209 protein-coding genes, 5 tRNA genes, 1 other RNA gene and 1 pseudogene (2 of these 216 only partly in view) are annotated in these 228770 nt (G+C 60.2%); 120 read left to right on the top strand and 96 right to left on the bottom strand.

The window, feature by feature from the left end; genetic code table 11:
• The 3 genes from C1896_18515 to C1896_18505 all read left to right on the top strand — a co-directional run.
• Positions 1–572, top strand: the 3' portion of a protein-coding gene (locus C1896_18515) for a UbiX family flavin prenyltransferase (protein AZZ46730.1). It extends 58 nt beyond the left edge of the window; 572 of the gene's 630 nt are visible here — the last part of the coding sequence; the start codon falls outside the window, past its left edge; the stop codon is at positions 570–572.
• A gap of 43 nt (positions 573–615) precedes the next feature.
• On the top strand, positions 616–915 hold the full coding sequence (locus C1896_18510) for a YceK/YidQ family lipoprotein (GenBank protein AZZ46729.1): 300 nt from the start codon (positions 616–618) through the stop codon (positions 913–915).
• A gap of 123 nt (positions 916–1038) precedes the next feature.
• A complete protein-coding gene (locus C1896_18505; protein AZZ46728.1) occupies positions 1039–2868 on the top strand; it encodes a cell division protein FtsH in 1830 nt (609 codons plus the stop codon).
• 12 nt (positions 2869–2880) lie between these two features.
• Here the strand turns inward: C1896_18505 and queG are convergent, their stop codons facing one another.
• On the bottom strand, positions 2881–3972 hold the full coding sequence (gene queG, locus C1896_18500; GenBank protein ID AZZ47731.1) for a tRNA epoxyqueuosine(34) reductase QueG: 1092 nt from the start codon (positions 3970–3972) through the stop codon (positions 2881–2883).
• Between the two features lie 192 nt (positions 3973–4164).
• On the opposite strand from queG, the gene C1896_18495 reads away from it, so the two are divergent.
• The 11 genes from C1896_18495 (at position 4165) to C1896_18445 (ending at position 17126) form a co-directional block, all read left to right on the top strand.
• Positions 4165–5664, top strand: a complete 1500-nt coding sequence (locus C1896_18495) for a bifunctional ADP-dependent NAD(P)H-hydrate dehydratase/NAD(P)H-hydrate epimerase (GenBank protein AZZ46727.1) — start codon at positions 4165–4167, stop codon at positions 5662–5664.
• Positions 5652–6122: a tRNA (adenosine(37)-N6)-threonylcarbamoyltransferase complex ATPase subunit type 1 TsaE gene (locus tag C1896_18490; GenBank protein AZZ46726.1), complete on the top strand. Its 471-nt coding sequence runs from the start codon at positions 5652–5654 to the stop codon at positions 6120–6122. Before C1896_18495 ends, C1896_18490 begins: the two co-directional genes overlap by 13 nt.
• A gap of 17 nt (positions 6123–6139) precedes the next feature.
• Complete coding sequence (locus tag C1896_18485) at positions 6140–7561, top strand: N-acetylmuramoyl-L-alanine amidase (protein ID AZZ47730.1); 1422 nt, start codon at positions 6140–6142, stop codon at positions 7559–7561.
• A complete protein-coding gene (locus C1896_18480; protein ID AZZ46725.1) occupies positions 7558–9435 on the top strand; it encodes a DNA mismatch repair endonuclease MutL in 1878 nt (625 codons plus the stop codon). The genes C1896_18485 and C1896_18480 overlap by 4 nt, the downstream gene beginning before the upstream one ends.
• Before the next feature lie 60 nt (positions 9436–9495).
• Complete coding sequence (locus C1896_18475) at positions 9496–10467, top strand: tRNA (adenosine(37)-N6)-dimethylallyltransferase MiaA (protein ID AZZ46724.1); 972 nt, start codon at positions 9496–9498, stop codon at positions 10465–10467.
• A 90-nt stretch (positions 10468–10557) separates the two neighbouring features.
• Positions 10558–10812, top strand: coding sequence for an RNA-binding protein Hfq (locus tag C1896_18470; GenBank protein AZZ46723.1), 255 nt, complete (start codon positions 10558–10560; stop codon positions 10810–10812).
• A 12-nt stretch (positions 10813–10824) separates the two neighbouring features.
• Entirely contained in the window at positions 10825–12126 is a 1302-nt protein-coding gene (locus tag C1896_18465; protein AZZ46722.1) for a GTPase HflX, read from the top strand.
• A gap of 97 nt (positions 12127–12223) precedes the next feature.
• Positions 12224–13414 carry an FtsH protease activity modulator HflK gene (gene hflK, locus C1896_18460; GenBank protein AZZ46721.1) on the top strand — a complete coding sequence of 397 codons (1191 nt, stop codon included), beginning with the start codon at positions 12224–12226 and terminating at the stop codon, positions 13412–13414.
• Complete coding sequence (hflC, locus tag C1896_18455) at positions 13414–14286, top strand: protease modulator HflC (protein ID AZZ46720.1); 873 nt, start codon at positions 13414–13416, stop codon at positions 14284–14286. The genes hflK and hflC overlap by 1 nt, the downstream gene beginning before the upstream one ends.
• Positions 14287–14567: 281 nt before the next feature.
• Positions 14568–15755 (top strand): ATP phosphoribosyltransferase regulatory subunit, encoded by a 1188-nt coding sequence (locus C1896_18450; GenBank protein AZZ46719.1) that lies wholly within the window; start codon positions 14568–14570, stop codon positions 15753–15755.
• Between the two features lie 75 nt (positions 15756–15830).
• Positions 15831–17126 (top strand): adenylosuccinate synthase, encoded by a 1296-nt coding sequence (locus tag C1896_18445; protein AZZ46718.1) that lies wholly within the window; start codon positions 15831–15833, stop codon positions 17124–17126.
• A 159-nt stretch (positions 17127–17285) separates the two neighbouring features.
• Here the strand turns inward: C1896_18445 and C1896_18440 are convergent.
• Together C1896_18440 and C1896_18435 are read right to left on the bottom strand one after the other, a co-directional pair.
• A tRNA-Leu gene (locus C1896_18440) sits at positions 17286–17372 on the bottom strand.
• A 102-nt stretch (positions 17373–17474) separates the two neighbouring features.
• Positions 17475–17561, bottom strand: a tRNA-Leu gene (locus C1896_18435).
• Between the two features lie 204 nt (positions 17562–17765).
• On the opposite strand from C1896_18435, the gene C1896_18430 reads away from it, so the two are divergent.
• The 10 genes from C1896_18430 to C1896_18385 all read left to right on the top strand — a co-directional run bounded on the left by C1896_18430 (position 17766) and on the right by C1896_18385 (position 30733).
• On the top strand, positions 17766–20303 hold the full coding sequence (locus C1896_18430; GenBank protein ID AZZ46717.1) for a ribonuclease R: 2538 nt from the start codon (positions 17766–17768) through the stop codon (positions 20301–20303).
• Positions 20300–21055, top strand: a complete 756-nt coding sequence (locus tag C1896_18425) for a 23S rRNA (guanosine(2251)-2'-O)-methyltransferase RlmB (GenBank protein AZZ46716.1) — start codon at positions 20300–20302, stop codon at positions 21053–21055. The genes C1896_18430 and C1896_18425 overlap by 4 nt, the downstream gene beginning before the upstream one ends.
• 193 nt (positions 21056–21248) lie before the next feature.
• On the top strand, positions 21249–23414 hold the full coding sequence (locus C1896_18420) for a hybrid sensor histidine kinase/response regulator (GenBank protein ID AZZ46715.1): 2166 nt from the start codon (positions 21249–21251) through the stop codon (positions 23412–23414).
• 181 nt (positions 23415–23595) lie between these two features.
• A complete protein-coding gene (locus tag C1896_18415; GenBank protein AZZ46714.1) occupies positions 23596–24018 on the top strand; it encodes a 30S ribosomal protein S6 in 423 nt (140 codons plus the stop codon).
• A 28-nt stretch (positions 24019–24046) separates the two neighbouring features.
• A complete protein-coding gene (gene rpsR, locus C1896_18410) occupies positions 24047–24277 on the top strand; it encodes a 30S ribosomal protein S18 (protein ID AZZ46713.1) in 231 nt (76 codons plus the stop codon).
• Positions 24278–24311: 34 nt separating this feature from the next.
• Complete coding sequence (locus tag C1896_18405) at positions 24312–25205, top strand: hypothetical protein (GenBank protein AZZ46712.1); 894 nt, start codon at positions 24312–24314, stop codon at positions 25203–25205.
• A gap of 20 nt (positions 25206–25225) precedes the next feature.
• A complete protein-coding gene (locus tag C1896_18400; protein AZZ46711.1) occupies positions 25226–25672 on the top strand; it encodes a 50S ribosomal protein L9 in 447 nt (148 codons plus the stop codon).
• A gap of 109 nt (positions 25673–25781) precedes the next feature.
• Complete coding sequence (locus C1896_18395) at positions 25782–27176, top strand: replicative DNA helicase (GenBank protein AZZ46710.1); 1395 nt, start codon at positions 25782–25784, stop codon at positions 27174–27176.
• A gap of 81 nt (positions 27177–27257) precedes the next feature.
• Positions 27258–28337, top strand: a complete 1080-nt coding sequence (alr, locus tag C1896_18390; GenBank protein AZZ46709.1) for an alanine racemase — start codon at positions 27258–27260, stop codon at positions 28335–28337.
• A gap of 110 nt (positions 28338–28447) precedes the next feature.
• On the top strand, positions 28448–30733 hold the full coding sequence (locus C1896_18385; protein AZZ46708.1) for a YgiQ family radical SAM protein: 2286 nt from the start codon (positions 28448–28450) through the stop codon (positions 30731–30733).
• A 49-nt stretch (positions 30734–30782) separates the two neighbouring features.
• On the opposite strand, the gene C1896_18380 is transcribed toward C1896_18385, so the two are convergent.
• Both C1896_18380 and C1896_18375 read right to left on the bottom strand, forming a co-directional pair.
• Positions 30783–32747, bottom strand: a complete 1965-nt coding sequence (locus C1896_18380; GenBank protein AZZ46707.1) for a chemotaxis protein — start codon at positions 32745–32747, stop codon at positions 30783–30785.
• 47 nt (positions 32748–32794) lie between these two features.
• Positions 32795–34408 carry a diguanylate cyclase response regulator gene (locus tag C1896_18375; GenBank protein ID AZZ46706.1) on the bottom strand — a complete coding sequence of 538 codons (1614 nt, stop codon included), beginning with the start codon at positions 34406–34408 and terminating at the stop codon, positions 32795–32797.
• 217 nt (positions 34409–34625) lie between these two features.
• Here C1896_18375 and C1896_18370 point away from each other — a divergent pair, with 217 nt between their 5' ends.
• Positions 34626–35681, top strand: coding sequence for a DUF2333 domain-containing protein (locus C1896_18370; GenBank protein AZZ46705.1), 1056 nt, complete (start codon positions 34626–34628; stop codon positions 35679–35681).
• Positions 35682–35720: 39 nt separating this feature from the next.
• On the opposite strand, the gene C1896_18365 is transcribed toward C1896_18370, so the two are convergent.
• From C1896_18365 to C1896_18350, 4 genes are all read right to left on the bottom strand, one after another.
• The gene (locus C1896_18365; GenBank protein AZZ47729.1) at positions 35721–37061 is read right to left on the bottom strand and encodes a sigma-54-dependent Fis family transcriptional regulator; all 1341 of its coding nucleotides are present in this window, start codon (positions 37059–37061) and stop codon (positions 35721–35723) included.
• A 107-nt stretch (positions 37062–37168) separates the two neighbouring features.
• Positions 37169–38761: a PAS domain-containing sensor histidine kinase gene (locus C1896_18360; GenBank protein AZZ46704.1), complete on the bottom strand. Its 1593-nt coding sequence runs from the start codon at positions 38759–38761 to the stop codon at positions 37169–37171.
• Positions 38751–38984 (bottom strand): hypothetical protein, encoded by a 234-nt coding sequence (locus C1896_18355; protein ID AZZ46703.1) that lies wholly within the window; start codon positions 38982–38984, stop codon positions 38751–38753. The genes C1896_18360 and C1896_18355 overlap by 11 nt, the downstream gene beginning before the upstream one ends.
• 60 nt (positions 38985–39044) lie before the next feature.
• A complete protein-coding gene (locus C1896_18350; GenBank protein ID AZZ46702.1) occupies positions 39045–40052 on the bottom strand; it encodes an outer membrane protein assembly factor BamD in 1008 nt (335 codons plus the stop codon).
• 289 nt (positions 40053–40341) lie between these two features.
• Here C1896_18350 and C1896_18345 point away from each other — a divergent pair, with 289 nt between their 5' ends.
• The 6 genes from C1896_18345 to C1896_18320 all read left to right on the top strand — a co-directional run bounded on the left by C1896_18345 (position 40342) and on the right by C1896_18320 (position 45243).
• Positions 40342–41316: a 23S rRNA pseudouridine(1911/1915/1917) synthase RluD gene (locus C1896_18345; GenBank protein AZZ46701.1), complete on the top strand. Its 975-nt coding sequence runs from the start codon at positions 40342–40344 to the stop codon at positions 41314–41316.
• On the top strand, positions 41313–42047 hold the full coding sequence (locus tag C1896_18340; protein AZZ46700.1) for a peptidoglycan editing factor PgeF: 735 nt from the start codon (positions 41313–41315) through the stop codon (positions 42045–42047). Before C1896_18345 ends, C1896_18340 begins: the two co-directional genes overlap by 4 nt.
• 180 nt (positions 42048–42227) lie before the next feature.
• On the top strand, positions 42228–44792 hold the full coding sequence (locus C1896_18335) for an ATP-dependent chaperone ClpB (protein ID AZZ46699.1): 2565 nt from the start codon (positions 42228–42230) through the stop codon (positions 44790–44792).
• A 207-nt stretch (positions 44793–44999) separates the two neighbouring features.
• Positions 45000–45075 (top strand) — tRNA-Asn (locus C1896_18330).
• A 10-nt stretch (positions 45076–45085) separates the two neighbouring features.
• A tRNA-Pro gene (locus C1896_18325) sits at positions 45086–45162 on the top strand.
• A 5-nt stretch (positions 45163–45167) separates the two neighbouring features.
• Positions 45168–45243, top strand: a tRNA-Lys gene (locus C1896_18320).
• 157 nt (positions 45244–45400) lie between these two features.
• On the opposite strand, the gene C1896_18315 is transcribed toward C1896_18320, so the two are convergent.
• The 3 genes from C1896_18315 to C1896_18305 all read right to left on the bottom strand — a co-directional run bounded on the left by C1896_18315 (position 45401) and on the right by C1896_18305 (position 49387).
• Complete coding sequence (locus C1896_18315) at positions 45401–46696, bottom strand: FAD-dependent oxidoreductase (protein AZZ46698.1); 1296 nt, start codon at positions 46694–46696, stop codon at positions 45401–45403.
• 49 nt (positions 46697–46745) lie between these two features.
• Positions 46746–46919, bottom strand: coding sequence for a DUF3094 domain-containing protein (locus C1896_18310; GenBank protein ID AZZ46697.1), 174 nt, complete (start codon positions 46917–46919; stop codon positions 46746–46748).
• 170 nt (positions 46920–47089) lie between these two features.
• Complete coding sequence (locus C1896_18305) at positions 47090–49387, bottom strand: DUF1631 domain-containing protein (protein AZZ46696.1); 2298 nt, start codon at positions 49385–49387, stop codon at positions 47090–47092.
• 324 nt (positions 49388–49711) lie between these two features.
• Between C1896_18305 and C1896_18300 the strand changes: the two genes are divergently transcribed.
• Positions 49712–50560: a nicotinate-nucleotide diphosphorylase (carboxylating) gene (locus C1896_18300; GenBank protein AZZ46695.1), complete on the top strand. Its 849-nt coding sequence runs from the start codon at positions 49712–49714 to the stop codon at positions 50558–50560.
• 38 nt (positions 50561–50598) lie between these two features.
• Here C1896_18300 and C1896_18295 read toward each other — a convergent pair whose 3' ends face one another.
• Positions 50599–51030, bottom strand: coding sequence for a DUF1043 domain-containing protein (locus tag C1896_18295; GenBank protein AZZ46694.1), 432 nt, complete (start codon positions 51028–51030; stop codon positions 50599–50601).
• 246 nt (positions 51031–51276) lie between these two features.
• Here C1896_18295 and C1896_18290 point away from each other — a divergent pair, with 246 nt between their 5' ends.
• The 3 genes from C1896_18290 (at position 51277) to C1896_18280 (ending at position 54620) form a co-directional block, all read left to right on the top strand.
• A complete protein-coding gene (locus C1896_18290; protein ID AZZ46693.1) occupies positions 51277–51906 on the top strand; it encodes an alpha/beta hydrolase in 630 nt (209 codons plus the stop codon).
• Between the two features lie 116 nt (positions 51907–52022).
• Positions 52023–53381 (top strand): tryptophan--tRNA ligase, encoded by a 1359-nt coding sequence (locus C1896_18285; protein AZZ46692.1) that lies wholly within the window; start codon positions 52023–52025, stop codon positions 53379–53381.
• A gap of 144 nt (positions 53382–53525) precedes the next feature.
• Entirely contained in the window at positions 53526–54620 is a 1095-nt protein-coding gene (locus C1896_18280) for a cell division protein ZapE (protein ID AZZ46691.1), read from the top strand.
• 65 nt (positions 54621–54685) lie between these two features.
• Here C1896_18280 and C1896_18275 read toward each other — a convergent pair whose 3' ends face one another.
• Positions 54686–55678, bottom strand: coding sequence for a GlxA family transcriptional regulator (locus C1896_18275; protein AZZ46690.1), 993 nt, complete (start codon positions 55676–55678; stop codon positions 54686–54688).
• A 169-nt stretch (positions 55679–55847) separates the two neighbouring features.
• Here C1896_18275 and C1896_18270 point away from each other — a divergent pair, with 169 nt between their 5' ends.
• The 4 genes from C1896_18270 (at position 55848) to C1896_18255 (ending at position 60329) form a co-directional block, all read left to right on the top strand.
• Positions 55848–56573, top strand: a complete 726-nt coding sequence (locus C1896_18270; protein ID AZZ46689.1) for a deoxyribonuclease V — start codon at positions 55848–55850, stop codon at positions 56571–56573.
• A 71-nt stretch (positions 56574–56644) separates the two neighbouring features.
• Positions 56645–57196, top strand: coding sequence for a 1,6-anhydro-N-acetylmuramyl-L-alanine amidase AmpD (locus C1896_18265; GenBank protein ID AZZ46688.1), 552 nt, complete (start codon positions 56645–56647; stop codon positions 57194–57196).
• Between the two features lie 23 nt (positions 57197–57219).
• Positions 57220–58056 (top strand): hypothetical protein, encoded by an 837-nt coding sequence (locus tag C1896_18260; protein ID AZZ46687.1) that lies wholly within the window; start codon positions 57220–57222, stop codon positions 58054–58056.
• A gap of 242 nt (positions 58057–58298) precedes the next feature.
• On the top strand, positions 58299–60329 hold the full coding sequence (locus C1896_18255; GenBank protein AZZ46686.1) for a methyl-accepting chemotaxis protein: 2031 nt from the start codon (positions 58299–58301) through the stop codon (positions 60327–60329).
• An 89-nt stretch (positions 60330–60418) separates the two neighbouring features.
• Here C1896_18255 and C1896_18250 read toward each other — a convergent pair whose 3' ends face one another.
• From C1896_18250 to C1896_18240, 3 genes are read right to left on the bottom strand one after another with little or no spacing between them, the layout of a single operon-like run.
• A complete protein-coding gene (locus tag C1896_18250) occupies positions 60419–61198 on the bottom strand; it encodes a TatD family deoxyribonuclease (GenBank protein ID AZZ46685.1) in 780 nt (259 codons plus the stop codon).
• Positions 61199–61233: 35 nt separating this feature from the next.
• Positions 61234–61479 carry a hypothetical protein gene (locus C1896_18245; GenBank protein ID AZZ46684.1) on the bottom strand — a complete coding sequence of 82 codons (246 nt, stop codon included), beginning with the start codon at positions 61477–61479 and terminating at the stop codon, positions 61234–61236.
• A 50-nt stretch (positions 61480–61529) separates the two neighbouring features.
• A complete protein-coding gene (locus tag C1896_18240) occupies positions 61530–62567 on the bottom strand; it encodes a bifunctional DNA-binding transcriptional regulator/O6-methylguanine-DNA methyltransferase Ada (protein AZZ46683.1) in 1038 nt (345 codons plus the stop codon).
• Positions 62568–62725: 158 nt separating this feature from the next.
• On the opposite strand from C1896_18240, the gene C1896_18235 reads away from it, so the two are divergent.
• Together C1896_18235 and C1896_18230 are read left to right on the top strand one after the other, a co-directional pair.
• Positions 62726–63616, top strand: coding sequence for a serine protein kinase RIO (locus C1896_18235; protein ID AZZ46682.1), 891 nt, complete (start codon positions 62726–62728; stop codon positions 63614–63616).
• An 88-nt stretch (positions 63617–63704) separates the two neighbouring features.
• Positions 63705–64076, top strand: coding sequence for a hypothetical protein (locus C1896_18230; protein ID AZZ46681.1), 372 nt, complete (start codon positions 63705–63707; stop codon positions 64074–64076).
• A 388-nt stretch (positions 64077–64464) separates the two neighbouring features.
• Here the strand turns inward: C1896_18230 and C1896_18225 are convergent, their stop codons facing one another.
• The 3 genes from C1896_18225 to C1896_18215 are packed head-to-tail and all read right to left on the bottom strand — an operon-like array spanning position 64465 to position 70116.
• Complete coding sequence (locus tag C1896_18225) at positions 64465–65976, bottom strand: RND transporter (protein ID AZZ46680.1); 1512 nt, start codon at positions 65974–65976, stop codon at positions 64465–64467.
• Positions 65976–69029, bottom strand: coding sequence for an MFS transporter (locus C1896_18220; protein AZZ46679.1), 3054 nt, complete (start codon positions 69027–69029; stop codon positions 65976–65978). The genes C1896_18225 and C1896_18220 overlap by 1 nt, the downstream gene beginning before the upstream one ends.
• A gap of 4 nt (positions 69030–69033) precedes the next feature.
• Positions 69034–70116 (bottom strand): efflux RND transporter periplasmic adaptor subunit, encoded by a 1083-nt coding sequence (locus C1896_18215; GenBank protein ID AZZ46678.1) that lies wholly within the window; start codon positions 70114–70116, stop codon positions 69034–69036.
• A 222-nt stretch (positions 70117–70338) separates the two neighbouring features.
• On the opposite strand from C1896_18215, the gene bfr reads away from it, so the two are divergent.
• Entirely contained in the window at positions 70339–70806 is a 468-nt protein-coding gene (gene bfr / locus C1896_18210; GenBank protein ID AZZ46677.1) for a bacterioferritin, read from the top strand.
• Positions 70807–70908: 102 nt separating this feature from the next.
• Here bfr and cueR read toward each other — a convergent pair whose 3' ends face one another.
• Both cueR and C1896_18200 read right to left on the bottom strand, forming a co-directional pair.
• The gene (gene cueR, locus C1896_18205; GenBank protein AZZ46676.1) at positions 70909–71310 is read right to left on the bottom strand and encodes a Cu(I)-responsive transcriptional regulator; all 402 of its coding nucleotides are present in this window, start codon (positions 71308–71310) and stop codon (positions 70909–70911) included.
• 95 nt (positions 71311–71405) lie between these two features.
• Positions 71406–73787: a copper-translocating P-type ATPase gene (locus C1896_18200; protein ID AZZ46675.1), complete on the bottom strand. Its 2382-nt coding sequence runs from the start codon at positions 73785–73787 to the stop codon at positions 71406–71408.
• A 155-nt stretch (positions 73788–73942) separates the two neighbouring features.
• Here C1896_18200 and C1896_18195 point away from each other — a divergent pair, with 155 nt between their 5' ends.
• Entirely contained in the window at positions 73943–74134 is a 192-nt protein-coding gene (locus C1896_18195; GenBank protein AZZ46674.1) for a copper chaperone, read from the top strand.
• 43 nt (positions 74135–74177) lie between these two features.
• Here the strand turns inward: C1896_18195 and C1896_18190 are convergent, their stop codons facing one another.
• Positions 74178–74807: a TetR family transcriptional regulator gene (locus C1896_18190; GenBank protein AZZ46673.1), complete on the bottom strand. Its 630-nt coding sequence runs from the start codon at positions 74805–74807 to the stop codon at positions 74178–74180.
• 207 nt (positions 74808–75014) lie between these two features.
• On the opposite strand from C1896_18190, the gene C1896_18185 reads away from it, so the two are divergent.
• The gene (locus C1896_18185) at positions 75015–76214 is read left to right on the top strand and encodes a Bcr/CflA family drug resistance efflux transporter (protein AZZ46672.1); all 1200 of its coding nucleotides are present in this window, start codon (positions 75015–75017) and stop codon (positions 76212–76214) included.
• Positions 76215–76238: 24 nt separating this feature from the next.
• Here the strand turns inward: C1896_18185 and C1896_18180 are convergent, their stop codons facing one another.
• A complete protein-coding gene (locus C1896_18180) occupies positions 76239–77252 on the bottom strand; it encodes a zinc-binding alcohol dehydrogenase family protein (GenBank protein AZZ46671.1) in 1014 nt (337 codons plus the stop codon).
• A gap of 106 nt (positions 77253–77358) precedes the next feature.
• Between C1896_18180 and C1896_18175 the strand changes: the two genes are divergently transcribed.
• On the top strand, positions 77359–78279 hold the full coding sequence (locus tag C1896_18175; GenBank protein AZZ46670.1) for a LysR family transcriptional regulator: 921 nt from the start codon (positions 77359–77361) through the stop codon (positions 78277–78279).
• Between the two features lie 27 nt (positions 78280–78306).
• Here C1896_18175 and C1896_18170 read toward each other — a convergent pair whose 3' ends face one another.
• The 3 genes from C1896_18170 to C1896_18160 all read right to left on the bottom strand — a co-directional run bounded on the left by C1896_18170 (position 78307) and on the right by C1896_18160 (position 80810).
• A complete protein-coding gene (locus C1896_18170) occupies positions 78307–79257 on the bottom strand; it encodes an adenosine deaminase (GenBank protein AZZ46669.1) in 951 nt (316 codons plus the stop codon).
• Positions 79258–79786: 529 nt separating this feature from the next.
• Positions 79787–80011, bottom strand: coding sequence for a hypothetical protein (locus C1896_18165; GenBank protein AZZ47728.1), 225 nt, complete (start codon positions 80009–80011; stop codon positions 79787–79789).
• Between the two features lie 208 nt (positions 80012–80219).
• Positions 80220–80810 carry a DUF1949 domain-containing protein gene (locus C1896_18160; protein ID AZZ46668.1) on the bottom strand — a complete coding sequence of 197 codons (591 nt, stop codon included), beginning with the start codon at positions 80808–80810 and terminating at the stop codon, positions 80220–80222.
• A 202-nt stretch (positions 80811–81012) separates the two neighbouring features.
• Here C1896_18160 and C1896_18155 point away from each other — a divergent pair, with 202 nt between their 5' ends.
• Positions 81013–81342: a four-helix bundle copper-binding protein gene (locus tag C1896_18155; GenBank protein AZZ46667.1), complete on the top strand. Its 330-nt coding sequence runs from the start codon at positions 81013–81015 to the stop codon at positions 81340–81342.
• 51 nt (positions 81343–81393) lie between these two features.
• Here the strand turns inward: C1896_18155 and C1896_18150 are convergent, their stop codons facing one another.
• The 3 genes from C1896_18150 to dksA are packed head-to-tail and all read right to left on the bottom strand — an operon-like array spanning position 81394 to position 83654.
• A complete protein-coding gene (locus tag C1896_18150; GenBank protein ID AZZ47727.1) occupies positions 81394–82038 on the bottom strand; it encodes a DUF1826 domain-containing protein in 645 nt (214 codons plus the stop codon).
• Positions 82038–83240, bottom strand: a complete 1203-nt coding sequence (locus tag C1896_18145) for a 4-hydroxytetrahydrobiopterin dehydratase (protein ID AZZ46666.1) — start codon at positions 83238–83240, stop codon at positions 82038–82040. The genes C1896_18150 and C1896_18145 overlap by 1 nt, the downstream gene beginning before the upstream one ends.
• Before the next feature lie 9 nt (positions 83241–83249).
• Positions 83250–83654, bottom strand: coding sequence for an RNA polymerase-binding protein DksA (gene dksA / locus C1896_18140; GenBank protein AZZ46665.1), 405 nt, complete (start codon positions 83652–83654; stop codon positions 83250–83252).
• Between the two features lie 208 nt (positions 83655–83862).
• Between dksA and C1896_18135 the strand changes: the two genes are divergently transcribed.
• Positions 83863–84576 (top strand): pyrimidine utilization regulatory protein R, encoded by a 714-nt coding sequence (locus tag C1896_18135; GenBank protein ID AZZ47726.1) that lies wholly within the window; start codon positions 83863–83865, stop codon positions 84574–84576.
• 36 nt (positions 84577–84612) lie between these two features.
• Here C1896_18135 and C1896_18130 read toward each other — a convergent pair whose 3' ends face one another.
• The 3 genes from C1896_18130 to C1896_18120 form a co-directional block, all read right to left on the bottom strand.
• Entirely contained in the window at positions 84613–85794 is a 1182-nt protein-coding gene (locus C1896_18130) for an MFS transporter (protein AZZ46664.1), read from the bottom strand.
• 92 nt (positions 85795–85886) lie between these two features.
• Positions 85887–86876: an AraC family transcriptional regulator gene (locus C1896_18125; GenBank protein AZZ46663.1), complete on the bottom strand. Its 990-nt coding sequence runs from the start codon at positions 86874–86876 to the stop codon at positions 85887–85889.
• A 233-nt stretch (positions 86877–87109) separates the two neighbouring features.
• A complete protein-coding gene (locus C1896_18120) occupies positions 87110–87916 on the bottom strand; it encodes an AraC family transcriptional regulator (protein ID AZZ46662.1) in 807 nt (268 codons plus the stop codon).
• A gap of 90 nt (positions 87917–88006) precedes the next feature.
• Here C1896_18120 and C1896_18115 point away from each other — a divergent pair, with 90 nt between their 5' ends.
• Entirely contained in the window at positions 88007–88465 is a 459-nt protein-coding gene (locus C1896_18115) for a carboxymuconolactone decarboxylase (protein AZZ47725.1), read from the top strand.
• Between the two features lie 40 nt (positions 88466–88505).
• Here C1896_18115 and C1896_18110 read toward each other — a convergent pair whose 3' ends face one another.
• The gene (locus C1896_18110) at positions 88506–88964 is read right to left on the bottom strand and encodes a hypothetical protein (GenBank protein AZZ46661.1); all 459 of its coding nucleotides are present in this window, start codon (positions 88962–88964) and stop codon (positions 88506–88508) included.
• Positions 88965–89252: 288 nt separating this feature from the next.
• Between C1896_18110 and C1896_18105 the strand changes: the two are divergent.
• A pseudogene (locus C1896_18105) lies at positions 89253–90278 on the top strand (hemolysin).
• Positions 90279–90317: 39 nt separating this feature from the next.
• Here the strand turns inward: C1896_18105 and C1896_18100 are convergent.
• From C1896_18100 to C1896_18085, 4 genes are all read right to left on the bottom strand, one after another.
• The gene (locus C1896_18100) at positions 90318–92546 is read right to left on the bottom strand and encodes an alkaline phosphatase (protein ID AZZ46660.1); all 2229 of its coding nucleotides are present in this window, start codon (positions 92544–92546) and stop codon (positions 90318–90320) included.
• A gap of 178 nt (positions 92547–92724) precedes the next feature.
• Positions 92725–93849, bottom strand: a complete 1125-nt coding sequence (locus C1896_18095; GenBank protein ID AZZ47724.1) for a glucose dehydrogenase — start codon at positions 93847–93849, stop codon at positions 92725–92727.
• A gap of 103 nt (positions 93850–93952) precedes the next feature.
• Positions 93953–95245: a sorbosone dehydrogenase gene (locus C1896_18090; GenBank protein ID AZZ46659.1), complete on the bottom strand. Its 1293-nt coding sequence runs from the start codon at positions 95243–95245 to the stop codon at positions 93953–93955.
• Positions 95242–95691 (bottom strand): hypothetical protein, encoded by a 450-nt coding sequence (locus tag C1896_18085; protein AZZ46658.1) that lies wholly within the window; start codon positions 95689–95691, stop codon positions 95242–95244. Before C1896_18085 ends, C1896_18090 begins: the two co-directional genes overlap by 4 nt.
• A 390-nt stretch (positions 95692–96081) precedes the next feature.
• On the opposite strand from C1896_18085, the gene C1896_18080 reads away from it, so the two are divergent.
• On the top strand, positions 96082–96777 hold the full coding sequence (locus C1896_18080; protein ID AZZ46657.1) for a hypothetical protein: 696 nt from the start codon (positions 96082–96084) through the stop codon (positions 96775–96777).
• A 320-nt stretch (positions 96778–97097) separates the two neighbouring features.
• Here C1896_18080 and C1896_18075 read toward each other — a convergent pair whose 3' ends face one another.
• The 9 genes from C1896_18075 to C1896_18035 all read right to left on the bottom strand — a co-directional run bounded on the left by C1896_18075 (position 97098) and on the right by C1896_18035 (position 103710).
• On the bottom strand, positions 97098–97412 hold the full coding sequence (locus tag C1896_18075; GenBank protein ID AZZ46656.1) for a carboxymuconolactone decarboxylase family protein: 315 nt from the start codon (positions 97410–97412) through the stop codon (positions 97098–97100).
• Between the two features lie 96 nt (positions 97413–97508).
• Positions 97509–97961, bottom strand: a complete 453-nt coding sequence (locus C1896_18070; protein ID AZZ46655.1) for a hypothetical protein — start codon at positions 97959–97961, stop codon at positions 97509–97511.
• A 783-nt stretch (positions 97962–98744) separates the two neighbouring features.
• Complete coding sequence (locus C1896_18065) at positions 98745–99086, bottom strand: hypothetical protein (protein ID AZZ46654.1); 342 nt, start codon at positions 99084–99086, stop codon at positions 98745–98747.
• 85 nt (positions 99087–99171) lie between these two features.
• Complete coding sequence (locus tag C1896_18060; protein ID AZZ46653.1) at positions 99172–99591, bottom strand: hypothetical protein; 420 nt, start codon at positions 99589–99591, stop codon at positions 99172–99174.
• A 666-nt stretch (positions 99592–100257) separates the two neighbouring features.
• Entirely contained in the window at positions 100258–100632 is a 375-nt protein-coding gene (locus tag C1896_18055; GenBank protein ID AZZ46652.1) for a hypothetical protein, read from the bottom strand.
• A 114-nt stretch (positions 100633–100746) separates the two neighbouring features.
• A complete protein-coding gene (locus C1896_18050; GenBank protein AZZ46651.1) occupies positions 100747–101190 on the bottom strand; it encodes a hypothetical protein in 444 nt (147 codons plus the stop codon).
• A gap of 579 nt (positions 101191–101769) precedes the next feature.
• Complete coding sequence (locus C1896_18045; protein ID AZZ46650.1) at positions 101770–102234, bottom strand: hypothetical protein; 465 nt, start codon at positions 102232–102234, stop codon at positions 101770–101772.
• A gap of 121 nt (positions 102235–102355) precedes the next feature.
• The gene (locus C1896_18040) at positions 102356–102880 is read right to left on the bottom strand and encodes a hypothetical protein (GenBank protein AZZ46649.1); all 525 of its coding nucleotides are present in this window, start codon (positions 102878–102880) and stop codon (positions 102356–102358) included.
• Positions 102881–103446: 566 nt separating this feature from the next.
• On the bottom strand, positions 103447–103710 hold the full coding sequence (locus C1896_18035; GenBank protein AZZ46648.1) for a hypothetical protein: 264 nt from the start codon (positions 103708–103710) through the stop codon (positions 103447–103449).
• A 145-nt stretch (positions 103711–103855) separates the two neighbouring features.
• Between C1896_18035 and C1896_18030 the strand changes: the two genes are divergently transcribed.
• Positions 103856–104821, top strand: a complete 966-nt coding sequence (locus C1896_18030) for an integron integrase (protein ID AZZ46647.1) — start codon at positions 103856–103858, stop codon at positions 104819–104821.
• A 191-nt stretch (positions 104822–105012) separates the two neighbouring features.
• Here the strand turns inward: C1896_18030 and C1896_18025 are convergent, their stop codons facing one another.
• The 3 genes from C1896_18025 to C1896_18015 form a co-directional block, all read right to left on the bottom strand.
• The gene (locus C1896_18025; protein ID AZZ46646.1) at positions 105013–107151 is read right to left on the bottom strand and encodes a TonB-dependent siderophore receptor; all 2139 of its coding nucleotides are present in this window, start codon (positions 107149–107151) and stop codon (positions 105013–105015) included.
• 450 nt (positions 107152–107601) lie between these two features.
• Positions 107602–108120, bottom strand: a complete 519-nt coding sequence (locus C1896_18020; protein ID AZZ46645.1) for a hypothetical protein — start codon at positions 108118–108120, stop codon at positions 107602–107604.
• A gap of 104 nt (positions 108121–108224) precedes the next feature.
• Positions 108225–109055 (bottom strand): hypothetical protein, encoded by an 831-nt coding sequence (locus tag C1896_18015; GenBank protein AZZ46644.1) that lies wholly within the window; start codon positions 109053–109055, stop codon positions 108225–108227.
• A 227-nt stretch (positions 109056–109282) separates the two neighbouring features.
• On the opposite strand from C1896_18015, the gene C1896_18010 reads away from it, so the two are divergent.
• Positions 109283–110695, top strand: coding sequence for an alanine:cation symporter family protein (locus tag C1896_18010; GenBank protein AZZ46643.1), 1413 nt, complete (start codon positions 109283–109285; stop codon positions 110693–110695).
• Between the two features lie 54 nt (positions 110696–110749).
• On the opposite strand, the gene C1896_18005 is transcribed toward C1896_18010, so the two are convergent.
• The 4 genes from C1896_18005 to C1896_17990 all read right to left on the bottom strand — a co-directional run bounded on the left by C1896_18005 (position 110750) and on the right by C1896_17990 (position 114294).
• Complete coding sequence (locus tag C1896_18005) at positions 110750–111856, bottom strand: catalase (GenBank protein AZZ46642.1); 1107 nt, start codon at positions 111854–111856, stop codon at positions 110750–110752.
• A 168-nt stretch (positions 111857–112024) separates the two neighbouring features.
• A complete protein-coding gene (locus tag C1896_18000; protein ID AZZ46641.1) occupies positions 112025–112483 on the bottom strand; it encodes a DUF2214 domain-containing protein in 459 nt (152 codons plus the stop codon).
• Positions 112484–112501: 18 nt separating this feature from the next.
• Positions 112502–113884, bottom strand: coding sequence for an MATE family efflux transporter (locus tag C1896_17995; protein AZZ46640.1), 1383 nt, complete (start codon positions 113882–113884; stop codon positions 112502–112504).
• Between the two features lie 116 nt (positions 113885–114000).
• Complete coding sequence (locus C1896_17990) at positions 114001–114294, bottom strand: hypothetical protein (GenBank protein ID AZZ46639.1); 294 nt, start codon at positions 114292–114294, stop codon at positions 114001–114003.
• Between the two features lie 217 nt (positions 114295–114511).
• Here C1896_17990 and C1896_17985 point away from each other — a divergent pair, with 217 nt between their 5' ends.
• The gene (locus C1896_17985; protein AZZ46638.1) at positions 114512–115447 is read left to right on the top strand and encodes a DNA-binding protein; all 936 of its coding nucleotides are present in this window, start codon (positions 114512–114514) and stop codon (positions 115445–115447) included.
• Between the two features lie 11 nt (positions 115448–115458).
• On the opposite strand, the gene C1896_17980 is transcribed toward C1896_17985, so the two are convergent.
• From C1896_17980 to C1896_17960, 5 genes are all read right to left on the bottom strand, one after another.
• Positions 115459–115908: a hypothetical protein gene (locus tag C1896_17980; protein AZZ46637.1), complete on the bottom strand. Its 450-nt coding sequence runs from the start codon at positions 115906–115908 to the stop codon at positions 115459–115461.
• 69 nt (positions 115909–115977) lie between these two features.
• On the bottom strand, positions 115978–116538 hold the full coding sequence (locus C1896_17975) for a DUF4136 domain-containing protein (GenBank protein AZZ46636.1): 561 nt from the start codon (positions 116536–116538) through the stop codon (positions 115978–115980).
• 30 nt (positions 116539–116568) lie between these two features.
• Complete coding sequence (locus C1896_17970; protein ID AZZ46635.1) at positions 116569–117198, bottom strand: DUF4136 domain-containing protein; 630 nt, start codon at positions 117196–117198, stop codon at positions 116569–116571.
• A gap of 18 nt (positions 117199–117216) precedes the next feature.
• The gene (locus tag C1896_17965; protein AZZ46634.1) at positions 117217–117966 is read right to left on the bottom strand and encodes an SAM-dependent methyltransferase; all 750 of its coding nucleotides are present in this window, start codon (positions 117964–117966) and stop codon (positions 117217–117219) included.
• On the bottom strand, positions 117963–118268 hold the full coding sequence (locus C1896_17960; GenBank protein AZZ46633.1) for a nucleotide pyrophosphohydrolase: 306 nt from the start codon (positions 118266–118268) through the stop codon (positions 117963–117965). Before C1896_17960 ends, C1896_17965 begins: the two co-directional genes overlap by 4 nt.
• Before the next feature lie 94 nt (positions 118269–118362).
• Between C1896_17960 and C1896_17955 the strand changes: the two genes are divergently transcribed.
• Positions 118363–118554 carry a hypothetical protein gene (locus C1896_17955; protein AZZ46632.1) on the top strand — a complete coding sequence of 64 codons (192 nt, stop codon included), beginning with the start codon at positions 118363–118365 and terminating at the stop codon, positions 118552–118554.
• On the opposite strand, the gene C1896_17950 is transcribed toward C1896_17955, so the two are convergent.
• The gene (locus tag C1896_17950; GenBank protein ID AZZ46631.1) at positions 118555–119544 is read right to left on the bottom strand and encodes a catabolite repressor/activator; all 990 of its coding nucleotides are present in this window, start codon (positions 119542–119544) and stop codon (positions 118555–118557) included.
• Positions 119545–119724: 180 nt separating this feature from the next.
• Between C1896_17950 and ptsP the strand changes: the two genes are divergently transcribed.
• The 4 genes from ptsP to C1896_17930 all read left to right on the top strand — a co-directional run bounded on the left by ptsP (position 119725) and on the right by C1896_17930 (position 127850).
• Positions 119725–122604 (top strand): phosphoenolpyruvate--protein phosphotransferase, encoded by a 2880-nt coding sequence (ptsP, locus tag C1896_17945; GenBank protein AZZ46630.1) that lies wholly within the window; start codon positions 119725–119727, stop codon positions 122602–122604.
• Positions 122604–123542 (top strand): 1-phosphofructokinase, encoded by a 939-nt coding sequence (gene pfkB / locus C1896_17940; protein ID AZZ46629.1) that lies wholly within the window; start codon positions 122604–122606, stop codon positions 123540–123542. Before ptsP ends, pfkB begins: the two co-directional genes overlap by 1 nt.
• Before the next feature lie 20 nt (positions 123543–123562).
• Positions 123563–125302: a PTS system fructose-like transporter subunit IIB gene (locus C1896_17935; GenBank protein ID AZZ46628.1), complete on the top strand. Its 1740-nt coding sequence runs from the start codon at positions 123563–123565 to the stop codon at positions 125300–125302.
• Positions 125303–125438: 136 nt separating this feature from the next.
• Positions 125439–127850, top strand: a complete 2412-nt coding sequence (locus C1896_17930) for a membrane-bound PQQ-dependent dehydrogenase, glucose/quinate/shikimate family (GenBank protein AZZ46627.1) — start codon at positions 125439–125441, stop codon at positions 127848–127850.
• 125 nt (positions 127851–127975) lie between these two features.
• Here C1896_17930 and C1896_17925 read toward each other — a convergent pair whose 3' ends face one another.
• Positions 127976–128284, bottom strand: coding sequence for a hypothetical protein (locus C1896_17925; GenBank protein AZZ47723.1), 309 nt, complete (start codon positions 128282–128284; stop codon positions 127976–127978).
• A 229-nt stretch (positions 128285–128513) separates the two neighbouring features.
• On the opposite strand from C1896_17925, the gene C1896_17920 reads away from it, so the two are divergent.
• Together C1896_17920 and C1896_17915 are read left to right on the top strand one after the other, a co-directional pair.
• Positions 128514–130094, top strand: coding sequence for an alkaline phosphatase (locus tag C1896_17920; GenBank protein ID AZZ46626.1), 1581 nt, complete (start codon positions 128514–128516; stop codon positions 130092–130094).
• A gap of 18 nt (positions 130095–130112) precedes the next feature.
• Positions 130113–132452 carry a DNA degradation protein EddB gene (locus C1896_17915; protein AZZ46625.1) on the top strand — a complete coding sequence of 780 codons (2340 nt, stop codon included), beginning with the start codon at positions 130113–130115 and terminating at the stop codon, positions 132450–132452.
• Positions 132453–132604: 152 nt separating this feature from the next.
• Here the strand turns inward: C1896_17915 and C1896_17910 are convergent, their stop codons facing one another.
• Both C1896_17910 and C1896_17905 read right to left on the bottom strand, forming a co-directional pair.
• Complete coding sequence (locus C1896_17910) at positions 132605–133084, bottom strand: transposase (protein ID AZZ46624.1); 480 nt, start codon at positions 133082–133084, stop codon at positions 132605–132607.
• A 168-nt stretch (positions 133085–133252) separates the two neighbouring features.
• Positions 133253–134836 (bottom strand): peptide chain release factor 3, encoded by a 1584-nt coding sequence (locus C1896_17905; GenBank protein ID AZZ46623.1) that lies wholly within the window; start codon positions 134834–134836, stop codon positions 133253–133255.
• 474 nt (positions 134837–135310) lie between these two features.
• Here C1896_17905 and C1896_17900 point away from each other — a divergent pair, with 474 nt between their 5' ends.
• Positions 135311–136474, top strand: a complete 1164-nt coding sequence (locus tag C1896_17900) for a type III PLP-dependent enzyme (protein AZZ46622.1) — start codon at positions 135311–135313, stop codon at positions 136472–136474.
• A gap of 166 nt (positions 136475–136640) precedes the next feature.
• Here C1896_17900 and C1896_17895 read toward each other — a convergent pair whose 3' ends face one another.
• Entirely contained in the window at positions 136641–137336 is a 696-nt protein-coding gene (locus C1896_17895) for a DUF541 domain-containing protein (protein AZZ46621.1), read from the bottom strand.
• Positions 137337–137486: 150 nt separating this feature from the next.
• Between C1896_17895 and C1896_17890 the strand changes: the two genes are divergently transcribed.
• The 3 genes from C1896_17890 to C1896_17880 all read left to right on the top strand — a co-directional run bounded on the left by C1896_17890 (position 137487) and on the right by C1896_17880 (position 140416).
• Positions 137487–138743, top strand: a complete 1257-nt coding sequence (locus tag C1896_17890; protein ID AZZ46620.1) for a sensor histidine kinase — start codon at positions 137487–137489, stop codon at positions 138741–138743.
• A gap of 32 nt (positions 138744–138775) precedes the next feature.
• Entirely contained in the window at positions 138776–139336 is a 561-nt protein-coding gene (locus C1896_17885) for a DNA-binding response regulator (protein AZZ46619.1), read from the top strand.
• 138 nt (positions 139337–139474) lie between these two features.
• Complete coding sequence (locus C1896_17880; GenBank protein AZZ46618.1) at positions 139475–140416, top strand: AEC family transporter; 942 nt, start codon at positions 139475–139477, stop codon at positions 140414–140416.
• A gap of 16 nt (positions 140417–140432) precedes the next feature.
• Here the strand turns inward: C1896_17880 and C1896_17875 are convergent, their stop codons facing one another.
• The 6 genes from C1896_17875 to C1896_17850 all read right to left on the bottom strand — a co-directional run bounded on the left by C1896_17875 (position 140433) and on the right by C1896_17850 (position 146404).
• Positions 140433–141524, bottom strand: a complete 1092-nt coding sequence (locus tag C1896_17875) for a sodium:calcium antiporter (protein AZZ46617.1) — start codon at positions 141522–141524, stop codon at positions 140433–140435.
• 34 nt (positions 141525–141558) lie between these two features.
• On the bottom strand, positions 141559–142641 hold the full coding sequence (locus C1896_17870) for a sodium:calcium antiporter (GenBank protein ID AZZ46616.1): 1083 nt from the start codon (positions 142639–142641) through the stop codon (positions 141559–141561).
• Between the two features lie 20 nt (positions 142642–142661).
• Positions 142662–143042, bottom strand: a complete 381-nt coding sequence (locus C1896_17865) for a septal ring lytic transglycosylase RlpA family lipoprotein (protein ID AZZ46615.1) — start codon at positions 143040–143042, stop codon at positions 142662–142664.
• Between the two features lie 152 nt (positions 143043–143194).
• The gene (gatB, locus tag C1896_17860) at positions 143195–144640 is read right to left on the bottom strand and encodes an Asp-tRNA(Asn)/Glu-tRNA(Gln) amidotransferase GatCAB subunit B (protein ID AZZ46614.1); all 1446 of its coding nucleotides are present in this window, start codon (positions 144638–144640) and stop codon (positions 143195–143197) included.
• Positions 144641–144650: 10 nt separating this feature from the next.
• On the bottom strand, positions 144651–146102 hold the full coding sequence (locus C1896_17855) for an Asp-tRNA(Asn)/Glu-tRNA(Gln) amidotransferase GatCAB subunit A (protein AZZ47722.1): 1452 nt from the start codon (positions 146100–146102) through the stop codon (positions 144651–144653).
• Positions 146103–146116: 14 nt separating this feature from the next.
• Entirely contained in the window at positions 146117–146404 is a 288-nt protein-coding gene (locus tag C1896_17850; protein AZZ46613.1) for an Asp-tRNA(Asn)/Glu-tRNA(Gln) amidotransferase subunit GatC, read from the bottom strand.
• 302 nt (positions 146405–146706) lie between these two features.
• Between C1896_17850 and C1896_17845 the strand changes: the two genes are divergently transcribed.
• The 8 genes from C1896_17845 (at position 146707) to C1896_17810 (ending at position 157715) form a co-directional block, all read left to right on the top strand.
• Positions 146707–147744, top strand: a complete 1038-nt coding sequence (locus C1896_17845; GenBank protein ID AZZ46612.1) for a rod shape-determining protein — start codon at positions 146707–146709, stop codon at positions 147742–147744.
• Positions 147745–147838: 94 nt separating this feature from the next.
• A complete protein-coding gene (locus C1896_17840; protein AZZ46611.1) occupies positions 147839–148837 on the top strand; it encodes a rod shape-determining protein MreC in 999 nt (332 codons plus the stop codon).
• Complete coding sequence (gene mreD / locus C1896_17835) at positions 148834–149322, top strand: rod shape-determining protein MreD (GenBank protein ID AZZ46610.1); 489 nt, start codon at positions 148834–148836, stop codon at positions 149320–149322. The genes C1896_17840 and mreD overlap by 4 nt, the downstream gene beginning before the upstream one ends.
• Before the next feature lie 69 nt (positions 149323–149391).
• Positions 149392–149982 carry a septum formation inhibitor Maf gene (locus C1896_17830; GenBank protein AZZ46609.1) on the top strand — a complete coding sequence of 197 codons (591 nt, stop codon included), beginning with the start codon at positions 149392–149394 and terminating at the stop codon, positions 149980–149982.
• 89 nt (positions 149983–150071) lie between these two features.
• Entirely contained in the window at positions 150072–151529 is a 1458-nt protein-coding gene (locus C1896_17825) for a ribonuclease G (GenBank protein AZZ46608.1), read from the top strand.
• 49 nt (positions 151530–151578) lie between these two features.
• On the top strand, positions 151579–155379 hold the full coding sequence (locus C1896_17820; protein ID AZZ47721.1) for a TIGR02099 family protein: 3801 nt from the start codon (positions 151579–151581) through the stop codon (positions 155377–155379).
• A 45-nt stretch (positions 155380–155424) separates the two neighbouring features.
• A complete protein-coding gene (locus C1896_17815; GenBank protein AZZ46607.1) occupies positions 155425–156270 on the top strand; it encodes a carbon-nitrogen hydrolase in 846 nt (281 codons plus the stop codon).
• Positions 156271–156272: 2 nt separating this feature from the next.
• Positions 156273–157715: a metalloprotease TldD gene (locus C1896_17810; protein AZZ46606.1), complete on the top strand. Its 1443-nt coding sequence runs from the start codon at positions 156273–156275 to the stop codon at positions 157713–157715.
• Positions 157716–157782: 67 nt separating this feature from the next.
• On the opposite strand, the gene C1896_17805 is transcribed toward C1896_17810, so the two are convergent.
• On the bottom strand, positions 157783–158304 hold the full coding sequence (locus tag C1896_17805; protein ID AZZ46605.1) for a DUF615 domain-containing protein: 522 nt from the start codon (positions 158302–158304) through the stop codon (positions 157783–157785).
• A 106-nt stretch (positions 158305–158410) separates the two neighbouring features.
• On the opposite strand from C1896_17805, the gene C1896_17800 reads away from it, so the two are divergent.
• Complete coding sequence (locus C1896_17800) at positions 158411–159757, top strand: metalloprotease PmbA (protein AZZ46604.1); 1347 nt, start codon at positions 158411–158413, stop codon at positions 159755–159757.
• A gap of 96 nt (positions 159758–159853) precedes the next feature.
• Here C1896_17800 and C1896_17795 read toward each other — a convergent pair whose 3' ends face one another.
• The 10 genes from C1896_17795 to C1896_17750 all read right to left on the bottom strand — a co-directional run bounded on the left by C1896_17795 (position 159854) and on the right by C1896_17750 (position 167181).
• Positions 159854–160126 carry an HPr family phosphocarrier protein gene (locus C1896_17795; GenBank protein ID AZZ46603.1) on the bottom strand — a complete coding sequence of 91 codons (273 nt, stop codon included), beginning with the start codon at positions 160124–160126 and terminating at the stop codon, positions 159854–159856.
• A gap of 8 nt (positions 160127–160134) precedes the next feature.
• Positions 160135–160992: an RNase adapter RapZ gene (locus tag C1896_17790; protein AZZ46602.1), complete on the bottom strand. Its 858-nt coding sequence runs from the start codon at positions 160990–160992 to the stop codon at positions 160135–160137.
• 330 nt (positions 160993–161322) lie between these two features.
• A complete protein-coding gene (ptsN, locus tag C1896_17785) occupies positions 161323–161787 on the bottom strand; it encodes a PTS IIA-like nitrogen-regulatory protein PtsN (GenBank protein AZZ46601.1) in 465 nt (154 codons plus the stop codon).
• 6 nt (positions 161788–161793) lie between these two features.
• Positions 161794–162102: a ribosome-associated translation inhibitor RaiA gene (gene raiA / locus C1896_17780; GenBank protein AZZ46600.1), complete on the bottom strand. Its 309-nt coding sequence runs from the start codon at positions 162100–162102 to the stop codon at positions 161794–161796.
• Positions 162103–162180: 78 nt separating this feature from the next.
• Positions 162181–163698: an RNA polymerase factor sigma-54 gene (locus C1896_17775; GenBank protein AZZ46599.1), complete on the bottom strand. Its 1518-nt coding sequence runs from the start codon at positions 163696–163698 to the stop codon at positions 162181–162183.
• 145 nt (positions 163699–163843) lie between these two features.
• The gene (lptB, locus tag C1896_17770; protein AZZ46598.1) at positions 163844–164569 is read right to left on the bottom strand and encodes an LPS export ABC transporter ATP-binding protein; all 726 of its coding nucleotides are present in this window, start codon (positions 164567–164569) and stop codon (positions 163844–163846) included.
• Positions 164569–165117 (bottom strand): lipopolysaccharide transport periplasmic protein LptA, encoded by a 549-nt coding sequence (lptA, locus tag C1896_17765; GenBank protein ID AZZ46597.1) that lies wholly within the window; start codon positions 165115–165117, stop codon positions 164569–164571. The genes lptB and lptA overlap by 1 nt, the downstream gene beginning before the upstream one ends.
• The gene (gene lptC / locus C1896_17760; protein ID AZZ46596.1) at positions 165104–165676 is read right to left on the bottom strand and encodes an LPS export ABC transporter periplasmic protein LptC; all 573 of its coding nucleotides are present in this window, start codon (positions 165674–165676) and stop codon (positions 165104–165106) included. Before lptC ends, lptA begins: the two co-directional genes overlap by 14 nt.
• An 8-nt stretch (positions 165677–165684) precedes the next feature.
• On the bottom strand, positions 165685–166206 hold the full coding sequence (locus C1896_17755) for a phenylphosphate carboxylase subunit delta (protein ID AZZ46595.1): 522 nt from the start codon (positions 166204–166206) through the stop codon (positions 165685–165687).
• Complete coding sequence (locus C1896_17750; protein AZZ46594.1) at positions 166207–167181, bottom strand: D-arabinose 5-phosphate isomerase; 975 nt, start codon at positions 167179–167181, stop codon at positions 166207–166209.
• A gap of 260 nt (positions 167182–167441) precedes the next feature.
• On the opposite strand from C1896_17750, the gene C1896_17745 reads away from it, so the two are divergent.
• From C1896_17745 to C1896_17695, 11 genes are all read left to right on the top strand, one after another.
• Positions 167442–168257 carry an ABC transporter ATP-binding protein gene (locus tag C1896_17745; protein AZZ46593.1) on the top strand — a complete coding sequence of 272 codons (816 nt, stop codon included), beginning with the start codon at positions 167442–167444 and terminating at the stop codon, positions 168255–168257.
• Complete coding sequence (locus C1896_17740) at positions 168250–169047, top strand: ABC transporter permease (protein ID AZZ46592.1); 798 nt, start codon at positions 168250–168252, stop codon at positions 169045–169047. Before C1896_17745 ends, C1896_17740 begins: the two co-directional genes overlap by 8 nt.
• Positions 169047–169505, top strand: a complete 459-nt coding sequence (mlaD, locus tag C1896_17735; protein ID AZZ46591.1) for an outer membrane lipid asymmetry maintenance protein MlaD — start codon at positions 169047–169049, stop codon at positions 169503–169505. The genes C1896_17740 and mlaD overlap by 1 nt, the downstream gene beginning before the upstream one ends.
• A gap of 10 nt (positions 169506–169515) precedes the next feature.
• Entirely contained in the window at positions 169516–170166 is a 651-nt protein-coding gene (locus tag C1896_17730) for a toluene tolerance protein (GenBank protein AZZ46590.1), read from the top strand.
• Positions 170159–170485, top strand: a complete 327-nt coding sequence (locus C1896_17725; protein AZZ46589.1) for an anti-anti-sigma factor — start codon at positions 170159–170161, stop codon at positions 170483–170485. Before C1896_17730 ends, C1896_17725 begins: the two co-directional genes overlap by 8 nt.
• On the top strand, positions 170485–170967 hold the full coding sequence (locus C1896_17720; protein AZZ46588.1) for a phosphate-starvation-inducible protein PsiE: 483 nt from the start codon (positions 170485–170487) through the stop codon (positions 170965–170967). Before C1896_17725 ends, C1896_17720 begins: the two co-directional genes overlap by 1 nt.
• Before the next feature lie 99 nt (positions 170968–171066).
• A complete protein-coding gene (locus C1896_17715) occupies positions 171067–171306 on the top strand; it encodes a BolA family transcriptional regulator (GenBank protein AZZ46587.1) in 240 nt (79 codons plus the stop codon).
• A 102-nt stretch (positions 171307–171408) separates the two neighbouring features.
• Entirely contained in the window at positions 171409–172674 is a 1266-nt protein-coding gene (gene murA / locus C1896_17710; GenBank protein AZZ46586.1) for a UDP-N-acetylglucosamine 1-carboxyvinyltransferase, read from the top strand.
• Between the two features lie 115 nt (positions 172675–172789).
• On the top strand, positions 172790–173419 hold the full coding sequence (locus C1896_17705) for an ATP phosphoribosyltransferase (GenBank protein AZZ46585.1): 630 nt from the start codon (positions 172790–172792) through the stop codon (positions 173417–173419).
• 131 nt (positions 173420–173550) lie between these two features.
• Complete coding sequence (gene hisD, locus C1896_17700) at positions 173551–174861, top strand: histidinol dehydrogenase (protein AZZ46584.1); 1311 nt, start codon at positions 173551–173553, stop codon at positions 174859–174861.
• A 119-nt stretch (positions 174862–174980) separates the two neighbouring features.
• Entirely contained in the window at positions 174981–176036 is a 1056-nt protein-coding gene (locus C1896_17695; protein AZZ46583.1) for a histidinol-phosphate transaminase, read from the top strand.
• 256 nt (positions 176037–176292) lie between these two features.
• Here C1896_17695 and C1896_17690 read toward each other — a convergent pair whose 3' ends face one another.
• A complete protein-coding gene (locus C1896_17690) occupies positions 176293–177450 on the bottom strand; it encodes a PDZ domain-containing protein (GenBank protein AZZ46582.1) in 1158 nt (385 codons plus the stop codon).
• Positions 177451–177666: 216 nt separating this feature from the next.
• Between C1896_17690 and C1896_17685 the strand changes: the two genes are divergently transcribed.
• The 3 genes from C1896_17685 to C1896_17675 all read left to right on the top strand — a co-directional run bounded on the left by C1896_17685 (position 177667) and on the right by C1896_17675 (position 181431).
• The gene (locus C1896_17685; protein ID AZZ46581.1) at positions 177667–178425 is read left to right on the top strand and encodes a Nif3-like dinuclear metal center hexameric protein; all 759 of its coding nucleotides are present in this window, start codon (positions 177667–177669) and stop codon (positions 178423–178425) included.
• Between the two features lie 177 nt (positions 178426–178602).
• Positions 178603–179520 (top strand): sulfate adenylyltransferase subunit CysD, encoded by a 918-nt coding sequence (locus tag C1896_17680; protein ID AZZ46580.1) that lies wholly within the window; start codon positions 178603–178605, stop codon positions 179518–179520.
• A 12-nt stretch (positions 179521–179532) separates the two neighbouring features.
• The gene (locus C1896_17675) at positions 179533–181431 is read left to right on the top strand and encodes a bifunctional sulfate adenylyltransferase subunit 1/adenylylsulfate kinase (protein AZZ46579.1); all 1899 of its coding nucleotides are present in this window, start codon (positions 179533–179535) and stop codon (positions 181429–181431) included.
• Positions 181432–181585: 154 nt separating this feature from the next.
• Here C1896_17675 and C1896_17670 read toward each other — a convergent pair whose 3' ends face one another.
• Together C1896_17670 and C1896_17665 are read right to left on the bottom strand one after the other, a co-directional pair.
• Positions 181586–182029 carry a hypothetical protein gene (locus tag C1896_17670; protein AZZ46578.1) on the bottom strand — a complete coding sequence of 148 codons (444 nt, stop codon included), beginning with the start codon at positions 182027–182029 and terminating at the stop codon, positions 181586–181588.
• A 544-nt stretch (positions 182030–182573) separates the two neighbouring features.
• Complete coding sequence (locus C1896_17665) at positions 182574–183065, bottom strand: pilin (protein AZZ46577.1); 492 nt, start codon at positions 183063–183065, stop codon at positions 182574–182576.
• Positions 183066–183291: 226 nt separating this feature from the next.
• Between C1896_17665 and pilB the strand changes: the two genes are divergently transcribed.
• The 5 genes from pilB (at position 183292) to C1896_17640 (ending at position 188253) form a co-directional block, all read left to right on the top strand.
• Entirely contained in the window at positions 183292–184995 is a 1704-nt protein-coding gene (gene pilB, locus C1896_17660; GenBank protein AZZ47720.1) for a type IV-A pilus assembly ATPase PilB, read from the top strand.
• Position 184996: 1 nt separating this feature from the next.
• The gene (locus C1896_17655) at positions 184997–186214 is read left to right on the top strand and encodes a type II secretion system protein F (protein AZZ46576.1); all 1218 of its coding nucleotides are present in this window, start codon (positions 184997–184999) and stop codon (positions 186212–186214) included.
• A 2-nt stretch (positions 186215–186216) separates the two neighbouring features.
• Complete coding sequence (locus tag C1896_17650; GenBank protein ID AZZ46575.1) at positions 186217–187083, top strand: prepilin peptidase; 867 nt, start codon at positions 186217–186219, stop codon at positions 187081–187083.
• A gap of 367 nt (positions 187084–187450) precedes the next feature.
• Complete coding sequence (locus C1896_17645) at positions 187451–188059, top strand: dephospho-CoA kinase (GenBank protein AZZ46574.1); 609 nt, start codon at positions 187451–187453, stop codon at positions 188057–188059.
• Positions 188056–188253 (top strand): DNA gyrase inhibitor YacG, encoded by a 198-nt coding sequence (locus C1896_17640; protein AZZ46573.1) that lies wholly within the window; start codon positions 188056–188058, stop codon positions 188251–188253. Before C1896_17645 ends, C1896_17640 begins: the two co-directional genes overlap by 4 nt.
• A gap of 53 nt (positions 188254–188306) precedes the next feature.
• On the opposite strand, the gene C1896_17635 is transcribed toward C1896_17640, so the two are convergent.
• Complete coding sequence (locus C1896_17635) at positions 188307–188999, bottom strand: hypothetical protein (protein ID AZZ46572.1); 693 nt, start codon at positions 188997–188999, stop codon at positions 188307–188309.
• Positions 189000–189089: 90 nt separating this feature from the next.
• Positions 189090–190127 (bottom strand): NADP(H)-dependent aldo-keto reductase, encoded by a 1038-nt coding sequence (locus tag C1896_17630; protein ID AZZ46571.1) that lies wholly within the window; start codon positions 190125–190127, stop codon positions 189090–189092.
• Positions 190128–190524: 397 nt separating this feature from the next.
• Here C1896_17630 and C1896_17625 point away from each other — a divergent pair, with 397 nt between their 5' ends.
• From C1896_17625 to C1896_17595, 7 genes are all read left to right on the top strand, one after another.
• Positions 190525–190953, top strand: a complete 429-nt coding sequence (locus C1896_17625; GenBank protein AZZ46570.1) for a 50S ribosomal protein L13 — start codon at positions 190525–190527, stop codon at positions 190951–190953.
• Positions 190954–190967: 14 nt separating this feature from the next.
• Positions 190968–191360: a 30S ribosomal protein S9 gene (locus C1896_17620; protein ID AZZ46569.1), complete on the top strand. Its 393-nt coding sequence runs from the start codon at positions 190968–190970 to the stop codon at positions 191358–191360.
• Between the two features lie 263 nt (positions 191361–191623).
• Positions 191624–192217 carry a ubiquinol-cytochrome c reductase iron-sulfur subunit gene (petA, locus tag C1896_17615; GenBank protein AZZ46568.1) on the top strand — a complete coding sequence of 198 codons (594 nt, stop codon included), beginning with the start codon at positions 191624–191626 and terminating at the stop codon, positions 192215–192217.
• On the top strand, positions 192217–193428 hold the full coding sequence (locus C1896_17610; protein ID AZZ46567.1) for a cytochrome b: 1212 nt from the start codon (positions 192217–192219) through the stop codon (positions 193426–193428). Before petA ends, C1896_17610 begins: the two co-directional genes overlap by 1 nt.
• Positions 193428–194237: a cytochrome c1 gene (locus C1896_17605; GenBank protein ID AZZ46566.1), complete on the top strand. Its 810-nt coding sequence runs from the start codon at positions 193428–193430 to the stop codon at positions 194235–194237. Before C1896_17610 ends, C1896_17605 begins: the two co-directional genes overlap by 1 nt.
• Before the next feature lie 87 nt (positions 194238–194324).
• Entirely contained in the window at positions 194325–194942 is a 618-nt protein-coding gene (locus C1896_17600; protein ID AZZ46565.1) for a stringent starvation protein A, read from the top strand.
• A gap of 11 nt (positions 194943–194953) precedes the next feature.
• Complete coding sequence (locus C1896_17595; GenBank protein AZZ46564.1) at positions 194954–195367, top strand: ClpXP protease specificity-enhancing factor; 414 nt, start codon at positions 194954–194956, stop codon at positions 195365–195367.
• Positions 195368–195453: 86 nt separating this feature from the next.
• On the opposite strand, the gene C1896_17590 is transcribed toward C1896_17595, so the two are convergent.
• The 4 genes from C1896_17590 to C1896_17575 all read right to left on the bottom strand — a co-directional run bounded on the left by C1896_17590 (position 195454) and on the right by C1896_17575 (position 198863).
• Positions 195454–196032, bottom strand: a complete 579-nt coding sequence (locus tag C1896_17590) for a phospholipid-binding protein (protein AZZ46563.1) — start codon at positions 196030–196032, stop codon at positions 195454–195456.
• Positions 196029–196622 (bottom strand): phosphoheptose isomerase, encoded by a 594-nt coding sequence (locus C1896_17585; protein ID AZZ46562.1) that lies wholly within the window; start codon positions 196620–196622, stop codon positions 196029–196031. The genes C1896_17590 and C1896_17585 overlap by 4 nt, the downstream gene beginning before the upstream one ends.
• 109 nt (positions 196623–196731) lie before the next feature.
• The gene (locus C1896_17580) at positions 196732–197100 is read right to left on the bottom strand and encodes a YraN family protein (GenBank protein AZZ46561.1); all 369 of its coding nucleotides are present in this window, start codon (positions 197098–197100) and stop codon (positions 196732–196734) included.
• Positions 197097–198863 (bottom strand): hypothetical protein, encoded by a 1767-nt coding sequence (locus tag C1896_17575; GenBank protein ID AZZ46560.1) that lies wholly within the window; start codon positions 198861–198863, stop codon positions 197097–197099. Before C1896_17575 ends, C1896_17580 begins: the two co-directional genes overlap by 4 nt.
• Before the next feature lie 122 nt (positions 198864–198985).
• Here C1896_17575 and rsmI point away from each other — a divergent pair, with 122 nt between their 5' ends.
• The 18 genes from rsmI to C1896_17485 all read left to right on the top strand — a co-directional run bounded on the left by rsmI (position 198986) and on the right by C1896_17485 (position 218348).
• Positions 198986–199861, top strand: a complete 876-nt coding sequence (gene rsmI / locus C1896_17570; GenBank protein AZZ46559.1) for a 16S rRNA (cytidine(1402)-2'-O)-methyltransferase — start codon at positions 198986–198988, stop codon at positions 199859–199861.
• Between the two features lie 93 nt (positions 199862–199954).
• Positions 199955–200313: RNase P RNA component class A (gene rnpB / locus C1896_17565), an RNA gene on the top strand.
• A 292-nt stretch (positions 200314–200605) separates the two neighbouring features.
• On the top strand, positions 200606–201061 hold the full coding sequence (locus C1896_17560; protein ID AZZ46558.1) for a cell division/cell wall cluster transcriptional repressor MraZ: 456 nt from the start codon (positions 200606–200608) through the stop codon (positions 201059–201061).
• A complete protein-coding gene (locus C1896_17555; protein AZZ46557.1) occupies positions 201058–202005 on the top strand; it encodes a 16S rRNA (cytosine(1402)-N(4))-methyltransferase in 948 nt (315 codons plus the stop codon). The genes C1896_17560 and C1896_17555 overlap by 4 nt, the downstream gene beginning before the upstream one ends.
• On the top strand, positions 202002–202292 hold the full coding sequence (gene ftsL, locus C1896_17550; GenBank protein ID AZZ46556.1) for a cell division protein FtsL: 291 nt from the start codon (positions 202002–202004) through the stop codon (positions 202290–202292). Before C1896_17555 ends, ftsL begins: the two co-directional genes overlap by 4 nt.
• Positions 202289–204019, top strand: coding sequence for a cell division protein (locus tag C1896_17545; protein ID AZZ46555.1), 1731 nt, complete (start codon positions 202289–202291; stop codon positions 204017–204019). Before ftsL ends, C1896_17545 begins: the two co-directional genes overlap by 4 nt.
• Positions 204019–205482, top strand: a complete 1464-nt coding sequence (locus tag C1896_17540; GenBank protein ID AZZ46554.1) for a UDP-N-acetylmuramoyl-L-alanyl-D-glutamate--2,6-diaminopimelate ligase — start codon at positions 204019–204021, stop codon at positions 205480–205482. Before C1896_17545 ends, C1896_17540 begins: the two co-directional genes overlap by 1 nt.
• Positions 205475–206851, top strand: coding sequence for a UDP-N-acetylmuramoyl-tripeptide--D-alanyl-D-alanine ligase (locus tag C1896_17535; GenBank protein AZZ46553.1), 1377 nt, complete (start codon positions 205475–205477; stop codon positions 206849–206851). Before C1896_17540 ends, C1896_17535 begins: the two co-directional genes overlap by 8 nt.
• Positions 206851–207933, top strand: coding sequence for a phospho-N-acetylmuramoyl-pentapeptide-transferase (locus C1896_17530; protein ID AZZ46552.1), 1083 nt, complete (start codon positions 206851–206853; stop codon positions 207931–207933). The genes C1896_17535 and C1896_17530 overlap by 1 nt, the downstream gene beginning before the upstream one ends.
• A 6-nt stretch (positions 207934–207939) precedes the next feature.
• Entirely contained in the window at positions 207940–209283 is a 1344-nt protein-coding gene (locus C1896_17525) for a UDP-N-acetylmuramoyl-L-alanine--D-glutamate ligase (GenBank protein AZZ46551.1), read from the top strand.
• Positions 209283–210515 (top strand): putative lipid II flippase FtsW, encoded by a 1233-nt coding sequence (gene ftsW / locus C1896_17520; protein ID AZZ46550.1) that lies wholly within the window; start codon positions 209283–209285, stop codon positions 210513–210515. The genes C1896_17525 and ftsW overlap by 1 nt, the downstream gene beginning before the upstream one ends.
• Positions 210505–211575, top strand: coding sequence for an undecaprenyldiphospho-muramoylpentapeptide beta-N-acetylglucosaminyltransferase (gene murG, locus C1896_17515; protein AZZ46549.1), 1071 nt, complete (start codon positions 210505–210507; stop codon positions 211573–211575). Before ftsW ends, murG begins: the two co-directional genes overlap by 11 nt.
• Complete coding sequence (locus C1896_17510; protein ID AZZ46548.1) at positions 211568–213028, top strand: UDP-N-acetylmuramate--L-alanine ligase; 1461 nt, start codon at positions 211568–211570, stop codon at positions 213026–213028. The genes murG and C1896_17510 overlap by 8 nt, the downstream gene beginning before the upstream one ends.
• The gene (locus tag C1896_17505) at positions 213025–213969 is read left to right on the top strand and encodes a D-alanine--D-alanine ligase (GenBank protein ID AZZ46547.1); all 945 of its coding nucleotides are present in this window, start codon (positions 213025–213027) and stop codon (positions 213967–213969) included. Before C1896_17510 ends, C1896_17505 begins: the two co-directional genes overlap by 4 nt.
• 3 nt (positions 213970–213972) lie before the next feature.
• Positions 213973–214830, top strand: coding sequence for a cell division protein FtsQ (locus C1896_17500; GenBank protein AZZ46546.1), 858 nt, complete (start codon positions 213973–213975; stop codon positions 214828–214830).
• Positions 214831–214842: 12 nt separating this feature from the next.
• Entirely contained in the window at positions 214843–216090 is a 1248-nt protein-coding gene (gene ftsA / locus C1896_17495) for a cell division protein FtsA (protein AZZ46545.1), read from the top strand.
• Between the two features lie 47 nt (positions 216091–216137).
• Positions 216138–217325 (top strand): cell division protein FtsZ, encoded by a 1188-nt coding sequence (locus C1896_17490; protein ID AZZ46544.1) that lies wholly within the window; start codon positions 216138–216140, stop codon positions 217323–217325.
• Positions 217326–217436: 111 nt separating this feature from the next.
• Positions 217437–218348: a UDP-3-O-acyl-N-acetylglucosamine deacetylase gene (locus C1896_17485; protein AZZ46543.1), complete on the top strand. Its 912-nt coding sequence runs from the start codon at positions 217437–217439 to the stop codon at positions 218346–218348.
• A gap of 77 nt (positions 218349–218425) precedes the next feature.
• On the opposite strand, the gene C1896_17480 is transcribed toward C1896_17485, so the two are convergent.
• Positions 218426–218959 (bottom strand): bacterioferritin, encoded by a 534-nt coding sequence (locus C1896_17480; protein AZZ46542.1) that lies wholly within the window; start codon positions 218957–218959, stop codon positions 218426–218428.
• Between the two features lie 249 nt (positions 218960–219208).
• Entirely contained in the window at positions 219209–219607 is a 399-nt protein-coding gene (locus tag C1896_17475; GenBank protein AZZ46541.1) for a termination factor Rho, read from the bottom strand.
• Positions 219608–219982: 375 nt separating this feature from the next.
• On the opposite strand from C1896_17475, the gene rfbD reads away from it, so the two are divergent.
• Complete coding sequence (gene rfbD, locus C1896_17470; GenBank protein ID AZZ46540.1) at positions 219983–220909, top strand: dTDP-4-dehydrorhamnose reductase; 927 nt, start codon at positions 219983–219985, stop codon at positions 220907–220909.
• A 133-nt stretch (positions 220910–221042) separates the two neighbouring features.
• Complete coding sequence (locus C1896_17465) at positions 221043–221942, top strand: AEC family transporter (GenBank protein ID AZZ46539.1); 900 nt, start codon at positions 221043–221045, stop codon at positions 221940–221942.
• A gap of 9 nt (positions 221943–221951) precedes the next feature.
• Here C1896_17465 and C1896_17460 read toward each other — a convergent pair whose 3' ends face one another.
• Both C1896_17460 and C1896_17455 read right to left on the bottom strand, forming a co-directional pair.
• Entirely contained in the window at positions 221952–222698 is a 747-nt protein-coding gene (locus C1896_17460; GenBank protein AZZ47719.1) for an MFS transporter, read from the bottom strand.
• Between the two features lie 88 nt (positions 222699–222786).
• Positions 222787–223737: a hypothetical protein gene (locus C1896_17455; GenBank protein AZZ46538.1), complete on the bottom strand. Its 951-nt coding sequence runs from the start codon at positions 223735–223737 to the stop codon at positions 222787–222789.
• Positions 223738–223936: 199 nt separating this feature from the next.
• Between C1896_17455 and C1896_17450 the strand changes: the two genes are divergently transcribed.
• A complete protein-coding gene (locus tag C1896_17450) occupies positions 223937–225193 on the top strand; it encodes a cytochrome P450 (GenBank protein AZZ46537.1) in 1257 nt (418 codons plus the stop codon).
• A gap of 13 nt (positions 225194–225206) precedes the next feature.
• Here C1896_17450 and C1896_17445 read toward each other — a convergent pair whose 3' ends face one another.
• Positions 225207–228005, bottom strand: coding sequence for a hybrid sensor histidine kinase/response regulator (locus C1896_17445; protein AZZ46536.1), 2799 nt, complete (start codon positions 228003–228005; stop codon positions 225207–225209).
• A gap of 115 nt (positions 228006–228120) precedes the next feature.
• A protein-coding gene (locus tag C1896_17440) for a phosphoribosylamine--glycine ligase (protein AZZ46535.1) crosses the window boundary here: on the bottom strand, positions 228121–228770 show its 3' portion. It continues 640 nt past the right edge of the window; only the last 650 of its 1290 coding nucleotides appear in the window; its start codon lies beyond the right edge, outside the window; the stop codon is at positions 228121–228123.

Here is a 228770-nt window from a genome sequence, read left to right as displayed (position 1 = left end):
GCTTGCGCCTGCTCGACTGCCTGATCCAGGAAGACCGCGAGGTCCATTTTCTGATTTCCAAGGCGGCGCAACTGGTGATGGCAACCGAGACCGATGTCGTGCTGCCGGCCAAACCACAGGCCATGCAGGCGTTTCTCTCTGAATACACGGGTGCCGCGGCCGGGCAAATCCGTGTGTTCGCCAAAGAAGACTGGATGGCACCACCGGCATCCGGTTCCGGCGCACCGACTGCCATGGTGGTGGTGCCGTGCTCGACCGGCACCCTATCGGCAATCGCCACGGGCGCCTGCAACAACCTGATCGAGCGCGCCGCGGACGTGGCGCTCAAGGAGCGTCGCCAGCTGATTCTGGTGCCTCGCGAAGCACCGTATTCGAGCATTCACCTGGAGAACATGCTCAAGCTGTCCAACCTCGGCGCCACCATCCTCCCGGCGTCTCCGGGCTTCTATCATCAGCCGCAGACCATCGACGATCTGGTGGATTTCGTGGTCGCGCGCGTCCTCAACCTGCTCAACATCCCGCAGGACATGCTGCCGCGCTGGGGCGAGCACCATATCGTCAGCGACGATTAAGCACGGCCGCACCTGCGTTCGCCCAACCCATGAGGAAGCGCCGATGAAACGATCGACTATCCGGCTCGGCTCAACGCTGGCGCTCGTCCTACTGCTCTCCGGTTGCGCCACGGTGCGCACCCTCGATGCTGCCAAGCCCGGCGCGCCCGTCGTCTACTCCGGCACTCGCCTGGACTGGTACAGCCTCAACGGCGGTTGCTGTCCGCTGGACCGTTTCGGTGCCGAGCCACCCAGGCATGCAGCCATCGACCTGCCGGCCAGCGCGTTGCTCGACACGCTGCTGTTGCCCTTCGCTCTGGCTGCGGTGCTCGGCATCGGGCTTGGTGTCAGCGGCGGCCTCTGAAGTGCCAGAGGTGGCAGTTAGGTTGGCTATTACTGATCTGAGTCCAGCGCGGCTGTTCTGAAGGAGGCATAGTCACCGGTAGCCAAAACGTGTGCGCTTGGTTGGCGATACAAGGAGAGCAGGGTGAAAGAGAAAGCCGGATTTCATGTCAGCTATTGGATGTTCGCCGTCCTGGCGTTTCTCGGCATCCAGTACCTGCTGACGGCACAGCAGGAAGTGGCGACGATCCCTTACAGCGAGTTCGAACAGCACCTCAAAGACGGACGCATCGATGAGCTGGCGATCACCGAGCGGCGTATCGAAGGGTCGTTCAAGGAACCCTTGCCCAGCGGCCAGCGACGCTTCGTCAGCAATCGCGTCGAACCGCAGCTGGCCGAGCACCTGCAGCAATATCCGGTGCGCTACACCGGCAAGGTGGAAAGCACGCTGGTGCGGGACCTGCTGTCGTGGATCGTTCCGGCCGTGTTGTTCTTCGGCATCTGGCTGTTCCTCATCCGTCGCCTCGGCAGCGGCCTGGGTGGCGGCGGCATGATGCAGATCGGCAAGAGCAAGGCGCGGGTTTACGTCGAGACCGACATGAAAGTGAGCTTCGCCGACGTGGCCGGCGTCGACGAGGCCAAGGACGAGCTGAAGGAAATCATCGAATTCCTGCGTGATCCGAAAACCTACGGCCGCCTCGGCGGACGCATGCCCAAGGGCGTGCTGCTGGTCGGCCCGCCCGGCACCGGCAAGACGCTGCTGGCGCGAGCCGTGGCCGGTGAGGCAAGGGTGCCGTTCTACTCCATTTCTGGCTCAGAGTTCGTCGAGATGTTCGTCGGGGTGGGCGCGGCGCGGGTACGTGACCTGTTTGAACAGGCGAGGGCCCAGGCGCCGGCAATCATCTTCATTGATGAACTGGACGCCCTTGGCCGCGCTCGTGGCGCCGGGCCGATGTCCGGCGGGCACGACGAGAAGGAGCAGACGCTCAACCAGTTGCTGGTGGAGATGGACGGTTTCGATACGTCCAGTGGGTTGGTCTTGCTGGCCGCCACCAACCGGCCGGAAATTCTCGACCCGGCATTGCTACGTGCCGGCCGGTTCGACCGTCAGGTGCTGGTGGATCGGCCGGACAAGGTCGGGCGGGTGCAAATTCTCGACGTGCACTTGAAAAAGGCGCGGCTGGACACCGATGTCGATCCCCAGGCCATCGCCGCGCTGACGCCAGGGTTCACCGGCGCAGACCTGGCCAATCTGGTCAACGAGGCGACGCTGCTGGCGACCCGGCGCAATGCCGAGGCGGTGGCCATGACAGATTTCACCGCCGCCATTGAGCGCATCGTCGCCGGTCTGGAGAAGCGCAACCGTTTGCTCAACCCGCGCGAGCGGGAAATTGTCGCGTATCACGAGATGGGCCACGCACTGGTCGCCATGGCGCTGCCGGGTGTCGATCCGGTGCACAAGGTCTCGATCATCCCGCGCGGCATGGGCGCGCTGGGCTATACCATCCAGCGGCCCATCGAGGACCGCTTCCTGATGACCCGCGAGGAGCTCGAAAACAAGATGGCCGTGCTGCTCGGCGGGCGCGCAGCGGAGTGGCTGGTGTTCGCCCACCTGTCCACCGGTGCGGCGGACGACCTGGCCAAGGTCACCGATATTGCCCGGGCCATGGTCACCCGCTACGGCATGTCCCGGCGGCTCGGGCACATGGTGTTGGAGCGCGAGCCCAGTTCTTTCCTGGGCAACGAAGCGATGCTCGGCCTCAAGCCGCAGCATGATTACGCGGAAAGTACCGCCACGGCCATCGACGAGGAAGTACAGGAACTGGTGCAGGCATCCTTCCAACGCAGCCTGACGCTGCTCGAAGCGCGCCGAGAGCTGCTGGAGCGCAGCGCTCAGCGACTGCTGCAACAGGAGACCCTGGACGGGGAGGCGTTGCTTGAATTGAGTGCCGCCACAGTGGTTGCTCCGGCGTAACCTGTGTGCCGGCTAATCCTTGGTATGCGGAAGAGCCGGAGGCCGTTGCTCATGCTGCGCCAGCGCCCATTGGACATGCTCGCGCACCAGCTCAGAGGGGTCGTCGCGGCGTGCCTGCAGTGCTTCGAGTACCGGAATGCTCGATGGCGCGTTACCCAGCCCCACGGCGAGATTGCGCAGCCAGCTCTGATAGCCGGTGCGGCGCAGGGGCGAACCCTCGGTGCGGCTGAGAAACTCTTCTTCGGTCCAGCGGAACAGCGTTGCCAGCTCGGCGTTGTCCAGGCTGTGACGTGGCTGGAAGTCGGTCTGCTGGGTTGGCTTGGCGAAGCGATTCCAGGGGCAGACGATCTGGCAGTCGTCGCAGCCGAACACGCGGTTACCGATCTTCGACCGTAGCTCGACGGGGATCGGGCCTTTCAGCTCGATGGTCAGGTAGGAAATGCATTTGCGCGCATCCAGCACCCGTTCGCCGACGAACGCATCCGTTGGGCAAACGTCCAGACAGGCATGGCAACTGCCGCAATGGTCGCGATCGGTTGGCTCGTCGACGGGGAGGGCGATGTCGACAAACAACTCGCCGAGAAAGAACCAACTGCCCGCCTTGCGGTTGAGAACCAGGGTGTTCTTGCCGATCCAGCCGAGGCCGGCCTGCTGCGCCACCGCCTTTTCCAACACTGGCGCGCTGTCGACGAAGGCGCGAAAGCCGAAGGGGCCGATCACGTGCTGGATGCGCTCGGCCAGCTGTTGCAGGCGTTTGCGGATCAGTTTGTGATAGTCCCGGCCTAGCGCGTAGCGCGACACATAGGCTTTTTCGGGCTGCGCCAGTTGCTCGGCCATGCGGGTGTCGCCGGGCAGGTAGTCCATGCGCAACGAGATCACCCTTAACGTGCCTGGCACCAGTTGCTCCGGGTGGGAACGTTTGCTGCCATGGGCAGCCATATAGTCCATCTCTCCTTGATAGCCGGCCGCTAGCCAGCGCTCGAGGTGCGCTTCATGCTCGCCCAGATCGACGCCAGTAATGCCGACCTGCTGAAAGCCAAGCTCGCGGCCCCACTCCTTGATGGAGTCGGCAAGAGCGGCTGGGTCGAGGGTGGTGCTGGACATGGCGTAGAGTCGTCGGCGTTGCTGCAATGTAAGGGCGGGCTGCGGTTTTGCCTGGCGAACCGGCAGCTGTTGAACCCGCCGCGCAGCTCGCTCTCGGGCGGCAATCTTTTCTATCAATCCGCCGCCGACTCGCCACGGGCGGCCGGGTAGGCGCATGCGTATAATTCTGCCAGATATTCGCACGGGTGATTCATGTCCCAGACCACCGATACACTTCCCAGTCCTCTCTACTCTGCCGCTAAGGTACGTGAGCTCGACGCCCGGCTGATCGCGGCGGGGACGCCTGGTTTCGACCTTATGCAGCGTGCCGCCCATGCCGCCTGGCGCGCATTGCGCCGACGTTGGCCGGACGTTGAGGAAATCACCGTGTTGGCCGGGCGCGGTAACAACGCCGGCGATGGGTATCTGATCGCAGCGCTGGCGCAGCGTGCCGGTCGTAAGGTTCGGGTCATTGCAGTCGGCGATCCTCTGCAATTACAGGGCGATGCCGCACAGGCCTTTGCTGAAGCGCGGGCAGCCGGCGTCAGCGTGACGCCTTGGACGTCCGATGCCGATCTGCGCGGTGTGCTGGTCGATGCGCTGCTAGGCACTGGGATCACCGGAGAGGTTCGCGAACCCTACGCGAGCGTCATTCGCGCAATGAACGACAGCGCGCTGCCGATCCTTGGGGTCGACCTGCCGTCGGGGCTGTGTGCCGACACGGGGCATCTGCTCGGGGAGGTTGTGCGGGCCGAGCTGACTGTGACCTTTATCGGCCTCAAACTCGGTCTGTTTACTGGCCAGGGTCCGGATCGAATCGGAACGCTGATATTCGATGATCTGCAGGCCGATGCGCAGGTCATCGACCAGATCGAGCCGTCCGCCCTGCGCTTGTGCGAGGCGAGCTTGCCGACCCTCGCACCCCGGTCGCCAACTGCTCATAAAGGAAGCTTTGGTCAGGTGCTGGTCATCGGTGGCGATCTCGGCACTGGCGGCGCCGCGTTGCTCAGTGCCGAAGCTGCACTGCGCTGTGGTGCCGGCATGGTGACCCTGGCGACACGCCCGGAACATGTCACCGCCTCGCTGGTCCGGCGCCCGGAAATCATGTGCAGCGGCGTCGAGTCGACTTATGCATTGACGGCGCTGGCCCAACGGGCCGATGTTCTGGTGATCGGGCCAGGTCTGGGGCAGGCCCCGTGGGGGCGCAGCTTGCTGTCGCTGGCACCGCAATGTCACGTTCCGCAGGTGTGGGACGCCGATGCGTTGAATCTGCTAGCAGCCGGCGCGGTGGACCTTCCTAGCGATTGCTTACTCACACCGCATCCCGGTGAGGCCGCACGATTGTTGGACATCTCTGTGGCCGAGGTGCAGGCCGATCGACCAGCCGCCGCGCGCGCTCTTGCTGCGCGCTTCGGTTGTGCCGTACTGCTCAAGGGCGCTGGAACCCTGATCGCCGACCGCGACGGCCGGCTTGCACTGTGTGATCGCGGGCATCCAGCTATGGCCAGCGCGGGGCTCGGCGATGTGTTGGCGGGTGTGGCTGGTGCATTGCTGGCGCAGGGGCTGGCGCCTTTCGAGGCGGCCTGTCTTGCTGTCTGGCTGCATGCGGTGGCGGGTGAGCGTCTTGGTGCCGCAGGCCGAGGGCTGGTTGCCGCCGATCTGATCCCGATGGTCCGCCAGTTACTCGAGGAGCATTCGCCATGTCTGACGTAACGCTGTTTGCTGCCGACGAAGATGCCATGCTGTTGCTGGGCGCGCGCATCGCTCAGGCAACCGGCGGTCGGGGCGTGATTTATCTGCATGGCGACCTCGGCGCCGGTAAGACCACACTGTCGCGCGGGTTGATTCGTGGGCTTGGGCATGAGGGCAAGGTTAAGAGCCCGACCTTTACCCTGGTCGAACCCTATGAAACCTCGGCTGCACGAGTGTTCCATTTCGACCTTTACCGTCTTGTCGACCCTGAGGAACTGGAATTTCTGGGCGTTCGCGACTATTTCGAAGGGGACGCTCTGTGCCTGGTAGAGTGGCCGGAACGTGGCGCCGGTATTTTGCCAAAGGCTGACCTGGACATTACCATTACGCCGCACGGGGCCGGTCGTATGCTGCGCCTGACGCCACAGGGCGAGCGCGGTGAAGGTTGGTGTTCCATCCTGACCGTCGGCAATCAATGAACATCATGGGGTTGGGTATGCGCATGCGCGCGCTGGTGAGTGGTTTGGCATTGATGTTCGCGGCCACGCAGGTTCTGGCAGCTTCCGACGTCCAGAGCGTGCGTCTATGGCGAGCGCCTGACAACACGCGGTTGGTCTTTGACCTGTCCGGTCCGGTCCAGCACAAGGTGTTCACTCTGACGGCGCCGGATCGCATCGTCATCGATGTCGATGGCGCCAATCTGGCCAAGCCATTCGATCAGCTGCCGCTGCAGAACACGCCCATTTCTGGATTGCGCGCAGCGAAATACGACGCCGACACCTTGCGGGTGGTCATCGACCTGAGCGCCGAGGTTTCGCCAAAGAGCTTTACGCTCACGCCGAACCAGCAATACGGCCATCGGTTGGTCGTCGACCTGTTCGACAATGCTGCCGATGCGGCAGCGGCATCCACTGCCAACGTGCCGGCGACCTCCACGCCGAGTACCCCGACTGCACCCGTTTCGCCGACCCTGTCGGCGATCAAGTTGCCTCCACTGCCAAGCAGCAAGCGCGATATCGTCGTGGCGATCGACGCTGGGCATGGCGGAGAAGATCCGGGCGCTATCGGTCCGGGCAAGGTGTATGAGAAAACCGTTGTGTTGGCTCTGGCCAAAGAGCTGCAGCGCCAGATCAACGCCGACAAGGGCTTTCGCGCCGAGTTGGTGCGCACCGGTGATTACTTTATCCCCTTGCGTAAACGCACCGAGATTGCCCGCAAGAAGGGCGCTGACCTGTTCGTCTCCATTCATGCCGATGCGGCGCCGCGGTCGTCAGCCTATGGTGCTTCGGTGTTTGCATTGTCGGATCGCGGCGCGACATCGGAGACTGCGCGGTGGCTGGCCGACAGCGAAAACCGGTCTGACCTGATTGGCGGCGCCGGCAATGTGAGCCTCGGCGACAAGGACCAGATGCTAGCCGGCGTGTTGCTGGACCTGTCGATGACTGCCTCGTTGTCTTCCAGTCTCAACGTCGGACAAAAGGTGCTGAGCAACATGGGCCGAATCACGCCTCTGCACAAACGCCGCGTTGAGCAGGCCGGGTTCATGGTGCTGAAATCACCCGACATCCCTTCGATCCTGGTGGAGACCGGATTCATTTCCAATCCATCCGAGGCGCGCAAACTACAGACTGCGGCCCATCAGCAGGCGCTCGCGCGTTCCATCCATAGTGGGGTGCGACAGTTCTTCCATGAAAATCCCCCGCCCGGCACCTACGTTGCCTGGATGCGCGACTCCGGCAAAATCGCCAGCGTGGCTCGCGAGCATGTCGTCCGTTCTGGCGAAAGCTTGGCGCTGCTTGCCGAGCGCTATCAGATCAGTCTGCCTGCGTTGCGTAGCGCCAATAGCTTGAAAAGCGACGTGATCAAAGTCGGCCAAGCGCTGAACATCCCCGCTACCACGCTGGCCTCGCAGCCATGATCGAGGCAGCGCGCATCCAGCTGCTGAGTCCGCGGCTGGCGAACCAAATTGCTGCGGGTGAAGTGGTCGAGCGGCCGGCTTCGGTGATCAAGGAGCTGCTGGAAAACAGCCTCGACTCCGGTGCCACCCGTATTGAAGTGGACGTTGAACAAGGCGGGATAAAGCTGCTGCGGGTGCGCGATGATGGTTGTGGAATTCCAGCCGATGACTTGCCGCTGGCCCTGGCTCGGCATGCGACCAGCAAGATCCGTGACCTGGAAGACCTTGAGCGTGTCATGAGCCTGGGTTTTCGGGGGGAGGCGCTGGCGTCGATCAGTTCGGTCTCCCGATTAACGCTGACGTCGCGTACGGCTGATGCTGCCGAGGCCTGGCAGGTCGAGACTGAAGGTCGGGACATGGAGGCGCGCGTTCAGCCAGCTGCCCATCCGGTCGGAACCTCGGTCGAGGTGCGCGACCTGTTTTTCAACACGCCTGCACGTCGTAAGTTCTTGCGCACTGAAAAGACTGAGTTCGACCACTTGCAGGAAGTGATCAAGCGGCTGGCACTGGCGCGGTTCGATGTCGCCTTCCATCTTCGCCACAACGGGAAGGTGGTGCTTGCGCTGCATCCGGCCAGTGATCCTGCGTCTCGGGGGCGCCGCGTCGCGTCGGTGTGCGGCCCCGCCTTTCTGGAACAGGCGTTGCCGGTCGAGATTGAGCGCACCGGTCTGCATCTTTGGGGCTGGGTCGGTTTGCCGACGTTTTCCCGTAGCCAGGCGGATCTGCAATATTTCTATGTGAATGGACGCATGGTGCGCGACAAGCTGGTCGCCCATGCAGTGCGGCAGGCTTACCGCGACGTATTGTTCAATGGTCGACACCCGACCTTCGTGTTGTTCCTCGATGTGGACCCAGCAGTGGTGGACGTCAACGTCCATCCGACCAAGCATGAGGTTCGCTTTCGCGACAATCGCATGGTGCATGATTTCCTCTACGGCACCTTGCACCGCGCGCTCGGTGATGTCCGTCCCGAGGATCAGCTGGCCGCGCCAGCCAGCGTGGCGCCGGTAACCACGGTTTCTGGTCGTGATGCCGGAGAATTCGCCGGACAGAACGAAATGAGCCTCGCTGCCAGCGCGCTGGATCAGCCAGCGGCAGCACAGCCTGCCTGGCGCGGTGCCGGCGCTGGCTATCAGGCTCCTCGGCCGATGCCGACTGGCAGCGTTTCAGAAGCGCAGGGTGCCTACCGTGAGTTCTTCTCGCCATTGGCAGACGTGACTGCTGCGGCCCTGCCGGAAAGCCAGGATGACGTGCCGCCGCTTGGCTACGCACTGGCTCAACTCAAGGGTATCTACATTCTCGCCGAAAATGCCCAAGGTCTAGTTCTGGTGGACATGCACGCCGCCCACGAGCGGATCATGTACGAGCGGCTGAAAACGGCAATGGCCAGCGAAGGTCTGCGTGGTCAACCGTTACTGGTGCCCGAATCGATCGCCGTCAGTCAGCGTGAAGCAGATTGTGCCGAAGAACATGCACAGTGGTTCCAGAGGCTTGGTTTTGAGTTGCAACGGCTGGGTCCTGAGAGTCTGGCGATCCGCCAGATTCCCTCCCTGCTCAAGCAGGCCGAAGCGACCCGGTTGGTACAGGACGTGCTGGCCGACCTGCTTGAATACGGCACTAGCGACCGAATCCAGGCGCACCTCAACGAGCTGCTTGGCACCATGGCATGCCACGGTGCGGTGCGTGCAAACCGACGCCTTACCGTGCCGGAGATGAACGGCCTATTGCGTGACATGGAGCAGACCGAGCGCAGTGGCCAGTGCAATCACGGCCGCCCGACCTGGACCCAGCTGGGCATGGCCGACCTGGATAAGCTCTTCCTCCGAGGGCGATAGTTGGTCTGCCCGGCTCGCCGGGGCCAGCCGTCGCCCGCGATACCTTTGTATGAGCATTCAATGTCCCGACTACCTCCTGCGATCTTTCTCATGGGTCCGACCGCTGCCGGCAAGACGGACCTGGCAATCGAGCTTGCTCGGACCTTGCCATGTGACCTGATCAGTGTCGATTCCGCCTTGGTTTATCGTGACATGGACATCGGCACTGCCAAGCCTTCACCCGAACTGTTGGATGCCTTCCCGCATCGTTTAATCGATATCAGAGACCCTGTGCAGAGTTACTCGGCTGCTGAGTTTGTGGCTGACGCCCTGGTGGCCATGGCGCAGAGCACCGAAGCAGGACGCGTTCCGCTACTCGTGGGCGGCACCATGCTTTACTTCAAGGCATTGCTCGAAGGGCTTGCGGATATGCCCGCCGCTGATGCTGAGGTGCGTGCGGCGCTCGAAGCACAAGTGCAGGCGGAAGGCGCGGCGGCGCTGCATCGCGAGCTCAGCGAAGTCGATCCTGTATCAGCCGCTCGGATCCACCCGAACGATCCGCAGCGTCTGATCAGGGCGCTTGAGGTCTATCGGGTCAGTGGTATCAGCATGACCGAGCATCGCTCCCGGCAAACCGCTCAAAAAGCCGGAGCCGGTACGCCAGACGGCTGCGTCTTGCCTTATACTGTTGCGCAGTTGTCCATAGCGCCTGCGCAGCGGCAGGTCTTGCACCAGCGTATCGAGCGGCGTTTCGTTCAGATGGTTGAACAGGGCTTTGTCGCAGAGGTCGAATCTCTTCGCAGGCGCCCAGATCTGCATGCCGAGCTGCCGTCCATGCGGGCTGTTGGCTATCGTCAGGTCTGGCGATATTTGGACGGTGAGTACTCTGCGCAGGAAATGGTTGAGCGTGGTGTGATCGCTACCCGGCAACTGGCCAAGCGTCAGCTCACTTGGTTGAGGGGATGGGAGGGGGCTCACTGGCTGGAAAGTTCGGCCTGTGACAATCTGCCGCGAGCATTGAAATACTTGGATAGGCTCGCCATATTGAGCTGACACTGCTATTTGACCGGCTATTCTCAATCATTGATCGGCCGTGTTCGATTTCGAATAATTAATGAAAAGATCCTCTAAGGAGTGCGGCACATGTCAAAAGGGCATTCGCTACAAGACCCTTACCTGAACACCCTGCGTAAGGAGCGCGTTCCGGTTTCGATCTACTTGGTCAACGGTATCAAGCTTCAGGGCCAGATCGAGTCATTCGATCAATTCGTCATTCTGTTGAAGAACACGGTTAGTCAGATGGTGTACAAGCATGCCATTTCGACTGTCGTTCCTGGCCGTCCGGTGCGCCTGCCTGCTGCTGGCGACGCTGAACAGTCTGAGTCGGGTAACGAATAAAGGGAGCTTTCATTGTTCTTCGAACGTCCCGGTGGTGGTGAGCGGGCTATCCTGGTTCATCTGGATGCTCAGGATCCAGCGGCGCGTGAAGACCCCCAAGAGTTTCGTGAGCTGGCGCGGTCAGCTGGCGCCGAAACAGTTGGCTTCGTCAATGTTGCCAGGCATCAACCTTCCGCCAAGTTTCTGATCGGCAGCGGCAAAGTCGAAGAGCTGCATGACCTTGTCAAGGACGGCGAGGTCGAGCTGGTCATTTTCAATCACACCCTGACGCCCAGCCAAGAGCGCAACCTCGAGCGAGCGCTCGAATGTCGTGTGCTTGATCGGACCGGACTGATTCTGGATATCTTTGCTCAGCGCGCGCGTACGCACGAAGGCAAGCTGCAGGTTGAGCTCGCTCAGCTGGATCACATGAGCACGCGGCTGGTGCGGGGCTGGACTCACCTTGAGCGGCAGAAGGGTGGTATAGGCTTGCGCGGCCCGGGCGAGACACAGCTTGAAACTGACAGGCGCTTGCTGCGTGTGCGTATTCGCCAGATCAAGCAGCGGCTGGAAAAGGTTCGTAGTCAGCGTGAGCAGGCTCGCCGGGGCCGCCGACGTGCTGATATTCCGCTTATATCCCTGGTGGGCTATACCAACGCTGGTAAGTCCACCCTTTTCAATGCTTTGACCGAATCCGAGGTTTACGCCGCTAACCAGCTTTTCGCTACGCTGGATCCAACCCTGCGTCGTCTGGATCTGGATGACCTTGGACCTGTGGTGATTGCTGATACGGTGGGCTTCATCCGTCATTTGCCGCACAAGCTGGTCGAATCGTTCCGGGCCACGCTCGAAGAGTCGAGCAATGCTGATCTGCTGCTGCATGTCATCGATGCTCACGAGCCTGAGCGCGATCAGCAGATCGAACAGGTGCTGGCGGTGTTGACCGAGATTGGCGCGCATGAGCTGCCGATATTGGAGGTCTACAACAAGGTGGATCTGCTTGAAGGCATCGAGCCCCAGATTCAGCGCAATGCTGATGGCGTACCGCAGCGGGTCTGGGTTTCGGCACAGCAAGGGTTGGGCTTGGATCTGTTGAAGCAGGCCAGTGCCGAACTGCTCGGAAACGATCTCTTCGTTGGGACGCTTCGGTTGCCGCAGCAGCTTGGGCGCATGCGTGCGCAGTTGTTCGATCTAGGGGCGGTGCAGTCCGAGGTCCATGATGACGACGGTGTCAGTCTGCTTGATGTCCGTTTGCAGCGTGTCGAACTGCATCGTCTTATCAGTCGCGCGGGCCTTGAGGCGGAGCAGTTTTTCGAGCAACACACTTTGCAATAAAGCTCGGGGGGCTTTTAAGCCGTTCGTTCCGGGCTTTCGGTAGCATTGGTGGACGCGCCGCTGGCGCGTCTTTAGCTTTATTTGAATGGAGAGCGCTATGGCTTGGAATGAGCCGGGTGGCAACTCGAACAACCAGGATCCCTGGGGTAGCGGTGGCGGCGGTGGTCGTCGCGGCGGTGGCGGTGGCGATCAGAAAGGTCCACCGGATCTGGATGAGGCTTTCCGTAAATTGCAGGACAGCCTCAATGGCATGTTCGGCGGCAAGAAGCGCAGTGGCGGATCATCCGGTGGCGGTGCTGGTCGCCGTGGCGGGTTCGCGCTGGTCTGGATTGGTCTGGTGGTGTTGCTGGCCGTCTGGCTGTTCAATGCTATCTATATCGTGGACGAGCAAGAGCAGGCCGTGGTTTTGCGCTTCGGCAAGTATCACGAGACCGTGGGTCCGGGTCTGAATATCTATTTCCCGCCGTTTGATAAGAAGTTCCAGGCAAACGTCACACGGGAACGCTCCTACAGCAAGCAAGGGCAGATGCTTACCGAGGATGAGAACATCATTGAAGTGCCTCTGACCGTGCAATACAAAGTCAGTGACCTTCAAGCATTTGTCCTGAATGTCGAAGATCCGGAAGCGTCCTTGCAGCATGCGACTGACAGTGCTGTACGTCACGTAGTCGGCTCGACGGCGATGGATCAGGTCCTGACCGAAGGGCGTGAGGCGATGGCGGCTGAGGTCAAGGAGCGCCTGCAGCGGTTTCTTGACAACTACGGTACGGGCATCATCGTGACTCAGGTGAACCTGCAAAGCGCAGCGGCGCCGCGTGAGGTGCAGGAAGCGTTTGATGACGTTATCCGTGCCCGAGAAGATGAGCAGCGCGAGAAGAATCAGGCCGAGTCTTACGCCAACGGTGTGATCCCTGAGGCGCGCGGTCAGGCGCAGCGCATGCTGGAGGAAGCTAGTGGTTATCGTGACGCGGTGATCTCACGCGCCCAGGGTGAGGCGGATCGCTTCTCCAAGCTGGTGGCCGAGTATCGAAAGGCGCCAGATGTGACGCGTGAGCGCCTGTATCTGGAAACCATGCAAGAGCTCATGAGCAATACCAGCAAGGTGCTCGTTACCGGCGAGCAGGGTCAAAACAACCTGCTCTATCTGCCGCTGGACAAGATGATCAATGGTCGCGGCGCTGCTTCTGGCCAGTCCCCTGCGGCGTCTGCGTCAGGCGCTTCGACGCAGACAACGAGGCTGCCTCCGGAGCTGGATCCGCGTGAAGTGCGTACAAGGGAGGTCCGCTAATGAGCAATAAATCCCTGACCGCACTCATTGTGGGTGTGGTGCTGGCGATCGTGGCGTGGAACAGCTTCTACATCGTGTCCCAGACAGAGCGAGCGGTATTGCTGCGATTCGGTCGTATCGTTGAGCCCGACGTAAAGCCGGGCATGCACCTGAAAATCCCTTACGTCAATAGCGTGCGCAAGTTCGATGCGCGTCTGATGACGTTGGATACCACCACGTCACGCTTTCTGACGCTGGAGAAGAAAGCGCTGATGGTTGACTCGTACGCCAAATGGCGTGTTGACGATGCTGAGCGCTTTTATACGGCGACTTCAGGCATGAAGCAGATTGCAGATGAGCGACTCGCGCGCCGTCTCGAAGCTGCGCTGCGAGATCAGTTCGGTAAGCGGACATTGCACGAGTCTGTATCCGGTCAGCGCGACGAGCTGATGAGTCTGGTGACCAATAGTCTGAATCGTGCTGCGCAGCAGGAGCTCGGGATTGAGGTGGTGGATGTCCGAGTAAAGGGCATTGACCTCCCGCGCGAAGTGAACCGTAGCGTGTTCGAGCGGATGAGCTCTGAGCGCGAACGTGAAGCACGTGAGCATCGCGCTAAAGGTAAGGAGCTGGCTGAAGGCATTCGTGCCGATGCTGACCGGCAGCGTCGAGTGCTATTGGCTGAGGCGTTCCGTGAGGCCGAAGAGTTGCGCGGTGACGGCGATGCGCAGGCGGCGTCCATCTATGCTGCGGCGTATGGGCAGGATCGGGAATTCTATTCCTTCCATCGCAGCCTCCAAGCCTACCGAGAGAGCTTCGCCAACAAGGAAGATGTTCTGGTGCTAGATCCCAATAGCGATTTCTTCCGTTATCTGGAATCCGCAACAGCGCAGTGACTGCTAAAGGTTGTCCGGCGGGCTGAGTGCAGTCCGCCGGGTGACCCGTTGGCGAAACGTTGTTATGATCCGCGAGCCGGGAAAGCCCGGCTTTTTTGCGTCTGCGCCCCGGAGGTAGCAGGCTGATCCGGGCATGGCCAGCCATGCCGATCCCCTTGGTGGGGCGTGGCGCTGTCGCCATGGTTCCAACACAATCGCACGCGACCGATGGGCGGCCCAGGCTGTTGCCCCGGCGTTCGTCTGCTTGACTAGGCTTGCCGTATCGAGAGGTGATTGGCGAAATGGCAACGATAGACCGCTGGCTTCTGCCAGATGGCATTGAAGAGGTGCTGCCGCCCGAAGCGGCGCGTATCGAAACTGCACGGCGTCGTGTGCTGGATCTTTTCCAGTGCTGGGGCTATGAGTTGGTTATTACCCCTCATGTGGAGTTTCTCGAGTCGCTCCTGATTGGCGCGGGGCAGGACCTTGATCTTAAGACCTTTAAGGTCGTCGATCCGTTGTCAGGGCGGCAGATGGGCTTGCGAGCGGACATCACGCCGCAAGTGGCGCGGGTGGATGCCCATACGTTGCGCCGCGAAGGGCCCAGCCGCCTGTGCTATGCCGGCAGCGTCCTGCATGCCAAGCCGCAGGCCCTCGCCACGTCGCGGAGCCCGATTCAGCTGGGCGCCGAACTTTATGGAGACAGCAGCACTTCCAGCGATCTTGAAGTGATCAGCTTGATGCTGGAAACCCTCATTCTCGCCGATGTGTCGGACCTGCACATGGATCTCGGCCATGTGGGGATTTATCGCGGGTTGGCGCGGGCCGCCGGTCTCTCTGGGGGCGCAGAGCAGCGCCTCTTCGATGCCTTGCAGCGTAAGGCGATGGACGAGATCGCAGCGCTGACCGCCGACGTCGAGCCCGCCTTGGCGAGCATGTTGCGCGCATTAGCGCGGCTCTGTGGTGGTCGCGAGACGCTTGACGCTGCTCGCGAGGTGCTTGCCGGTGCGCCTGCTCCGGTTCTTCAATCGCTCGATGGCTTGGCGCATATCGCCGAACAGTTGGCGATGCGGTATCCCGAGCTGCCGTTGTATTTCGATCTTGGCGAGCTACGCGGCTATCACTACCACACTGGTGTCGTCTTCGCGGTATTCGTCCCGGGCGTCGGCCAGTCGATCGCTCAGGGTGGGCGTTATGACGACATTGGTGCTGATTTCGGGCGGGCGCGTCCGGCGACCGGCTTTTCGACGGACCTAAAGACGCTGGTCAGGCTGGGTAATGCCGAGCTTGTTGGCCCATCGGCCGGTGTCTGGGCGCCGTACAGCACTGATCCGGCTTTATGGCAGGCAATCCGTCGGCTGCGTGAGCAGGGTGAGCGGGTAGTGCAGGCCTTGGACGGGCAGCAGGGCGACGCCGCGCCAGGTGTTGGCTGTGACCGGCAGCTACTGTTGCAAGAGGGTTCCTGGGTTGTAATGCCGCTGGTCCGCTGATGCGGCTGCGTCAGACAGGTTTTTCAGATTTTCGCCGGTCATAACCGGTAATGCTTCGCCAAGAGGACAAGGTTTATGGGTAAGAATGTCGTGGTCCTGGGCACCCAATGGGGTGATGAGGGCAAGGGCAAGATCGTTGATCTGCTGACCGACCAGGCTGCGGCCGTGGTGCGTTTCCAGGGCGGTCACAATGCTGGTCACACGCTGGTCATCGACGGCGAAAAAACTGTGCTGCATCTGATTCCGTCTGGAATTCTGCGTGAGAACGTACAGTGCCTCATCGGTAATGGCGTAGTCGTGGCGCCGGATGCCCTGATGCGTGAAATCACCAAGCTCGAAGAAAAGGGTGTCCCTGTTCGTGAGCGCCTGCGCATCAGTCCAGCCTGTACTCTCATTCTGCCGTATCACGTCGCTCTGGATCAGGCGCGTGAAGCTTCGCGTTCCGAAGGCAAGATTGGTACTACCGGTCGTGGCATTGGGCCGGCCTATGAAGACAAGGTTGCCCGTCGTGGTTTGCGCATCGGCGACTTGTTCAACCCTGAGCGTTTCACGGTCAAATTGCGTGAGCTGCTCGAGTATCACAACTTCATCTTGCAGAATTTCTACAAGGTCGAGCCTGTCGATTTCCAGAAGACGCTCGATGAGGCGCTGGGCTACGCCGATATCCTCCGGCCGATGATGACGGACGTCTCGGCGCGACTGCATGAGTTGCGCAAGCAGGGTGCGCGCATCATGTTCGAGGGTGCGCAGGGTTCGCTGCTCGACATCGATCATGGCACCTACCCCTATGTCACCAGCTCCAGCACCACGGCGGGGGGCACTGCCACTGGTTCCGGTTTTGGTCCGCTATATCTGGACTACATCCTCGGCATTACAAAGGCCTACACCACGCGCGTCGGGTCCGGCCCTTTCCCCACTGAGCTGTTCGATGAGGTGGGTGCTCGTCTGGCCGAGCGTGGTCATGAGTTCGGCTCGACCACTGGTCGCGCCCGTCGCTGCGGTTGGTTCGATGCGGTCATCCTGCGCCGCGCAATCGAGATCAACAGTGTCTCAGGTATCTGTCTGACCAAGCTGGATGTACTGGACGGCCTGGAAACCATCCGTATCTGCGTCGCTTACAAGGACCGTGATGGGGAGGTGCTGGTTGATGCGCCGACCGACGCGGACAGCTATCAGGGCTTGCAGCCAGTATACGAAGAGCTGCCTGGCTGGAATGAATCCACCGTCGGGGTCAAGTCGCTCGAGGCTCTGCCTGCTAATGCGCGTGCTTACATCAAGCGTATCGAGGAACTTGTCGAGGCGCCGGTCGACATCATTTCCACCGGGCCGGACCGCAACGAGACCATCGTGCTGCGTCATCCCTACGCCTGATCACTGGCGTGAAATACAAAGACCGCCCTCGGGCGGTCTTTCTTTTGTGCGCGGCCGTCTAAATGTTGGCCATGTGATTATGTTAGCGGGGCTGTTGGGTGTGTTGAGCCTAAGCAGAAACGAAAAAACCGAGCCAGTGGCTCGGTTTTTTCTGAAGAGTGGTGCCCAGGAGAAGACTCGAACTTCCACGATGTTGCCATCGCTAGGACCTGAACCTAGTGCGTCTACCAATTCCGCCACCTGGGCACATTGCGATGATTGCTCACCGACTTATGTCTATTGTTGGTCAAGGTCGACAAACCTCGTGTCTATGAAACGCTCGCTGTCGCAAGTGTCTCATCGGATAAATGGTGCCCAGGAGAAGACTCGAACTTCCACGGTGTTGCCACCGCTAGGACCTGAACCTAGTGCGTCTACCAATTCCGCCACCTGGGCACTGCAAACGATGATACTTCGTCGTTTCCGTGTTACAACGTCTACCAGACATTGTGGGCGCGAACTATACGGGCGGGGTTATGCCTTGTAAAGCCCCGTCCAGGAAAAATAATTCGCGCGAAAGCTGCCGTCGGACGGCGTTTCGCGCTTCAATAGATATAGGGCGTTCTGCCTCTATAAATGAATGAAAGGTGACATCTCTTAATGGCCGATTGGCAATCCCTCGATCCCGAGGCCGCACGTGAAGCGGAAAAGTACGAAAACCCCATTCCCAGCCGCGAATTGATACTCAAGCATCTGAGCGAGCGCGGCTCGCCAGCGGCCCGTGAGCAGCTGGTGGAAGAGTTCGGATTATCCTCCGAAGATGACATTGAAGCTCTGCGCCGCCGTTTGCGCGCGATGGAGCGTGACGGTCAGGTGATCTATACCCGGCGTGGCACCTATGCCCCGGTAGACAAGCTGGACCTGGTTTGCGGTCGCGTCAGCGGTCATCGCGACGGTTTCGGTTTTCTCATCCCTGACGACCGCAGCGACGATCTGTTCTTGAGTCCAGCACAGATGCGTCTGGTGTTTGACGGTGATCGCTGTCTGGCTCGCGTGGCCGGGCTTGATCGCCGCGGCCGCCGCGAAGGTGCGATTGTTGAGATCATCGGTCGTGCCCACGAAACCATCGTAGGCCGCTACCAGGAAGAAAGTGGAATCGGCTTTGTGATGGCCGATAACCCCAAGATCCAGCAGGAAGTGCTGGTCACGCCGGGTCGTTCCATGGATGCCAAGCCGGGTCAGTTCGTCGAGATCAAGATTACCCACTGGCCGACTCAGCGGTTTCAGCCACAGGGCGACGTGGTCGAGGTGATCGGCAACTACATGGCTCCCGGTATGGAAATCGATGTCGCGCTTCGTAGCTTCGACATTCCGCATGTCTGGCCGGATGCGGTAAAACGCGAAGCCGCCAAGCTCAAGCCGGAAGTCGAGGAGAAGGACAAGCAGAAACGCGTCGACCTTCGCCACCTGCCGTTCGTCACCATCGACGGCGAGGATGCGCGTGACTTCGATGATGCCGTTTACTGCGAGAAGCTCAGTGGCTGGAAGCTGTTTTCCGGTGGCTTCCGCCTGTACGTGGCGATCGCCGATGTCTCGCACTATGTAAAGGTCGGCTCGGCGCTGGATCAGGAAGCTGAAGTACGTGGTACCTCGGTGTACTTCCCCGAGCGTGTCGTGCCGATGCTGCCGGAAGAATTGTCGAATGGGCTCTGCTCGCTAAATCCGCATGTCGACCGTCTGGCGATGGTCTGCGAAATTACCTTGAGCAAGTCGGGGAAGATGACGGATTACCAGTTCTATGAAGCGGTGATCCATTCCCACGCACGACTGACCTATAACAAGGTCAGCAGCATGCTTGAACAGCCATCTTCGGCTGAAGGCAAAGGCCTTATCGGCGAGTACGGTGAAGTGCTGCCCGACCTTAAGCAGCTCTATGCGCTCTATAAGATATTGCTCAAGGCGCGGCATGCCCGCGGGGCGATCGACTTCGAGACGCAGGAAACCCGCATCGTTTTCGGCGCTGGTCGCAAGATCTCGGAAATCAAGCCGACCGAGCGCAACGACGCGCACAAGCTGATCGAGGAGTGCATGCTATGCGCCAACGTGGCCACTGCACGCTTCCTTCAGGATCACGACATTCCGGGCTTGTATCGTGTGCACGATGGTCCCCCCCTGGAGCGTCAGGAGAAACTCCGAGCGTTTCTCGGCGAGCTGGGCCTGGCCTTGCACAAGGGCAAAGAGGGGCCAACGCCTAAGGATTACCAGGCGCTGCTGGAGCACATCCAGGGCCGTCCCGACTTCCACGTGATTCAGACGGTAATGCTGCGCTCCCTCAGTCAGGCGGTTTACAGTCCTGACAATAATGGCCATTTCGGCCTGAACTACGAGGCATACGCACATTTCACATCGCCGATTCGCCGCTACCCGGATCTGCTGATCCATCGGGCGATCCGCAGCGTGATCCGCTCCAAGCGCGACACGTCGCACGTTCGCCGCGCGGGCGCTACCAGCATGCCCAAGGCGCGCATCTATCCGTATGACGAGGCCGCATTGGAGCAGTTGGGCGAGCAGTGCTCAATGACCGAGCGCCGCGCCGATGAAGCGACCCGTGACGTCGTGAATTGGCTGAAATGCGAGTTTATGAAAGACCGGGTCGGTGAGAATTTCCCCGGCGTTATCACGGCCGTGACCGGCTTCGGCCTGTTCGTCGAACTGACCGATATCTACGTCGAAGGGTTGGTGCACGTGACGGCCATGCCGGGCGACTACTACCACTTCGATCCGTTACATCATCGCCTGTCCGGCGAACGCAGCGGTCGCAGCTTCCGTCTTGGCGACAGCGTCGAGGTGCGGGTCATGCGTGTCGATCTCGATGAGCGCAAGATCGACTTCGAGTTGATTGGCGGTGGCAGCAAGACCGGAGCCGGCGAGCGCGGAGCCTCGGACGGCCGCGGCGGACGTAAAGACAGTCGCGGCAAGAAAGGCGCTGATGCGTCTTTGTCGAAGGGCAATGAGTCGGTCAGCGATGATGTCCGCAAGAGTCGTGAGATCAAGAAGGCACTGCTAGGCGACGCCAAGGCAGGCAAAACGTCTAAAAGCAAGCCCAAGCGCAGCGGCTCGAAACCGAAGGCGGCCGCCGGCAAGGCCACGCCGAAGTCCGAGGGCGCCGCGCCCCGTAAGCGTAAGGCCAAACCATGAGCGATCTAGAAAAGGTTTATGGTCTTCATGCCGTCGAGGCGTTGCTTCGCCATCATCCGAAGCGAGTCAAGCAGATTTGGCTGGCGGAGGGGCGTGATGATCCGCGCGTGCTGAATTTGCTCCAGCTGGCTGCCGAATCGAAGGTTCGAGTCGGCCAGTGCGAGCGCCGCGAAATGGACGCCTGGGTCGAGGGCGTGCATCAGGGCGTGATTGCTGACGTCAGTCCCAGCCAGGTTTGGGGCGATGCCATGCTTGAGGAGCTGCTCGATCGCACCGAAGGCGCGCCACTGTTGCTCGTGCTCGACGGCGTCACAGACCCGCATAATCTAGGGGCCTGTCTGCGAACTGCCGATGCGGCCGGCGCCCTGGCCGTGATCATACCCAAGGATAAATCCGCGACGCTGAACGCTACGGTGCGCAAGGTGGCCTGCGGTGCTGCCGAGGTCATTCCGCTGGTAGCCGTCACCAATCTCGCCCGGACGCTGGAAAAACTGCAGCAGCGCGGTTTGTGGGTCGTCGGTACGGCTGGTGAGGCCGAGCAGGAGATCTACGATCAGGATCTCAGCGGGCCGATCGTTATGGTGATGGGGGCCGAGGGCAAGGGGATGCGGCGCCTGACCCGTGAGCACTGCGATTTCCTGGTGCGTTTGCCCATGGGCGGCAGCGTCAGCAGCCTCAACGTCTCCGTCGCTACCGGAGTTTGCCTGTTCGAGGCCCTGCGCCAACGGCGCTCGGCACTGCCCGCGAGCTAGCGTCTACTTCGCTTGGCCTGTTCTGTTAAGACCTTTGCTCTTCAGCGGAAACGGATCGTTTTCGCTGCGGTCAACTGTCCGTTCTGATTCTGACGCTCGAGCCGTCACTTTATTGGTTTGACTCGGCGTCGGGCGTAGACCTGGCGCCAGCTTTTGATCGCGACCAGCGCCAGGCTCGCATCATGGAGGTGGTATGCCGCAACGCCCGTCTTTCGAGGCTCTGTTCAGGGTTTCGCCAAATGCCTACCTGCTGCTGGATCCCGATCTGGTAATTCTGGATGCGAACGCGGCTTACCTGGAACTCACCGCACGCAGCATCGAGGAAATCGCTGGGCGGCGAATTCAGGACGCGTTTGCCGCCGACCCGCAATTTCCCGAGTCGACTCATGTCGACGAACTCCTCGACTCCTTTGCTAGGGTCCTGCGTACGAAGGCTTTGGATACCTTGCCCGTTATCCGATATTCCATCGCGGTCAGCTCCGGCAACGGTGCGGCATATGAGGACCGCTACTGGAGCGCGACGCACACACCGTTGTTGGACGATAACGGCGAAGTCATCGCCATCCTTCAGCACACCGTGGATATCACTGAACTGCAGCAGCTGAAGGACTCCTTGCGCTCGGAAGAGTCTGCTGGTCAGCCGGCTCAACAGATCGAGGCGGCGATCATATCCCGAGCGCGGTTCATACAGGATGAAGGCAATCAACTGCGCCGGTTGTTTGCCCAGGCACCTGGTTTCGTCTGCTTTCTGCGTGGTCCCGAGCATGTGTTCGAGCTGGTCAACGAGGCGTATCAGCAGCTTACCGGCCACCGCCAGCTGCTCGGCAAGCCTGTGCGTGACGGGCTGCCCGAGCTGGAGGGCCAGGGTTTTATTACGCTGCTCGATGAGGTGTACCGCACCGGCGAACCCTACACCGACAAAGGCATGCGGGCACTGCTAAACCGCCGTCCGGGTGCCGAACCGGAGGAGCTGTACGTCGATCTGGTGTTTCAGCCAATCATCGAGCGCGACGGCCGAACGTCCGGTATTTTCGTGCTCGGCAGCGACGTTACCGAGCAGCATCGCAGCCAGCAGGAGTTGCGTGAGTATCGCGAACATCTCGAAGAACTGGTGCGTGAGCGCAGCCGCGAATTGCTTGACAGCGAGTCCGCACGTCGCACCGCCCAGGCAGCCCTGATGCAAGCGCAAAAGCTTGAGGCTGTCGGCAAACTCACCGGGGGCATCGCGCATGATTTCAACAACATGTTGCAGATTATCGGCGGCAATCTGCAGTTGTTGCGTCGCAACCTGAGCGGTGACGAAACGGCCCAGCGGCGGCTGGAGTCGGCTGTGGGCGGTGTAGAAAAGGGCGCTCGTCTGGCGTCGCAACTCTTGGCCTTCGCGAGCCGTCAGCCGTTGCAGCCACAATCTGTTGATGTCGGTGAATTGCTCGGTCAGATGAGTGAGTTGCTCAACGGTGCCCTGGGGCGCGCTGTTCAGGTTGATGTCGATGTCGCATCGGACCTGTGGCCAGTACTGGCCGATGTCGGCAATCTGCAGGCGGCGATACTCAACCTGGCCGTCAACGCGCGCGATGCGATGGGCGATGGCGGGACTCTTTGCCTGCGCTTGCGCAACCGTAGCCTGGACGCAGCTCAGCTCGCGGGACAGCCCGGCGCCGATCCCGGTCCGTACGTTGAACTTGCGGTCATCGATCAGGGAGAGGGCATGCGCCCGGAAATCCTCGAACGCGCGTTCGAGCCATTCTTCACCACGCGCAAAGATAAAAATGCGTCTGGCCTTGGTTTGAGCATGGTCTATGGCTTCGTCAAGCAGAGCGGCGGGTTCGTTGTGCTGGAAAGCGAAGAAGGCGAGGGTACGTCGGTGCGGGTCTACCTGCCGAGCCGCGTTGCGCTGGGTGAGCAGGGGGGGCCTGTAGCCGCGATTTCCGAGCAGTGCGACTCGGCATCAGCTTCATCCGAGCAGGTCGAGCCGACATACGCGTCAGGCCTTAGGATTCTGTTCGTCGAGGATGACCCGACGCTGCGCATGCTCACCGGAGAAGTCATGGACGAGCTGGGACACCAGGTCAGCCTCTGCGAGTCGGCCGAGGCTGCGTTGAAGCAACTCGAGCAGCATCCATTTGACGTGCTGCTTACCGATGTCGGTCTGGCTGGCATGAGCGGTATCGAGCTGGTTCGTGAGGCCCGGTCGCGCGATGCCAGCCTGAGTGTCGTCATTGCTTCGGGCTACGCCGTCGATGCTCGGGACGTGGGTCTGGACGACCTGCGCACCATGCTCAAGCCCTACGATATTCACCAAGTCAGATCGTTGCTCGAAAGCATTCAGGCCGAGCGGACCATCGCAGGGCGTAGCTAGTCGTTGGTTGGTTAAATATTCACCAAATCGCCTTGCGCGGTCGTCCGGGCTTCTCTAGAATTGCGCCCCTTGTCCGGATGGCAGGCGTTTGCGCGCCTCTCTGGCTGGCAAGACAACATAACTGATTCACTCCTTGCCTGATCCGCGTTGTGCGGCAGGCTGCAACCCGTAAGGAGCAACAATGCGTCATTACGAAATCATCTTTCTGGTCCACCCCGACCAGAGCGAGCAGGTTGGCGGCATGGTGGAGCGTTACACCAAGCTGATCGAAGAGGACGGTGGCAAGATCCATCGTCTGGAAGACTGGGGTCGTCGTCAGCTGGCTTACGCCATCAACAACGTCCACAAGGCTCACTACGTGATGCTGAACGTTGAGTGCAGTGGTAAGGCACTGGCTGAGCTGGAAGACAACTTCCGCTACAACGACGCCGTCATCCGTAATCTGGTCATCCGTCGCGACGAAGCCGTGACTGAACAGTCCGAGATGCTGAAGGCTGAGGAAAACCGTAGCGAGCGCCGTGAGCGTCGTGATCGCCCTGAATCTGACTCTGCCAATGAAAATGACAGTGACAGCGACAGCCGCGACAACAACGCTGACGAGTAATCCACGGACCTATTGAGGAGCCTATTTCATGGCACGTTTTTTCCGTCGTCGTAAGTTCTGCCGTTTCACTGCAGAAAACGTGAAAGAGATCGACTACAAGGATCTCAACACGCTGAAGGCCTACATTTCCGAAACCGGCAAGATCGTTCCTAGCCGTATTACCGGAACCAAAGCACGCTATCAGCGCCAGCTGGCTACCGCTATCAAGCGCGCCCGCTTCCTGGCCCTGCTGCCCTACACCGACAGCCACGGCCGTTAATCGAACTGTTAGACAGACGTAAAGGATAGATCGCATGCGCGCCCTGGCTGAGTTCATCATGCGCGGCCGTATGCAGGCAATTGTTGTTGTGGCTGGCTCTGCAGCGCTGCCGATGTTGTTCTGGTTGTCTGCTGCGGCGGGAAGCCTGGTTTTGCTGCGTCGCGGGTTGAATGACGCACTGGGTGTATTGGTCTGGGCTGTATTGCCCGCGCTGGTCTGGTGGTATTTCGGTGATCCGCGGACATTGCTGGTGCTGCTGGGGTCGTTCGGGTTAGCGCTGTTGTTGCGCAATCAGAGCTCCTGGTCCCGAGTGATGCTGTGTAGCGTAGGGCTCGGGTTGTTGTATGCCTGGGCGCTGGGAATGGTTTTTGGCGAGCCAATTGCGGCACTCGCCACCGAGTTGCAAAAAGTGCTCCCCGACATGTTGTCGGATGCCTATCAGCAACTTTCGGTGGATGAGCAGGCCCGGTTGGGAGCATTGCTGGCACCGGTTCTGACCGGTTTGTTGGCAGGGCTACTGCAGATCACCACGCTGCTCAGTCTGATGCTTGGTCGGTACTGGCAGGCATTGTTGTACAACCCCGGTGGCTTTGGTCTCGAGTTCCGGTCGCTGCGTTTCTCAGCGTTGCCTGCGATGGTGTTGTTGATGGGGATGCTGTTGGGACCCAGTCTCGGTGTGCAGGTGGCGATGCTGGCACCGTTGTGCAGTGTTCCGCTGGTATTTGCCGGCATCGCGCTGGTGCACGGGCTGGTCGCAAAGAACCGGATGTCTCGGTTCTGGCTGGTGGGGCTCTATGTCACGCTGGTGCTGTTCATGCAATTGATTTATCCGTTACTGGCCGTTGTGGCTATTGTCGACAGCTTGTTTGATTTTCGCGGTCGGGCATCTCGTGATGACGATGCGGGACCTGCGAACGGTGAAGGTTAAGTTAAAGAGGTAAGACTCAAATGGAAGTCATCCTGCTGGAAAAAGTCGCAAACCTGGGCAACCTGGGCGACAAGGTAAACGTCAAGTCTGGTTACGGCCGCAACTATCTGCTGCCGCAGCGTAAGGCTACTGCTGCAACTCCGACCAACATTGCCGAGTTTGAAGCTCGCCGTGCTGATCTGGAAAAGGCTGCTGCTGATCGCAAGGCTTCTGCCGAAACTCGCGCTGCTCAGCTGGCTGAACTGGAAGTCACCATCACCGCTACTGCGGGCGATGAAGGCAAGCTGTTCGGTTCCATCGGTACTCACGACATCGCTGACGCGCTGACCGCCTCTGGCGTGGAAGTGGCGAAGAGCGAAATCCGTCTGCCAAACGGCACCATCCGTCAGGTTGGTGAGTACGACGTTGCTGTGCACCTGCACACCGACGTTGAAGCGACCGTAAAGCTGATCGTGATCGCTGGCTGATACCGGCTATCGTCTGGCACCTCTGGTGCCTGACGGTTACCATCGGGCACGTTTCCACGCGAGTGGAACGTGCCCTTTGTTTTTCTGAATGCCAAGAATTTCGAGTGCCATGAACGACATCAGTGTGCCCCAGCAATACGACCTGGAAACCGCAGCGCTCAAGGTGCCGCCACATTCCATCGAGGCCGAACAGGCCGTGCTGGGCGGCTTGATGTTAGATAACAATGCGTGGGAGCGCGTGCTGGACCAGGTGTCGGATGGCGATTTTTACCGCCATGACCACCGACTTATCTTTCGCGCGATTTTCACCCTCGCCGAGCGCAACTCCCCGTTCGACGTGGTGACGCTCTCCGAACAGTTGGATAAAGAAGGGCATCTGCCGCAAGTCGGCGGGCTGGCGTATCTGGGCGAGCTCGCAAAAAACACTCCATCGGTTGCGAATATCAAGGCATACGCGCAGATCATTCGTGAGCGCGCTACGTTGCGTCAGTTGATCGGAATAAGTAATGACATCGCTGACAGCGCCTACGCACCGCAAGGACGTACGGGGGACGAGATCCTCGACGAAGCCGAGCGGATGATTTTCCAGATCGCCGAAGCTCGCCCCAATACCGGTGGCCCGATAGGGATCAACGATATTCTGGTCAAGGCCATCGACCGGATTGACTCGCTGTTCAACGCGGGCGAGGACATTACCGGCCTGTCAACCGGCTTTGCCGATCTGGACGAGGCGACTAGCGGCCTGCAGCCGGCTGACCTGATCATCGTGGCCGGTCGTCCTTCCATGGGCAAGACCACGTTCGCGATGAACTTGGTAGAGAACGCAGTCTTGCGCTCCGACAAGGCGATCCTGGTCTTCTCGCTGGAAATGCCCGCCGACTCCATCGTGATTCGTATGCTGGCCTCTCTTGGCCGGATCGATCAGACCAAGGTGCGGACGGGTAAGCTCAGCGACGACGATTGGCCGCGGCTGACCTCAGCGGTCAATCTGCTCAACGACCGCAAATTGTTCATCGACGATACTGCCGGTATCTCGCCTTCGGAAATGCGCGCGCGTACGCGACGTCTGGCCCGGGAGCATGGCGAAATCGGCATGATCATGGTCGACTACCTGCAGTTGATGCAGATTCCTGGTTCCAGTGGCGACAACCGAACCAATGAGATTTCCGAGATCTCCCGCTCGCTGAAAGGCCTGGCCAAGGAATTCAATTGCCCGGTGATCGCGCTCTCCCAGCTCAACCGCTCGCTTGAGCAACGCCCCAACAAGCGCCCGATCAACTCGGATCTTCGTGAATCTGGTGCTATCGAGCAGGACGCCGACATCATCATGTTCGTCTACCGGGACGAGGTGTATCACCCCGAAACGGAATACAAGGGCGTCGCCGAAATCATCATCGGCAAGCAGCGTAACGGTCCGATTGGGACCACGCGTCTGGCGTTCCTTGGTAAATACTCTCGCTTCGAGAACCTAGCGCCGGGCAGTTACCAGTTCGACGACGAATAACCAGCAGATGCCGCACCCGCTTGCGGGCCTGACAGAAACCGCCGGACAATAACGGCTCACTTCTGTCCTGAAGGGCTTTCCATGCGTCCCCTGGTTGCAACGGTCGATCTTGCCGCGCTTCGTCACAACTATCAGCTAGCCAAACAGTGTGCTCCAGGGCGTAAAGCCTTTGCCGTGGTCAAGGCTAACGCTTACGGGCATGGTTCGCCCGCGGCAGTCGAGTGTCTGCGCGATGTGGCGGACGGGTTCGCGGTAGCGTCGCTGGAAGAGGCGGAGCAGGTTCGGGCGGTCGATTCGAGCGCGAGGCTGTTGTTGCTCGAAGGCTGCTTCGAGCCGAGCGAATATGTCGCAGCGGCCGAGCTTGGGTTGGACGTCGCCGTTCAAGGCGAAGCTCAGCTGGACGCCCTGCTGGCTGGACATATCGAGCGGCCGTTGAATCTGTGGCTGAAGCTCGACTCCGGTATGCACCGCTTAGGTTTCAGCGCCGATGCGTTGCGCCGCGCCCATGCTCGCCTGCAAGGCGCGACGCAGGTTGCAGAACTCAACTTGATGAGCCATTTCGCCTGTGCCGATGAGCGGGGCCATCCACTCAACGAGGCGCAGCTGGAGCAATTCACTGGTCTGCTGGATCTCGAATTCGACAACCGCTCATTCGCCAACTCCGCCGCTGTGCTGACCATGTCTGCTGCACACATGGATTGGCTGCGCCCCGGGATCATGCTGTACGGTGCTTCGCCATTCGCCGAGTTGAGCGCTAAGACCCTGGGGCTGAAGCCGGTAATGACGCTGACGGCTTCGATCATCGCGATCCGCGAGGTTTACGCGGGCGAAAGTGTTGGCTACGGCGCCAGTTGGGTGGCCCAGCGTCCTTCGCGTATCGCCACGGTTAGTTGTGGTTATGCTGATGGGTATCCGCGTACGGCGCCGCCCGGGACGTGCGTGGCGATCCGTGGCCAGCGTGTTCCGCTGGCTGGTCGGGTTTCGATGGACATGCTCGCGGTCGACGTTACTGATCTGCCTGCCGCAAGCCTTGGCGATGCAGTGGAGTTATGGGGCAACGAGATCCCTATCGACGAACTGGCGCAGGCCTGCGGCACCATCGGCTATGAGCTGCTGACCAAGGTTACCCAGCGCGTGCCTCGGCGCTATATCGAGGGCTAGGCGCCGTTTCGTTTACCCAGCATCAGTAAAAGCCGACTAATCTGGTCGGCCTTCCTGATCATTTTTTGTGCTATATTCCGCGCCCGTTTTCGTTGCCCCGGTTTCTAGCCATGCACGCAGCCAAGCCCCTTTTTGACTATCCCAAGTACTGGGCCGAGTGTTTCGGTCCGGCGCCGTTCCTGCCGATGAGCAGGGAGGAGATGGATCAGCTCGGCTGGGATTCATGCGATGTCATCATCGTGACCGGGGACGCTTACGTCGACCATCCGTCGTTTGGCATGGCCATCATCGGGCGTCTGCTGGAAGCACAGGGGTTTCGCGTTGGCATCATTAGCCAGCCAAACTGGCAGAGCAAAGACGACTTCATGAAGCTCGGCCAGCCGAATCTGTTTTTTGGCATCGCTGCCGGCAACATGGACTCGATGATCAATCGCTACACGGCTGACCGCAAGATCCGATCGGACGACGCCTACACCCCGGGCGGGCAAGCCGGAAAGCGCCCTGATCGGGCGAGCCTGGTCTACAGCCAGCGCTGCAAGGAAGCCTACACTGACACTCCAGTCGTGCTCGGCGGTATCGAAGCATCGTTGCGCCGCATCGCCCACTATGACTACTGGCAGGACAAGGTGCGCCGCTCGATCCTGATGGACGCCACGGCTGACATCCTGCTGTATGGCAACGCCGAACGGGCTATCGTCGAAGTGGCGCAACGCCTTGCGCGTGGTGAGACAGTTGAGCAAATCACCGATGTTCGCGGTACTGCATTTGTTCGGCGTGACGCGCCTGAGGGCTGGTTCGAGATCGACTCAACCCGTATCGATCGTCCGGGCAAGGTCGACAAGATCATCAACCCCTATGTGAATACGCAAGATTTGCAGGCCTGCGCCATCGAGCAGGAGAAGGGGCCAGTCGAGGATCCGAACGAGGCGAAGGTCGTCCAGCTTCTGCCCAGTCCGAAGATCGAACGTGACCGAACCGTGATCCGCCTGCCGTCGTTCGAGAAGGTTCGTAACGACCCGGCGCTATATGCCCACGCCAATCGCGTGCTGCATCTGGAGACCAATCCAGGCAACGCTCGCGCTCTGGTGCAGCGTCACGGCGATCATGACATTTGGCTGAACCCGCCGCCGATCCCCTTGACCACCGAAGAGATGGACTACGTATTCGCATCGCCGTATGCGCGCGTGCCGCATCCCGCCTATGGCGGCGAGAAGATCCCTGCTTACGACATGATTCGCTTCTCGGTGAACATCATGCGTGGTTGCTTCGGTGGCTGTACCTTCTGTTCCATTACTGAGCACGAAGGCCGGATCATCCAAAACCGCTCGCACGAGTCGATCCTGCACGAGATCGAAGAGATGAAGAAGCTGCCGGGCTTCACCGGTGTGGTATCGGACCTTGGCGGGCCGACCGCCAATATGTACCGCATCGCCTGCAAGAGCCCTGAGATCGAGCAGCATTGCCGCAAGCCATCCTGCGTCTATCCGGGCATCTGCGAGAATCTCAACACCGACCACAGCTCCTTGATCGAGTTGTACCGCAAAGCGCGTGCGTTGCCTGGTGTGAAGAAAATCCTGATCGCATCCGGGCTGCGTTACGACCTGGCTGTCGAGTCGCCGGAATACGTGAAAGAGCTGGTTACTCATCACGTTGGCGGTTATCTGAAGATTGCGCCTGAGCATACCGAGCGCGGTCCGCTGGACAAGATGATGAAGCCGGGGATCGGCAGCTATGACAAGTTCAAGCGGATGTTCGACAAGTATTCGAAGGAGGCGGGCAAGGAGCAGTACCTGATTCCGTACTTCATCGCGGCGCACCCAGGCACCACTGACGAGGACATGATGAACCTCGCGCTGTGGCTGAAAGCCAATGGTTTCCGCGCCGATCAGGTTCAGGCTTTCTATCCGTCACCCATGGCGAGCGCCACGGCGATGTACCACAGCGGGAAGAACCCGCTGCGCAAGGTCACCTACAAGAGCGAAGGCGTGCCCATCGTCAAAAGTGAGGAACAGCGTCGTCTTCACAAGGCCTTTCTGCGCTATCACGACCCCAAGGGTTGGCCGATGCTGCGCGAAGCCTTGCAGCGGATGGGCCGCGCCGATCTGATCGGCAGCGGTAAGAATCAGCTGATCCCGGCGCATCAGCCTGCGACCGAAGGCTATCAGAGCGCCCGTCGCAAGAATTCGACCCCGGTCGGCAGCAAGAAGGCCGGACAGGGCGGCAAGATTCTCACCCAGCACAACGGTTTGCCTCCGCGCAGCCACGATGGCAATGCATGGGACAAGCGTGAAGAGGCCAAGGCGGCAGCCGAAGCGCGGCGTAAGGCTGCAGCCGGTGGCGGCAAGCCTAGCGCAAAGGGGCGTAAGCCTTCCCAGCGCCCCGCTGTCCCTCGTTGAGCCATAACTGGCGCCCATCTGAGGCGCCAGAGCTTCTATACGACCGCGTTCAGCCTTTGAACGCCAGTGTCGCCTGGTTCAGCTCGCTGGCCAGGTGCAGCATCTGTTCACTCTGCTCACGGCCACGGCTGATATGCGTCAGGTTGCTATCGCCGAGCTGATGAATACGTTCGCTGTGGCCACGGATTTCGCTGACCGCTTCGCTCTGCTGGGCGGTGGCTAGCGCGATCTGTGCGGCCATCTGCTCAATGGAACCGATGGTGACCACAATCTGATTCAGCGCCGAATCCGCCGTCTCGGCCAGCTGGGCTGTCTCTTCGGCGTGATTGACCTGGATGCGCATGGCTTGGACCGATTGATGTGCAGCGGTCTGCAAGCTCCCGATCAGCAGCTGAATCTCCTCAGTGGCACCACTGGTGCGTTGCGCCAGGGTACGTACCTCGTCAGCTACGACGGCAAAGCCACGTCCCTGTTCGCCAGCTCTTGCGGCCTCGATCGCTGCATTCAGAGCAAGCAGATTGGTTTGCTCTGCGATCGAGCGAATGACGGTCAGTACCTTGCCAATCGTTCCGGTTTCGTCAGCCAGGCGTTCGATGGCCAAGGCGTTGCTTTGCACTTCGCTAACCAGGCCGTGCAGTCCGGTCAGGCTTCTGCCGATGACCTGCTGTCCCTGGGTTACGGCGTGGCCCGCAGCGCGGCCGGCCTCGGCCGTCTGGTCTGCGCTGGTAGCGACATCCTGGATGGTGGCTTCCAGTTCACCCAGCGCGTCCCGGATCTGCGCAGTGTCGCTGCTCTGGCGGCTGGCACCTTGGTGCAGATCATTGCTCATTTCCGCGAGGCTCCGACTATTGCCGGTCACCTCTTGTGCATGTTGGCGCAGCGTGCCGACAAGCGTGAGCAGGTAGCTGCGTAGCTGGTTGAGCGACGTGCCGATTTCGACCAGCTCAGGCGTTTTGGATCGGATATCGATAGGTTTTTCGAAATCGCCGCCGGCCCAGGCGGAGAGCGCCGGAGCCAGTTGCCCAAGCGAGCGCGTGAGTTGGCGCTGCAAACGATCAATGGCAAGTGCAACCAATAGAATCAACGCGATGATGGTGCCCTGAATCAGCCGTACTTCTGCTTGGATACGGCCATGTTCTGCGCGGATCTCTGGCTCTAGGTCGTCGAGTGCCATTTGTAGGGATGCGACTTTCTGCTCGGTGCTGTCCATCAGTTTCAGGCGTTGCTCGATCAGTCCGCGTGTGCGTTGCAGTTCTCCCGGATATCGCTTCAGGAGGCTGGCGAGGTCGCGTTTGAAGGCGATGCCTTGGTCTTCAGTTGTCTGCGCTGGGGCTTGCTCGTCGAGGTCCAAGAGCGCAGCGAAGGTGCTTGCGCCGGATGTTTGCGCACTTGCAACGCCGAGCAGCGGTAGGGCTTGCAGCGTTTGCGCTTCCTTCGTTATTGCTTGCAGTGCTTGCTCTACCTCGGCCGCCAGCTCGCCGTTGCCGCTGGCCGTCAGCTTGGCTCTCGCGTGGCTGAGGCGAAGCAGTTGTCGACTTGCTTCGAACAGTGGCTGTTGATAAAGAGTGACGGCTTCATGCTGACCTTGCGCGGCATAGCGATGCAGCTGCTCCAGTACGCCTGCTATCTCACGCTCGGCCTGCAGTAGCAGGCCTTGAGGATCGCCGGCCAGCTTGCCTGCGGCGAGCAGCTCAGTAGCGGCGAACTGGTGGAGCTGTTCCAGGCTCGGCTGCAGACGATTGGCGAACGGGCCGGGCAGGGCGCTCACATCTGCTGCCAGCCCCTCTAGCTCAGTCAGAGCGGCTTTGTGTCGTAGGGCGTCGCCACTACTCAGGTAGTCCTGGATATTGTCGGCGACCTGATGCTGAAAACGCTGGGAAAGGCTCAGGTACTGACCCATCAGCTGGTACGGACGCTCCAGCGCACGCTCCGACCACCAAAGCGTTGCGCCCAGGGCAAAGCAAATGGCGACGAGCAGCAAGGTATTCAGGGTGGTAAGGGACTTCAGGCGCATCCTGGCCTCCGGGGATTCTGGAGGCTAGAAGATATGGCTGTTTGATGTCAGTTCTGTGACGGCCGGAACTTGTCCACTCGGTTTCGTCCAGCATGTTTAGCGTTGTATAGCGCTTCGTCTGCCTGCTGCGTCAATGATTTGATGTCCGCGCTCGGGGTGAGCTCGGCAATGCCGCAGCTAAAGGTGCAGGCCAGATCGACTGGCTGCGCCGGGTAGCGGATTTCGGAGAAGCGTTCGCGTATTTCGTCCAGCACCTTCGCGGCGTTCTGCACTGTGGTGTCGGGCATGACCACCGCAAACTCTTCACCTCCATAGCGGCCGATGTGGTCGGTCTTGCGCAGGCGTTGCTTGAGAAACAGGGCGAGGCTCTTGATCACCCTGTCTCCCATTGGATGGCCATAGGTGTCGTTGACCTTCTTGAAATGATCGATATCGATCATTGCGAAGCACAACGGTTGCCCGTCGCGGCGGGCACGAGAGCTGGCGTCTTCGAGCAGTTGAAGGCTGTGCGTATGGTTGTAAAGGCCGGTCAGGCTGTCTCGGACGATCCTGGCTTTCAAGCTGCGGGCCCGCTCAGCGCGGGTGCGAACCGTGGCAATCAGATGGCTGGGTTTGATCGGTTTGGTCAGAAAATCATCGCCGCCTTCGTTCATCGCGTCGAGCTGCTTGTCGAGGTCGTCTTCGGCCGAGAGATAAATGATGGGCACGCTGACGTAGCGCTCATGCTGCCGGATCACTTTGGCCAGTTCAGTACCCATGCACTCGGGCATGTACATGTCGAGGATGATCAGATCCGGCTGGAATTCAGCCAGGTAGTTGATCGCCTGGATCGGCTCATTGAGTGTCTGGGTGATGATCCCCGCGTTGTTCAATACCCTTTCAGTGTGTGTCGCCTGAGCTCGCGAGTCATCGATGATCAGGACGCGGAAGGGTTCGTAGTGTGCAGTGCGGGTGAAGATTTCGATTTTTTCCAGAAGGCACGACGCATCGATGGTGCCTGTGAAGAACTCCAGCCCTCCGGCGCGCACGGCCGCCAGTCGCATCGGTGTGTCGGTTTCCTGATGGCTGAAGAAAATCAGCGGCAGCTTCTCTTCCAGCCCTTGCTGAATGCGCTCGGCAAGCCGCAGGCCTTCACCGGGCCCATTGAAGTCCACATCCATGACGATCGCGGCCGGGTGCCGCTCATGCATCGCTGCGCGGAATTCCCCATCGCTGGCGAAAGCCTGCGCATTCATGCTGAAGAATTCGAGTTGGCGAACCACGTGTTGGGCGCGTTGGTGGTCTTCCAGTGCGATGTAGACGGGTTTGCTCAACGGCGGTACGTACGCAGACTGCCCGCGCGGATCGCCATGGCGTAGACCCGTGCGTGCAAGACGGTAGACCAGCTGGCTGAGGGTGGCAATGGTGTCGCTGGACAGTCTTCCGCGATTGTCACGAATGTCGCCTAGGCAATCTTCGATGCCAAGCGCGAGCAGTCGATGTTCGGTTTGCTCGAAGCGCTCGGCAAATTTTCGTAAGCGCTGATTGGCATCAGCCAGAGCAGACCGGTAAGCGTCATTCCATTCGCTGCGTTGCAGTTGCTGCCAGACTTCGAGCACCTCCCGAGCCTGGTGGATGACCCGTTGGGCGAAGTGCTGTTTAAGTTCTTCTTGGTCCGACATGTCCGGTTCCCTGGCCCGCTGCGGCAGTGCTCTCAGAGGCCACTATGGTGGCCCAATGCTACCACCTATCAGTTATTAGCAATGGCTCTGGATAGGCGGCCTAGTTCTCATTATGAGGCTTGCCGCCGACCGGCTGCGTTATAGTGGTTCACATGCCGCACGCTCCGCGTGACCGGCGATCGAATCTTTGAATTTATGAAGAGAAGGACAGACGCCCATGTTGGATTGGAAGAATCGCTTCGGCCGCCTCGGCTTGTCGGGAAACTCAGCCAGAGCGGATGGGGCGACTCGCAATCCGCTATTGCTGGGGATCGCCCTGTTGATCGGCCTCTACTTATTGGTAGCCCTCTTGGTCGGGTGGTACTGGAGCTCCGAACCTGACCGCTTCCCGGTACAGCAGCATGTCCGGCAAGCCGCTGATGCTTCGCAGCAGCAGATTGTTAATGGCTACACGACGGTCGAAACCCTTAAGCAGGTCGCGAGCACCTTGCTCGACAAGCCAGGCGGCTATCTGAGCAACGACATCGCGCCCCCCGGCATTTGGCTGGACAATATGCCAAGCTGGGAATACGGGGTGCTTGTTCAGGTCCGCGACCTCAGTCGCGCGCTACGCAAGGATTTCGCACGTTCCCAATCCCAGTCGACGGAAGACCCAGATCTGTCCAAAGCCGAACCGCTGTTCAACTTCGACAATCGCAGCTGGGCTCTGCCCGCCAGCGAATCGGAATACCGCAACGGTATTCGTTATCTCAACCGTTACCTGGCGCGTTTGAGCGACCCGACCGCCAAAGCGCAGTTCTACTCGCGTGCTGACAACTTGAATAACTGGCTTGGTGATGTAGGGACCCGGTTGGGGTCGCTGTCTCAGCGTTTGTCGGCCAGCGTTGGACGTGTCCGTCTGGACGGGCAGGTGGCGGCCGAACTTGAGCGCGAAGGCGTCAGGCAAGTGGTTGAGGAAGAGCGTGTCGAGACGTCCTGGATGCAGATCGATAACGTGTTCTACGAGGCGCGAGGACAAGCGTGGGCACTGTCGCATCTATTGCGCGCCATTGAAGTGGACTTTGCCGACGTGTTGGCGAAAAAGAATGCGGCGATCAGCGTCAGGCAGATCATCCGCGAACTGGAAGCTGCGCAGGAACCGCTGTGGAGCCCAATGGTGCTAAACGGCAGCGGTTATGGCGTGCTCGCCAACCACTCGTTGGTCATGGCGAATTATATTTCACGAGCCAACGCGGCGATTATCGACCTGCGTAATCTGCTGTCGCAGGGATAACGGGCGCTCCGCGGCCCTTCGGGGCCGCGGTTTGTGTGCTCAGTCGAGCCCCAGCTTCTTCAGCCGATACCGCATGGAGCGGAACGACAGCCCCAGCCGTTGGGCGGCGGCGGTGCGATTCCAACGGGTTTCTTCCAGCGCCTGCATGATCAGTTTGCGCTCGACCTCTTCGAGGTGGTCTTCAAGATTGTCGATCTGCGCCAGGCTTGCTTCGCCATTCTCCGGCATGCCGGGTGCATCGGAAAGCCGCAGGTCGCTGGGTTTGATTTCTTCGCCTTCACAGAGCGTGTAGGCACGCTCAAGCATGTTTTCCAGCTCGCGCACGTTGCCGGGGAAGCGATAACTCTGCAGTTTTGCAAGCGCATCGGCTTGCAGCCGGGCCGGCGTGTCGCCGCATTCCTGGGCGAGGCGGCGAAGCATCACCTCGGCCAGCTGGGCAATATCCTCGCGGCGCTCGCGCAGGGGCGGCACGCGTAATTCGATGACGTTCAGCCGGTAGTAGAGGTCCTGCCGAAAGCGTCCCGCGGCGACTTCGCTTGCCAAATCCTTGTGTGTGGCGCAAAGAATCCGCACATCGACCACGACTTCCTTGGCGCCGCCAACGGAGCGCACGGCTTTTTCCTGGATCGCCCGCAGCAGTTTCACTTGCATCGGCAGAGGCAGATCGGCTACTTCGTCGAGAAACAGCGTGCCGCCATTGGCCGCCTGGAACAGCCCGGGCTTGTCTTCCATCGCCCCGGTAAAGCTGCCCTTCTTATGCCCGAAGAATTCGCTTTCCATCAGCTCCGAGGGAATCGCCCCGCAGTTGACCGGAACGAATGGCCGTTCGTGACGGGGTCCTTGCTCGTGAATCAGCCGCGCGACCAATTCCTTGCCACTGCCGGATTCGCCACTGATGTAAACCGGTGCCTGGCTGCGCGCCAGTTTCCCGATCTGTTTGCGCAGCATATTCATCGGCGGCGAGGCGCCGAGTAAGCGGCTGTCGACTGTAAGTTCGTTTGGGTTCGGCGTGCGCAGCCGCAGCGCGGTATTGACCAGTTCGCGGAGCCGACCGAGATCCACCGGTTTGGTGAGAAAGTCGAAGGCCCCGGCCTTGAGCGCCCCAATGGCCGTGTCCAGACTGCCATAGGCGGTGATCATCGCGACCGGCAATTGCGGGTACTGCTGCTGAATGAACTGCACCAGCTCTAAACCGCATCCGTCAGGCAGCCGCATATCGGTCAAGCACAGATCGTAGTGCTCGCGCGCCAGGCACTCCTTGGCTTCCTTGAGGTTGCGGGCGCTGCGGGTGTCCAGCTTCATGCGTCCGAGGGTGATCTCCAGGAGCTCACGGATATCGGGTTCGTCATCGATGATCAGTGCTTTCTGGCGAACGGTCATGGTCTCGGTCTTCGACATGGTAGTGCGGGTCCGCAATGTTAACGCTACATGACCTAGGTTGTACCGCGGCCGTGGCCGATGTGTGACCCGTTGCCTTCTCGGCGGGCTCAGCTCAGCTTGCGCGGATGCGCAAAGACGATACGAAAGCAGCTGCCTCCCTCGTCTCGTTCACGGTAATCCAGCCGCGCCTGATTGCTTTCGCAGAGCTCGCGAGAGATATACAGCCCCAGCCCCGTACCCTTGTTCTCGGTGGTGAAGAACGGCTCGAAGATATTCTGGACCTGCTCGGCCGGCACGCCTGCACCATTGTCGAGTACCTCCAGTACGGGGAGGTCGCTCGTCTCGTCTCGGAAGAGTTTCAGCCATACCTGTGCCTGGTCATGTTTCTGGCCACTGTAGCGCAGGCCGTTCTGCACCAGATTGGTTAGCACTTGAATCAGTTGATTCGGGTCCATGCGGGTCTGCAGTGAACTGCCCTGAGTCTCTACGTGGACAATTTGCTGAGGCGGTAGCGTCTGGCGAAATTCGCTGGCGAATCGATGCACCCAGTATTTCAGGTCCAGCAGTTGTGGCTCGGCCTGGCGACGACGCGACAGCTGCAGCACGTTCTCGATGACCAGGTTCATGCGCCGCGAGTGATCCTGAATGATCTGCGTCAGCCGTAAATCCGCAGCGTCCAGCACCTCTGATTCCTGCAGCAGCTGGGCGGCATGGCTGATCGCCCCGAGCGGGTTGCGGATTTCGTGGGCGATGCTGGCGGTCAGCCGCCCGAGCGACGCGAGTTTTAGCTGCTGGGCCTTCTGTGCGATCTGCGAGATGTCTTCAAGAAACACCAGCGTGTCCTGCTTCACGCCATGCTGCAGCGTAGCGAAGCTCGGCTGCAGAGTAGCGCCGTCAGGCGTGGCCTTGAAGTTGCGCGGCCGCAGGGTCGGATTGTCACGCCAGCGTTGCAGGCCCTTGATAATTTCCGGGCAGCGCGGCGCTAGTCGTTCGCCAGTCAGTGACTGTTGTCCGAGCAGCTCGAGCGCGCCCTGATTGGCAAGCAGCACACGTTCCTGAGGATCGAGGACAAGGATTCCGGTGCGCATGCGCTGCAGAATCTGGGCGTTAAGGGCTTCGAGGTTTGCGACCTCTTCGGCCCGCTGGCGGGCAAGCGTTTCGCTGACTTGCAGCCGTCTGGTAAGGCCCTGCACTAATAGTGCGGCGGCGAAGCACAGTGTGCCAAGTGCGGCGGCCTGAACATACTGACTGCTTGCCGCGCTGTCGCTTAGGCTGAGGTAGAACGTCAGATAGATGAGGCCGGTTGCGGCGACTGCGGCGATGAAAAAGCCGACGCGGCCGTGCAGCAGGATATTGGCGATGGCGACCGCTACGATCAGCAGGTTACCGATGCCGCTTGGCGTACCGCCCGCGAAGTAGAACAGTGCGGCCAGCAGGGTGACGTCCAGTAACGCGAGCGCCAGTACCGGCAGCTCTCGCTTGGGGTTCTGCAGCAAGACGGCTGCGAAGACGTTGAGAATCAGATAGAGCCAGGCGCCGTAGTAGAACTCCGTCGGGTTGGTCATGCGCATCAAATCGTTGTGCAGGTCGCTGCTAATGAGCAGAACCAGCACCAAGCCGATTACGACGCGATAAAGATGATAGAGCCGAAGGATTCGTCGGCCCTTGTAACCGAAAAACGTCAGGTGTTCAGTTCCCACCCGACTTGTTGTCCTGTTCCAGATGCGCCTGGCTGCAATACCACCGATCATGGCTCTGCAGTGCCTGCTCACGTGGCAGATGCACGCCGCATTGAACACAGCGAACTGTCATAACCGTGGTCTGTTGCGGTTTGCCTGCTGCAGGCTTGCTGGTCAGGCGACGCCAGAGCCAGAACGCCGCTGCAATCAGGATGATCCAGAACAACAGTCGAAACAGGCCCATATATGTACTTCCTGGCTAAGCCGTGCGGGCCTGCCGCTCTGGCAGGCTGCGGTTGGGTACTCAGTCGAAGAGGCCGAAGGTCAGATAGCTCCACCAGGATCGGTCTTCGCTTTGCTCTTCCTTTGCAGCTTCGGTTTCCGCTTCCCTCAACACTGGGCGCAGTTCATCCGGGAGATCCTGGGCAGCATTCTCATACTGACGCACCACGTCGCGGTTGGATTGCGAGCGGTCCGGGGCTTTGTTCTCGGTGTCGATCAGGCCGAGTGTGGCGCGGGACAGCCTGCTGCGGTTATCGGCCTCTTCCTGGCTAGGCACGAACTCACCCTCTTCCAGGCTGGGGTGTTGCGGGTAGTTGAGCTTAAGCGTATCTAGGCTGGTGCTAGCGAGCTCCTCGAGGCCAAGGCGTTGATAGGCTTCGGTCATGACGGCCAGGCCATCACCGACTGCGGGCGTGCCTTGGAAGTTTTCCACTACATAGCGACCGCGATTGGCGGCGGCCACGTAAGCCTGGCGGCGCAAGTAATAGTCAGCAACATGGATCTCATTCGCCGCCAACAAGTTACGCAGATAGACCATCCGTGCCTTGGCATCCGGGGAGTAGCGGCTGTTCGGGAAGCGAGTGGTCAGCTGGGCGAACTCGTTGAAGGAATCGCGTGCAGCGCCAGGGTCACGCTTGGTCATGTCAAGCGGGAGGAAGCGCGCCAGCAGGCCGCGATCCTGGTCGAAGGAGGCCAGGCCCTTCAGGTAGTAGGCGTAATCGACACTAGGATGCTGCGGATGCAGGCGGATAAAGCGTTCAGCCGACGAGCGAGCGGCTTCCGGCTCGGTGTTGCGGTAATAGGCATAGATCAACTCGAGCTGTGCCTGTTCGGCGAAGCGGCCGAAGGGGTAGCGGGACTCGAGAGCCTTCAGCTTGTTGATCGCACTGGTAAAGCTTTTATTGTCCAGGTCGGCCTGTGCCTGCCGGTACAGTTCCGCTTCGCCGAGGTTTTCACTGATGGTTTCGTTGGACGAACAGGCAGCGGTAAGGGCGAAAATGGCGATCAGCAGCAGGTGTTTCACTTGCATGGCGGCTTGCGTCCCTGTGACGGCTGGCTGTCTTGCGCTGAGCCGTCCTGTTATGATGGGCGCCCCGGCTGACCGGGACAAAGACGCGGTATTTAAACACAAGCGTGTTGCTGAAACCAAAGGCTGCACCCGTGTCGCTGTCGAGGGGCTGCTCAGACTCAGGATCTGCCCATAGGCCTCCTGTCTGTCGATCAGAGCATCTCCCCCTTTCTCATGTAGCGGCTCATCGCCTGTCGCAATCGGTGCGAATCGCACGGTTGCCTCTCCAACTATTGAAGCGCCCTTAATTATGTCCACGATCACCACCCAGGCCATTCATCTCCGCGCCGAGGTGCCCTACGACCTCGGCGGGCAGCGCCTTGATCAAGTTGCGGCACAGCTGTTCTCCGAGCATTCCCGTTCGCGTCTCGCCGCCTGGATCAAAGAGGGTCAGCTCACCGTCGACGGCGCTGTCCTGCGTCCACGGGATACAGTGCATGCGGGTGCCGTTCTGAAGCTTTCCGCCGAGCAGCAGGCTCAGGGCGAATGGGTGGCGCAGGACATTCCGCTGGATATCGTTTTCGAAGACGAACACATTCTGGTGCTGAACAAGCCGTCCGGGTTGGTGGTGCATCCTGCTGCCGGGCACGCCGACGGCACCTTGCTCAATGCCTTGTTGCACCATGTTCCTGATCTGATCAACGTGCCGCGTGCCGGCATCGTGCATCGCCTGGACAAGGACACGACCGGCCTGATGGTGGTCGCCAAGACCTTGCAGGCGCAGACGCGTCTGGTGGAACAGCTGCAGGCACGCAGCGTCAGCCGTATCTACGAGGCTATCGTCATCGGTGTGATCATCACCGGCGGCACCATAGATGCAGCGATTGGTCGGCATGGGCAGCAGCGCCAGCGCATGGCGGTGGTCGAGGGCGGCAAGCCTGCCGTGAGTCACTATCGTGTGCTTGAGCGCTTCCGGTCGCACACTCATGTTCGGGTCAAGCTTGAAACCGGGCGTACGCATCAGATCCGTGTGCATATGACGCACATCGGTTACCCGCTGGTGGGTGACCCGCTTTATAGCGGACGTTTTCGTATCCCGCCGGCAGCGATCCCGACGATGGTACAAACGCTGCGCGATTTTCCGCGCCAGGCATTGCATGCGCGCTTTCTGGAGCTCAACCACCCGATCAGTGGCGAGCGGTTGAAATGGGAATCGCCGTTGCCGGATGACTTTGTCTGGCTGCTGACGTTGTTGCAACAGGATCGCGAGGCGTTTAGCGGGTGACCGATTGGCCGGAGAGCTGGATCCGTCCCGACTGGCCCGCACCTCGCCGAGTGAGAGCGTGCGTGACTACGCGCAGCGGTGGCGTGAGCCAAGCGCCTTTTGATGGATTCAACCTGGGCGATCATGTCGGGGATGTGCCCGAGCGGGTGGCTGCAAATCGACAGCACCTGCAGCGGCTGCTCGGTTGCGAGCCTGCCTGGATGAGCCAGGTTCATTCGAATTGCGCTGTTGAAGCCAATCCGCGCAGTTGCCCTACCGCCGATGCCTGCTGGACGGGTGAAGCGGGTATTGCCTGTGCAGTACTGACCGCCGACTGCCTGCCGGTATTGTTCTGCGACCTCGACGAGACGCGTGTCGCGGCTGCCCATGCAGGATGGCGTGGGCTAGCTGCCGGCATGTTGGAGGCTACCGTGGCGGCGATGGCGGTGCCTGGGCCGCAATTGATTGCGTGGCTCGGTCCTGCAATAGGCCCTGCGGTATTCGAGGTGGGCGGCGAGGTGCGTGATGCGTTCATCTCTCGCCACCCCGCTTGTTTCGAAGCCTTTACGCCCAGCCATCGCGCGGGTCACTTCATGGCCGACATCTACCAGCTCGCCCGAATCCATCTGGCTGCGTGTGGCGTTACGGCTGTCTTCGGCGGCGGTTTCTGTACCGTCAGCGATCCCCGTTTTTACTCCTATCGCCGTGCCGCCCGCACAGGGCGCTTCGCCAGCCTGATCTGGCTGGTCTGAGTCGCGCGGCTCACAGCCTTGGCGTTTCGCATCTGACCTGCGTTAAACCACCGAAATGACCTGCGTCAAGGTCGCATGGCTTGAATCTCCAACAATCAACCTCATCTAAGGTCCATCTCGCAGGCTTTCGTTCGAGTGCGTTTCAAGTGCACGGCCTGCCTTACCTAGAAAGGTGATTACATGCGTATCGATCGTTTGACCAGCAAGCTGCAGCTTGCGCTTTCCGATGCCCAATCCATTGCCGTTGGTTTCGATCATTCGTCCATCGAGCCCTTGCATCTGATGCAGGCGCTGCTCGAGCAGCAGGGCGGCTCGATCAAGCCGCTGCTGATGCAGGTGGGTTTCGATATCAATGGTTTGCGCCAAGCGCTGACCAAAGAGCTTGATCAGTTGCCGAAACTGCAAAATCCGACAGGCGACATGAATATGTCGCAGGACTTGGCGCGCCTGCTCAACCAGGCTGACCGCCTCGCGCAGCAGAAGGGCGACCAATACATCTCCAGTGAACTGGTGCTACTCGCTGCTTTGGATGGCAGCAGTCGTCTGGGCAAGCTGCTGCTCGACCAGGGGGTGAGCAAGAAGGCGTTGGAAAACGCCATCAGCAATCTTCGGGGTGGTGAGGCCGTCAACGACCCCAACGCCGAAGAGTCGCGGCAAGCGCTGGACAAGTACACCGTCGACATGACCAAGCGCGCCGAGGATGGCAAGCTCGATCCGGTGATTGGTCGCGATGACGAAATCCGCCGGACCATTCAGGTGCTGCAACGACGCACCAAGAACAACCCGGTGCTGATCGGCGAGCCAGGGGTGGGCAAGACCGCTATCGTCGAAGGCTTGGCGCAGCGCATCGTTAACGGTGAGGTCCCGGACGGGCTCAAGGACAAGCGGTTGCTCGCGCTGGATATGGGCTCGCTGATTGCGGGGGCCAAGTTCCGCGGCGAATTCGAAGAGCGCCTGAAGGCGGTACTGAACGAGCTGAGCAAGCAGGAAGGCCGGGTCATTCTCTTTATTGATGAGCTGCACACCATGGTCGGTGCGGGCAAGGCCGAAGGCGCGATGGATGCTGGCAACATGCTCAAGCCAGCGCTTGCACGTGGCGAGCTGCATTGTGTCGGGGCTACCACCCTTGATGAGTATCGTCAGTACATTGAGAAGGACGCCGCGTTGGAGCGTCGCTTTCAACGTGTGCAGGTCGACGAGCCGAGTGAAGAAGACACCATCGCCATCCTGCGCGGCCTGAAAGAGCGCTACGAGGTGCACCACGGTGTCTCCATCACAGATGGTGCAATCATCGCGGCGGCGAAACTATCGCACCGCTACATCACCGATCGGCAGCTGCCGGACAAAGCCATCGACCTGATCGACGAGGCGGCCAGCCGTATCCGTATGGAAATCGACTCCAAGCCGGAGGAGCTCGATCGTCTCGATCGGCGTTTGATCCAGTTGAAGATCGAGCGCGAAGCACTGAAGAACGAGGATGACGAGGCCACCAAGAAGCGTCTGGCCAAGCTCGACGAGGAAATCGTCAAGCTCGAACGCGAATATGCCGACCTCGAGGAGATCTGGAAGTCGGAGAAAGCCGAAGTACAAGGCTCTGCCCAGATGCAGCAAAAGATCGAGCAAGCCAAGGCCGAGCTGGAAGCGGCGCGGCGTAAGGGTGACCTGGCGCGCATGGCTGAGCTGCAGTACGGCATCATCCCTGACCTCGAGCGCAGCCTGCAGATGGTCGATCAGCACGGCAAGACCGAGAATCAGCTGCTGCGTAACAAAGTGACCGATGAGGAAATTGCCGAGGTTGTCTCGAAGTGGACCGGTATCCCCGTGTCGAAGATGCTCGAAGGCGAGCGCGAAAAGTTGCTGAAGATGGAAGGCCTCCTGCACCAGCGTGTGATCGGCCAGCACGAGGCGGTTGTATCAGTAGCAAATGCCGTTCGCCGTTCGCGGGCCGGATTGGCCGATCCGAACCGTCCCAGCGGCTCTTTCCTGTTCCTCGGTCCGACCGGGGTGGGCAAGACCGAATTGTGCAAGGCTTTGGCCGAATTCCTCTTCGATACCGAAGAGGCCATGGTCCGAATCGACATGTCCGAGTTCATGGAGAAACATTCGGTTGCGCGCCTGATTGGAGCACCGCCGGGCTATGTGGGCTATGAAGAGGGCGGCTACCTGACCGAGGCCGTACGGCGCAAACCTTATTCGGTGATCCTGCTCGATGAGGTGGAGAAGGCGCATCCCGATGTGTTCAATATTCTGCTGCAGGTGCTTGAGGATGGCCGGCTGACCGACAGTCACGGGCGGACCGTGGATTTTCGCAATACCGTAATCGTTATGACCTCGAATCTGGGGTCGACCCAAATCCAGGAGCTGGTAGGCGATCCTGATGCGCAGCGTGCAGCAGTGATGGATGCAGTGAGCCAGCACTTCCGGCCGGAGTTCATCAACCGTATCGACGAAGTGGTGGTCTTTGATCCGCTGGCCCGCGATCAGATTGCCGGCATCGCTCGCATTCAGCTGAGTCGACTGCGCCAGAGACTGGCTGAGCGTGAGCTGAGTCTGGAGCTAAGTGACGAAGCCATGGATAAACTGGTCGCGATTGGCTACGACCCGGTCTATGGCGCTCGGCCTCTGAAACGGGCGATTCAGCGTTGGATCGAGAATCCGCTGGCACAGAAGATATTGTCCGGCGCATTCGAGCCAGGCTCGAGTGTATCGGGCACCGTACAGGGAGATGAGATCGTCTTCGCCTGACGCTGGTGATGCAGGCACCCTTCTATCGAGCGGTGCCTGCGGCCTCTTTATTAAAGCGGAACGGGATCGCGTCACCGAGTCGTGCAAATCATTGTAGTAAATCGTATTTTTTCTGTTGACAGCCGCGCCGATAACCGTAAAATGGCGCGCCTCTGAGGGGGGAAAGCAAGCGGTAACGCAGACCACCTGAGGAGCTGGAAATGAAGTTCCGCGATAGCTCAGTCGGTAGAGCAAATGACTGTTAATCATTGGGTCCCAGGTTCGAGTCCTGGTCGCGGAGCCAAATTCCATATCGGGGTATAGCGCAGTCCGGTAGCGCGCCTGCTTTGGGAGCAGGATGTCGGGAGTTCGAATCCCCCTACCCCGACCATTTTTGGGTCGTTAGCTCAGTTGGTAGAGCAGTTGGCTTTTAACCAATTGGTCGTAGGTTCGAATCCCACACGACCCACCAAAATCGCCTCGTTAAGAGGCGTGAGAAAGCGGGAGATCCGAAAGGGTCTCCCGTTTTTTTTTTGGCCTGGATCCCTCTCGTTTTTCACTTCTGTCGCCGGAAAGCTATCCGGTACAGCCAGCGCTTGTCCTCATAATGGCGCTGGCTACCGGCTCAATCAATGAAGCTTGAGGCGTGGCACTGTGCTGGTGCTGAGTTTGTCCCCGATCATCATCAGGCCGGTACGAGCCACGCCGTATAGCGCGATCTGATGCATCCGATACAGGGAAACGTAAAACATCCGCGCTAACCATCCTTCCAGCATCACGTTGCCGGTGAGGTTGCCCATCAGATTGCCTACGGCTGAGAAGCTCGACAGCGATATCAGGGAGCCGTAATCGCGATACCGATAAGTGGGCAGGTCTTTGCCCTCGAGTCGCCGGACAATCGATTTAGCGAGTAGCGATGCTTGCTGATGTGCCGCCTGCGCTCGCGGTGGTACGTTGCGATCGCTGTCCGGTTGTGGGCATGCGGCGCAATCGCCGAAGGCGAATATGTTTTCGTCTCGGGTGGTCTGCAGTGTGGGAAGCACCTGCAGCTGGTTGATTCGATTACTTTCCAGTCCGTCTATGTCTTTTAGGAAGCTCGGCGCTCGGATACCGGCAGCCCACACCTTCAAGGTGGCCGGGACAAAGTTGCCATCCTTGGTATGCAAGCCTTCATCCGTCACCTCGCTCACTGCGGCGTCAGTGAGTACGGTGACGCCCAGATCTTTGAGCGTTTGGTGCACCGGCTGGCTGATCCGCTCCGGTAGCGCTGGCAGCACCCGCGGACCAGCTTCAATGAGTGTGATATGGACGTTTTCCGGCTTGATGCCGTTTAGCCCATAGGCAGCGAGCTCCCGTGCGGCGTGGTGAAGCTCGGCGGCAAGCTCGACCCCTGTGGCGCCAGCGCCGACAATCGCCATGTTGATGGTGCTTTGATGGCCTTCAGCGGCATGGGCGCGCATGTAGTGGCTTAGCAGCAGGCGGTGGAATCGTTCTGCTTGCTCACGTGTGTCGAGAAATATGCAGTGCTCGGCGGCGCCCTTGGTGCCGAAATCATTGGTCGTGCTACCGACTGCGATCACCAGAGTGTCATAGCTCAGCGTGCGAGCCGGCACCAGCTCGACTCCATGCTCATCGAAAGAGGCTGCAAGGTGTACGCATTTGCGCTCACTTTCCAGGCCGCTCATGCGGCCCATCTGGAACTCAAAGTGGTTCCATTTCGCCTGCGCTACATAGTTGAGCTCGTCAGCGGACGAGTTCAGCGAGCCGGCGGCCACTTCGTGCAGTAAGGGTTTCCAGATATGCGTCAGGTTGGCGTCGATCAAGGTGATACGCGCCTTGCCACGCTTGCCCAGGGTTCTACCCAGGCGGGTGGCAAGCTCCAGGCCGCCGGCGCCGCCGCCAACGATTACGATGCGATGTGTCATGGAATGAACTCATAGGCTTTACGGAATTCGGTTCGGCGCCTTGTGGCGGTCATAGGACCAGGCGGCTAAGGAGGCGGCTCAGCAGCCCCAGGCCGAGTACCACTGCCAGGACCAGCACAAGGAGCAGCCACGGCCGAAAAGGCCGGCGCTCGACTTGGTGCTGAGGCGCGCTGAGGTAGTGGTCAACGCGTTCCTGGTCTTCGGGTTTAAGACGGCTGGGCATACGCACCTCGAAAGGGGATGCAGGCATTCTAGCGGTGCGAGGGCAAAAGCCAAGCGTGATGACGCTTGGCAGTTGGTTCTGGTTGGCTGGATGACAGCGTGGGGCGGGCTAGTGGGGCGGGCTAGTGGGGCAATGGCGTGGGGCAGGGTTTCTACCCGTCCCACTTGTCTCTATCGCCCATTGTTGTGTTTAAGGCTCCGAAGATTGCCAATTACCGACTCCAGGGCGCGGTCGAAGAGCAGGGCATCGTTGAGTAGGCGTATTGCACCGCGACGGAATTCTATCGCGAGGCCCATTCGGGTTTTCTCCAAGACTTTCATGCCAGTGCGGTTGACGAAAATATATTTGCCCGTGGGCTTTATCACCGCAGCAAGCTTGCAGCGGAGCTTGTGCTCTTCGTCCTCCTGAAACTCGACCCAGCTGCCGACTCGCAGGTTATCGACCTGCATGAGCGCTTCGTCGTTGTCGTCCAGGTTGATTTCCGGCTCATGCTCCCGGGTTTCACCTGGGGCGAGTAAAACGATCTCCTCGTTGACCTCAACCATCGCTGAACTGGCCGGTTCGTTGACGGGATCTTCGCGCGGAGGCAGTTCCAGCTTCTGGTCGGCTGTAGAACTACCAAGACCAAGGTCGAGTGGTTCGCTGGCTGGCGCAATTTTGGCCGGTTTGTTGAGCTGCTGTAGGGTCTGCACATGCAGCGCTTCGAGCCGGGTAAAGAAGTCGCTGGTGGAGAAGGGGTCAAACGCCGCGCTTACCAGGCCGTCGCGAAGGTTCTTCAACAGGCTTGGAACAAGCTCCAGTAGTCGCGCGCGGGACTCGAGATCTTCGTGTGGCGCAACGCTCCATATAAGGTCATCCATAGTGGCCAGCGCAGCCTGCCACTGTTCGGACTGAGTGCCATGCTTCAGGCAGGTCAGCAGAAGAACCTTACTCCACGCCTCTTGCAGCAGTCGAACAACAACTTCGGGCAGGGTTTTGCCGAGCAGTCGCTGATTAAGCGCATGTTCGACCTCCTGGCGGGCCATTTCGGCTTTAGCGCGTCCTTCTTCGGCGTCCCGCGTGCGCTGTTCTAGCAGTTCGCTACGGCGTCGCTCGTCGCCGGTGAAGGCGAGGAAGTCGGCGAGCAGTTCGGAGAAGATTGCAGCATCATCGACAAAATCGTTCAGCAGGCGCGCCACAATCTGCTCGATTTTCTGGTACAGGCTGTCGCGCTGGACTTCGTCCTGATCGGCCCAGCCCATTGAGGCTGAGGCGATCTCATTAAGCAGACGTCGGGCTGGATGACTGCCTCGGCTGAAGAAAGTCTTGTCCAGCACCGCTACTTTTAGCACCGGGATTTGCAATCGTCCGATCAGTGCCTTGAGTGAGTCGGGCAGGGTGCGGTCGTCGAGAATGAACTCGAACAGCATCGACACAAGGTTTATGACGTCTTCGTCGACTTCGCCGACCACGCGTGATTTGCCGCTCTTGGCGCTGACCCGATGCAGCAGTTGCTCTAGCTGGTCCTGCAGATCGAACTCATCGACCTGCTGCGGTGCGCGTGACTGCAAATGCGAGAGCAGACGCATCAGATCGTTGCTGGAGATCGGAATGGCGTCGCTGGGCAGGTTACGGGCCGGTAGCGCACTTCCGCGCAGTTCCGAAAGCAATGCCTGGAGGCTGCCGAAAGCTTCCTGAACGCCACTGTCAACGTATGCGGGTGCTTCGCTGAAACCCGCTCCAGACCTTGAGGGGCTGTTTTCTGACGCGCCTGGGCGGTTTGACGAGCGGCGTGGCTGCGCTGATTGCAGTTCCGGCAGGACGCTCGCCGCCACCAGTATCTGGTTGGATTCGGCATACAGCTGCTCAAGATCGGTCAACACGTAACGTTCGAACAGCTTGAGAATGATCAGCTTGACCTTGATCTCGACGCCCAGGCTGCGGCAGGCCTCAAGGAAATACTCACAGAGTTGCTGGGGGCCCAGCGGATTGTTCTTGTCGTCGAGCTTTTTGCTGACCAGGACGTTGATGCGGGTTGTGAGGTGGCTGAGTGGCTGACTGGCGCGGCTCATTACCTTGGCGACCATGGTGTCGATCGCGACCGACTCTTCCAGTTCGTCGTTCTGCACCAGCGCCAGGCTCTCAAACGATGCTTCCTGCGGCGCGGGCTTACCGATTTCGTATTGGTTGAGTTTGGAAAAAGATTCAAAAACCTGTTGCAGGAAGCTGCGCTCGATGCCGCGGCGCTTCATGCGCAGATCACGCATAGCTTCAAAAAAAGCGTTCTGTTCGGCGTTGCTGGTGGCGCGGTCGGCAATCTCAAAGAGCGAGTCGTCAGCGTTGTCGAACAGTGTCTGCAATGCCAGGCGCAGCTGCTGGGCGGCTTTATCGCGCACGCTGATGAGCGCGACAGGTAGTCTCCCTGCCGGCGAGGTGGGCTTTTGCTCGGCGCTGGCCTTGAGGTGCACCACTTTCGCATCGGTTCGCATCGAGACTCTCCGGTCGCCTGTGATTCAAGCGCTGTACATTTGTAGCATGCCGCTGATTTTAGGCGGGGGCAACGGCCTAAATCGCTTGGGCTGGGCTCGCCATTTCTGTGGCGCCAATTTATGAGTCCATTATATGCCGCTTGTTCACTAGCCTAGCGCGGTTTTGTTTTGGACATGAAGCAGCTCACAGATACTCGCGTGTTTCCTACAGGTGGTCGGAAAATGCCGAGGGCGCCAAGAGCCACATGACGTTTCATCCGGTTCGGTTCATGCGTCATGACCAGCGCAAGCTTTATACTTTGCTGAATTATCTGGGAGCCCACCGTGACCAATATCACTCTTGCAGACCTGTCCGCCGAAATCGAAACCAATGTACGCAAGGCGCTGATGGAGGATATTGGCGCCGGCGATATCACCGCGCAGTTGATCCCTGCAGAGCGGCTCGCCCAAGCGGTGATCATCACTCGCGAGGCGGCCGTTATCAGTGGTACGGCTTGGGTCGACGCGGTGTTCCGGCAGCTGGACCCGCGGGTGGCTGTGCATTGGCGGGTGGTCGATGGCGAACAGGTGGCGGCGGACCGTGTACTGTTTCAACTGGAGGGCCCTGCACGTGCGCTGCTAACTGGCGAGCGCGCGGCGTTGAATTTCCTGCAGACGTTGTCGGGGGTTGCGACCCGTTGCCGACATTACGCCGATCTCGTCGAAGGCATTGGTGTGCGGCTGCTCGACACGCGCAAGACTATTCCCGGGTTGCGTCTGGCGCAGAAGTACGCCGTAACTTGTGGCGGTTGCCATAACCATCGAATCGGCCTGTACGACGCCTTTCTGATTAAGGAAAACCACATCGCTGCCTGCGGTGGTATCGCGGAAGCCGTCGCAGCCGCACACCGCATCGCTCCGGGCAAGCCGGTAGAGGTCGAAGTGGAGAGTCTTGACGAGCTGGAGCAAGCTCTACGCGCAGGTGCTGATGTGGTAATGCTTGATGAGTTGAGTCTGGCGGACATGCGCACCGCGGTGGGCATTACGGCGGGGCGGGCGAAACTGGAGGCGTCGGGAGGGATTGATGACGGTACGCTGCGTGCGATTGCCGAGACCGGCGTGGACTATATTTCCATCGGCGCGTTGACCAAGCATGTGCGTGCAGTTGACCTGTCCATGCGTCTAACGCAATAACTCAACACGAGGCGGCACCAAAGTGCCGCCAGTCAGGCTCAGTGCTTGCTTTTCAGGCCGAAGTTTTCATGCAGCGTGCCGGGTACATCCGCGTCTTTGGGCGCGTAATCCTTCGGCGGCTCGGTGAACGTCGGCGAGCTGAGGCGCTCACGGTGGCTATGATTCTCCTCGCTATGCAGCGCCGCTTGCAGGCGCTGGCGAGTCTGCTCGTCAAGCGCCAGCTTGTCCGCGCCTTCTGATAGGTGATCCTGCATGTCCTGATAGCTGTTAGTCAGCTTGCGCAACAAGCTTGCCGTGGTATTGAAATGGGTCACCACTTCGCTTTGATAGGTGTCCAGGCGCTCTTGCAGTTCGTCCACCTGGCGCTGTGTGCTATTCGGCGCGCTGTTTCGCGCAATCAGGTAACCAATGACGATGCCGACGATCACGCCGACGATCGGGAGCAACCAGGTCGCGAAGGTCTGTTCCACGAATACTTCCTCTATAAAAACGGCTGTGCTGTTCAGCAGCGAAACCTTGCGCTGGCGGTCGGGCAGGGCGACTGTCGGGCCGGGACGCAGCTGCTATGCGCGGGCGCACCGCCTGATGCGGTGGTTTTTCCACGGCTTGATACGTTAACGTCTCGTTCCTGCCCTGTATACCGCAACACGCTATGGCGATCACCGCGCAGGGTGTAAGCAAGACGAGCCAATTAGCCCCAAGGTCACGGAGTTACTTTGTTGAAACGCGAAAACCCCATATCCGTAGAGGGTCCGGCCGGCGTGCTGGAGGGCCTGCATTTCGATCAGCCCGAAGCGTGCGGACTGGCGCTGATCTGTCATCCCAACCCGGTCAAGGGTGGGACCATGCTCAATAAGGTGGTGTCGACCTTGCAGCGCACGGCTCGCGACGCGGGTTATGCGACGCTTCGGTTCAACTTTCGTGGGGTTGGCGGCAGTGCTGGGCACCATGACATGCACACCGGCGAAGTCGACGACGCCGAGGCCGCGCTGCGCTGGTTTCAGGCGCAGCACCCAGGATTGCCGCTGACATTGTTGGGTTTTTCCTTCGGTGGCTTCGTTGCGGCGGCGCTAGCGGGGCGGCTCGAAGCCCGAGGCGAAGCGTTGGAAAGACTGGTTCTGGTCGCGCCCGCGGTTTCGCGTCTTGTTGATCAGCCATTGGCTAAACGCTGCAAGTTGACCATCATCCAGCCCGACGATGATGAGGTCATCGAGCCAGCGTCGGTACATGCATTTTCCGCCGGACTTCAGCATCCCCATGAATTGCTGAAAGTGGCAGAATGCGGCCACTTTTTTCACGGCAAGCTGGTAGAGCTGAAAGAGCTGGTCGCGCCGCGATTGGGCTAGCGGTGAGCTAGTCGCCGCACGTGCTGCACGATCACTCAAACTGGCCGTGGCTCGCTCCATTTTCAACGGAACGCCAGCAGGTTTGCCGCTGGCGTCGACCGAATCGAGATCAACGTATGAAAACCCGAATTCTCACCGGTATCACCACCACCGGCACGCCTCATCTGGGCAATTACGCCGGCGCCATCCGCCCGGCCATCTTGGCCAGCCGGGAGGCGGATGCCGACTCCTTCTACTTTCTCGCCGATTACCACGCGCTAATCAAATGCGACGACCCGCTGCGCATCCAGCAGTCGCGTCTGGAAATTGCTGCAACCTGGCTGGCCTGTGGCCTGGATGCGGATCGGGTGACCTTCTACCGCCAGTCCGATATTCCCGAGATACCCGAACTGACCTGGCTGTTGACCTGCGTCGCGGGCAAGGGCCTGCTGAACCGTGCTCACGCTTACAAGGCGTCGGTAGACAAGAACGTCGAACTCGGTGAAGACCCTGACGCGGGCATTACGATGGGCTTGTTCAGCTATCCGGTGCTGATGGCGGCCGATATCCTCATGTTCAATGCACACAAGGTGCCGGTCGGGCGCGATCAGATTCAGCATGTGGAAATGGCACGTGACATTGCCCAGCGCTTCAATCACCTGTTTGGCAAGGGCAAAGAGCTGTTCACCCTTCCCGCTGCGGTGATCGAGGAAAGCGTGGCAACACTGCCTGGCCTTGATGGACGCAAGATGTCCAAGAGCTACGACAACACCATTCCGCTGTTCGCCAGCGCTAAAGAGCTGAAAAGCACCATCGCGCGCATTGTCACCGACTCCCGGCTGCCCGGTGAGCCTAAGAATCCAGACGACTCCCACCTGTTCACCATCTACCAGGCATTTGCCACCCCGGCGCAACTGGCCGAGTTCCGCGCCGAGCTGGCCAACGGTCTGGCCTGGGGCGAGGCCAAGCAGCGCTTGTTCGACCTGCTCGATCGCGAGCTGGGCGAGGCGCGAGAGCGCTACCACACCCTGATGCAGCGCCCGGGAGATCTGGAGGATATCCTGCAGGCAGGTGCCGACAAGGCGCGCAAGGTCGCAACGCCATTCCTAGGCGAATTGCGGGAATCGGTGGGGCTGCGGAATTTCCGCAGCGAAGTGGCTAGAGCCGCGCCGGTGAAGAAAAAAGGTGGCAAGGCCGCTCGCTTCGCCAGCTTCCGCGAAACTGACGGTAGCTTCCGTTTCCGTTTTTTTGCCGCCGATGGAGAAGAGTTGCTGTTGTCACGGCCGTTCAGCGATCCCAAGGCGATTGGTGCGCTGAGTCAGCGCCTGATCGCGCAGGGCGTGGATGCCCTGGAACTCCGAGCCGATGAAGACAATCAATTTACCCTGTGGCTAGACGGCGATTGCATCGCTGACAGCCCCAGCTACGCCGATGAGCAGGCTTTGGAAGCAGCCATGCTGCGTCTGCGCCAGGCATTGGCGACGCTTGCTGCGTAACTCCCGCACCGGATGCGCCGATCGTGGTCAGCGCTTCCCTGCTGATCTCATACGAGGCTCCAGCAATTGAACGACCTGAGTAAATTGCCAACCACCCAGGGCGCGGCTAAAGTGTCGGCCCCGTTTCACTACCCAGAACCCGCCATGACCCCTCTTGAGCGCTATCAGGAAGATCTGAAACGTCCTGACTTTTTCCACGATGCCGCCCAGGAAACCGCGGTGCGACATCTGCAGCGTCTGTATGACGATCTGGTCGCAGACGACCGCAACAAGTCCGGGCTGCTTGGCAAGCTGTTCGGCAAGAAACACCAGGAGCCTGTGAAAGGCCTGTATTTCTGGGGCGGCGTTGGCCGCGGCAAGACCTATCTGGTCGACACCTTCTTCGACGCGCTGCCCATTGAGCGAAAGACCCGTACGCACTTTCACCGTTTCATGAAGCGCGTGCACGAAGAGATGCGCACGCTCAAGGGTGAGAAGAACCCGCTGACCATCATCGGCAAACGCTTTGCGGATGAGTCGCGGGTGATCTGTTTCGACGAATTCTTCGTGTCGGATATCACTGACGCGATGATCCTTGCGACCTTGCTGGAAGAGCTTTTCAAGAATGGCGTCAGCCTGGTCGCAACGTCCAACATTGTGCCGGACGGGCTCTACAAGGATGGCCTGCAACGTGCGCGCTTTCTGCCAGCGATCGAGTTGTTGAAGAAGCACACCGAGATCGTCAACGTCGACAGCGGTATCGATTACCGTCTACGTGCGCTCGAACAGGCCGAGCTCTACCACTTCCCGCTGGATGCCGAGGCGGAGCAGAGTCTGGAAAAGAGCTTCCGCAGCTTGCTGCCGGAGAAGTGCCGGGTTCAGGAAAACGAACCCTTGATGATCGAGAACCGCGAGATCGTTGCGCGCAAGGTTGCCAGTGGCGTGGCCTGGTTCGAGTTCCGTGAACTCTGCGACGGTCCGCGCAGCCAGAACGACTACATCGAGCTGGGCAAGATTTTCGATGCAGTGCTGGTTTCCAACATCGAGCGGATGGACGTTTCCAAGGACGACATGGCACGTCGGTTCATCAACATGGTTGACGAGTTCTACGACCGCAACGTCAAGCTGATCCTGTCGGCCGAGGTTGAGTTGAAAGACCTGTATGCAGGCGGCCGGCTCGAGTTCGAATTCCAGCGGACCCTGAGTCGTCTGCTGGAGATGCAATCCCACGAATATCTGTCGCGCCCGCACAAGCCCTGATAACGCCCATGCGACGCACGCGGCAAGTCTGCTTCTCGCACGACTTGCCGTTTGTGTTTTATGGGTCAGGCGCTTTTATGGCGATACTGCTGTCGATACTGATTCGGCGACAGTTCGGTGTGCTGGCGGAACAGGCGGGCGAAGAAGCTCGCGTCGTCGTAACCCACTTCGTAGCTGATGGTCTTGATGCTTTTTCGGGTCGTGGAAAGCAGCGTCTTTGCCGTTTCGATGCGTAATCGCTGGAGATAGTGCAGCGGCTTGTCGCCAGTGGCCGTCTGGAACCGGCGCATGAAATTGCGAATACTCATGCCGTGATCGCGCGCCACATCTTCGAACCGAAATTTCTCCGCGAAATGCTCCTCAAGCCATTCCTGGATCTGCAAAACCCGGGTGTCCAGGTGAAGCTTCTGTCCGCCGAAGCCTATTCGGCCCGGATTGTAGTTGCGCCGGACCTCGAACAGGATGTCCCGCGCCATGCCTTGAGCGATATGGGCGCCGCAGTAGCGCTCGACCAGATGGATATAGAGGTCGCAGGCTGACGTGGTGCCGCCTGCACAGTAAAGATTGTCGCTGTCGGTCAGGTGCTTTTCCTGAGTGAACAACACGCGCGGAAACCGTTCGACGAATTCATGGGCGAAACGCCAGTGAGTGGTGCCCTCACGGCCGTCAAGCAACCCCGCAGCAGCCATCCAGAAGGCCCCGCTGGCCTCGCCGCAGATCGCGCTGCCGGCCGCATGCCGCTCCTGTAACCAGGGCGAAACCTGCGGGTAGCGCTGGCAGATAGCGTCAAAGTCACCCCAGAATGCCGGTAGGATCACGGCGTCTGCCTCATCCAGGGCTCCATCCACTTCAATGCGTGGGCCGCTGAATGTACTGACCGACAGCCCGTCCGGGCTGACCAATGACGTCTCGAACGCGGGGTTGAGATCGAGTCCCAGCTGCTTGCCGTAGCGCAGGCTGGCCATGTGGAAGAAGTCCTTGGCATGGAGCAGGGTGGAGGCGAACACACCGTCTGTTGCCAGAATACTGATACGTTTCAAGGGAGGGGCGGTGAGCATGCGAGATCAGGCTGTTCCGATTGTTATTGTTTGGGGTAAAGCAGGGTAAAAATGCCGCAGTCCGGCGGGAGCGTCTTATTTTTTCGCGTGACTGTCCAGTCCCAATCCATGAATGGATCGTGGAACCGTACCTTCGGTTGACCGTCTGAACAGGCAGAAGAGGGCCACCATGACTGCACACACACCGCAAACACGTGCCGAACTCTGCGGCTGGGATGGAAGCACCAGTGCCGCGCGCGAGATCCAGAATCAGCTGGCCAAGAAGGTTGTTTTGACCGATGACTTCGGTCCCTTAAAGCTGGTCGCCGGCGTCGATGTGGGCTTCGAGGACGGCGGCAGGATCACCCGTGCTGCGGTCGTGCTTCTCGATGCCGAAACCCTCGAACCGCTGGCGCAGTCGCTGGCGCGGATACCGACTTGTATGCCTTACATTCCGGGGCTACTGTCGTTTCGCGAACTGCCTGCCGTGCTGCAGGCGCTCGACTCCCTCGATCAGACGCCCGATCTGATTTTTTCCGATGGGCATGGCATTGCGCATCCGCGGGGGCTTGGTATTGCTGCTCATCTGGGGGTAGTTACCGGCCTACCGACCATCGGCGTGGCGAAAAAAATCCTCACCGGGCTTCATCAGCCGCTCGGCGAGCAGCGCGGCAATCAGGTCGATCTGTTGGACAAGGGCGGAAAGGTGATCGGCACGGTTCTACGCAGCAAGGACAAGGTGCGTCCGCTGATCATTTCACCGGGCAACCGGGTCAGCCTGGAAACCGCACCGCAATTAGTCATGCGTTACGTCACCCGCTATCGGTTGCCCGAGCCAACCCGGCTGGCCGATCGCCTGGCCTCGCGCCGTGATGAGAAGCGCGCCGGTCCTCAGCAGTCGATGGAGTTGCGATAGTCTGACTGCTTGCAGCAGGGTGGTTGCAGGCGCTAGCCTTCAGACCCGCAGTTCAACCAGGTTTCGCCGTGATGCAGCTGGATCATGCGACAGGATGGTGCCGAGGTGTACGCCATTGCCCTTCGCCCAACTTCAACCAGCGTCCGGATGGCGAGATTTCGCTGCTGGTCATCCACAACATCAGCCTGCCGCCTGGCCAGTTCGGGACCGGGAAAGTCCAACAGTTTTTTCAGAACTGTCTGCCGTGCAACGAGCATCCCTTCTTCGAAGAAATAGCGAACCTGCAGGTGTCAGCGCACTTTCTGATCGAACGTGATGGCGCGATCACTCAGTTCGTCTCTTGTCTGGAGCGCGCCTGGCACGCCGGTGTTTCCTGTTTCGGTGACCGGCAAAGTTGCAACGACTTCTCCATTGGGGTCGAGCTGGAGGGCACTGATGAAACGCTGTTCAGCGAAGCCCAGTACGACAGCCTGATCTCACTGTGTCGCCTGCTTCAGCAGGCCTATCCGGCGATCACGCCGGAGCGCGTCTGTGGCCATAGCGATATCGCGCCGGGACGCAAGACCGACCCCGGTCCCGCATTTGATTGGCAACGTTTGCGCACGGCCTCGATCGTTGCCTGAACTGCCCTGACAGGATTCGATAGATGATTTTTCTCGTGGTGTTCTTGGCCCTGGTCATCGATAAGCTAACCGATTGGCGGCGTGCGGTGCAGGATGACGGACCCTGGCTGCGCCTGCTGGAGCGCGTCGAGGGCGGCACGGAGTCGAGGCGCGGTCCATGGCTAAGTCTGGCCATTCTGGTGCTGCTGCCGGTGCTGTTGCTTGGCCTGTTGTTGATGGCGCTCGAGCCGCTGGCCTATGGCTGGCTAAGCCTGCCCTTGCACCTGCTGGTGCTGCTTTACAGTCTGGGTCGAGGCCAGGGCAAGCGTGAGCTCGGGCCGTTCCGCGATGCCTGGCGTCGTGGCGATGACGAAGCTGCAGCACTGGTCGCCGAGCGTGACCTAGGGCTTAGCGCGACGGATGCGCCGGGCCTATTACGTGCCGTGGAAGCACAGCTGCTCTGGCGCAGCCATCAAGGCTTCTTTGCCGTGATCTTCTGGTACGTACTGCTTGGTCCCGTGGCGGCGCTCGCCTATCGGCTGCTTGCGTTGACCATCGAGCACGCCAAGGCCGAGGCCATACGCGAGCGGGCGGGCCAGTTCAGGCATGCCTTCGACTGGCTACCGGTGCGAGTGCTGCTGGCCAGCTTCGGCTTGGTCGGCAATTTCGTTGCGGCTAATCGCGCCATGCTGGCTGATTTGTTGCACTGGGGTGTTCCTGCTCGGCAGCTCTTGGCCGAGGTCGGCCCAGTGGCGGCTGACCTGGACGAACCCTACGCCGGGCAGGCGGGCATCGGGCGCCTCGACAGTCTCGCCGCCTTGCTCGTGCGTGCTCGCATCCTCTGGTACGCGGCAATCGCACTCTGGATTCTGCTCCTCTAGCGAATCGATGCCGCTCAGCGCTCGGTAGAGATACGCCGCACAATAGGCGCTCCGCATAAGTGCGGTGGATATGCCGGAATCGGCGTGTCTTCTGCCAGTTGTCGGGGTGTCACTCTGCCATTACCTTAAGTTACATAAGCACCGTCCGATATCCCGTATAAGTTTTCTCGCACCCTTCTCTGACGAGCCCTGCCGCAGTCTCGACGCTGATGGCAATACAACAAAAAATTGGGAGACGTCTTTTGAAAAGTCTGTTGTATCCGGCCATCGCCCTGATGAACCGTCTGAGCTTCGGCATGAAGTTCAGCCTGATCAGCGTTCTGTTTTTCGTCCCCATGCTGCTGACCAATTTCTATCTGGTGCGCGACTCCTACGAGGAGTTCGTCGGCACCCGCACTGAGTTGCGCAGCCTGGAACTGCTGGGCACGGCCTTGCAGCTACGCCGGGAAATGGAAGACTGGAAAGATCTGGTCGAGATCGAAGGCATTATCGGGCAGACCGGTGAAGTGCAGGCGCTGATAACCCGACTGGCCAATGCCGAACGAGAACTTGCCGCGCGAATGCAGAACCTGACGCCGGTCAGCGATAACCCTGAGCAGGTCGCCGAATTCGAAGCGCGCCGGGATGAGCTCGACGCTGCACTGCGTGAGGCTCAGTCGCAGCAGTCCTTGCAAGCAAAAGCCGCTATGGCGCGGGCGGTGTTGGCCAAGGCGCAGGTCATGATCAAGCTGATCGCCAGCCAGTCGGGCTTGAGTCAGGACAGTCAGCGTGATGTCCGCTTACTCTCTGAGCTTCTGACCTCGGCGACGCCGACCATCACCGCTGCGCTCGGTGAAGGTCGGGCGGTGGGCTCCTACACCTTTGGTCAGGGCTATTTGAACTCCGATGCCAGCAACAAACTGGACGACCTGCTGCTCGAGCTGGAGAAGCAGCAAGCGCAATACGGTGCCCAACTGCATGACGTGCTGGGCAGCAGCCCCGCCGCCCAGAGCCAACTTGATACACAGGCAAAGGCGAGCCGCGACTCTCTGCAGTCCAGCAGCGATATCTTCCAAGACCAGGTGATTATGGCCGAGGCGCTGGATCAGCCCTGGGAAAATTTCTACGACCTGATCAGCGCCGAGATGGCGAAAACCTATGCGCTCAACAACGCCATCCTCGCGTTCCTGGATGACCAGCTCGAGCAGCGCCTGGAGCAGAAGCAATTACTGATGGTGCTGCTGCTGGCCGCACTGGCAGTGGTGTTTGTACTGATCGTCTACCTCTACAGCGCGTTCTACATGTCTACCCGCGCATCGCTGCGCAGCCTCGGTGCCACCATGGACCGAGTGGCGGCAGGGGATATGACAGCACGTTTCAAGGTGCAAAGCCGCGACGAGCTGGGCGAGCTGGGTCAGGTGTTCAACGAGACGGTGTCGAAAATCCGCGAGCTTATCGAGCGCGTCGGACATACAGTGGGCGAAGTGGAGCGTCAGGCTTCGCGCGTGGAAACCGTCTCTGGCGAGAGCAACCAGACGGTGTCCGAGCAGCGCGGACAGATCGAACAGGTCGCTACGGCTATGAACGAGATGTCGGCGACCGCGCAGGAAGTGGCCACCAGCGCTGAAGCCGCAGTGGGCAGCGCTCAGAGTGTCAATGAGGAAACCGTCAGCGGTCGCACCCTGGTCGAGGCGCAGGTGAGCGGCATCGGCCTGCTGGCCGCCGAGATCGAACAATCGGTCAGTGTGATCAATCAGCTGGCAAGCGACAGCAAAGCCATCAGCCAGGTATTGGATGTCATCAAGGGCGTGGCCGAGCAGACCAACCTGCTGGCGCTCAACGCGGCGATCGAGGCGGCACGCGCAGGCGAGCAGGGCCGCGGCTTCGCTGTTGTGGCTGATGAAGTGCGCAGTCTGGCCAAGCGCACCCAACAGTCCACCGAAGAAATCGAGCAGATGATTGGTCGCCTGCAGGGCGGCGTCGGTGCGGCGGTCAAGACCATGCACTCCAGCCACTCGATGGCTGAACAAACGGTCAGCCAGTCGGCCCAGGTTCAGCAGGCACTTGAAAATATCCTTGGTGCGGTCGGTGTCATCGTTGACCAGAATCACCAGATCGCCGCGGCCGCCGAGCAACAGACCGCCGTTGCTCATGACATTGATCGCAACATTGTCGCGATCAACGAGGCTGGGCAGCGCACCGCGGAAGGCGCCGGCCATACCGAGCAGGCGAGCCGCGAGCTCACCGAACTGGTTGGACGCCTGCAGCAATTGATCGGCGCGTTCCGCGTCTGATCCTGCCGCTTGTTAAGTTGCGCCCAGTCGCTTGTCGGCGTTGTGCCTAGGCAGTGATGTTGGGTAGAGCGGGCCTGGACTGAGCGCGATCACTTCCAGCCAAACACCTCACAACTATTCCGATAGCTGGCGTCTGCCAGCTCCTCTGGGCTAATGCCGCGCAGTTCGGCCAGCTCTCGGCAGATGTCCGGGAGGAATTCCGGGCTATTGCGTTGACCGGCGTGGCTGTGGGGTGTGATGTCCGGGGCGTCGGTTTCCAGGACTATGCTCTCGAGTGGCAGTTGCTGCAGCACACGGTGCATGCGGTGCGCCTGGGGCCAAGTACCGGCGCCGCCCAGGCCGAGCTTGTAGCCGAGCTTGATGTACTCCCGCGCTTCTTCCCAACTGCCGCTGAAGGCATGTGCGATGCCGGTGCGCTTGAGCCTGTAGCGCTTCAAGGTGGCGATCATCGGCGCGTGGGCGCGGCGAACGTGAAGCAGTACCGGCAGTTCGAATTCGTTGGCCAAGTCGAACTGTGCTTCGAGCAGCTCTTGCTGGCGATCCTTGTTCGGGTTCTCGATGTAATAGTCGAGGCCGATCTCACCGATGGCGCAGAGCTTGTCTTCGCCGCGCAAGCGCTGCAGCCAGTCGCGCAGCGCGTCGATATGCTCCGGTCGGTGATCCTGCAGGAACACTGGATGCAGACCCAGCGCGGCATAGACGGCTGGCTCGTTCAATGCCATCTGCCAGACCCTGTCCCAGTTCGCCTGATGCACGCCAAGCACCAGTACGCGCTCGACTCCAGCCGTGGCGCAGCGGGCTAGCACCTCACCGCGGTCCCCGTCGAAGGGATCGAAGTCGAGATGGGTGTGGGTGTCGATCAAGGGCAAGGCTGGCTCTCCTTCAGTGGGTGCGTGGCAGTGCGTCAGCGGTGTAATTCTTCTTCGATCTGGATATCGCTGACGCCCAGTTCGGCCATGCGGCTGTGCTCGCTGGCGCGTTCCGGAATTTCCCAGGGCGCGTCGACGCTGGCGCGGGGCTCTTTGACGTGGTGCAGCAGGATCTCCAGTTCGGCTTGCTCGATGGCGGGCGCTTCGAAGGCGCTCATTGTCAGCGAGGCAGGTTCGCCATTGATCAGGTAATGGATGCGGTAGCGTTTCAGTTCGGTCATGGCTGGGCTCTTTGCGGTGGCATGTGAAGCATCCGACCGCTAAATCGCTCTCAGGCTCCCGATTCATCACGCTCCGAGTCGAGCAGGGCGGCTTTTCGCTCGACACCCCAGCGGTAACCGGTCAGTGCCTGGTTGGCGCCCACCACGCGATGACAAGGCACCAGCAACCCCACCGGGTTGCTGGCGCAGGCACGGGCTACAGCGCGCGCATGACTGCCAAGGCTTGCTGCCAGCTCACCGTAACGTCGGGTCTCGCCCGGCGGAATGCTCCGCAACGCCTGCCAGACTTGTTGCTGGAATGCAGTACCACGCAGGTCCAGCGGCAGCTGCGCGGCGCGGGTGGGCTCTTCCAGCTGGGTGATGATCGAACGCAGCCATTCGCCGAGCCCAGCCTGATCGGGCAGCAGATCTGCTGCCGAGAAACGGGAGCGCAGTTCTTCAAGTAACGCCTGCCGTTCATCTCCGAACAACAGTGCGCATATTCCCTTCTCGCTGGCCGCCACCAGCAGCAGCCCCAAGGGGCACGGGCTGGTGGCATAGCGCAGGGTTTCGCCGGCACCTTTGCGTCGGCGCTGGGCCGGGCTGATCGCGACGGTGTGCTGATAGGCGCCGCGCGTGCTGCCGTAGCCGGCGTCCAAGGCTGCGCCAAGCACTGACTCGGCATCCGGCAGCTGCATCTCCAATCGCTCTCGTCGGCGCGCTGCGGCCCAGGCGCGCGGTGTCAGGCCGGTTCGCGCCTTGAATGCGCGTGCCAGATGCGACGATGACAGGCCGATACGGGCAGCCAGTTGCTCCAGGGTCATCGGTTCGACGCTCTCATCCAGCAGGCGGCAGGCGGCGACTACCAGCTCATCGAGCTGTTCGGCGAGGCTCTTGCCTTGAGGCGAACAGCGTTTGCACGCGCGGAATCCGGCGGCCTCGGCCTCGTGGATGTGGCTGAAAAAGCTGACACCCTCGCGCCGGGGACGACGTGCCGGGCAGCTCGGACGGCAAAAGATTCGGGTCGAATGCACGGCAAACACGAAGCGCCCATCGAAGCTCGGATCGCGATCGCAGAGCGCTTGCCAGCAGTGGTCGAAATCGAGCATTGCAGTGCTCCCTGGGTGAATGAGCGCGATTGTCCGCCCTGGCCGGCTCTGATGCCAATCCACAGTACGCTTTCAAACTTGCGGGCGAGCATGGAAGCCCGTTCGTGATTGCCGTAACCTGCAGATCTGCATAGTCAAATAGGGTCTGTAAGCCGCTGATGAAAACGCCAAAACGACTCGAGCCGTTGGTCGAGGATGGGCTGATCGACGAAGTGCTGCGCCCGCTGATGAGCGGCAAGGAAGCAGCGGTTTATGTAGTGCGCTGTGGTGATGAGCTACGTTGCGCCAAGGTCTACAAGGAAGCCAACAACCGCAGCTTCAGACAGGCCGTCAAATACCAGGAAGGCCGCAAGGTTCGAAGCAGCCGCGATGCTCGCGCCATGGCCAAGGGCTCCAAGCATGGGCGCAAGGAGAAGGAAGAAAACTGGCAGAACGCTGAAGTGGCCGCCTTGTTCAGGCTGGCGGATGCGGGCGTGCGTGTGCCCAAACCGTATGACTTTCTCGATGGTGTGCTGCTGATGGAGATGATCTCCGGCGAAGACGGCGATGCCGCGCCACGTCTCAACGACGTCGACCTGCACCCCGACGATGCGCGGGAATTTCATGCCTTCATGATCCATGAAGTGGTCAAAATGCTCTGCGCCGGGCTGGTGCATGGCGACCTCTCCGAGTTCAACGTGCTGCTTGATGAGCATGGGCCAGTGATCATCGACCTGCCTCAGGCAGTCGATGCGGCGGGTAACAACCACGCCTTTGAGATGCTCGAAAGGGACGTTGGCAACATGTCCGCCTACTTCGGGCAGTTCGCGCCCGAGCTCAAGTTCACCCGCTACGCCAAGGAAATGTGGGCGCTGTACGAAGACGGCAAGCTCACGCCTGAGTCCGAACTGACCGGGGAATTCGCCGAGCCGGAAGACGCGGCGGATCTGGATGCCGTGATGCGGGAAATCAAGGCGACCCTGGCCGATCAGGCGCGCAAGGAAGCCCTGCGCAACGCAACGGACGAGCCCAGCGACGAGCCGCCCACGCCGCCCTGGATGCGTAACTGAGCGGCGCCTGGCGGGGCTTGATCTAAGACACGGAGGGACGCTATTCGGGCGTCCCTCCTTGGAGCGATCACTGTTCAGTGTCCGCGTGATGCTAGCTGCCTATGAGCGTCGGGATCGCCAGCAAGCTGGCTCCTACAGAGCGAAGGCGTTCCGGGCGCTGAGGATCGCAAGGCTGGTCGGCGGTCCGCTTGTCGTAGAAGCGAGCTTGCTCGCGACCATCGCCCGGCGTTCCCCCCGGATGCTCGCTGCCTGTACTAGTCCTGATCGCCAGCAAGCTGGCTCCTACAGAGCGAGGGCGTTCCGGGCGCAGAGGCTCGCAAGGATGGTCGGCGGTCCGCTTTTCGTAGGACCGAGCTTGCTCGCGATCATCGCCCGGCGTTCCCCCGGATGCTCGCTGCCTGTGCGAGTCCTGATCGCCAGCAAGCTGGCTCCTACAGAGCGAGGGCGTTCCGGGCGCTGAGGATCGCAAGGCTGGTCGGCGGTCCGCTTTTCGTAGGAGCGAGCTTGCTCGCGATCATCGCCCGGCGTTCCCCCCGGATGCTCGCTGCCTGTGCGAGTCCTGATCGCCAGCAAGCTGGCTCCTACAGAGCGAAGGCGTTCCGGGCGCTGAGGATCGCAAGGCTGGTCGGCGGTCCGCTTGTCGTAGAAGCGAGCTGCTCGCGATCGTCGCCCGGCGTTCCCCCGGATGCTCGCTGCCTGTGCGAGTCCTGATCGCCAGCAAGCTGGCTCCTACAGAGCGAAGGCGTTCCGGGCGCTGAGGTTCGCAAGGCTGGTCGGCGGTCCGCTTTTCGTAGGAGCGAGCTTGCTCGCGATCATCGCCCGGCGTTCACTCTAGGGCAGTCGCAGAACTACTGCTCCGAATGCTCCGGCTGCTCCGGCTGCTCCGGCGCTTCGCTCGTGTTGTCTGCATCCGACACCGCGCTCGGCTTCATCTCCCAGCCGCCACCCAATGCCACGAACAAAGCCACCTGCGCAGTTGCCAGGGCGGTTCGGCCTTGCAACGCCTGCTGGCGAGCCTGTAGCGAACCGCGCTGGGCATCGAGCACCTCGTTGAGGTTCGCCTCGCCCAGTCGATAGCTCTTCTGCGCCAGCTCATAGGCGTAGGCACGATGGCGGAGGGTGGTGCGCAGCGAGTCAAGGCGGCGTTGTTGCCCATCGATGCGCACCAGTGAGCGCTCCACGTCCTCCAGTGCCTGGGCCAGTGCCTGCTGGAAACCCAGGTAGGCGCTCTCGCCCTCTGCATCGGCCAGGTCGATCGCCGCACCGCGCCGGCGGTAGTCGAGAAAGGGCAGGCCGAAAGTCGCACCGAGGCGGGCGAAATTCGAGGCGGTGGAAAAGGCATCGCCCAAGGCCAGCCCGGAGCGGCCGACTGCTGCCTGCAAGGCAAGTGTCGGGAACAGGTCGCGGCGGGCGGCCAACGATTGCAGTTGAGCAGCCTGCAGTTGCGCCGCTTCGGCAATCAAGTCCGGGCGTCTTCGCAGCAGGTCTAGCGGCTGCCCGGGCGGGATGGGTTTGTCTGCCAGCGGAACCTTGGCGTCGGCTGTTAGCCGCCGGGCGATGCTTCCCGGTGGCTCGGCGAGCAGCGTATCCAGAGCCAGCCTCGCCTCGGCCAGGTTGATTCCCAGTTCGTCCAGATCCGCCTGCAGCGAGGCACGCTCAGCGGCGCTGGATTCGACATCCAGCCGGGTGACCTCGCCCGCCTCGAACAGTCGGCGGGCGATGTGTTCGAGGCCTTTCGCCAGCTCGATCCCCTCAACCAAAAGCGCGCGTTGCCCCTCAAGGGCGCGCAGTTGCATGTAGCCCTGCGCCATGCTCGAGGCGACCGCCAGCCGGGCTGCAATGGCCTGGGCCTGGGCGGATCGGATCTGCTGGCGCGCACTTTCGGTTCGCGCGCGGGTGGCGCCGAAGATATCCAGCTCCCAGCTGGCCTGTAGCGCCAGTTCCCAGTTATCGAAGGTGATCACGTCTTCATCTGGAATAAATTGGCCAATGGGGCTGTTGGGGTTCTGCTCGTTGCTGTTCTCGATCCACTGGCGGCTGGCTGAGCCAGGCAGGTCGAAGGTGGGGAAGAGTCCCGCGCGGGCCTGCCGCAACTGCGCACGTGCGGTGTCGACGCGCAGCATGGCCAGGCGGATGTCGCGGTTGTTCTCCAGCGCCTGGCGCACGAGCCTTGTCAGCACTGGATCGTCGAATCGCTGCCACCAGTCGGCAAGCGCCTCGGCATCGGCTGGCTGTTGGCGGACCGCATGGAACCAGCTATCCGGCACGTCGGGCGCCGGGCGCTCCGGTACGCTGGAGCAGGCGCCAAGGGCCAAAGCCAGTGCCCAGACCAGCGGCGTGCGGGGCAATCGGATCGGCATTAGGTTTCCTCCGATTTGACGCGCATGAACAGCAGGTACAGGCAGGGTACCGCCAGCAATGTGAGCAGGGTGGCGAAGCCCAGCCCGCCCATGATGGTCACGGCCATGTTGGCGAAGAAGGGGTCGAACAGCAGCGGCACCATGCCCAGCACCGTGGTGCCGGCCGCCATCATCACCGGTCGCAGGCGCGAAGCGGAGGCTTCGATGATGGCCGTGAGCCGAGGGACCTCGGCTTCTATCTGCCGGTCGATCTCGTCCACCAGCACCACGGCGTTCTTGATCAGCATGCCCGTCAGGCTGAGCAGGCCGAGCAGGGCCATGAAGCCGAACGGCTGTCCGGTTACCAGCAGCCCGAGCGTGACGCCGCACAGCGCCATCGGCACCACCAGCCAGATCATCATGGGCTGGCGGACCTTGGCAAACAGCAGCACCGTGACCAGCACCATCGCCAGATAGGGCACCGCGAGCGTGCTGGCCAGCGCCTGCTGGGCATCGGACGACTGTTCGTGGTCGCCGCCCCATTCCAGCGAATAGCCGATCGGCAGTTCGATGTCTTCGATCAACGGACGAATGCGCTCGAAGGCGACGTTGGTGTTCTCGCCGTCGCGCGGTTCAGCACGGACCGCAATGGTCCGTTCGCGGCCGTAACGGCGAATCATCGACTCCTCGGTCGTAGCCTCAACGCCGTCCGCAACCTGGGCCAGGGGCACATAGTTGCGGGTGGCCGGGCTCCAGATCAGCCGTTGCAGGAGATCACCCGGTTCGACGCGATCCTCTGGCGTAGCGCGCAGGAGGATCGGGATCAGCTCGTCCTGATCGCGGAACACGCTGACCTGCTGGCCCTCGCTGGCCACCGACAGCGCCTGCGCCACCTGTTGACGGGTCAGCCCCGCATCGGCCAGGCGGTCCAGGGCCAGCCGCGGACGCAGCACCGGAACGGGCGAGCGCCAGTCATCGCGGATGTTGAAGACCTGACCCTGCTCCTGAAGGATTCGCTGGCCCTCCGCCGACAACCGGCGCAGCTCGTCAATGTCGGGGCCACTGATCCGCGCTTCGAGCTTGGCTTCGGCGTTAGGGCCGAACATGAATTGCGCGGCGGCGGCGTCGGTAGAAGGATAGCGGCCCGGCAGTGTCTGGTTCACCTCGCGAACCAGATCGGCGATCACCTCGGCATTCTCGGTGCGTACCAGAAAGTGCATCAGCGCAGGGTTAGGCTGTTCCGGCGCGTAGGTGAGCATGAAGCGCGACGCACCTGCGCCAACAAAGGTCGACACATCGGTTACGCCGTCCAGCTGTTTCAGGTAGGCCTCGACATCTTCGGCGGTGCGGCTGGTCTCGCGAATATGCGTGCCCTGCGGTAGGAACAGGTTCACGTAGAAGATCGGTGTGCTCGACGGCGGAAAGAAGCTCTGCGGCACGCGGCTGAAGCCCAGCACGCTGAGGACCGTGAGTACAACTAAGATGCCCAGTGTCAGCCAGGGGCGACCCAGCACTCCACCGGCGATACGGCGGTAGCGGTTGTAGATCGGCCCGCTGTAGGCATCGTCCGGGTCGGTGTCATCGTCCTCTTTATCGCCCTTGCGCTCGAGCAGGTAGTGCCCGAACAGCGGCACCACCAGCAGTGCCAGCAGCCAGCTGAGCAGCAGCGACGCGGCGATGACGAAGAACAGCGAGAAGAGGAATTCACCGGTGGTGTCCTGCGACAGGCCGATCCCGGCAAAGGCCAGGATGCCGATGATGGTCGCGCCCAGCAGCGACCACTGTGTCTGCTGCAGCGTCTTGCGAGAGGCTTCGAGAATGCTTTTGCCGCGCTGTTTCTCGATCAGCATGCCGTCGCAGACCACTACGGCATTGTCCACCAGCATGCCCATGGCGATGATCAGCGCGCCGAGGGAGATGCGTTCCAGCTCGATCCCCCCGATCCACATGAGCAGCAGCGTGCCGAGCACGGTAAGAAACAGCACGGCGCCGATGATCGCGCCGGCGCGTACACCCATGGCCAGGCACAGCACGCCGACGACGATGGCCACCGACAGGAAGACGTTGAGCGCGAAGCTGTTGACCGACTCGTTGACGATGCTGTGCTGCTGATACAACGGATGCAGTTCGGCGCCCAGCGGCATCAGGTACTGCATGGACTCCAGCTTCGCCTCGACGCTACGACCGACTTCGACGATGTTGCTGCCCGACACACCGCTGACGCCGAGGGTCAATGCCGGCTCACCGTTGTGGCGGATGATCTGGCGTGGGCGTTCGGCGTATTCGCGTTTCAAGGTGGCGATGGAGCCCAGGTCGACGCTTTGCTGGCCTTGGCCCACTGGCAACGCACGTAGCGCATCCAGGGAGTCGAACGCGCCGGTCGGGCGGATGTGGACGAAGAATTCGCCGGCCCGCACGCCGCCGGCTTCCACCGCTGCGTCGGCATCGGTCAGCGCCGCAACCAGCTCTTGTGGAGACAGCTTCAGTGCGGCCAGGCGCGCCTGATCGACTTCCACCAGAATTCGCTCTTCACGCACGCCGGCCAGTTCGACCTGGCCAACGCCGTCCGCCGTGATCAGCCCGCGGCGCAGGTCCTTGGCGACTTCATGCAGCTCTTCCAGCGTCAGGCCTTCACCGGTCAGAGCAAAGAAGATGCCGTAGACATCGCCAAAGTCGTCGTTAACCAGCGGTGGGTCCAGGCCGGGAGGCAGCTGTTGTCGAGCATCTTCGACCTTGCTGCGCAGCTGGTCCCAGATCTGATCGAGCTGCTCACCCGAGTAACGGTCCTGAATTTCGACACGGATTTCCGCCAGGCCGATCATCGAGCGCGAGCGGATCTGCTTGACCTCGGAAAGCTCCTGGATGGCACTTTCCAGGGGTTCGGTCACTTCCTGCTCGACTTCGAGTGCGGTCGCGCCGGGATACTGCACCGTGACGATGGCTTCTTTGATGGTGAATTCGGGATCTTCCAGCCGGCCCATTTCGAAGAACGCGACGACGCCCCCGACCAGGCAGATCAGGACCAGCACCCAAATGTTGACCGGTTTGCAGATGGCGTAACGTGCTAAATCCATCCGCTTACTTCCGCCGTTCGGCTTTGATCGGCTGGTCTTCCGACAGCTTGCTGCCGCCCGCCACCACCACCAGCATGTCGTTGTTCAGCTCGCCGCTGACCACCGCGTGATCGTTTTCGATGCGCTCGAGCTGCAAGTCCTGGCGCTGGGCATGGCCGTCCACCGCCAACCAGAGGTAATGGCTGCCGTTTGGCGCTGTTTGCACGGCGTTGAGCGGCAGGCGAAAACGCGGCGGCGTATCGCTTTGCGAGGCGGCAGGCCGCTGGAGGCGAACCCGCATAGCCATTCCCGGCAGCAGGTTGTAGTCGGCCGGCGGCTCGCCCTGCAATGTCAGATTGTAGGTGCGTGAGCCCTCGCGAGGCTGGGTGCTGTGTTCCTTGTAAGCCAACGGCAGGGTCAGGTCGGCGATAACCAGTTCGCCCACGGCCTCCAATGTGCTGTTCAGTGGAATGCTCAGCGCCGCGCTCTCTGGCAGGTCGACCGCGACCTCGATGTGCTGGTTGTTCTGCAGTTCCAGTACGGGCGAGCCTGTGGCAACCACCATGTCCGGTTCGACCAGGCGCCGCGCGACCACACCGTCGAACGGTGCCTCCAGCGTGCTGTGATTGACGTTACGAAGGGCGCTGTCACGGGCGACCCGCGCCGCCACCACATTGGCCTGCAGGGGTTCGACCGCGGCGGGAGCGATAATCCCCTCGGCCAAAAGGGCGCGTTTACGGGTCAGATCCGCCTCCAGCTGGCGCAGCCGCGCCTCGGCTTCGCGCAGTTGCAGCTCGTAGTCGGTGTCATCGAGCTTGGCCACCGGCTGACCTTTTTCAACGCGCTCGCCCTCGTCGACGAGGATCCGCTCGACGCGGCCCGGCACCTGGAATGCCAGCTGCGTGCTGGTCACGCTATCGACCACCCCCGGAAAGCGCAGCGCCTCGGGGCCGTTATCAATGCGCTGCAGGGGCTCGACGAAAGCGACGCGTGGCGGGACTTGCGCAGGTTCCGTGTCCTCGGAGCAGCCAGACAGCGCCAGCAACATGCAGATCGAAACGGTGATATTGAGATGCGGTGAGTGGCCTCTCGACGATAAAAGCGGCATCCGTTCTCCTGGACGATAGGGGCGAGCAAGACGTCGCGGTGCCAGTGCGAAACGCCGCGACAGAACCAGTAGAACCCCGCTCTGGCTCGGGAGTTCGACCTATGCTGAAGTGACCCGCTGGTCAGCCGGTTTTGCCTGTGGCAATGGGGCTGCGGTCAATCTGCCGCCGATTGGGCGTATCATTGCCCGGCGTTCAAAATGTCAGTGCAGGAGAGAGTCGCAATGCAAGGTCAGCCACAGGTCATCGAATATCTGAAAGAACTGCTGCGTGGGGAGCTGGCGGCGCGCGATCAGTATTTCCTGCACTCGCGGATGTATGCCGATTGGGGCTTCACCAAGCTCTACGAGCGAATCAATCACGAGATGGAAGAGGAAACCCAGCACGCCGACGCGCTGCTCAAACGCATCCTGTTCCTTGAAGGCACTCCGGACATGACGCCCGAGGCGATGCATCCAGGCCAAACGGTCCCCGAGATGCTGCGAGCCGATCTGGCACTCGAATACAAGGTGCGCGAAGCCTTGGCCAAGGGCATCACGCTGGCCGAGCAGCATGGCGATTACCAGACGCGTGAAATTCTAGAATTGCAGCTGATGGACACCGAGGAGGATCACGCCTACTGGCTGGAGCAGCAGCTCGGGATGATCGATCGTATCGGCTTGCAGAATTATCTGCAGACGCAGGCAAGCTGATCGCGCAAACGATTCACCACGAGGCCAGGCGCAACGCCTGGCCTCGTTGCATCTGGGCGGCGTTGAGAGTTCGTCGCCTGGGCCGACTTGCCGAATGTGCCGTTAAGCGCAACATCCGCCGGACTCAAGGTCCTTGAGGATCGGGCAATCCGGCCGGTCATCGCCCTGACAGGTGTCGACCAGCTCTTGCAGGGTGTCGCGTAACCCCACCAGTTCAGCGATCTTCTGATTGAGCGCCTCGATATGCGCGCCGGCCAGGGACTTCACGTCAGCGCTGGCGCGATGGCGGTCCTGCCAGAGCGTGAGCAGCCTGCTCACTTCCTCCAATGAGAAGCCCATATCGCGCGAGCGCTTGATGAAGGCAAGGCGGTGCAGGTCTTCCTCGCCGTAGTGACGGTAGCCGTTGGCGCTGCGCCCGGCGGGGGAGATCAGGTCGATGGACTCGTAGTAGCGAATCATCTTCGCCGATAACCCGCTTTTCTTTGCTGCTTGGCCAATGTTCATGTGCGCATCCAGACGAATCGGTGTGAGGCTGTTGTGTGCTGCGTCAGCGCGGTGTCCATGCGTGCCGCCGACCACAGCCCGCGCGCGGCGGCACGCTAGTCCTTCGGCTCCCAACGCTTGAGCAGCAATGCGTTGCTGACCACGCTGACACTCGACAGCGCCATCGCCGCGCCTGCTACCACCGGGCTGAGAAAGCCGAACGCTGCCAATGGAATACCCACCAGGTTGTAGATGAACGCCCAGAACAGGTTCTGCTGGATCTTGCGGTAGGTGCGGCGGCTGATCTCCAGTGCAGCGGGCACTAGGCGTGGATCGCCGCGCATCAGGGTGATACCGGCGGCATGCATGGCCACATCGGTCCCGCCGCCCATGGCAATACCGACGTCGGCTGCTGCCAGCGCTGGCGCATCGTTGATGCCGTCGCCGACCATCGCGACCACCGCGCCGCCTTTTTTCAACTCGGCGACCGTGGCCGCCTTGTCTGCCGGCAGCACTTCGGCATGCACGCTGTCGATCTGCAGCGCCTCAGCCACAACGCGCGCACTGCCGCGGTTGTCACCCGTGATCAAATGGCTGCGAATATGCCGGGCGTTGAGAGCTGCGATCGCTTCAGCGGCGCCTTCTTTGAGGCTGTCGCCAAAGGCGAACAGGCCGAGCACGCGAGGTTGCGGTGCAGTCTCGATCAGCCAGGAAAGCGTGCGACCTTCGCTTTCCCAAGCCTCGGCTTTGCCCGCCAGCTCGCCTGGTTGCAGGCCGCTGTCGTCCATCAGCCTGCGATTACCCAGCGCCAGCGAGCGGCCATTGAGGTCGCCCGAGATGCCGCGACCGGTTAGCGACTGGCTGCGCTCAACGTCGGCGACCGTAATACCTTGTTCTGCGCAACGGTCGAGCACCGCCTGAGCGAGTGGATGTTCACTGCCGCGTTGCAGTGCCCCAGCTTGTTGCAACAGCGTGGCTTCGTCGCCGTCCACGGCATGCAGATGCACGACGCGTGGCTTGCCGGAGGTGAGTGTGCCGGTCTTGTCGAAGGCGACGGCTGTCACGGCATGGGCGACTTCCAGCGCCTCGGCGTCCTTGATCAGAATGCCGTGGCGGGCGGCGACGCCGGTGCCTGCCATGATCGCCGCAGGTGTCGCAAGGCCCAAGGCGCAGGGGCAGGCGATCACCAGCACCGCAACCGCGTTGATCAACGCCACTTCAGCCGGAGCGCCGACAAACAGCCAGCCGGCGACCGTCATAAGGGCGATGACCAATACGGCCGGGACGAAGACCTGGCTGACCTTGTCCACCAGCTTCTGAATGGGCGCTTTGGCCGCCTGAGCGTCTTCGACCAACCGAATGATGCGCGCCAGTACCGTTTCGCCGCCGAGGGCCGTGGTGCGCACCAGCAAGCGGCCTTCGCCGTTGATCGCGCCACCGGTGATGCGGTCGCCCGGCTCTTTGTTCACTGGCAGGCTTTCACCGCTGATCAAGGCTTCATCGGCCTGGCTCTCACCTTCGACTACCTCGCCGTCCACTGGGAAGCGCTCGCCAGGCTTGACCAGTACCAGGTCGTCCAGGCGCAGGGCGGCGATGGCAACGTCCTCTTCACGACCGTCGACCACCCGTAAGGCGCGATCCGGCCTGAGCGCCTCCAGCGCACGGATAGCCGCGCTGGTCTGACGTTTGGCGCGGCTTTCCAGATACTTGCCCAACAGGACGAGGGCGATCACCACAGCCGACGCTTCGAAATACAGATGCGGCATCTGCCCGGCCTCAGCGGCCCACCACTGGTAGAGGCTCAAGCCGTAACCGGCGCTGGTGCCGATCGCAACCAGCAAATCCATGTTGCCGGCGCCAGCGCGCACGGCTTTCCAGCCGGCCACATAAAACCGCGCCCCGAGGATGAATTGCACAGGTGTGGCGAGCAGGAATTGAATCCAGGGTGGCAGCATCCAATGCAGCCCCAGCAGGTCGCCGAACATCGGGATCACCAGCGGCGCGGCCAGCAGCAACGCGGCGATCACTGCCCAGCGTTCGCGGCGCAGACGGCTTTCGCTTGTGTCCGTGGCGGGCTCGTTATCGCTGCTGGCCTGTGCCTTGTAGCCGGCTGCTTCGACGGCCTGGATCAGTACCGTTGCGTCTACCGCGCCGAGCACCTCGATGCGTGCGCGTTCGCTGGCCAGGTTCACCGACGCGCTGCGTACGCCCGGCACTTTGAGCAGAGCGCGCTCGATGCGGCCGGCGCAGCTGGCGCATGTCATGCCTTCGATAGCCAGTTCCAGCGTCTGCACCGGGACGCCGTAACCCGCCTTTTCCACGGCTTGTATCAGCGCGGCGATATCGCCTTCATGGGTTTGCACACGGACCTGCTCGGCGGCGAGGTTTACCGCCGCATTGTCGACGCCGGGCACCTTCAGCAGGGCGCGTTCGACTCGCCCGGCGCAGCTGGCGCAGGTCATGCCGGTAATAGGCAAAGTGTAGGTTGCGCTGGTCATGGTTCGCTCCGAATGGGCCTGATGCCGATGATGATCAACCTTCACCTTATGGGAAGGTCAAGTCGAGTAACAGGTTGTCGCAGCCAGTCTATTGACCTTATCAGTATGGCAAGGTTGAGCATGCTGAAGTCGTCAATAAACGAGAGGAGCACCTAATGCAGACGTTCAACGTGACAGGCATGACTTGCGCGCATTGCCAGCGCGCCGTGACCCAGGCGATTCAGTCCCGAGATCCCAGTGCCAAGGTTGATGTCGATCTTGAGGCAGGAGTGGTGCGAGTGGAGGGTGGGCTGGACGAGGCGGCTATCCGCGAGGCCATTGAAGAAGAGGGCTATCAGGTCCAGTGACGCGATACGCGGCAGCCGGTGCTGCCGCGTTTTATGCGATAGCTCAGTGAGCGATGGAACTGTCCCAGTCCTTGACCAGGCCACGGAACACCGGGTCGATCAGGGCGGCGCAATCCTTTTCCGGATCGAACAGGGTCGGGTCGCGGGTCCAGTCGCTGAACACACCGACGATCAGCGCGTGCAAGGTGCGCGCGGCCAGTTTTGGCGTGATACCTGGATAAAGACTGTCGGCGGCACTCTCCAGCAGTTTCTCGCAGAGCTCGATAAACAGATTGATGAATGCGTGGTGGCGTTCTTCCGCTTCGCGCAGTTCTTCCGTGAATTCGCAGCGGTGCAGGAGAATGGTCATCACGCGGCGCTTCTGCTCGTCCCGGCCCAGCGCACTGATGCCTTCGATGCAGAGTTCATGCAGCGCTCGCAACGGCTGCTGTTGGGTGCAACTGCAGAGTCGCTCGGCCATTTGCTCCGGCGGCAGGCGAACCTGGTTGAGCATTTCATGAAACAGATGTGCCTTGTTCTGGAAATGCCAATACACAGCGCCGCGAGTCACCCCGGCGTCGCGGGCAATCTGATCCAGGCTGGTATGCGCCACACCCTTGTCGAGAAATAGCCGCTCGGCAGAGGCGAGCAGGGCGATACGGGTCTTTTCGGCGTCTTCTTTGGTTCTTCGCATGTGAGAGCTACGGCAGCCTGACGCTGCATTGATTAAGGCCTTGGCGGGCGGGCTATGCGGAGTTTGTCCTTCAACTTCTGCAACTTTGGATGTTTACAATCGTCTGTGTATGTAACAGCATCTGACCTTCTCTGTAAATGATCGATCTCTACCGCGGCTTCCCTGCGCGTTGACGCTTCGGCTTTTTCCGCTTCGCGAGTTCTCTCCATGCCCCTTCCGATTTTGCTCATCCTGGGCGCTCTTAGCGCCTTTGGCCCGCTGGCCATCGACTTCTATCTACCCGCGTTTCCCTCGATTGCGCGCGCTTTTGCCACGGACGTGGAACACGTTCAGCTGTCGCTGGCGGCTTACTTCATCGGCCTGGCCCTTGGTCAGCTGATCTATGGGCCCCTGGCGGATCGGTATGGCCGGCGTTGGCCGCTGCTGGTGGGTGTGACGCTGTTTACTCTGGCGTCGCTGGCGTGCGCGTTTGCGCCGTCGCTGGACTGGCTGATCGCCGCGCGTTTCGTCCAGGCGCTGGGTGGCTGTGCAGGCATCGTGGTGACCCGCGCGGTTGTGCGTGACAGCTGCGATCCGGTCCAGGGCGCCAAAGTCTTTTCCCAACTGATGCTGGTGATGGGGCTGGCGCCTATCCTCGCACCACTGGCGGGTGGGCTGTTGATGAACGTCTTTGGCTGGCAGGCGATCTTCGTCTCGCTGACGATATTCAGTGCGCTGTGCGGCGTTGCAGTCGCGATGCGGCTGCCGGAGACCCTGCCAGCCGATGCGCCCAAACACGCTCTGAGCGGAACCTTCAGGCGCTACGTCGCCTTGTTTCGTGACGGCGAATTCATCGCCTTCGCGCTCTCCGGCGGCGTAGCCATGGCGGGCATGTTCGCCTATATCGCCGGGTCGCCCTTCGTCTTCATCGAGCTTTATGGCGTTCCGGCCGAGCACTACGGATGGCTGTTCGGCAGCAATGCGGCTGGATTCATCCTCGTTTCGCAGATCAATGCACGGCTGTTGCGCGTGCGCGGTCCGGGTTTCTGGTTAAGGCGCCTGGTTTGGCTCTACTTCGCTTGCGGTGCGGCGCTGTTGGTAATCGCACTGAGCGAGCCCGATGCGCTGTGGCCGCTGCTAATCCCCTTGTTCGCCGGGCTGGCGAGCCTTGGCAGCATCCTGCCCAATGCGACTGCTTGTGCCATGGCAAAGCAGGGCAAGCAGGCGGGGTTGGCGTCGGCCTTGATGGGCAGCATGCAGTTCTGCGTCGCTGCCTTTGCATCGGCAGCGGTGGGTTGGATGCATAACGGCACCGCGGTGCCGATGGCTCTGGCGATCACGGTGTGTGCTGGCCTGGCGGCGTGTCTGGCCTGGTACACCGGCCAGATCGCAACTTCGCAGCGCAACCAGGAGGCCGCCTCGTCCTGAGGCGGCACGCCAGCCGACCAGAGGTCAGAAGCCTTCGAGGACGACCTTGCCCTTGGCTTTGCCGCTTTCGATAAAGCCATGGGCGCGACGCAGGTTCTCGGCGTTGATCGTGCCGTAGTGCTCACCCAGCGTGGTTTTGAGCACACCGCTGTCGATCAGCTCGGCGACCCGGTTGAGCAGCTGGTGCTGGGCGATCATGTCCGGCGTCTGGTACAGCGAACGGGTGTACATGAACTCCCAGTGCAGCGACAGGCTCTTGCGCTTGAGCAGGCTGATGTCGAGGCTTGCCGGATCATCGATCAAGGCCAGGCGCCCTTGAGGCTGCAACGCCTCGACGATCTGCGCCAGATGCACGTCGGTGTGGGTCAGGCTGGCAACGTGGGTGACGTCGGCGATGCCCACTCGTTGCAGCTCGGCGGCCAGTGGCTGGCTGTGATTGATCACTTCATGAGCGCCCAGCTCTCGCACCCAGTCCTGGGTTTCGCTGCGCGAGGCCGTGCCGATTACCTTCAGTCCGGTCAGCTGGCGCGCCAGCTGCGTCATGATCGAACCCACACCTCCTGCTGCACCGACAATGAGTAGGCGCTGGTCACGCTCATCTTTGCTTTCGCTGATTTGCAAACGTTCGAACAGCAGTTCCCAGGCGGTAATCGACGTCAGCGGCAGCGCCGCTGCAGCCGCGAAATCCAGTGTTGCGGGCTTACGGCCGACGATGCGCTCGTCTACCCGATGCAGCTCGCTGTTGGCGCCGGGGCGGTCCAGCGCGCCGGCATAGAACACCTCATCGCCGGGCTGGAAGAGGGTGACTTCGCTGCCCACCGCGCGCACCACGCCGGCCGCATCCCAGCCGAGCACCTGATATTGACCGGCTTCCGGCTGCACGCGCATGCGGATCTTGGTATCCACCGGGTTCACCGAAATGGCGCGGACCTCGACCAGCAGGTCGCGCGGGCCGGGTGTGGGATCAGGCAGTTCGATGTCGATCAGTGAATTCACGTCGTCAACGGGCAATGAGTGTTGGTAGCCGATGGCTTTCATCGTGGGTCTCCTCTAGAGATGGGCATTGAATACCGCCATGTTCGGCTTTCGCGCTGCGATGAAAAACCGCATATTTCGCAGAGACTCTTTCAATGGAATATTGAAAATGCTGCGTAGCGATGACCTACAGGTATTCGTGCTGACCGCTGAACTGGGGAGCCTGTCGGCCGCTGCTCGGCAGCTGGAATTGTCGCCGGCCGTTGCCAGTGCGGCGCTCAAGCGACTGGAAGCGCAATTGGGTTGCCGCTTGCTGGTGCGTTCGACCCGGAGCCTGAGGCTGACGGGCGAAGGCGAGCTCTATTTGCCCCATGCGCGTTCGGCCTTGCAGAGCCTGGTCGAGGGTCAACAACTGCTTGCGGGCGGTAAGGCGACTATCAGTGGCACGCTGCAGCTGTCAGCGCCGTCAGATTTCGGCCGCAATGTGCTGCTGCCCTGGCTGGACGAATTCCAGCTGCAGCACCCGCTCTTGAGCCTTCGACTGTTATTGGCGGATCGCAATGCCGACCTGTTTCGGCAGCCGGTCGATATCGCGCTGCGCTATGGCCAGCCGGAAGATTCCAGCCTGGTGGCGGTCCCGGTGGCGGCGGCCAATCGGCGCGTGCTCTGCGCTTCGCCGGGCTACCTGGCGGCAAATGGATCGCCGTGCACGCTGGCCGATCTCGCCGACCATAATTGTCTGCGATTCATGTTGGCCGGGCGGGTGCATGAGCGCTGGTGCTTTCTCGACGACCGCCGCCGCGAGCTGGAGCAGCTGGTGAGCGGTGATCGCGTCAGCGACGATGCCGATGTGGTGCGCCGGTGGGCGCTGGCAGGGCGGGGCGTGGTGTATAAATCCTGGCTGGACATCGCTCAGGATGTGCAGTCGGGGCGACTGGTGGTGCTGTTGCCAGAGCTGCTGGGCGAGCCGACGCCGCTGAACCTGATCTGCGCCCACCGTGCTCATTTGGGCGAACGGGTGCGGCTGTTGCGTGAACACCTGGTTGAGCGATGCCAGAGGCTGATCCAGCTGGCGCCGTTCGCCCCTTGACGGGCCGCGCACGGCGGCCCTTATCGATCACTTGGCCAGGCGGGCGTCGAGGCTGTTCTGTGCCAGCCGGCGCGCCTGATCCTCGGTCATGCCCAGGCTTTCATGCAGTGCCATGAAGTTCTCCGTTACGTAGCCGCCGAAGTAGGCCGGATCGTCGGAGTTCACCGTCACCTTCACGCCCTGTTCCAGCATCTGCAGGATATTGTGTTGGCTCATGTCATCGAACACGCAGAGCTTGGTGTTCGACAGCGGGCAGACCGTAAGCGGAATCTGCTCGGCGATCAGCCGTTCGATCAATTTCGGGTCCTCTGATGCGCGCACGCCGTGGTCGATGCGGCTGACCTTGAGCAGGTCCAGCGCTTCCCAGATGTATTCCGGCGGGCCTTCTTCGCCGGCATGGGCCACGGCGAGGAAACCTTCAGCGCGGGCCTTGGCGAAGACTCGCTCGAACTTGCTCGGTGGATGTCCCATTTCGGAACTGTCCAGGCCAACCGCGAAGAAGGCGTCACGGAAAGGCATCGCCTGTTCCAGCGTCTTGAAGGCTTCCTCTTCCGGCAGATGACGCAGGAAGCTCAAGATCAGCCCGCTGCTGATGCCGAGCAGCTCGCGGCCATCGGCCAGCGCGCCGCTGATACCGCGCATCGCGACCTCGAACGGGATGCCGCGGTCCGTGTGGGTCTGCGGATCGTAGAAGGGCTCGGTGTGCACGACATTCTGCTCTTCGCACTTCTGCAGGTACGCCCAGGTCAGGTCATAGAAGTCCTGCTCGGTGCGCAGCACATCGGCGCCGGCGTAGTAGAGATCGAGGAACTCTTGCAGGTTGCCGAAGTTATAGGCGCTGCGCAGCGCATCGACGTTATCCCAGGGCAGGGCGATCTTGTTGCGTTCAGCCAGGCGAAACAACAGCTCGGGTTCGAGTGAGCCTTCGAGGTGCAGATGAAGCTCGGCTTTCGGTAGGGCGTTTAGCCAGTCGTACATGAGAGATTCCCCATCTGGAAAAGGCGCATTTAATCACGCTGGCCGGATTGACCCCAGGGTCGGATTGGCCGCTTGTGGATTGATCTCGCCGCGTCGCACCTTCAGTTCGATCACGTGCCGAACGGACTGTGCAAAAAATGAGCAAGGTCGTCCAAGCGAGAGCGGGCGCGGTTAAGCGCGCTCAGCCCAACGGTTATCCACAATCTTGTCCACCTGTTCTGCGGATAACAAAACAGATGCGTGGTGGCGACGTGAAATCACCTGTCCAAGCTGATTTGAAGCGTAAAAAATGCTTGAGAATCAATGATTTTTCGCATCTCAACGGGCTGCTAAAGCGTTTCGGTTAAAAAATGAACGAAGGTGCCCAGGCCGCGTCGCCGTTGGGCTTGCCGCATTGTTCCCAGTGTTATCCACAATGTGATGCACACGAACGGTGGACAACCTGCGGACAAAAAAAAGCCACGCTTGCCTGGGGCAGCGTGGCTTTCGAGTGCAGACGCGCCGATAAGGCGCACGCCTCTACTATCTGTCAGTTCTGAGTGGGGGCGGGAACGCGTGGCTCCACTGGTTCACCAACGTCCGGCTCGTCGTCGTCGGGCATGGTGACATCGACATCAGGCACTGTGACGGTCTTTTCCTTGGTGCCTACGTCCACTTCTGGCGCATCCACGTCATATTCCGGCATGTTGCCGCCTTCGACTTCAACGTCTGGAAGCGAGCCTTCTTCGGTTTTTTCGACGTCGCAGCCTGCCATCCCTAGGGTGGTGAGCAGTACGGCGCCGGGGATCAGCCACTTATATTTGCTTTTCATTCATCAGACTCCTGTTTCGCAGCGGAATGCGTGTCTCGGCACTTCCACTCGTTTGTGTTGGGGCACGTACGCATGAATGCGCCGACCCAACGGCAAGTGCCGCTGTTATAGGGACTTCTCTGATATCGCGCAGTTCAACGGGGAACGATGCTCAAGGGTCAAGCGGGTGCAGTTCCGAGCGGCCACGGCTGATGTCGGACAGGAGTTTCTGCACCTGGGGTTGTTGCGCTGCGGGGAAGGCCAGCTGCAGCTCAGCGCCTTCCGCGTCGAAGGTTTCGCTGTCGATCAATGCGTCAAAGTCGCTCAGGCGCGACTTGAGCAGCGCCAGTTCGGCAAAGCGGCAATGACAGCTGCAGCGAACCCGGGCGACCAGCTCGACGCGCTCGCCAGCCTGCAGGCATTTCGCCGCTGAGCCGCCGTAAGCACGCGCCAGGCCGCCGGTTCCCAGTTGTATGCCACCGAACCAGCGAATCACCACAACCACCACCTGGTCGCACTCCTGCCCTTCGATCGCGGTCAGCATGGGTCGCCCGGCCGTTCCGCCGGGCTCACCGTCATCACTGAATCGGTACTGGTTGCCAACTTTCCACGCCCAGCAGTTATGCGTGGCGCTGGCGTCGCTGACCGCCTGGATGAACGCCTGAGCCTCCTCGGCACTGGACACGGGCGCAGCCTTGGCGAGGAAGCGGCTCTTGCGGATGGTTTCTTGATATTCGCAAGGTGCAGCGAGGGTGGAGGTCATGTGCATCGCGGAACTGGCAAAGGGATCGAGAATTGTAGCGATGACCGCAGCCGAGCGGGGACTCGTTGCGCAACGCGCTGTGGGGTGAATGGACCATTGGGTCGATCAAACTGAACTTCGAGCGGTGTACCCGGCACGAACTGTATGAAGGGGGCGATTCGCTCTCACCCATTTCGCGAACATCGACCTTGGAGGAACCCCAATGCTCAATTCCAAGTACGAGGCTTGCATTCAGGCCTGTTCCAACTGCGCCATCGTATGCGAAACCTGCGCCGCATCCTGCCTGCGCGAAGACGACGTCAAGATGATGGCTCGCTGCATCGAGCTCGACCGCGACTGCGCCGACCTTTGCGCACTCGCCGCCACGCTGATGGCACGCGACAGCAAGTTGGCCAAAGAGATGTGCCGTATCTGTGCTCAGGCCTGCCGCGAGTGCGCCGAAGAGTGCGGTAGCCATCAGATGGACCACTGCCAGGCCTGCGCCGAAGCCTGCCGCAAGTGCGCCGAAGAGTGTGAAAAGATGGCTGCCTGATCCGAATGAGCTACATCCCAAGGGCCGATTAGCGCAGCTGTCGGCCCTTTTTCATGCCAGCCAATCAAGCGTCAGGATCAGCCGCTTGTTTGCCGGGGAGGTCAGCGGTGACCGGTGGATGATGCCGGCGCCTTCGTTCCCGGCCCATTTCTCGCCTTTGAAGAGCGCGACCTCACCTGCTAGCAGTTGCTGAATGTCTCGGCTGTCATGCGGTTCAGCGGCCGGCTCGCCCAGACGGTGACGCGGCATGGCATCTTCGTGCAACCACTCGCTGCCGGGGCCGGCATAGGTGCTGATCAACCGCAGCGGCACGTAATCGACATGGAAGCGGGGGCACATGGGTTTGTCCAGCACACGCAGGCGCACCCCGATGCGCCGTGCTTCAAGCAGGCACGTGAAGGCGCTGACAAGCCACGCTACATCGGCGACGAATTCGCTGTGACCGGTGATGCCACGGTAGGCTGCCGCCAACGATGGCATCGATACGGTGCCGCTTGCGTCTGGCTCGACGGTCAGTGATTCGGACAAGGGCTCGTCCAGCGCCAGCAGCGCCCCGGCGAAGTGGGCGATTGGAGACGGCAATTGACGCTGCCAGGCCGCGAGGTTGACACCATCGATCAGTGCGTCGCCGAGGATGGCGGGCGTGTCGCCAAACACCTGCTGAGGCGATATACAGGCCAACTGTCTCGCCAGCATCATGCGACCTCCTCGAGCCATGGAGCGAAGGGATCATCCATGCGCAACCAGTGCTCGGGGCCAAGGTTCCATTCGTAGTCGCTGAGCAGGCAGGTGTCGAGTTCTGCGCGCAGGCGTTGAAAGTCGATGTTCTGACCGATGAACACCAATTCCTGTCGGCAATCACCGCATTCGTCGGTCCATTTTTGCTGGATCGCGGCGCGTGACGCTTCGTCTTCCGGCCACTGGGCCTCGGGTGTGAAGCGCCACCAGCGCCCCGCATAGTCGTAGCGCATCAGCCCGCCGGCCTGGGACCAGCTGCCGGCTTCCTCTGGACGGCTGGCCAACCAGAAATAGCCCTTCGAGCGGAGCAGGCGCCCGTTGGTCCATTCGCGGTTAAGGAAGCTGTGAAAGCGCTGCGGGTGGAATGGGCGCCGCGCGAGGTAGGCCGTCGAAGCGATGCCATATTCCTCGGTCTCGGGGACGTGCTCGCCGCGCATTTCCTTGAGCCAGCCCGGCGCCTGGGCGGCCCGCTCGAAATCGAAGCGGCCGGTATCGAGGATCTTTGCCAGCGCCACATTGCCCATGCTCATGGGCAGGATCTCGGCATGGGTGTTCAGACGGCCCAGAATCGCCATGAGCTCCTCGCGCTCGGCGCTGGAGATCAGATCGATTTTGCTGATGAGGATGACGTCAGCGAACTCCACCTGCTCGATCAGTAGCTCAGTGATGGAGCGCTCATCGTCCTCGCCCAGTGTTTCGCCCCGGCTTGCCAGGCTTTCGGCTTCGTGGAAGTCGCGCAGGAAATTGACACCGTCGACTACCGTGACCATGGTGTCCAGACGTGCAAGGTCGGCGAGGCTCTGACCCTGTTCATCGCGAAAGGTGAAGGTCTCGGCCACCGGCAGCGGCTCGGAAATGCCGGTGGATTCGATCAGTAGATAATCGAAGCGACCCTCGCGGGCGAGCTTGCCAACCTCTTCAAGCAGGTCTTCGCGCAGGGTGCAGCAGATGCAACCGTTGCTCATCTCGACCAGCTTCTCTTCGGCGCGATTGAGGCTGACGTCGCGCTGGACTTCGGCGCCGTCGATGTTGATCTCGCTCATGTCGTTGACGATGACCGCGACGCGGCGACCTTCACGGTTCTTCAGGATGTGATTGAGCAGCGTGCTTTTGCCGGCGCCGAGGAAGCCGGACAGCACAGTGACGGGGAGGCGATTCATGGCGATCTCTCAGGCGGTTCGTTGGTGTTTTTCGCGCTCTTCCTGGCGCTCTTTGGCTTCGATGCTCAGCGTCGTAGTGGGGCGCAGCAGCAGGCGTTTCAGGCCAATGGGCTCGCCGGTTTCATCGCACCAGCCGTAGTCGCCCCGGGCCAGGCTATCGAGGGAGTCGTCGATCTTGTCGAGCAGCTTCTTTTCCCTTTCCAGCAGCCGCAGCTGCCACTGGCGCTGTTCTTCAGTGGTGCCGATGTCGGACGGGTCGCTACTGGGCTCGTAGTGGCGCAGCAGCTGAAATTCTTCGGCGATGCGCGCCTGCAGCTCCGTGCGTTGGCGCAGCAGCAAGTCACGAAAGAAACTTTGCTGGGCCTCGTTCATATAGGCGTCGGCAGGAAGGGCGAGGAGTTCGGCTTCGGTCATGGCAGGTGCACAGCGAGTTGGATGCAATAGTTATAACATAACATTCGCTTTGCGGTGCAACATGAGGTCTGTCCAGACAGCCAGATCAGCCCATGCGCTGCTCTGACGCTGCGCCCGTTGCAGCGATAAGGTCGACCGTCGGCATTCCTGCGCGCATGCTTCGCCTCGCGCTACAGTAGCGGCCCGTTTGAGCCCGACCGGTAGCGATGTGACAAACCAGACCCCCGTACCACCACGCCGACGCCTGACCGCCAGCAAGACCGCCAAGATAAAAGGCTCGGCACGCGAGCCCAGTGCCAGCGCAGTCGACCGCCGTTCACGCATGATCGAAAGCAAGCGAGAAACCGTCATCGATGCCGCACTCGGCCTTTTCTCCCGCTTTGGCTTGTATGGCACCAGCCTCGATCAGATTGCCACCGCGGCCGACGTCTCCAAGACCAATCTGCTGTATTACTTCGACAGCAAAGAAGAGCTCTATGTCAGCGTCTTGCGGCAGTTGCTGGAAGTCTGGCTGCAGCCCTTGCAAGCGTTCGCTGCGGACCAGGACCCGATCGAAGCGATAAAGGGCTACCTGCGCGTCAAGCTGGAGCTTTCCCGCGATTATCCTGCCGAGTCGCGGTTGTTCTGCATGGAAGTCATGCAGGGCGCGCCGCTGATGCTTGCCGAGTTGGAACAGCCTTTGCGCGAGCTCGTCGAGAGCAAGGTCGCGGTCATCCAGGGCTGGATAGACGCCGGGAAACTGGCCCCGGTTGAGCCCCGTCACCTGATCTTCTCGCTGTGGGCCACGACGCAGCACTACGCCGACTTCCGCGTGCAGATCGAGGCAGTTACAGGCAAGACGTTGGACGATCCGGTGTTTTTTGAGGCGGCGCTGACGAGCTTGCAAGCGCTGATACTCGATGGGATTCGGCCGCGCAGCTAGCGCACCTTGCTTATATGCAGCGACCGCAGGCTCCTCTCACGCTGGCTGCCGTTGCCGATAGGCCTCGGCGAGCTGCACCAGCAGTACCAGCGCGACGATCGGCAGCATGCCGATGTTCACCGCGGCCCACCCCGCCTGCGCAATCAATGCACCCGAGGCGAATGACATTACGGCGGCGACACTGCCGTTGCAGAGTTCCATCAAGCCCTGTGCCCGCGCTCGTTCCTGCGGCCCGTGGCCCTGCCCCAGCTGCGTGGTGCCGGCCACCAGCATCAGATTCCAGCCGATACCGAGCAGGCAACTGCTGATCAGAAAATGCAGATGGCTGACACCGAGCAGAGCGACCAGCGCGCTCGCGATAAGCAATCCGCCGCCCAGGCAGGCCACCATCCTGCTACCCAGCCTGTCCACCAGCGGCCCGGCGATGAACGCCGGCAGGAACATGCCCAGCATGTGCCACTGGATCACCTGGCCGCTAACCTGCAGGTTCATGCCTTCGCCGTGCATTGCCAGGGGCGTTGCGTTCATCACAAGAATCATCAGCCCGTGCCCAGCAGCGGTGGTCAGCACGGCAGCCCTCACCACTGGCCGGGCAAGAAGGTCGCGCCAGGACACTGCGGAGGAGGCTGCCGGTACGGGTGCGCTAGCCTGGCTGCTCTTTAATCCTGCCAGGACGAAGAATCCCACCGCTGCCAGTGCGGCGATCATCAGATAGGCGCCGGCAAAGGGCACGGAGACCAGGCCGCGTGCGGCGTCGCCAAGGGAGGGTGCAGCCAGCGCAGCGACCACGCCACCGCCGATCACACATCCTGTGGCTCGGCCTCTTAAGGCTTCACTCACCGCCTCCATGGCGGCAAAGCGGTAATACATTGCTGACGTCTGATAAGCGCCGATGGGCAGTGCGCCGAGGCAGAGCAGGGTGAAGCTGTCCAGCCAGAGCGACAGTGCGCTTGTCAGACCGCCGAGCACGCCGGCCAAGGTACCAACGAGAAAGCCTAACGTGCGGCCGCGGCGCTGCATCAACCACGCAATAGGCTGCAGAGCGAGCAGGCCGCCAAGCATCAGCAATGCAAGCGGCAGGGTCGCCAGGTCTGCAACGGGTGCCAGATGCAAGCCGACAATGGAGGTCAGGATGATGCCGGTCATCGAGCATGACCAGAACAGCGCCTGGGCGATGAACAGGCGCAGTACCTGGCTGTTGCTGAACAGTAGAAGCATGGAGTTGGTCCTTGTCATGAAAAGCGGGCACAGCGGAGCCTGGCAGTGAGCCGGGATGCCGGAATCGATAAGTTGGGAGCGGGGAGGCGGCGCTAGCCGAAGCGCTGGAAGAAATCCCGGGGGCTGACTGCTAGGTGCTTCTGGAAGCTGCGCCTGAGGTTTTCCGGGTGGCCGAATCCGGTCAGCCGGGCCACCGTCGCGATCGATGCCTGGGCATCGAGCAGCAGGTTGCGGGCTGCCTCGAGCCGTACGCGTTCGACGTACTGCCCAGGGCCCATGCCAACCTCCAGGTTGAACAGTCGGCACAGAGTGCGTGGCGTGATGTGCGCCTGCTCGGCCAACGCCTCGATTGACAGGTCGTCCCCCAGGTGTCCGGGAATCCACTCAAGCAGTTCGGCGAGGCGGGCCACGCTACCGGTCGGCGCGGCCAGCATCGGGCTGAACTGGGTCTGCCCGCCTGGCCTGCGCAGAAACATCACCAGTCGTTGCGCCACTCTGAGGGCCAGCGCGCGCCCAAGGTCTGCCTCGACCAGCGCCAGTGCCAGGTCGATGCCCGCCGTGACGCCCGCCGAGCTGAACAGGTGAGCGGACTCCCGATCCGTCGGGTCATAGGTATGCAGCCGGTCGCCTTGTACCTCAATGGCGCTGTATTCATTTAAGGCTGCGAGGTCCGCCCAGTGAGTGGTCGCCTTGCGGCCGTCCAATAGCCCGGCTTCGGCCAGAATCAGCGCGCCAGAACATACCGAGCCCAGACGGCGTATCTGCGGTTCGGCACCGCGAAGCCAGTCCAGTAGCGAGCGGTTGTGCATCTGCACCTGTACGCCACTGCCTCCCGGAACCAACAGCGTGTCCAAGCCCGCTGGATCCATGCTGCCCCACGGGGCATCCGCAACCAGCTTGAACCCCGCGGAAGTGGCAAAGGGACCGGCCTGTTCGCCAATCAACAGCAGCGCATAGTGGGCGGCCAACCCCTGTCGTTGGCGCTCGACGTTGGCCGATGCAAACACCTGCATCGGCCCGGTCACATCCAGGCTCATGACGTCGGGGTAAACCAGGCAGGCAATGGTGCGAGTGGCGTCCATGGTGCACCTCTCAGGAAGATGCCTGCAGTCTGCTGGTGTCACGACCGTGTCGCAATGACAAGGATCCCACGGATCTTGCCATCGCCTGTGAGCTTACTTCTTCCCCGGCTGGGCTTTGCCGGACGGCACAACTGGACGGCCGCCGCGTTCGCATGCGCTTGAGATGACCGTGAGGCGCGGGCATGCCGATCTGTGTGGACAGGTAATTCGGCGCGTGGGAAGAGCCAGGAGTCTTACCTCTCCGCGACCTTTACCCGGGCCCGATATTGCCCCGGCGTCATGCCGACCACCGTCTTGAAATCGTGGATGAAGTGCGCCTGGTCGCTGTAGCCGCAGACCATGGCGGTATCCAGCAGTGGCTGGCCCGCGCGTAACTGGTTGCGGACCAGCGCCACACGCTGGATACGGCTGAATTGCTTGGGCGTCAGACCGACCTGATAGCGGAAAAGCCGTTCCAGCTGGCGCTGGCCGAGCGGTACGGTCTGGAGCAGGTCCGCCAGCCGCACCCGGCCCTGGTTGGTGGCGATCTGCTCCAGCAGCTGCTGCACCGGGGTGCGCCGCGCCTCGAGCGCACCGAGACGACCGAGCAGGGCCCGTTCAACCAGTGCCTGCTGCGCGTCCCGTTCCAGTTCGGCCAGCTGATCGATCAGATGCGCAAGCGCCAGCCTGGGCCAGTCAGCGTCGTGAAGACCGGTCAGTTCGTCGAGGCCGATGCCGAACACCGCGGCACCCATGCCGGGAAGAAAACGCACGCCCATCATCTTGACCTGGCCGACCAGCTGCAGTCGGGTGCTGGCCACTTGCGGCCCTGCGATCAGGGCCCGTCGCTCGCGCGGGGTGCCATCGAAACGCAGCGGATCAGCGAAATTGAAGATTAGCCCGCTGCCGCCGTCCGGGTGCAGCATCTGCTCGTCATAAACCTGCGAGCCGTCGCCTTCCAGCCACCAGAAACGCTGGACGTACGCGGCCAGCGCCGGGCTCGGCGGGCGGGTGACGAAGCCCTGCAGGGAGGGCAGGCGGCCGTGCAAGGAGGCAGACATGGCGGGCGCTCAAAGATGTCGAAAATCTACAATAGCGCAGCGTGGCGGCTGCGTAGCCTGGGTTGCACATTCAACCGAGGAGTGACCACCATGCGTATGAACTACCAGACCGCCGCACCTGACGTGATGACCGCCATGATAGGGCTGGAAACCTATCTGGCAAGGCAGAGCCGCCGCGAGGATGGCGTCGACAAACCGCTGATGGAGCTGGTGAAGATTCGTGTCTCGCAGATCAACGGATGCGCCTTCTGCATCGACATGCACACTAAAGACGCCCGCGCCCTGGGCGAAACCGAACAGCGCATCTATGCCCTGAGCGCTTGGCGCGAAACGCCGTTTTTCACCGACCGCGAACGTGCTGCGCTGGCCTGGGCCGAGGCCAATACGCTGCTGCCTCAGGGTGTTTCGCAGCGGTTGTTCGAGGAGGCGCGCGAGTATTTTACCGAGGCCCAGCTCGCTAACCTGACCCTGGCCATCGTGACCATTAACGCCTGGAATCGCTTCGGGGTGTCCTTCGCGCCGGTGCCGGGCAGCTGCCAGCCGGAGTAGAGCAACTACCTACCACCGCTCGGCTGGAAGGACGAGCGGCTCAGGGCATGATCTGCTGGTTGCCCATGGCGCAGAAGCGATGCGCCTGCCGGGCAGCCGGCAACGCCCGAAGTTGCGTCATGCATTGGGCCTGGCTCGAGGTCCGTTCTACGTTGAGCTTCGAATGTTCGTCGACGCCAATCAGGTACGACCGGTTGTAACGCGGACCGTCTTGCCAGCCACTGAATTGCTGGTCGCTGATTGCGCAGCGGTATTGCATGTGGCCGGAGAACCCCTTGAAGCGGTCGCTGCGGAAAATGTGATGGTATTTTTGCCAGTCACGGTCGCGCTGGCCCGCGCGCACCGCTTCGCGGCAGCCTTCCAGTTCGGTGATTCCTGGTTCATGCAAGAAAATGCTCTGTGCCAGGCTGGAGCCGTCGAGCTGCATCGTGGCCACCAAATAGACCCGCTGTTCGGCCGCCTGTGTCGGTAGCGCCAACAGCAAACCCAGCGCCAACATCCCTGTTCTGATCAATCTGCAATGCTCCTGAAGGGCTGTCTCATCGAGGGCCGCACCCTAGCCGAGGAGTGTGTCGGGAAACAAGTGCGAGGAGTATCTAGGCAGACGGGTTGGCTCGCTGGCCCGTTCCGTGGTCGTGAACTCCCTTGAAGGCTGCTGTCGAAATCAGTGTCCTGCGCGAGCGTTCGAATGGGGAAATCAAATGTTGCAAGCCCATCGCGGTAATCAGCTAACCCCTGGCAGCTTTGCTGTAAATTGTCCTGCCATTGGCAACGAAACCTCCCTTACATGACCCTCCTGATAGCGTTCGCTGTCTTATCCATCCTCGTTTCATTCATCTGCTCGATCCTGGAAGCTGCGCTGCTTTCGCTGACGCCTAGCTTCATCGCACACCAGAAGACGTCCCGTCCGAAGCTCTACGAGCGCTTGAAACAGCTCAAAGACAAAGTTGACCAGCCACTTGCGGCGATCCTGACCTTGAACACCGTTGCCCATACCGTCGGCGCGACCGGCGTCGGCGCTCAGGTCACCGTGGTGTTCGGCAACGGCTACGTCGGTATCGCTTCAGCGGTGATGACGGTGCTGATTCTGGTGCTCTCGGAAATCCTGCCCAAGACCATCGGTGCCCGTTACTGGCGCACGCTGGCGCCATTCCTGCCGCCGGTGCTGAACGGGATGATCTGGATCCTCAAGCCGTTCATCTACCTGTCCGACATGATCATGCGGCTGGTCGGCGGCAAGGAGCCGGAGCACGACATCCGCCAGGAAATCAAGGCGCTGACGGTGCTAGGACGCGAGAACAAAAGCCTCGACGAGGACGAGCAGCGCGTCATCAGGAACATTCTCGACCTGCACTAGATCAAGGTCCGCGACGTGATGACGCCGCGAACCGTTTGCGACCATACGGCACCGGAGACCAGCATCGGCGCATTCAAAGAGCAGGTTGCTGACAGCCAGTTTTCGCGCTACCCGGTGATTGGCGACAACGAGAGCCCGCTGGGTGTCGTGTTCCGCTATGACGCGCTGTCAGCGACGGACGACGAAGCACCGGTCTCTTCGATCATGAAGCCGGTGAAGGTTTCGCCGGAGCTGACCAGTGTCGAGAACCTCATGACCCAGCTACTGCACGAGCGCCAGCATATCTGCCTGGTCTACGACGAGTTCGGCAGCTGGCGCGGTTTGGTGACGCTAGAAGACATCATGGAAACCATCATCGGCCAGCCGATCATGGACGAAACGGACGACATACCGAACATGCGGCGCTTCGCCAAGCGCCGCTGGGATCATCGCATCAAGCGCGCCCGCGAGAGCTGAGCGCTGCAGCGGAGCGGGATCGCCGCTCCGCAGGCAGAGTCAGCGCTTGATTGTGCCGATGCGCATAAAGCGCGTCTCGCCGCTGGCGTCTTCCACACCATCGTTGTCGGTGACGACGAACAGACGGCCCTGCTTGTCGACTGCCGCGCCTTCCACCTTGTCCAGCACCCAGCCGCCAGTGCTCTGCAGATCAGGCAGCAGATCGCGCTCCAGATGCTTGCTCACCAATGGGAAGCTCTGGCCTTCGGCTACGGGCTGCACGCCGGTCAGGTCGATGCGGTACAGGCGCTTGATTTGCGCTGCCGGGCCTTGCTGGTTGTCACGTTCGATGACCAGGAACTGACCGTTACCGATGGACGTCAGCTCGGACAACCCGACCCAGCCGCCTTCGACAGCCGGGTCGAGCGGGTAATGGACGAAGCCCCATTCGCCGCTGCTCGGATTGAATACGCCGATGCGCACCTTGCCGGCCGGGTCGTTCTTCCATTCGCGCTGGAAGGCCACATATACGCGGGTGCTGGCGCCTTCGCCGACCACCGATACGCCTTCGAATCCATTGCTGGTGCGCTGTGCCGAGACGGCTTTCGGAAGCGCGTGTTCGGCCAGCACATCGCCTTTTGAATCGGCATGGATCAGCAGGTTCGGCTTGGCCTTGCCGTTGCCTTCGGAGGCCAACCAGAAGTCGCCATTGCTGGCTTGGGCAATGCCTTCCAGGTCGTAGTTGACGGTCTCGCCGTCCTTGCGCAGTTCGGTCTGCCCGTCGATGACTGCAGGTGTTTGACTGGTGTCGATGTGGAAGATCCGGGAGGCCTTGTAGTAGCTATCCGGTACGGCATACAGGCGATCGTTCTGCGTACTGTCCGCAACCAGGCCGCTGAGCGCTCCCCAGGGGATCAGAGCGCTATCGCTGGAGCGGATCTCCGGATAATTCGCAGTCCTGGCGCCGTACTGATAAATCGAAATCGTCGAGCGATAGCCATCCTCGGCCGAGTCTTCTTCACTGCTGACCACCAGTAAGTTGCGCGCCGGGATCGGCAGGATGCCTTCGGGCCCCATGCCGGCCGGTAACAACTGATGCATCACGGGTGCCCAAGGGCGCGCGACGTCGTACACCGCGACGGCATTGCCGCGCTCGCTTCCGACGAAGAGAAAATCCTGCTTGTGGAAGCTCCCCGCCGCGATGCCTTCCGGCTCGATGCCTTTGTTCTCCGAGCGATTCTCCGAATAGTGGCCGTCGCGGATGAAGGCGTGTTCCATCGAGATTCCGGCGTCGTGCCAGACTTGGCCGTTGTAGTCGAAGAGGGTGAATCCGCGACTGCCACCTTCCTCGCCGTTTGCATCCTCATAATCGCCTTCGTTGGCAGTGGCCAGCAGCGCACCGAGCCACGCGATGGAATCCGGCTCGCGGCGTTTGCCTTTAAGGACGCCCACCGGCTCGATGCGGTCGTTCTCCTCAACGTCCACGCCTTCAAGATCGACCTGGCCGGCGCTGAAGTGTCGGATCACCCGACCGCTACGCAGGTCGACCAGTACGATGTGGTTGTTCTCCTGCAGCGTGACGGCCGCAACGTCTTGGTCGTTGATGCTGACGTACTCCGGCTCCGGATCCTCCGGCGCTACTTCGGCCAGGCCCGTCAGGCTCACGTCGCGCGTAGTCCATCGCGATGGCTGGCCCTTGAGATCGACGATCCGCAGAAAGCCGCCCGGCAGCTGCGGGAGCAGGCCATTGTTCAGATCCTCGTCGCGCTCGTTCTCGATCACCACGGCGGCATAACGGCCCTTCGGGCTGACGGCGATGGAATCCGGTTGGCCACCCATGGGCAGCGTGGCGACGCGCTTGGGCTGGGCGGGATTGCGAATGTCGAAAACCGCCAGCACACCGTCGGGCTGGGCAAAGCTGGCCGAAGTGTTGACCGCCACCAGTACAAAGTGGTGATGCACTGCGACCGAGGTCGGCTCGCCTTCGAGCTTCACGAAGCCTGCAGGCTTTGGCGATTTCGGGTCTTGAATGTCGACCAGGCCGATCCGCTCGCCGGGGCTGTCGGTGTAGATCAGCGTACGGCCGTCGCGGCTGACTGCGGTGATTTCAGCGACGGTCTCGCGGGAGGCGCCTTCGTCCGCACCGAGGTTGCTGTACACCGGAAACGTTGCAACCCGCTCGAAGTATTCCGCGGCGCGCGATGAGGCAGCCTGAGAGGCGAGCGGCAGCAAGGCCAGTGTTAACGCAGTGGATAGCGCGGTACGGGTCAGGCGGGTCGGTGTTCTCATGCGAGCCTCGGCGATTGGCGATGGGGTTTGGCCGAAACACGCTAGGCGGGGATTGTTACGAGGGCGTTACGGGGTTGCGATTGTTGCAGCGATCAGATTCTTTGATGAATCAGGGAGGCGTGACAGCTTATCCACTTGTCTCGCCGGTTCTGCCTCCCCAGCCTGTTTGACGCCTCGCCTATTTCGGACTGAGCTCCAACAAACGCCCACCCTCCCCATCTTCCAGCAGCCAGATGCTGCCGTCCGGGCCTTGCTCGACTTCGCGAATTCGCGCACCCATGTCGTAGCGAGCGGCCTCGCTGGCTGCTTCGCCGTTCAAAGTGACACGGACCAAAGCCTCGGCCGACAGGCCGCCGATAAACGCATCACCTTTCCAGTCGGCAAACCGTTCGCCGTCGTAAATGATCATGCCGGCAGGGGAGATCACCGGTGTCCAGGAAATCTTGGGCTCGATGAATTCGGGGCGGGTGTCGTGATCGGGTATCGGCCGCCCGCCGTAGTGATCGCCGTTCGAGACTTCCGGATAACCGTAGTTGCCGCTTTTCTGGATCAGGTTGAACTCGTCGCCGCCTTCCGGGCCCATCTCGTGTTCCCACAGGCGGCCTTGCGCATCGAACGCGATGCCCAATGGGTTGCGGTGGCCAAGTGACCAGATCTGCGCCGTCACGCCGCCTTGGTCGGCGAACGGGTTGTCGGACGGTACGCTCCCGTCCTCGTTCAGGCGAATGACTTTGCCGAGGTTGGCGTTCATGTCCTGTGCAGGGGTGAACTTCTGGCGCTCGCCGGAGGTAATCCAAAGTTTGCCGTCCGGGCCGAACGCAAGACGATGCCCGTAATGGCCTTTTCCTGAGACCTTGGGCGCCTGCCGCCAGATCACTTTCGGCTCTGAGAGGGAACCGCCATCGTCGCTTAGCTTCAGGGTTGCACGGGCGACGGCTGCGCCCCGGTTGTCACCGTCGCCATGCTCGGCATAGCTGAGGTAGATGAGGTTGTTCTGTGCGAAATCGGGATGAAGGATGACGTCACCAAGCCCGCCCTGACCGCCATAGGCCACCTTTGGTACGCCCTTTATTTCGTGAACCGTCCCGGTCTTCACATCTACATGCTTGAGCACGCCGCGCTTTTCCGTGATCAATGCCGTCCCGTCTGGCAGGAAGGTCATGGCCCAGGGTTCGGAGAAACTGGCGCGTGGCGTCGCGCTGAACGGCCACTGATCCTGTTCAACGGCTTCAGGCGCAGCGGTTGCGAGCGAAGCCGTACCCAGCGCCATGGCGCTAACGAGGTGCAAAGAGAGTCGCTTCATCACCATCAGTTCTCCAAAAGTAAGGCCCCAGCGCACCTGCGGTGGGGCCATTCGATCAGGGCTCTATGCCGGGCATATCACGCGCAGCTGCCGGCCGTTGGGCTTACTGCGTTCGAGTCACCCGCCATACGATGTTAGCCAAGTCGTCAGCCACGATGAGAGCACCGCGTGGGTCGACCGTGACGCCCACGGGCCGACCATGTGTCCCTTCGGCGGTGCGGAAGCCCGTCACGAAATCAACCGGCTCGCCTGAGGGTTTCCCGTTCCTGAATGGCACGAAGACCACCTGATAACCGGACGGATTCTCGCGGTTCCAACTGCCGTGCTCGCCAACGAACACGCCTTCGGCAAACTTCTCGCCCATGACCGGTGAAGAAAAGTCCACGCCGAGCGCAGCGACGTGCGGGCCCAGCGCGTAGTCCGGCTTGATCGCAGCCGCGACCAGATCGGGGTTCTGCGGGCGAACGCGATCATCGACGTGCTGCCCCCAGTAGCTATACGGCCAGCCATAGAAGCCGCCTTCTTGTACCGAGGTGAGATAGTCAGGGACCAGATTCGGACCAAGCTCGTCCCGCTCGTTCACCACCGCCCACAGCTGGTCCGTGTCGGGGCGAATCGTCAGTGCCGTTGGGTTACGCAGGCCCGTTGCGTAGGGCTTGTGCGCGCCTGTCTCCGCATTGATCTGCCAGATCATGGCCCGGTCGACTTCCGCCTCCATCCCGCGTTCGGTGATGTTGCTGTTCGAGCCGATGCCAACGTACAAGAAACGACCGTCCGGGCTCGCGGCGAGCGCCTTGGTCCAGTGATGGTTGATCCGATGCGGCAGGTCCGTGACCTTGACCGGCTCGCCACTGGCCTCGGTCTGACCTTCCTGATACTCGAAGCGCACCAGCGAGTCCTGGTTGGCCACGTAGATGTTGCCATTGGCCAGCGCCAGGCCATACGGCGCGTTAAGGCCGTCCGCAAATATCTTCTGCAACTCGTACACGCCGTCACCATCGGCATCGCGAAGCAGGGTCAGACGGTTACCGCTTTTGACCGAGGTGGTGCCCTTCGCCTTGATATAGCCGGCGATGACATCCTTCGGTCTTAACTTGGGTGCATTGCCGCCTCGGCCTTCGGCCACCAGGATGTCCCCATTCGGCAGCACGAGGGTTTGCCGCGGGATCTGCATATCGGTCGCGATCGCGCTGACCGTGAAGCCCTCGGGTACCGTTGGCTTCTTATCACCCCAGCCGACCGGGTCGGCAATCGTCATGCTGGGCAATAGTCCGCGCTCAGGATCGACAAGTTTGGGGTTCTCACCTTTTACCAACGCGATGTCCTGATCCGCGCCGCCGCATGCGCTCAATAACAACGCCACGCTCAGGGCGCTTAGTGGGCCTGCGTATTTCATGCTTCACCTCCAGCGCGCAGATTGGTAAAGCCGATCCAGGTCGCGGCACAGGCCAGGATGGTCACGATCACCGAAAGGACCAGGCCTGATGGCATGCTCGCCCAGGCGTCTTTGGCGTGCACGAGCGCATTAAAAAAGCCCAGCACCCAGGTAGCGGCTAGGAGCACCAGATAGATCAGCGGCCGCCCTTTCTTATGGCTGGCTTTAACCAGATTGACCAGCGCGAACAGGATCGCGAACCCGCAGAAGACCAGTCCCCCGGCGATCAGCCAAGACGCGAAGTTGGTCCACTGAATCTCATAGGTCTGGAAGTACGCGATATCACTTAAAAGGCTGCCAAGAAACAGCGGAACGGTCCCTCCGAGCAATGTTGCGTGCACTGGGTTAGGTACATGACGGGAGATGCTGTGTGTCGTGTGATGCGTGCTGTGGGTGATAACGGTCACGGAAGCGTCCTCATCGCTGGACGACCCAGGCCTGATGCATCGCGCGGATGCGCCTGCTGCCTGGATCGCTCTGACTGTGCATAAATGGGGATCGTGCCGTTGGGGGGTAAGTTCACTCGTATCGACGAGGCGCTTGTTCGTAGCGGGGTGAATTGGGCCGCATCAGCAGAGCCATCCGAGCGCTTTGTCTTGATCGCTGCGCTAGTTGTTGGCGATGACCGTGGGTTACCTGAAAGCCATCCGACCATTCATCATTTGTGCCGGTTAAGGTTCCGATTACGAGGCTAAGGAGAAAGCGAGGCCGCTGAACTCTGATAACTCACTCCGGTCGGGACTTACGAGGGCCGTAATTGGCTCCTTATGACTCCCCACTCAAATGGAGGAAGCATTGTGAAGAAATCAGCGTTCGCTCTCAGCGTACTAGCCTCGACACTCATCGCGGCACCAGCAATGGCGCAAATGCCGAAACTTCAACCCGACGACAGTTACGTTTCAATCAGCGGTACCGTACTCACCGCCGAAGATGACGAGTTCTCCCTCGACTACGGTCAAGGACAGATCAGCGTCGAAATGGATGACATGGGCTGGATGGGCAATCAGCCCGAGCTTATTCCAGGTGATGAAGTGACGGTGTACGGGCGTGTCGAAAAACACTTCTTTGTCGATGCATCCATCGAAGCAGACAGCGTCTTCATTGAAGATCCTGCCACCTATTACTACTCTTCGCCAACTAACGACATGGCAACGTTCGCCGTGATGGACGTGGCTCCGGTAACGCCCGTTGTGGTGGGTGACCTGATCCTTACCGGTACTGTGCAAAGCATCAACGATCGACAGTTCACGGTAAACACCGGCGACCTTGAGTTCACCGTTGATACCAGCGGCATGCAAAACAATCCACTAGATAACGAAGGTCGTCAGAAGGTAGGGAAAGGAGACACCGTCTCCGTTGCCGGTAACCTCGGGAGCGCAGCGATCGGTGATCGCAAGTTGAATGCGGAATCGATCATCGTTCTTCGGGACCAGAGCCAGCAGGGCCAGGGAAAGCAGCAGAAGCAAGGCAGCCAGCAAAAGCAAGGCAGCTAACGATGCCGCGTAAGCCAGTTTGGTAGCCGAACAGCTGCCAGGCTGGCAATGGCCGAATCGGCCGGCCAGGGCTCTCGCCGACTAATCAGCTTAGTCTCATGTATGGTTTGGCATCGCTCTCGCTGCTGTGTATATGACCTGCTCTACTAGCGCTCTGAAGGAGAGCTAGTCCTCAGCAGCCGCCTTGTGCCCCATAAGGAGCTGGGGTATGGACGGTGGAACCGGACGGACATCCACAAGCCTCCGCATGAGCCAAGTGCCACTCAATGCGCTCCTGAACGGTTGCGTTCTTTGGCATGAGAGTATCCCAGTGCCATGATTTATTGGCTTTGCCCATCATAAGCCTCTACAGCAGAAGGGAGAGCGCCGATAACAACCGAGCCAGCGGCAGGTAGTCCAAGAAGGACAGCACTCACCACTTCCTGCCTCGAGGCACCGTGCAACTTTGCTGAAAGCACATGGAATGGGATGCCGGAGGTATTTCCAGTGGCTGCCAGCACTGCAATGTAAGCCAGTTCTTCGGTCTTCTTGTCCAAAGCGCTAGCAGCATCAAGTCCTTCTGCCGCTTGCGTCCAAGCCTTGGCATGGGCCGGAGCCTCCTGCATGAATAAGGCAAATGCTTTTGAAACGCTCATGGAAGCTTCCTTTGGGGGCTAACGTTTAGGTTAAGGGGCGGGCTTTAGCCCGTCCGAGTGAGCGAAGCGAGCGATTTGAACCGATGGTTAGGCTTTTCAGGAGAACTCATGGAGTTCACCTTCTGTAACGTTCCACTCTAGAACCTCATGCCTCAGCTCAGCAAATGTTCGAAGTAATTTGCCAAGCCTATTTAGCTGTGATGGTTCAGCACGAATACAAAAATCAAATATCTCTCGATCCGGCAGGCTCTGATTATTATTGAAGCGAAGCTGGATTGCACAGCCTCCGGCTGAGTTAGTGTTGAAAACGCGTAGTCGAAAGTAGTAAGCGGTGCGATCTTCTGGAATTTCTGAGCCGATTTCGTGAAGAAAAACATCGCTACTATGGCGCGGGAACTTCTCTAACACGCTTGCCCATTCATGAATGGCTCTCGCATTTTCATAATATTCAAACCCGGCAGACAAGTTACCGTTTGACGCGCTCACTACCAGATTTAAATGGTAAGGCTCTTCATACGGATGCCTTACGATGCGGAGGTGTGGTTTCATTGTTACGCCTAACGTTTGGTTAAGGGGCCGGCTTTAGCCGGTCCCGAGTGAGCGAAGCGAGCGGCTTGAACCACTTGTTAGGTTTCACTTTTTGGCGCGTTTTGTGGGTAAGTTAACACTGACTTTGCCATTGCTTTCATCGCATGAAAGTGAGTATTTCCATGCCTGAAACGTACCTTGGTAGCTACAAACAACGTTCCCATTAGAGTTTTGCCAAATGATTTCGTGCTCCCCGGACTCCGTAGCGATTGTTGACGGGGTTTCGGCCATTAACTCCCCATCAACTCGGATATAGTGAAATTTTTTACCTGAACTGCGTACTGGAGACAAAAATTCGAGAAATGGCATTCCATCGAAGCTATCACTAGTTCTATATCGAGGGCTTTCAAGTTTAAGCTTAAGCAATGATTTTTCAAGATCCGGCGGAATGGCAATTGGAGAGGATTTATCAAGAATTGATAGTGCCCACTTATTCATTGCGATAGACCCTTGATCATCTTTAAGTATCCCTATCGCAATTTCAACGTACTTCGCCTGTAATTGGCCACTCTCTAGGCCTTGGCCTAGAAAAAAACCGAATAAAGCGATCGTTGCAGGGATCGCCAAAGAGCCAATTATTTGAAGCTTGTCCCAGCCATCTTTTTTTTGTGAATTTTCGTGCAAAACTTGAGTGTCCCGTGTGAAGCCTAACGATTAAGCTAACAGGCGAGCAAAAGCATAGCTTTTGCGAGTCCAGTGAGCGAAGCGAACGGTGTTGAGCGACTTGTTAGATAGCATGTTCGCTTACCACCTTGCCCGAAAGTAGCCCATAGATTGCAGTCTTGCCATGTACTTGCGCAGATACAGAATGCCTGGTGTAACGACAAGCACCCATGCTGCCATGACTGTGGCCAAGTACGACCAGCTTTTAAGGACCAATCCATCGGACGAGGAGTCGAGAATGTATAAAAGACCTGCCCCGATGGCACCTGCGAGGAGAAGATACGCGGCTAGGCTTGCTGTTATTTTCTTTGCCCCATTGATGCGGCTGCCTAATAGCAGCAGAGTATGTGTGTAGAAGACCAATGCTGCCGTTATTCCAGCAAGTGCTGCAGTAGTTCGTATTCCGAGCTCGAACCAAGGCATCAGGAGACTCCTGCAATCTAACGTTTGGTTAAGGGGCGGGCTTTAGCCCGTCCCAGTGAGCGAAGCGAACGATTTGAACCAGTTGTTAGGTGCTTGATAACCGCAGTAGTAACTCGCTAACACTAGTTCTAAGCTCTAAATCATCTGTTTTCTCTGCTGCCTCATTGGCTTGGGCGGCAAAGATCCTAGCTTTAGTGGTATTGCCCAAGTCAATGAGTGTTTCAGCCATTGCCAGGTTGATTGACGAAACGTACTCATCAAGCTCTGCTGCGTGAGCATAGCTCAATGCTTTTTCATAAAATTCTACTGCCAGATTTCTATCATGCGTGAAGTCACCAAGCGTTTCCCATTGGAAAGGGTGGTTACGTCCAGTTTTTTCACTTTTCTCGCAGATAGAAACTAATTTTTGATAGGCAGCCCATTCAGTTTTTTTGTCGCCTATTTCAGAAGCATTAACTATTTCCAGAACTACGTCGTGAACAGCTTCGTGGAGCTCTGGATTCATGCTGAAAGTACCTAACGTTTGGTTAAGGGGCGGGCTTTAGCCCGTCCCAGTGAGCGCAGCGAGCGGTTTGAACCAGTTGTTAGGATTGTATTTTGAATGTTGAAAGCATTTTTTCATAAAATGCGCGGTTCTTGCTGTAATCTGCTTTTGTGGTGACTAGTGCAATGCAGGCATATATTTCTTCTGCGCTTTTGCATGCTACTACGTAATGTGTGACGAATTTTTCTCCGGGCCAAACCCCTTGATATTCTCGAACAACACTACCGTTGCTTTCAAGATAACGCTTTTCTCCGATTTGTTTGTATATCCCCATCGCTGATACGCCTTGATAACGCGCCTGGGCGAACTCTATTAGAGGTGGGCGGCTTTCAATACGATATGCTGTTCCGCTCAGTGATGGACCATTGTTTGGGGCGCTGGCCGAAAAGCTTTCTCCTGCTCCAGTAATCCAATTTTCGGGAACCATTACAGAAAAAACACCCGAGGGATCGAACTTCTCCTGCATCTGGATTGTGGCTTCGGTGGCTTGAGCACTGAGACCGAGGCTGGCAGCCAACACAGTAAAGAGCTTACGCATGCGAAAATCCTAACGTTTGGTTAAGGGGCGGGCTTTAGCCCGTCCCAGTGAGCGAAGCGAACGATTTGAACCATTTGTTAGCCGAACTCTCATGTGTTGCTTGAAATAACATGGATAACTAAGGCAAGTGAATTATCGGTGAGCAACGGCGGGTAGTCTTGACTTGAGTGAATAAGGAAAAACTGAGAGCCCGGTTGTGTATCGGCCGGCATTGAAAAGTAAGTGTAGAGACGATTTTTTACGGATTCGGAGTAAGTGATATGGACTTCCGAGCCTTCAATTTGTATGGCAGAGAGCTTGCCATGACACTTGGTGTGCAGTGAGGAAAATGTGGAGTTAGCACTGCGAAGCTCAAAGGATGCTGATGCGCCGTGTCTGCCTTTATGAATTGACCTTGCGACTGCGTTGAACTCAGCTGTTTTGCCGTGAAGATGCAGCTCCTTGTTGTTCAATTCCACGTACATGATTGCTCTCTGGTTGCAGATTTTAAGGTCTTTGGTGGCTAACGCTTGGTTAAGGGGCGGGCTTTAGCCCGTCCCGAGTGAGCGAAGCGAACGACTTGAACCAGTAGTTAAATGTCACTCTGCGCTAATGTAGTGAAAACTTGCTTTTGATTTTTCAATTGCGGAGCGAATTTCATTTTTCTTATCGGTGCTACCTGAATAGAAAATACTCATGCCATTGAGGTCTTGAGAATCGGTGGCACCTTCGATAACTGCCAGATCTAAAGCGCTGCTAGAACCGATGATTAAAAAACCTGTGCTACCGGATGCTTTTGCAGTTAATAGCTCTTGTTGGAGCTGAGTAGCATTTGCTCCACCACCTGCTGCGATAGTCAGGCTGTCAGCTAACATGCCGTGGCTTGGAATTTTAATGCTAGGGAAACTCATGGTTTTTTGATCAGGTGGGAGCGTGCTTGCAAATTGAGTGGCCGCCTCCATGTAAATTGCATTGTCACTCTTCTGTTGCGAGACGCAGCCGACTAAGAAGATAAGTAGAGTTGCAGATATTAAGTGTTTCACTGTGTTTTCCTTGTGATATTTAACGATTAAGCTAAGGGGCGGGCTTTAGCCCGTCCCAGCGAACGAAGTGAGCGATTTGAGCGCATTGTTAGAAGCCATATACGAAAGCTGCTAGTAAATCGCCAAATGCATTTGTGAGTGTACCAATTGCAGTAACAATTATGCCTAATATTGCGTTGTTGCCAATTTTCCGCTCTTCAGGCGTAGTAATTATTAACGTGCCGTCAGTGTGGAGATCAGCAAAACGACCGGCGCCGGACTGTGATTTATAGATTCCGTTTGAGAACAGCGGGGACATGGTAAATAGCAGACCTACCACTATTACTATCGCCCCAAATCTATTGATCCATGACCAGTCTTTATGGATGACTGAAGTTAATATTCCTGCGCCAATGGCAACTAGGGAAATTACAATCAAGAAAGTTCGTGATGCGAGCGGCTTTACTAATGGATCGAGTAAATGGTTGTCGGGATTTCGATTTTTAGCGAACACAGAGCAATCCTTTGGCTTCTAACGTTTGGTTAAGGGGCGGGCTTTAGCCCGTCCCAGTGAGCGGAGCGAACGATTTGAACCATTTGTTAAATGGTAAACGCAACATCCTGATGGCTTACCTCTTTGATGTTCCAGTTGTTAATTAGAACACCAAGACCATGTTCTTCTTCCCATGTGCATTCGAAGAGCAGCCCGATTGCCTCTTCGGCTGGTTCTAACTCGCCAATATATATCCCTGCAGGGGTAATGAGTTCTTTTAACTGAGCGATGCTCTCTACTGGATGAACCAATTGCTGATATTTTTCACCGAATTGTGGCCTTAATTCTTCGGCAACATTTAAGTAGTGAGTGAGAATGCTCTTGTAAACAATTTCTCTAAGGCGTTCCTCTCTTTCGCAAAACTGATTAGCAAGTATTAGCTGCCATTCCTTAATTATGCCATTGTCGGTAGGGATGGTGAGGAATACTTCTTTCTCAAGAATTTTGCTTTTATATGGAATCACGTATCTTCCATACTGGTCTGGCTCAATTCCTTCGAGTGATACGCTCATACTGTTTTCCATTTAACGTTTGGTTAAGGGGCGGGCTTTAGCCCGTCCCAGTGAGCGAAGCGAACGATTTGAACCAATTGTTAAATGTTTGGATGTACGCATAATTAAAAGCGCCGCTTTGTTAGCTGTTGCTTGACCAGAACTCATTAGCTAATGCCTCTTGCGCGAGTTGCCTTGCATGCTCGTCATAGAGCGTGCAGCTTTCGACATATTGCAAGAACTCCCGACAAACATGTTTTTTGCCCCCCAAAAATCCTGAGAACCGATCATTGAAATACTGCTTTAATTCCTGACTTTCTTCATCAGGTAGCATTGTGTGAATTATTTGCCAAGAGCTTGATTTAACCATTGGTTTATCGAAATCACTTGGCGACTCAATAATCGCTTTCATGTACGCGGGGAGGTAAAATTCCATTCCAGCAACATCAAAATAACTCAAAGCCGTCATGCATTTGAGTAGATGCTCTTTCGGTATATCCCACCATTCTCCAATGTAATCGTCTCGCTGAGTAATCTCTCGAAGAATTTTTTCATCTTCGACCCAGTCGTCCTTCGCCACGGCCGCGTGCAGGCCGCAATGTGAAGGGAATGGGACTTCCGAAAATTCTTTTCGGATTTTCTGACTTAACGCTTCGGTGGATTTCATAAGTTGACATCTAACGTATGGTTAAGGGGCGGGCTTTAGCCCGTCCCAGTGAGCGAAGCGAACGATTTGAACCAATTGTTAGGTACTCGTTATCGCACGGAGCGCTTCGTTGAGTGCAGAAACTACTGTGGGTCGCATTTTTGGTGATTTCAATTTTGCTGGAAAACGACTTAGCCAGTGCCTATTCGGACCGAGAGTCGTTCCGCGGAGCGTTGATAAACGACGAGTTGTTGGCAGAGGATTCAATGACAAGATTCTGATGCACCCTGCAAGCTGCTCAGAGGAAGAGAAATACAAAACCGTACCTTGAATCTCAACGCATATGATTACAAAGCCCTTGTGAGGTACTGCCTTGGGTGCCTCAGGTAAAAATTTATTGGATTTAAACCATGGTTCGCCGTCTTGCTCAATGTGTACCCAAAACGCGAGCGGAGCATTTCGCCACGAATCAGCGTATTCGATCCAATACTCAGCATCGGCCATAAAGAGTACCTAACGTTTGGTTAAGGGGCGGGCTTTAGCCCGTCCCAGTGAGCGGAGCGAACGATTTGAACCACTAGTTAGAGCTATATTGCACGCTCTTTGTAGGCATATTTTTCTCTTTGCTCAGGGCGTATGACATTGTTAATCATGCTTGGGTGGCATGCCCCGAAGTTTACGAAATTTGCTCTTGCTTGGCGAATGGTGAGGCCATGGTTTGCTCCTGATTCTAAATCCGGTTCCTCAATACCAAAGTAATCATCTTCCCAAAAGCATACAGCGCATATTTCATAATCTTCACCTGCGGGTATGGTGAAGTAGTCGCAGCATGGGCATTGGCAAAGATTCATTGCATAGCTCTAACTATAATTAGACACCATTTGGTGTATAAGACGCCGGACGGGCGTGGTGTATAACATTCCTTGTCATCGCGGTGCTCCTTGTCTAGGCTGGGCGTTTCCGAAGGATGGTGACTGTATAAGGGAGTTATACACCATGGATGGAAGGCCGCGATTGCTCGATCAGGTGAGGGACCAGATCCGGCTGAAACACTACTCGATCAGAACTGAACGTGTCTATTGCGAGTGGGTGAAGCGCTATATCCGATTTCACAAATATCGACATCCGCTTGAAATGGGCGCAGCTGAAGTTGAGGCGTTTCTTTCGGATTTGGCTGTGCGCCGTGATGTATCCGCTTCGACGCAGAATCAGGCGCTTGCTGCGTTGTTGTTTCTTTATAAGCAAGTACTCAAGCAGGAGCTACCCTGGCTTGGCGAAGTGGTACGTGCAAAAAAGCCCGCTCGGTTGCCGGTGGTGCTCTCTATCGACGAAGTGCAAAGGATTCTCAGCCAACTGGATGGCGACGTCGGGTTGATAGCACGACTGTTATATGGTGGCGGCCTGCGGTTGATGGAAGGGGTGCGGCTCAGGGTCAAGGACGTCGATTTCTCGCGCAACGAAATCATCATCCGTGACGGTAAAGGGCAGAAGGATCGCGTCACCGTCATGCCGGCAAGCCTTGTGCTGCCGCTTAAGCAGCACATCACTCTTGTACGGGCTATTCATCAGAGCGAGGTCGTTGCAGGGCGGGGTGATGTCTACTTGCCTGACGCCTTAGCTCGTAAATATCCCAACGCGCCATGGGAATGGGCTTGGCAGTACGTGTTCCCTGCGGCAGGCCTGTCGGTGGGCCCACGCAGTGGCTCAGTGCGTCGTCATCATCTGGATGAAAAACGGGTGCAAAGGGCTTTCAAACGCGCAGTAGCGCAATCCGGTATAGCCAAGTTGGCGACCCCGCATACGTTGCGGCATAGCTTCGCAACTCATCTGTTGGAAAGCGGACAAGATATTCGCACTGTGCAGGAGTTGTTGGGCCATGCAGACGTGAAGACAACCATGATCTACACCCACGTACTAAACCGGGGCGGCTTGGCGGTTTTGAGTCCGTTGGATCGTTTGTAAGTTTGCGGTATGCGCAGGGGGATGCGCTGGTCCGGCTATAGACCGCCAGGTACGGTCGCGAAAGGCCGAACCGCCTAGGATCGCTAGGACGGGCCCGTGTGATCGTTGTAAAAGAATGAGCTGTAACGGTGGGTAATACCGCGCCCTGGGCGATGGCAAGCCATCAACCTAGGGCATTGCACCAATAGGCGCTAGATCTCGATTGATACCCCAGCCTGCAGGGTGCGTGGGGCGCCCGGGTAGGCCCAGATGTTCCAGGCGCGCTCTTCGTATTCCTCGTCGAAGACGTTGTCGAGGTTGAGGTTGAGGCGAATGCGGTCGGTGAGCGGGTAGTAGGCCAGCAGATCGACCACGGTGTAGGCGCCCATGTCGTAGGCAGTGTTCGAGGTGCTGCCCTTGCGTGAACTGACGTACTTCACGCCAACCCCAAGGCCCAGCCCGTCCAGCGCACCGTTGTCGAACTCGTAGGTGTCGAGCAGGTTGAAGCTGTGCTCTGGCACGTTGGCCAGGCGGCTGCCCACCGGCACGGCGGCGCTGTTGCTTTCAGTGACTTCAGCGTCAACGTAGGCATAGCCGCCAATCACGCGCCATTGCGGGGTGATATTGCCGGCAACGCTGAGGTCGAAGCCGCGGCTGCGGACCTCGCCTGCAGCCACCTGGAAGGCCTGGGAGCCAACGTTTGCCGGGTCAGCCGTCAGCACGTTTTCCTTGGTGATGTGGAACAGCGCGGCCGTCACGCTCAGGTTGTGTTCCGGCAGGTCGTACTTGATGCCAGTCTCGTAGGCGACGCCTTCTTCCGGGTCGAACGCCTGGCTGCTGCGGTCGGCGCCACGGTTGGGCTTGAATGAGCGGGAAGCGTTGGCGTAGACGGCCAGTGCTTCGGTCAGGTCGTAGATTGCACCGATGCGCGGCGAGACGGCGTTATGCGCCTGATCCCAACTGCCGGCAGCTGACAGCTTGTTGGTGTAATTCTGCTCGAAGCGTTCCAGGCGCGCACCCAGCTGCAGGGTGAAACGGTCGGTCAGCTCAACCTGATCCTGCATATAGAAGGCATAGGACTTCAGGTCTTCGTCGTCCCAGTAGTTGGGGCCGAGAATGGGGGGCAGCGGCTGGCCATAGACCGGCTCGTACATGTCGATCGGGAAGGAGCCTACGCCACCTGCGGAACGGTCGATGCGGGAGTTGTAGTTAAAGTCGTCGTACTCGATGCCGGTCAGCAGTGTATGCATGAAGCCCAGAGCGCTGAAGCGGCCTTCGAGGTTGGCCTGAATGGCCGTATCGTTCCATTCCAGCCGTCGTTCGCTGTAATTGCGCCCCACGGTGCGGCCGTCAGCGGCCAGGCCATTGTTCTCCACGGCGCCACCCTCAAGGCTGCCGTCGAGGTATTGCACGCCGCCGCGCAGCGTCCATTGGTCATCGAGCAGATGCTCGATTCGCAGCTGGGTCATGGCGTTTTCGTTCGTGAACTTGCCGGCGCTTTCTTCCCCGAGGAAGCGATCACGGGGCAGCTGGCCTTGCTGGCCGGCGTAGCGCGTCACGCCGCGGTCGAGCGGGTGACGGTTGTGGAGATAGTCACCTTCCAGAATGATCGCGGTGGCGTCGCTGAGGTCCCAGCGCAGCACTGGGGCAACGTTGTAGCGTTCGCTTTCGACATGGTCGCGAAAGCTGTCAGCGCCTTCGGCCACCAGGTTGAGGCGATAGGTGAATTCAGCCTGCTCGTCCAGTGCGCCGGTGGTGTCCAGCGTGCCGCGGCGCAGCCCCTCGGTATTGAATTGAGTGCCCAGCACGGTCCGCTGCTTGGCCTGCGGTTGCTTGCTGACAATGTTGAAGGTGCCGCCCGGGTCGCCACGGCCATACAGCATTGAAGCCGGGCCACGCAGGACCTCGATTCGTTCGATAGTGGCGGCGTCCGGCATGTTGGGGTAGCCACGGTTGATGGCGAAGCCGTTGCGGTAGAACTCCTGGGAGCTGAAGCCGCGTACCAGGAATTCGGTCAGGCCCTGGCCGCCGAAGTTGTTGCCGCGCTCGACGCCGCCGGCATAGTCCAGCGCATCCTCGAGACGGGTGGCACCGATGTCTTCTACCACCTGCCCAGGGACGACGCTGATCGACTGCGGGATTTCATGGATGGGCGTGTCGGTACGCGTTGCGCTAGCCGAGCGCGTAGCGCGATAGCCGTCCACCGGGCCGTCGGCGCGTTCGGCTTGCGAGCCGGTGATCTCCATTTGTTCGAGGGCGATGGGGGCCCCGGTAGATCCCGTTTGTTCGGCAGCGTAGGCGGTGGCGGCGAGCGCCTGTAGCGACAGCACAGGCACGAGAAGTCGACGCATTGCGGCAGTTCCTTTTTGAAGGCTTCGAGCAGAGGGGCGCAGATGCTATAGATGTTGATAACTATTATCAATTGAGTCTTTTAGCTGGATGCCTAATCGGGTCGGTTTGGCGTTATCGAGAGCCATTGCCGTGCCGTTCAACCCGGCAATGTTGCTGAGCAGGTCTTGTCGACACGGACAATAAGGGAGCCGGTAGGGAAGCGAGCGAACCCGACTGACTCGGATGATTAACAGAGCGCGGGCAAGTCGGCATGCTGCGCGGACAGGACGAGCAGCCCAGATATCAGCGAGCCACGTTGCGCGTCGAATGACGCGAGTTCGGCAGCCTACGAGGGAGGGCCAGAGGGCGCTCGGTCAATCAGCCTTGTGTTATCGAGGCTTCCCCCGGGCGCCGATTTGCCGTGAGGATGCGCCACTCATACCCGGCGTATCGCAATGGCCATACTCGAATCAGCGATCCCGGCTGGCACCCTCGCGGGACCGAGTCGAGTCGGTTGGCGTTTCGGTGCCGGTCATCGTCGACGATTCGGTATCGGGTTGGGTGTCGTCAGTAGGCTCGGCTCCAGGCTCGCTGGACGGTACGACTGTTGGCGTTCCGATGCTTTGCGAGGCGCCACGGCAGGTCAGCTCGGCGAAAGGCTGGTCCGGCGAGTACTCGCCTGGCACCCGCTCTACCCGCTGAGTGTTGGGGCTCACGGTGAAAACGGGCGGGGCGGAGGTATCGGCACGTGCATCCTCGGGCACGTGGAATTCGCAGGTCACGGTGTCACCGGTATTGTTCCTCACCTTCACCGCGCGTATTCCAACCAGCTCGCCACCCGCCTCGGTGGTCGAGGTCGGCACGCCCATGGCGCTGACTTCGATATCCAGGCCGTTCAGGTGGGTGATCACTTCGGGCTTGGGTGTCTGGGCAAGCGCAACAGGTGCGCAAAGGGCTAAGCCTAGTGTCGTGAGCAGTGCCTTGGTCATGGGAACCTCCTTGAGTCGATGACTGCTTAGAAGGGCTCGAGGGGTGAGGGTTCGGTCTGCTCTCCGATTTGCTTGACCGTTGCTTCGCAACCAGCGTGTGAGCGCTACTTCTGCGGCTTCAGATTGCGCGCATAAAGCGCTTTCCCGCCCGTGGAGGTGGTGCCTCTGGCCTCCAGCTCGAAGCGTTTGGAGTGCGATTTGATCAGGTCGCTGAGTTTCTTGAAGCCATACAGACGCGGGTCGAAGGCGGGACGCAGTTTGCTGATGTTGGAGCCAAGCTCGCCGAGGTGCACCCAGTCATCCTCGTCATCGGCAATGTCGCTAAGAACCTTGGCGATGAACTCCACCGGCGCTTTTTGCGCTTTGACCTGGCCGCCTTTCTCGGCGGTTTTGGCCTCGTCTTCGGGCTTTTCTGCAGGCTCCAGTGCGGGCGTCTTGTCCCCATTGCTTGGGGGTTCCTGTGAGGTCTTGGGTGCGTCGGCGCGAAGAATTTCGGTGTAGATGAACTTGTCGCAGGCTGAAACGAAGGGCGATGGAGTTTTTTGTTCGCCAAAGCCGTAGACGGTCAGGCCTTCTTCGCGGATTCGTGCGGCCAGACGCGTGAAGTCGCTGTCGCTCGAGACCAGGCAGAAGCCGTCGAAGCGACGCGTGTAGAGCAGGTCCATCGCGTCGATGATCAACGAGCTATCGGTGGCGTTCTTGCCGGAGGTGTAGGCGAACTGCTGAATCGGTTGGATCGAATAGTCGAGCAGCACCTTCTTCCAGCTGCCGAGGTTGGGCTTGGTCCAGTCGCCGTAGATGCGCTTGACGCTGGCGACGCCGTATTTGGCGATTTCCTCGAACAGGCCTTCGACAATCGCGGCGGGGGCGTTATCGGCGTCGATAAGAACTGCAAGATGGATCTGCTGACGGGTGTTGCTGGGCTTGGCGGCCATGATTCGTCCCTGGATGAATATGTGTCGACCATAACGCCAGTTGCAACCGGGGACCAGGGCAGTGCGGGGCAATCTGGATGACAGGCTTTGCCGTTCCGATTGAACCCTCGCGGGCGAGTCGGTTCCGACCTTGCGTCCAGGCTGCTCGAAGCGCTCTGGCTGGTGCTGCCCAGCGTAGCGACTAGAGTAAGCCGTACCCCTTACGTTTCTCACGAAAAGGCGCCTTCATGACTCCCATCGTCGACTTTCTTAACACCATCTTCTGGGGCTACGTTCTTATTTATGGGCTGCTTGCGGTGGGTGTGTTCTTCACCATCCGCCTGGGCTTCCTGCAGTTTCTGCATTTTGGCGAGATGGTTCGGGCTATCAGAGGCGCGCGGCAAAGCGATTCGTCAGGTATCTCCCCATTCCAGGCGTTGTGTACCAGCCTCGCGTCGCGGGTCGGCACCGGCAACCTGGCCGGGGTAGCCGTTGCGCTTTACCTGGGCGGTGCCGGGGCAATCTTCTGGATGTGGATGGTGGCGCTGGTGGGCATGGCCACGGCCTATGCGGAAAGCTCACTCGCGCAGTTGTACAAGGTGCGCGACGGGGAGGGCCAGTACCGGGGCGGCCCGGCGTTCTACATTGCCAAGGGCTTGAAGGCCCCGTGGGCCGGCGGAGTGTTCTCCGTCGCGCTGATCATCTCGTTCGGGCTGGTGTTCAACGCGGTGCAGGCCAACTCCATCGCCGATGCCATGGAGGGCGCGTTTGGCGTCCCGAAACTCTGGGTTGGCATTGCTATCGCCATCCTCGCCGGGCTGGTGATCTTCGGCGGGCTACGCTCCATCGCGCGCTTCGCCGAACTCGTGGTGCCGCTGATGGCGGGCCTGTATGTGCTGATGGCACTGATCGTGTTGCTGATGAACATCACCGAGGTGCCAGGCGTGCTGATGACCATCGTCCGCAGCGCCTTTGGCCTCGAAGAAGCCGCCGGTGGTGTCGCCGGCTCGGTGACCGCGGCGATGCTCAATGGCATCAAGCGCGGCTTGTTCTCCAACGAGGCAGGCATGGGCTCGGCGCCCAACGTGGCGGCGACGGCGACCCCAGCGCCGCATCATCCGTCATCCCAGGGGCTGGTGCAGGCGATGGGCGTGTTCATCGACACCATCGTCATCTGCACCGCGACCGCGGTGATGATTCTTCTGTCGGGCGTTCTGGAGCCCGGTTCGGGTGTGACCGGCACGCAGCTCACTCAGCAGGCGATGGAAAGCCACATCGGCGTGGCAGGGACCTACTTCATCGCCATCGCCATTCTGTTTTTTGCCTTTACCTCGATTGTCGCCAACTACGCCTATGCGGAAAACGCGCTGATCTTCCTGGGTGCCGGTAACAAACTCGGGCTGACTCTGCTGCGCCTGGCGGCATTGGGAATGGTGATCTGGGGCGCTTACGAGGCAGTCACGACCGTGTTCAACGCGGCGGATGCGTCCATGGGGCTGATGGCGACGATCAACCTGATCGCAATCACGCTGCTCTCCGGCACGGTGGTGAAGCTGACCAAGGACTATATGGCACAGATCAAGGCGGGCGAGGTGCCGACGTTCAAGGCCGCGGACTACCCGGAACTGAAAGCCAAGATCAACAACAATATCTGGCGCTGATGTGAAAACGCCCCGGCAGTCATGCCGGGGCGTCGTGCCTTACAGATCGGTGGATCAGCTCGGTAGCCGGTCCAGTGTTTTTGGCTCATGCATCGGGCAGCCGTTGTGACGAGCGCGGAACTCGGATGACATCTCATAGGCCGGCTTGCGCGAGCGCATGATGCCGCCGAGCGGTCGATGGGCCGCCAGTCCATGCCAGGGGCTGAAGGACATCTGGTCATCCACCACCGCTGCGCGGGCTTCGCTCCAGGCCGATTGCGGCTGGACGTTGATCCGCGCAACCGTGACGTAAGGACTGGCATCTTCCGGCCAGACCACGCTGGCGTCCTCGATGGGCATCTTCTCGATGTCGGTGGCCAGCTGCACACGTAGCTCCCAGGTCCCGCCATGCTGAGCGAAATGGTCGTTTATCGCCTCGCGCAACCCGTTCGGCTTGTCCTTGAGGTTGACGTTCTGATCGGTCAGCGCCGTCAATTCCGGCGAAACGGGCAACACCGAGAGCTTGGCGAAGTAGCGGCCATAGAGCAGCGGAACCACGCTGTAATAGGTCTCCCCGAGCAGGTTGGTGGTGGGATGACCGCCCATGCCCTTGAGCGTCGCACTTTCGCCGCCGGCCTTTTCCACCAGACTCTCGGCACCGCGCAATGCGGCCGATAGCGCCTGCTTGGCGCGGGGCGCTCGGTCGGTAGTCTTGGCGATCAACTTCACCGACTTGAGAAAGTCCTTGGGTGTCGGCGCCAGGAACGCCGGCGCGTTGACCATGACGAAATCCTGGGTGACCTGGTCGTCCGCATTCGGTAGGCGTTCGCCTTCAACGCCGATGAGCTTGATCGCCAGCCCGCGCGGAGTGGAAACCTTGTCATCGAGGATGTCGCCCGGATTGGTCGAATAACGCATCACCACCGGCATCTTCCCTGGCTTCGCAAAAGCCCCCTGGGCCAGTTCTGGCGGCAGGTCAGGCAGGATTTCGATTTCGCCCTGCAGCAGGCCGTGGCTCTTGGCGTGCACGCTGCGAACGGCATGGCCGCTGTCGGCAAAGGTCGTCTCGGTGATCTCGCGCATGGCCTGGATCAGGCCGGAGATGGTCTCGGCTTCGTCGTCTGGCACCTGCTCGAAAGCGGGATCGAAGGGTAGGGGCGTTACGGTCAGGCGATCGGTCATCGGCTCGGCTCCGTCTGGTGATGCGGACTTATGGACTGCTGCGCCGCGGTCTGTAGTCGACAATCGAGGTCTGGAATCGTTTTCGAAGAGCGTGCAAGCCGTTGTGGATGGGCTTCGCGCAGGATCAGTCCACAAGCCTGGATTGCCCAGGCCCAGGAGCGCGCCGTTTTACTGCGGAATTACACCAAGCCCTCGCGCCATCAGTGCCGCCAGCAGAGGAAGCAGCAGCAGGGCGAGCAGTTCGATGCGGATCACTGTCTTCACCCAGCGCCCAGTGGTTGGACTGATCGATGGGACCTGGCCCGCCTTCAGCGCCGGACGCCATTTCAGAAAGGTCACGGTCGGATAGATCGACAACAGGGCAACGATGACGAACAACCCGACCTTGGCGTGGAAGAAGCTGTTGTTGAGGTAATAGTCCAGCCCCTTGCCATAGCGCATCGCGCGCGCTGCGCCGGTGACCAGGACGAACCCGGCGGCGATGCCGAAGGCCAGATCAACGCGAAACAGGCTGCGGGCGCGTTTGAAATTCAGCGGCAGGCGGAACAGCTGGTGCTCGAGCACCAGCAGGGAGAAGAGCAGGAAGATCGCCACGAAGTGCAGGTAGGCGGCGACGGCATAGGCCATTTTCTGAAGGTCCTTTGGTTAGGGTTGCTGCGGTGTGGCGGTGACAGCTGCCGCCGCATGGGTCGAGGCGAACCATTGCCCCTGGCGTTGCAGCCGCCTGGCGATGCTGCCTAAGCAGACGCCGCGCAGGAGCATGAAGGCGAGAAAGGCCAGCCACAAGCCGTGATTGCCCATCCCGCGTAACAGCCAGCCCAATGGTAGCGAAATCAGAACGGCAAGCAGCATGGCGTTTCGCATTTCCCGCGCACGGGTGGCGCCGATGAACAAACCGTCCAGCAGATAGCTCCAGACGGCGACCAGGGGCAGCGCGGCGAGATAGGGCAAATAGACGGCGGCGGTTTCGCGCACCGAAGGAATGTCGGTCTGCAGGCTGACGAACAGCTCACCGCCCAGCAGGAAGAACAGCCCGAAGGCTAAACTCGCCAGCAATGACCAGCCCCCGGCAACAGTCAGAATCCGGCGCAGCTCGGTGCGGCTCTGGGCGCCGATCGCATGCCCGCTCAATGCTTCGACCGCGTGGGCGAGACCGTCGAGTGCATGCGCCGTTAGCATCAAACCGTTCAGCAGCAAGGCATTGGCCGCTACCGTGGCGTCGCCCAGCCGCGTCCCTTGGACCGTGACCAGGAAGAACACCAGCTGCAGCGCCAGCGAGCGAAGAAAAATGTCGCGGTTGACGGACATCAGCGGGCGCCAACTGGCCCACAGGCGCAGCGTCTGGCGGTCCAGGCGTCCGGCGTAACGCAACAGCGCGCCTCGGGTCAGCGCAAGGCCGACCAGCACACCGCTCCATTCGGCAATGACCGAGGCGCGGGCTGCGCCGGCCACGCCCCACTCCAGACCGATGACGAACCATAGATCCAGCGCAACGTTGATCAGATTTGTCGTCAACAGAATCGCCAATGGCGCGCGCGCATTCTGGGTGCCGAGAAACCAGCCAATCAGCGCCATGCTCGCCAGCGCGGCGGGCAGGCCGAACAGGCGGGTATGAAAATAGGCTTGGGTGAGCGCGTCGAGTTCGGCAGAGGGCTGCATAAGCTGCAGCGCGTAACCTTTCAGCGGCATCGCAAACAGGCTCAACAGCAGCGCAAAGCCCAGCGCCAATAGCAAGCCCTGCAGCAGCACCTGACGCAGCGCGCCGCCGTCCTGACGTCCGGCGGCCTGAGCAGCAAAGCCGGTAGTGCCCATGCGCAGAAAACCCATCACCCAGACCAGTAGGCTATAGAGGCTGCCGCCTACCGCAACCGACGCGAGCTGATGCGCGTGCGGCAGGTGGCCGATCACCGCGCTGTCGACCAACGCCACCAGTGGCACGGAGAGGTTGGACAGAATCATCGGCGCAGCCAGCGCCCAGACCCGTTTATGAGTGGGGGCGTGCTGCCAGGCGGTCAATAACCGTGACATGAAGGGCTCCAAAACAGCCGGGCATGATACGTCGCGATGGTCAGGAGCGCAGCCGAGCGATGGCGCTGGTGCCATGCTCGGCCGGGTTGTCGGAGGAGTAGGGCGCTACGAATGGCTCAGTGGATCAGCCAGCTCAGCAGCCAGAGCCCGAGGAACAGATAGATCACCCCAGCGATGATCGAGCGGCGGAAGAACGCGCGAAACGCGCCGACCAGCAACATCAGGCCGATGGCCAGTGCAATGAGGCTGATCAGTGAACGATCCATGCCGAGGGTCCGCGACAGGCCCTCGAGAAAGTTGGCGCCGGCATCGGCGAACAGCCCGAAAAAGCCGCTGAGCGCATCGACGATGTAACGAATCACGGTGCCGAGCGCCTGGCCCAACCATTCGAAAAAGCTTTCCACCTGCATGCTGCACTCCTGACAAACGATCCGCGGCCGCAAGCGCAGCCGTTCCCTGGTCCATTGGGCTGCCAATCCGTCTGGCAGTTCCCGGCGTTGCGATTGAACCGCAGCCACGGCGATGGGTCAGTAGCAGGCTGATCGTCGCCATCGCGTGCACCGTCACGCAAATGCAACCCTTCGCGATCAGGCTATCTCGCCAGTAGCGGCCCAACGAGAAAAGACGATGCCGATTGTTACCAGTACCCGCCCGCGTTGGTTACCCGAGGTTCGCCCGCAGGTCTGGGCGTTGGGAATGCTGGCTGCAGGTCTGCTGCACACAGCTGCCACCTTTCACCTCGATGAGCGGGTGTTCTATTCGCTGCAATCGGCTTGGCAGGAGAGCAGTCTCCAGACCCGCAGCCTCTGGTTGCCCGAGTACCAGGTGCGTGTCGAGGCTAAGCCGGTGGCGACCGTAGGTAACAACCTTTCCGGCTTGACCTTCGATGAGCAACGCAATCAGCTCTGGGCCGTGGTGAACAACCCGGAGGAGCTCGTCGCGATGGATCTCAATGGTGAATTCATCGCTCGCTATCCCTTGAAGGGGTTCATCGACGTCGAGGCCGTTACCTACCTGGGCGACAACCTGCTGGCAGTTGCCGAGGAGCGCAGCCAAACGATCGTGATCCTCCCGGTTCCCTCGCAGCCCGGTGAGCTGGTGCGTGAGGATTACGCGGCAGTCTCGCTGTCCATGGGCGCATCGGACAACTCGGGTTTCGAGGGGTTGGGCTACGACCGCGCGGGCGATCGACTGTTTGCGGTGAAAGAACACTCACCACGCAAGCTCTATGAGATCCAAGGCATCAAGGCCAGCCTCAGCGGACAACTGAACCTCAAGGTCATTGATCGTGAGGCATGGATCGAGGACAAGGACATGGCCAGCGACCTTGCCTCGGTGCACTTCGACGAGCGCACCGGTCATCTGGTACTGCTCAGCGATGAAGCGAAAATGATGCTCGAGCTCGATGGTGAGGGCGAGCTGGTCAGCTTCCGCTCGTTGTGGAGTGGCTTTGCCGGTCTCGACAAGAGCGTGCCTCAGGCCGAAGGCATGACCTTTGACGAGCGTGGCGATCTGTATCTGGTCAGCGAACCCAATCTGTTCTACGCCTTCGAGCGCAAGTAGCCGAACCTGGGTCAGCCGCGGCGGATCATCCAGACGCCTGCGAAAATCAGCAGCAACCCCCCTAGCTTGCCCAGGCTGATCGACGCCTGGCGAAAGCCCGCCCAGCCGAAGTGATCGAGCAGCAGCGCCATCCCCAGCTGGCCGGCCAATACCAAGGCCATGAACAGCAGCGCACCGATACGCGGGCCGGCGAAGGCGGCGGTCGCAATGAAGAACATTCCCAGCAATCCGGCACACCAGTGATACCAGTTCAGGCCCCGCAGTGCCTGGATGCCCGGCATGTCCCGCTGGAACAGCACCACGCAGATCAGCGCCACGGTGCCCACTGCGAAGGACAACATCGCGGCGCTCATGACGCTGCCAAAGTGCTTGGCCACCTGCCCGTTGATGCCAGCCTGTAGCGGCAGGAAAGCCCCGGCGATAAAAGGCAGAACGAGAAGCCACCAGGCTGCGACGGGCATGCAGATTTCCTCCAGAGCAAAAGAAAGCCCGCCGAGGCGGCGGGCGTTGTTCAGAGCGAGCCGACAATGCTAGCGCGGCGGATATTGCGAGAGAACCTTATTGACGGTTTCACGAAACATCCCGGCCCGCTCCTGAGGGCTCCCCGGGTCGTCGCGCAGAACCTGTTCGGCACTGCCGCGCCAGACCAGTTTGCCGTCGTCAGCGTCATACATATCCAGCTGTAGGGTGCCGACCTGATAGTGAATGGTACGGGTGTCAGTCATCACCGGCCCGCCCCAAAACCCATGCCATGGGCCGCCCCAGCCACTGATCGATGAGGTGGTGTATTGCTGGCTGCGCTCATCGACGAGAAACCAGGCCTGCACCAAGAGATCCGGTTGTGCGCCTGACTGGGCCTGGCGCAGGCCGCGTTGGTCCAGCTGCTCGCTGACGGCGCTGCGGATGCGTTGCTCGGTCAGGTCGCTTTTGATGCGGGGATCGTCTGGTCGGTACTGCAGGGCGGGCTCTTTCCAGCTCCAGGTCCGATAGGCGGAAAAATCACGCTGCGGGTCGAAATCGCGTTGCACCTGGGTACTCTGACAGGCGGCCAGCATCAGCAGCAGAGGCAGCATCAGCAATGAACGGAACATCGGGGTTCTCCTTGCGTTAAGTGCGTGGGCTCAGCGCGGTGGGTAATCAGCAAGCGCGCGGTTCACGGCGGCTCGTGCGGCGTCCTTGCGCTCGGCCTGATCACCGCCACTGCGGGCCTCGGCGCGATTGCTCCACACGGTCTGGCCGGAGGCGCTGTCGATCATCTCGATGCGCACCGTCATCACTTCCTCTTCATAGTTGCGTACCACCGGGGTGCTGCCGCCAATGCCGTAGCCTGTGTTGTAGCCCGGGCCGTAGCCACCATAGCGACCGGCACCGACGCCCACTCGGGGCCCGTAATCATCGTAGACCTGGCGCACGCGCGTCTCCATCTGCGCGCTGGCGCTGATCTGCACGTCGCCCTTGGCGCCCGTTGGCGCAGGCCGCAAGCCGCGTTGGTCGAGCGCGCCGGAGATCATTTCCTGCAGCTCCTCGGTGCCCAGCGAAGCTGTGCCCGCCGGTGGGTTGCGCCAGCTCCAGTTCTGGTAGCTGGAAAAATCCTGCGGTGCTGCCGGGTAAGTCGGCGACTGGATACGTTCGATAGGCGGGGCAGGAGGGATCGGCGCGGACTCGTTGGTGTACGGGTTGCTGCTCTGGCAAGCCGCGAGGCTCAAGCCGAGCAGCGAACAGAGCAGGGGCAGTGCAGGGCGGATCGACATCGGTACCTCCCGGTCGGCTCAAAGCGGCCGACATAACCAGTGCAGGTAACGCCCGAGGCCGGCGAAGCTGGGATGGCGGCGGTAGGCCAGTTCCATCTCGATGAGGTCGGCAGGCTCGGTACGGGCCTGGAAATCGGCGGGCATGTAGTCATGGAAGACGCGCACGCCACTGGTTGTTTCGACCCGCCAGTGCGGCGCGAGTTGCGCAGCCAGCTCGCGTGGGTCGAGCGGCTGTTGCGGTGTCAGACTCTGGCGCTCGCCGGCATAGGTCTGACTGCGCAGCTTCTTGAAATGGCCTTTGAGCAGGTTGCGGTAGATCAGCGCGTCGCGGTTATAGAAGGCCAGCGAGAGCCAGCCGTCCTCGGCAACCAGGCGATGCAGCACCGGCAGGATCGCCTGAGGCTCAGCCAGCCATTCCAGCACCGCATGGCAGATCACCAGATCGAACCGGCCCTCGACGTGGTTTTCGACGTCCTGCCAGGGTGCCTGGATGAACGTTGCGTTTCGACCGGCTTCGGCAAACTGCTTGCGGGCGCCTTCCAGCATGGGTTCGGCGGGTTCCGACAGCGTGACCTGATGGCCCTGCTGCGCCAGCCACAGGCTCATGTGGCCGAGGCCTGCACCGATGTCCAGGACTCGTAGCGGGCGCCCTGGCAGTATTTCAGTCAGGTCGGCCTGCAGCACGGCGAGTCGGATCGCGCCCTTGGCGCCGCCGTAGATTTTTTCGGCGAAGCGCGTCGCCAGCTCATCGAAATGCCGATCGCTCATCGGGCGAACCGCCGTTCGTTGTCGGCAAGCTTCGCCAGCAGCGACTGTTCCATGTCGATGCCCAGCTCGCTGCACATCAGCAGCAGGTACATGAGGATGTCGCCGACTTCCTGGCCCGCGTGTGCGAGCTTGTCGGCTGAGAGCTGGCGCGATTCGTCCTCAGTCTGCCATTGGAAGATTTCCACCAGCTCGGCCATTTCCACGCTGGCGGCCATGGCGAGGTTTTTCGGGCTGTGAAAGCGCTGCCAGTCGTTCTGGTCGCGGATCGCGTGCAGGCGTTGGGTGATCTGTTCGATGTTCATTTGGAAAAGCGGGCTCGTTGTTTTGAGTGTGTGCCGGAAGCAGGTGGCAACAGCTCGTTCGCGCCTGGCGCGGCAGGGTCTCGTAGGAGCGAGCTTGCTCGCGATCAGCTTCTTCAGGCTACGGCTGCACTTGGCTGGCGTGGCGGCTTTGATCGCCAGCAAGCTGGCTCCTACAAAATCGCTGCAACTCGTGCAGGTCGCGCCAGTCGAGCTTCCTCGCGAGTCCGGTCGCCAGATAGGCCGCAAGCTTCCTTCAGCTAAACAACGCCCGCAAGGGGCAGATTGATCAGAACCGGCGAATCTTCAGCTCACGCTCGACAGCGATGACGCCGGGGCGATAGTCGCCTTGCTCGGTGGCGCGGATAGCCTGCTCCAACGCCTGCTCGGCGATCTGCTCGTGCTGCTGGGAAATCGCATTGACCCGGATCGGCAGGAAATCCAGCAACTGCGCGTCACCAAAGGTTGCCAGCCGCAGGTGCTCCGGCCAGAGCAGATCGCGCTCGCGCAGCGCATCGAAGACACCTTCGAGCAACACGTAGGCGGTGGTGATGAGGGCATCGGGCAGCGGGCCGCGGTCGAGCAGGGCGAGCATCTGCTCGCGTCCGCAGGCGCGGCTGAACTGTTCGGCACGCAGAATGCTGACCTGCCCTGTGTGCTGCGACAGTGCCTGGCGAAAACCTTTCTCGCGCTGCTGACTGATGGGCAACGCGGGGCGCGCACTGATCATGGCGATATGCGCGGCGGCCGGCACTGCCAGCGAGCGGGTGAGCAGGGCGGCCGCTTCGCAGTCATCGCTCACCACCGAACAGAAGTGCCCGGCGTCGAGCGCACGGTCGAGGGCGATCACCGGCGTGCCAGCTGCCTGCACCTTGCGATAGCTCTGGTCGTCGGCGGATAGGCAGCTGGCGACGATCAACGCATCGCAACGGCGCGAGCGCAGCAGCTGGATGACCTGACGCTCGGTGTCCGGCTCGTCGTCGGTCCCGGCTATCAGCAGCTGATAGCCGCGCTGCCGCGCGCGCTGCTCGAGCAACTTGGCAAGGCGCGCGTAACTGGGGTTTTCCAGATCCGGCACGATGAAACCCAGCGTTCGCGACTGCCCGCGACGCAGGCCAGCGGCCTGCTGATCCAATTGAAAACCCTGCTGCTCGACTACCGCCATGACGCGCTCGACCGTGGCCGGGCTGATCCGCCGTTGAGCAGCCTTGCCGTTGAGCACGTAGCTGGCAGTGGTTACCGAAACGTTGGCGAGGCGGGCGATGTCGGTCAGTTTCAACAGAGGGTCCTGAGACGGGTGGTATGAACTCGGGCTTCTAGAATTACCCAATATTGCGTAATGTGCCAGCCTTAGGTGAAACGTTTCAGCAGTGTTTCGGTCTGAAGCGCCAGCCCAGGATTCGGGCAAAGCCGGCGCAACCGTCGGCCACAACAATCGCGAGCCCCGCAGGAGTTCTCCATGCTTGAGTTGAATGCACAGCACATCCACATGCATCAGGCCGCGGCGGACAAGCCAGCGGCGTTGGCTCTGCTGGGCGAGGTTCTGGTCGCCGACGGACTGGTCGCGCCGGGCTACCTCGACGGGCTGCGCGCGCGCGAAGCGCAGGGCTCGACCTTTCTCGGTCAGGGCCTTGCGATTCCGCATGGCACGCCGGAAACCCGCGATCAGGTGTTCACCACTGGCGTGCGGCTGCTGCATTTTCCGGCCGGCGTCGACTGGGGCAATGGTCAGCAGGTGTACCTTGCCATCGGCATCGCGGCGCGCTCGGATGAACATCTGCGGCTGCTGCAACTGCTGACCCGAGCGTTGGGCGAGGGCGATCTGAGCGAGGCGCTGCAGAAGGCCGAAAGCCCCGAAGCCATCATCGACCTGCTGCAGGGCGCGCCGCAGGCGTTGGCGCTGGACGGCGAACTGGTGGGCCTGGGCGTCGCCGCCGATGATTTCGACGAGTTGGCCTGGCAAGGCGTCAAACTGCTCAAGCGTGCCCAATGCGTGGAGCCAGGCTTCAATGCCAGCCTGCCGATGAGCCAGGCGTTGCCGCTGGGCGATGGCCTCTGGTGGCTCAGTAGCGAGCAGTCGGTGCAAAGCCCGGGGCTCGCGTTCGTCACGCCAACCTCGAACCTTGAGCATCTGGGCCAGCCGCTGAATGGCCTGTTCGTGCTGGCCAGCCTGGGCGAAGCGCATCAGGCCATGCTTGAGCGCCTGTGCAACCTGTTGATCGAAGGGCGCGGCCAGGAGCTGAGCCAGGCGACTTCCAGCCGCGTGGTGCTCGAAGCGCTGGGCGGCGAGGTACCGGCAGATTGGCCCAGCGCTCAGGTGCCGCTGGCCAACGCCCATGGGTTGCATGCGCGCCCGGCCAAGGCGCTGACCGAAGTGGCTCAAGCTTTCGATGGCGAGATTCGCGTGCGCCTGGCCGGCAGCGAGAGCGCCGGGGTGTCGGTCAAGAGCCTGAGCAAATTGCTGGCGATGGGGGCGCATCGTGGTCAGGTGCTGGAGTTCATTGCCGAGCCTTCCATCGCCGACGATGCACTGCCGGCGCTGGTGCGCGCGGTGGAAGAAGGGCTGGGCGAAGAGGTCGAGCCCTTGCCGGCAGCTGGGGAGACGGAGCAACCCGTCATCGCAACGCAACCCGATGAGTCGGCCATCGAGCAGGCGGCTCTGCGCCCGGGCGATCAGGTAAACGGCATTGCTGCTTCGCCGGGCATCGCCATCGGTCCGGTGCTGGTGCGCAAGCCGCAGGTGATCGACTACCCCAAGCGCGGCGAATCGCTAGCGGCGGAGTTGCAACGTCTGGATGCTGCGCTGGACAAGGTCCATGCCGAAATCGGCACGCTGATCGAGGCAAGCCAGGTCGTCAGCATTCGCGACATCTTCACCACTCACCAGGCCATGCTCCGTGATCCGGCGCTGCGCGAAGACGTGCAGGTGCGGCTGCAGAACGGGCTGAGCGCCGAAGCGGCCTGGATGGAAGAGATCGAGAGCGCGGCGCAGCAGCAGGAGGCACTTCACGACAAACTGCTGGCCGAGCGCGCCGCCGACCTGCGTGACGTGGGCCGCCGCGTGCTGGCCTGCCTGACCGGCGTCGAAGCCGAGCAGGCCCCGGACGAACCCTACATTCTGGTGATGGACGAAGTGGCGCCTTCAGACGTTGCCACGCTCAACGCCCAGCGCGTCGCCGGCATCCTCACCGCGGGCGGTGGCGCTACATCCCACAGCGCCATCATTGCCCGGGCGCTGGGGATTCCGGCCATCGTCGGTGCAGGTCCTGGCGTGCTCGGGTTGGCGCCCAACACCCTGCTATTGCTCGACGGCGAGCGCGGCGAACTGCTGGTCGCCCCGACCGATGCGCAGCTGGAACAGGCCAGGCGCGAACGCGCGGCTCGCGAGGAGCGCAAGCGCCTGGCCGACGAGCGCCGCATGGAGCCGGCCATTACCCGCGACGGTCATCATGTCGAGATCGCCGCCAACATCGGCGCAGCCGGCGAAACCCCTGAGGCCGTGGCGATGGGTGCTGAAGGCATCGGTTTGCTGCGCACCGAACTGGTGTTCATGAACCATTCCCAGGCGCCGGACCAGGCGACCCAGGAGGCCGAGTACCGCCGCGTGCTGGAAGCCCTCGAAGGCCGGCCGCTGGTGGTTCGCACGCTCGACGTTGGTGGTGACAAGCCGCTGCCGTACTGGCCGATGCCCGCCGAGGAGAATCCCTTCCTCGGCGTGCGCGGGATTCGCCTGAGCCTGCAGCGACCGGACATCCTCGAAACCCAGCTACGCGCCTTGCTCGCCTCGGCCGATGGCCGCCCGCTGCGGATCATGTTCCCCATGGTCGGCAATATCGACGAGTGGCGCACCGCCAAAGCCATGGTCGACCGCCTGCGCGTTGAGCTGCCGGTGGCCGATCTGCAGGTGGGCATCATGATCGAGATACCGTCCGCCGCGCTGATCGCGCCGGTGCTGGCGCAGGAGGTCGACTTCTTCAGCATCGGCACCAACGACCTGACGCAATACACACTGGCCATCGACCGCGGCCATCCGACGCTTTCCGGTCAGGCGGACGGGCTGCATCCGGCGGTGTTGCGCCTGATCGGCATGACGGTCGAGGCGGCCCATGCCCATGGCAAGTGGGTCGGCGTGTGCGGCGAACTGGCCGCTGATGCGCTCGCCGTGCCGATGCTGGTGGGCCTGGGCGTCGATGAGCTGAGCGTCTCGGCGCGCAGCATTGCCCTGGTCAAGGCGCGGGTGCGCGAGGTGGATTTCGCTGCTTGCCAGCAGCTGGCCAAGCAGGCGCTGATGTTGCCGGGTGCCCATGAAGTACGCGCCTTCGTCGGGGAGCATTGCTGATGGCTCGCGTTCTGACCGTCACGCTGAACCCGGCGCTGGATCTGACCGTGCGGCTGCCATCGTTGCGCGTGGGCGAGGTCAATCGCAGTGAAAACCTGCAGGTCCATGCTGCCGGCAAAGGCCTCAACGTGGCGCAGGTGCTGGCCGATCTCGGCCATCAGCTGACCGTCACCGGTTTTCTCGGCGAGGGCAATCCGCAGGCCTTCGAGCAACTATTCGCCGCGCGTGGATTTGCCGACGAATTCGTCCGCGTGCCGGGCGATACCCGCAGCAACATCAAGCTCGCCGAAGCGGACGGGCAGGTCACCGACATCAACGGCCCGGGGCTCAAGGTGAGCGAGGCGCACTGCACGGAGCTGCTGACGCGGCTCGAACGGCTTGCACCGGCCCATGACCTCGTAGTGGTCGCGGGCAGTTTGCCGCGTGGCATCGACAGCCAGTGGTTCGTTCAGCTGTTGCAGGCGCTCAAGAGACTCGGCATGCGGGTGGCGCTGGATACCAGTGGTGCCGCGCTGCGCGACGGGCTGGCCGCCACGCCTTGGTTGATCAAACCCAACGAGGTAGAGCTGGCCGAGGCCCGAGGCATCGAGATCACCGAGTCGTCTGCTCTGGCAGCCGAAGCGCGACGACTGCAAGCCGAAGGCATCGAGCACGTGGTGGTCTCCCAGGGTGCCGGCGGCGTGAGCTGGTTCTCGCCCGGTGCCGGGCTGCACGCTTATCCGCCCAAGGTCCGGGTGGTCAGCACCGTTGGGGCGGGGGACTCGCTGCTGGCCGGCATGCTCCATGGGCTGCTCGAGGGCTGGCCAGCGGAACGCACACTCACTCACGCCACTGCCATCGCTGCTCAGGCGGTCGGGCAGGTCGGCTTCGGCATCACCGACACGGCGCAGCTGGCCGAACTCCAGGCCGCAGTGCGTCTCCAGCCGCTGAGCCAATAAATCGAACAAGAGGTGAAGGAATGAATCTTCTCATCGTCACGGCCTGCCCCAACGGAATGGTCACCAGCGTGCTGACGTCACGCCTGCTCGAAGCGGCTGCCCATCGTATGGGTTGGTCGACGGCCGTCGAAGTCCACGATCCCAAGGCCATCGGCTCACCGCTGACGCCCGCGCAGATAGCCAATGCGGATCTCGTCGTTGTTGTGAAAACGGGGCCGCTGTCGCTGCAACGCTTCGTCGGCAAACGCGTGGCGCAATCGACGCCGTCCGAAGCGCTGCTCGACCCCGAGGCCTTCCTGCGCAGCGCTGCCGAAACGGCGAGCGAGTTACAAGAGGCAGATGACGCCGAGGCTACCCCGACCAACGGCAAGCCCAAGCTGGTGGCCATTACCGCCTGCCCGACCGGGGTAGCGCATACCTTCATGGCCGCCGAAGCCTTGCAACAAGCCGCCATCCGCAAGGGTTACGACCTACAGGTGGAAACCCGCGGTTCGGTGGGTGCGCGCAACGTGCTCGAAGCACAGGCCATCGAAGAGGCCGATGTGGTGCTGCTGGCTGCGGACATCGAGGTGGATGTGGCTAGGTTCGCTGGCAAGCGGGTGTTTCGCTGCGGCACCGGTGTGGCCCTTAAACAACCCGACGCCACCCTTGATCGCGCGCTTGAAGAGGGTGCGGTACTCAGCGGTGGTGTGGCCGCCACGAGCGCAAGTGGTGAGCAGAAAGGTGAGAAGACTGGCGTCTACAAGCACCTGCTCACCGGCGTCTCCTACATGCTGCCGATGGTGGTGGCCGGTGGTTTGCTGATCGCGCTGTCGTTCGTATTCGGCATCGAGGCCTTCAAGGAGGAGGGAACGCTGGCTGCCGCCTTGATGAAGATCGGCGGCGAAACGGCTTTCCAGTTGATGGTGCCGCTGCTCGCGGGTTACATCGCCTATTCCATCGCCGACCGTCCGGGTCTAGCGCCGGGGATGATTGGTGGCCTGCTGGCGGGGACCCTGGGTGCGGGCTTTATCGGCGGCATCATTGCCGGCTTCGTGGCCGGTTATGCAGCCAAGGCGGTCAGCCGCTGGATTCCCTTGCCGGCCAGTATCGAATCGCTCAAGCCGATCTTGATCATTCCGCTGCTGGCGAGTCTGGTGACGGGACTGGTGATGATCTACGTCGTCGGCACGCCAGTAGCGAAGATGCTCGCCGGGCTCACCGAATTCCTCGACACCATGGGCACCTCCAACGCCATCCTGCTCGGGCTGTTGCTGGGCACCATGATGTGCGTCGACCTGGGCGGGCCGGTGAACAAGGCGGCGTATGCCTTTTCGGTGGGTTTGCTGGCATCGCAGAGCTACGCGCCGATGGCGGCGACCATGGCAGCGGGCATGGTGCCGCCCATCGGCATGGGCATCGCCACGTTGATCGCACGGCGCAAGTTCGCACAGACCGAGCGTGAAGCCGGCAAGGCGGCGCTGGTGCTGGGTTGCTGCTTCATCTCTGAAGGCGCGATTCCCTTCGCCGCCAAGGACCCGCTGAGAGTGATTCCGGCGAGTATCGCCGGCGGTGCGCTGACCGGTGCGCTGTCCATGGCCTTCGGCGCGAAGCTTCTGGCGCCGCATGGCGGGCTGTTCGTACTGCTGATTCCCAACGCCATCAATCACGCATTGCTTTATCTGCTGGCGATCCTGGCCGGCAGCCTGGTGACCGGGGTGGTTTACGCGGTGATCAAGCGGCCCGAGGCGCAGCCGCTTGCCGTTGGCGCTGCGGCCTGAGGTTCAACGCTGCAAGCGCTGAACTAAAGCCCTTCGCACCGTATCCACTGAGAGCCGGACGAAACTTTGTCACAGGAAGTTTCGCCGGCTTTTTGCTTTCCCTGTTTATAAATACGTCCCGCTTGGAGTGTGTTGCATGAGTATCGATTATGGGCCTCGGCCCTTGCGTATCACCCTGACCGTCGTGGTGGTGCTGGTGCTGGGTGTGCTGATGGCGGGCGGCGGTGCGTACCTGGCTGTGCTCGGCGGCTCCTGGTACTACCTGCTGGCCGGCATCGGTCTTCTGGTGGTGGCCGGCCTGCTGTTTGCCCGTCGCCGTGCGGCGATCTGGCTGTATGCAGCGCTGTTGCTGGCGACCCTGGCGTGGACCCTCTATGAGGTGCGCTTCGACTGGTGGCAGCTGGCGCCTCGGATCGACCTCTGGTGCATCCTCGGCCTCTGGCTGATCCTGCCCTTCGTCAATCGCTACGTGAGCGACCGTCTGGTCTGGCGCGACGGTGCCAGTGGCTTGCTCGGGCTCGGCCTGCTGGCCGGTGCGTTGATGGCGGGATACTCGTTGACCCAGGACTACCACTCGATCGACGGCCAGTTCAGCGACGTGCAGATGCAGGGGCTCGATCCGCAAGGGCAGGCCGGTCGCTCCAACAGCGAGTGGCCGTCTTACGGCGGATCAGAGCAGGGCGACCGGTATTCGACCGCAGATCTGATCACGCCCGAGAACGTGGGCACGCTGACGAAAGCCTGGGAATACCACACGGGTGATCTGCCGGGGCCAAACGATCCCGGCGAGTTCACCTACGAGGTCACCCCGCTCAAGGTCGGCAACAGCCTGTTCATCTGTACCCCCCACAGCATCGCCATCGCCCTGGACGCCGATACCGGCGAAGAGCGTTGGCGCTTTGACCCGAGCATCAACCGCGATGCCGAGTACTACCAGCACATGACGTGCCGCGGCCTGGCGTTTCACGACGGCACTCGCTATCCCTCGCCGGGTTCGACCAGCGGCCAGCCGGATCAATCGGCGGCGCGTTGCGAACGTCGCCTGTTCCTGCCGACCAACGATGCCACGCTGATCGCACTCGATGTGGAAGACGGCAAGCCCTGCGAAGACTTCGGCAACGCCGGTGTCGTGGACCTGAAGCTGCGCCTGGGTGAAGGGGCGCTCGGGGTCTACTTGCCCACCTCGCCGCCGGTGGTGACCGAAAAGCTGGTGATCATCGGCGGTTCGGTTACCGATAACGGCGCCGTGGATTCACCCGGCGGCGTGATTCGTGCCTACGACGTGAAAACTGGCCGCCTGGTCTGGAATTTCGATCCGGGCAACCCGGATGCCACGGAACCGTTGCCACCGGGTGAAACCTACGTGCGCAGCACGCCGAACTCCTGGACTGTGGCCACCGCTGACGAGGCGCTGGGCCTGGTCTACATCCCCTCCGGCAACCAGACCCCTGATCAGTGGGCAATCGATCGCTCGGCCCAGGCCGAGCGTCTCACCGACACCCTGATTGCGCTGGACCTGGAGACCGGCAAAGTCCGCTGGGAATTCCAGACCGTTCACCATGACCTTTGGGACCGCGACCTGCCCTCCCAGCCGACGCTGGTCGATATCGACCGGCCCGAAGGCAAGGTGCCGGCCATCATTCAGGCGACCAAGCGCGGCGATCTCTATGTGCTTGATCGGCGCACCGGTGAGCCCATCGTGCCGGTGACCGAGGTGCCTGTTCCGCAGGGCACCGATTACGGTGACTTCACCGCGCCCACTCAGCCGGTCTCGGCGTTAACCTACGCGCCGCAGGAGCCGCTGTACGAGAAGGACATGTGGGGCGGCACGCCGCTGGATCAGATGATGTGCCGCATCCAGTTCCGCAAGCTGCGCTATGAAGGCGACTTCACGCCGCCATCGGAAAAGGGCTCACTGATCTATCCGGGCAACGTCGGTACCTTCAACTGGCCGTCCGTGGCGGTCGATCCGAGTCGGCAGTTGCTGTTTGGCGCGCCGAACTACCTGGCGTTCGTCTCGAAGATGTACAAGCGCAGCGAGGTCGATCCCAATGAGCGCACCGGGGGCGGCGAAACCGGCCTGCAACCCAACCTTGGTGCGCCCTACATGGTCAGTCTGAAGCCACTGCTATCAGTGCTGGGCCTGCCTTGCCAGAGCCCGCCGTGGGGCTATGTCACCGCCGTGGACCTGCGCACCATGAAGAAGGTCTGGATGCATAAGAACGGCACCAGCCGCGACAGTGCGCCGCTGGGCATTCCTTTCCCGGTGGGCACACCAGCATTGGGCGGTCCGATCGTGACGGCAGGTGGCGTCGCCTTCATGAGCGGCACGCTGGACTACTACTTGCGCGCCTATGACCTGCAGACCGGAGAGGAACTTTGGAAAGGGCGGCTACCGGCGGGCGGCCAAGCCACACCGATGACCTACGTCTCGGAGCAGACCGGTAAGCAGTATGTGGTGCAGGTGGCCGGCGGGCACGGCTCGTTCGGCACGAAGATAGGCGACTCGGTGATCGCCTGGACGCTTGAGGAAGATGATGCGAACTAGACCGGTCGGGCATCGGGCCTAATGGTCAGCCCATCGCCTCTCGCAGTACGGAGGTGATGGGCTGGACAGGCTGCGATCCAATAGCAAAGCCATCGTACTCACCAACAGCCAGTACTAGCGGCCATTCAGCAGGGCCGCCCGGTGTAGTTGCGATTCTGGCTGGGCTCTACGCAGTGCTGTTCTGTGTGCTGTTCGAGACGTGGAGATTTGTCCCGCAGGCTGGACGTGAGGCTGTCCAAAAACTTCATGGCCTGTGCCTGGTCGTCGAAGCGCCGCGCCCCATTCAACGAACCGGTATAGCTACCGTTACTGGCGGCATAGCACTCCTGATTGTTGGAGCAGCTCAGGCCAACGACCCAGTACGGGCTGTTGATCAGCACACCTGCCTGAGCAGAGGACGTGATGAAGGCAAAGACGAACAGAAAACGCTTCATGGTGTAACCCCTGGCCTTGATACCGCGAACATAACCGATCGCCGAAGCGCTGAGTGTGGGCGGCATCTCGATCGTTGAACTCGTCTGCTCTTAACGATTTTCACAAAGTCGCGCAACGGCGGCGATCTGCAGTAAAGCCGATTTATTGACGACCGTTCGTCCGGGCGTCACGGTTCTGTCAAGCGGCTCGCTTAAACCCTTCTTCCAGCATCCGTTGAAGGGGACGACCATGACCGAATCAACCAAACCCGAACTCGACCAGACACGCCGCCGACTTGTTCAAGGCATCGGTGCTGGCCTGGCGCTGCCCGCGCTCGGCGTTTCGCCTGCGATCATCGCAGCGCCCACCGCGCGACCCTGGATCACCGATGGCGTGCAGTCCGGTGACGTGCTCGCTGACCGTGTCGTGATCTGGAGCCGCTGCGATCGCCCGGCGCGGCTGGTGGTGGAGTGGGATACCAGTAGTGGCTTTAACAACGCTCGGCGGATGGTTTCGCCGGTCACCGATGAACGACTCGACTACACCGCGCGTATCGATCTGCGTGGGTTGCCGTCGGATCAGTCGATCTTCTACCGCGCCAGTTTCGAGGACGCCCGCGACCATGCCCGCAGCGAACCCTGGATGGGCCATCTGCGCACTGCACCCAGGCGCGCGCGGGATATCCGCTTCGTCTGGGGCGGCGATACCTGCGGCCAGGGCTGGGGCATCAATGCCGACTTCGGCGGCATGCGCATCTACGAAGCCATGCGCCAGCGCCATCCTGACTTCTTCATCCAGAGTGGCGACGCCATCTATGCCGACGGCGTGATCCAGGCTGAAGTGACCGCTGAGGACGGGCGCCTCTGGCGCAACATCGTCACCGAGGCCAAGACCAAAGTGGCCGAAACGCTGGACGAGTTCCGCGGCAACTACCGCTACAACCTGCTGGACCACAACCTGCGTCAGTTCAACGCTGAAGTGCCGCAGATCTGGCAGTGGGACGACCACGAAGTCACCAACAACTGGTCGCCTGGCAAGGAGCTGGATGAGCGCTATCAGGTCAAGGACATCGGACTGCTCGCCCGTCGCGGTCGTCAGGCGTTTCTCGAATATGCGCCGATGCGCATCACCGGCCGCGACGCGACGGGCCGTGTCTACCGCAAGATCGCCTACGGCCCGCAGCTGGACGTGTTCGTGCTGGACATGCGCAGCTATCGCGGCCCCAACACCCACAATCTGCAACCCGAGCAAGGGCCGGATACCACCTTCCTTGGCCGGCAGCAGTTGGCATGGCTTAAGCGCGAACTGCGCCGCTCACGCGCCACCTGGAAGGTGATCGCAGCCGACATGCCCATTGGCTTGCACGTACCAGACGGCAAGGACGCGGCCGGCAGGGCGCGCTGGGAGGCGATCGCCAACGGACAGGACGGGCCGGCAGCCGGGCGCGAGCTGGAAATCGCTGAACTGCTGGGTTACCTGCGCAAATACCGCGTGCGCAACACGGTCTGGCTGACTGCTGACGTTCACTATTGCGCAGCGCATCACTACCATCCAAACCGCGCGCTATTTCAGGATTTCGATCCGTTCTGGGAGTTCGTTGCCGGGCCCCTCAATGCGGGCAGCTTCGGCCCCAATCCGCTGGATGCCACCTTTGGCCCCGAGCTGGTGTTCCAGAAAGCACCCGCTTATGCCAACGCATCGCCCTACGCCGGTTTTCAGTTCTTCGGTGAAGTGGAAATCGATTCACGCAGCGGCGCCCTGAGCGTCACCCTTCGCGATATCGACGGTGCCTCTGTCTTTTCCAAAACCCTCGAACCCCAACACGCCTGATACCAGGGAGCGACATCCATGCGCCGCAACGACCGCTTCAAGCCGCACCCGCTCACCGCCGCCCTGCTGGCAATCGCCGCAATGGGCGTGCACTCCATGGCATCCGCCGAGCTGCTGATTTCCGAGTACGTAGAGGGCAGCGGCAATAACAAAGCGCTGGAGTTCTACAACGCTGGCGAGACGTCGATTGCCCTCGACGGCTACCGTGTCGACTTCTACTTCAATGGCTCGACCAGCAGCGGCCGGAGCATCAGCCTGGCGGGCGAGGTGGCGCCGGGTGGCGTGCATGTCTTGGCGCACGAGAGCGGCGTCCCTGAGTTGCAGGCCACGGCGAACCAGCGCGGTAGCGGCAGTTGGTACAACGGCGACGATGCGATTGTGCTGCGCGGGCCGTCCGGTGAGATTCTCGACAGCGTCGGCCAGCTCGGCGTCGATCCGGGCAGCAAGTGGGGCTCCGGGCAGACGCAGACGGCTGATCGCACGCTGACCCGCAAAACGTCGGTCCGGGTCGGCGATCAGGACCCCAATGATGCCTTCGATCCGGCCACCGAATGGCAGGGCTATGCGGCCAACACCTTCGCCCAGCTTGGCCAGTACGGCGAAGGTGAACCGGGTGGAGACGACGCAGGCCGGCGTTCCATTGCCGAAGTGCAAGGCGCTGGCGACCTCAGCCCGCTGATCAACCAGCGCGTCACGGTGGAAGGCGTCGTGGTCGCCGACTTCCAGGGTGAGAGCGAGCTGGGCGGCTTCTTCATCCAGGCGCCGGACAGCGAGACCGATGGCAACCCGCTCACCTCCGAAGGCCTGTTCGTCTACGGCTCCGGCAACGGTGTCGATGTAAAGGTGGGCGACCGCGTTCAGGTACGCGCGATGGTCGCTGAATACAACGGCCTCACCGAGCTGACCGCGCCTCAGGTCAGTGTTCTGGCCCGCGCGCAGCCCCTGCCAAGCATGGTGCAGATCAGCCTGCCGCTGTCGGCGCCCGATGCACTGGAGCGTTACGAGGGCATGCAGGTGCGCTTCGCCCAGCCGCTTACGGTCAGCGAGGTCTACAACCTGGGACGTTACGGCGAGCTGGTGCTTTCATCTGGCGGGCGCTTGTGGATACCCACCAACAAGGTATCGCCCGGCGAGCCGGCGCGACAGCTACAGGCACAGAACGACCTCAACCGGATCGTTCTGGATGACGGTCGCAGCGGTCAGAACCCCGACCCGATCCGCTATCCCTCACCGGAACTCGACGCCTACCGCACGCTGCGTGTGGGCTATGAAGTCACTGACGTGCAGGGTGTGCTGCATTACCTGGCCGGAAGCTATCGCGTCCAGCCGACCCAAGCTCCGAGCTTCGTTGCGGCAAACCCCAGGCCGGAGGCGCCAAAGCCCATCGAGGGTCGCTTGCGCGTGGCGAGCTTCAACGTACTCAATTACTTCAACGGCGACGGTCGTGGCGCTGGGTTCCCCACCTCGCGGGGCGCGGATACCCGTGAAGAGTTCAACCGCCAGCGCGACAAGATCATTGCGGCGATTCTGGGTGCCGATGCCCACATCATCGGGCTGATGGAAATCGAGAATGACGGATATGGCGAGCACAGCGCCATCGTCGATCTGGTGGCCGGCCTCAATGCGGCGTCACGGAGCGGGGACCGCTACGCGTTCATCGATCCGAAACGCGAACGGCTCGGCACCGACGCAATTGCCGTCGGCCTGATCTACCGCCAGGACATGGTCAGCCCGCACAAGGATGCCGCGGTGCTGGATGGTTCGGTCGACCCGCGTTTCAACGACACCCGCAATCGCCCGGTGCTCGCACAGACCTTCCGTGAACGCCGTACGGGTGAGCGTTTGACGGTGGCGGTCAATCACCTCAAATCCAAGGGCTCCAGCTGCGACGACCTGGGTGACAAGGACATGGGTGACAGCCAGGGCAACTGCAACCTGACCCGTGTCAAAGCCGCCCAGGCGCTGGTCGCCTGGCTGGGCCGTGATCCTACGCGCTCCTACGATCCGGACCGGCTGATCATCGGCGACCTCAACGCCTATGCGAAGGAGGATCCGATCAATGTGATCAGGGCATCCGGTTACACCGATCTGCTGGCCACCTTCGGCGGCGGAGACGCCTATTCCTACGTGTTCTCCGGCGAGTCCGGCTACCTCGATCACGGCCTGGCCAGCACCAGCCTGACCCCGCAGGTGCGCGGCGCAACCGAATGGCACATCAACGCCGATGAACCGCGGGTGCTGGACTACAACCTCGAGTTCAAGACGCCACGCCAGCACTCGATGCTTTACAGCGCCGGGCCATACCGGGCGTCTGACCACGATCCGCTGGTGATTGGGATTGATTTGAGTCGCAGGTAAGAAGGGCCGCGACATTACCGTGATGCTTCCGACGGCTTGCTTGTACGAGACGTCGGGATCGCCAGCAAGCTGGCTCCTACAGAGTGAGGCGCGACGCCTGGGCTTTTCGTAGGAGCCAGCTTGCTGGCGATCAGCCACCCCCGCGCTGAGCCTTACAACCAAACCGCATCCCACCACGGATAGTCGCCGATACGCTCAACCAGGCCTGCTCGCAACGGGTTGGCGACGACGTACCGCGCAGCGTCGATCAGATCTTCATCTTGGCGCAGCGCACGATCGTGAAACCCCCGCTGCCAGATCCGTGTGCCTGTTTCGCCTGTAATGCGGTTGATGGCTATTGCGCTGCGGGACTTGAAACGCTGGACCACTTTTGGCAACGGCGCCGAACCCAGTTCGATCAGCCAGTGAACATGATCCGGCATGACGACCCAGGCTAATGATTCGACGTGGCGTTCGTCATGGAGGTGGCGCATTTCGCTCACCAGCACTCGGGCTAGCAGCGGGTCGGTGAAGACGGTTTTGCGTCGCTCTGTAACTGCGGTTACCAGGTAAACCTGACCTAGCTCGGAATGTCTGCCGCGACGCAACGCATGGCCGCGGTGGTTGTACTGGCTCTGCACATCCACCTCCATGTGGATCCAGCTATTCAGTCGTGCGTTCAGGTGGCCCGGATCGCCAGCAAGCTGGCTCCTACGAAAAGCCAGCGTGGTCACATCCTGTAGGAGCCAGCTTGCTGGCGATCATGGGGATACCGAAGCGCTCATGATCCTGGCCGAAGCCGCCCCGGCGAAACGTTCCCCTTAGTGATGCTCTCGCGTCGCCCTGAACTTCACATCCGGCCAGCGTTCTTCCATCAGGCTCAGGTTGACCCGCGTCGGCGCCAGGTAAGTCAGATGACCGCCGCCGTCGAGGGCGAGGTTTTCGTAGGCCTTGTCGCTGAATTCCTTCAACTTCTTCTCGTTGTCGCATTCGATCCAGCGGGCCGACCAGACGTTGATCGCCTCATACGCGCACTCGACCTTGTATTCCTCTTTCAGGCGGCTGGCGACGACGTCGAACTGCAGCACGCCCACCGCGCCAAGGATGATGTCGTTGTTGCGCTCCGGGAAGAACACCTGGGTGGCGCCTTCCTCGGCCAGCTCCTGCAAGCCCTGGCGCAGCTGCTTGGATTTCAGCGGGTCCTTCAGACGGACGCGGCGGAACAGTTCCGGTGCGAAGTGCGGAATACCGGTAAAGCCCAGGTTTTCGCCTTCGGTGAAGGTGTCGCCGATCTGGATGGTGCCGTGGTTGTGCAGGCCGATGATGTCGCCGGCCCAGGCTTCTTCCAGTTGCTCGCGCTCGCTAGAGAAGAAGGTCAGGGCGTCGGCGATGCGGATGTCCTTGCCGATGCGCGCGTGGCGCAGCTTCATGCCTTTTTCGTACTTGCCCGAACAGATGCGCATGAAGGCGATGCGGTCGCGGTGCTTGGGGTCCATGTTCGCCTGGATCTTGAAGACGAAGCCGGTGAATTTCTCTTCAACCGGCTCGACCACGCGCTCGTTGGCGGTGCGCGGAAGAGGGCGCGGGGCCCAGTCGACGACCGCATCGAGCACGTGGTCCACACCAAAGTTGCCCAGTGCGGTACCGAAGAATACCGGGGTCAGCTGGCCTTTGATGAATTCGTCCTGGTCGAACTCGTGGCAGGCACCCTGGACCAGCTCGAGCTGTTCGACGAAACGGTCGTACTCGTCGCCGATGTGCTGGCGCGCTTCGTCCGAATCCAGGTTCTGGATGATCTTGACGTCGGTGCGCTCGTGGCCGTGGCCGGGGGTGTAGACGATGATGTAGTCATCGGCCAGGTGATACACACCCTTGAAGTCGCGGTAGCAGCCGATCGGCCAGGTGATGGGGGCTGCCTTAATCTTCAGCACCGCTTCGATCTCGTCGAGCAGTTCGATGGGGTCGCGGATGTCGCGGTCGAGCTTGTTGATGAAGCTGACGATGGGTGTGTCGCGTAGGCGGCAGACGTCCATCAGCGCGATGGTGCGCGGCTCGACGCCTTTACCACCGTCGAGGACCATCAGTGCCGAGTCCACGGCGGTCAGGGTGCGGTAGGTGTCTTCCGAGAAGTCTTCGTGGCCGGGGGTGTCGAGCAGGTTGATCATGTGCTCGCGGTAGGGGAACTGCATCACCGAGGTGGTGATGGAGATGCCGCGCTGCTTTTCCATTTCCATCCAGTCGGAGGTCGCGTGACGGTCGGATTTGCGCGACTTCACGGTACCGGCCACGGCAATGGCCTTGCCCATCAGCAGCAGCTTCTCGGTGATGGTGGTCTTGCCCGCGTCGGGGTGGGAAATGATGGCGAAGGTGCGGCGCTTCGCGACTTCGGCGGCCTGAGAGGTCATGGCGGTCCCGGTATAGAAAGCGTGTCGGAAAAAGCCGGCGATTATAGCGCAAAGGGCGCCTGAGGACTGCCGCGGCCGTGGCGCGGTTAGTCGCGACGGGACGAGACGAACGGAACATCCCCGCTGCGTATCTGTCGGTTTGAATACGGTAGGTTTGCCGAGCGGATAAAAAAGGAGCTGAGTGCGGATTTTTCATTGATCTCAACCAGCTGTGGTTCTAAAGTTCGCGCCCGAACGTCCATGCTGGCAACGATCCATCCGGCTCAAGTACTGACGACGAGAGATCAGGATTCACCAGGTCACCGCCCCGTTGCGATGACCCGGCCGTGATACTCGGCGACATGCCTTGGGAAGTAGGCGAACCAAAGTGGGGAAACTGATCAGGCGTTCTTGTTAGGTCTGTCCGCTTCGCAGTGAAGCCGCGCAGAAGCTAGTCCCCAATCCGACTTTACGTTTCCCGATTTGGAGCCATGCATGTCGATCAAGATCGAAGATTACTATTCCCGATCCACCTTCCAGAAGATGAAGGCCTTCGCTGACCAGCACGAAACGCCGTTCGTGGTCATCGATACCGAAACCATCGACAAGGCGTACGACGATCTGCGCGCCGGTTTCGATTTCGCCAAGGTCTACTACGCGGTGAAGGCTAACCCTGCGGTCGAAATCATCGATCTGCTACGCGACAAGGGCTCGAGCTTCGACATCGCTTCTATCTATGAGCTGGACAAGGTGATGTCCCGCGGTGTCGGCCCTGAGCGCATCAGCTACGGCAACACCATCAAGAAAGCCAAGGACATTCGCTACTTCTATGAAAAGGGTGTGCGCATGTTCGCCACCGACTCGGAAGCCGACCTGCGCAACATCGCCAAGGCCGCACCGGGTTCGAAAGTCTATGTACGCATCCTGACTGAAGGCTCCACCACCGCCGATTGGCCCTTGTCGCGCAAGTTCGGCTGCCAGACCGACATGGCGATGGATCTGTTGATCCTCGCCCGTCAGCTGAAGCTGGAACCCTATGGCATTTCCTTCCACGTCGGTTCGCAGCAGCGCGACATTTCCGTGTGGGACGCCGCGATTGCCAAGGTCAAGGTGATCTTCGAGCGTCTGAAAGAAGAAGACGGCATCGAGCTGAAGATGATCAACATGGGTGGCGGCTTCCCGGCCAACTACATCACTCGTACCAACAGCCTGGAAACCTACGCCGAAGAGATCATCCGTTTCCTCAAGGAAGACTTTGGCGACGAGCTGCCGGAAATCATTCTTGAGCCGGGTCGCTCGCTGATTGCCAACGCCGGCATCCTAGTCAGCGAAGTGGTGCTGGTGGCGCGCAAGTCGCGTACCGCCGTTGAGCGCTGGGTCTACACCGACGTCGGCATGTTCTCCGGCCTGATCGAAACCATGGGCGAAGCCATTAAGTTCCCGATCTGGACCGAGAAGAAGGGCGAGATGGAAGAAGTGGTCATCGCCGGCCCGACTTGCGACAGCGCCGACATCATGTACGAGAACTACAAGTACGGCCTGCCACTGAACCTGGCCATCGGCGATCGCATGTACTGGCTGTCCACCGGTGCTTACACCACCAGCTACAGCGCCGTAGAATTCAACGGATTCCCGCCGCTCAAGGCTTACTACATCTAAGCGTCATCGCCATGCAAAACGCCGCGAAGTTCGCGGCGTTTTTGTGTCTGATATCAAGCTGGTTCTAACGTTTTATCAACGTGGTCTGGTGACCATCCCCGACGCTTGTTGCGAGCCGTAATGTCTGGTTAAAGACGCGGCCCATTGTGGGCCGCGTGGCATGGCTTCAGGGCATCTGCACTTCGATCACACCATCGGCATTGATACTGATCTGCCGGGTGCCGGCTTCTACATCCGGCGTAGGCATGGCGTCCATGCTCTTCATCGACACGCTGCGCATCATCTCGGGCTGAAAATTGCCGGCGCTAGTGAGGTTGAGGCTGACGATCTTGTAGTCGTTGCCGCCCAGCGCCTCGGTCGCCAGCTGCGCGCGGGCGCGGAAGGCGGTTACCGCATCTTTGAGCAAGGCGTCTTCGTTCTGTTGGCGGATCGAGTCAGACACGCTGAAATACATGCTGCCCATCTTCAGGTCTTGCATCAGCTCTCCGGTGAGCTTGGAGAGCGCGGCGAAGTCTCCACTTTCCAGGCGCAGTTCGGCGCGTTCACGCCAAGCGGTGATCTGCTGACCCTTTTCCTCATAGACGGGGTAGCTGCTACGGCTGCCCTGACTGACTTCGACCTCTTTCGCCTGCCGGGCGCGTTGCAGTGCCTTGTTCATCGTCCTAGTCGTTTGCGCTGCCAGCTGTGCCGGGTCCTCGTGCTGCGACTCGGTGAACAGCGTCACATGCATGCGGTCCTGGGCGACCTCGCTGCTGGCCTCGGCGCGCAGGGAAATCTGATTGTAATGTTGCTCGTCGGCTACAGCGGGAAGGCAGGCTATGCAGGCCAACAGCGCAATGCTGCGCGGAACGGAAACGAACATGGGAACTCCTGAATTCGAGGGCACCAACGGTGCGGCGCAAAGACTTTAGCCCTTTGCTCGCCAGTGCGCAGTTTTTCCGTGCGGCGCGTTGCCGCAGACAGGCTGTGTTTCGGGCGGCTTGGTTATACTCGTGACTCCTTTGGAGACCCCATGTACGCATCCGTTCACCTGCTGTCTGCCAGCCGCCAGAATCTCCGTCTGCTCACTCTGATCCGCGTCCTCGTGCTGGCTGCCCAGGCCGGTGCGGTAGGGCTCGCATACGCCACCCAGCTGTTCGGTCTGCCGTGGTTTCATCTGGGGGTCACGCTTGGTGTTTCAGCGCTGATCTGTCTGGGTACGGCGTTGCGGCTGCGCGGACCTTGGCCGGTGACGGAGCTTGAATATGCCGGGCACCTGGCGACCGATCTGTTGATCCACAGCGCCCTGCTGTATTACTCGGGCGGCTCGACCAATCCATTCGTTTCTTACTACCTGGTGCCGCTTACCATTGCGGCGGCAACGCTGCCGTGGCTGTATTCGGTGGCGTTGTCTGGACTCGCGCTTGCTGGATACACCTTGATGCTGGTGTGGTACGACCCGGTCATCGTGCCACCGGTCGATCGCACCACGTTGCTGGTCTATGGCATGTGGCTGAGTTTCGCGCTGGCGGCGGCGCTGATCACTTTTTTCGTGGCGCGCATGGCCGAACAACTGCGCCGTCAGGAGCAGCTTCAAGCTCAGCGTCGTGAAGAAAGCATGCGCGATCAGCAGCTGTTGGCCGTGGCGACGCAGGCCGCGGGAGCCGCTCATGAGCTGGGCACGCCATTGGCGACCATGAGTGTGCTGCTCAAGGAGTTGCGTCAGGATTACAAGGAGCCTGCGGAGCTCAGCGAGGATTTGGCATTGCTGCAATCGCAGGTTCAATTGTGCAAAGACAGCCTGCGCCAGCTGGTCCGTGCGGCTGAAGCCGATCGTCGCCAGGCCATCGTCGAACAGACCGTACGTGAATGGGTCGAGTCGGTGTTGCAGCGCTGGCATCTGATGCATCCGGAAGCCACCTATCGTTTCCAGTGCCTGGGCAAAGGCACTCCACCACGCCTGATGCCCCCGGCGGATCTAGGGCAATCGCTGCTCAACCTGTTGAACAACGCCACCGATGCCAGCCCGGACAACCTGGACATTCGTCTGGATTGGGACGCACAGTGGATCAGATTGACCATCCGCGACCACGGCGCGGGTGTACCGCTGGCTATCGCCGAACAGATCGGCAGGCCGTTCATCACAACCAAGGGCAAGGGGTTTGGTCTTGGCCTGTTCCTGAGTCAGGCGAGCGTTACGCGCGCCGGTGGCACTGTGAAGCTTTACAATCACGAAGAGGGTGGCACCCTGACCGAGCTGCGTCTGCCGCATGGCTCGGTTCGGGCCTGACCAGACGTGATCATTACGCGAGGAATGCAAACATGACCGAAGAGTTGCAGCACGAAGGCGAAGAACAGCCTCATCTGCTGCTGGTAGACGACGACCCGACCTTTACTCGCGTCATGGCACGCGCCATGAGCCGCCGCGGTCTGCACGTCAGCATTGCCGGGTCGGCGGAAGAAGGCTTGGAGATGGCCAAGCAGGAGCTACCTGATTACGCGGTGCTGGACCTGAAAATGGAGGGGGACTCCGGGCTGGTGCTGCTCCCTAAGCTTCTCGAGCTGGATCCGGAAATGAAGGTGCTGATCCTGACCGGGTATTCGAGCATCGCCACTGCCGTGGAAGCGATCAAGCGTGGGGCATGCAACTACCTGTGCAAGCCCGCCGACGCAGACGACGTGCTGGCGGCATTGCTCTCCAAACATGCCGATCTGGATACGCTGGTGCCGGAAAACCCCATGTCGGTGGATCGCCTGCAGTGGGAGCACATCCAGCGAGTGCTTGCCGAGCACGACGGCAATATTTCCGCTACCGCTCGCGCGCTAGGGATGCACCGTCGCACCCTGCAGCGCAAACTGCAGAAGCGCCCCGTGCGGCGCTGATCGCCATACACGCCAGCGCCAATGGTTTCTCCCTTGGCGCAGCGCTCGTTCAATGCCGGATCGATAGCTGGCCATGGCTCGATCCGGCATGTTCATTCCCGTATCGTCCCGTCCTGACTCTACTTTTCGAGCCTCGCCATGCTGCCCATGGTTCTGCAGACCCTGAGCGTGACCGCTCCGGTATTCGTGATGCTGTTCATCGGCGTCGCATTGATGCGTCTGCGCTTGATCGATGGCGCGTTCATTCACACCGCATCAACGCTGGTGTTCAAGGCCACGATGCCAACCCTGCTGTTCCTTTCGGTCATCAAGGCGGACCTTAGCGCCGCGCTTCAGCCAACACTGCTCGTCTATTACGTTGCCGCTACGGTGGGAGGATTTCTGCTGGCTTGGGCCTGGGCGCTTTGGCGCTGCCCGGTCGCCGACCGCGGCGTCTATGTACAAGGCGCCTTCCGCGGCAATAACGGAGTGGTGGGGCTGGCGTTGGCGACCAGCCTCTACGGCGACTACGGGCTGTCACTAGGCGGTGTGCTGGCTGGTTTGGTAATCCTCTTGTACAACAGCCTGTCCGCGGTGGTCCTGGCTATCTATAGCCCGGATGGCCAGGCCGATGCCGGGGCGATCATTCGCAGCATCTTGCGCAACCCGCTGATTATCGGGGTGACTGCGGCGATCCCTTTCGCCTACTGGCAAATCGCATTGCCCGACTGGCTGATGACATCGGGTCAGTATTTCGCCCAGCTGACGTTGCCGCTGGCTCTGATCTGCATCGGCGGCACCCTGTCGATTTCGGTGTTGCGCGAAAGCAGCAGCGTCGCGATGAGCTCGAGCCTGATGAAGATGGTCTGGTTTCCGGCGTTGGCGACGCTAGGCGCCTGGCTATGCGGCTTTCGTGGCGCTGAACTGGGGATCCTGTTTCTCTACTTCGGCTGCCCGACGGCATCGTCCAGCTTCGTTATGGCGCGGGCGGTTAATTCCAACCATCAGCTGGCCGCTACCATCATCGTCATCACCACACTCGGTGCGGCGTTAACGATCAATGTCGGGTTGTTCCTCTTGGGCTGGGCCGGCTGGATCTAACCAGCCGGCGTGACCATCAGACGCGCTGGGCCTTCCAGGCCCGTCCGGCAATCACCACCAGGGTCACCGCAGTCAGCGGTAACACATAGCCGATCATGGCGTCGCCGAACACTTCGGCCAACGGGCGGCCGGTGCTGACCAGCACCAGATAGAGCGTATAGGCCACGTAGTAGGCGAGGAAGAGCAGACCTTCCCAGCGATTGATGGTGTAACCGCTGAAGAAGATCGGCAGGCAGGCCAGGGCAACGGCAATCATGACCGGGAAGTCGAATGCCAATGCGTTGGCGGCCACGCCGATCGCGTCCGGGGATACCAGCGAGGCCAGCCCCAGCACACACAGTAGGTTGAAGATATTGCTGCCGACGATGTTGCCGACCGCGATATCCCGTTCGCCGCGTATGGCAGCGAGGATGGAAGTGGCCAGCTCGGGGAGCGACGTGCCGACGGCGATGACCGTCAGGCCGATAACCAGTTCCGATAGGCCCAGCGTGCGAGCGAGGGACACGGCACCTTCCACCAGAAAATTCGAGCCAGTCACCAGCAGAACCAGGCCGGCAACCACCAGGCCGGCGTTAATCAGCGAGGCATAACGCTTGGGTGTTTCGTCGAGACCGAACTCCTTGGCGAACTCGTCGTCGGCTGTGGCCGCAGCAGTGGCACGACGGCTGCTGATGATCAGAAACAGCGTGTAGGCGATCACCGCTGAAAACAGCAATGCACCGTCAAGGCGACTGAGCGAGCCATCCCACGCCAGGGCGTAGGTGACCAGGCTGGCACCAATCATGATGGGCACGTCGAGTCGAATCAGCTGGCGAGAAACGATCAGCGGTGCGACCAGCGACGTCACGCCGAGAATCAGCAGAACGTTGGCGATGTTGCTGCCGAGCACGTTGCCGATGGCGATGTCGCCGCTGCCGTTGAGAGCAGCCTGCACGCTAACTGCGGTTTCCGGTGCGCTGGTGCCAAAGGCGACCACGGTGAGACCGATGATCAGCGGTGGGATACCGAACTGAGCGGCCAGTTTGGCAGCGCCCCGCACCAACACCTCGGCCCCGGCTACGAGAAGTACCAGACCGGCTATCAGATAAACAAAGGTCATTGCGGACACGAAAATAAGGCTCCAGAAGGGGGAGGGATAATGCTTAGCGCTGGCGTTTCCAGGCGCGCAGGAAGATCACCAAAAGCGTGATGGCGGTCAAGGGCAATACGTACCAAGTCATTGCATGGCGCAGCAGATTGATCGCCGGTAGCCCAGTGGAAAACATGATCAGGTAGAGCGTATAGGCGACGTAATAACCAAAGAACATGGTGCCTTCCCACCGATTGATGCGGTACCCGGAAAAGAAGATCGGCAGGCAGGCTGCGGACACGGCAAGCATCACGGGCAGGTCGAACGCTAAGGCATTTGGCGAAATGGAAAGGCCTTCGGGCGAAATCGCAGCTCCGGCGCCCAGCACCAGCAACAGGTTGAAGATGCAACTGCCGACGATATTGCCCACAGCGATGTCCCGCTCACCGCGGTAGACCGCCAGCAGCGAGGTGGCGAGTTCGGGCATGGATGTTCCGACGGCGATGACGGTCAGGCCAATGACCAGCTCCGACAATCCCAGCGTCCGAGCCAGGGCCACCGCGCCCTCGATGAGCAGGTTGGAGCCCAGAATCAGCAAACTGAGGCCGAGCAGCACCAACGTCAACTGGAGAATCCACCCGAGCGGCTTGGCGCTACGGTCTGCGCCGTATTCATCACGGAACTCATCGGACTGCAGGCGCGCTTCTCGCTTGCTTGCGATCACAAGAAAGCCCGTATAGACCAGCAGCAGCGCGAGCAGGATCAGGCCGTCTATCTGGCTGATGCGGCCATTCCACGCCAGTGCGAAAGTCAGCAGACCTGCACCGATCATTACCGGTACGTCGAGGCGTACCAATTGGCGAGACACCACCAACGGCGCTATCAGGGCCGACAGGCCGAGAATGAGCAGGATGTTGGCGATGTTGCTGCCGAGCACATTGCCGACGGCGATATCCCCGTTGCCATTCAGAGAGGCTTGGATGCTCACCGCCGTTTCCGGTGCGCTGGTGCCGAACGCAACCACGGTCAAGCCGATGATCAGTGGCGAAACGCCGAAGCGTGCAGCCAGTTTGGAGGCGCCACGTACCAGCGCTTCAGCGCCAACGACCAGCAGCACAAGGCCGCCGATCAGGTAGGCCAGGGTCATCAAACTCATCAGTGTTCCTTTGAAGGCAATCAGTCCAGCGTTTCGATCTTTACCGGGGCGATGCCCTCGTCGAGCAGATCGATTCGATTCGCCGCCACTCGTGACAGATCGATGATTCGGCCCGGCTTGAAGGGTCCGCGATCATTGATGCGCACGGTGACTTGCTTGCCGTTTTCCAGGTTAGTGACCTGCACACGCGTGTCGAAGGGCAGCGTTTTGTGTGCGGCCACCAATTCGTTCTGGTTGAACGTTTCTCCGCTGGCCGTTTCCTTCCCTTGGAAGCTGCGGGCGTAATACGAAGCCTTGCCCTTCTGGATGACGGTGCTTTCGGTGGCGTCTGCCTCTGGTGACTCCGCACAGCCAGCGGCAAAGGCAAGCAGGATCGGGACGGTCAGTATTCGGGTTTGCATAAGCAATCCTTCCTGAACGGATCAGGCTGCAGTTACTGGTTCGGTCTTGTCAGCTTTGGATCGTCGACCTGCGCCACCGTTCACTCGACAATGAGGTTGCAGTGGCCAAGGTGGGGTTCAACAAGAAACGGGCCCTGTCGGGCCCGTGTCGGTCAGCCTTCCAGTTTGCTCTTGAGCAACTGGTTGACCTGAGCGGGGTTGGCCTTGCCCTTTGAGGCTTTCATGGCCTGGCCGACGAAGAAGCCGAACATCTTGCCGCGCTTGGCTTCGTCGCTGGCGCGGTACTGCTCGACCTGCTCGGCATTGGCGGCTAGCACCTCGTCCAGCATCTTTTCGATGGCACCGGAATCGGTGACCTGCTTGAGGCCCTTCTTCTCGATGATCTCGTCAGCCGAGCCTTCGCCGGCAGCCATCGCTTCGAAGACCATCTTGGCGATTTTGCCGCTGATGGTGTTGTCCTTGATGCGCAGGATCATGCCGCCCAGTTGCTCGGCCGATACTGGAGACTGCTCGATGTCCAGCCCTTCCTTGTTCAGCAGGCTGGAGAGTTCGCCCATGACCCAGTTCGCGGCCAGCTTGGCGTCACCGCAGACCTTCTGCACGGCCTCGAAGTAATCGGCCATCTCACGGCTGGCCGCCAGTACGTCGGCGTCATAGGCGGACAGGCCGAACTCGCGCTCGAAACGCTCGCGCTTCTGCACCGGCAGTTCCGGCAGGCAGGCACGAATTTCATCGAGAAAGCTCTGCTCGATCACGACCGGCAGCAGATCGGGGCAGGGGAAGTAGCGGTAGTCGTTGGCTTCTTCCTTGCTGCGCATGGAGCGCGTCTCGTCCTTGTTCGGGTCGTACAGGCGGGTTTCCTGGACCACCTTGCCGCCGTCTTCGATCAACTCGATCTGACGCTGCACTTCGTGGTTGATCGCCTTTTCGATGAAGCGGAAGGAGTTGACGTTCTTGATCTCGGCGCGAGTGCCGAACTCGGCTTGGCCTTTCGGGCGCACCGAAACGTTGCAGTCGCAACGCAGCGAACCTTCGGCCATGTTGCCGTCGCAGATGCCGAGATAACGCACCAGAGCATGGATGGCTTTCACGTAGGCCACCGCTTCCTTCGCCGAGCGAATGTCCGGCTCGGAGACGATCTCCAGCAGAGGCGTGCCAGCGCGGTTCAGGTCGATGCCGCTCATGCCCTGGAAGTCTTCGTGCAGGCTCTTGCCGGCATCCTCTTCCAGATGCGCGCGGGTGATGCCGATACGGCGGGTGGTGCCATCTTCCAAGGTGATGTCCAGATAACCCTTGCCGACGATGGGATGGTCCATCTGGCTGGTCTGGTAGCCCTTGGGGAGGTCGGGGTAGAAGTAATTCTTGCGCGCAAAGACGTTCTTGTCGGCGATCTCGGCATCAATCGCCAGGCCGAACTTGCAGGCCATGCGCACCGCTTCTGCGTTGAGTACCGGCAAGGTGCCGGGCATGCCCAGGTCGATCAGGCTGGCCTGGGTGTTGGGCTCGGCACCAAAGGTAGTGGCGCTGCCGGAAAAGATCTTCGATTGAGTCGCGAGCTGTGCGTGGATCTCCAGCCCGATCACGGTTTCCCATTGCATGTGTTCGTCCTCAGAATCCGCTCGGTGCTTGTTTATGCCACTCGGTGACCTGCTGGTACTGGTGAGCAACGTTGAGCAGGCGGCTTTCCTGGAAATATGGGGCCAGCAACTGCACGCCCACCGGCAGACCGTCGATGAAGCCCGCCGGCATGGAGAGGCCCGGGATGCCCGCAAGGTTGGCGGTGATGGTGTAGATGTCTTCGAGGTAGGCCGAGACCGGGTCGTTGTTCTTCTCGCCAAGCTTCCATGCCAGATTCGGTGTGGTCGGACCGAGGATCACATCCACCTCATCGAAGGCGCTGACGAAGTCGTTCTTGATCAGGCGGCGGATCTTCTGTGCCTTCAAGTAGTAGGCGTCGTAATAGCCCGCTGACAGCGCATAGGTGCCGACCATGATGCGGCGGCGGACTTCGTCACCGAAGCCTTCGGCGCGGGAACGCTTGTATAGATCGGTCAGATCCACCGGGTTCTCGCAGCGATAGCCGAAGCGCACGCCGTCGAAGCGGGACAGGTTGGAGCTGGCCTCGGCTGGCGCGATCACGTAGTAAGAAGGGATCGCGTGCTGCATGTTCGGCAGGCTGATCTCCTTCACCGTGGCACCGAGCTTCTTCAGCTCCTCGACCGCCACCATTACCGCGTCGGCGATCTTGCTATCGAGACCATCACCGAAATATTCCTTCGGCAGGCCGACACGCAGGCCGGTCAACGGCTTGGTCAACGCGCCGAGATAGTCGTCCAGCGGCTGGTCGACACTGGTTGAATCCTTCGGGTCGAAACCCGCCATGGTGCCGAGCATCAAAGCGCAGTCTTCAGCCGTGCGGGCAATTGGGCCGCCCTGGTCGAGGCTGGAGGCATAGGCGATCATGCCCCAGCGTGAAACACGTCCGTAGGTGGGCTTGAGGCCGGTAAGGTTGGTCAGCGCAGCCGGTTGACGAATCGAGCCGCCGGTATCGCTGCCGGTCGCAGCAGGCAGCAGGCGCGCCGCGACGGCTGCAGCGGAACCACCGGACGAGCCGCCGGGTACGCGGCTCGTGTCCCAAGGGTTCTTCACGGCGCCGTAGTAGCTCGACTCGTTGGCCGAGCCCATGGCGAATTCATCCATGTTCAGCTTGCCCAGCGAGACTGCGCCAGCAGCAGAGAGACGTTCGACGACCGTGGCGTCGTAGGGTGCTTGAAAATTGTCGAGAATCTTCGAGCCGCAGCTGGTGCGAATGCCCTGGGTGCAGAACAGGTCTTTATGACCGATCGGTGCACCAAGCAGCGCGCCGTTCTCGCCATTGGCACGGCGCGCATCGGCCGCCTTGGCCTGGCCAAGCGCCCGCTCTTCGGTCACGGTGATGAAACTGTTCAGTTGCGGATCGAGCTGCTGGATGCGGGCCAGCAGCGAACGGGTCAGCTCCTCGGCGGAGAACTGCTTGTCTGTCAGCGCGCGGGCGATCTCGGCGAGGGTCAGTTGATGCATGTCGGCGTCCTTCATTACTCGATCACCCGCGGAACTAGATACAGACCGTCTTCTACGGCCGGGGCGATGGCCTGGTAGGCGTCGCGCTGATTGGTCTCGGTGACCGCGTCGGCACGCAGACGCTGGCTGGTTTCCAGTGGGTGGGCCAAGGGCTCGACGCCCGTGGTGTCTACGGCTTGCATGCGATCGATCAGGCCGAGGATGTTGTTCAGGGTCTCGGTGGTGCGGGGCAGGTCGTCTTCATTCAGACCCAGGCGGGCCAGATGAGCGATCTTTTCCACCTCGGAGCGTTCAAGCGCCATCGGGATTCTCCAGCGGGAAGCGAGTCGGGTGCGCCTTTCGTCGGCAAAGCACGACGAGGGGCGGCGGGTTCGAGCCGCAGCAGTGGGCATTCGAGCCCGGAAAAGCCGTCAATCTTACATGCCTGGGGGGCTTCTCGGTAGCACGGCTGCGCCTTGCGGGGTTTTTCCGAGGCGCATGCATTTCGCGCAATGGCTCACGTATGGCCCGATAACCACGGACTCTCGCCTTGCCCTAACTTCGCACCATTGTTAGAGTTTGCGGCACTTTTTTCCCCACGCGTTTGCCCCAGGGCCCTTTACCCATGTTCAAGAAACTGCGTGGCATGTTTTCCAGCGATTTGTCGATCGACCTGGGCACTGCCAATACCCTTATTTATGTGCGCGATCGCGGCATCGTCCTGAACGAGCCCTCGGTCGTTGCCATCCGTACCCATGGCAACCAGAAGAGTGTTGTCGCCGTGGGTACCGACGCCAAGCGCATGCTTGGTCGCACGCCAGGTAACATCAACGCCATCCGCCCGATGAAAGATGGCGTCATCGCCGACTTCAGCGTCTGCGAAAAGATGCTTCAGTATTTTATCAACAAGGTTCACGAAAACAGCTTTCTGCAGCCCAGCCCGCGGGTGTTGATCTGCGTGCCCTGCAAGTCCACGCAAGTTGAGCGTCGTGCGATCCGCGAGTCCGCCTTGGGTGCGGGCGCGCGCGAAGTGTTCCTGATCGAAGAGCCCATGGCCGCCGCTATCGGTGCCGGCCTGCCAGTAGACGAAGCGCGCGGCTCCATGGTCGTGGATATCGGTGGCGGCACCACCGAAATCGCCCTGATTTCGCTGAATGGCGTGGTCTACGCTGAATCCGTTCGCGTCGGTGGTGACCGTTTCGACGAATCCATCGTGACCTACGTACGCCGTAACTACGGCAGCCTGATCGGCGAGTCCACTGCCGAGCGCATCAAGCAGGAAATCGGTACCGCATTTCCAAGCAGCGATATCCGAGAAGTCGACGTACGTGGCCGCAATCTGGCCGAAGGCGTACCGCGCAGCTTTACCCTCAATTCCAATGAAGTGCTCGAGGCGCTGCAAGAGTCCCTGGCCACCATCGTTCAGGCGGTCAAGAGTGCGCTGGAGCAGTCTCCACCGGAACTCGCTTCCGATATCGCCGAGCGCGGGCTGGTCCTGACGGGTGGTGGCGCCCTGCTGCGTGACCTGGACAAGCTGCTGGCGCAGGAAACCGGCTTGCCGGTCATCGTCGCTGAAGAGCCGCTGACCTGCGTCGCGCGCGGCGGCGGCCGTGCACTGGAAATGATGGACCGACACGCCATGGATTTGCTGTCCACGGAGTGAGCTAACAGGCTCTAATTACAAGCCGATGACAGGGCCTGCCCTGCTCTCGGCTTTTCGCGTTTAGTGTGAAGCCTGCAGCTGCGAGGACCCGCCCATCAAACCGCTTTTCGCCAAAGGACCCTTGCTCGGAGTGCGCCTGCTGGTGCTCTCCGTGCTCTGTGTCGTGCTGATGGTGGTGGATGCGCGTTTCGAGACGCTGAAGCCTTTGCGTAGCCAGATGGGGCTGGTGCTCACCCCCTTTTACTGGCTAGCTGATTTACCGGTTCGCACCTGGCAGCGGGCGACCGAACAGATCAGCAGCAGCACCAGCCTGGTGGCCGAAAACGAAAAATTGAAGGCCGAAGCATTGCTCATGCAGCGGCGCCTGCAAAAGCTGGCGATGCTGACGGAGCAGAACGTGCGCCTGCGCGAATTGCTCAACTCTGCCGCGCTGGTTGACGACAAGGTGATCGTCAGCGAGCTGATCGGGCTGGACCCGAATCCTTTCACCCACCGCATCCTGATTGACAAGGGTGAGCGCGACAGCGTGTTTCTCGGCCAGCCAGTGCTCGATGCCAGCGGGCTGATGGGGCAGGTCGTCGAGGTCATGCCCTACGCGGCACGCGTGCTGCTGTTGACAGACGTGACGCATAGCATTCCGGTGCAGGTCAATCGCAATGGGTTGCGCGCCATTGCAGTTGGCACCGGGAGCCCGGATTATCTCGAGTTACGTCATGTCGCCGAGACGGCGGACATCAAGGAAGGCGATCTTTTGGTCAGTTCCGGTTTAGGGCAGCGCTTTCCCAGTGGCTATCCGGTTGCCCAGGTCACGGAGGTGGTTCGCGGCTCCGGTCAGCCCTTCCTGATCGTTCGCGCCATTCCAACCGCCATGCTCAATCGCAGCCGTTACCTGTTGCTGGTCTTCAGCGATTCAAGGACGCCTGAAGAACGAGCGACTGCTGCGGCGCAAGCCCAGGAGTCCGCCGACCGCAAGGCGGAAGAGGCAACGGTTGGCGACAGTGCGATATCGGAGCAGCCGGCGCCCACCGCGCCCGCTGCACCAACAGCGTCCGATACGCCATCCCCGGAACCGGAACCGGAGGAGCGACCATGATTCATGGTCGTTCAAACAATGGCTGGGTTATCTGGCTGTCGCTGTTGCTGGCGCTACTGCTCAGCGTGGCCCCCATGCCCCAGAGTTTCGGCCTGGCGCGTCCGCTCTGGCTCGGCATGTTCATCGCCTACTGGGCAATTGCCCTGCCGCATCGTGGCGGGATGGCAGCGGCCTTCTTCTTTGGGCTGATGCTGGATGTGTTGTCGGGCACTTTGCTTGGGCAGAACGGCTTACCACTGCTGCTGATTACCTTTCTGGTGCTGAGCCTGCAACAGCGCCTGCGTATGTTCCCGTTGCTTCAGCAAAGCCTTGTGCTGCTGGTGATTCTAGGGATTGGGCAACTGGTGCAGTTGTGGCTCAATACACTGACCGGTAACCGTCCGCCGACACTATTGTTTCTGGTCCCCGTGCCGGTCAGTGCACTCTTTTGGCCTTGGGTGTTTGTCGGGCTGGAATGGGCGCGGCGGCGCTTCAACGTCTATTGAGGCTCCACACGGCTTTCGATCGTTGTTCGGATGTGTGAATCTGCTGCGCTCGTCCACCAAGGAGCCGGCATGCCCATTTTGTTTCTTGCCTCCGCGTCGCCACGACGCCGTGAATTGCTGACTCAGATCGGCGTTCCATTCTCTCTTCTTTCCGTTGCTATCGACGAAACGCCCGGCGCGGCGGAAGCGCCTGACGTCTATGTCCAGCGCCTGGCGCGGGAGAAGGCCCTGGCTGGCCTGTCGCTCGTCAGCGACGACTCGGCCTGCGTGATGGGCGCAGACACGACGGTTGTGCTGGATCAGCAAATTCTGGGCAAGCCTGCCGATAAGGTGGATGCGCTGGCGATGCTGCGCGCCCTCTCTGGGCGTGAGCACGAGGTGATGACGGCCGTTGCATTGGCTAACCGGTCGGGTTGCGAGGTGCGTCTGGTTACCAGTCGGGTGCGCTTCCGTCCGATCAGTGTCGACGAAGCCGAAGCCTACTGGGCCAGCGGCGAGCCGCAGGACAAGGCTGGCAGTTACGCGATTCAGGGCTGGGGTGCGGTCTTCGTAAGCGCGCTGGAAGGCAGCTATTCGGCAGTGGTTGGGCTGCCGTTGTGTGAAACGGCCCAGCTGCTCGACGCGTATGGGCTCCGTTACTGGTGTAAAAGCTCGGTATAGAGCCTGGGGCTTGGCGGCTTATGCCGTTAGAATCGAGCCAACTCGTCAGCTTCGGCTGCTATACCCACCGCCATCGGCCGAGAACAATAATGAGCGAAGAAATCCTGATGAACATCACCCCCATGGAGTCGCGGGTGGCGGTGGTGGAAAACGGTGTCCTGCAGGAAGTGCACGTTGAGCGCACCCAGCGTCGGGGCATCGTCGGCAACATCTACAAAGGCAAGGTGGTGCGGGTCCTGCCCGGCATGCAGGCAGCTTTCGTCGACATCGGGCTGGAACGAGCGGCTTTCATCCATGCCTCGGAGATCTCCAGCCGTGAAGGCAACGCTGTCGAACCGATCAGCGCCTTGGTCCATGATGGGCAGGCTTTGGTCGTGCAGGTGACCAAGGACCCGATCGGCACCAAGGGCGCGCGGCTGACGACCCAGTTATCGATACCTTCGCGCTACCTCGTGTACATGCCCAAAACCAGTCATGTCGGGATTTCTCTGCGTATCGAGGATGAAGGCGAGCGCGAACGTCTCAAGCAAGTAGTGGCTGAGTGCGTTGCGGCCGAAGGCATCAAGGAAACCGGTGGCTTCATCCTGCGCACCGCAGCGGAGGGCGCCGGCAGCGATGAGATTCTGATGGACATCCGTTACCTGCGCCGCTTATGGGAGCAAATCGACGGGCAAATGAAAACGGCCGGTGCGCCCTCGGTCATCTACGAGGACTTGTCTCTGGCCATGCGCACTCTGCGTGATCTGGTCAATCCGCGTATCGAGAAGATTCGCATCGATTCGCGGGAAAACTTTCAGAAAGTGAGCCAGTTCGTCGGTGAGCTGATGCCCGAGCTCGGCGAGCATCTTGAGCATTACCCCGGTGAGCGGCCGATCTTCGACCTGTACAGCGTCGAGGACGAGATCCAGAAAGCGCTCGAGCGCAAGGTCATGCTCAAGTCTGGCGGTTATCTGATCATTGATCCGGCCGAAGCGATGACCACCATCGACGTCAACACCGGTGCCTTCGTCGGTCATCGCACCCTCGAAGAAACCATTTTCAAGACCAACCTCGAGTCGGCCACCGCGATTGCACGCCAGCTGCGACTGCGCAACATCGGCGGCATCATCATCATCGATTTCATCGACATGGAAGATGAAGAACACCGGCGCCAGGTTTTGCGTACGCTGGAAAAGCAGCTTGAACGCGATCACGCCAAAACCAACATCATCGGCATTACCGAGCTGGGCCTGGTGCAGATGACCCGCAAACGCACCCGCGAAAGCCTTGAGCAGGTGTTGTGCGAGCCCTGCATGTGTTGCCAAGGACGGGGCAAATTGAAAACCCCGGAAACTGTCTGCTACGAGATCTTCCGGGAAATCCTCCGTGAAGCGCGCGCGTACCAGCCTGAAGGCTATAGGGTACTGGCGAATCAGAAGGTCATTGACCGGCTGCTGGACGAGGAGTCGGGCAACGTCGCTGACCTCGAGAGCTTCATCGGCCGCTCGATCAAATTCCAGGTGGAGACCATGTATTCCCAGGAACAGTACGACGTGGTGCTGCTCTGAATAGATGCAAGCCTGGCCGCTCGGGCCTGGGCGTGCGGGGCGTATCCGTATGAGTCGGCTCTTGGCTATCGTACTGGCCGTTTTGCGCCGCAGCCTCTGGCTGGGTGCAATGGGCCTGATATTGCTTGCGCTCTATGTGAGCCTCGGGCGGCAGTTTGTGCCGCTAGTGGCTGAGTATCGCCTTGAGGTTCAGGACAAAGCGCGCGACCTGCTCAATATGCCGGTTACGCTCGGCCAGCTGGAAGGCCGCTGGGAGGGTTTTGCTCCCCAACTGGTGGCCCACAACGTGATTCTCGGTGAAGGCGACGGGGCGGTGCGCCTGGATCGTCTGGCTCTGGTGCCTGACGTTTCGGGCAGTCTTCTGGCGCGACAGCTGAAACTGGATACCGTTGAATTGGCCGGCCTACACCTCGGTCTGGTGCAGACGGCTGAAGGTAAATGGCGTGTCGATGGCCTGCCCGAGCGGGCTGACCAACCGCCTCTGAACCTGTCGAAGTTGATAAGTCGATTGCAGAGTATCGGGCATCTTCGATTGCTGGATAGCCAGATTACCGTTGAGGCGCTCGACGAAGCGCCTCTGACGTTGACGTATGCCAATCTCGAATTGCACAGCCTGGGACAGCGTCTAGCGCTGGATGGTCGCCTGTTGCTTCCCGATGGGCAGCCGCTGAGCCTGCATGCCGAGGCGCAGGTGCAGCCGAAGGATTGGCTGGCCAGCGACGCTGAGCTGTACCTCAGCTTGCCGCAAAGTGACTGGGCGGCCTGGTTGCCTGCGAGCCTCACTGGAAGCTGGAACCTCGAGCAGCTCCAGGCGGGCGGCGAGGTGTGGCTCGACTGGCGCGAGCGCGGACTGTTCCGGGCAGTTGCTCGGCTGAATGCGCCCGCGGTGCGGTTGGGCCGGCAGCCCGATGGTCCGCTAACGATCGAGGATCTCGTGGTAAATGCCTACCTTGACCGAGCGAGCGAGGGCTACCGGCTCCAGCTCGACGGGCTGGCGTTCACCTTCGATGATGATCGTTGGCGGGATACAACACTGGTTGCTCAGCAGAATCTTGCTGAAGAGAGCTGGCGATTGCAGGCTGATCGCATCGCTGTCGAGCCGGTGGCAAAACTGGTTGAGGCGATACTGCCACTGCCCGAGTTGGCCAGCGAGTATCTGCGAGGTCTTGCTCCCAGCGGAACGCTGCGCAATCTGCAAGTCGATTACCGGCCCGCGGCGACCAGTGATGAGCGCCTGGCCTTCACTGCCAACCTCGATGCAGTCAGCATCGCTGCTCATCAGTGGGTGCCGGCTGTGCGCAATGTCAGCGGCGCGGTGCGGGGCAATCTGGGCGGGGGCGAGCTGCGCTTCGACAATCGGGATTTCGCGCTGCATCTGGCTAAACTGTTTCCGCGCCCCTGGGATTATCAACGTGCCCGTGGAAGCCTGCGTTGGACCCTCGACGATCAGGCGTTCACCCTCGCCGCGCCCTATCTGCAGGTGGAAGGCGAGGAGGGCCATATCGCTGGCGATTTCCTCATCCGTCTGATGCGCGATCCAGCGGCTGAGGACTACATGGATTTGCGTGTTGGACTCTCAGATGGGGACGCGCGCTACACGGAGAAGTATTTACCAACACGCTCGCCAGCACTGAGCCCGGCATTGACCGAGTGGCTGAACACCGCGATTCGCGGCGGCACCGTCGAGCAGGGTTATTTTCAGTATCAGGGCTCGCTGAACAAGGACGCTGCGGTTACAGCACGCAGCCTGAGCCTGTACTTCAAGGTGAAAGATGCTGAGTTAGCGTTCCAGCCGGGCTGGCCGGTGTTGCGTGAAGGTCGCGCAGAGGTGCTCATCGAGAACAGCGGAGTACGCGTGCGCCTGGCCGATGCACGGATGCTCGACAGCCGTGTGTACGACGTGACGGCCGAAATCCTTCGCAACCACGATGCCCAGGCGCCAATGCTGAAAATCAACGGGCAGGTCGACGGCTATGTTCGGGATGTATTGACCCTGATGCAGGTGGCGCCAATCGGCACGAATACATTATTCGCCGGCTGGCACGGCGATGGGCCGTTGAGCGGCACGCTAAGGCTGGGCATTCCTCTAGCCAAAGGCGGGCAGCCTCAGGTCGATGCCGAGTTTTCGACGGCTGATGCTTCTCTATTCATCGCACAGGCGGATCTGCAAATCGCGGCGCTGGAAGGCGCCTTTCGCTACGACAGCGAACGTGGCTTCAGTGCAAAGGCTTTTCAGGGCCGCGCGCTGGGCAGTGCGATCAAGGGGCGGGCATTTGCGTCCGGCGAACCGGGCAGACCATCCACTCGGATCGAAGCGACTGGGACGGTCGGCGTGTCTCCACTTCTGGCCTGGCGCAACATTGAACAACCCTTGCCTGCCTCAGGGACGCTGCCCCTGCGGCTGAGCCTTTTTCTGAGCAGTACGGACAACCACCTGCAGGTGGACTCTTCGCTGTTGGGTACCACGTTGGCGCTTCCTGCGCCGTTCGGCAAAACGGCCGGGGAGCGGCGCGACACGACGTTACGTATGACTTTCGGTGGTGAGCGGCAGCGCTATACGCTCCGATATGACGCGCTGGCAGCACTGACCTTCGTCGCGCCGAACAACGACTGGCGCGAGGGCGGCGGTGAGTTGGTGCTCGGTGGCGCTGCGGCGAACCTGCGCACCGATGAGGGCTTCTATGTGCGCGGCAGCGTGCCGCGCTTCGATTTGAGCGAGTGGCAGACCTTGCTGGATCAATATGGCGGAGCGGCAAAGGCTACAGGCGGTTCGATGTTACGGCGCGCTCAACTCGAAATCGGTGTCTTTTCTGGACTTGGTGCAGAGGTCGAAAATCTTCACGTCGACCTGCAGCGACGGCGAGCAGGCTGGCGGCTTGGCTTGCAGAGCGACACGGTGGCGGGGACCGTTCGCTTGCCAGATGCCGAGGGCGAGCCGATCGCGGTTGACCTGTCGCGCTTGCGTTTTCCTGGCGCCGAACCAAAGGACCCTGAGGCGCCGCTTCAGGATCCCCTGGCTGGCGTCGATCCGAAGGCTCTGCCTGCGGTTGATATTGCCGTAGCCGAACTGCTGCGGGGCGATGAGCTGCTGGGGGCGGGCGCATTGAAGATGCGACCCAGCGCAGAGGGGGTCACATTCCTTGACCTCGACCTGAATCTCAGGGGGCTGAAGATCGGTGGTACTGGCGGATGGAACGGTTCGCGGACCTGGTACAAGGGTCGGTTGGAGGGTGGGGATCTTGCCGATGTTTTGCTGGCTTGGGGCTTCGCGCCCTCGACCACCAGCGAGGATTTCCGGCTGGACGTGGATGGCGGCTGGTCCGGCTCACCGGCGGTCGTCGCGCTAAATCGCTTCTCCGGCCGGCTCGACGCTCGGTTACGCAAGGGCCAGCTCCGTGAAGTAGACGGCGGTGCGCAGGCGCTACGGGTTTTTGGCTTGCTGAATTTCGATTCGATTGGGCGGCGGCTGCGGCTGGATTTCTCGGACCTGTTCAGCAAGGGCCTGAGCTACGACCGAATCAAGGCCGAGTTGCGTGCGACGAACGGCGTCTACGTGACGACCGAGCCGCTGACAGTCGCAGGGCCCTCCAGCAACCTCGAGCTGGATGGCCGCCTGGATCTGGTCGAAGATCGCATCGACGCCAAGCTGTTGGTGACACTTCCGGTCAGCAACAACTTACCGTTGGCTGCGCTGATTGTCGGCGCACCGGCCATCGGTGGCGCCCTGTTCGTCGTCGATAAATTGCTGGGCGACAAAGTCGCACGCTTTGCGACGGTTCAATACAGCGTCGAGGGGCCTTGGCAGGCACCGAAAATCAGTTTCGATAAGCCCTTCGAAAAGCCCAACTGATCCGCGTGCCGACAGATGGAGACGTGCTGCAGAGAGAGTCCCAATATGACCCTAGCGGTTATCCAGATGGCCAGCCAGGCCGACATCCGGGCGAACCTCGCCAACGCCAGACGGCTGCTGGAACGGGCCGCTGAGGCGGGCGCACAGCTTGCGGTGCTGCCAGAGAACTTCGCAGCTATGGGCCGCACCGATCTGCCGGCGGTCGGGCGTGCTGAAGCTGAAGGGGGCGGGCCGATACTGCCCTGGTTGAAACGGACTGCCATCGACCTCAGGTTATGGATAGTCGCCGGTACGCTACCGCTGCCGGCGGATGGCCAGCCGCTGTCCAAGGTTCGGGCTTGCTCGTTGCTAGTAGATGATCAGGGGCAGCGAGTAGCGCGCTACGACAAGTTGCATCTGTTCGATGCGCAAGTCAGCGATGCGCGTGGCCGCTATCAGGAGTCGAATGACTATGCGGCGGGCGACCGCTTGGTGGTGGTTGATACGCCGGTTGGTCGGCTGGGCATGAGTGTTTGTTACGACCTGCGATTCGCTGAGTTGTACACGGCTCTGCGCCTGGCTGGAGCCGAGCTGATCAGTGTTCCGTCGGCATTTACTGAAGTGACCGGCCAGGCGCATTGGGAGATGTTGTTGCGCGCGCGGGCCATCGAGACGCAATGCTATATGCTGGCGGCAGCGCAGGGTGGCGAACACCCAGGCGGGCGGTTGACCCACGGCCATTCATCTATTGTTGATTACTGGGGGCGAGTGATGCGCGAGCAAACCACCGGCGAGGCTGCATTGGTCGTTGAGCGAGACACGGCTGGTCAGGCCGAGACGCGCCAACGTATGCCGGTGCTGGATCATCGTCGTTTTACTGCGCCCTGTATCGTTTCGGGGACATTGGAGTAGATATGAGTGAACTGTTGTTACCTGTCACCGAGCGTTTGCTAACCCCGGGCGGGTTGGGCCTCGATGACTTGCCTGAGTTGCTTGGCGAGTTGGCGGGCCCCGGGATCGACGCCGCCGACCTATATTTCCAGGATCAGGTGACCGAGTCCTGGGTGTTGGAAGATGGGATCGTCAAGGAAGGCGGTTTCCATCTGGAGCAAGGCGTAGGTGTCCGCGCGCTGTCCGGTGAAAAGACCGGCTTCGCCTACAGCAATGCGATCACTGCCGAGGCGCTACGCCAGGCCGCCGAAGCGGCTCGTTCGATTGCCAGAAACGGCCAGCATGGGCGTGTCAAAGTGCTGTCCAAAGCAGCTTTTTCGCCGCTGTACGGTCAGGACAATCCACTGGACGGGCTCGGTCGAGCAGAAAAGGTCGAGCTGCTCAAGCGTATCGATGTCGCCACACGGGCGCTGGATTCGCGTATCAAGCAAGTCACCGTAAGCCTGGCGGGCGTATGGGAACACATTCTGGTGGCTGGCCTGGATGGCGGAATGGCGGCCGACATACGTCCGTTGGTGCGCTTCAACGTCAGCGTTATCGTTGAGCAGAACGGGCGTCGTGAGCGCGGTGGCCAGGGCGGCGGCGGACGTACCGGTTACGAGTATTTTCTCAGCGAGGACCGGGCAATGGGCTATGCCCGCGAGGCCTTGCGTCAAGCGCTGGTGAATCTGGATGCCGTTGCCGCTCCCGCCGGGACGCTCCCGGTAGTGTTGGCGCCGGGCTGGTCGGGCGTATTGCTGCACGAGGCAGTCGGACATGGCCTGGAAGGCGACTTCAATCGCAAGGGTAGCTCGGCCTACAGCGGCCGGATAGGTCAGCAGGTCGCCTCCAAGCTGTGCACCATCGTCGATGACGGCACACTGGCCAATCGGCGCGGCTCATTGAGCGTTGATGATGAGGGCACGCCGACGCAGTGCACTACGCTGATCGAGAACGGAATACTCAAGGGCTACATTCAGGACAAGCTCAACGCACGCTTGATGGGAGTTGCACCCACCGGCAACGGACGGCGCGAATCCTATGCTCACCTGCCAATGCCGCGGATGACCAACACCTACATGTTGGCGGGCGAAAGCGACCCCGAGGAAATCATTCGCTCGGTAAAGAAGGGTATCTACTGCGCGAGCCTCGGTGGTGGGCAGGTGGACATCACCAGCGGTAAGTTCGTGTTCTCGACCAGCGAGGCGTATCTGATCGAGGACGGCAAGATTACCGCGCCAGTGAAGGGGGCGACCCTGATCGGTAACGGGCCGGAGGTGATGAATAGAGTGTCGATGGTGGGTACCGATCTGGCCCTGGACAGCGGCGTCGGTACCTGCGGAAAGGACGGCCAGTCGGTACCGGTCGGCGTAGGTCAGCCGACCGTGAAAATCGACGGGATTACGGTCGGAGGAACCGGGGCCTGAAGGCAGCCGCAGGCTAGAGACCTGCGGCGCTGTGCTTATGGATCGAGGTTGCGGCCTGCAGCATGGTTTAACGCAATCCCCGTTGGGTTTCGTCCAGCTCGCGGATGTACTTGAAGATCTTGCGGCTGGCGGCCGGCGGCTTGTCCCGCGCAGCTTCGTGTTGGGCATGGCGGATCAGGCCGCGCAGGTGCTGACGGTCTGTTTCGGGGTATTCGATGATGAAGGCTTCGAGTGTCTCGTCATTGCCAGCGATCAAACGGTCGCGCCAGCGCTCTAGTGCGTGGAAGCGTTCGTTGTACTGGCGGGTCGAGGCATCGAGCTGGTCGACCAGGGCGAGGATGGCATCGACATCCTGATCACGCATCAGTTTGCCGATGTATTGCAGGTGGCGTTTGCGCGCGATATGCGCAGTGTGTTTCGGTGAGTCGGCAAGCGCCTTGCGCAGTGCATCGGTAAGTGGCAGGCGGTCTAGCACATCGGGTTTTAAGGTAGCGAGGCGTTCACCCAGATCCTGGAGAGCATGCAGTTCGCGCTTGACCTGGGTTTTGCTTTTTTCCTCGAAACCGTCGAGATCGGAAATATCAGACATGGGGCTGGTCCAGTAGGTAATGCCGCCATGATAACAGTAGCCTAGCGACGGAGCTCAGCCGAGCACCGCTGGCTGCAACTTGATCGAATCAGTTGTTGGAGTATGTATGAGTGAAGTCGAGGGGATCGGTCCGCATGCGTTGCCAGGCTTGCGCGAAAAGGTTGAGAAGATCTTAGAGGAGGCCAGCCGACAGGGCGCCAGTGCCTGCGAAGTCTCCGTCTCGATGGAGCAGGGCCTGTCCACAACGGTCCGCCAGCGCGAAGTGGAAACGGTCGAATTCAATCGCGATCAGGGCTTCGGCATCACGCTTTACGTCGGCCAGCGCAAAGGATCGGCGAGCACGACTGGCAGCGGCGACGAAGCGGTCCGCGAAACCGTAGCGGCTGCTTTGGCGATCGCCAAACACGCGTCTGCCGACGAGTTTGCCGGGCTTGCTGATCCGGCGTTGATGGCGAAGGACGTGCCGGACCTGGATCTCTATCATCCTTGGGGGATCTCCCCTGACGAAGCCATCGAGCTGGCGCTCAGTTGCGAGGCGGCGGCTTTCGCCACGGACAAACGCATTCTCAACGCCGACGGCACTAGCCTGAGCACCCACCAGGGGTGCCGTGGTTATGGCAACAGCAATGGCTTCATTGGTGCTTACTGCAGTTCTCGTCACAGCCTCAGCAGCGTGATGATTGCCGAAGCCGACGGGCAGATGCAGCGGGATTACCACTACGATGTCTCGCGTGTGGCAGCTGACCTGGCCTCTGCTGAGTCGATTGGCCGGCGTGCCGCCGAGCGTGCCGTTCGCCGACTGGGTGCGCGCCCTGTACCGACCTGCGATGTGCCGGTGCTGTTTTCTGCGGACCTCGCGACGGGGCTATTTGGACATTTTCTCGCGGCAATCTCCGGCGGGAATCTCTATCGAAACTCGTCCTATCTGGAAGGCGCACTGGGGCAGACGCTGTTTCCTGAATGGCTGAATCTCGACGAACGTCCGCATCTGCCTCGCGGGCTGGCCAGTTCGGCTTATGACGGCGATGGCCTGGCGACCTATGCCAAGCCGTTCGTCGAGAATGGCAAGCTGGTCTCTTATGTGCTTGGCACCTATTCCGGGCGCAAGCTGGGCATGCCCAGCACTGCCAATGCGGGTGGGGTACACAACCTCTTCGTCACCCAAGGTGATGAAGACCAGGCCGCACTGATCCGCCGTATGGGGCGCGGGCTGTTGGTCACCGAACTGATGGGGCAGGGCTTGAACCTGGTGACTGGTGACTATTCGCGCGGCGCCGGGGGTTATTGGGTCGAGAACGGCGAGATTCAGTTTCCGGTGCAGGAGGTGACCATCGCGGGAAACCTGCGGGACATGTTCCGGCAGATCGTTGCGGTTGGCTGTGATGTCGAGTCGCGCAGCAGCATTCACACTGGGTCGGTGCTGATCGAGCGCATGAAGGTGGCGGGACAGTAGGTAATCAGTAGCAAGTAAAGCGAAAAGATAACGTACAGGGAAACACTTGGCGTTATCTGGCTTGAAGCCCCTTTTTTCCGCCGCGCTTGCCGCTTGCTATTCGCCTTCTTCGAAATAGTCTTCGATCAGGGCGATCAGCGCCTGGAGCGCTTCATGCTCCTGCTCGCCCTCTGTCTGCATGTGCAAACGGGTGCCTTTGCTGGCAGCGAGCATCATCACCGCCATGATGCTTTTGCCATCTATGAGGCTGGACGGGCAGCGCCCCAAGCGGATGTCGCAAGGGAAGCGATTAGCGACTCCGACAAACTTGGCGGCTGCCCGGGCATGCAGACCGAGCTTGTTGATGATGGTGATTTCACACGACGGCATGTGTATTCCTAAGCCAGGTCGCGGTGGCGGACCTGGACGTTCTTTAGAGGTTCGCGCAGCGCATGACCGAGCCGCTCGGCCAGATAGACCGAGCGGTGGTGTCCACCGGTGCAGCCAATGGCGACCGTGACATAGGCGCGGTTGCTGGCGGCGAAGCGGGGAAGCCATTTGCTCAAGTAGGCCAGGATGTCTTGGAACATTTCCTCGACGTCCGTTTGTGCAGCGAGATAATCGACAACAGGCTGATCCAGTCCGGAGAAATCGCGCAGATCGGCCTTCCAGTAGGGATTGGGCAGGCAGCGCACATCGAATACCAGATCGGCGTCCACCGGCATACCTCGTTTAAAGCCAAAGGACTCGAAGAGAAAAGCCGTACCCGGCTCTGGCTTGTCCAGCAGGCGCAGCTTCAGCGTGTCTCGTAGCTGATAAAGATTCAGGTGTGTGGTGTCGATCTTCAGGTCGGCGTGATCGATGATAGGCGCCAGAAGCAGTTCTTCGTCACGGATGGCTTCGGCCAGGGAGCGGTTCTGGTTGGTCAGCGGATGCCGCCTACGGGTCTCCGAAAATCGCTTGAGCAATGTCTCGTCGGCGGCATCAAGATACAGTACATCGCACTGGATATATCGGGCACGGACATCTTCGAGCAGCTCGGGAAAGCGTTTTAGTTGACTCGGCAGGTTGCGCGCATCAATAGATACCGCGACTTGTGGCTGCAGCAGCTCTGTGTGCAACAGTGCCCTTTCTGCCAGCTCTGGCAGAAGGCCGGCGGGAAGGTTGTCGATACAGTAGAAACCATTGTCTTCAAGGACATTTAGCGCAGTGCTCTTGCCCGATCCAGAGCGCCCACTGACGATGATTAACCGCATCGAACTGTTCCATTCAGCCGGGCTTGGCCTTGAAAACCTTTTTTCGCGTCGTGCCGGCAGTGTGTGTTTTGGCAGATAAGGGGCACGTTTCTTTCCTCGCTCAGCGTAGGGCGACAGAATATTGCTCTGTCCTAGCAGGCTGTTGGAAAACCACTCGAGCAGACATGTCTCGTTAAAGCAGCCACGGCCGCGACCTCAGTCAGAACGCATCTATAGCCAATCAAGGTGCGTTTTTTCGGTCTGTTAACCTCGGTCCAGCCTTTGGCTTTGTTTCACGGAGCCCGGCGGTTGGGCTTGCCAACCACCGCTTAGGTTGTACCGGACGGCCAACTAACGACCGTTCTGAATATCCACCACAGCCTGATACAGTTCCTGGCCCGACGTGGTCCCGCGCAGCCGTTCACGGACCTCTTCGCGATCCAGCATGCTGGCAATCTGGCGAAGCAGCTCCAGATGTTCATCGGTGGCTGCTTCTGGCACCAGCAGTACGAACAATAGATCGACGGGAGCGCCGTCGATTGCATCGAAATCTACTGGCGTATCGAGCCTCAGCACTGCACTGAGCGGCGATGTGCAGCCGGGCATACGGCAGTGCGGGATCGCAATGCCATTGCCGAACCCGGTTGAGCCAAGCTTTTCTCGGGCGATGAAGCTTTCAAAGATCGCTTGGCTATCAAGATCTGGCAGATCCCCACCAAGCACCTTGGCGATCTGCTCCAAGACGCGCTTCTTGCTGCCGCCCGGTACGCCCACTAGGGCGCGGCCGGGGGTTAGGATATTTTCGATTCGGATCATGATGGGTTAGCGAGCCAGGGCGCCCTGATGGTGGTCGAGCTGTTTTTCTTTGTGTTTGATGAGCTGCCGATCAAGCTTGTCCGCAAGCAGATCGATCGCGGCGTACATGTCACTGTGCTCGGCGTTGGCTACAACTTCGCGGCCAGCTACATGCAACGTCGCTTCGGCCTTCTGCCTCAGCTTCTCGACTTGAAGAACGACTTGAATGGCAATGATGCGATCGAAATGCCGTTCTAACCGCTCGAATTTCTCCTCGACGTAGTCACGCAGGGGTTCTGTGATTTCCAGGTGAAGGCCAGTGATGTTGACTTGCATACTGCATCTCCTTTTTGCCACATGCGGATTGGTGGGCAGCAAGCCCGCCATCGGAAGAATTCGACCAGTGCTCTGGCGTTACATCAGCCGCTTGCGCTCGCTGGATGGCGCGATACCGAGTGATTCGCGGTACTTTGCGACGGTGCGGCGTGCGACCTGAATCCCCTGTTCTTCCAGTAGACCAGCGATCTTGCTGTCGCTCAATGGCTTTTTCTGGTTTTCCGCAGCCACCAGTTTCTTGATGATTGCGCGGATGGCGGTAGACGAGCACTCGCCGCCTTCGGCAGTGCTCACATGGCTCGAAAAGAAGTACTTGAGTTCGTAGATGCCCCGGGGCGTGTGCATGAACTTTTGCGTCGTGACCCGCGAAATGGTCGACTCATGCATGCCCACCGCTTCGGCGATGTCGTGCAGAACTAGCGGCTTCATGGCCTCGTCGCCGTGCTCGAAAAAGCCCCGCTGATGTTCGACGATCTGGGTGGCCACCTTCATCAGCGTTTCGTTGCGGCTGAGCAGGCTTTTGATGAACCAGCGTGCTTCTTGCAGCTGGTTTCGCATGAAGGTGTTATCCGCGCTGGAATCGGCGCGTTTGACGAACCCGGCATATTGCGCGTTTACCCTCAGGCGCGGCATTGCCTCCTGATTCAGCTCCACCAGCCAGCGGCCATTGTGCTTGCGCACGATCACGTCAGGCACCACGTATTCGGGCTCGCCGGCTTCGATCTGCGAGCCGGGGCGTGGATTGAGCGTTTGGATCAAGTCGATGATCTGCCGCAGTTCGTCTTCTTTGAGCTTCATCCTGCGCATCAGCAAGCTGTAATCGCGCCCGCCAAGAATATCCAGGTGGTCACTCACCAGCCGGATGGCCTCACTCAGCCACTCGGTGCGTTCGGGTAGTTGACGAAGCTGCAACAACAGACACTCGCGTAGATCCCGCGCACCGATACCTGCGGGCTCGAACTGTTGGATGCGGCGCAGAACCACTTCGATCTCATCGAGTTCGATTTCAAGTTCTGGATCGAAGGATTCGAGAACTTCTTCAAGCGTTTCGTCGAGATAACCCTGTGGATTGATGCAATCGATCAGGGTGGCCGCGATGAGACGGTCGGTATCGCTCATCGGGGCGAGGTTGAGTTGCCAAAGCAGGTGGCTTTGCAGGCTTTCGCCGCTGGACGTGCGGCTGGTGAAATCCCACTCATCGTCATCGCTGCTCGGCAAGCTGCTGGCGCTGGTCTGATAGATGTCTTCCCAAGCGGTGTCTACCGGCAGCTCATTGGGGATGCGGTCGCCCCAGTCGCCTTCTTCGAGGTTCTCAACGGTATTGATGGGCTCGTCATAGTGATTGTCCGGCTCGCTCTGCTCGGGCGAGTCGGCTGAAGGGCTTTCGCTTTTCTTTTCGACCGACTCGGCCATCGGATCGGAGTTGTCGAAATCATCCCCGTCTTCTTCGCGCTCGAGCATGGGATTGGAATCCAGCGCTTCCTGAATCTCTTGTTGGAGATCAAGCGTGGATAGCTGGAGCAATCGTATGGCTTGTTGCAGCTGCGGTGTCATCGTCAGCTGCTGGCCCATCTTCAGGACTAGCGATGGTTTCATGGCAGAGGACTTCGAACCTTTTTTGCCGGCGCAACCGCGCCTGTTCCGATTTCGCTGGCGCCGCGCGCCCGTGTAAGCAAATTATATGCCTGCCAATGAAGCCTTTGCCTAGCCCTGTAGGTTCGTCCGGGCAGAAAAAACAACTTCAAAGTCGGAATTCGTGCCCCAGATAGACTTCCTTGACCAGCTGGTTGGCCAGGATGGTCTCGGCGTCGCCCTCGGCGATCAATTGACCGTCATTAACGATGTAAGCGGTTTCGCAGATATCCAGCGTTTCGCGGACGTTGTGATCGGTGATCAGTACGCCGATGCCCTTGGCCTTCAGGTGATGAATGATCTGCTTGATGTCGCCGACCGAGATCGGGTCGACGCCAGCGAAGGGTTCGTCAAGAAGAATGAACTTGGGTGCGGTGGCCAGGGCGCGGGCTATCTCGACGCGGCGTCGTTCGCCACCGGACAGGCTCATGCCGAGGCTGTCGCGGATGTGGTGAATGTGAAATTCCTGCAGCAGGCCTTCTAGGGCTTGTTGCCGACCGCCGCGATCAAGGTCCTTGCGCGTTTCCAGGATCGCCATAATGTTGTCGGCCACCGACAGCTTGCGAAAGATCGAGGCTTCCTGCGGCAGATAGCCAATACCGGCTCGGGCTCGGCCGTGCATGGGCAGGTGCGTCACGTCCTGGTCGTCGATCAGGACCCGGCCCTGATCCGCTTTTACCAAGCCGACGATCATGTAGAAGCAGGTGGTCTTGCCGGCACCATTTGGGCCCAGCAGGCCCACGATCTGTCCGCTTTCGATGGACAGACTGACATCACGCACGACCTGACGACTCTTATAGCTCTTCGCTAAATGCTGGGCCTTGAGAATTGCCATTACTCGGTCTGCTCCGTTGCCGGCTGTTCTTTATTACGCGGCTGGATGACCATGTCCACACGAGGGCGTGGCGTGGTGACGTCGGTATTGGTGGCGCGACCAGCATTGACGATCTGCCGCTGGGTGTCATAGACGATCTTTTCGCCTTCGAAAGTGTTGCCTTCCTGCACGACCTTGGCCTGGTCGATCAACACGATCCTTTCGTTCGCGGCGAAATACTGGATGGTTAGCCCATAGGCTTTGACGATTTCCTTGTCTACTGCTGGTTTTTGCTCGTAGTAGGCCGGCTTGCCGATGGCGGTGAAAACCTCGACATCACCGTTTTCGTCCTGGGTGATGGTGACCGTGTCGCCAGTAATTTTCATGGTGCCCTGGGTGATGACAACATCGCCGCGATACACGGCTACGCCCTGTCGGTCGTCCAGTTCGGCGGTGTCGGCCTGCACACGGATAGGCTGGTTGCGGTCCTCTGGGAGCGCATGGGCGTTCGAACCGAGCAGGAAGATAGTCAAACCGATCAAAAAGGGGAGGGTCTTAACGCAGCTCATGCTGGCCTCTTACGTTGGATAGCAGGAGCATCCTGCCTTCATCTAGATACGCTTTCATGCCCGTAGCGGTCGTTACACCGTTTGCGGCGACGATTCTAACGGGTTGGCCGGTCTCGGCATAATCCTTCTCGGGGAGCACCGTCATCCTGCTGGTGGTAATGATCGTCGGACGGCCCTTGGCGTCATTGCGTTCGATCCTGACGTTATCGATCAGCTCGACTTCCTCGCCTTGCGGGCCCACTTCGCCGCGCTCGCTGGTTACATGCCACGGCAGCTCGGAACCTCGAAAGGAACGAAGGTCGGGGCGGGTCAGCAAGCTGATATCGCTGGCCTTGATATGCTCCACCTTTTCGGCAGTCAGCTCATAGCTGCGCTTGCCGTCCGGCTGGTATTGCACGGTACGGGAGTTGGTGACGTAGAAGTCGATGGGCGACTCTTTGCCCTGAGTCGCTGGTGCGTCCTGCATGAAGCTCTCGGGACGAATGTTCCAGTAGCCAATCGCGATCAGAAGCAGAGCGATCAATAGCAGAATGACGGGGAAGCGGAGTCTGCTTAGCATGGATGCCTCTAGAGGTAAGCGGTCTGAGCGGCTTCGAGGCTGCCCTGGGCCCGCATGATCAGTTCGCAGAATTCTCGTGCCGCGCCCTCGCCACCACGGGCGGTGGTGACGCCGTGAGCATGCTGACGAACGAACGCGTCGGCACTGGCGACCGCCATGCCCAGGCCTACCCGGCGAATCACTGGCAGGTCCGGCAGGTCATCGCCGAGATAGGCGACCTCGGCGTAGTCGAGACCGAGTTCGCCGAGCAATTCATCGAGCACCACGAGCTTGTCCTCACGCCCCTGATAAAGGTGCTGGATGCCTAGGTTTTGCGCCCGGCGTTCAACCACAGGCGTCTTGCGGCCGCTGATGATCGCGGTGCGTACGCCGGAGTTGATCAGCATCTTGATGCCGTGGCCGTCCAGGGTATTGAAGGTCTTGAATTCGCTGCCGTCGACAAGAAAGTACAGCTTGCCGTCAGTTAGCACGCCGTCCACATCGAATATGGCCAGGCGAATGTCGCGGGCACGTCGTAACAAGTCGTTCACTTACATCACTCCTGCGCGCAACAGATCGTGCATGTTCAACGCGCCAATCGGTCGGTCGTTTTCATCAACCACCACGAGCGCGTTGATCTTGTTGTCTTCCATGATTTTCAGTGCTTCGGCCGCAAGCATGTCGGAGTGAGCGGTCTTACCGTGCAGTGTCATGACCTGATCGATGCTGGCCTGACGAACATCGATGCCCTTGTCCAGCGTACGACGCAAGTCGCCGTCAGTGAATATCCCCGCCAGGCGGCCGTCTGCCTCTACCACGGCCGTCATCCCAAGTCCTTTCTGGGTCATTTCCAGCAGAGCCTCGCGGAGGGATGTGCCACGATTGATCAGCGGCAGGCGATCACCGGCGTGCATCACATGCTCGACCTTCAGCAGTAGGCGTCTGCCCAAAGCGCCGCCCGGATGTGAGAAGGCGAAGTCCTCGGCAGTAAAGCCGCGCGCTTCCAGCAGCGCAATCGCCAGCGCGTCACCCAGTACCAGGCTGACGGTGGTCGATGAAGTTGGTGCCAGGTTCAGGGGGCAGGCCTCGATGGCGACGCTCGCGTCGATGTTGACCTCCGCCGCCTTTGCGAGCACTGACTCGGGATTGCCCGTCATGCTGATCAGCGTGATGCCGAGGCGCTTGATCAGTGGCAGCAGGGTGACGATCTCGCTGGTGGTTCCCGAATTGGAAAGCGCCAGCACCACGTCATCATGCGTGATCATTCCCATGTCGCCATGGCTGGCCTCGGCCGGATGTACGAAGAACGCCGTGGTGCCAGTGCTGGCGAGCGTGGCAGCGATCTTGTTACCGATGTGCCCGGACTTGCCCATGCCGACGACGACGACTCGGCCCTTACTCTGAAGGATCAGTTCGCAGGCTTTGACGAAGTGTTCATCGATGCGTGTGCTGAGCTGTTCCACCGCCTCCATTTCCATGCGGATGGTGCGCTGGGCAGTCTCGATCAACTGGCTGCTCTGGCTCATGTCTGGGTCATCGCCTGAATGAAAACGCGGGATTATAGCGGTAAACCGGACGCCACTCACTGAAAAGCGTGGCGCGGATCGTCGCGTTTGAAGCTGAACCCAGGCTGAACGAATGTGCGCTCGCTCATGCAACGATACAGAGACCTGCTTGGGACGCCCATGGCGCGGTGCTATAGTTCGCGCCGCCAAAAACGGCTCTGCGAAGTATCTCCGAAAGAACGGGGGGCGTCTGATTCGCAAGCTGTATCCGAGGAGATCCGATGAGCGCCGCCAACGCTAACGCCGTCGAGCTGAAGGGTGTGACCTTCAAGCGCGGTGAGCGGAGCATTTTCAACAACGTCGACATTGTCATTCCCCGCGGCAAGGTCACGGCCATCATGGGCCCTTCCGGCTGTGGCAAGACGACTTTGCTGCGCCTGATCGCCGCCCAACTCAAACCGACCCACGGTGAAGTCTGGGTGTCTGGAACTAATTTGCCGACGCTGTCGCGTCGCGAGTTGTTCGACATGCGCAAGCAGATGGGTGTGCTGTTCCAGAGCGGCGCCTTGTTCACGGATCTCGATGTGTTCGAGAACGTCGCCTTCCCGCTACGCGTCCACACCAAGCTGCCCGAAGAGATGATTCGCGACATCGTGCTGATGAAACTGCAGGCGGTTGGCTTGCGTGGGGCAGTCGAGCTGATGCCAGAAGAGCTGTCTGGAGGAATGAAACGGCGGGTGGCGCTGGCGCGTGCGATCGCGCTCGACCCGCAGATCCTGATGTACGACGAGCCGTTCGCGGGGCAGGACCCCATTGCAATGGGCGTTCTGGTACAGCTGATTCGATTGCTAACCGACGCGCTGGGAATCACCAGTATCGTGGTCTCCCACGACCTGGCCGAAACCGCGAGCATCGCTGACTACATCTACGTGGTGGGCGACGCCCAGGTATTGGGGCAGGGGACGCCAGCGGAGCTTCACGAATCGACCAATCCGCGGATTAGGCAATTCATGAAAGGGGCCGCGGATGGTCCGGTACCGTTCCATTTTCCGGCGCCGGCCTATGCCGAGGATCTTTTGCGAGGCTCAGATGCGTAAGCGTTCTTTGATCGAGCGTGTCCGCCGGGTAGGCGAGGCTGGAATGGACGTGGTCGCGACTCAGGGGCGCGCGACGCTGTTTCTTTTTCACGCATTGTTCGGCCCCAGCGGGCTGGACGGTCGATTCTCTCTACTGATCAGGCAGTTGTATTCGGTTGGCGTGCTGTCTCTCGCGATCGTAGTGGTATCGGGAGTATTCATCGGCATGGTGCTTGCGCTTCAGGGTTATAGCATTCTCAGCAGCTACGGCTCCGAGCAGGCCGTGGGTCAGATGGTGGCGCTGACACTGTTGCGCGAATTGGGACCAGTGGTCACAGCATTGCTGTTTGCCGGTCGTGCGGGCTCGGCGCTGGCGGCCGAGATCGGCAACATGAAGTCCACCGAGCAGCTGTCCAGCCTGGAGATGATCGGTGTCGACCCGTTGAAGTACATCGTTGCACCGCGGTTATGGGCCGGCTTCATATCGCTTCCATTGCTCACCGTAATCTTCAACGTCGTCGGCATCTGGGGCGGCGCCATGGTTGCGGTGGACTGGCTCGGCGTCTATGAAGGCTCGTTCTGGGCCAACATGCAGAACAGTGTCACCTTCTCTACCGACGTGTTGAACGGCGTCATCAAAAGCATGGTGTTTGCCGTCGTGGTGACCTGGATAGCGGTATTTCAGGGCTACGACTGCGAACCGACGTCCGAAGGGATCAGTCGCGCCACCACCCGAACCGTGGTTTACGCCTCGTTGGCAGTACTCGGTCTCGACTTTATTCTGACCGCCTTGATGTTTGGAGATTTCTGATGCGTATCCGCACCCTGGAAATAGGTGTTGGTCTGTTTCTGTTGGCGGGCGTTCTGGCCTTGCTGCTGCTTTCGCTGCGGGTCAGCGGTCTGAACGTCGCCAGTACCGATACCTACAAGCTGTACGCCTATTTCGACAATATTGCCGGTTTGAGTGTCCGATCCAAGGTCACCATGGCTGGTGTGACCATCGGCAAGGTGACGGCGATCGATCTGGATCGCGAAAGCTATACCGGCCGTGTCACCCTGGAAGTTCAGAAAGACGTCGACATCCTGCCGACCGACTCCACCGCTTCTATCCTGACTGCCGGGTTGCTCGGCGAGAAATACATTGGCATCAGCGTCGGTGGCGAAGAGGAAACACTCGGCGACGGCGACACGATCCGCGATACCCAGTCGTCGCTGGTGCTGGAAGAGCTGATCGGCAAGTTTCTACTCAATTCGGTTAATAAAGAGTGAGGTGCAACCCATGATGACTGCCCTGCGTCGCGGCTTGCTGGTGCTGCTGGCTGCCTTTCCCCTCCTGGCTCAGGCGGCGCCCAGCGCCCATGAAGTGATTGAGCGCACCACTGATGAATTGCTTGCTGATCTCAAGGCGAACAAGGAGCAGTACCGGCAGGATCCGAGCGCATTTTACGAGTCGCTCAACAATATTCTGGGGCCGGTGGTGGATGCCGAAGGAATTTCACGGAGCATCATGACCGTGAAGTACTCGCGTAATGCGAGCCCTGCCCAGATCACACGCTTTCAGGAAAACTTCAAACGCAGCCTGATGCAGTTCTACGGAAATGCACTGCTGGAATACAACAATCAGCAGATCAAGGTCCTTCCCGCCAGTGGCAAGCAGGACCCGGAGCGCACCAGTGTCGGTATGGAAGTAACGGGTCGTCAGGGCGAGATTTATCCCGTGTCGTACACCATGGTCAATCATGATGGGGTTTGGATGGTTCGCAACGTCATCATCAATGGAATCAATATCGGCAAGCTGTTCCGAGATCAATTTGCCGATTCGATGCAGAAGAACAATGACGATCTGGATAAGACCATCGATGGTTGGGCCGAGGTAGTGGCGCGAGCCAAGGACACCGAGGCGGGTCAACGGGCGGCGGGCGATGAGTGACGGACGGGTTGAGCGGGGCGCTGACGGCGAGATTCGCCTGTCGGGCGTGCTCGACTACCAGTCCGGCCCAGCCTTGCGTCGGCAGGGGCAGGCGCTGATTCGTCAGGCCAAGGGCACGCGCGTGTTGGTCGATTGCTCCGAGGTTGAACGATCCAGTAGTGTCGGCTTGTCTTTGCTTTTGGCCTTCACCCGGGATGTGCAGAAACAGGGCGATGAGCTTGTTATTACTGGTTTGCCCGCTGACATGCGGGACCTAGCGCGGGTATCCGGTTTGCTGGATGTTCTTTCGCTGGCGGACGAAACAGAAGGAGCTGTGTAATGTTGCTGCGCTGGGCGGAAGCGACGCGGGCCAAGGTGCACTTGGCCGCTGAGTCGTTGGGTAATCTTCTGGTCGAGACCTTTCACTACCTGTCGCTGTTCGCGATCGGTGCCGTCACCGCCTGGGCTGGGTTGGTTGCGTTTCTAGGCATGGTCGAGAAAGGCAGCATCAGCGTTGATGACATTCTGCTGCTGTTCATCTATCTCGAGCTCGGTGCGATGGTGGGTATCTACTTCAAGACCAACCATATGCCGGTGCGCTTTTTGATCTATGTCGCAATCACCGCGTTGACCCGGCTGCTGATCTCCGACGTCTCGCACCACCACCGTCCGGATATGGGTGTCGTCTATATTTCCGGAGCGATCCTTCTGCTGGCGGTGGCTATTCTGGTGGTGCGCTTCGCGTCATCTCGTTTCCCCGCGGTGGCGCCCAGCAGCCGACATCCGCAGCGGCGCGACGCCGATGCCGAAACGCTCGACTGAATGCAGCTTCGTCAGTCAGCGCGGCTTTGGGGTTCGCAGCCTCCGGGCTTTTTTGTATGATGACCGGCCGTGCGCGTCCGGCGCCGATCGAGGTTGAACATGCAGGCCGTAGAAGTTAAGAATTTTCTGGAAGAGAAGCTTTCAGGCGCTCAGGTGGAAGTCGAAGGCGAGGGCTGCAACTTCCAATTGAATGTGATCAGCGACGAATTGGCGGGCATGAGTCCGGTCAAGCGTCAGCAACAGATTTATGCTCATCTGAATCCGTGGATCGCCGACGGTAGCATCCACGCCGTTACGATGAAATTCTTCAGTCGTGCCGACTGGCTTGCGCGTGGCTGATCGCCAGTCATAACAGGCATCTCTCAGTCTGTGTGCGACCGATAAAGTCGTGCGCGGCTCTTCTTCGCCAGTGCTTCGAGCCTGCGGGTTACGGGAACATTCATGGATAAACTGATCATCACCGGCGGTGCCCGCCTCAACGGCGAGATCCGCATCTCCGGCGCCAAGAACTCGGCCCTTCCGATTCTGGCCGCTACCTTGCTGGCCGATACTCCAGTGACCGTCTGCAACCTGCCACACTTGCACGACATTACCACCATGATCGAGCTGTTCGGCCGCATGGGCGTGCAACCGGTCATCGACGAAAAACTCAGCGTTGAAGTCGACGCCAGCAGCATCCAGACGCTGGTCGCGCCCTACGAGCTGGTCAAGACCATGCGTGCTTCGATTCTCGTTCTGGGGCCAATGGTGGCTCGGTTCGGCGAAGCCGAGGTGGCCCTGCCCGGCGGTTGTGCCATCGGCTCGCGTCCGGTGGATCTGCATATACGTGGTCTGGAGGCAATGGGCGCGAAGATCGACGTCGAAGGCGGCTACATTAAGGCCAAGGCGCCAGCTGGCGGCCTGCGCGGTGCACATTTCTTCTTCGATATCGTCAGCGTGACCGGTACCGAGAACATCATGATGGCGGCGGCATTGGCCAATGGCCGCTCCGTGCTGGAGAACGCCGCGCGTGAGCCGGAGGTGGTCGACCTGGCCAACTTCCTCAACGCCATGGGTGCACAAGTATCCGGCGCCGGTACCGACACCATCACCATCGACGGTGTGAAGCGCCTGGGTGGCGGCCGTTATAGCGTGATGCCCGACCGCATCGAGACGGGCACCTATCTGGTGGCCGCTGCCGCCACTGGCGGACGCGTAAAGCTCAAGGACACCGATGCGACGCTGCTCGAGGCGGTGTTGCACAAGCTCGAAGAGGCCGGTGCCCACATCGACACCGGGAGCAACTGGATCGAGCTGGACATGAAGGGCAATCGGCCCAGAGCGGTAAATATTCGCACAGCGCCTTATCCTGCGTTTCCGACCGATATGCAGGCGCAGTTCATTGCCATGAACGCGATCGCTGAAGGCACTGGGACGGTTATCGAGACGGTGTTCGAGAACCGCTTCATGCACGTTTACGAAATGAATCGCATGGGTTCGCAGATTCTTGTCGAGGGCAATACCGCTATCGTGACCGGCGTGCCCAAGCTTAAGGGTGCTCCGGTCATGGCGACCGACCTGCGCGCGTCAGCGAGCCTGGTCATCGCGGGCTTGGTGGCTGAGGGCGATACATTGATCGACCGCATCTACCACATCGACCGCGGTTACGAGTGCATCGAGGAAAAGCTGCAATTGCTGGGCGCCAAGATTCGCCGCGTACCGGGCTAACTGAGGGAATAGGCTAGGGTTGCCGGCTCGATTTTGGCAGCCCACCGCCGAGGTCTGCAATTGCCCGGGCCGATGCCAAGGTCGCCATCAATAGGCTTCAAGGAATAAACCGTTCATGCTCACCATCGCCCTGTCCAAAGGCCGCATCCTCGACGATACGCTGCCGCTGCTCGCCGCCGCCGGTATCGTCCCCACCGAGAATCCGGAAAAAAGCCGTAAGCTGATCATCCCGACTACGCAAGACGATGTGCGTCTGCTGATCGTGCGTGCCACGGATGTACCGACCTATGTCGAGCACGGCGCCGCGGACCTTGGCGTCGCGGGCAAGGACGTGCTGATGGAATACGGCGGGCAAGGGCTTTACGAGCCGCTGGACCTGCGGATCGCCAACTGCAAGTTGATGACGGCCGGAAAGGTCGGTGCAGCAGAGCCCAAGGGGCGTCTGCGGGTTGCGACCAAATTCGTCAATGTCGCCAAGCGCTACTACGCCGAGCAGGGGCGGCAGGTCGATATCATTAAGCTCTACGGCTCAATGGAGCTTGCGCCTCTGGTGGGGCTGGCAGACAAGATTATCGACGTCGTCGACACCGGTAACACGCTGCGCGCCAACGGGTTGGAGCCCCAGGAACTGATCGCCATGATCAGCTCGCGCCTGGTGGTCAACAAGGCCTCAATGAAGATGCAGCATGCGCGCATCCAGGCCCTGATCGACGCGCTCCAGAGCGCCATTGCCCACCACGAGTGATCAACGGCCCGGCGGTACACGGCCGGCCAGCCTATCCGCGTCATAGCCTAAATATCCAGGTGCCCGCGCGGTCGGCTTGTTAGTCTAGGGCGCCTGACTATCGCTGTACTCATCCCTTCATGAGGCCCGTTATGACCGCTCCCATCGACATCCGCCGACTCAATGCAGCTGATCCCGATTTCGCGCGACACCTGGATCATCTGTTGAGCTGGGAAAGCGTGTCCGATGATGCTGTCAATCAGCGGGTGCTGGAGATTATCAAGGCCGTCCGCGAGCGTGGCGATGCCGCCCTGGTGGAGCTGACCCAGCGTTTTGATGGCCTTGAAGTCGCCTCCATGGCTGACCTGATCCTACCGCGTGAGCGGCTTGAGCTGGCGCTTACACGGATCAGCTCGGCCCAGCGCCAAGCGCTGGAAGCTGCCGCCGAACGTGTCCGCCTCTATCATGAAAGGCAAAAGCAGGACTCCTGGACCTACACCGAAGCTGACGGCACCGTGCTTGGTCAGAAAGTCACGCCACTTGATCGCGCGGGCCTGTACGTGCCAGGTGGCAAGGCATCGTATCCATCGTCAGTGCTGATGAACGCCATCCCTGCGAAGGTTGCAGGGGTGCCGGAGGTCGTGATGGTGGTCCCCACTCCGCGCGGTGAAATCAACGAGCTGGTGCTGGCTGCCGCGTGCATCGCTGGCGTCGATCGGGTATTCACCATCGGTGGGGCTCAGGCTGTCGCTGCGCTGGCCTACGGAACCGAAAGCGTCCCGCCAGTCGACAAGATTGTCGGGCCAGGCAACATCTATGTCGCGACGGCCAAGCGCCACGTGTTCGGCAAAGTCGGTATCGACATGATCGCCGGCCCCTCCGAGATTCTGGTGGTGTGCGACGGCCAGACCGATCCCGACTGGATCGCCATGGATCTGTTTTCCCAGGCCGAGCACGACGAAGATGCGCAGTCGATTCTGGTCAGTCCGGATGCAGCTTTCCTCGACCGAGTCGCTGAAAGCATCTCCCGTTTGCTGCCGACCCTTGAACGTAGCGAAATCGCTCGCGCCTCGCTGCAGGGGCGTGGGGCATTGATTCAGGTTGCTGACATGCAGCAGGCGATTGATGTCGCTAATCGCATCGCGCCCGAGCACCTCGAGCTATCAGTGGCTGATCCCGATGCGTGGCTGCCGCAGATTCGACATGCGGGAGCGATTTTCATGGGGCGTTACACGGCCGAGGCGTTGGGCGATTACTGCGCTGGGCCGAATCATGTCTTGCCAACCTCGGGCACTGCGCGATTCTCCTCACCCTTGGGCGTGTACGATTTCCAGAAGCGCTCCTCGATCATCAACTGTTCGGCTGAAGGTGCATCCGAACTGGGCAAGGTCGCCTCGGTACTCGCGCGGGGTGAGTCTCTTACCGCTCACGCACGCAGCGCCGAGTACCGAATCAAGGGGTAGCTGTAACCAAGCGGAGCGAATGAGGCTTCGCTTGTTTTGTCTTGCCAACCCGACCGGTAGGGAACGCCTGACCGACTCCCCCGGCGGCAATCGATCATTTTCTGAGGAGAGAAGGGCGGATGAGCAAATTCTGGAGCCCCTTCGTAAAAGAGCTAGTTCCCTATGTGCCCGGTGAGCAGCCGAAGCTGACCAATTTGGTCAAGCTCAACACCAATGAGAACCCCTACGGGCCGTCGCCCAAGGCGCTCGCAGCGATGCAGGCTGAGCTGAACGACAACCTGCGGCTGTATCCGGATCCGAACGGTGAGCGACTCAAGCGCGCCGTCGCTGATTACTATCACGTCCGGCCGGACCAGGTTTTCGTCGGCAATGGCTCGGACGAGGTACTGGCCCACGTCTTTCACGGGCTCTTCCAGCATGGCAAGCCGCTGCTGTTTCCCGACGTAACCTACAGCTTCTACCCGGTCTATTGCGCCCTGTATGGCATCGCCCATGAGGCTATCGCGCTGGATGACAAGTTTCAGATCGAGGTGGCCGATTACGCTCGGCCAAACGGGGGAATAATTTTTCCCAATCCCAACGCGCCGACAGGTTGCCTGCTGCCGCTTGAGGCCATCGAGCGGCTGCTGCAGAAAAAACCCGATTCGGTCGTTGTGGTCGATGAGGCCTATATCGACTTCGGCGGTGAGTCGGCAATCGCATTAGTGGATCGTTACCCGAACCTGCTGGTTACCCAGACATTATCCAAATCTCGCTCGCTGGCAGGGCTGCGTGTGGGGCTTGCAGTAGGGCATCCGGATCTTATTGAGGCTCTGGAGCGCATCAAGAACAGTTTCAACTCCTACCCGCTGGACCGCATCGCCATTGCCGGCGCTGCGGCTGCGTTCGAAGACCGCGCTTATTTCGAGCAAACCTGCCAGCAGGTGATCGCCAGTCGCGAAGCCGTAACCGTTGCGATGCAGGCGTTAGGCTTTGAGGTGCTGCCCTCGGCAGCGAACTTCATCTTCGCCCGGCATCCGCAGCGCGACGCCGCTGCGCTGGCAGCCGGGCTTCGCGAACACGGCGTTATCGTGCGGCACTTCAAGCAGGGGCGCATCGAGCAGTTTCTGCGGATCACTATCGGGGCGCCGGAGCAGAATCAGGCATTACTCGATGCGCTAAAGCACATCGGCTAATCCGGCGCGCTGCAAGCGTCCAGTCACATGCAGCTGCTATCTCCGGCGTCGGTGGTAGCAGCGGCCAGTTTGATCGTATCGCCGTCCCCGAACAATCTGCTCGGCATAGACCGGGCAGGAGTGTTTCGTCCCTACAGTGGCCTCTCTGGCTCAGTTGAATTACCGCTACGGTTCTCGCCTCACTGAGGACGCAAAGCCTAGGCCTGCTTGAGCGTCGAGTACGCACCCCGCTTGATTGCTCGGCCGAACGAGCGGGTTATTGCGGAGCTTTCTCCACCAGTGGTCGCATGCCCACCTCGGCCGTCAGCGTCAGCGGCTTGCCGTTGCGCAGAATGTCGATATCGATTTTGTCCCCGGGTCGCACCTGGGCAACCTGGTTCATTGAACTGCGACCATCGCTTGCCTGCGCACCATCGATGCTGAGGATGAGGTCGCCCGGCAGCAGACCAGCGCGTTCAGCCGGCCCATCGCGGTAGACACCAGCAACAACGATTCCGGGCCGACCGGCTTGGCCGAAGGACTCTGCCAGTTCCGGTGTGAGCGATTGCACCTCGACACCTAGCCAGCCGCGAATGACTTGGCCATGCTCGATGATGGATTTCATTACGTCCATGGCGAGCTTCACCGGGATGGCGAAGCCGATGCCCTGTGATCCGCCGGACTCGGAGATGATTGCCGTGTTTATGCCGATCAGGTGGCCGGCAGTATCCACCAGCGCACCACCCGAGTTACCGCGGTTGATCGCCGCGTCGGTCTGGATGAAGTCCTCGTAGGTATTCAGTCCCAGCTGGTTACGGCCGGTTGCGCTGATGATGCCCATCGTCACGGTTTGCCCCACGCCGAACGGATTACCGATCGCCAGCGTCACGTCCCCGATGCGAATGCCATCCGAGCGGCCGATGGTGATCGCAGGCAGGTCCGCCAGGTCGATCTTGAGCACCGCTAGATCGGTCTCAGGGTCGCTGCCGATTACCCGTGCCAGGGTCTCCCGACCATCGCGCAATGCCACGACGATCTGTTCCGCATTCGCCGTGACGTGGTTGTTGGTCAGCAGGTAGCCTTCCGGGCTCATGATCACCGCCGAGCCCAGGCTCGATTCCATGCGACGTTGACGCGGCAAGTTGTCCCCGTAGAAGCGCCGGAACAGCGGATCGTCCTTGAGCATGGGCGGCTGGCTGGCGCTATCGATCACCTTGGTGGTGTAGAGATTAGCCACTGCGGGCGCAGCGCTGCTGACTGCGTTGGCATAGGAGTAGGGGCCTTGCTGGGGGATGCCGATCAGCGGCGCTTGCTGCAGGCTGTACTCCGGCTCGGCGCCGAGCCCTACCAGATGCGGGTAGCGCTGAATGATCAGCAGGGCCACTAGCAGGCCTACCAGCAACGGCCAGCCAAAAAAACGCAGGGCATTGATCATCGCGATGGGACGTCCGAGCAGGTTGCGGAAGGCGAGAGCGCCTCTTAAGGTGGCGGCATTATACGAAGCTGGCTGTGAAATGCAGCCTTGCCGGCGGCAAAACTGCAACGCACCGTCTAGAACGGTTAATCCGCGACATTTTCTGATGTTTGTCTCGTCTGTTTTTTCGTAAATAACGCCGCTTTCTAGTCACTGATCCCATAGGAGGATGCTTGCATGGCTGTCGCGCTGACCACCCTGGTCGATGAATCCGACCGCTTCCTGAACGCCGCGAAGATTCCTGATTATTGTCCTAACGGCTTGCAGGTGGAGGGGCGCCCGCAGGTACAGCGCATCGTCAGCGGCGTCACCGCTAGCCAGGCGTTGCTGGATGCAGCCGTCGAGGCGCAAGCCGATGTGGTGCTGGTGCACCACGGCTATTTCTGGAAGAACGAAGATCCGCATGTAGTTGGAATCAAGCAGCGCCGGCTGAAAACACTGCTCAGCAATGACATCAGTTTGCTTGCCTATCACCTGCCACTCGACGTCCATCCCGAGGTGGGTAACAACGTGCAGTTGGCGCGCCTGCTCGCGTTGACCATTGAGGGCGCTTTGGAGCCGGATAATCCTCGTTCGGTCGGGCTTGTGGGCGCCCTCGATACGCCGCTTACGCCGGCTGATTTCATGCGTCGAGTTCACGCTGCGCTTGGGCGTGAGCCGCTGATGGTTGAAGGGCCTGGCTTGATCAGGCGGATTGCCTGGTGCACTGGCGGTGCACAGGGCTATATCGATCAAGCGGTAACTGCAGGCGTCGATGCGTACCTGACGGGAGAAATTTCGGAGCCCACGGTGCATATCGCACGCGAAAACGGACTGAGCTTTTTCGCCGCCGGTCATCACGCCACTGAGCGGTATGGCGTTCAGGCACTGGGTGAACATCTGGCGAAGCGGTTTGCCATCGAGCATCTGTTTATCGATTGTCCAAATCCCGCGTGACGCGGCGCCTTCGAAGGCTGCGGGGCTGTGTGATTCGGAAAGTAGGGAAGGCTTCGCCCGGCATAAAGCTAGAGCATTTAGATCTAACAGGCGTCCTGATTAGAATCTAATGCCGTGCTAAAGTTGCGCCTCGTTCCGGCCGTGCCGGCCGTCCCATCTGCAAATTCGTGAGTAGCCATGGTCGACAAACTGACGCATCTGAAACAGCTGGAGGCGGAAAGCATCCACATCATCCGTGAGGTGGCCGCCGAGTTCGACAATCCGGTGATGCTCTATTCCATCGGTAAAGATTCGGCCGTTATGCTGCATCTGGCGCGCAAGGCCTTCTTCCCTGGGCGTCTGCCGTTTCCGGTGATGCACGTGGATACGCGCTGGAAGTTCCAGGAGATGTACCGGTTCCGCGAGCAGATGGTCAACGAGATGGATCTGGACCTGATCACGCACATCAACCCGGATGGCGTGGCGCAGAACATCAACCCGTTCACCCATGGCAGCGCCAAGCACACCGATATCATGAAAACCGAGGGCCTCAAGCAGGCGCTCGACAAGCACGGCTTCGATGCAGCTTTCGGCGGCGCCCGCCGCGACGAAGAGAAGTCTCGTGCCAAGGAGCGCGTCTACTCCTTCCGCGACAACAAGCACCGCTGGGACCCAAAGAATCAGCGCCCGGAACTCTGGAACGTCTACAACGGCAACGTGAAGAAGGGCGAATCCATCCGCGTCTTCCCCTTGTCGAACTGGACCGAGCTGGATATCTGGCAATACATCTATCTGGAACAGATCCCGATTGTGCCCTTGTATTACGCCGCCGAGCGCGAGGTTATCGAGAAGAACGGCACGCTGATCATGATCGATGACGAGCGCATCCTCGAGCACCTCACCGACGAGGAGAAGGGACGCATCGAGAAGCGCATGGTCCGCTTCCGTACCCTTGGCTGCTACCCATTGACCGGTGCGGTGGAATCCACGGCGTCAAGCCTTCCCGAGATCATCCAGGAAATGCTCCTGACGCGTACTTCCGAACGTCAGGGCCGTGTCATCGACCACGATGGCGCAGGTTCGATGGAAGAAAAGAAACGTCAGGGCTACTTCTAAGGATTCCGCACCATGTCTCATCAGTCTGATTTGATCAGCGAGGACATCCTCGCGTACCTGGCGCAGCACGAGCGCAAAGAGCTCCTGCGCTTTCTCACTTGCGGCAACGTCGACGATGGCAAGAGCACCCTGATTGGGCGCCTGCTGCACGACTCGAAGATGATCTATGAAGATCACCTTGAAGCAATTACCCGCGATTCGAAGAAATCCGGCACTACGGGCGATGATGTCGACCTAGCGCTGCTGGTCGACGGCCTGCAGGCCGAGCGCGAGCAGGGCATCACCATCGATGTTGCCTACCGCTATTTCTCCACTGCCAAGCGCAAGTTCATCATTGCCGACACCCCCGGCCATGAGCAGTACACGCGCAACATGGCGACCGGAGCCTCGACCTGCGACCTGGCGATCATCCTGGTCGACGCCCGCTACGGCGTGCAGACCCAGACCAAGCGCCACAGCTTCATCACCTCGTTGCTGGGCATCAAGCACATCGTCGTGGCCATCAACAAGATGGACCTGATGGACTTCGACCAGTCCGTATTCGAGCGAATCAAGGCCGATTACCTGGCCTTTGCCGAACGTATCGAGCTCAAGCCGTCGTCTCTGCATTTTGTGCCGATGTCCGCGCTCAAGGGCGATAACGTGGTCAACCGTTCCGAGCGCGCGCCTTGGTATGAAGGGCAGTCGCTGATGGAAATTCTCGAAAGCGTCGAGATCGCTGGCGACCGCAACTTCGACGACCTGCGCTTCCCGGTGCAGTACGTCAACCGTCCCAACCTCAACTTCCGTGGCTTCGCAGGCACCCTGGCCAGCGGCATCGTGCGCAAGGGTGATGAAATCGTTGTACTGCCGTCCGGCAAGCGCAGCACCGTCAAATCCATCGTGACCTACGACGGTGAGCTGGAGCAGGCGACACCAGGCGAAGCGATCACTCTGACGCTGGAAGACGAAATCGACGTCTCCCGTGGTGACATGCTCGTGCATGCCGACAACCTGCCGCGCATCACTGACAGTTTCGACGCCATGCTGGTTTGGATGGCTGAAGAGCCGATGCTGCCGGGCAAGAAATACGATATCAAACGCGCCACCAGCTACGTGCCGGGCTCCATCGCCAGCATCACTCATCGTGTGGACGTGAACACGTTGGAGCATGGCCCGGCCAGTAGCCTGCAGCTGAACGAGATCGGGCGGGTCAAGGTCAGCCTGGACGCTGCGATTGCGCTGGATGGATATGCGCGGAATCCAGCTACCGGCTCGTTCATCATCATTGACCGCCTCACCAACGGCACCGTCGGTGCAGGCATGATCATCGCCGACCCGGTCGGTCATGGCACCTCAGGTCATCACGGTGCCCTGGCTCATGTATCTACCGAAGAGCGTGCAAGCCGCTTCGGTCAGCAGCCGGCAACCGTGCTGTTCACCGGGTTGTCCGGCGCCGGCAAGAGCACGCTGGCCTATGCGGTCGAACGCAAGCTGTTCGACATGGGCCGTGCGGTTTACGTGCTGGACGGCCAGAACCTGCGCCATGACCTGAACAAGGGTCTGCCGCAGGATCGCGCCGGTCGCACCGAGAACTGGCGCCGTGCTGCCCATGTGGCCCGTCAGTTCAACGAAGCCGGTCTGCTGACCCTCGCCGCGTTCGTCGCGCCAGATGCCGAAGGTCGCGAACAGGCCAAGGCGTTGATCGGCACCGATCGGGCTATCACCGTTTATGTTCAGGCTTCACCGCAGGCCTGCCAACAGCGCGATCCGCAGGGGCTGTATGCGGCAGGTGGCGACAACATCCCGGGCGAGTCCTTCCCCTACGATGTACCGGTGAACGCTGATCTGGTGATCGACACTGAATCGCTTACGGTCGAGGAGAGTGCCAAGCAGGTTATTGATCTGCTGCGCAAGCGTGGCGCTATCTGATCAATGAAGTAAGCCATTCCGCCTTGGGTAGCCAGGGCGTTCAGCTGATGATCAACCCCGCCCAAGTGGCGGGGTTTGTTTTTGTTGGGGCAGGCGGATCGCTTAAGAATGATCCAGGGATTTGATCCGTGGCACTTGCAAGTCACTCCGGGTCTTACTGCACCACGTATTTCAGAATTTCCACGACCTGTTCGGTAGTGGTGGCCCAAGCCATGGCTGCCGCATCGACTTCCTTCAGCGGGTGCACGATGTCGTCGTCATGCAGCGTGACATAAGGCTTGCCCAGAGCCGCGCAGTAACCGGCATCGAACGCCGCGTTCCACTGCTTGTACTTGTCGCCAAAACGCACCACCACGAGGTCCGCTTGATGGATCAGCGTCTTGGTGCGGATTGCATTGACCTTGGACGACTTGTGGTCGCGCCAGAAGGCATTGGGCTCGGCGCCTAGGCAATCCCCGGCGGCATCGCTGGCTTCGTGATCGGTTACGGCTGAAGTGAATAGCACATCCAATCCGGCTGCGGCTGCGGCTGCGCCACGCTTGATCTCGTCGCGCCAGTCGGTGTGAATTTCGCCGGACAGGTAAACGGTAAAGCTCATGAATCCACCAATGAGTCGGTATCGCCCACGACTTTGTCTCGTGAGCAAAAAGAGCCGCTGCTAGCCCAGCAAGTCGGCTGAAGGCCAATCGGAGTAACGAGTCCGACGTACGGATGGTTGGAACGGTGTGGGGGTTGGCTGAGGCGCGTGCCTATCCAGGCAAGACGACGGGAGAGCCTACGGCGACTCCCTCTATGGAAAGAGCCCCCGGTGACGAAATAATACGGGGTTCCGCCAACGTAGGTTGGATTAGCCGAAAGCTTAATCCGACGTTCGAGAGAATGGGTGCGGTTGCGGTGTTGGCCGAGGTGTGTGCCCATTCGCGGTAACTGACGGAGCCGCCTGCGGCGATTTCATCCCGCGACAAGTGAGCCGCCGTAACGGGGTATCCATCGCCGCGGGATCTAGGTTACCCCCCACTAACAGCAAAACGCCCCGCACGAAGGCGGGGCGTTTAGTTTGCAATGGCGGGTACAATAGGTTCGCAATGAATGACGGATTACGCTTCGCTAATCCATCTTACGAATTGATCCGCATTACCTCGTTATAGGCCTCCAAGTGCAGCCTGACGGCAGCTAGCTGGGAAATACTTGAGATCACCGCCAGTTGCGTCGGTTCCGCAAGACCATCCCTGGATGGGCGTTGCTGCGGTAGCAAGAGCAGTAGTACGAGCAGCATCCGAAGTTGGCTGGAGAATCAACACCTTCCCGTCTGCAGCGGAGCCGGTGTTCTGGATCGCGCCTGAAGTGATCTTCCCTGATGCAGAGTCGACTGCTAAGCCTGCTGCCATGTATTTAGTTGCGACTGTGCTATTGCAACCTGCGGCGTTAGCGTTTGCAGGAAACGATCCGTTTGCTTGTAGGAACTCAGCAACGGCGTTTTTACAGGCGCTTACCTGGAGGTTCACTTCAGTGATCTTGGCGCGAGTCGTATAGTCCTGATAAGCCGGCAGCGCCACCGCAGCCAAAATACCAATAATCGCTACAACGATCATCAATTCAATCAGGGTAAAACCTTTTTGCATCTGAGCTTTCATGTGTTTCTCCTTGAAATGTTCAGGCAGTTGAGCCTGCTCTCCCTATTGCAGCCGGCGTGCCAACTTTGTTAGCCCGCGATTTGCGTGGCTCGGAGACACAATGTGAACTATGCACGCTGCCTGGATCCGCGCGCTTCTGACAAATTTCGTCACCTTCGATGACGCGGTTTGGCATGCCCAGCTATCTGCGCTATAAGGCGGGCATTAATCCGGAAGAACTATGCTCATGACCGACAACGTTGCCCTTTCCGGCCTGGCCAAGCAGATGGTGCTGACCGGCCTGCTCGACGACAAGACTGCACAGCAAGCGCAACAGCAGGCGGCGCGTAACAAGCTGTCGCTGGTGACCTATGTTGTGCAGAACAAGCTTGCCAATGGTCGGGCGGTCGCTGAACTGGCAGCGGAACAGTTCGGTGTTGCGTACATGGACCTCAACGCGCTGGATAAGGAAAGTCAACTAAAGGACGTAGTCTCTGAAAAGCTGGCGCGCCAGCACCGTGTACTGCCGTTGATAAAACGCGGCCATAAGCTGTACGTGGCGGTGTCGGACCCGACCAACCAGCAGGCTGTCACGGATATTCAGTTCAGCACCGGGCTGACGACCGAGGCCATTCTGGTTGAGGACGACAAGCTCGGGCAGGCCATCGACAAGTTTTTCGAGAGCTCGACGTCCGGCCTGGAGGATCTGGGCGACGTGGACTTGGACGGGGTGGACGTTCAAACCGTGTCAGATGATTCGGCAAATGATGATGCAGGCGAGGCAGCCGACGACGCCCCGGTCGTTCGCTTCGTCAACAAGATGCTGCTTGATGCCATTCGTGGCGGTTCATCCGACCTGCATTTCGAGCCCTATGAGAAGACATTTCGTGTCCGGCTCCGTACGGATGGCATTTTGCACGAGGTAGCCCGTCCACCGATCCAGCTGGCGCCTCGCATCTCTGCGCGTCTCAAGGTAATGGCCGGGCTGGACATTTCCGAGCGCCGCAAACCGCAGGATGGCCGGATCAAGATGAAGCTGTCCAAGACCAAAGCCATCGACTTCCGCGTTAACACCCTGCCGACCCTATGGGGCGAGAAAATCGTGATGCGAATTCTCGATCCGTCCAGTGCGCAGATGGGGATCGATGCCCTGGGCTACGAAGAAAACCAGAAAGAGCTGTACATGAATGCCCTCAAGCAGCCGCAGGGCATGATTCTGGTCACCGGCCCTACGGGATCGGGCAAGACGGTATCGCTGTACACCGGCCTGAATATTCTCAATACGGTGGATGTGAATATCTCCACCGCCGAAGATCCGGTGGAAATCAATCTTGAGGGTATCAACCAGGTTAACGTCAATCCTCGTCAGGGCATGGATTTCTCCCAGGCGCTGCGGGCGTTTCTGCGTCAGGACCCGGACATCATCATGGTCGGCGAAATCCGTGACCTGGAGACCGCCGAGATTGCCATCAAGGCCGCGCAGACCGGCCATATGGTGATGTCGACGCTGCACACCAACAGCGCCGCCGAAACCCTGACGCGGCTACGCAATATGGGCGTGGCGGCCTTCAATATTGCCACTTCCGTCAACTTGATCATTGCCCAGCGGCTGGCTCGCAAACTCTGCGGCACCTGCAAGAAGGAGGTGGAGCTGCCGCGCGATGCCCTGTTGGAAGAGGGCTTCCCTGCCGACAAGATCGGTACCTTCAAAATCTACGGCCCGATAGGCTGTGAAAATTGCAAAGGCGGATACAAGGGCCGTGTCGGTATTTATGAAGTGGTTAAAAACACGCCGGCACTGGCCAGGATTATCATGGAGGACGGCAACTCCATCGACATTTCCACCCAGATGCGTAAAGACGGCTTCAACGATCTGCGTACATCGGCTCTTGTAAAAGCCATGCAGGGCGTGACCAGCCTGGAAGAAGTCAACCGGGTGACCAAGGACTAACATGGCGCAGAAAGCGGTAAAAACCAGTGTCTTCACCTGGGAAGGGACGAACAGACAGGGCGCAAAGATAAAAGGCGAGCTGAGCGGCGTAAGCCCCGCACTGGTCAAGGCGCAGCTGCGCAAGCAGGGCGTGAACCCGCAGAAGGTGCGCAAGAAGTCAGTGTCGCTGTTCAGCGCTGGCAAGAAGATCAAGCCGATGGACATCGCCCTGTTCACACGGCAGATGGCGACAATGATGAAGGCCGGCGTTCCGCTGCTGCAATCCTTCGACATCATCGGCGAGGGCTTCGATAACCCGAACATGCGCAAGCTGGTCGACGACCTCAAGCAGGAGGTTGCAGCGGGTAACAGCTTTGCTACGGCGCTGCGTAAGAAACCTCAGTACTTCGATGACCTGTATTGCAACCTGGTCGATTCGGGCGAGCAGTCCGGCTCGCTGGAGACCTTGCTGGACCGGGTCGCGACCTACAAGGAAAAGACCGAGGCGCTGAAGGCGAAGATTAAAAAAGCGATGAACTACCCCATCGCGGTTGTGCTAGTTGCGGTGATCGTGTCGGCGATCTTGCTGATCAAGGTGGTCCCGCAGTTTCAGGATGTCTTCGCCAACTTCGGTGCGGAACTGCCTGCATTCACGTTGATGGTCATTGGTCTGTCCGAGGCGTTGCAAGCCTGGTGGCATCTTGTGCTGCTTGGTTTGTTCGGCGCTGCCTATGCCTTTAAGGCGGCTCACGGCAAGTCCGAGGGTTTTCGTAACTGGTTCGATCGGTTCCTGCTCAAGATGCCGATCGTGGGTGACATCCTCTACAAGTCGGCAGTGGCGCGTTTCGCGCGGACCCTGGCGACGACCTTCGCTGCGGGTGTGCCGCTGGTGGATGCGTTGGACTCTGTAGCAGGAGCTACCGGCAATGTGGTCTTCCGCAATGCCACGGTGAAGGTCAAGAGTGACGTTTCCAGCGGTATGCAGCTGAACTTCTCCATGCGAACGACTGGTACCTTCCCGAGCATGGCCATCCAGATGACTGCGATCGGCGAAGAGTCCGGATCCCTAGATGAAATGTTGGCGAAGGTGGCGACGTTCTACGAAGATGAAGTGGACAATATGGTGGACGGGCTCACCGCGCTTATGGAACCAATGATCATGGCGGTGTTGGGCGTACTGGTGGGTGGTTTGATCATTGCCATGTACCTGCCGATCTTCCAGCTTGGGGCTGTGGTCTAAAAATGGAAGTGGTGACTTTTCTGGCCAGCAACACGCTGGCCTTTGTTTTATGCGCGCTGGTGCTGGGCCTGCTGGTGGGAAGCTTTATCAACGTAGTGATCCATCGCCTGCCAATCATGATGCAGCGGGACTGGCGTGCTCAGGCGCGTGAGTATCTCGAGCTGCCCGTCGAGCCGACTGCGACATTCAATTTGGTTCTGCCCAACTCTCACTGCCCACAGTGCGACCATGAGATACGCCCTTGGGAAAATGTCCCCTTGGTCAGCTGGCTAGTGCTGCGCGGCAAATGCTCGTCGTGCCGTGCGCCGATCAGCAGTCGTTACCCCTTGGTCGAGTTACTCTGCGGTCTTTTGTCCGGCTATGTGGCTTGGCACTTTGGCTTTTCCTGGCAGGCCGGTGCGATGCTGTTGCTGACGTGGGGCCTGCTGGCGATGAGCATGATCGATGTTGATCATCAGTTGTTGCCTGACTCCCTTGTGTTGCCTCTGCTTTGGCTGGGCTTGATCGCTAACCATTTTGGTTTGTTTGCGCCGTTGCCTGATGCAGTGTGGGGGGTTGTTGCTGGCTATCTGAGCCTGTGGTCGGTGTACTGGCTGTTCAAACTTGTGACTGGCAAGGAGGGCATGGGTTACGGCGACTTCAAGCTGCTGGCGATGCTGGGCGCTTGGGGTGGTTGGCAAGTTTTGCCGCTGACCATTTTGCTTTCGTCCGTCGTGGGCGCGGTGTTGGGTACGATCATGCTGCGCATGCAGAAGGCGGATAGCGGCACGACAATTCCCTTTGGCCCCTACCTCGCCATTGCGGGATGGGTCGCTTTGCTCTGGGGCGACCAGATCACTTCGGCCTATCTGCAATTTGCCAGGTTCTAGCGGTTGGTGTATCCGGGGCTGGTTCGCTTTAGCGGTTTCCCGCCGGCTAGTTGGCCACCCCACGCACTAGCGGGGGGAGTGATAGGCTGGCCCCATAGGCAGAGCAGGAGCTCACTGCTGGTCTCGCTTCTGAGAGCTGCTTGTAGCACCACGATTGCAAAGATAAGTGCAGCGACGTCGACTCCCCAGCATCGTTCAACAGGCTGCAACGTGTTGCTTTGGTGTGACGTTCGTCCCCCTTGGCGAATGCTGGCTCCTTCAGTTCTAGAAACGTCGATCAATTCGGTCAGGCATCGACCTTGCTCTTGCATCCCCGCAATTCAAACGTTACTACTGCGCGTCGTTTTTGCCTTTTGGACGGTTCCTGATGAAGCCTTGGGTGCTTGGTTTGACCGGTGGTATCGGTAGCGGCAAGAGCGCGGTTGCGGAAGCGTTCGGCCGCCTCGGGGTGCATTGGGTCGATGCTGACCATGCCGCACGCTGGGTTGTCGAGCCAGGCCGGCCGGCCCTAGGGCTGATTGTCGAGCGGTTCGGTCAGAGTGTTCTCGCGTCTGACGGTGGTCTGGATAGAGCGGCACTGCGTGAGCTGGTGTTTAGAGAGCCGGACCAGCGCAAGTGGCTTGAGCAGCTGTTACATCCGCTAATACGCCAGGAGACCGCCGAGCGCCTCGCTCAGGCGACCTCTCCGTACGCGATCATGGTTTCGCCATTATTGGTAGAGTCCGGTCAGCACCAGCAGGTTGCGCGCGTATTGGTGGTCGATGTGCCAGAGGCGCTGCAGTTGGAGCGCGCCATCCAGCGTGATCAATCCAGCGAAGCGCAGATCCGCGCCATTCTCAACGCACAGGCCAGCCGCGAAGAGCGCTTGCGTCATGCTGATGATGTGCTGGTCAATGATCGCGACCGGACCTGGCTGGAAAGTGAGGTTAAACGTTTACATGGTTTTTATCTGACGCTACGAGGAGGTCAGGAATGAGTACTGCGGTTGTTGAGTGCCCGACATGCGGCGCGCCGGTTGAGTGGAGTGTGAAGAGTGCGAATCGACCTTTCTGTTCGGAGCGGTGCAAGCTGATCGACTTGGGTGCCTGGGCATCGGAAGAGCATGCGATCCCAGGTAATGAGCTTGAGGATGATCTGTTTTCCGACGATATGCCGCCGCGCCAGCACTGAGGGCGCGTTCGCGTCGCGGCTTGGTTGTGCGGCTGGCTAGCGCTACGGCTTACTCACATATCATCGTTGCTGTCGTCTTTCCAAGGAGCCTGCAAGTAGCGACTGCGGTTGAATGTTTCCATCCAGTCCGGATAGAAAACCACTAACGCACTGACGACCGCGCCGTTGATAAAAGCCTCGGGAAACATCACCAGCCAGATGTACCCGGCGAAGTCATCCAGCCAGGGAGGCATTGGATAGAGGCCGTCGATCAGCAAGATTCCGAGCCCTGCCAGGATGCAGATCAGGGTCGCGAGGCCGGCCGCAAAAAAACCTGAGAAGAATATATAGACGAATAGGTTGCGAGGCTGGGTGCGCTCCACGGCGATCGCGCAAGCTTCGGTGACCGTCACCGGTATCAATACCAGCAGCACGCCATTCAGGCCGAGGGCAACCAATTGCTGGTGGCCTGTGACCGTCAATCCAAGTTGGGCGACAAAGGCAGCGAGAATCGCCAAGGGCCAGTCGAGCAGTAGCGTGACCGCCGTCAGTCCAATGAAGTGGAAAGACAAACCCGAATCGAAGTCTCGGCGGACCAGCCAAAGCAGAAAGACCGCGAGGACCGCGCCGAACAGCAGGTGCTGGCGCCGCGTATCGCTAAACAGCTCGACCCATGGTGCACGCATGCAGGCCCATATCAGTCCGGCGGCATAGAGCAGCCACCCCAGCACTAGGCTGGGCGGGGCAAGCAATTCGGCAGCGATCATCTATGCGCTCCTTGCGCCAAAGGCTATGAGTGGTGGCGCCGGCAAGGTTTGCGCAGTGCTGCCATTGCCGGGTAGTTGGTCCATTATCCCTCAGGGTGCGGGATTGGGTTGCGCAGTGTGAATGGCTTCTATGGCTTCGAGCACCTCGGCTGATAAATGCAGTTCCGAGCTTGCGAGATTGCTTTCTAGCTGTTCGATTGAAGTTGCGCCGATGATGTTGCTGGTTACGAAAGGCTGTTGGGTTACATAGGCCAGGGCCATTTGTGCAGGGTCCAGTCCGTGCTCCTTGGCAAGCGCCACATACCGTGAGCAAGCCGCCTGCGATTCCGGCTTGGCGTAGCGCGCGAAGCGACTGAATAGCGTCAGTCGTGCTCCGGCTGGCTGTGCGCCTTGCTCGTACTTGCCGCTGAGCATGCCGAAGGCCAGCGGAGAGTAGGCGAGGAGTCCGCATTGCTCGCGCATGGCGATTTCGGCGAGCCCGACCTCAAAGCTTCGATTGAGCAGGTTGTAGGGGTTCTGGATGGATACGGCGCGCGGCCAGCCTCGGGCTTCCGCGATCTGCAGGAACTTCATGGTGCCCCATGGTGTTTCGTTCGATAGCCCGATATGGCGGATCTTGCCGGCTCTTACTTGCTCGTCGAGCACCTCTAGCGTTTCCTCGATCGGCGTGAAGTCCTGATCCTGGTGACGGTAGCCGAGCTGGCCGAAGAAGTTTGTGCTGCGCTCCGGCCAATGCAGCTGATAAAGATCTATCCAATCCGTTTGCAGGCGCTGCAGGCTCGCATCCAATGCAGCAACGATGTGCTGGCGATTCATCTTCAGTTGGCCGTCGCGGATGTGGCTGATGCCGTTGCCGGGGCCGGCGATCTTGCTGGCCAGGATCCAGTCGGCACGATTACCGCGTGCCTTGAAGTAGTTACCTATGTAGCGCTCAGTGGTGGCATAGGTGTCCGGCTTCGGCGGTACCGGGTACATTTCGGCGGTGTCGACGAAATTGATGCCTGCAGCTTTCGCGCGATCCATCTGGGCGAAAGCTTCACTTTCATTGTTCTGCTCGCCCCAAGTCATAGTGCCCAGGCAGAGCGCCGTGACGTCAAGATCAGTACGGCCTAGTTGGCGCTTTTCCATGCAGTGTCCTTGCGTTTGAAGAGATCTCGGTTGGGATAGTAGAGCAGGCGATAAGTTTCCTGCTTCGCAGTGGTGCGGGGGTATTCGTCACGGTAGGCGGGTACTGGCAGCAGCTCCCTGATTTCGCCGCGGCACGCCGCCTGCTCAGAACGGCGATAAGCTGCTTGCTATTTGGCTGGTAATCCGGATAATTCCGCAGCCTGTCGCCGGGGATGCCTAGCCCGTTGACGCAAAAACAAGGTAGGGGATGCCTAGCCTACCGAACACTGCCGTAGCGGACGCGCTGACCCGAGCCCCCGATAGCGTCTGTTTCCGGCTGTCCTGGTCTTGCCAGGGCGAGCACCATTCAGTAAGATTCGCCGTCTTATTTTCAGGGCGGCCCCTGAGGCTATAACGAATGAAGACTTTTACTGCTAAACCGGAAACCGTCAAGCGCGACTGGTTCGTCGTCGACGCTGCCGGCCAGACCCTGGGTCGTCTGGCAACCGAAATCGCTAGCCGCCTGCGTGGCAAGCACAAGGCGGAATATACCCCTCACGTCGATACCGGTGATTACATCGTCGTTATCAATGCCGAGCAAGTGCGTGTTACCGGTGCGAAAACCACCGACAAGATGTACTACTCTCACTCCGGTTTCCCGGGTGGCATCAAGTCGATCAACTTCGAGAAGCTGATCGCCAAGGCGCCAGAGCGTGTGATCGAGACCGCGGTCAAGGGCATGCTGCCTAAGAACCCGCTGGGTCGCGACATGTACCGTAAGCTGAAGGTGTATAAGGGTGCCAATCATCCGCATACCGCTCAGCAGCCCCAAGAACTGAAGATTTAACGGAATAGTTCATTATGTCGGCGACTCAAAACTACGGCACTGGCCGTCGTAAGACTGCAACCGCGCGCGTATTCCTGCGTCCGGGTACTGGCAAAATCTCCATCAACAACCGTGAGCTGGACAACTTCTTCGGGCGTGAAACCGCTCGCATGGTCGTTCGTCAGCCTCTGGAACTGACCGAGACTGTCGAAAAGTTCGACATCTACGTAACCGTTCTGGGTGGTGGTGTGAGTGGTCAGGCCGGTGCGATCCGTCACGGTATCACCCGTGCGCTGATGGAGTATGACGAGACTCTGCGTCCTGCTCTGCGCAAGGCTGGCTTCGTCACTCGCGATGCTCGCGAAGTTGAACGTAAGAAAGTCGGTCTGCGTAAGGCGCGTAAGCGTCCGCAGTACTCGAAGCGCTAATTCAGGCTTCTCAAAAAGAACGCCCAGCTTCTCACGGAGCTGGGCGTTTTTTTATGGCTGCCGTTTCGCTGCTGCGACAGCTTGTCACGCGTCAGGCCCCGATTTTCGGGGCCTGACGTAAGGTTGTATCCTGTTATTACCTTGTCATGCGAGGGGGTTTTCTTTACCATTTGGCGAATTTTTAGCGGCCTCGTTTTACAGTAGACGCACGTAGTAGACGCCTGCTTTCGGTAGGCCATAAGAAACTGATGGGAGACGACTGAATGAGCAATGACGGCGTGAATGCTGGCCGGCGTCGCTTCCTTGTAGCCGCTACTTCGGTAGTAGGTGCTGCAGGAGCGGTGGGTGCCGCGGTCCCGTTCGTGGGATCGTGGTTCCCGAGTGCCAAGGCCAAGGCAGCCGGTGCACCGGTTAAGGTAAATATCAGCAAGATCGAGCCGGGCCAGCAGATGGTTGCCGAATGGCGTGGTCAGCCGGTGTTTATCCTTCGTCGTACCGAAGAGGCGTTGACGAATCTAGACAAGCTGACTGATACGGTGGCGGACCCCAGTTCCGAGGCTTCGGTACAGCCGACCTATGTCGATCCGACGGTTCGCTCGATCAAGCCAGAGGTGCTTATTGTGGTCGGACTGTGCACGCACCTTGGTTGTTCCCCATCCTTCCGTCCGGAAGTGGCTGCGCCTGATCTAGGTGCTGATTGGCTCGGAGGTTATTTCTGCCCTTGCCACGGATCGAAGTATGACTTGGCTGGCCGCGTCTACAAGGGCCAGCCTGCGCCCTTGAACCTGCCGGTTCCCCCGCACACCTACGAGACAGACGCCATCGTCGTCATCGGCGTGGATCAGGAGAGCGCGTGATGAGCAAGTTCATGGAATGGGTCGATGCGCGCTTCCCCGCGACCAAGATGTGGGAAGACCATCTAAGCAAGTACTACGCGCCGAAGAACTTCAACGTTCTGTATTTCTTTGGTTCTCTCGCCTTGTTGGTTCTGGTCAACCAGATTCTCACTGGTATCTGGTTGACGATGAGCTTCGAGCCGTCTGCAGAAGGTGCGTTCGCCTCCGTCGAATACATCATGCGCGACGTCGAATACGGTTGGATCATTCGCTACCTGCATTCCACAGGAGCGTCGGCATTCTTCGTCGTAGTCTATCTGCACATGTTTCGTGGGATCCTGTATGGCTCCTATCAGAAGCCGCGCGAGCTGGTCTGGATCTTCGGCATGATGATCTATCTGGCGTTGATGGCAGAGGCCTTCATGGGCTACCTGCTGCCTTGGGGGCAGATGTCCTACTGGGGTGCTCAGGTGATCATCTCGCTGTTCGGTGCTATCCCGGTTATCGGCGACGATCTGACTCAGTGGATCCGTGGTGATTACCTGATTTCCGGCATCACCCTGAACCGCTTCTTCGCGCTGCACGTGATTGCGCTGCCGATTGTGATCCTGGGGCTGGTTGTACTGCACATCTTGGCGTTACATGAAGTTGGGTCGAACAACCCAATGGGTGTCGACATCAAAAAAAGCAAGAACGAAGCCGGTGTGCCGCTCGATGGTATTCCGTTTCATCCTTACTACACGGTGAAGGATATCGTCGGTGTAGTAGTGTTCTTGTTCGTGTTCTGCGCCATCGTGTTCTTCTTTCCGGAAATGGGCGGTTATTTCCTCGAGAAGCCCAACTTCGAAGTGGCGAACGCCTTCAAAACGCCTGAGCACATTGCGCCGGTTTGGTACTTCACCCCGTACTACGCAATTCTTCGCGCGGTCCCGGACAAGCTGCTTGGTGTGATCGCTATGGGCGCTGCCATCGCGGTGCTGTTCGTGCTGCCCTGGCTCGACCGTAGTCCGGTCAAGTCGATGCGTTACAAGGGCTGGATGAGCAAGGTTGCGTTGCTGTTGTTCTGCATCTCCTTCGTCATCCTTGGCGTGCTTGGTGTGCTTTCTCCGACGCCTGAGCGCACATTGGTATCTCGGATCTGTACTGCTATCTACTTCGGTTACTTCATCCTGATGCCGTTCTACACCAAGCTCGAGAAGACTAAAGTAGTTCCGCAAAGGGTGGCTGGCTGATGAAAAAGCAATTTGCTGCATTGATTCTTGCACTGGTGCCAGCCTTCGGTTTCGCCGCTGGCACTGGCGTTCACCTGGATGAGGTCGATATTGACCTGACTGATAAGGCGGCGTTGCAGGATGGTCTACAGACCTTTACCAACTACTGCATGGGCTGCCACAGCGCGCAGTACCAGCGGTACGAGCGTGTTGCGACAGATCTGGGTATCCCCGAAGAGATCATGCTCGACAACATCGTGTTCACTGGCGCCAAGATCGGCGACCACATGAAGATCGGTATGACGCCGGTCGATGCAAAGACCTGGTTTGGTGCCGCTCCGCCGGACCTGACGCTGGTAGCGCGAGTGCGTGGGAACGATTGGCTATACACCTACCTGCGCAGTTTCTATGAAGATCCTACGCGTCCGTATGGGGTCAACAATACGGTGTTCCCTAATGTGGGCATGCCGCATGTTCTGGCCCCGCTGCAGGGGCGTCAGGTGTTGCCAAGCAAGCTGCCTGAAGGTGAGTCGGTAGCGTGCAAGCAGGTTCAGATCGTCGAAGACGGTCGTAAGCAATTCGATCCGCTGACCGGTACACCGATCACGCACGAAGACTGCCATGCCATGACGGTTGTGCCAGGTACCGGTGAGCTTACCGAGGCCGAATACGACGAGAAGATCAAGAATCTGGTGGCCTTCCTTGCGTACTCGGCTAACCCGGTCAAGTTAGAAAGCCATCGTATCGGTACCTATGTGCTGCTGTTCCTGGCCTTCTTCTTCGTATTTGCCTACCTGCTCAAGCGGGAATATTGGAAAGATATCCACTGATCCTTCGCTTATTAGCGTTACCCTGCGCGCGCCCTCATGGGCGCGCGTTTTTTTCTGCCATCGCAAATTTTTTTGAGGAGGGACCCTATGGCCGCTACCAACCGGTTGGCCTGCTATTCCGATCCCGCCGACCACTATTCGCATCGAGTGCGTTATGTGCTTGCTGAAAAGGGCGTCAGTGTCGAAATAATTGACGTTGATTCGGCGCACTGTCCGGTCAGGCTGACCGAGGTGAATCCGTACGCCAGCGTACCGACGCTAGTGGATCGTGATTTAGCGCTATATGAGCCGAGTGTGATCACCGAGTATCTCGAAGAGCGCTATCCGCATCCGCCGTTGCTCCCTGTATACCCCGTGGCCAGGGCCAATACACGCCTGCTAATACATCGGGTACAGCGCGACTGGTGCGCGCTGGTGGATAGGATTGGCGATCGCCGTACAGCTGATGCGGCGCGTGCCCAGGCGCAAAAAGAGCTGCGCGAAAGCCTAACGGGCGTGTCGCCCGTATTTGCTGAAAAACCTTTCTTCATGAGTGATGACATCAGCTTGGTTGACTGCTGCTTGTTGCCTATCCTGTGGCGTTTACCCAAACTTGGAATTGACTTGCCGCGAGCGGCGAAACCGCTGCTCGACTACATGGAGATCAATTTTGCTCGGGAGGCCTTCCAGGTCAGTCTATCCGCCGTTGAGCGCGGCATGCGCTAAGAGGGTTGCATATGACATCGAGTCGACCTTATCTGGTACGGGCGTTGTACGAGTGGATCGTCGACAATGACTGCACTCCGCATCTGCTGGTCAACGCTGATCATGCAGGCGTTCAGGTGCCGGATGGTTTTGCCAGTGATGGCCAGATCGTCTTGAACGTGGCGCCCAGTGCGGTACGTCAATTGAAGATGGATAACCAGGCGATCAGCTTCGAAGGGCGCTTCGGTGGTGTTCCGCATAGCTTGCACGTCCCGTCTGCAGCGGTCATGGCTATCTACGCAAGGGAGAATGGGCAGGGGATGGTGTTCGAGGTTGAGCCTACTCCGCCGGATGATGAGACACCATCCGATGATGCTTCGGCCGCCACGAGCGCGCCGTCACGTCCAGCCCCAGGTGGGCGTCCTAGCTTGAAAGTAGTTAAATAATAGAAATCGATAGGCGCTTGAGGCTGAAAGGCAAGTCGGTGGAATACAAGGCTGCATCCACCTGTGCACTTTCCGCCTCCAAGCCTTTAATCGATATATTCGAACAGTTTGACGATGCGCTGCACGCCGGAAACGCCTTGCACCACGCTCGTTGCACGATTGCCTTCCTGTCGCGAGACGAGGCCAAGCAGGTAAACAATGCCGTTCTCGGTAATGACTTTTATGCGTGAGCCAGGAACGCTCGCGTCTGCCAGCATCTGTGCCTTGATCTTGGTGGTCAGCCAGGAATCGTTGCTGCGAGCCAGGGCGGATGAAGGCTTTAGAACCTGAATTTCGTTGTGTACACGTTTGACGCGCTGAACCGAGCTGGCGGCCTGTTCGGCTAGCTGCTTCAATTCTGCACGTGGTGTTTGGCCTGCCAACAGAACCACGCCGTTGTAGCTGGCAACGATGACATGGGATGCCTGATCAAGGTCCGGGTGGGCCTTGGCAATATTCACGGCTGCTTTCGTTTCGATTAGCGAGTCGTCAATGGTGCTGCCGATCGTGCGGGTTCCGCGATTATCGTCAATTGGGTCGTCGCGTGTGGCGGTAAGCACGGAACTACAGCCAGTGACGGCGAGGCATAGCGCGAGCGTAAGCGCATGCAAGTGAACTGAAGTCATTCTTCGCTCCCAAAGAGTTGGTTGTCGATCAGGTCGCATAGGCAATGAATGGTCAGCAGATGGACCTCTTGAATGCGTGCGGTCACCTTGGCTGGCACTCGGATTTCAACGTCTTCCGGTAGCAGTAGCGAAGCCATTCCGCCACCGTCGCGACCGGTGAGGGCGACCACCACCATTTCCCGGTCGTGCGCGGCCTGTATCGCCTGGATGACATTGGCAGAGTTGCCGCTGGTTGAAATTGCCAGCAGCACATCGCCCGGCTGACCCAGTGCGCGGATCTGCTTGGAAAACACTTCGTTGTAGCTGTAGTCGTTGGCGATGGATGTCAGTGTCGAGCTGTCCGTGGTCAGCGCGATTGCCGGCAGGCTAGGGCGCTCTCGCTCGAAACGGTTGAGCAGCTCTGAGGAGAAATGCTGAGCATCGCCGGCGGAGCCGCCATTTCCGCAGGTCAGGATTTTGCCTTCACTGAGCAAGGTATTGACCATCACTTGCCCGGCCTGCTCGATGCTGGGTGCGAGCACTTCCATCGCGCTTTGTTTGGTCTCGATGCTGGCGAGGAAGAGCTGACGTATACGGGATTGCATGTCCATCGGAAATAAACCTTCAGGTGACGGGCTGGGCTGCTTTAGCCGTGCCGCAAGGAATCTTGGGTGCAGATGTGATGCTCACGAGATGCTGCGAAACCCGCATGTCGCGTTTTTAGCTATCGAAGGCATTTCGAATCCAGCTGGGCTTCGCTCCGCTCTCGGTCGAGTCTATGGCAACGACATCGAAGCGACAGGGATGCTTTGCCCAGCGACTCTCCTTTAGCAGGAACAGCTGGGCCGCCTTGATTAGCTTCTGCTGTTTGCGCAGGTCTACACTCTCGAGTGCGCCGCCCCATGCGGCATGGCGCCTGTACCGAACCTCGACGAATACTACTGTATCGCCATCGAGCATGACCAGATCAAGCTCGCCACTACGGCAGCTCCAGTTGCGGCAGAGCAGGCGTAGACCGTGCGCCTGGAGGTGCTGCAGTGAAAAATCTTCTGCGCGCTTTCCACTGAGCTGTTTGCTGGTCGCTATCAATCTGGAATATCCGGGAGCGGTTGGACTTCCCCGTCCCGGAACTCGGCCCACGGCAAGCGCCGTTCGATCCGCTGCTGTGGAGTTAGGCTGAGCGTTCCCGAAAGGCCATCAATCCGTGTGTCAGGTAGCGCAAGAAGCTGATTCAGGCGCGGCGCCAGCTGGTAGGCGTCAGCGCCCATGGCATACAGCCTGCCGAGGCTGCCCCGGCTTTGCGGCCACTTGCGCTCGATCTCCTGGCGCAGGGGCAGCTGCGGGTCAAGCAGCCATGGGGTTTCGGTAAAGCGAATGCCTTCGAGATCCAGGTATTGCGTGCGGTTATCAGTGGCGGCATGAAGGTGCGAAGTCGCGTAGACCGGGAGGTCGCCGGCGTACTGGAAAATCAGGGTGGGTTTGACTTGTTGCGCCTGTTGCGGCGTGGCGGCAAGAAAAAGGAAATCAATATCTTGGCGGCGCGATGGCTGCGACTCGTCGCTGCCTCCGTTGCTGCGTATCTGCAGCATATCGGCAATCTGGTTTGCCAGCTCGATGGGTTCGGCCAGGGGTTCAGCCGCAACCACTGTGCCGCCTAGCGTCTGCCATTCCTGGCGGAAAGCTTCAAACACTCGATTGCCCCAGTCGCCGCGAGGCGTCAGCGCCACTGCGCGGCGGTGCCCATCGGCCCAGGCGCGGCGCGCGACTTCACGAGCTTCGTCTTCTGCCGCCAGCCCGAACTGGAACAGTTGTGGCGGCACCTGTTGGTTCGCATCGCTGTAGTTCAGGGCCAGGGTCGTAATGGGCAGCTGTTCGCGATCGGCCAGTTGGCGGACCATATCCTTTTCCAATGGGCCGATCACCAATTCAACACCCGAGGCAGACGCTTGCCGGTAAAAGTCGTCTAGAGAAGACAGGCGGGTGCTGTCGAACAGTTCGATTTTCAGGTCCTGTTGCCCTGCAAGATGGGCTGCTAGGAATCCGTCGCGCAAGGCGCGTGCAACGCTGGCCAGCGGCCCTTCCATCGGCAGCAGAAGCGCTACGTGCGATAAGGGTTTGTCTGCCAGCTGCTTGAGCTTTAACAGCGGGTCGGGCAGGCGCCGTGCGGCTGGGTGATTAGGGTTTTGCTGCTGCCAGGCCTCGATGGCGCGTTTTTGCTGGCCGAGCGTGCCGGCCTGCTTAATGGCTGTGGCCAGCGATATCCAGCCTGCGAGGTCGGTGTCGGCGGTTTGTTGCAGTTGCTCCGGCGCGAGATTCGAGACCAGAGACCAGATCGTCTCATGATTTTGCTCAGCCGCTTCACTGCTGAGTAGGGGTGCGATGAAGGTGCGCTCGCGCGCTGCATCGAGCGGCTGGTTGTTTGCTTCGAACGCCTCGGCGCGAGCCAGTTGGGTGCGAAGTTGTTGCTCTACAGGGAGTTCGGCGAGACGTTCAAAGGCTGGATGCTGTAACGCCTGGAGCGCACTTTCGGGCTTTCCAGCGGCTAGGGCCAGCTCGGCTTCCAGCGTTTTGGCGAACATCTGCTGGGCTGGCATCAACTGGTCAATGGCGACTTGTTCCAGTATCTGGCGCGCTTGGGTCAGGTTGTCTTGCTGGATGCTCTGGTCGGCCGCTGACAGCCGCAGCAACGCAGCCTTGCCTGGATCACTGGCATCGGCATCTTTCAGCAATTGTTGCGTCGATGCCTGTGGGGTGCGAGGCAGTTCGCCGAGGGTGGAGGATGGTGAGCTGGCGCAGGCCGACAGCAAGGCAGCAATGCATAAGAAGATTAGCGGGCGAAAGCGGGCCGTCATGTGTTCATTCCTGAAAAGGCGCTGGCGGGTGTCGGTGGATTGTACCCAAGCGTTGGCGGGGTCGCGATGTCGCGGCCCGTAAACGGGCTACAATGCGCGTTTTAGTGACTGAGGTAAGCCTTGTGACTGCGACAGATGATGTGAATTCCGCGGCGGGAACGCTCTATGTCGTCGCCACACCTATCGGCAATCTCGAAGATATAAGCGCGCGGGCTTTGCGCGTGTTATCCGAGGTCGCGCTGATTGCGGCGGAAGATACCCGGCATTCATCTCGCCTGCTGCAGCACTTTGGCATCACCACACCCTTGGCTGCATGTCATGAGCATAACGAGCGAGACGAGGGAGGGCGTTTCATCCGGCGGCTGTTGGCTGGCGAAGATGTGGCCTTGATCTCCGATGCTGGCACGCCGTTGATATCCGACCCGGGTTACCACCTCGTCAGGCAGTCTCGCGCCGCGGGTGTCCGGGTCGTTCCGCTGCCCGGTGCGTGTGCGCTTATTGCCGCGCTTTGCGCCGCCGGGCTGCCGTCCGATCGCTTTATCTTTGAGGGGTTTCTGCCTGCTAAGCAGGCAGCACGCCTTGCTCGCCTGGAGTATCTTCGGGCTGAGCCGCGTACGTTGATCTTCTACGAGGCGCCGCATCGTATTCTTGCTGCGCTTGCTGACCTCGAATCAGTGTTCGGTTCCGATCGACCTGCGGTGTTGGGGCGGGAGTTGACCAAGACGTTCGAGACGCTGAAAGACCTTCCTTTGGGTGCATTGCGAGCTTGGGTAGAGTCCGATGCCAATCAGCAGCGCGGCGAGTGCGTGCTTGTAGTGGGGGGCTGGCAAGCGCCGAATGAAGACGATGCGGTCGATGCGGATGCGCGCCGGATTTTGGATCTGCTCTTGGCCGAGCTGCCGGTCAAGCGAGCCGCGGCGCTTGCTTCTGAAATTACTGGAGTCAGAAAGAACCTGCTTTATCAGCTGGCCTTGCAAGAAAAGGGTGCGAGTCAGTAAGTGCACTGGTGGCCAGTTCGAGTGCTTCTGATGCTAAGGCGGCCAACTATCAAGCTTGCGGGTGTCGGCGTAGACAAGTACCCTGGCCGCCGGAGAGTCGATCGGACAGTCGCTGTCTCTTTTTGTTCCGCAAGAAGGGAGGGAGGAAAGTCCGGGCTCCATAGGGCGAAGTGCCAGGTAACGCCTGGGAGGCGTGAGCCTACGGAAAGTGCCACAGAAAATAACCGCCTAAGCGTTTCGGCGCCGGTAAGGGTGAAAAGGTGCGGTAAGAGCGCACCGCGCGGCTGGCAACAGTCCGTGGCTAGGTAAACCCCACTTGGAGCAAGACCAAATAGGGATCCATTGGCGTGGCCCGCGCTGGATCCGGGTAGGTTGCTAGAGGCAGTCAGTGATGGCTGTCGTAGAGGAATGACTGTCCTCGACAGAACCCGGCTTACAGATCGACTCTCCGACTTTTCTTGAAATATCCCGCCTGTCTTAGTCCAAAAAATTCTTGCTCTTCACAAAGTACTTTAACTTCGAAGTGCATGCTTCTGCGTTTGCTGAATATCTCTGTCAGCTATCCCTTCCGGTTTACCGTTTATCTCCGTTTCGGTTGCTAAATTCCCGTCACATAAGGGTTTTTCCCGTCAGGCGTACCTTGACGGTGGGGCTGCTGCATTTCTATAGTGCGCACAAGTGGTAGAAAGTGGAACGAAGTGGGTATTTATGGGCATGGAAAGCTAAATCAGGGGAAGCGCAACCGTGTTTCGCGGAGCAAACGCCATCAGTCTCGATGCCAAAGGCCGGCTAGCCATGCCCAGTCGGTATCGTGACGAGCTCGTTTCGCGTTGCGAGGGGCAGCTGATCATCACCATTGATGCCGTCGACCGTTGTCTCGGAATTTACCCATTGCCGGAATGGGAGCAGATCGAAGCCAAGTTGCGCGAGCTGCCCTCTCTCAGAGAAGAAAGTCGCCGGCTGCAGCGCTTGCTCATTGGTAATGCGGTCGATTTGGAGATGGATGGCACTGGTCGCGTACTGGTGCCACCGCGTTTGCGCGAATACGCCGGTCTGGACAAGCGGGCCATGCTGGTCGGTCAGCTGAACAAGTTCAGCCTGTGGAACGAGGACGACTGGAACGCGCAAGCAGATGCGGACCTGGCGGCCATCAAACAACCCGGTGCTTTGCCGGAAGAATTGCGTGATCTAATCCTGTGAGCCGGACCAGCAGCTATAACCATGTGACCGTTTTGCTCGACGAGGCCGTCGCGGCACTCGGCGTGCGCCCGGATGGCCGCTATCTGGACGGGACCTTTGGGCGCGGCGGGCATAGTCGTCTGCTGTTGCGGCAGCTTGGGCCTGATGGCTGTTTGCTAGGATTCGATAAAGACCCGCTAGCAATCGCTACGGGGCAAGCACTGGCGGCCGAGGATGGCCGCTTTGTCGTTGTGCAGAGAAGTTTTGCCGAGCTTGGCGCAGAGCTCGCGCAGCGCGGCTGGACTGGCACATTGAGCGGTGTGCTGCTAGATCTTGGCGTGTCTTCGCCGCAGCTGGACGACCCCGAGCGCGGTTTCAGCTTTCTGCATGATGGCCCATTGGACATGCGCATGGACCCGAGTCGGGGAATCAGCGCCGCCCAGTGGATCGCAACGGCCAACGAAGACGATATCGCCCGAGTGTTCAGGGAATACGGTGAGGAGCGCTTTGCCAAGCGCATGGCCCGCGCCGTGGTACAGCGTCGGGCTGTGCAGCCTTTCGAGCGTACGGCGGATCTCGCCCAAGTGTTGACGGTGGCCAATCCCGCTTGGGAGAAAGGCAAGAACCCAGCGACACGCGCCTTTCAGGGGCTGCGCATTTTTATCAATAACGAGCTTGGCGACCTGGAAGCTGGGCTTGAAGCCGCTCTTGAAGCGCTGGACGTCGGCGGCCGGCTGGTGGTCATCAGCTTTCACTCGCTGGAAGACCGCATCGTCAAACAGTTCATGCGCCGGCATGCGAAAGGCGAGGCCGATACCTTGCCGCGCGACCTCCCGATCATCCCTGAAAAATTCGTGCCGCGTCTGAAACTGCTGGGCAAACCGCAATACGCGTCCCCCGAAGAGGTCAAAGCAAACCCCCGTTCGCGCAGTGCAGTGATGCGTGTCGCGGAGAAGTTGCGGTGAATCAGCTGCGCCGCGCCATGCCCAACGGCAGCCTGCTGATGCTGGTGTTGTTTATTGCCGTGCTGATATCGGCGATTGCTGTCGCCTATAGCGCGCACTGGAACCGCCAGTTGCTCAATGAGCTGTACGGCGAACTCAGTGTGCGTGACAAGGCGCAGGCTGAATGGGGCCGCCTGATACTTGAGCAGAGCACTTGGACTGCTCACAGCCGCATCGAGACCTTGGCTTCTGAGCAGTTGAAGATGCACATCCCTGAAGCGGGCGCTGTCAGGTTGGTGGCACCATGAAACTCCAGGGGGCGCTCTATCCATGGCGTTTTCGCATCGTGCTCGCTCTGCTGGCACTGATGGTAGGGGCCATTGCTTGGCGAATTGTCGACTTGCAGGTGCTGGATCAGGGGTTTCTAAAAGGGCAGGGAGATGCGCGCAGCGTGCGGCATATTCCAATCCCCGCACACCGTGGCCTCATGACTGATCGTCATGGCGAGCCTCTGGCGGTGAGTACCCCGGTCACCACGCTTTGGGCGAACCCACGCGAAATGCAAAGTGCACAGGCCCACTGGCCCGAACTGGCTGAAGCGCTGGGGCAGGACACTGCTGGGCTGCATCAGCGCCTCAAGGATCAGGCCGAGCGAGAGTTCATGTACCTGGTACGCGGCCTGACCCCTGAACAGGGGCAGCGAGTTCTGGATCTGGAGATACCGGGCGTCTACGCGCAAGAAGAGTTTCGCCGTTTCTACCCCGCTGGCGAAGTGGCCGCGCACGTGGTGGGTTTTACCGATATCGATGACCACGGTCGTGAAGGCATGGAGCTGGCCTATAACGAGTGGTTGGCCGGTGTTCCGGGCAAGCGACAGGTGCTCAAGGACCGTCGTGGCCGCCTGATCAAAGATGTTCAGGTCGTCAAGAATGCCAAGGCCGGCAAGGCGCTTGCGCTGTCACTTGACCTGCGCCTGCAGTATCTGGCGCATCGCGAGCTGCGTAACGCTTTGCTGGAGTTCGGCGCAAAGGCCGGCAGCTTGGTCGTGCTTGACGTGAAAACGGGCGAAGTGCTGGCCATGGTCAATCAGCCGACCTATAACCCGAACAATCGCCGGAATCTGCAGCCTGCGGCGATGCGTAACCGGGCATTGACGGACCTGTTTGAACCGGGTTCGACGATGAAACCCATCTCTATGAGCGCGGCCCTTGAAACGGGCCGGTGGAAGCCCAGCGACCTGGTTGAGGTATGGCCAGGTTCGCTGCGCATCGGTCGCTACACAATCCGCGACGTCTCCAGAACAGAAGGCCGTGAGCTTAGCCTGACGGGCATCCTCATCAATTCTTCCAACGTCGGTATGAGCAAGGTTGCTTTTGATATCGGCGGCGCTGCGATTCATGAGGTCATGCGCAAGATCGGTTTTGGACAAGACACCGGTTTGGGCTTCCCTGGCGAGCGAGTCGGTAATCTTCCAACACATCGTGAATGGCGACAGGCCGAAACTGCCACGCTTTCATATGGTTATGGCCTGTCGGTAACCGCCGTGCAACTGGCTCACGCCTATGGCGCGCTAGCCAACGATGGCCGCTTGGTGCCGATGTCATTGACCAGGGTCGATCACAAGCCAGAAGGCGTAGAGGTGGTGTCGCCGGAGGTCGCGAAAACCCTCCAAGGCATGCTGCAGGAGGTCATCGAGGCCCCGCGTGGAGTGTTCCGCGCCCAGGTGCCGGGTTATCACGTAGCTGGCAAGAGCGGTACCGCGCGCAAAGCTTCGACCGACAGTCGGGGTTATCAGGAAAATGCCTACCGTTCGATGTTTGCAGGTTTCGGGCCCATGAGTGATCCGCGTATTGCCATAGCAGTGGTCATCGATGAGCCCAGCAAGAGCGGCTATTACGGTGGACTGGTTTCGGCTCCGGTGTTCAGTCGCGTGATGTCCGGCGCGCTGCGCCTGATGAATGTTGCTCCTGACAACTTACCGCCCGAAGACGTCAAAACCGCCGACGCTGACAAGAGCAAGGGAGGGCGTATCTGATGCCGATGCCGCTGAATCAGTTACTGCCTCAAGCTGCCAGCGATACCCTCATTCGAGAGCTGACGCTGGACAGCCGCAAGGTCCGTCCGGGCGATTTATTTCTGGCTGTGCCCGGTTACCAGCAAGACGGCCGTGTGCATATTGCCGATGCGATTGCCCACGGCGCAGCCGCTATCGCCTACGAAGCCGAAGGTGCTGCGAAAATGACTGCGGCAAGCGCCGAGTTGGTGCCGGTTCGCAACCTAGCGGGGCAGCTATCGGCAATCGCAGGGCGGTTCTACGGCGAGCCAAGCCGCAGTCTGCATCTGGTCGGCGTTACCGGAACCAATGGCAAGACCAGCGTGACCTACCTGATTGCCCAGGCTCTGGACCGCTTGGGTGAGCGTTGCGGGATTATCGGTACCCTCGGTACCGGCTTTCACGGAGAGCTGGTCCTCGGTCAGCACACCACGCCTGATGCGATCGGCGTACAGGCCAACTTGGCGAGCCTGAGGAAACAGGGCGCGCGCGCCGTTGCGATGGAGGTGTCCTCGCATGGCCTGGCGCAGGGACGAGTTGCCGCCCTGGCGTTCGATGTGGCTGTGTTTACCAATCTTTCCCGAGATCATCTTGATTATCACGGCTCCATGGAAGCCTACGGTGAGGTCAAGGCGCGGTTGTTCACCATGCCAGGGCTAAGCTGCCGGGTGATAAATCTGGACGACACCTTGGGCCGTTCGCTCGCGGCACAGCACGCTGATTCACGACTGATCACGTACAGTCTTGAAGATGCGTCGGCTTATCTGTACTGCCCCGAAGCGCGGCTAGACGATAGCGGAATCCATGCACGCTTGGTGACGCCCCAAGGTGAACGTTCGCTGCGTAGCCCGCTGCTCGGTCGGTTTAACGTCAGCAATGTGCTCGCTGCGGTAGGCGCTTTGCTGGGAATGGATTATCCGCTGGACGAAATTCTCGTGGCACTGCGGGAAGTAGACGGCCCTGCCGGTCGGATGCAGCGGCTAGGTGGCGGTGATCGCCCGTTGGTCGTGGTCGATTACGCCCATACGCCCGATGCCCTAGAAAAGGTGCTTGGCGCCCTACGCCCGCATACTCGCGGCAAGTTGTTGTGTCTGTTCGGCTGCGGTGGCGACCGCGACCGTGGCAAGCGCACGCTGATGGCTCAGGTTGCCGAGCGTTTGGCAGACCATGTCACGGTCACTGATGACAATCCGCGCAATGAAGATCCGCAGCAGATCCTCGATGAGATTCGTGCAGGTTTCAGCGCACCCGAACAAGTCCTGTTTGTGCCGGGGCGCGCCGCAGCCATTGCCCGCTGTATTGAAAGCAGCGGCATTGACGACGTGGTGCTGCTGGCCGGCAAGGGGCATGAGGACTACCAGGAAATAAAAGGCGAGCGCCTGCCATTCTCCGATCTCGAACAGGCCTTGACGGCCCTGGTTGCCTGGAGGGGTACTCATGCTTGAAGCCAAGCGTCTTAGTGCTCTGGTCGAGCCGTTGTCAGCCAAGTTGATCAATGCCGATGCAGCGTTTAGCTCTGTCAGCACCGACAGCCGCGCAATCGAGCCTGGGCAGCTTTTCGTCGCGCTCACCGGGCCTCGCTTCGACGGCCATACCTACCTTGCAGAAGTAGCGGCCAAGGGCGCCGTCGCTGCGCTGGTTGAGCGCCATGTGCCAGAGGTTTCGTTGCCTCAGCTTGTTGTTGCTGATAGCCGTATCGCCCTAGGCCAGCTGGGCGCATTGAACCGCAACGCGTTCAGCGGTCCGGTCGCGGCCATTACCGGCTCCAGTGGCAAGACCAGCGTCAAGGAGCTGCTTGCCAGCATCCTGCGCGCTGCCTATGGCGACGATGCGGTTCTCGCCACCCGCGGCAATCTAAACAACGATCTGGGCGCACCGCTCACGCTGCTGGAGTTGGGCGCACAGCACAAGGCTGCGGTGATTGAGCTAGGCGCTTCACGTGTCGGCGAAATTGCCTATACCGTCAGCCTGACTCGGCCAGATGTCAGCTTGATTACCAACGCGGGCACGGCTCATGTTGGCGAATTTGGTGGTCCGGAGAAAATCGTCGAGGCCAAGGGCGAGATTCTCGATGGCCTCGGCCCAAAGGGCGTTGCCGTGCTCAATCGAGACGACCGCGCCTATTCAGTTTGGGAGCGCCGAGTAGCAGGCAAACACGTCGTGAGCTTTGCGTTAACGAGTCCGCTGGCCGACATCCACCCCGCTTCGATTGCCTACGACCTTCGCGGCTGTCCCAATTTCGTCCTGACTGGACCGGCCGGGTCGGCGCGCGTCCAGCTGAACTTGCTCGGACGCCACAGCGTAGCCAATGCCCTGGCCGCCGCAGCCGCCGCCAGCGCGTTGGGCGTTTCGCGGGAACATATCGTCGCCGGGCTCGAGAGCCTGCAGCCGGTGAAGGGGCGAGGCGTCGCGCAAATGCTGAGTAATGGCGTTCGCCTCATAGACGACACCTACAACGCCAATCCGGCCTCGGTCTGCGCAGCTATTGACGTGCTGGCGGGCTTTGCCGGACGCACAGTGCTGGTACTGGGTGACATGGGCGAGCTGGGCTCGTGGGCCGAGCAGGGGCACCGAGACGTCGGCAGTTATGCCGTAGGTAAAGTGGACACCTTGTTTGCGGTCGGGCCGCTAATGAAGCACGCCGTCGATGCCTTCGGCCATGGCGCACGCCATTTTGCCGATCAGCAGAGCCTGATCGAGTCTTTGCGACTGGAGCAAGGCAATGCGACCACCATTTTGATCAAGGGATCACGGAGCGCTGCGATGGACAAAGTCGTCGCAGCGCTTTCCGCGTCCGGCATGGAGAAACATTAATGCTGCTGCTACTCGCCGAGTACCTGCAACAGTTCCACACGGGCTTCGCGGTCTTTCAATACCTATCCCTGCGTGGAATTCTTGGCGTACTGACCGCGCTGGTCCTGTCGCTGTGGTTGGGACCCTGGCTGATCCGTACGCTTCAGCTGCGCCAAATTGGCCAGGCGGTACGCACTGATGGGCCACAAACGCACCTGTCGAAATCCGGCACGCCAACCATGGGCGGGGCACTGATCCTCAGCGCGATCGCCATTAGCACATTGCTCTGGGCCGATCTGTCTAATCGCTATGTTTGGGTAGTGCTGGCTGTGACCTTGCTGTTTGGCGCGATAGGTTGGGTTGACGACTACCGCAAGGTGATCGAGAAGAATTCTCGCGGCCTCCCGAGTCGCTGGAAGTACTTCTGGCAGTCTGTCTTCGGTGTCGGCGCTGCGATCTTCCTTTATATGACCGCACAGACCCCGGTCGAAACCACCTTGATATTGCCGCTGCTGAAGGACATCGAGATCCCGCTGGGGATCGGCTTCATCGTGCTGACCTATTTCGTCATCGTCGGCTCAAGCAATGCGGTAAATCTCACCGATGGGCTGGACGGCCTGGCGATCATGCCGACTGTGATGGTTGGTGGTGGTCTGGGCATCTTCTGCTACCTGTCGGGCAACGTGAATTTCGCCGATTACCTACTGATTCCATACATCCCAGGAGCCGGTGAGCTGATCGTGTTTTGTGGTGCGCTGATCGGCGCCGGGCTCGGCTTTCTCTGGTTCAACACCTATCCAGCGCAGGTGTTTATGGGCGATGTCGGCGCCCTAGCGCTTGGCGCGGCCCTGGGCACCATTGCCGTGATCGTTCGGCAGGAGGTGGTGCTGTTCATCATGGGCGGGGTCTTCGTGATGGAAACCCTGTCGGTGATGATCCAGGTCGCCTCGTTCAAGCTGACCGGTAAGCGCGTGTTCCGCATGGCGCCGATTCATCACCATTTCGAGCTCAAGGGCTGGCCAGAGCCCCGAGTGATCGTGCGCTTCTGGATCATCACGGTGATCCTGGTGCTGGTCGGTCTCGCCACGCTGAAGTTGAGGTAATAAAGAGTGCTCATCGCTTCCGATCAGTTCCGCATCGTCGTAGGTCTCGGCAAGAGCGGCATGTCCTTGGTTCGCCATCTGGCCAGCCGCGGTGTGCCGTTTGCCGTCGCCGATACGCGTGCGAACCCACCGGAGCTGGCCACTCTGCAAGCGCAGTACCCGAATGTTGAGGTTCGGTGTGGCGAGCTCGATCCGCAGTTCCTCAGCCGCGCCAGCGAGCTGTTGGTAAGTCCGGGTTTGCCGATCAGCACGCCGGCATTGCAGGCTGCAGCGGCCAACGGAGTGAAGCTGTCCGGTGACATCGAACTGTTCGCTCGCGAAGCCAAGGCGCCAATCGTGGCTATCACCGGATCGAACGCGAAAAGCACGGTGACCAGCTTGGTCGGCGAAATGGCTGTTGCGGCCGGTCGCAAGGTGGCCGTGGGAGGGAACCTGGGTACGCCAGCGCTGGATCTGCTCAATGACGATGTCGAGCTCTACGTGTTGGAACTGTCGAGCTTCCAGTTGGAAACCACAGACCAGCTGAATGCCGAGGTCGCAACCTGTCTGAATATCAGCGAAGACCACATGGATCGTTACGACGGGCTGCCGGCCTACCACCAGGCCAAGCATCGTATATTCCGTGGTGCACGTCAGGTTGTGATCAACCGTGATGATCGCCTCAGTCGGCCGCTGATCGCAGATGATCTACCCACCTGGTCCTTCGGCCTCGGCAAGCCTGATTTCAAGGGCTTCGGGTTGTTCGAAGAAAATGGCGAGAAATATCTCGCCTTCCAGTTCGATGCGCTGATGCCGGCCAACCAATTGAAGGTGCGTGGGGCGCATAACCAGTCCAATGCGCTGGCGGCCTTGGCTCTCGGTCACGCTGTCGGCCTCCCGTTCGGGCCGATGCTCACGACCCTGCGAAACTTCAGTGGGCTGGCCCATCGCTGCCAGTGGGTCGGAGAACGCAAAGGCGTTACCTACTACGACGATTCGAAGGCGACTAACGTCGGAGCTGCTCTGGCCGCAATTGATGGGCTGGGTAGCGACATCACGGGTGAGTTGGTGCTCATCGCCGGTGGCGATGGCAAGGGTGCCGATTTCTCGGCCTTGCACAGTCCGGTCTCGCATCAATGCCGCGCGGTTGTTTTGCTGGGGCGCGATGCTCACCAGCTCGCGGCTGCGCTTGACGGGGCTGCACCCATCCACCGCGTCCAGACACTCCAAGACGCCGTAGAGCTTGCCGCCAAGCTGGCCCAGCCCGGCGATGCGGTCCTACTGTCGCCAGCCTGTGCCAGCCTCGACATGTTCGAGAATTTCGAAGATCGCGGACGTCAGTTCGCCGCCGCGGTGGGGGCGCTCAGCTGATGCTCGCATTCTTGCGTAGTGCGCCTTCGCCCCTGTTCAGCCGTCGCGGTCTGGACCTCGACTTCCCGATGCTCGCAGGCTGCCTGGCGTTGTTGGGCCTTGGCTTGGTCATGATCACTTCCGCGTCCTCCGAAGTCGCAGCGGTGAACGTCGGCAATCCCATGTATTACATGATCCGCCACCTGGTGTACGTCCTGCTCGGACTTGTCGCCGCAGCCTTGGTTCTGTTGGTGCCCCTCTCAGTCTGGCAGCGGCTGGACTGGATGCTGCTGATCGGTGCTTTCGTGCTGTTGATCCTGGTGTTGATTCCAGGCATCGGTCGCGAGGTGAACGGTTCCATGCGCTGGATCGGCTTCGGCGCCTTCAACGTACAGCCGTCGGAATTGGCCAAGCTGTTCGTCGTGGTTTACCTCGCCGGTTATCTGGTGCGCCGCCAACAAGAGGTGCGGGAAAGCCTATGGGGCTTTCTCAAACCGTTTCTGGTTTTGCTTCCCATGGCCATGCTGCTCCTGCTTGAGCCGGACTTCGGTGCGACCGTGGTGATGATGGGAGCGGCGGTCGCCATGCTGTTCCTCGGGGGCGTCGGCCTGGTTCGATTCAGCCTGCTGGTTCTGCTCGCTGTCGGCGCGGTGTTCGTTCTGGTACAGACGCAGGAGTACCGACTGCAGCGGTTGATCACCTTCACCGATCCCTGGGCTGATCAGTACGGTGCGGGCTACCAGCTGACGCAGGCCTTGATCGCATTTGGGCGTGGTGAATGGCTGGGTGTTGGTCTCGGCAACAGCGTGCAAAAGCAATTCTATCTGCCTGAGGCGCATACCGATTTCGTTTTTTCCGTGCTCGCCGAAGAGCTGGGCATGGTGGGGGCGCTGCTGACCATTCTGCTGTTCGCTTTCGTTGGCGTTCGCGCCTTGTACATCGGGCTTGCGGCCGAACGGGCGCGGCAGTTCTTCGCCGCTTATATCGCCTGGGGCGTTGCGTTCCTTTGGCTCGGTCAGTTCCTGATCAACGTTGGCGTGAATATCGGGCTGTTGCCGACCAAAGGTCTGACCTTGCCGTTCCTGAGTTATGGCGGCAGCTCGCTGGTGGTGACCTGCGCCAGCATGGCCTTGCTGCTGCGCATCGAGTGGGAAAGCCGTACGGTGCTGGGCAGTGAAGATGCCGAATTCAGCGAAGAGGATTTTGCTGAGGCGCCTGCACCCCAGAGCAAGGGGGCCGCGTATGGGCGGTAATGTTTTGATCATGGCGGGCGGAACCGGGGGGCATGTATTTCCGGCGTTGGCCTGCGCTCACGAGTTTCAGAACCGTGGCTATAGCGTGCACTGGCTGGGCACGCCGCGAGGCATCGAAAACGAAGTGGTTCCCGCTGCTGGATTGCCGCTGCATCTGATTCAGGTAAGCGGATTGCGTGGTAAGGGACTGGGGTCTTTGCTCAAGGCGCCGTTCCAGCTGCTGCGCTCGCTTGGTCAGGCGCGGCGCGTGATCCGTGATCTACGACCGGTTTGTGTGCTTGGGCTTGGTGGCTACGTGACGGGCCCGGGCGGGCTGGCCGCTAAGTTGGCAGGGGTCCCTCTGGTGATCCACGAGCAGAACGCTGTCGCTGGAACTGCCAATCGCAGCCTGGTGCCCTTTGCGCAGCGCGTCTGCGAGGCGTTTCCGAATACATTCGGCGCAAGCTCGAAGCGCCGCACCACCGGTAATCCCGTGCGCCATGAGTTGTTTCTCGAGACGCCGAGACAGACGTTGCTTGGCCGCCGCCCACGGCTGCTGGTGCTAGGCGGTAGCCTGGGTGCTGAACCGCTGAACAAGCTGTTGCCGGAGGCGCTCGCCCAGTTGCCTAGCGAGCTGCGTCCTGAGGTCTTCCATCAGGCTGGCAAGCAGCACGCCGAGATTACTCAGGAGCGCTATGTCTCAGCAGGTGTCGACGCTGAGGTTGCCCCGTTCATAAAGGATATGGCGCGGGCTTATGCCTGGGCCGATCTGGTGATCTGCCGCTCCGGCGCGCTGACGGTGTGCGAGCTGGCAGCTGCCGGGCTGCCTTCGTTTCTGGTGCCGCTGCCCCACGCGATCGACGACCACCAGACCCGTAACGCCGAATATCTGGCGAAGGAAGGCGCCGCCGTTCTTCTTCCCCAAGCAAAGACCGATGCTGCCGCACTGGCCGCGCAGTTGACCGAGGTAATGATGCAGCCGGAAAAACTCAAGGCCATGGGAGCCACGGCACGTCGCCTGGCTCGGCCGGACGCCACCCGAACCGTCGTCGATATCTGTCTGGAGGTGGCGCATGGCTAAGTCCCCAGCTGCGGTCAAAGCCGAAGTACGTCGCATGCGCCGCATCCGCCGGATTCACTTCGTCGGAGTGGGTGGCGTTGGCATGTGCGGCATCGCCGAAGTGCTGTTGAACCTCGGTTACGACGTTTCCGGTTCGGATCTCAAAACCTCGGCCAGCACCGAGCGCCTGCAGAATTTCGGCGCGCACATTTTCATCGGTCATCAGGCTGGGAACGTCGCTGGGGCTGATGTACTGGTGGTTTCCAGTGCGGTCAACGCTTCCAATCCGGAAGTGGCCTTTGCGCTCGAGCAGCGAATACCTGTCGTGCCGCGCGCCGAGATGCTCGCCGAGCTGATGCGCTATCGCCATGGCATTGCCGTAGCAGGTACCCATGGCAAGACCACCACTACCAGCTTGCTGGCGTCTGTGTTTGCTGCGGGTGGGTTGGATCCGACCTTTGTGATCGGCGGCCGCCTGACCGCGGCAGGCACCAATGCCCAGCTGGGTTCCAGCCGCTATCTGATTGCCGAGGCCGATGAAAGCGACGCCAGTTTCCTGCATTTGCAGCCGATGGTCGCTGTCGTCACCAACATCGACGCCGACCACATGAGCACCTATGGCGGCGATTTCGGCAAGCTAAAGAAGACGTTCGTCGAGTTCTTGCACAACCTGCCGTTCTACGGGCTGGCGGTGCTGTGTGTCGACGACCCGGTAGTGCGCGAAATCATTCCACAGGTGGGACGCCCTATCACTACGTACGGCATGCATGAAGATGCTGACGTAAGGGCGATCAATGTTCGTCAGGAAGGGATGCGCACCTATTTCACGGTGCTGCGGGACGGCTTCGACGCGCTCGATGTGTCGGTCAACATGCCCGGCAACCACAATGTGCTCAACGCCCTGGCAACTATCGCGATTGCCACTGACGAGGGCATCGACGACGAGGCGATCGTCCAGGGCTTGTCTCAGTTTGGTGGGGTCGGCCGGCGTTTCCAGGTTTATGGTGAGTTACCGGTCGAAGACGGCAGTGTGATGCTCGTCGACGATTACGGCCATCACCCGCGTGAAGTGGCCGCCGTGATCCAGGCCGTCCGGGGCGGATGGCCCGAGCGTCGCTTGGTCATGGTCTATCAGCCGCACCGCTTCAGCCGGACACGTGATCTCTACGACGACTTCGTGCAGGTGTTGAACGACGCGAATGTGTTGCTCGTGATGGAAGTGTATCCAGCCGGCGAGGACCCTATTCCTGGCGCCGACAGCCGCCATCTTTGCCACAGCATCCGCCAGCGCGGCCAACTCGACCCGATCTACATCGAGCGCGGTGTCGACTTGGCTCCGTTGGTCAAACCGCTGCTGCGTCCGGGCGACATTCTGCTTTGCCAGGGCGCTGGCGACATAGGCGGGTTGGCCCCGCAACTTATCAATAGTCCCCTGTTTGCTGGTGCTGCAAGCGCCACGAGGAAGAGCGAATGACGGCCCTGCAATCGACCCGTGACCCCCAAACGTTCGGCCGGGTCGCCGTGCTCTACGGTGGCAAGAGTGCCGAGCGCGAAGTGTCGCTGAAGTCTGGAGCGGCAGTGCTCGCGGCTCTGCAATCGGCCGGTGTTGACGCGTTCGGCATCGACGTTGACGATCATCTATTGGCTCGGCTGAGCAGCGAACGCATTGATCGCGCCTTTATCGTGCTGCATGGGCGTGGCGGTGAAGATGGCAGCATGCAAGGCCTGCTCGAGTGCGCCGGAATTCCTTATACCGGGAGCGGCATCCTTGCATCGGCGCTGGCGATGGACAAGCTGCGCACCAAGCAGGTGTGGCAGAGCCTTGGTCTGCCGACCCCGCGGCATGCCGTGCTGGCCAGCGAGGCCGATTGTCGGGCCGCGGCCGAGAGTCTGGGTTTTCCGCTGATCGTCAAACCGGCGCACGAGGGCTCGAGCATCGGCATGGCGAAGGTCGGCGGTGTCGCTGAACTTATCGCTGCCTGGCGCGGCGCGAGTGCTTACGACTCGCAGGTGCTGGTCGAGCAATGGATCCAGGGGCCGGAGTTCACTATCGCCACTCTGCGCGGCACGGTGCTCCCACCGATTGGTCTGGGTACGCCGCACACCTTCTACGACTACGACGCGAAGTATGTCGCCAATGACACCCAGTACCGGATCCCTTGCGGGCTGGATGCCGCCAAAGAACAGGAGCTGAAGGACTTGTCCGCTCGCGCCTGCGAAGCAGTGGGTATCCAGGGCTGGGCGCGTGTCGATGTTATGCAGGATGACGCGGGGGCTTTCTGGCTACTGGAAGTCAATACCGTACCGGGCATGACCGATCACAGTCTGGTGCCGATGGCTGCGCGGGCAGCAGGGCTGGATTTCCAGCAGCTGGTACTTGCAATTCTGGATGCCAGCCTGGCGACGGGGAACTGATCGATGATCACCACGCTGCGTCACTCTCAACCCGCCACCGGCCGCACCTCGCGTAAGCCGGTACAGCGGGGTGCGAGCCGCCTGGTGCAGCGCGAACCGCTTTCGGCGCGCTTGCCTCGGCCGAGCCTGGGTTCGCTCAAGCGTGCACTGTGGCCGGTATTGCTTGTGGGGCTGGCTGTGGGGCTTTACCAACTGGGTGACTATCTCGCGCCCTATGCCGATCGGCCGATTGCCAAGGTAAGCGTTCGGGGCGAACTGACCTACGTCGATCAGCAAGCGGTGCAGGCGCGCATGGCGCCGTTTGTCGAAGCCAGTTTCTTTAAGGTTGATCTCGACGCTTTGCGTCGCGACCTTGAACAGATGCCGTGGATAGCCCATGTCGAAGCGCGTCGAATCTGGCCGGATGAGGTCATGGTGCGTCTTGACGAGCAATTGCCCATTGCCCGCTGGGGCGACGAATCGCTGCTGAACAACAACGGTCAGGCCTTCGCGCCGGACAATTTGGCTCGGTATGAACACTTGCCGCAGTTATATGGTCCGAAGCGGGCCCAGCAGCGGGTGATGCAGCAGTACCAAGTGCTCAGCCAGATGCTGCGGCCCCTCGGTTTCTCCATTGCTCGCCTGGAACTGCGAGCACGGGGCAGCTGGTTTGTGACGACCGGGCAGGGCGTCGAGCTGCTATTGGGAAGGGATCAGATAATCGAAAAAATGCGGCGCTTCACTGCCATCTACCAGCAAGAGCTGGCGCAGGAGAGCGACAAAATTGCGCGGATCGACCTTCGCTACGCCAATGGCCTCGCCGTTGCGTGGCGGGAGCCGAGCCCGACCACGACGGACGAATCCGTCGTAGCGAAGAATTGAGGAATGAAACACATGTCTAGCGTGCAAAGCGGCAAGATGATCGTCGGTCTCGATATCGGCACCTCCAAGGTGGTGGCGCTGGTCGGCGAAGTGACGCCGGATGGCGAGCTCGAGATCGTCGGGATCGGGACCCATCCGTCGCGTGGATTGAAAAAAGGCGTGGTGGTCAATATCGAGTCCACCGTTCAGTCGATCCAGCGCGCAGTTGAAGAAGCTCAGCTGATGGCGGGCTGCCGAATCCATTCTGCGTTCGTCGGCCTGGCTGGCAACCATATCCGCAGCCTCAACTCGCACGGCATCGTTGCCATCCGTGATCGTGAAGTCAGCACCGCCGACCTCGAACGTGTGCTCGACGCTGCACAGGCTGTGGCGATCCCGGCTGATCAAAGGGTTCTGCACACGCTGCCGCAGGATTACGTGATTGATAACCAGGAAGGTGTGCGCGAACCACTGGGCATGTCCGGGGTACGCCTGGAAGCCAAGGTCCATGTGGTCACCTGTGCGGTCAATGCAGCGCAGAACATCGAAAAGTGCGTACGTCGTTGTGGTCTAGAGGTTGACGACATCATCTTGGAACAGCTCGCCTCGGCCCATGCTGTGCTGACCGATGATGAGAAAGAGCTGGGCGTCTGCTTGGTGGATATCGGTGGCGGGACCACCGACATTTGCATCTTCACCGAAGGCGCTATCCGGCATACCGCTGTCATTCCGATTGCAGGTGACCAAGTCACCAACGACATCGCCATGGCGCTGCGCACTCCGACTCAGTATGCGGAGGAGATTAAGATCCGCTACGCCTGCGCACTGGCCAAGTTGGCTGGGCCTGGCGAGACCATCAAGGTACCGAGCGTCGGCGAGCGGCCGCCGCGGGAACTCTCACGTCAGGCTCTGGCCGAAGTCGTGGAGCCGCGCTATGACGAACTCTTCACCTTGATTCAGGCCGAGCTGCGTCGCAGTGGCTACGAGGATCTGGTTCCAGCAGGGATCGTTCTCACCGGCGGTACAGCCAAGATGGAAGGCGCCGTCGAACTCGCAGAAGAAATCTTCCACATGCCGGTGCGCCTAGGCGTACCCCATAGCGTCAAAGGACTCGCGGACGTGGTCCGCAATCCCATCTATTCAACGGGTGTGGGCCTGTTGCTTTACGGAATGCGCAAGCAGACCGACGGCGCATCCATGTCCGGTCTCGGTAATTTCGCCGAAGAACCCAAAACATCTGTCGTGGACCGGCTCAAGAGCTGGATCCAGGGCAATTTCTGAGCAGTGCGGCTGTACCTAAAACTAGAAAGCTGGAAGGAGAGAGGGAAATGTTCGAACTCGTAGATCATACCCCGCAAAGTGCAGTGATCAAGGTCATTGGCGTAGGCGGAGGCGGCGGCAACGCCGTCAATCACATGGTGCGCAACAACGTTGAAGGTGTGGAATTCATCTGCGCCAACACCGATGCTCAGGCGCTGAAGAAAATCGAAGCCCGGACCGTACTGCAGTTGGGTTCGGCCATTACCAAGGGGCTGGGCGCCGGTACCAATCCTGATATCGGTCGTCAGGCCGCGATGGATGACCGCGAGCGCATTGCCGAGGTGCTGCAGGGCGCCGACATGGTATTCATCACCACCGGCATGGGCGGCGGTACCGGCACCGGCGCCGCGCCGGTCATCGCCTCGGTGGCCAAGGAAATGGGCATTCTCACCGTTGCAGTCGTGACCCGTCCGTTCCCGTTCGAAGGGCGTCGTCGCATGCAGGTCGCCGACGAAGGCATTCGCCAGCTGTCCGAGTGTGTCGACTCGCTGATCACCATCCCCAACGAAAAGCTGCTGACCATCCTCGGCAAGGATGCGAGCCTGCTTTCCGCCTTCGCCAAGGCTGACGATGTGCTGACCGGTGCCGTGCGCGGCATCTCCGACATCATGCAGCGTCCAGGCCTGATGAACGTCGACTTCGCTGACGTTAAAACGGTCATGGGCGAGATGGGCATGGCCATGATGGGGACGGGTTGTGCCACCGGTCCGAACCGCGCTCGCGAGGCCACCGAGGCCGCGATCCGCAACCCACTGCTGGAAGACGTCAACCTGCAGGGCGCGCGTGGCATTCTGGTTAACATTACCGCTGGTCTGGATCTTTCGCTGGGCGAGTACGCTGCGGTGGGTGAGATTATCGAGGCGTTCGCTTCCGACGAAGCGACCGTTAAGGTCGGTGCCGTTATCGACCCCGATATGCTGGACGAACTGCACGTGACGGTTGTGGCCACTGGTCTCGGACCGCGCAATGAGAAGCCGGTCAAGGTTGTAGACAATACCTTGCAGACTGCAGCCGTCGCGCCGCAGACCGCCCCAGCCGCGCGTCAGGACCAGGCAGCAGTGAACTATCGTGACCTGGACCGCCCGACCGTGATGCGTAATCAGGCCCACGCAGCGGCTACCGCGGCGAAAATGAATCCTCAGGAGGACTTGGATTACCTGGACATCCCGGCATTCTTGCGTCGTCAGGCTGATTGATTGGATGTATCAGGACTATCGGGGTGATTGGTATTCAGCAAAGTTGGGTTCTGCTATGATCGCCACCTTTGTTGGAAACCATTCGCAACAGCGCACTAGCGAAAACGAGCCATGATCAGACAACGCACCTTGAAGAACATCATTCGCGCCACTGGCGTCGGCCTGCACTCGGGGGAGAAGGTTTACCTCACCCTGAAGCCGGCTCCCGTGGATACCGGAATCGTGTTCTGTCGCACCGATCTCAACCCGCCTGTGCACATTGCCGCACGGGCCGAGAACGTTGGCGAGACGACCATGTCGACTACGCTGGTCAGCGGTGATGTCAAAGTCGATACGGTGGAGCATTTGCTTTCAGCGATGGCTGGGCTGGGCATCGACAATGCCTATGTTGAGCTTTCCGCTTCGGAAGTGCCGATCATGGACGGTAGCGCTGGTCCCTTCGTATTCCTGATTCAATCGGCCGGACTGCAGGAGCAGGACGCGCCCAAGAAGTTCATCCGCATCATCCGCGAGGTTTCGGTGGAGGATGGCGACAAGCGCGCCACATTCCTGCCATTCGAAGGCTTCAAGGTGAGTTTCGAGATCGATTTCGACCATCCGGTTTTCCGAGGCCGAACCCAGACTGCCAGCGTGGATTTCTCCAGTACTTCCTTTGTCAAGGAGGTCAGTCGCGCGCGCACGTTCGGTTTCATGCGCGACATCGAGTTCCTTCGCTCGCACAACCTGGCCCTGGGTGGAAGCGTCGAAAACGCCATCGTGGTCGATGAAGACCATGTGCTTAACGAAGACGGCCTGCGGTATGAGGACGAGTTCGTGAAACACAAGATTCTCGATGCAATTGGTGATCTTTACTTACTGGGCACTAGCCTGATCGGCGAATTCCGCGGCTTTAAATCCGGACATGCCTTGAACAACCGTTTGCTGCGCACTCTGATGGACCAGAAGGATGCGTGGGAAGTGGTGACGTTCGAAGAGTCCCAGACCGCACCGATCTCCTACATGCGTCCGGCGGCTGCCGGCTGAGCTGTACTCTCTTTCCTTTTTAAGGCCACCTTCGGGTGGCCTTTTTTTGAGGACAACGTGAGGTTCGTGAACTGCCTTCAGTTCATTCCATCTAGCAGACCAGCCATGTCGTCGGCGTGCTCTTCTTCCTGAGCAAGAATGTCTTCGAAAATGCGCCTCGTTGTCGGGTCTTTATCGCCGATGTATTGGACGATTTCGCGATAGCTGTCGATCGCGATGCGCTCCGCCACCAGATTCTCGAACACCATATCGCGTAGGCCATTACCTTCGGCATATTGCGCATGGGCGCGCTCGGTGAGGCTGTCCGGGTTGAAGTCCGGGGCGCCACCCAACTGAACGATGCGTTCGGCCAGACGGTCGGCATGCTCTTGTTCTTCATTGGCGTGCTCGAGAAACTCCTCAGCGGCGACGCTCGATTTCAAGCCTGTGGCCATATAGTAGTGGCGCTTGTAGCGCAGGTAGCAGACCAGCTCGGTCGCCAGCGCCTCATTGAGCAGGTTGATCACCGTATCGCGGTCGGCCGAGTAGCTTTCGGTCACCGCGCCGTTTTCAACATGCTGGCGCGCGCGCTCGCGCAAAGTCTGTTTATCGCTCAATTGCACGTAACTCATCACGGTCTCCTGGGTCTGTGGCGCGCGATATGCGCAGCCGGGTGGCCGTCGCGCCTGCTGGCGTTTCGCTGGGCCCTAAGCTGTGATAGGCAGGGATGCGGAAAGTTTAGCCGCGTCCGTCACTGGGGCGTTCCGGCTTGCCCGGCTCTTCAATAGGAATTGGCTCACCGGGTTCTTTGCGTTCAGGTTCGGGAATCGGGCTTGGTGTCCCATCGTCCCGAGGGTCGGGTTCCTGCATTCTATTTCCCATCAACTGAGCGCCTTTATCAGCTCGTCCTTGCGCATCTTCGAACGACCGTGCACATCACGCTCCTGCGCTTTATGCATCAGTTCGTCGCGGGTGAGATCAGTAAGGGATGTGCTACCTGAACGGTCGCTACGTGCCGAGCTCTTGTTGGGTGAATCGCCGGAGCGAGCCTCTGCCGCTCGATGTGCTGAATCCTTGCGGTCGGCTCGCTTGGCTGTCTCGCTTTTCTCTTGCCCCGAACCGCCTTTGCCTTCGCCCCCACCGGATTGTTTGTTGACAGTGGCCCAGGCTCGCGCTTCTGCTTCTTTAGCTGGTACGCCGCGCTCTTCATAGCTGTCTTCGATATGTTCGGCTTTACGTTGTTGTGTATCGGTGTATTTGGATTTCTCGCCTCTAGGCATGACGGCGTCCTCCTGGTGGGATAGCGATGTGGACCTACTGGCAGTGGCGTCTGGCGATTTGCCGCGCCGCCTATTCTGTTTGGTCCCCGTTGCCGGCCTCGAGTTTCACTCGTGTTAGCATTGCCGGCTGGCGCAACCGGCCCGGCGACGGCATGGATGGGACATCCTGCTCACGGCCCGAGGCTACGCGTTAGGTCAGCGCAAGCACAATAATTCTTGCTACGCCTCGATCGGGCGGAACAAAACGCATTTATGCTGGCCTGAACCAAGCGCGGGCCGCGCTATCTCGGTAGCTGCAGACTGATGCGTGTATCGAGTTTGTTACGAATCCATGCCTGCCGTTTTACGGCAGGCCTTGAACGAGGCGCTAACCAGATGCGAATCCTAGTATGCGGAGCCGGTGGCCAGGTCGGTCACGAATTGATAAACCGTGCCAGCGGGTACGGTCTCGAAGCGCTCGGCATGACTCGCGACAATCTTGACATCACGGACGCGGGGCAGGTGGCTGATCTGGTTAGCCGGCTCAAGCCGGGGCTTATCATCAATGCGGCCGCTTACACGCATGTCGACAACGCCGAGACGCACAGTGAGAGGGCCTATAGCGTAAACCGCGACGGTGCAGAACGGCTGGCGCAAGCGGCTCGTCAAGCCTCCATTCCCCTGCTGCACATCTCCACTGATTATGTGTTTTCCGGAAATGCTCAAGCGCCTTATAGAGAGGAAGATGAAGTCGCGCCAACAGGTGTTTATGGTGCTAGCAAACTGGCGGGCGAAGCGGCCATTCAAGCCGTGCTGGACGAGCATCTTATTTTGCGAACCAGCTGGGTCTATGGGGTGCATGGCCACAATTTCGTGAAAACCATGCTACGCCTTGGCTGCCAGCGCGACGCCCTATCGGTGGTTGCCGATCAGTATGGCTGTCCCACTCAGGCTGGTAGCATTGCCGATGCGTTGCTGGAACTGGCGCAGCGTTATGCCCAGAACGGCGTTTTGGCGTGGGGCCTCTACCATTACAGTGGGCGCTCCCCGTGTACCTGGTTCGATTTCGCCGTGGAAGTTTTCCGTCAGGCGGAAGCCAAGGGCATGCTTGCTACCCGCCCCAAGGTATCGCCTATTAGCACCGCTCAATACCCCACCCCCGCGCGCCGACCGGCTTGGTCGGTACTCGATTGCTCGAAGTTCGAGACGACATTTGGCATCGAAACCCACGACTGGCATGACGACCTTTCCATTGTGCTCGATGCGCTGGCCGAGGCCGCAGCTGTTGCAGCCGCGGGTGCCGCGCAGCACACCCAGGCCTGAGCGCCCAACGTGGCGATATCTACGCTGGGCGCATCGGCCTAGGCGTGATGTGGTGATCTGACGCGAGACTCGGGTATTCTGCGCGGTCTTTTGCGGGGCGACATGAAGTCGCAACGATTGCTGGAGAAGCCGCGTGGTGGTGTTTCAGGCAATATTGCCGATCTTCGGCTTGATCATGCTCGGCTACCTGTTGGGCTGGCGTGGCTGGCTGGCGGGGGAGGCGGCAGCTGGGCTCGCCAATATCACCTTCAAATTGTTCATGCCGGCAGTCTTGTTCACCGGCATTGCCCGTGCGCAGCTTAGCGACGGGATGTCAGTGACACTGTTATTGGCCTATTTCGGGCCGGTACTCACCGTTTTCGTGGTGGTGGCGCTGATTGCTCACCGTCTGCTCGGGCGAGCGTCGCCCCTAGGCTTGACCGCGGCCTACTCGAATAACGTGTTGGTCGGGATCCCTCTGGTGACCACGTTGCTCGGGCCGGCGAGCCTCGTGTACGTGTTCGCCATTCTGGTGTTTCACAGCCTGGTCCTGTTCTCGCTACAAAGCTTTTACAACGCGTTCGGCTCGGGGCAAAAGGTCAATGCCGTGGCGTTGCTGAAGAATTTGGCCAACCCGCTCATTGTTGGCCTGTTGCTCGGTGCGTTGTTGAACATATCCGGCTGGGACCTGCCGCTGCCGATCTGGCGTGTCGCTGATTGGCTCGCCCAGGCTGCGTTGCCTTGTGCGCTGATGGTGCTGGGCATCAGTCTGTCACGTTATCGGTTGCGGCCTAGCGCCACGGCTCTCGGGCTGACGCTGGTGAAGCTAGCTCTGTTTCCATTGCTGGTCTGGCATGTCGGCAGATGGATGCCGGGCCTCAGTCATGACGCCTTGAGCGTGTTGGTATTGCTGGCCGCGTGCCCGAGCGGTGTCAACGTGCTGGCCTTCGTGGTCAATCAGGAAGACACCCGCGCAGTCAGCTCGACGGTGTTTCTCTCGACACTTTTGGCGGTGATCAGCTTGCCCTTGTGGATGCTGCTACTGTCGACCTGACTGCGTTGGTCAGGTCTGGCTGTCGGTGCGCGCATGGTTGGCGACGATGTCTTCCAGGCGCAGCCCGGTCAGGCCGTGGATGGTCTTCCAGAGGTAGTAGAAGATCGCCATCATCATCACCATGCTCGGGATTGCAATCATCGGATAGCTGAGCAAGGTCATACGGCCGAGTTCTGCATTGAATGCCTCGCTACCGGCGGGGCTATTGACAATCCATTTGGCTAGTACGTAGTTCATGAACGACGAAAAGAAGAAGGTGACGCTGAGAAAGTAGGTCGCGCGCAGCAATCGCGTCTCGAAGTGAGCGGTTTGCCCGTTGCGCTCAAGTTGCTCATGGACCTTGTCGACGTTCAGCACCTTGGGGTTGTAGAGCAAGGTGCGAATCAACGGAAAGCGTGTGCGGGTGGAGGCCAGTACGGCGACACCAATGATGCCGGGAATTGCCGCTTCCTTGATTGCCAGCCATTTCGAATCGAGCTGCAGCAAGCCGATGCCGCCGGTAAGCAGCACGCTGACCAGGCCCAGCAGGGCTATCCAATTGAACTTGCGGTATTTCACCAGCTCGAACAACCCCCAGCCGAGTGGGAAGGCCAGCGCCAGCAAAAGTGCGCCATCCGCGCCGAGGCGGTCTTCGCCGCTGAGTTTCATCAGGATCAGCGATGGGATGACGATGCTGATGGCCAGGTCCATTAAAGGGCGCGGCTTGTGCGCGGCCGGTTGCTCGGAGCTGGGTCGGTTAGTGCGGGTATTGGTCATGTGATTCGATTTCGTCTCGTAAGAGGGCGAATGATCGCGCGGCAAGGCGCGCATAGCCATAGGGCAATGGTGTCGTTTCGTGACTCGCTCAGCGCCTCGCAGGGCCGGCGCGTCGCCGCAGCGACCACTGTCCCGCTTCAAACAACGCGACTACCAGGATTGCCAGGGCAAGCGGCAGAAGCAGGTAGAAACCCCTGAATACGATTAGCGCGGCTAGCACATCAGCCGTAGGCAGCTCCGGCATGGCGGCCAGGAAAGTCACTTCGAGCACCCCAAGTCCACCGGGTGCGTGTGACAACAACGCCAGCGAGAATGAGGCAAGGAATACGCCGAGCACCACCAGATAGCCGGGATTGCCTGTCTCGGGCAGCGCAAAATAGATGATTGCCGCGGCACATGCGAGCTCCAGCGGCGCAGCAATCAGCTGCCTCCCGACAATAGGCAGCCGCGGGTAAGTGATTCGCCACTTGCCGAGCTGCATTGGCGGGAAATGTCGCCAGGCGCCGATCACGTAAAGCCCGACAAGGCATAGCAGCGAAACGCCTATTGCAATCGACAGCCATGGCTCGGCATCGACGAGTCTGTTGAGCAATTCCGGTCTGCAGATCAACACGATGCCGCTGGCCGACAGCGTACCAAGTAGAAAGGTTAACGAGCAGAACACGATCAGTACGCCGATCTCATGAGGCGTCAGTCCTTTGCTGCGGTATGCACGGTAACGCACGACTGCACCAGAAAATACGGACGCGCCAACGTTATGGGCGAGGGCGTAGGTAGTGAACGAGCAGAGCGTGATGAACCACCATGATATGTGCTTACCCAGGTGGGCTATGGCGATTCGGTCGTACCAGGCCAATGCAAAGTAGGCTCCCAGCGTTGCCAGTCCGGCCAGCATCCAATTACGGGCCCTGATCGCGGCGAGGCTGTCGGTCAGTTCGGCCAGTGAAAGATCACGTATTTCCTGATAGAGCAGATAACCGGACAGCACTACCGCCGTGATACCCACAAGGGTCCAGGCGACATCGCTCCTCTTCATCATTGCGTGGGCTCCTTGGCGACGGCTCATGCCTCGAAGCGAAGGTTCGGACAATGGGTAATGCTACGTCGCTGAATAATTCGGCCGGTCTTTTATCGGCAGCGGACCGGGCGTTTTGTTCATTGTTGGACGAAAGGTACCTAACTGGGGCACCCCTGTACCGCGGTGGAGTCCATCGTGGAGCAACTACACAGGTGTGCTCATGCCAGATATTCCCCGCGTTTCCCAGGCAGAAAGCTCGCTTTCGTTACTTGGCGAAGGCTATCCATTTATCCCCAGTCGCTGCCACAGGCTTGGAACAGATATTTTCCAGGTTCGGCTGCTTATGCAGAACACCATCTGCATGAGTGGCAAAGAAGCGGCGAAGCTGTTCTATGAGGAGCGGCTTTTCCAGCGTCAGCACGCAGCGCCGCGCATGTTGCAGAAGACGCTGTTCGGAGAGGGTGGTGTGCAGGGCTTGGATGACGAAGCCCACCGGCATCGCAAGGCATTGTTCATGTCGCTGCTGTCCGACGAGGCAGTGGTAGAGCTGGTCCGTTTGAGCGAGGCCTATTGGCTAGCGGCCATCGAGACGTGGCAACACCGTGATCGCCTGGTTCTGATGACCGAGGTGCAGACGATCCTTACCCGTACCGTATGCGAGTGGGCTGGCGTGCCGCTCGCCGAAGACGAAGTGACTCAACGTCGTGACCAGTTGACCGCCATGATTGACGGCGCGGGTGGCATTGGGGCCCGTCATTGGCATGCCCGACGAGCCCGCAAAGAAGCCGAGACCTGGATGGTCGAGCTGATCAGGCAATGGCGAGCAGGGGTGTTGAAGGTCGATAAGGACCGGCCGCTGGCGGTTATCGCTCGGCATCGTGATATGGATGGGGCGTTGCTGAACGAGCGAGTGGCGGCGGTCGAAATGCTTAATCTGTTGCGCCCCACCGTCGCGGTAGCACGCTTTGTAATCTTTGCTGCTGTGGAACTGCTAGCGCACCCCCAGTGGCGGCAGCGCCTGCAGCAGGAGGATTCGGCGTTAGAGCCTTTCGCTCAGGAAGTTCGCCGGTTGCATGCCTTCTTCCCATTTACAGCAGCGCGGGTGCGAAAGGATTTTGAATGGAGGGGCTATTTCTTTCCGAAGGGCACGCGGGTGCTGCTGGATCTCTACGGTACCAGTCGCGATGCCAGGCTCTGGGAGGAGCCCGAAGCGTTTCGGCCCGAACGTTTTTCGACCTGGGATGGAAGTGCCTTTAACTTCATTACTCAAGGCGGCGGCGACGCTGCGACGGGCCATCGTTGTCCAGGGGAACCACTGGCGATTGCTTTGCTGGTGAACGCCCTGCGGATGCTGACTCGGCGCATGAGCTATGCGGTGCCGGCCCAAGACCTTGAGATCAAAGCGTCTCGGATGCCTGCCCAACCTGAAAGCCTGCTGATCGTCAGCGATGTTAGGTATGTGCCGCCAACCCGCTAGGCATGATCAAAGACTAGCGATCCGCCGTGGCTGCTCGGGTCCGGGCCCAGTGCTCGATCAGCTCGCGTAGCTGGGACATTTCGACAGGTTTGGCCATGTGCCCATCCATCCCGGCTTCGCGGGCGCGCTCTCGGTGCTCGCTGAGAATATGCGCAGTTAGCGCCACCACCGGTGTCCGCGGCCTGGCCTCGGAGGTTTCCCAAGCGCGTAGCTGTGCGGTTGCCTCAAAGCCGTCCATCACCGGCATCTCACAGTCCATGAGCACCAGGTCGTAGGGGTGCGTTTTGATCAGTGCAAGCGCCTCCGCTCCATTGCTGGCGGTATCCGGTTTAAGGTTGAGTTTGCTCAGCATGCCGCGGATGACTTTGGTGGATATGCTGTTGTCCTCTGCGACCAAGATGCGGAAATCGTCAGGCACCGTAAGCGGTGCGTTGGCTTGGGTCGCCGACGACTGCGTGATTGCGCTGGTGCGGCGCGCAAGCTCGTCCGCTAAGGTGGTTTTCAGTGTGTAGCCGGCGACGGGTTTAGCCAGGATGCGTTTGATGCCGGCGTTGCGTGCGATGATCTTGCTCGGCGCGCTGCTCATGCCGGTTAGCATGATCAGCAGGATGTCGTGATTGAGGCTGAAGTCTTCCTTGATTCTGCTGGCCAGCTGCATGCCCGTCATACCGGGCATGTCCTGATCAAGCAAAACCACGTCGAAATAGTCGCGTAGGTGCGCCTTGGTTCGCAGCAGCGCCAACGCCTCTTTGCCTGAGGCAACCGCACTGACCTCCATGCCCCAGCTGCTGCACTGCTGGCCGAGCACTTTTCGGCAGGTATCGTTGTCATCCACCACCAGCAGCCGGGCGCCTTTGAGCTGATTGTCGAGATCGCTGGCGGGTTCGGCGATCTCGGCCGACAGTGGCAAACTCATCCACAGCGTGTTACCGGCGATGCCGCCGGTCTGAATGCCGAACTCGCCATCCATCAGGTGTATCAGCTGTCGAGCGATGATCAGGCCGAGGCGGCCACCATGGCGCGTCGCGGCGAGAAAGTCGCGGCTATCCAACGCAGCGTTGAGCAGAGCATCCCGCTCCTCTGTTTCCAGCGGTCTTCCACTGTCCTGCACGGTGATGCGCAGGCGGGGCTGGCCCTCGCGGTCGTCCACCGCTGCGGTCAGTAACACCTCGCCTTCTTCGGTTTGCTTGAAGGCGTTCTCTAGCAGATTCAACAATGCCTGGCGCAAGCGAGTCGGGTCCCCGGCAACCACATGCGGCATCTGAGGCTGGACAAAGCTGATCAGCTCGACTCGCTGCTGTTCGGCCTTGGCGCGGAAAATGCTGAGGCAATCTTCGATCAGGGCGTTGAGATCAAACTGCACGTCGTCCAGCTCGATCTGTCCGGACTCCAGCTTGGAAATGTCCAGAATCTCGTTAATTAAATTGAGCAACTCGTTACCGGAGCTGTGAATAGTCTGGACGTAGTCACGTTGTTTGGCTGATAGCGAGGTGCTGAGTAACAGTTCACTCATGCCAAGCACACCGTTCATCGGGGTACGAATCTCGTGGCTGATCTTTGCCAGGAAGTCCGCTTTGGTCCGCAATTCCGCGCTGTTAACGGCTTCGGCTGTATGTTGATTGCGATTGTCCGACTGAATTTGTCGTTGCCGCTCGAGCAGCGCGAAGCTGAGGATCAACCCAGAGCAGGTAGCCACGCTGAACATGATCCCGGTCAGCCAATCCGGGTCGAATTGATTGAAGCCCAGTAGAACGGGCAGGACGAGGACGAAACCGCCATCGAACAACAGCATGCCAGCAACCAGTAATCGGGCGGGTTCGTAGCGCTGCCGCCAATGATGGATTGCCACGACGGTAACGGTAGCGGCGGTGCCGAGCACCAGCGCATATATCAACCAGCTGAACCAGAGATGGCCGGTGAACAGTATGGTTGCTCCGAGTGCGCTGACGAGGCCTGCTTCCAGCGCTAGCACCCCGGTTATCCAGGGAACCTTGCGGTTATGGAAGAAGCCGTATGTGAAGGCTAGCAAGGAAATACAGGTCAGCAATGCGGCCATATCGGCGATCAGCGGCTGGCTATAGATCAGCTTCGGCGACCAGACGGCAAGCAGACCCAGATTCGCGATCGCAGAGGTCAGGAGGGCGCTGTGTAGCAAGGCAAGCCATACATGGCTGTAGCTCAAGGTGTAGGCAAAGCGCAGTAGGTTGTAGATGGTCAGTAGGGCCAGGGCACCAAACAATGCACCAAATAGGTAAGCCGGTTGCGCCAGCCCGACAAGCCCTATCTCATCCACGGTGCTGAACCAGGCCATGATCGGGTGGGACGATTGCAGGCGGATGTAGGCCTCGCGAGGCGTGTCGTCATTGGGAAGCGAAAACAGATATGCACGAGTAGGCAGGGGGCGCGACTCGAGAGGCCTAAGCTCACCAGTTTGAATATGGCGTTCCAGTTGGCCATTACGGAGCAAATAAAAATCGAGGTATTGCACGCGTGGCGCGAAGATCCACAACCAGTTCGGGTCGACGAATGCCGGAAGGGTCACCTGCAACCAGACGGCGTTTTCGCTGGCGGGTGCGGCATAGGCACGTTTGTCGATCCGCTGGAACAGGCTGCGCTGAGCCAGAACCTCGTCAAGGGTGAGAAGGCCGGATTGGTCAATGAGCAAACGCCAGTTGGGCTCTGTCGCCGGTAGGGCCTCGGGCGATACGGGAAGGGGAGCCGGTTCGCTAATGGCGGCGAATGCAGGCCATGCGACCAGCGCAGCCAACAACAGACTGAAGGTAAAAGCAATGGCGACCCAGAGTCGACGCACGATTGAAGTCCCTTCATGTGTGTGACGGTGGATTATAACCACCGTACTGGCGCTCAGTGATGCGCGCAACGACCGATAGGAGCTGCCGTCGCGCACATTGCCGCGAATATCGCGCTTAGCTTCCGCCCTGCTCACGTGCAATTGCACGATAACCGATGTCATGGCGGTAGAAATGCCCGTCCCACTCAATGCGAGCGGCCAGTGCATAAGCATTTTGCTGAGCTGCGGAGACCGTATCGCCAAGGGCTGTAGCGCAGAGCACGCGACCGCCAGCGGTAGTCACCGCTCCGTCCACCAATACGGTCCCGGCATGGAACACCTTTCCCTCCAGTTGAGCAGCAGCGTCCAGGCCGCGGATCGCGGCGCCTTTGCTGTAGTCACCCGGATAGCCTCCTGCAGCCAGTACTACGCCCAGGCTCGGGCGCGGATCCCACTGCGCTTCGATCTTGTTCAGCGCCTTGGCCAAAGCTGCTTCGACCAGCAGCACCAGGCTCGACTGCAGGCGCAGCATGATCGGCTGGGTTTCCGGATCGCCAAAGCGGCAATTGAATTCGATGACTTTGGGCGCGCCGTTGCGGTCGATCATCAAGCCGGCGTAGAGGAAGCCGGTATAGACGTTGCCCTCGGCAGCCATGCCTTTAACGGTCGGCCAGATCACCTCGTCCATCACACGTTGATGGACGTCAGCGGTCACCACCGGCGCCGGAGAATAAGCGCCCATTCCACCCGTGTTTGGGCCGGTGTCGCCATCGCCGACACGCTTAT

The sequence above is a fragment of the Pseudomonadaceae bacterium SI-3 genome (assembly GCA_004010935.1).
Taxonomy (GTDB): Bacteria; Pseudomonadota; Gammaproteobacteria; order Pseudomonadales; family Pseudomonadaceae; genus Stutzerimonas.
This window is presented reverse-complemented; position numbering and strand designations above follow the sequence as displayed.

Bases quoted from the DNA above. Each gene is read 5' to 3' on its own strand.
- C1896_18450 (AZZ46719.1), top strand. From the start codon at position 14,568: ATGGCAACGATAGACCGCTGGCTTCTGCCAGATGGCATTGAAGAGGTG.
- C1896_17720 (AZZ46588.1), top strand. From the start codon at position 170,485: ATGTTGCTGCGCTGGGCGGAAGCGACGCGGGCCAAGGTGCACTTGGCC.
- C1896_18315 (AZZ46698.1), bottom strand. From the start codon at position 46,696: ATGACACATCGCATCGTAATCGTTGGCGGCGGCGCCGGCGGCCTGGAG.
- C1896_18005 (AZZ46642.1), bottom strand. From the start codon at position 111,856: ATGACCGATCGCCTGACCGTAACGCCCCTACCCTTCGATCCCGCTTTC.
- murG (AZZ46549.1), top strand. From the start codon at position 210,505: ATGGGCGGTAATGTTTTGATCATGGCGGGCGGAACCGGGGGGCATGTA.
- C1896_17670 (AZZ46578.1), bottom strand. From the start codon at position 182,029: ATGAGCTTTACCGTTTACCTGTCCGGCGAAATTCACACCGACTGGCGC.
- C1896_17880 (AZZ46618.1), top strand. From the start codon at position 139,475: ATGCTGCCCATGGTTCTGCAGACCCTGAGCGTGACCGCTCCGGTATTC.
- mlaD (AZZ46591.1), top strand. From the start codon at position 169,047: ATGCGTATCCGCACCCTGGAAATAGGTGTTGGTCTGTTTCTGTTGGCG.
- C1896_17480 (AZZ46542.1), bottom strand. From the start codon at position 218,959: ATGAGTTACGTGCAATTGAGCGATAAACAGACTTTGCGCGAGCGCGCG.
- rpsR (AZZ46713.1), top strand. From the start codon at position 24,047: ATGGCACGTTTTTTCCGTCGTCGTAAGTTCTGCCGTTTCACTGCAGAA.
- C1896_18185 (AZZ46672.1), top strand. From the start codon at position 75,015: ATGCCCCTTCCGATTTTGCTCATCCTGGGCGCTCTTAGCGCCTTTGGC.
- C1896_18030 (AZZ46647.1), top strand. From the start codon at position 103,856: ATGGATGGAAGGCCGCGATTGCTCGATCAGGTGAGGGACCAGATCCGG.
- C1896_18470 (AZZ46723.1), top strand. From the start codon at position 10,558: ATGTCAAAAGGGCATTCGCTACAAGACCCTTACCTGAACACCCTGCGT.
- C1896_17630 (AZZ46571.1), bottom strand. From the start codon at position 190,127: ATGGAAAAGCGCCAACTAGGCCGTACTGATCTTGACGTCACGGCGCTC.
- C1896_18510 (AZZ46729.1), top strand. From the start codon at position 616: ATGAAACGATCGACTATCCGGCTCGGCTCAACGCTGGCGCTCGTCCTA.
- C1896_17450 (AZZ46537.1), top strand. From the start codon at position 223,937: ATGCCAGATATTCCCCGCGTTTCCCAGGCAGAAAGCTCGCTTTCGTTA.
- C1896_17590 (AZZ46563.1), bottom strand. From the start codon at position 196,032: ATGACTTCAGTTCACTTGCATGCGCTTACGCTCGCGCTATGCCTCGCC.
- C1896_17825 (AZZ46608.1), top strand. From the start codon at position 150,072: ATGAGCGAAGAAATCCTGATGAACATCACCCCCATGGAGTCGCGGGTG.
- C1896_18115 (AZZ47725.1), top strand. From the start codon at position 88,007: ATGCGTATGAACTACCAGACCGCCGCACCTGACGTGATGACCGCCATG.
- C1896_17985 (AZZ46638.1), top strand. From the start codon at position 114,512: ATGCCGATTGTTACCAGTACCCGCCCGCGTTGGTTACCCGAGGTTCGC.
- C1896_17635 (AZZ46572.1), bottom strand. From the start codon at position 188,999: ATGATCGCTGCCGAATTGCTTGCCCCGCCCAGCCTAGTGCTGGGGTGG.
- C1896_18260 (AZZ46687.1), top strand. From the start codon at position 57,220: ATGATTTTTCTCGTGGTGTTCTTGGCCCTGGTCATCGATAAGCTAACC.
- hisD (AZZ46584.1), top strand. From the start codon at position 173,551: ATGACCGCTCCCATCGACATCCGCCGACTCAATGCAGCTGATCCCGAT.
- C1896_18405 (AZZ46712.1), top strand. From the start codon at position 24,312: ATGCGCGCCCTGGCTGAGTTCATCATGCGCGGCCGTATGCAGGCAATT.
- C1896_17530 (AZZ46552.1), top strand. From the start codon at position 206,851: ATGCTGCTGCTACTCGCCGAGTACCTGCAACAGTTCCACACGGGCTTC.
- C1896_17935 (AZZ46628.1), top strand. From the start codon at position 123,563: ATGAATCTTCTCATCGTCACGGCCTGCCCCAACGGAATGGTCACCAGC.
- murA (AZZ46586.1), top strand. From the start codon at position 171,409: ATGGATAAACTGATCATCACCGGCGGTGCCCGCCTCAACGGCGAGATC.
- C1896_17475 (AZZ46541.1), bottom strand. From the start codon at position 219,607: ATGCCTAGAGGCGAGAAATCCAAATACACCGATACACAACAACGTAAA.
- C1896_18165 (AZZ47728.1), bottom strand. From the start codon at position 80,011: ATGGCAGGCTGCGACGTCGAAAAAACCGAAGAAGGCTCGCTTCCAGAC.
- C1896_18495 (AZZ46727.1), top strand. From the start codon at position 4,165: ATGTCCCAGACCACCGATACACTTCCCAGTCCTCTCTACTCTGCCGCT.
- C1896_18395 (AZZ46710.1), top strand. From the start codon at position 25,782: ATGAACGACATCAGTGTGCCCCAGCAATACGACCTGGAAACCGCAGCG.
- C1896_18425 (AZZ46716.1), top strand. From the start codon at position 20,300: ATGAGCGATCTAGAAAAGGTTTATGGTCTTCATGCCGTCGAGGCGTTG.
- C1896_18285 (AZZ46692.1), top strand. From the start codon at position 52,023: ATGAAAACCCGAATTCTCACCGGTATCACCACCACCGGCACGCCTCAT.
- C1896_17845 (AZZ46612.1), top strand. From the start codon at position 146,707: ATGTTCAAGAAACTGCGTGGCATGTTTTCCAGCGATTTGTCGATCGAC.
- C1896_18145 (AZZ46666.1), bottom strand. From the start codon at position 83,240: ATGAATCGCCTCCCCGTCACTGTGCTGTCCGGCTTCCTCGGCGCCGGC.
- C1896_18060 (AZZ46653.1), bottom strand. From the start codon at position 99,591: ATGAATCCAGAGCTCCACGAAGCTGTTCACGACGTAGTTCTGGAAATA.
- C1896_17695 (AZZ46583.1), top strand. From the start codon at position 174,981: ATGAGCAAATTCTGGAGCCCCTTCGTAAAAGAGCTAGTTCCCTATGTG.
- C1896_17640 (AZZ46573.1), top strand. From the start codon at position 188,056: ATGAGTACTGCGGTTGTTGAGTGCCCGACATGCGGCGCGCCGGTTGAG.
- C1896_18305 (AZZ46696.1), bottom strand. From the start codon at position 49,387: ATGCGAACCGATGCGAAAGTGGTGCACCTCAAGGCCAGCGCCGAGCAA.
- C1896_17490 (AZZ46544.1), top strand. From the start codon at position 216,138: ATGTTCGAACTCGTAGATCATACCCCGCAAAGTGCAGTGATCAAGGTC.
- C1896_17775 (AZZ46599.1), bottom strand. From the start codon at position 163,698: ATGAAACCATCGCTAGTCCTGAAGATGGGCCAGCAGCTGACGATGACA.
- C1896_17810 (AZZ46606.1), top strand. From the start codon at position 156,273: ATGAGTGAACTGTTGTTACCTGTCACCGAGCGTTTGCTAACCCCGGGC.
- C1896_18040 (AZZ46649.1), bottom strand. From the start codon at position 102,880: ATGAAATCCACCGAAGCGTTAAGTCAGAAAATCCGAAAAGAATTTTCG.
- C1896_17545 (AZZ46555.1), top strand. From the start codon at position 202,289: ATGAAACTCCAGGGGGCGCTCTATCCATGGCGTTTTCGCATCGTGCTC.
- C1896_18400 (AZZ46711.1), top strand. From the start codon at position 25,226: ATGGAAGTCATCCTGCTGGAAAAAGTCGCAAACCTGGGCAACCTGGGC.
- C1896_18480 (AZZ46725.1), top strand. From the start codon at position 7,558: ATGATCGAGGCAGCGCGCATCCAGCTGCTGAGTCCGCGGCTGGCGAAC.
- C1896_18195 (AZZ46674.1), top strand. From the start codon at position 73,943: ATGCAGACGTTCAACGTGACAGGCATGACTTGCGCGCATTGCCAGCGC.
- C1896_17925 (AZZ47723.1), bottom strand. From the start codon at position 128,284: ATGAAGCGTTTTCTGTTCGTCTTTGCCTTCATCACGTCCTCTGCTCAG.
- C1896_18075 (AZZ46656.1), bottom strand. From the start codon at position 97,412: ATGAGCGTTTCAAAAGCATTTGCCTTATTCATGCAGGAGGCTCCGGCC.
- C1896_18350 (AZZ46702.1), bottom strand. From the start codon at position 40,052: ATGCAAGTGAAACACCTGCTGCTGATCGCCATTTTCGCCCTTACCGCT.
- C1896_18415 (AZZ46714.1), top strand. From the start codon at position 23,596: ATGCGTCATTACGAAATCATCTTTCTGGTCCACCCCGACCAGAGCGAG.
- C1896_17915 (AZZ46625.1), top strand. From the start codon at position 130,113: ATGCGCCGCAACGACCGCTTCAAGCCGCACCCGCTCACCGCCGCCCTG.
- C1896_17655 (AZZ46576.1), top strand. From the start codon at position 184,997: ATGGCGCAGAAAGCGGTAAAAACCAGTGTCTTCACCTGGGAAGGGACG.
- C1896_18110 (AZZ46661.1), bottom strand. From the start codon at position 88,964: ATGTTGGCGCTGGGTTTGCTGTTGGCGCTACCGACACAGGCGGCCGAA.
- C1896_17460 (AZZ47719.1), bottom strand. From the start codon at position 222,698: ATGACCAATACCCGCACTAACCGACCCAGCTCCGAGCAACCGGCCGCG.
- hflK (AZZ46721.1), top strand. From the start codon at position 12,224: ATGGCTTGGAATGAGCCGGGTGGCAACTCGAACAACCAGGATCCCTGG.
- C1896_18000 (AZZ46641.1), bottom strand. From the start codon at position 112,483: ATGGCCTATGCCGTCGCCGCCTACCTGCACTTCGTGGCGATCTTCCTG.
- C1896_18035 (AZZ46648.1), bottom strand. From the start codon at position 103,710: ATGAATCTTTGCCAATGCCCATGCTGCGACTACTTCACCATACCCGCA.
- C1896_18065 (AZZ46654.1), bottom strand. From the start codon at position 99,086: ATGCCTTGGTTCGAGCTCGGAATACGAACTACTGCAGCACTTGCTGGA.
- C1896_17505 (AZZ46547.1), top strand. From the start codon at position 213,025: ATGACGGCCCTGCAATCGACCCGTGACCCCCAAACGTTCGGCCGGGTC.
- C1896_17650 (AZZ46575.1), top strand. From the start codon at position 186,217: ATGGAAGTGGTGACTTTTCTGGCCAGCAACACGCTGGCCTTTGTTTTA.
- hflC (AZZ46720.1), top strand. From the start codon at position 13,414: ATGAGCAATAAATCCCTGACCGCACTCATTGTGGGTGTGGTGCTGGCG.
- C1896_17715 (AZZ46587.1), top strand. From the start codon at position 171,067: ATGCAGGCCGTAGAAGTTAAGAATTTTCTGGAAGAGAAGCTTTCAGGC.
- alr (AZZ46709.1), top strand. From the start codon at position 27,258: ATGCGTCCCCTGGTTGCAACGGTCGATCTTGCCGCGCTTCGTCACAAC.
- C1896_18490 (AZZ46726.1), top strand. From the start codon at position 5,652: ATGTCTGACGTAACGCTGTTTGCTGCCGACGAAGATGCCATGCTGTTG.
- C1896_17740 (AZZ46592.1), top strand. From the start codon at position 168,250: ATGCGTAAGCGTTCTTTGATCGAGCGTGTCCGCCGGGTAGGCGAGGCT.
- C1896_18280 (AZZ46691.1), top strand. From the start codon at position 53,526: ATGACCCCTCTTGAGCGCTATCAGGAAGATCTGAAACGTCCTGACTTT.
- C1896_17790 (AZZ46602.1), bottom strand. From the start codon at position 160,992: ATGCGGTTAATCATCGTCAGTGGGCGCTCTGGATCGGGCAAGAGCACT.
- C1896_17575 (AZZ46560.1), bottom strand. From the start codon at position 198,863: ATGACGGCCCGCTTTCGCCCGCTAATCTTCTTATGCATTGCTGCCTTG.
- C1896_17970 (AZZ46635.1), bottom strand. From the start codon at position 117,198: ATGTCGATCCGCCCTGCACTGCCCCTGCTCTGTTCGCTGCTCGGCTTG.
- C1896_17455 (AZZ46538.1), bottom strand. From the start codon at position 223,737: ATGATGAAGAGGAGCGATGTCGCCTGGACCCTTGTGGGTATCACGGCG.
- C1896_18485 (AZZ47730.1), top strand. From the start codon at position 6,140: ATGCGCATGCGCGCGCTGGTGAGTGGTTTGGCATTGATGTTCGCGGCC.
- C1896_18045 (AZZ46650.1), bottom strand. From the start codon at position 102,234: ATGAGCGTATCACTCGAAGGAATTGAGCCAGACCAGTATGGAAGATAC.
- raiA (AZZ46600.1), bottom strand. From the start codon at position 162,102: ATGCAAGTCAACATCACTGGCCTTCACCTGGAAATCACAGAACCCCTG.
- C1896_17600 (AZZ46565.1), top strand. From the start codon at position 194,325: ATGGCCGCTACCAACCGGTTGGCCTGCTATTCCGATCCCGCCGACCAC.
- C1896_17625 (AZZ46570.1), top strand. From the start codon at position 190,525: ATGAAGACTTTTACTGCTAAACCGGAAACCGTCAAGCGCGACTGGTTC.
- C1896_18175 (AZZ46670.1), top strand. From the start codon at position 77,359: ATGCTGCGTAGCGATGACCTACAGGTATTCGTGCTGACCGCTGAACTG.
- C1896_18200 (AZZ46675.1), bottom strand. From the start codon at position 73,787: ATGACCAGCGCAACCTACACTTTGCCTATTACCGGCATGACCTGCGCC.
- C1896_18235 (AZZ46682.1), top strand. From the start codon at position 62,726: ATGAAAACGCCAAAACGACTCGAGCCGTTGGTCGAGGATGGGCTGATC.
- C1896_18475 (AZZ46724.1), top strand. From the start codon at position 9,496: ATGTCCCGACTACCTCCTGCGATCTTTCTCATGGGTCCGACCGCTGCC.
- C1896_17745 (AZZ46593.1), top strand. From the start codon at position 167,442: ATGAGCGCCGCCAACGCTAACGCCGTCGAGCTGAAGGGTGTGACCTTC.
- bfr (AZZ46677.1), top strand. From the start codon at position 70,339: ATGCAAGGTCAGCCACAGGTCATCGAATATCTGAAAGAACTGCTGCGT.
- C1896_18100 (AZZ46660.1), bottom strand. From the start codon at position 92,546: ATGAGAACACCGACCCGCCTGACCCGTACCGCGCTATCCACTGCGTTA.
- C1896_17800 (AZZ46604.1), top strand. From the start codon at position 158,411: ATGAGTGAAGTCGAGGGGATCGGTCCGCATGCGTTGCCAGGCTTGCGC.
- C1896_18170 (AZZ46669.1), bottom strand. From the start codon at position 79,257: ATGTACGACTGGCTAAACGCCCTACCGAAAGCCGAGCTTCATCTGCAC.
- C1896_17975 (AZZ46636.1), bottom strand. From the start codon at position 116,538: ATGTTCCGTTCATTGCTGATGCTGCCTCTGCTGCTGATGCTGGCCGCC.
- C1896_17730 (AZZ46590.1), top strand. From the start codon at position 169,516: ATGATGACTGCCCTGCGTCGCGGCTTGCTGGTGCTGCTGGCTGCCTTT.
- C1896_17680 (AZZ46580.1), top strand. From the start codon at position 178,603: ATGGTCGACAAACTGACGCATCTGAAACAGCTGGAGGCGGAAAGCATC.
- C1896_17610 (AZZ46567.1), top strand. From the start codon at position 192,217: ATGAGCAAGTTCATGGAATGGGTCGATGCGCGCTTCCCCGCGACCAAG.
- C1896_18070 (AZZ46655.1), bottom strand. From the start codon at position 97,961: ATGAAACCACACCTCCGCATCGTAAGGCATCCGTATGAAGAGCCTTAC.
- C1896_18120 (AZZ46662.1), bottom strand. From the start codon at position 87,916: ATGTCTGCCTCCTTGCACGGCCGCCTGCCCTCCCTGCAGGGCTTCGTC.
- C1896_17960 (AZZ46633.1), bottom strand. From the start codon at position 118,268: ATGAACATCGAACAGATCACCCAACGCCTGCACGCGATCCGCGACCAG.
- C1896_17795 (AZZ46603.1), bottom strand. From the start codon at position 160,126: ATGCCGTCGTGTGAAATCACCATCATCAACAAGCTCGGTCTGCATGCC.
- C1896_17920 (AZZ46626.1), top strand. From the start codon at position 128,514: ATGACCGAATCAACCAAACCCGAACTCGACCAGACACGCCGCCGACTT.
- ftsW (AZZ46550.1), top strand. From the start codon at position 209,283: ATGCTCGCATTCTTGCGTAGTGCGCCTTCGCCCCTGTTCAGCCGTCGC.
- C1896_18230 (AZZ46681.1), top strand. From the start codon at position 63,705: ATGCTAGCTGCCTATGAGCGTCGGGATCGCCAGCAAGCTGGCTCCTAC.
- C1896_17585 (AZZ46562.1), bottom strand. From the start codon at position 196,622: ATGGACATGCAATCCCGTATACGTCAGCTCTTCCTCGCCAGCATCGAG.
- C1896_17540 (AZZ46554.1), top strand. From the start codon at position 204,019: ATGCCGATGCCGCTGAATCAGTTACTGCCTCAAGCTGCCAGCGATACC.
- C1896_17865 (AZZ46615.1), bottom strand. From the start codon at position 143,042: ATGCAAACCCGAATACTGACCGTCCCGATCCTGCTTGCCTTTGCCGCT.
- gatB (AZZ46614.1), bottom strand. From the start codon at position 144,640: ATGCAATGGGAAACCGTGATCGGGCTGGAGATCCACGCACAGCTCGCG.
- C1896_17665 (AZZ46577.1), bottom strand. From the start codon at position 183,065: ATGAAAGCTCAGATGCAAAAAGGTTTTACCCTGATTGAATTGATGATC.
- C1896_18335 (AZZ46699.1), top strand. From the start codon at position 42,228: ATGCGTATCGATCGTTTGACCAGCAAGCTGCAGCTTGCGCTTTCCGAT.
- C1896_18190 (AZZ46673.1), bottom strand. From the start codon at position 74,807: ATGCGAAGAACCAAAGAAGACGCCGAAAAGACCCGTATCGCCCTGCTC.
- C1896_17750 (AZZ46594.1), bottom strand. From the start codon at position 167,181: ATGAGCCAGAGCAGCCAGTTGATCGAGACTGCCCAGCGCACCATCCGC.
- C1896_17965 (AZZ46634.1), bottom strand. From the start codon at position 117,966: ATGAGCGATCGGCATTTCGATGAGCTGGCGACGCGCTTCGCCGAAAAA.
- C1896_18225 (AZZ46680.1), bottom strand. From the start codon at position 65,976: ATGCCGATCCGATTGCCCCGCACGCCGCTGGTCTGGGCACTGGCTTTG.
- mreD (AZZ46610.1), top strand. From the start codon at position 148,834: ATGATTCATGGTCGTTCAAACAATGGCTGGGTTATCTGGCTGTCGCTG.
- C1896_18430 (AZZ46717.1), top strand. From the start codon at position 17,766: ATGGCCGATTGGCAATCCCTCGATCCCGAGGCCGCACGTGAAGCGGAA.
- C1896_18150 (AZZ47727.1), bottom strand. From the start codon at position 82,038: ATGCTGGCGAGACAGTTGGCCTGTATATCGCCTCAGCAGGTGTTTGGC.
- C1896_17995 (AZZ46640.1), bottom strand. From the start codon at position 113,884: ATGTCACGGTTATTGACCGCCTGGCAGCACGCCCCCACTCATAAACGG.
- C1896_17725 (AZZ46589.1), top strand. From the start codon at position 170,159: ATGAGTGACGGACGGGTTGAGCGGGGCGCTGACGGCGAGATTCGCCTG.
- lptC (AZZ46596.1), bottom strand. From the start codon at position 165,676: ATGCTAAGCAGACTCCGCTTCCCCGTCATTCTGCTATTGATCGCTCTG.
- C1896_18370 (AZZ46705.1), top strand. From the start codon at position 34,626: ATGTTGGATTGGAAGAATCGCTTCGGCCGCCTCGGCTTGTCGGGAAAC.
- C1896_17535 (AZZ46553.1), top strand. From the start codon at position 205,475: ATGCTTGAAGCCAAGCGTCTTAGTGCTCTGGTCGAGCCGTTGTCAGCC.
- pfkB (AZZ46629.1), top strand. From the start codon at position 122,604: ATGGCTCGCGTTCTGACCGTCACGCTGAACCCGGCGCTGGATCTGACC.
- C1896_17850 (AZZ46613.1), bottom strand. From the start codon at position 146,404: ATGGCGCTTGAACGCTCCGAGGTGGAAAAGATCGCTCATCTGGCCCGC.
- lptB (AZZ46598.1), bottom strand. From the start codon at position 164,569: ATGGCAATTCTCAAGGCCCAGCATTTAGCGAAGAGCTATAAGAGTCGT.
- C1896_18020 (AZZ46645.1), bottom strand. From the start codon at position 108,120: ATGACCAAGGCACTGCTCACGACACTAGGCTTAGCCCTTTGCGCACCT.
- C1896_17855 (AZZ47722.1), bottom strand. From the start codon at position 146,102: ATGCATCAACTGACCCTCGCCGAGATCGCCCGCGCGCTGACAGACAAG.
- C1896_17900 (AZZ46622.1), top strand. From the start codon at position 135,311: ATGTCGATCAAGATCGAAGATTACTATTCCCGATCCACCTTCCAGAAG.
- C1896_17910 (AZZ46624.1), bottom strand. From the start codon at position 133,084: ATGGAGGTGGATGTGCAGAGCCAGTACAACCACCGCGGCCATGCGTTG.
- C1896_18245 (AZZ46684.1), bottom strand. From the start codon at position 61,479: ATGACCGAACTGAAACGCTACCGCATCCATTACCTGATCAATGGCGAA.
- C1896_17510 (AZZ46548.1), top strand. From the start codon at position 211,568: ATGGCTAAGTCCCCAGCTGCGGTCAAAGCCGAAGTACGTCGCATGCGC.
- C1896_18355 (AZZ46703.1), bottom strand. From the start codon at position 38,984: ATGGGCCTGTTTCGACTGTTGTTCTGGATCATCCTGATTGCAGCGGCG.
- C1896_18265 (AZZ46688.1), top strand. From the start codon at position 56,645: ATGCAGCTGGATCATGCGACAGGATGGTGCCGAGGTGTACGCCATTGC.
- C1896_18090 (AZZ46659.1), bottom strand. From the start codon at position 95,245: ATGAAATACGCAGGCCCACTAAGCGCCCTGAGCGTGGCGTTGTTATTG.
- C1896_18010 (AZZ46643.1), top strand. From the start codon at position 109,283: ATGACTCCCATCGTCGACTTTCTTAACACCATCTTCTGGGGCTACGTT.
- C1896_17990 (AZZ46639.1), bottom strand. From the start codon at position 114,294: ATGCAGGTGGAAAGCTTTTTCGAATGGTTGGGCCAGGCGCTCGGCACC.
- C1896_18180 (AZZ46671.1), bottom strand. From the start codon at position 77,252: ATGAAAGCCATCGGCTACCAACACTCATTGCCCGTTGACGACGTGAAT.
- pilB (AZZ47720.1), top strand. From the start codon at position 183,292: ATGACCGACAACGTTGCCCTTTCCGGCCTGGCCAAGCAGATGGTGCTG.
- C1896_18375 (AZZ46706.1), bottom strand. From the start codon at position 34,408: ATGTCGGACCAAGAAGAACTTAAACAGCACTTCGCCCAACGGGTCATC.
- C1896_17895 (AZZ46621.1), bottom strand. From the start codon at position 137,336: ATGTTCGTTTCCGTTCCGCGCAGCATTGCGCTGTTGGCCTGCATAGCC.
- C1896_18025 (AZZ46646.1), bottom strand. From the start codon at position 107,151: ATGCGTCGACTTCTCGTGCCTGTGCTGTCGCTACAGGCGCTCGCCGCC.
- C1896_17870 (AZZ46616.1), bottom strand. From the start codon at position 142,641: ATGAGTTTGATGACCCTGGCCTACCTGATCGGCGGCCTTGTGCTGCTG.
- C1896_18055 (AZZ46652.1), bottom strand. From the start codon at position 100,632: ATGTACGTGGAATTGAACAACAAGGAGCTGCATCTTCACGGCAAAACA.
- cueR (AZZ46676.1), bottom strand. From the start codon at position 71,310: ATGAACATTGGCCAAGCAGCAAAGAAAAGCGGGTTATCGGCGAAGATG.
- C1896_18215 (AZZ46678.1), bottom strand. From the start codon at position 70,116: ATGCCGCTTTTATCGTCGAGAGGCCACTCACCGCATCTCAATATCACC.
- C1896_18015 (AZZ46644.1), bottom strand. From the start codon at position 109,055: ATGGCCGCCAAGCCCAGCAACACCCGTCAGCAGATCCATCTTGCAGTT.
- C1896_17500 (AZZ46546.1), top strand. From the start codon at position 213,973: ATGATCACCACGCTGCGTCACTCTCAACCCGCCACCGGCCGCACCTCG.
- rfbD (AZZ46540.1), top strand. From the start codon at position 219,983: ATGCGAATCCTAGTATGCGGAGCCGGTGGCCAGGTCGGTCACGAATTG.
- C1896_17675 (AZZ46579.1), top strand. From the start codon at position 179,533: ATGTCTCATCAGTCTGATTTGATCAGCGAGGACATCCTCGCGTACCTG.
- C1896_17685 (AZZ46581.1), top strand. From the start codon at position 177,667: ATGGCTGTCGCGCTGACCACCCTGGTCGATGAATCCGACCGCTTCCTG.
- C1896_17930 (AZZ46627.1), top strand. From the start codon at position 125,439: ATGAGTATCGATTATGGGCCTCGGCCCTTGCGTATCACCCTGACCGTC.
- C1896_18130 (AZZ46664.1), bottom strand. From the start codon at position 85,794: ATGCTTCTACTGTTCAGCAACAGCCAGGTACTGCGCCTGTTCATCGCC.
- lptA (AZZ46597.1), bottom strand. From the start codon at position 165,117: ATGAGCTGCGTTAAGACCCTCCCCTTTTTGATCGGTTTGACTATCTTC.
- C1896_17645 (AZZ46574.1), top strand. From the start codon at position 187,451: ATGAAGCCTTGGGTGCTTGGTTTGACCGGTGGTATCGGTAGCGGCAAG.
- C1896_18420 (AZZ46715.1), top strand. From the start codon at position 21,249: ATGCCGCAACGCCCGTCTTTCGAGGCTCTGTTCAGGGTTTCGCCAAAT.
- ptsP (AZZ46630.1), top strand. From the start codon at position 119,725: ATGCTTGAGTTGAATGCACAGCACATCCACATGCATCAGGCCGCGGCG.
- C1896_18155 (AZZ46667.1), top strand. From the start codon at position 81,013: ATGCTCAATTCCAAGTACGAGGCTTGCATTCAGGCCTGTTCCAACTGC.
- C1896_18345 (AZZ46701.1), top strand. From the start codon at position 40,342: ATGTCCACGATCACCACCCAGGCCATTCATCTCCGCGCCGAGGTGCCC.
- C1896_18095 (AZZ47724.1), bottom strand. From the start codon at position 93,849: ATGAAGCGACTCTCTTTGCACCTCGTTAGCGCCATGGCGCTGGGTACG.
- C1896_17890 (AZZ46620.1), top strand. From the start codon at position 137,487: ATGTACGCATCCGTTCACCTGCTGTCTGCCAGCCGCCAGAATCTCCGT.
- dksA (AZZ46665.1), bottom strand. From the start codon at position 83,654: ATGACCGAAGCCGAACTCCTCGCCCTTCCTGCCGACGCCTATATGAAC.
- C1896_17595 (AZZ46564.1), top strand. From the start codon at position 194,954: ATGACATCGAGTCGACCTTATCTGGTACGGGCGTTGTACGAGTGGATC.
- C1896_17830 (AZZ46609.1), top strand. From the start codon at position 149,392: ATGCCCATTTTGTTTCTTGCCTCCGCGTCGCCACGACGCCGTGAATTG.
- C1896_17620 (AZZ46569.1), top strand. From the start codon at position 190,968: ATGTCGGCGACTCAAAACTACGGCACTGGCCGTCGTAAGACTGCAACC.
- C1896_18380 (AZZ46707.1), bottom strand. From the start codon at position 32,747: ATGCGCCTGAAGTCCCTTACCACCCTGAATACCTTGCTGCTCGTCGCC.
- ftsA (AZZ46545.1), top strand. From the start codon at position 214,843: ATGTCTAGCGTGCAAAGCGGCAAGATGATCGTCGGTCTCGATATCGGC.
- C1896_18270 (AZZ46689.1), top strand. From the start codon at position 55,848: ATGACTGCACACACACCGCAAACACGTGCCGAACTCTGCGGCTGGGAT.
- C1896_18310 (AZZ46697.1), bottom strand. From the start codon at position 46,919: ATGCCCAGCCGTCTTAAACCCGAAGACCAGGAACGCGTTGACCACTAC.
- C1896_17820 (AZZ47721.1), top strand. From the start codon at position 151,579: ATGAGTCGGCTCTTGGCTATCGTACTGGCCGTTTTGCGCCGCAGCCTC.
- C1896_17805 (AZZ46605.1), bottom strand. From the start codon at position 158,304: ATGTCTGATATTTCCGATCTCGACGGTTTCGAGGAAAAAAGCAAAACC.
- C1896_17815 (AZZ46607.1), top strand. From the start codon at position 155,425: ATGACCCTAGCGGTTATCCAGATGGCCAGCCAGGCCGACATCCGGGCG.
- C1896_18220 (AZZ46679.1), bottom strand. From the start codon at position 69,029: ATGGATTTAGCACGTTACGCCATCTGCAAACCGGTCAACATTTGGGTG.
- C1896_18275 (AZZ46690.1), bottom strand. From the start codon at position 55,678: ATGCTCACCGCCCCTCCCTTGAAACGTATCAGTATTCTGGCAACAGAC.
- C1896_18445 (AZZ46718.1), top strand. From the start codon at position 15,831: ATGGGTAAGAATGTCGTGGTCCTGGGCACCCAATGGGGTGATGAGGGC.
- C1896_18240 (AZZ46683.1), bottom strand. From the start codon at position 62,567: ATGCTCGATTTCGACCACTGCTGGCAAGCGCTCTGCGATCGCGATCCG.
- C1896_18365 (AZZ47729.1), bottom strand. From the start codon at position 37,061: ATGACCGTTCGCCAGAAAGCACTGATCATCGATGACGAACCCGATATC.
- C1896_18385 (AZZ46708.1), top strand. From the start codon at position 28,448: ATGCACGCAGCCAAGCCCCTTTTTGACTATCCCAAGTACTGGGCCGAG.
- C1896_17605 (AZZ46566.1), top strand. From the start codon at position 193,428: ATGAAAAAGCAATTTGCTGCATTGATTCTTGCACTGGTGCCAGCCTTC.
- C1896_17980 (AZZ46637.1), bottom strand. From the start codon at position 115,908: ATGCCCGTCGCAGCCTGGTGGCTTCTCGTTCTGCCTTTTATCGCCGGG.
- C1896_17705 (AZZ46585.1), top strand. From the start codon at position 172,790: ATGCTCACCATCGCCCTGTCCAAAGGCCGCATCCTCGACGATACGCTG.
- C1896_17885 (AZZ46619.1), top strand. From the start codon at position 138,776: ATGACCGAAGAGTTGCAGCACGAAGGCGAAGAACAGCCTCATCTGCTG.
- C1896_17485 (AZZ46543.1), top strand. From the start codon at position 217,437: ATGATCAGACAACGCACCTTGAAGAACATCATTCGCGCCACTGGCGTC.
- C1896_17690 (AZZ46582.1), bottom strand. From the start codon at position 177,450: ATGATCAATGCCCTGCGTTTTTTTGGCTGGCCGTTGCTGGTAGGCCTG.
- queG (AZZ47731.1), bottom strand. From the start codon at position 3,972: ATGTCCAGCACCACCCTCGACCCAGCCGCTCTTGCCGACTCCATCAAG.
- C1896_17905 (AZZ46623.1), bottom strand. From the start codon at position 134,836: ATGACCTCTCAGGCCGCCGAAGTCGCGAAGCGCCGCACCTTCGCCATC.
- ptsN (AZZ46601.1), bottom strand. From the start codon at position 161,787: ATGATCCGAATCGAAAATATCCTAACCCCCGGCCGCGCCCTAGTGGGC.
- petA (AZZ46568.1), top strand. From the start codon at position 191,624: ATGAGCAATGACGGCGTGAATGCTGGCCGGCGTCGCTTCCTTGTAGCC.
- C1896_18125 (AZZ46663.1), bottom strand. From the start codon at position 86,876: ATGGACGCCACTCGCACCATTGCCTGCCTGGTTTACCCCGACGTCATG.
- C1896_18160 (AZZ46668.1), bottom strand. From the start codon at position 80,810: ATGACCTCCACCCTCGCTGCACCTTGCGAATATCAAGAAACCATCCGC.